We start from the raw sequence: 230,686 nt of genomic DNA, 5'->3' as shown, positions 1-230,686 counted from the left end.
GACCCGCTTGCCCCGACTCGAGGAGGTCCCGTGGCGACCAAGTGGAGCCTGACGATCGATTGCGCGCGCCCGACGGAGTTGGCCAGGTTCTGGGCACTGGCTCTGGGATACGTCGAGAAGCCCCCGCCCGCGGGGTTCGCGAGCTGGGAGGCGTGGTTCGCGAGCCACGACATCCCGCCGGACGAATGGGACCAGGGCGCCTACCTGGCCGACCCGGACGGCATCGGTCCCAGCCTGTCCTTCATGCAGGTGCCGGAGGCAAAGGTGGTGAAGAATCGCCTGCACCTGGACATACAGGTCGGCGGCGGCCGCGATACGCCCTGGGCCACCCGATGGCCCCGCGTGATCGCGGCGGTCGAACAACTGACCGCCGCCGGCGCGACCGTGGTCCGCGAGGACGAAGTGCAGGGCAGGCCCGACCACATGGTGATGGCCGACCCGGAAGGCAACGAGTTCTGCCTGGTCTGACGCCCGACCGCGCGGCGCGGCGATCTCCGCCGACGTCCTCACGAACGGGCCGGGTCGCCCGTCGGACGGGTCGGTGATCCGGTTCACCCAGATAAGAGCCGGATTACGCCATTACCCGCCCCCGTCCCGCCCCCTGTCCCACCGGGTGGCGTGGGCAACAGCCCCCTACATATGCGCGATCCGTGGCGCGACGAACACGCGTCCGGTACGGTCGGAGACACAGCAGTCGTGGTTCGAAGTCGTTCGCCCGTGATCGCGATCACGGGCGTTTTCGCTGTCCAAAGCCCTCTCACGAACCAGGGCGATCACCTCCGGGCCCGCGAACGCGAAGCCCGATTCAATATCCCTGATCGAGGAGTTCAGCCATGGCCAGTGGCACCGTCAAGTGGTTCAACAGTGAAAAGGGCTTCGGCTTCATCGAGCAGGACGGCGGCGGCCCCGATGTCTTCGCCCACTACTCGAACATCGCCGGCAACGGCTACCGCGAGCTCCAGGAAGGTCAGAAGGTGACCTTCGACATCACGCAGGGCCAGAAGGGTCCGCAGGCGGAGAACATCGTCGCCTCCTGACGCTCGGTCGAGGCCCCCGTTCCGGTATGGAAGACATACCGGAACGGGGGCGTCGTCATGCGGCTCCGCCACGGGGATCAGCTCGGCTCGACGGCGTTCGCGCCCTGGTGTCGGGAAACGTGTGCGGTATCCCGGAACGGGCCGCTCAGGGCCGCCCATTGGAGCAGCATGATGGTCTTCGCGTCGGCGATCGCCCCGTCGTGGATCATCGCGAGCGCCTCGGTGAAGGGCAGCTCCACGGTGGTGATGTCCTCGCCCTCGGCGGCGATCCCGCCACCGTCGGCGGTGGCGGTGGCCGGGCCGTAGGGGGCGGCGAAGAAGTGCAGGCGCTCGGTGACCGAGCCGGGGCTCATGTAGACGGCGAAGACGTGCTCGGCCGCGCCTACGGTGTGGCCGGTCTCCTCGGCCGCCTCCCTGCGGATGGCGTCCTCGGGGGCGTCGCCGTCCAGCAGTCCGGCGGCCGCCTCGATGAGCAGGCCGTCGGGGTGCCCGTTGACGTAGGCGGGGAGCCGGAACTGGCGCGTCAGCAGCACCGTCCGGCGGCCGAGGTCGTAGAGCAGGATCGCGGCCCCGTCCCCCCGGTCGTAGTTCTCCCGCTGCTCGCGGCTCCAATGTCCGTCGCCGTGCTGGTAGTCGAAGGTCGTCTTGCGCAGCACGTACCAGTCGCAGGAGAGCACCTCCACGTCGCGGATCCGCACCCGCGGGTTGCCGGTCAGGTCGCGGCCGTACCGATCCAGGCCGGTGCGGCCCCGACGGTCGGGTGTGTCGATGCCCGCGGTCATCGGCCGGCCGGGACTTCGTCGAGACCGGTGTAGACGTGCTTGTTCTCCGCCCGGGCCCGCACAACCATGCGATCCGCCCCCTCGGAGGGGCCGCCGATGCGCAGTACCGCGTCGCAACGCGACAGCAGCTGCTCGGCGACGGGGTGGAAGATCTCCTCGAAGAGGGCGTCGCCCGGACCGGTGCATCCGGCGGTCTCCAGAAGCGGCAGGGCCAGGGCCTCGCCGGTGACCGGGAGGTGTCCGGCGCGAAACAGCGCCAGGGCGGCCTGGTTCATCGCCCGCACGTTCGCTTCGAGTTTGACGGGGTCGTCACCGGTTCCGGACCGGTAGGGGCCGGCGACGAGAATCATCTGCGAGCGTCGGACGGCGTTCATGGCATCGCTCCTCGAGCCGGCGCGGTGGCCGGGAATCAGGTCAGGACGGTGTGGACGCCCGCTTCCCGCAGGGCCTCCAGGGTGGCGGGGCCGCCGGGGTGGGTTCGGGGGTCGGTGGCGGCGGTGTCGGTGACGAAGGTGTCCACCGCGTCGAGTACGGCGACCCGGCTGAACGCGCGCACGCCGAGCTTGGTGGCGTCCGCCACCGCGATCGTGCGCGCGGCCCGGGCGAGGCCGACCTGCTTGACGGCCGCGTCGTCCAGCGAGAACTCCGACCAGCCGTGCTCGGCGTGCACGCCTCCGATGGACATCACGAAGCAGTCGAAGACCAGGAACTCCAGCGTGCGCACGGCCAGTGGGCCGACCAGGGAGCGCTCCCCGGGACGCGAGCGGCCGCCGACCACCAGGAGTTCGATCCCGGGGCGGTCCGCGAGACGGATCGCGGCCTGCAGGCTGAGCACCGCGACGGTCAGCGGCGCCCGCGCGGCCAGATGCTCCGCGACGTGCACGGTGGTGGTCCCGGCGTCCAGCAGCACCCGCGATCCCGGTTCCACCATGCCCGCCACGGACGCGCCCAGGCGGTCCTTCGTCGCGGCCTGCCACGGCTCCCGCGCGAGGAAACCCGCCCCCTCCTCGCGCGCACGGGTGGCCACCGCACCACCGTGCACCCTGCGGACCAGGCCCTGGCGCTCCAGCGCGTCCAGGTCCCGGCGCACGGTCATCTCGGAAACCCCCAGGCGCCGGGCGAGTTCCGACACGGAGATCCGATCGGAGCCCTGCACCAGGCGCAACGTCAGGTCCAGGCGGTCGGCGACATCCATGACCTATTTCTAACACAGCGATGTTCGATTGAACATTCATCTGTGAGCTTTGACGCGGCCGGATCGGTTGGGGACGCCGAAGACTCCCCCGGGCACGGCGGGACTGCCCGGGGGAGATCGGCGTGCGGGCGGTGTCGGGTCAGCCCAGGTGTTGGGCGTTCAGGCCGGCGAGGTGTTCGTGGGCGGGATCTTGGCCGGGGAAGACGATCTGGATGTCGATGAGCAGATCGGTCCCGGGGGTCGATCGAGTGACCGCCGCCCTCGGGTGAGGTGAGCAGGACACTGCCGTCGGTGCCGTCCCGCTCGATCCCGCCCCAGAAGACGTCGGTGAAGCCCTTGGCTGTACGCGCCCGACGGGATGGCCAGGATCTTGTCGCCGACCCCCGGCGTCTGGCCGGCGTTGAAGTTGCTGCCCCGGTAGAGGCAGAAGAGGCGCTGCTCGCACCGCTTGGTGATGGGGTCTTCGCCGTGGAGGTCTACGAGCGCTGATAGCGCAGGAGCACGACGCCGTTGCCGAAGGCGTGGGTCTCGGAGAGTTGGAGGTCCATCTTGATGTCCGACGGCTGGAACAGGGGTTTGCCCTGGCCGAGGACGATCGGATGGATGTAGATGCGGTACTCGTCGATCAGGTCGTGGCGCCGGAACGCCGCGGCCAGGTCGGCGCCGCCCAGTACCAGGTTGCCGCCCGGCTGCTCCTTGAGCGCCATGATGTCCTCGACGACGACGTCCCGCACGATGGTCGTGTTCCGGTCGGCCTGTTGCAGGGTCCGGGAGAACACGATCTTGGGCATGTCCCGCCAGATCCGGGCGAACTCCAGCATGGGTCCCGTGCTCGCCGGGTCCGAGTCGGCCGTCGGCCAGAACTCGGCCAGCAGCTCGTACGTGACCCGGCCGAGCAGGAACGCGCCCATCGCCCCGAGCTGTTCGTTGAAGTGGCTGTGCAGCTCGTCGTCGACCAGGTGCCAATCGATCTCGCGGTTCGGTCCCTCGATGAAGCCGTCAAGGGAGATCGACATGGACAAGATGATCTTTCGCATCGCGGTCCTCGCCGAAGTCGTCGTCAGGGTCCGGGCCGGCGTCCGGCTTCGAAAGCTCGGCCGGGGGAAACGCGCCGGCCGGCCATGGCCGAGACAATACGCCCGCGACCGCGCAGCGGGACGGATTGAGCGGCGGATCCGGCGTGTACGTGTCTCGCCGGGCGGCCGGAACCACGGCGCCGTCCGGGCTCGGCCGATCGGATCCCGCGACCGCCTGAAACAATCAGACATGGCGAACTGGGCCGAACAGGTACGGGAGTTGATTGCCGCGCGGCGATCCGACGAGGTCTGGCGGATGCTGCGCCGGGCCGCGCCGAAGGATCCGACGGCGGCCCTGGAGCTGGGACACCTGATGCTTCAGGTGTCGTGGGCCGACACACAGGTGGCCGTCGCCGGCGACACGCCCGAAGCGGAGCACTGGCTGCGGCGTGCGGTGACGGGACGGCCGGACGACGTGCGGGCGATCATCCTGTTGGCGACCCTACTGTCGGTGCAGTGCGACCGGATCCGGGACCTGACGGCTCACCTTCGGCACAGCAAACGCTGGGACGCCGACGGCACGCGGCGGGCCGAGGAGGCCGCTCGGCTCTATGGTGCGGCGCTCCGGCTCGACCCACTTTCGGACGCCGCCGCGAGCGGTCTGGCCCTGCTGTCGAGCAAGCAGGGCGGCGGCGAGGCCGACGAGCCCGCCTTGACCGGTCGGTTCGACTGCTTCGTCCTGGAGGTCGAGCTCATCGTGAGCAACAACGGGGAGACGGTTCCGCGGCTGGTGGTGTTGCGCGATGTCGATCAAGTCCACCGGTTCGGGGCCTGTGGTTGGCACGTCGTCGCCAAAGCGGTGGCCTGCCGATACCAAGGCGGAATCCTGGTCGCCAGGCACCGCGAGTCCCGGTTGTCCGGGAAGAGTCTGGGGCGCGTGGTCGACGACTGGCAGGCGGGCCGAGTGCCGACATCGGAAGGGTGCCCGCTTCCGATCGGTCACCCGGTGCGTCACAAGGGGCGGATCCTTTCCTACGGCGTCAACGGCTCGTGGATGGCGGACGGGTGATCCGGGCGGTGTGACCCGGGTGGGGTCGGGGGTCGAGGCGGGACCGCGCCTGTCGCCCGGGCCGGGGTGTACCGGACACGCGCCGAGGCCGGCTGCCGGCCCGGCGCCGATGTCGTCTCGTCGGTACGCTGCCGGGAGCTGCGCCGAATGGGTGGGGGCGGATTTGAGCGGGGTGGGCGGGACCGCGAGGTTGCCGGGGCGGCTCGGCGCGACCGTCGACGGGTCCGTGCGGTGACGCGCGGCCCCATCGACGGGACGTCGGCCATCGCGCTCGTTCGGCAGCTTCCCGGCCACGCCTACGACGCGGTGCTCGCGCGCCTGCCCGAGCCGTCCCAGCGGCGCCTGCTCGCCGGCGCCCGCGGCCCGCTCGACGACCTGCTCGCCCACGAGCTGCGCCGCGGCGATCCGCACAGGCTCGCGGCTCTCGCGAGCAACCCCGAGCTCACCCCCGCCGCACAGCGTCGCCTGGCCGCCCTGTGCGTGCCCGCGGTCGACGACGCGCTGTTCTCGCGCCCCCACGTCGAGGCCGACGTACGCGCCGCCACCCTGGCGCGGACGACGCTCGATCCGACGCCGCTGCTGCACGAGCTCCGCGACCGATCGCCCGACCGGCTGCGGCCCTTCCTGACGGCCGGGGACCCCGACGTCGTCGGCCGGGCGCTGGCCTGGGTCGATCTCCCCGACCCGGTCCGGGACCGCGCGTTCCTGTCCGGCGTGCTGAGCCTGTGGCGCACGCGCGGGCTCGACGTCGTGCGCGCGACGCTCGCCGAACGGCCCAGGCACGTGAACTCCACCCGGCTGTTGCAGCGCTACCTCAACGCGCCCGACGGGCCCGACCGGCTCGAACGGCGGATCGCCGAGCTGGGCGGATCCGGGGAGTTGGTGACGCGGCTGCGGCGGAGCAGCCCACGGCACCCCGCCCGCGTCGCCCTCGACGGCGCGACCGCCGACGACTGGGACGCCCTGCTCCGCGCCCACCGTGCCGACCCGTTCGACGCGCGGGTACGGCTGGCCCTCCTGGGCCGCCCCGACTGCCCGCACGAGGCCGTACCGGAGCTTCTGCACGGTCTCCTTCGCTTCAACCACGATCTGCTCACCGCGATGCGCGCGGGCGTGCTCACCGCCGCCGACATCGTCCGACACGCCACGCGGGGCTGGGCCCTGCTGAAGTACATCGACCGCACCGTGGAGCCCACCGGCCAGGCGCCCTGGGTCGGTTCCTCGCACCCCTTGCTCTACGCGCTGCTCGACCTGCGTTTGGCGGATCTGGTCGGGGATGATCCGGACGCCTGGGTACGGCTCCTGCGCATCGGCCCTCGGTTTTTCGGCACGATCGCCGAACTCGGCCGCGCGGCGAGGGAGTCCCCGCCGCAAGCGCCGCCCCGCACCGAATTGTGGACGCGAGGGCACGGGAGCGCGGGCGCGCTGATCCTCACGTTGGCTCCGCCGCCGATCGCCGTCGCAGTGGTGTCCCGGATCGAACCCCGCGAGCTCAACGCGGTGTTGTACAACCGGTACAGCAATCTGCAGCCCGACGCGGTCGCGGTCGCCGCGCCCGGAATGCCCGCCCAGTTCCTGCGCTCGCCGCCCACGGCCCTGTTGCGGTGTCCCGAACTGCGGTCGCGGCAGGACTGTCTGGCCTCGCTCGACCGACGTCCGCTCGACCTCGCCGACACGAGCCAACCGGGTGCGCGATGGATCTGGCCGGCGCTCGGTACCCGGCTCGTCGACGCCCGCGATCTGATCGCGCGCGGGCGGCCGGCCGCCGCCGTTCTGGAGATCCTGGAGCGTTCCCGCACGACCGTCCCCGAGACGCATGCCGCCGGCACCGCAGCCATCCGCGCCCTCGTGGCAGGGCCGCTGTCCTCGCCGCGGGCCGCGGAAACGTGGGCCATCGCGGTCGCCCTCCTGGCGGACTTCTCCGGAACCGTGCCCGAACTCCTCGCCACCGCACGGGCCGCGGGCCGCACACCCGACGACCGGGAGGACCCGGTCGCGCGCCGAGCGTGAAGCGGCGGACGTGCGGAGCAGCGGCCCCGGGTGATCCCGAGACCGCCGCTCCACCGCGCGCGTGCGTTCGCCGCGGCTACGAGACCTTCGTCCAGCCCGGGTTGGTGGTGCACTGGGTGTCGGAGGCGGTGCCGGCGACGACCTTCAGGAAGTCGGCCAGGTCGTTCTGCCAGTAGGGCCAGTCGTGGGTCCCCGGCCCGGAGCAGAAGCGGTGGGTGGTGCCGGCGGTGTTCAGCTTGGTGTGGAAGTCGACGGCGTCGCCGTGGATCTGGGCGTCGGAGCCCCCGCTGGTGTTGCCGGCGTAGACGGCGAACCTGCCGTTGTAGGAGCCGTATCCGCCGGCGGTGGCGATCTTCACCGGGTTCTGCGTGTCCCAGGTGTCGATGGTGCCGAACACCTGGTGCGGTCCCCAGAGCCAACCGAGCGGGTACCGATACTTGGCGAGGTCGGAGGTGTTGGCGTCGTAGGCGCCGATGAAGGCGCCCGGCGCGGTCGGCGCGAAGGGCACCTGGACGACCGAGCCGTGCACCAGGGCCTGCGCCCACGGCATCTCGATGTTGGTGCCGGGCGAGAAGCCGCCGGCGGCGGAGAACAGGTCGGGGTGGCGCCCGGCGTAGCGCAGTGCGCCGTAGCCGCCCATCGACAGGCCGGCGATGTAGCGGCCCGAGCGGTTCGCGACGGTGTTGAAGTTGGCGTCGATCCACGGCACCAACTGCCCGATGTGGAAGGTCTCCCACTGCGGCGCGATGTTGCCGGTGGTGCCGGTGACCCAGTCGCTGTACCAGCCGGCGTCGCCGGCTTCGGGCATCACGACGATGTTGTCGAACCCGGCCGCCGCGGAGATCGCCGCGACGTTGCCCTTGTCGGACCACGACGCGAACGTGTCGTTGCCGCCGTGCAGGAGGTAGAGGGACTTGTAGGGATGGGCCGGATCGGTCCGATATCCGACCGGCAGCAGGATCCGGACCTTGATCCGCGGGTGCGCGGGCACCGTCGGCGCGCCCGGGCCGAGGTTCTTGTGGATCGCGTCGGTGGTGAGCGTGACGTCGTAGTACGGCGCGGTCTCGTTCGGGCTCGACTTCGCCCAGTCCACGACGGTGATGCCGTGCGAATCGGCGGCCGGCAGCGTCGGCGGGTCGGGCACCACGCCGGCGGCGGCGGGTGGGGCGGTGAAACCGGTGATCGTCAACACTGCGGCTGTCGCGATGGCCGCGATCGTACGTTTCGGATTGCGCATCTGGACGTCGCTCCGTTCGGGCGCGGGGAAGTGGCCTGCGCGGCAACCGTTTCGGGACACGGGATGAAAGTCTTGGAGAAATCCGACGAGTCCGCCGATCGCGGTCGTGATCGTCGCGGCCGGCGCTTCGATGCCCCGGGCGAATCACGACATGGGCGACTCGGCCGCCCTCGGGCACCGGATCGGACCCGCCCGACCGCCGGGTCCGTACCGACCGGTCCGACGAACTGCCTTTGCCGGGACGGGTGGTGGGTTCGGTGAGCGATCTCGCCGGTGGACGCGATGTGCGCTCCACGACACCCAGGTTTCGTTTGACGTCCGGTGGATTCGCGGGGACAGTGTGTGTGCGCATCGATGCGAACAGTTGCACCGGCGGCGATCGTGCGTCATTCGGTCGACCGCGCACCCCCTTGCGAGGAGTGATCCGTTCATGGGCGTTTCCGCGTCAACAGCTCACGGCCGAACGATCCGGGATCGGTGTGCGGACTGTCCGAGGACGCCGTATCGGCGAACGGCCGCTCGTGTCGCGGTCGCGACCGCCTCGGGCGTGGCGGACCCGGCGAACGCGCGCGTCGCGCACTAGTCACGGCACCAGCGAGCGCGGCGCAACCGCCGTCTCCCCCATCGCGTCGGCGAAGGCGCCCGGTGTGCGCGTCGATCGCGACGTGCGCTCGCGGCGGAGTCCCCGGCCCCGCGCACGCGCGTGCGCATCCGCGCTCGGTCACGTACACACGCGATCACGACCGCCCCCGGGCCCGCCGGCCCGGAAGGCACGGCGTCCGTCGGGCGCCCGCGTCGGGAGCGTCCGTGACGTTCGGTCCGCCCTCTCGACCGTCGTCGCGACCACCGCCACGTCATTCCCACCGACCCACCGTTCAGGGACCGTTGCCCGTGTCGCAATTACTCCGCCGCCCCCCGCCGGCCGCCCGATCCCGGTGCCATCGCCGGCCGTTCAGCGCCCCCGCCCTCACCCCCGCTCCCGCCGCCCATCGGATCCCCGCCCCGGCGTCCCCTCCCCCGGGGCGCCCGCCCGCTCGGTTCCTCCCCGCCCGCTCGTGGCCCGGCCGGGACGGCGATCGCGGATGAAGCGACGTCTCCTCGCCGAACGAGCCCCCCGGTGGCTGCGGGCACGGTTGCGACCGCGGGTCCGAGGTCTGATCACCCTCATGGTCGTCGTCCCCTCCGCGGGGATGGTCTTCTTCGCCGGCTCCGCGATCCTCACCCTGGTCGAGCAGGCCCAAGCGGCCGAGCACGCCCACGACTTGGTGCTCACCTCCGCCGAGGCCGGCGAGGTGGGCCGCCGGCTCCAGGTCGAGAGCGCGGCCGCGGTCACCCTGCTGACCCGCGGCCCCGGCCCCACCACCTCGGCCGACTATCGGACCGCGATCGAGGAGAGCGAGGTCGCCGCGCGGCGCTACCTGGACCGTCGCCGGGGCCTCGACACCGTCTCGGCCGCCGAGCGCGAGGCGTTGAACGGGGTGGACACCGCGCTGCGCGGTCTGCCCGGTCTGCGCGCACAGGTCGGCGGGCGCGGCGTCGCAACCTCGGCGGCGGCCGTGCGCTATTGGGCGTGGATCGGCACCACCGTGGACCTGCGGGCCCAGGTCGCCCTCGTCCCCGGGATGTCCACCAAGACCGCCGGGCGACTGCGCGCGATCACCGCGCTGGCCCAGGCCCGCGCCGCGCTGGGGCAGCAACAGGTCACCGTACTGCGGTCGTTGGGCTCCGGCCCGCCGCCCGGCACGGTCCTCAAGGCGTCCGCCACCGCACGCGCCGCGCACGATCAGGCGATCGCGGCGTTCGCCGTGACCGCGCCGACGAGCTGGCGCGACCGGCTCGCCCGGGCGCTCTCCGGGCCCGAGATGATCCGGGTCGCCCAGGTCGAGGACGCCCTCGGCCGCGACTCGATCGAGCCGGATCCCTGGCGGGCGGCCATCGCGGAGCGCGCCGACCGGGTGTGGTCGGTCGAGCACGAGGCGGACGGCGACATCGCGGCCGAGGTCGCCGACGTCACCGACGACCGCTGGTGGCTGGCCGGTGTCCAGGGCGCCCTGCTGATCGTCGCGGTCCTGGCCGCCGCCGCCGCGGCGGCCTGGCTCGGCCGCCTCCTGCATCGGCGCCTGAGCACCCTGTCCGAACGCGTCACCGTGATGACCCAGGAGACGCTGCCCGCGGTCGAGGCCGACCTGCGCCGCCGCGACGCGCTGGCCCAGCACGAGACGGGCCGCGCGTACGCGCTCAAGATGCTGGGGCCCGAACCGGTCCGCGAGCGCGGCGCCGACGAGATCGCGGACCTCGCCCGCGCGCTCAACCGGCTGGCGTACAGCACGGTCGAGCACAGCGCGTCGCTCGTGCTGGCCCAACGCGAGTACAACGGCGCGCTCGGCGACGTCGCGCGCCGGATCCGGGTCCAGACCAGCCGGGTCAGCAGCGCCCTCGACCGGCTCCAGGCCTCCGACCTGACGGTGGATCAGCTGGGCACGGTGTACGAGGTGGACCACGGCAACGAGGGCACCAAGCGCCTCGCCGACTCGATCGGGGTGCTGAGCGGACAGCCGCCGAACCGGCTCTGGCCGGACACGCCGCTCTTCGAGGTGATCCGCGCCGGCGCGCAGCGCGTGACCAACTACGAGCGGCTGTCGCACATCGCGTTCAAGGACATCCCCACCTCCGTCACGCTCGCCGGCGACGCGGTGGGGCCCGTGACCCAGATCCTGGGCGAGATCGTCGACAACGCCGCCCGATTCTCGGGCCGGCACCCGGTGGAGATCACCGCTCGGCGCACCAAGGCCGGCGTCCTGGTGAGCATCCTCGACCAGGGTGTGGCGCACCCGGACCCGGAGCTGCTCAACGGGCGCCTGCGCGCCGACGTCGACGCGCTGCCCTCGCTGCGCCAGACCGGCCTGACCGTGGTCGCCCTCCAGGCCCGACCGCTGGACATCGAGGTGGCACTGCGCGCGGGGACGGACGGCGGAACGGTCGTCGACATCGTCCTCCCGCACCCGATCATCGCCGCGGTCGGCCGGCACCGGCGCCGGGTGGAACGCGTGCCGGTACCGGCCGTAGTCCCGCCCGCACCGATCGCCATCGAGGCCGGCCCCGCCATCGCGACGGACGTCGGGGCCGGCCCGATCGTCGCCGGCCCGCTGCCGGCCAACCTCGCTCCCGAACTCACCGCGCAGGGCCTGCCCCGGCGCGAGCGCCGGACGCCGCGCGCCACGCCCGTCCGCCGTACCGCCCCACCCACCCGTGACATCGCGCAGGCCAGTGCCGCCGCCGCCTCGTTCGGCCGCGGCGCCCGCAACCTGCCCTTCACTCGGACCCCGAAGGAATCGCCATGACCGAGCCCGCCGTCGACCAAAGCGTGCTCGACGACTTCATGCGCCAGTTCGTGCAGGACCACGCCCCGGACGTCCTGCACGCGATCGCGGCGAGCGGGGACTCGCTCCTGGTCGCCCAGGCGTCCCGTCCCGGCCCGGTCCGCGACGAGGCCGCGCACTCGGCGTGGATCGCGAACGCCGAGAAGATCGCCTCCAGTGCCCCGGGCGCGCTGCTCATGCAGGACTACAGCGCCGACCTGATGGGGCTGGGGCCGGTCAGCGTCCTGATGGCGCAGGCCGAGCACGGGCTGCTCCTGACGATGGGCAACACCAGCCCCGGGCCGGACGGGCAGGTGCACCCCTCGGCGCTGGTCGTGGCGACCACGTGGAACGCCGACGTCGGGGACCTGATCCGGGCGATGCACGCCCTGATGGAGCGCGTGGGCCCGTCCCTGACCCCGCTGGCCCGCGGCCGCGGGCTCCAGCCGCAGCCCGCCCGGATGCCCTCGCCCAGCCGGGTCTTCTGACCGCCCGCCGGGCCGCCCCGCTCCCTCGGGGCGGGCGGCCCGGCCGCCCGGGTCCCCCGTCGTATCCCCGCGCCCGGCCCGTCCCGGCCGCGCCGCGCGTCGAAGCCGCGTCACCCGACTCCCTCTCCGAGAAGGAAGCAGACATGCGCAGAACCACCGGCGGACGGATCCGCAGCAACCGCACCCCGATCGCGCTCGCCACCGGATTACTCCTGGTCCTGTCCGCCTGCTCGGGCAGCGCCGCCGGCGGTGACGACAAGGGGAAGGGCCGGGACACCGTCGCCCGGATCGGCCTGCTCACGCCCGCCACCGGTCCCTACGCGGCCGTCGGCGAGGACACCCGTGCCGGTCTGGAGCTGTACCGCGACACCCACGGCGGCAAGCTCGGCGGCCTCAAGGCCGAGGTGGTCGTCCGCGACGAGGGCGCGGGCCCGCCCACCGCCGTCCCCGCCGCGACCGAACTCGTCAAGCAGCACAACGTGTTGGCCGTCACCGGCGTGGTCAGCGGCGGCAGCGTCGCCGGCATCCTGCCGCTCCTGGCCGACAACCACACGGCGCTGATGGGCGTGGCCGGTCGGCCGGAGTTCCCCGATCCCAAACTGACGGCGCACGTCTGGTCCTTCAACACCCAGTCCTACGAGGCCGGCGCGGCCGCGGGCCCGTGGATCAAGGAGCACGTCACCGGCCCCGTGTACGCCATCGGCCCGGACTACCAGGGCGGTTGGGACCAACTCAAGGGCTTCACCGAGTCGTTCACCAGGGCCGGCGGCACGCTCGCCAACCCGGACGGCAAGACCGTCTTCACGCCGTTCCCCGGCACCCAGAACTTCCTGCCCTACCTGAACAAGATCGCGCAGAGCGGCGCCAAGGCGGTCTACGCCTTCTACGCCGGCACCGCGGCGGTCGACTTCGTCAAGCAGTACAAGATGTCCGAGGCGGCGAAGCTCCCGCTGTACGGCAGCGGCCCGTTGACCGAGGGCCGCCAACTCGACGCCCAGGCCGACGCCGCCGCCGGCATCACCACCTTCGCGACCTACGGCGCGGACCTGGACAACCCGGCGAACCGCGCGTTCGTGGCGGCCTGGCAGGAGCGGCACCCCGACCGCACCCCCACCATCTACGCGGTGGCCGCGTGGGACATCGCCCGCTCGCTCGACACCGCGATCGCCGCGGTGCGCGCCGACCGCAAGCCCCTCACCCCCGAGGCCGTGAACGCCGCCCTGAGCAAGGTCGGCCAGATCGACAGCCCGCGCGGGGTCATGCAGCTGAACCCGGCCACCCACTCGCCCGTGCAGCAGTGGTACCGGTTCGAGGTCCGCACCGACGGGCCCAAGCGCGCCAACGTGGCCGTCGAGCAACTCGCCGTCCTCGGCGGTTGATCCGCCCGTCCCCACGCGGTCTGCCCATTGCCGGACAGCAGTGGCTCGGCGTACCGGAGCCGGCTCCGGTAGGCCGAGCCACTCGGGCAAGGATCCGGCGAGGGTCAGGCGAGGGCCGGGAGCGGGTCGGCGGGCGCGGCCTACTTGGGCAAGCGGTAGGCGGGCGACGGGCGTGGGTCAGGCGGGCTGCGTGGTTCGTGGGGCGATGCTCGCGAGTTCGGCCAGGCGTCGGTACGAGTCGAGGCGGCCCTCGCGGTCGTGCGCGCCGGTGGTGACCAGGAACTCGTCGGCGCCGGTCCGCGCGAGCACCCGGGCCAGCTCGGCCTCGACCTTGTCCGCGGTGCCGTGGATCTGGTCGCGCAGCGCGGCGTCGAGGAGGTCGCGCTCGCGGGCGGTGATCGTGAGCCCACGAACCTCCGCCGCGGGGATCAGCGGCGGGAAGGTCCCGCGCGTGCGCGAGTAGGCGGACGCCCACGCCTCGGGCAGCAGCAGGTCGTGGGCCGCCTCCTCGGTCTCTGCGACGGCCACCGTCCCGGCGACCACGACGTACGGGTGCGACGACCACATCGAGGGCCGGAACAGCTCCCGGTAGCGGTCGATCACTGCCATCATGCGGTCCTCACCGATCGCGGCGGCGACCACGAGCGGCACGCCCGCGGCGGCCGCGTGGGCGGCGCCCTCCCCGGTGGCCAGCACGAACGGTGCCGGGCGCAGGCCCTCCGCGGGTCGGGCGTGCACACCCGGGTGGGCGTCCTGGTCGCCGCTGAAGTAGCCCAGCAGCTCGCCCAATTGCGCCGGGAAGTCCTCGGCCGCGTCCTTTCCGCGCCCCAACGCGGCGCGGATCCCGTCCGTGAAACCGACCGAGCGCCCCACGCCCAGGTCGATCCGGCCCGGGTACAGCGCTTCGAGCACGCCGAACTGCTCGGCGACCACCAGGGGTTGGTGATTGGGCAGCATCACTCCGCCGGTACCCACCCGGATCGTGTCGGTGACCGCGGCCACCGCGGCGGCGAGCACCGTCGGTGCCGATCCGGCGATACCGGGCACGCTGTGGTGCTCGGCCACCCAGAAGCGGTGGTATCCCCACGCCTGGGCGTCGCGCGCGAACGCGACGGCATGGCGCAGTGCCTCCGCGGGATGCTCACCCTGCCGGGTGAGCGACCTGTCGAGGACGGAAAGCCGGACACCCGGCGGCAGCTCGGTCACACGTGTGCCAACACCCGTCGTCGCCGGGAATTCCCGCGCCGCGCGATCCGCGGCCCGCTCCGCGGGTCAATGGGTGGTCCCGCCGACCTCGACGATGTCGTCGACGCGGTCGACGGCCGTGGTCAGGATCGCCCGCAGGCCCTCGGCGATCGTGGGCAGCGGCAGCGAGGCGATCGCTCGGTCCGTGGCCCGGTCGGAGGCGAACGGGACGTGCACGAAGCCGCCGCGGACGGTCGGGCGCTCGGTGGTGAGCAGGTGCATCAGGCCGTAGAAGACGTGGTTGCACACGAACGTCCCCGCGGTCGAGGACACCGAGGCCGGCACCCCGGCCGCGCGGGCCGCCGCGACGCACGCCTTGATCGGGAGCGTGGCGAAGTAGGCGGCGGGACCGCCCGGCACGATCGGCACGTCGATCGGCTGTCGACCCGCGTTGTCCGGGATCCGGGCGTCGTCGACGTTGATCGCGATCCGCTCGACCGTGACGTCGGGGCGCCCGCCGGCCTGCCCGACGCACAGCACCAGGTCCGGCTCGACCCGCTCCACCGCGGCCCGCAGTTCGTCCAGGGCGCGGCCGTACACGCAGGAGAGCCGGACCGCGGTCACCTCCGGGCCCGGCCCGGGGGCGTCCGCGACCAGACGGACGGCCTCCCAGGAGGGGTTCGTGGGCTCGCCGGCGAAGGTCTCGAAGCCGGTGATCAGTACGCGGGTCATGCGCGATCTCCTGGAAGGGGTCCGTCCGGGACGGGTTGGGGAGAGTTGGGGAGAGTTGAGAGGAGGGTGCGCCGGGCACGCGTGGTCGGCGTGCTCGGCCGGCCCGGCAGGCCCGGCGCACCGGGCTCAGAAGGCGAAGACCGCCATGATGCCGATGTTGCAGACCAGGAGCGCGCCCGCGGTGGGGATCTGCGCCTTGATCGGCCCGTACTGGTCCTTGAGCTCCAACAGCGCGGCGGGCACGATGTTGAAGTTGGCCGCCATCGGCGTACACAGCGTGCCGCAGAAGCCCGCGAGCATGCCGAGCGCGAGGACCACCGCCGGGTCGCCGCCGCCCTGTTCGACGAGCACGGGCCAGCCGATGGCCGCGGTCATCACCGGGAAGGCCGCGAAGGCGTTGCCCATGATCATCGTGAACAGGGCCATGCCCACGCAGTACACCAGGACCGCGATGAAGGTGTTGTCGTCCGGCAGGACCTTCTCGGTCAGTTCGCCGACCTGCTTGCCGACGCCGGCCGCCTGGAAGATCGATCCGAGGGTGGCCAGCAGTTGCGGCAGCAGCATGGCCCAGCCCATGGCCTCCAGCATCGACCGACCCTCGCTGATCGGGACGGTGACCCGCTTCTCCTTGACCACGATCATGGCCACCGCGAGCGCGACGACGGCCCCGATGCCGAGCCCGAGGATGGTCTCGCTGCCCTTTTGCAGGACCGGCTCGGACCCGATGTGCCACTTCTTGACGATCACCGCGAACACCATCGCCACGACCGGGATGGTCAGCGCCGGGATGAAGATCCGGCTGCCGAGCCGGGACGCGACCGCGACCCGCTGTTCCCGGGTGGTGGTGCGGACCGTGCCCTTGCCGGTGAAGCCGAAGCCGGCCAGACACACCATCACGAGAACGGCCACGCCCAGCGGTTCGGCGGGGGACGTCTTCTCGACGACGCGCGTGCTGTAGATGAAGCCCGCCCCGAGCAGGCCCCAGAAGGCGGCGCTGCCGAAGCGCTTGGGGTTGGTGCGGTCGACGAGCATCTGCGCGGCCATCAACAGGAAGATGGCGCCCACGAGCCAGAAGAACCATTCGACCTTGATCACTTGGTCTTCTCCTCGACGAGGGCGGGAACCGCGGCGGTGGCGAGTGCGGGCGTCAGCTCACGGGCCAACGTGCGGTCCAGGCGCAGGAGTCGGGCGCCGTGGATCAGGAACGCGAAGACGGCGGTGGGGATCGCCCACAGCGCGACGTGCAGCGGCTCGATGTGCTGGTGGTAGGTGGTGTTGACGAAACCGGTGATCAGCAGGATCGAGCCGACCGCGAGGAAGCAGTCCTCACCGAAGAACAGGCCGACGTTGTCGGCGCCGGCGGAGTGCGAGCGGATCTTCTCGCGGGTCTGCTCCGGCAGTGGCCCGTACTTGCGCTCCGCGGCGCCCTCGGCCATCGGGGCGACCAGCGGGCGCACCGTCTGGGCCGGGCCGCCCAGACTCACCAGGCCGACGGCGGCGGTGAGTTGGCGAAGTCCCAGGTACAGGACCAGGAAGCGTCCGGTGGTGAGCTTGGCGAACCGGGCGATCAGCGTCCTGGCCTGCTCCTGGAGGCCGTTGCGCTCCAGGAGGCCGATCACCGGGAGGGTGATCGCGAAGATCGTCACGCCTCGGCTGGAGGCGAAACCGGTGCCGAACGCGGCGAGCACCTCGCGGAGCGAGAGGCCGCCGAGCAGTCCGGTGGCGATGCCGGCCACGCCGACCACCAGGAGAGGGTTGCGTCGTGTGGCGAACCCTACGATCACCAGTAGGACGCCGAGGAGAACTATCATTCCTTCGCCTTCCACGCTCGGGTCCTCGATGGGGGACGAGGAGGTGCCGAGGAGGCTAGGCTATTGTTGAACAATCCCACAAGATCTTGTTAACGGTGCGGGAAGCTGCTGTACTTCGAAGCTGCTGTACTCCACCGCACCGTCCGTCGCACTCTGGGGGACCGCATGGCCCAAGACCTCGACCTCGCGCAGCCGTCGGCCGAGGACACCCTCGGCCGCCTCGCCGCCGACCGCGATCTGCTCGGTCGGGCCGGCACCGCGCAGCGCGTCGCCGAGGTCCTGCGCGATCGGATCGCCGAGGGGGCCCTGCCACCCGGCACCAGACTCTCCGAACACGCGCTCGGCGCCGCCCTCGGCGTCTCCCGTAACACCCTGCGCGAGGCGTTTCGCACGCTGGTGGACGGCCGCCTCGTCGTCCACGAGATGAACCGCGGCGTGTTCGTCCGCACCCTCGGGCCCGACGACGTGGTCGACATCTACGCGGTCCGCAGCGCCCTGGAGGGCACCGGGCTGCGAGCCGCCACCGGCGCGGCGCCGGAGCGGATCGCGGCACTGGAGGCGGCGGTCGCCGGCGGCGAGGCGGCCGCCCGGGCGGGCGACTGGGCCGAGGTCGGTACCGCCGACCTGCGCTTCCACCGGGCCCTCGCCGCGCTCGCCGGCAGTGCCCGGATCGACGAGTTCATGAACCGCCTGCTGGCCGAGCTGCGTCTGGCCTTCCTGGCCATGCCCTCGGCGCGCGGGCTGCACGAACCCTTCCTGCGCCGCAATCGCGAGATCGCCGACCTGCTCACGGCAGGCGACACCGACGGCGCGGCGGCGGTCCTGGAGCGCTACCTCGACGACGCGCGACGGATGATCTGCGACTCCATGCGGGCGGACGGCGCATGAGCACGACCGTGATCGACCTCAACGCCGACCTCGGCGAGGGCTTCGGCCGCTGGACGCTCACCGACGACGCCGCCCTGCTGTCCGTGGTCACCAGCGCCAACGTCGCGTGCGGGTTCCACGCCGGGGACCCGGCCACGATGCGCCGGGTGTGCGATCTGGCCGCCGAGCGCGGGGTCCGGATCGGGGCGCAGGTCTCCTACCGCGACCTGGCCGGCTTCGGGCGCCGCGCGATCGACGTGCCGGCCGCCGAGCTGGCCGCCGAAGTCGCCTACCAGATCGGCGCGTTGGAGGTGTTCGCGCGGGCCGCCGGGTCGCGCGTGACCTACGTCAAGCCGCACGGCGCGCTGTACAACCGCACGGTGTGGGACGAGGACCAGGCCGGTGCGGTGGTCGCGGGCGTGCGCCTGGCCGGCGGCTCGCTGCCGGTGCTCGGACTGCCCGGCTCACGCCTGCTCGAAGCCGCTGAATCCGCCGAACTCCCTTGCATACACGAGGCGTTCGCGGATCGCGCATACACCGCACGGGGCACCCTCGTCCCGCGCGGGGAACCCGGAGCCGTCATCCACGACGGTGACGGGGTGGTATCCCGCTCGTTGACGATGGCGCGTGAGGGCGTCGTCGTCGCCCTCACGGGAGAGCGGGTCGCCGTCTCGGCCCGGTCGCTGTGCCTGCACGGCGACACCCCGGGCGCGGCGGAGCTGGCGCTGCGCGTACGGCGCGCGCTGCTCGCCGCCGACGTGTCCCTGGAGCCGTTCGCGTGAGGGCCCTGCCGGTGGGCCGACACGCGCTGCTCCTGGAGGTGGACACGGCCGACCGGGCCGAGGCGCTGCACGCCGAGCTGTTGCGCCGGCGGGAGGCGGGCACGCTGCCGGCCGTCCGCGAGATCGTGCCGGCGGCGCGGACCGTGCTGCTCGACGGGCTCGCGGATCCCGCCGCGCTGGCCGCCGACGTGGCCGGCTGGCGGGTGCCGGCGCTGTCCGCCGAGGCGGGCGAGCGGATCGAGATCGCCGTCCGCTACGACGGGCCGGATCTGGCCGAGGTGGCCGCGCTGTGGGGGGTGGCCCCCGACGATGTGCCGGAGATCGTCGGCTCGACCTCGTTTCGGCTCGCCTTCTGCGGCTTCGCGCCCGGCTTCGGATATCTGACCGGCCTGCCCGAGCGCTATCACCTGGCCCGCCGCGCGACCCCGCGGACCGCGGTGCCGACCGGCTCGCTCGGTCTGGCCGGCGAGTACGCGGGGGTGTATCCGCGCTCGTCGCCCGGCGGCTGGCAACTGGTCGGCAGCACCGACGCGGTGCTCTGGGACCCCGCGCGCGAGCCCGCGGCGTTGCTGGCGCCCGGCACGCGCGTGCGTTTCGTGCTGGCGCCCCGATGAGCGCGCGCGTCGTCGAAGTCGTGCGCGCCGGCGCCCTGACGACCCTTCAGGACCTGGGCCGGTCCGGCTGCGCCCATCTGGGCGTCCCGCGCTCCGGCGCCCTGGACCAGCCCGCGCACCGGCTCGCCAATCGCCTGGTCGGCAATCCGCCGGAGGCCGCGACGCTGGAGACCACGCTGACCGGCACAGCCGTGCGCGTGCGCGCCGCCGTCGTCGCGGCGGTGACCGGTGCGCCGTGCACGGTCCGCGTGGACGGCGCTCCGGTGGCGTGGGGCGCGGCGATCCATGTGCCGGCCGGCGCCGTGCTCGACGTGGGCAAGGCGACCGCGGGCTGCGCTGCCACCTGGCCTTCGCGGGCGGCGTGGCCGTCGAACCGATGCTGGGCAGCCGGTCCACCGACCTGCTGTCGGGCCTGGGGCCGGCCCCGCTCGCGGACGGCGACGTGCTGCCGCTGGGCGCCTCGACCGGCCTCGCGCCGGCCGGGGCGGACGTGGCGCGCTGGCAGGGGCCGCCCACCGAACTGGTGCTGCCGCTGGTGCTCGGACCGCGTCACGACTGGTTCACCCCGGCGGCCCGCGACTCGTTGGGGTCCGCGCGCTACGCGGTGGCCTCGGCGAGCAATCGGATCGGGCTGCGCACCGACGGGCCCGCCCTGAGCTGGGCGCGGACGGGTGAACTCCCCAGCGAGGGAATGGTGTTGGGTGCGGTACAGGTGCCGCCGGACGGCCGCCCGGTGATCTTCCTGGCCGACCATCCCGTCACCGGCGGCTATCCGGTGATCGGCGTGGTCCCCGAGGAACACCTCGCCCTCGCCGCCCAGGCCGTGCCGGGCACTCCGCTGCGCTTCGCCGTCACCCGGCACTGACGGCGCCGAGCCGCAGGTCGTCCCCGAAAATCCCCCGCTCCGCGGCGCCCCGCACGGCGCCGCGGGACGGCGGGCTCGTGGGTTCGAGCCGTGAACTCCTCACGGGTGCCCCGGCACGTTCCTCACGGTTGTTTCATGATGATTGCGACTGTCGTGCGCCCCCACCCTCCGGCAGTGTTCCCCGGGACAGCGGGTCACGGTCACGGGTCATGGGGAAAGGGGAGCGCCATGAACAAGGGATACGCCGTCTTCTGCGACGCCGACCGGCAGTTCTACGACGCTCCGCACCGGCTGCGGAGGGATGCTGGCGGGCCGGCCGCACACTACGAGACCACGCGGCGCGCACTGCCGGCCGACTGGCGGCGAAACCGCTCGGGCGACTGGCTCGCGTTCCGTCCGGTGGCGTGCGAACTACCCAGCCAGGGTTGGAAGATCCATGTGTCCGCGGTACTCGACAACGCCGAGAAGGTGCTCGCCGCGGTGTGGGACTACTGCCTGCCGCGGTCCATCGCGTTCAAGTGCATGCCGAGTCCGTACCTGCTGCACACCCGCAACGCCAAGTACGGTGATCGGGCCGGGAGCGGGAAGTTCGTCACCGTCTATCCGGCCGACGACGAGCAGTTCCGCAGCATCGCGGAGGATCTGGCCGCCCTGCTCGACGGCGAACCCGGACCGTACATCCTCAGCGATCTGCGGTGCGGCGCGGGACCGGTGTACGTGCGGTACGGCAGTTTCACCGAACGGCACTGCTACAACGACCGCGGCGAGCTGTGTCCCGCGATCGAGGACGACAACGGGATCCTGGTCCCCGATCGCCGAGAGCCCACGTTCCACGTACCGCCGTGGATCACCCTGCCCGCGTTCCTGGAAGCGCACCTGGCCGCCCGCGCCGAGACCACCGTCGCCGACATCCCCTACCGGATCGAACGCGCGCTGCACTTCTCCAACGGCGGCGGCGTCTACGTCGGCCGGGACCTGCGGACGAACGAGCAGCCCGCCAAGAGATCGTCCGCGCCGCGCAGGCCAAGTTCTACGCGCAGCCGGGGCTGTTCCGCGGCGCCGCCGGCATGGTGTTGCATCTGAGCCGAACCACCACCGGCGGGCCCGGCACGCAGGCCGCCGACGTGCGCCGCCAGATCGAGTCGCTCTCCTGGAGCGCGGTGCCCTTCCGGCGGCGGCACGAGCGCGCGCACCGCCGCTTGGCTGCGCGGCCTGGGCATCGACCACCTGGTGTCCCTCGCTCCACACCGGGTCACCGAGCGGCACACACCCGGCGACCTGGTGACCCGCCTGACCGGCAACGTGGCCGAGGCGAGCAGCGCGCCCACCACGGCCGCGATCGGCGCCGCCGCACTGCTGGTCCCGATCGGCGGGATGATCGCGCTCGCGGTCATCGACGTGTGGCTGGTCGCGGTGTTCCTGGCCGGACTGCCGCTGCTCGCCTGGCTGTTGCGGGTGTTCGCGCGCGGCTCCGCGGACAGCGTGTCGCGCTACCAACACACCCAGGCGGACATCGCGACCCGGCTGGTCGAGGCGCTCGGCGGGGCCCGCACCGTCGCCGCCGCCGGGACCTCGACCCGCGAACTCGACCGGATCCTGGCCCCACTGCCCGAACTGGGCGCGCAGGGACGGCGGATGTGGCTCGTGTACGGCCGGGCCATGGCCGGCGCCGGGATCCTGGTGCCGCTGCTGACCACGGCCGTGCTCGCCGTCGGCGGGTTCCGTCTGGTCGACGGGAGCCTGACCGTCGGCGAGTTGCTCGCCGCGTCGCGCTATGCCGTGCTCGCCGCCGGGGTGGGCACGGTGGTCGGCGGGCTCAACGCGCTCGTGCGCAGCCGGGCGGCCGCGCACCGGACGGCCGAACTGCTCGCGCTGCCCCCGATGCGGCACGGCGCTCGTCCGTTGCCGGCGGGCGGACCCGGCCGGCTCGAACTGCGCGGGGTCACCGTGCTTCGCGGCGGCGTCCCGGTGCTGCGCGACGTCGATCTGATCGTGCCCGGCAACACCACGATGGCCGTCGTCGGCCGCTCCGGCGCGGGCAAGTCGACGCTCGCCGCGGTCGCCGGGCGGTTGACCGACGTCGACGCGGGTGTGGTCCTGGTGGACGGGGTGCCGCTGACCGAGGTGGACCCGGCGGGGCTGCGCCGGGAGGTCGGATACGCCTTCGAACGGCCGGTCCTGTTCGGTGACACGATCGCTGACGGGATCGGTTTCGGGCCGTACCGGCCGTCCCCGCGCGAGGTGGCGGCGGCCTCGGCGGCGGCCGGGGCCGACACGTTCATCCGGCTGCTGCCGGCGGGATACGCGACCCCCCTCGCCGGCGCGCCGTTGTCCGGCGGCGAGCTGCAACGCCTGGGCCTGGCCCGGGCGTTCGCGCATGCCGGCCGGTTGCTCGTGCTCGACGATGCCACCTCCAGCCTGGACAGCGTCACCGAGCGGCACGTGGGTCGAGCCCTGGTCCGCGACGTACGCGGGGGCACTCGACTGCTGATCGCGCACCGCGTGTCCTCGGCGGCCCGTGCCGACCTGGTCGCGTGGCTGGAGGACGGCCGCGTACGTGCCGTCGGGGCGCACGAGGTGCTGTGGGCGGACGCCGCCTATCGCGCGGTGTTCGTGGACCCGGAAGAGGGGCCGGATGAGGCACCGTATGAGGGGCCGGACATGGCGGACCCGGGCGACGGGCCGGTCGCGGCCGGCTCGCCCGCTCCGCCCGCTCCGCCCGCCGCCGGCAAGGCCGCCGCCCCCGGGGAGGAGGGCGCGTGACGCCCCGCGACGCACGCGTGACGGCCCGAGACGCACGCGTGTCGGCCCGGGCGCGACGCTTCCTGGGCCGGCGCAAGCGCGTCCTGGTCGTGCTGGCCGGCTGGTCGTTGCTGGAATCGGCGCAGACCTTCCTCGGCGGCTACGGCGTGGCGATGGCGTTGGATCGCGGCTTCCTGGCCGGCCGTACCGGCACCGGCCTGCTCTGGCTGGCCGTCGCGGCCGTGGCGGTGATCGTCGGCGGCCTGGCCACGGGTGGGGTCTTTCGCGGACTGGCCGACCTGGTCGAGCCGTTGCGGGACGGTCTGGTGCGTCGGGTGGCGGCCCGTCGCCGCCAGCCGGATCGCGTGCGGCAGTCGCAACGGCTGGGCGTCCTTGTCCACGAACCCCAGCGCCTGGGCCTCGGCGGCGCCGCGCAGGCTGCCCGGCCGGGACGCGTTCGCGAGGATGACCAGCGCGCATTCCCGGCCCACCGGCCGGCTCGACAAGCGAGCCGCCCCAGGGCAGTCCGTGTCCACCGCACAGACGTCCGGACGCTCCGATCGCGCGCGGATCGGCGCGCCTGCCCAGCTGTCGGCCGCGACCTCGATGTCCTCCTCGCGTTCCAGTAACGCGCTCAACGCCGAGCGCATCAGTTCCGTGTCGTGCACCAAGAGAACCCGAATCATGTTCGTCCTCAAGTCGACGTCCGATGTACGCCGACGCCCCCCACTTGACGTCGAACAGCTCCATAGCTACCCCGCCTCGCCGAACAAACCACTACTTGTGACCGAATGATTCGTTTGCGCGACAGTCGGACCCGCTGCTCGCGTTTCCTGTCGAACCACGACCGCTCGGGTTCGTAGACGATCGAATCGCGGCACGGCACGCCAACAACCGCCCGGCTGAAAGCCGGGCTCGCGAGGCCGTCAGCTGCGGTGGGAGCCTCGGGTCCGCTCGGCTCGGGCCCGGCGGGCGATGACCATGAGGTCGATCCAGGCGATCGGGACCATCACCACACACAGGATGGCCGCGACGATCCAGAACATGCGCATGTCGGCGACATCGGCCGCGGCCGCCATCGCGCACAGGAGGCACGCCACGACGAAGAACGGCAACGCGATCCCGGACATGACACGGCGCGCGGCGAGGTCGGTACGCGGGTGGGCCGCCTCGCTGCCCGGCGGGCGCTTCGATGTGGGACGACCTTGCGCGCTCATACCATTCGGATACCCGGTCCGCATCTCGACACGCGTGGCGACCGGGACGGAGTCCCGTCCACGCGAAGACCCGATCGGGTGATGGTCGGCGCCGAAAGCGTCCGGTCCGGCACGCGTGGCTCGGCCGCCGACCGTGGACGCGCGGGGGCGGGGAGCCTCCCTTCCGGGCGAGAAGTCGATCGATGGGCCGGATGCCGATGAGTTTGCACGGTGGGATCGGTCGGTATTCGTGAGCACATCCACATGCTGGGAGGCAGCGATGAGCAGCACCGGGTTCACCACGTGTCTGTGGTTCGACGGCCAGGCCGAGGAGGCCGCCCACTACTACCTGTCGATCTTCAAGGACGGCAAACTCGGCCGGATCAGCCACTACACCGAGGCCGGTCCCGGCCAGGCCGGCAGTGTCCTGGCCGTCGAGTTCGAGCTCAACGGCCAGAACTTCGTCGGGGTCAACGGCGGTCCGCAGTTCACCTTCGACGAGGCCATCTCGTTCCAGATCCCCTGCGCCGACCAGAGCGAGGTCGACTACTACTGGGGCAAGCTCTCCGAAGGCGGGCAGGAGGGCCCCTGCGGCTGGCTCAAGGACAAGTACGGCCTGTCCTGGCAGGTCGTCCCCACCGCGCTGGTCGACATGATCAGCGACGCCGACCCGGAGAAGGCAAGCCGCACCTCCCGGGCCATGTACGCCATGAGCAAGCTCGACATCGCCACCCTTCGCAAGGCGTACAACGGCGAGTAGCGGCCGCGATCGACCGGCGCCCGACGGCGGGCCGCGGCCGGGCGCCGCCGACCGACCCGCCGTCGTCCCGCGTCAGCGGGGCGTGGTGTCGTCGGTGATCAGGCCCTGGCGGTACGCCATGGCCACCGCCTCGGTGCGCGACGACGCGGACACCTTGGCCAGGATGTTGGACACGTGCACACTCGCGGTCTTCGCGGTGATGAAGAGTGCCTCGCCGATCTGCCGGTTCGTCCGGCCCTTGGCCAGCAGGTCGAGCACCTCCTGTTCGCGGGCCGTGAGCATCGTGCCGCCCACGGGCGCGGCCGTGGCGCCCAGGCGCGCACGGCGGATCAGCGCGTCGACCGCCTCCCGCAGCGGTACCGCCCCCAGCGCCTGTGCCGTCTCCCGGGCCGCCTCGGCGATCGCGACCGCCTCCGCGCGGCGGTCGGCCGACACCAGCGCCTCGGCCAACCGCCAACGGCAGCGCGCCTGTTCGTACACGTTGCCGTACCCGTAGGCCGCGACCGTCCGCTCCCACAGGTCCACGTCCACCCGGCCCTCGAGGCGCGCGTGCTCGGCCTCGACCCGCAGCAGCCACGCCGCACCCTCCGGGCCGATCCGGGGGTAGCGGCGGCCCGGGCGCACGGCCGTGGTCTCGGCCAGCTCGACGAATTCGGTCGCCACCGCCCGCCATCGGTCCACGCCCGCCGCGTCCCCCGAGAGCCGCAGCTCGACCACCGCGTCGCCGATCGTCGACAGGACCAGCGCGCCGAGCCGGACCCCGACGTCCGGGTGCGGGATGTTGTCCGTCGCCAGCGCCGCGAGCGTGCGCCGCGTCCAGTCGGCCGCCGTCCGGGGATCGCGTCGCCAGGCCGCCTCGTCGGTCAGCACCAGGCCCGCGACCAGCGCGCCCATCCAGTTGAACGGGCGACGCTCGAACAGGGCGAGGGCTCCCGCGGCCACGCCCGGTTCACCACGACCCAGCGGCACGAACAGCGCGGCCTGGGACACATGCCCGAACTCCGACGGAGCCGCGCCCACCACCGCCAGGGCCTCGTCCCAGCGCCCCGACGTGTACAGCGCCAGGGAGCGCAGGTAGCGCATCTCCAGCGAGTAGGGGGAGTTGGCCTGGGCGGAGTGTCGGGCTCGTTCGAGGCCGTCGTCCAGCCAGGTCAGGCACTCCTCCAGCAGCCCGGCCTCGTAGCTGCCCATGGCCAGGTTGTACAGCGCGCGCAGCTCGATCGCCGCGTTGCCCGCCCGGCGGGCCAACTCGAGGGCCTGTTGCAGCCGTTCGCGGCCCGCCGGGGTCTGCCGATGGGCCCCTTCGAGGGAGGACAGGGACATCATGACGTCGGCGCGGGCGTCGTGCGCGCCGAGCGCCTCGGCGGCGGCCAGGACCCGGTGGCCCAACTGGAGGGCGGTCTCGTCCTCGTTGAGGTAGTACGCGGCCAGGACGTGGGTGGCCGCGGCCCACACCCACGTGCGCGAGGGCGGGTCCTCGGGGATCAACGCCAACGCCTGGCTGCTGTACTCGAACGCGGCCTGCAGGCTGTCCACGTTCATCAGGTTGGAGGCGAGCGTGTAGCGGACCTTCACCGCCAGGTCGGTGTCCGCGTGCGAGCCGACCCGGCCGAGGGCGGCGCGCGCCAACGTGACGGCGCGATGCGCCTCCCCCGCGCGGACCGCGGCCGCCGAGGCCCGCAGCATCAGCGCCACCTCGTCGCTGCCGACCATTTCCTCCGCGCCCGGTACCGCCTCCCACAGGTCCAGGGCCGCCTCCACGCGTTGCATCTCCTCGGCGGGCGCGCCGACCCGCGCGGCGTGGTCGGCCGCCTCGACGGAGGCGGTGAGCGCGCCGGGCAGGTCGTGGCTCTCGCGGTGGTGGTGGGCGCGTTCGGCGGCGGTGCCGGCCTTGCGGTCGGGCCGGCCCAGGAGGTGGGCGAACACCTTGTGGATGCGCACCCGTTCGCCCGGCAGCAGGTCCGCGTAGGCGGCCTCGCGGGTGAGGGCGTGCCGGAACGCGTAGGTGTCGCCCTCGACGGCGACGAGCAGGTACCGGCCGACCGCCTCGCGCAGCGCCGCGTCCAGTTCGTCGTCCGGCAGTTCGACCGCGTCGCGCAGCAGCCCGTGCTCGACGCGGCGCCCGGCCACGGCGGCGGTGCGGACCACGCGCTGGGCGGTGTCCGACATCTGCTCGATCCGGGTGAGCAGCACCTCGGCAAGGCCGCCGGGGACGCCGCCGTCGGTGCCGCCGTCGGTGCCGTCGGCGGTGGCGGCGCGCAGTTCCTGCGCGTAGAAGGCGTTGCCCTCGGCGCGTTCCACGATCCGTCGGACGGTGTCCTCGGGCAGCGGCTTCGCGTCCAGGTCGCGGACCAGGCGGGCCACGTCCTCGTCGCCCATCGGCCGCAGTTCGAGCCGGCCGACGGCGGGGAGACGGACCAGCTCGGCCAGCAGCGGGCGCAGCGGGTGCCGACGGTGCAGGTCGTCGGAGCGGTACGAGGCGAGCACGGCGATGCGCTGGTAGGCGGCGGCGCCGCCGGAGCGCTGGGTCAGCAGCCGGCTGAGCAGGAAGCGGAGCAGGTCGCGGGTCGACTTGTCGGCCCAGTGCAGGTCTTCGAGCACCAGCAGTACCGGGGCCTGCTCGGCCAGGTCGGCCAGCAGCGCCGCGACGTCGTCGAGCAGGCGCAGGCGTACGCCGGTGTCGGGTGCGGCGGTGTCCGTACCGGGCGCCGGGGCGCCGGGGCGCAGCAGCCGCACGACCGAGGGGTGGCTCTCCAGGATGGCGGCGTGGCGTTCGTCGGCCTCGACGGCGCGCAGCAGCTCGGTGAAGGGCAGGTAGGGCAGGCCGACGTCGCCGAGGTCCACGCAGTGGCCGGTGAGTACGGTCATGCCCGCGGCGGCGGCCCGTGCGGCCGCCTCGGCCAGGAGCCGGGTCTTGCCGACCCCGGCGTCGCCGACCACGAGTACCGCGCTGGGGTCCGCCGCGCGGGCGCGCAGCAGCGCGTCGTCGAGGCGGGCCACTTCCTCGCCTCGGCCGACGAGGGGCGTATCGAGTCCCGGGTATGGCAGCACGCGCCCATCCTCACACGTGGCGGTGGTCGACACGTGTCCGCTCCCGACGCGGCTGACGGCTCGGTCTCGACGCCTTCCGGCGGCCGGGGTCGGGATGGGGGTCGGGGTCGGGGTCGGGATGGCCGACCGTGGTCGGCCGGTCGCGGACGGTGCCGCGAAACCGTGTCCACGCCTTAAGTCGAACACCCTTGTACGGCTGATCGAGGATCCCTACCGTACTTGAACACATCTGTACGAGATATCGGCCCGGGTCTCGGATCGCCGACGACGGGCCCTCTCGTGCCGCCACGTTCGAGGAGCGATGCGATGAGCCACGGAACGCCACCCCACCCCACCGTCGACGAGCGGCCCGACCCGGGCGAGGACGGGCCCGATCCGGCACCCGGGCGGCGGTGGTCGGTGCTGACCCTCGTGTGCCTGGCGCAGTTCATGCTCGTCCTGGACGTCACGGTCGTGAACGTCGCGCTGCCCAGCATGGGCGCGGACCTCGGTCTCGGCCGGGAGACGCTGACCTGGGTGGTCACCGCCTACGCGCTCGCCTTCGGCGGCCTGATGCTGCTCGGCGGCCGGATCGCCGACCTGCTCGGCGGCCGCACCGCGTTCCTCGTCGGCCTCGCGGTCTTCACCGCCGCGTCGGCCGCCGCCGGGCTGGCCCCCAACGGCGAGGTGCTGCTGGCCGGCCGGGTGGCCCAGGGCGCGGCCGCGGCGCTGCTGTCGCCCGCCGCGCTGGCCCTGGTGACCGTCACCTTCCGCGGCCCGGACCGCAATCGCGCGCTGGGCGTGTGGGCCGCGATCGGCGGCACCGGCGCGGCGGCCGGGGTGCTCGTCGGCGGGCTCCTCACCTCGGGCCCCGGCTGGGAGTGGATCTTCTTCGCCAATGTGCCGATCGGCCTCGCGGTCCTGGCCGGGGCCCGCACCGTGCTCCCGGCGCGGACCGCGCGCACCTCCTCCGGCCGGCTCGACCTCCCCGGCGCGATCACGGCCACCGCGGCCACGACGCTGCTGATCCTGGGGGTCACCCGGGCCGGCGCGGACGGCTGGGGGTCGCCGTGGGCGCTGGTCCCGCTGACCGGATCCGCGCTCGGCTACGCCGCCTTCGTGCTCGTCGAGCGGCGGACGCGCGAGCCGCTGGTCCCGCCGCGCCTGGCGACCCGCAGGCCCGTGGTCTCCGGCGCGTTCGTAATGCTGGTGGCGAGCGGACTGTTGATCCCGCTGTTCTTCCTCGGCTCGATGTACCTCCAGCAACGACTCGGTTTCGGCGCCCTGCGGACCGGCCTGGCCTTCCTGCCCGTCGCCGTCGCGGTCACCGCCGGAGCGCACCTCGGCGGTGTGCTCGTGGGCCGGGTCGGGCCGCGGACCGTCGGCGCCGCCGGCCTGGCGATCGCGGCGGCCGGCGCGCTGCTGCTGAGCCGACTGCCCGGCCACGGCGGCGGTGCGGCCGACGTGGTACCCGGGCTGGCCATCGCCGCCGCCGGCATCGGACCCGCCTTCGTCGCGGCCACCACGACGGCCATGGCGCACGTGTCCCACCACGAGGCCGGGCTGACCTCCGGCCTGGTCAACACCTTCCACGAACTCGGCGGCGCGCTCGGCGTGGCCCTGACCTCGGCGCTCGCCGCGTCGAGCCTGGCCCCCGGGGCACGGACCGTGGACGGCTACACCGACGCCTTCCTCGCGTGCGGCCTGGTCGCCGCGGGAGCGGCCGTACTGATCGCCGTACTGCTGCCCGCCGGAGTGCCGCCGGCCGGCGACGGCCCCCGACACCTCCACTGACCACGCTTCGCAAGCCTAGGCTGGACCACCATGGGCTCAACCGCAGTTCCCGGCGTACGTCGGCGCGCCGACGCGCAACGCAACATCGACACCATCCTCGCCGCCGCGCTCGACGCGTTCGCGCGCGACCCCGAGGTCACGATGACCGACATCGCCCGCGCCGCGGGAGTGGGCCGGGTGACCCTGTACGGGCATTTCGCCTCCCGTGACGTGCTGTTGGCGGCCTCGATCACGAAGGTCCTCGGCGACGTGAACGCCGTCCTGGACGCCGCCGACCTCGCCACCGGTACCGCGACCGAAGCCCTCGCCCGGCTCACCGGCGGGGCCTGGCAGGTCCTCGACCGCTGCCGCGGACTGCGCCTGGCCGCGCTCAAGGGGCTGGGCGAGGAGAGCCTGCGCCGGCACCACGCCCAGGTCCTGGGCCGCCTAGAGGAGGTGATCGTGCGCGGGCGCGCGGAAGGCGACATCCGCACCGACCTCCCGCTGCCGTGGCTGACCGCGACCTACTACGGCCTCATCCACGCGGCGGCCGACGAGGTCGACGCGGGCCGGCTCGACCGGGCCGCGGCCGGCGACACGGTCGCCACCACGCTGCTCGCGGCGTTCGCGGTGCCGGCGGATCGGCGCTGATTCGCCGGCGCGTCCCGACACGTCCCGTCGCGTCCCGACGTGTCGTTCCTCGTCGTGTCTCGACGTGTCGTGTCTCGTCGTCGCTCCCGGTGATCCTTCGTGGCCCAGGTCACAGCAGGTGGAGGCAACCCCTTGAGCGGGGCTCCGCGTGTGGCTCACGGAGATCATCGGGGGCGGGCGTGACGGCCGTTCCCGGCACGACGACTCAGGGAGACCCATGTCCGTACGCCACCGCCGACTCGTCCCGCTCGCGCTGCTGGCCGTATCCGGGCTGCTCAGCCTCACGGCCTGTGACAGCGACGACGGCGACAGCGACACCAAGGCCGGTGGCGGTGCCTCCGCGGCGAGTTCGGGCGCGCCCGCGCCCATCCCCGTCACCGAAGCCCCGACCGGCGCCGCGGCGCCCGGCAAGGACTCCGGAAGGTTCCCGCCCGAGCCGGCGCGGCCGAGCACCGGCAAGCCGGCCGCCGATCCGGGCACCACCAAGCGGCACGAGCGCGACCTGACCGATCGCGGCGGGCACCCGACGGACTGCGCGACCAACGTGCTCGACGTGTCGGTGAAGTACCAGGCGGCCACGCCCGACACCGTCCGGTTGATCACCGTCACCAACACCGGGCGGACCGACTGCTACATCGACGACCTGCCGGCGGTCGACTTCGACACCACTCCGGCGGCGGTGGCGGTCGGCACGGACGGCAAGAACGCGTTCCAAAAGGGCGGCACGGGCAAGGGCACGCTGGTGAAGAGCCGGCAGAGCGTGTACGCCGCGATCGACCTCGCGTCGCCGGGGACGGACTCCGGCAAAGCCACCACCGGCACGATGAACGTCCTGGTCGATCCGCGTGCGACGCCCAACGCCGCGACCCTCGGCTTCCCGGTCACGCAGCGGCCGGGCGGCGGGAAGGCCCGAGTCCACAACCCCAAGGTGAGCAACTACGCGGCCACGGCGGACGCCGCCGCCGCTCAACTCCGCGCGTCCGACAAGCGATAGCGCGACCGCGCGGTCCCGGGGTCGGTTCGATCCCGGAGCCGGTCCGGTCCCGAAGTCGGTTCGATCCTGGGCCGGTTCGGTCCCGGGTCGAGTCGAGTCGAGTCGAGTCGGGCCGGGGCCGGGTCGGGCAAAGCCCCCTCGTCGGAGCCCGAAGCATGGCCCAACTTCCGTGCGCCCGTTCGACGTTCGAGGTTGCCCGCCGAGCCGCCGCGCGCACCGTATCGGAGTGGTTCGAGTGGCTGCGCGGGTCGTCGTGGTGTGATGGTCTCGATCAACGGTACGGCGGTACGGGGGCCCGGCGACCGCGCCGGGCGAGGCGAGAGGCTCGGAATTGACGGATCGGACCGAGGTCCAGGCGGCGTGGGTCATCGGACTGGCGCAGAATCCGGCGATGCCGACGGCACTCGCCGAACGGGTGTTCGCGCTCGTGCCGCTGCCCGGTGATGAATCGGACTGGCTGCGGCGACTGCCGCTGCCCCGCGCGAGCGCGGCGGCGGCAGTCGCGCACCCCGATCGCCGGGTGCGCGAGCAGGTCGCGGGGAACCCGTCCGTGCCGGGCGACCTCCTGGGCCGACTCGCCGCCGACCCCGATCCCGAGGTGCGGGCCCGGTGCGCGCGTACCGCCGTGGAACACGAGACGGTGCTGCCCACCGAGGCGGTCGCGGCGCTGGCCGACGACCCGAGCGACGTGCTCCGCAAGCGCGCGGCCATGCTCTCGGGACCGCACGACGAGGTCCGGCTGCGCCTCGCGCTCGACCGCGAACCCGGCGTGCGGGCCCGGGTGTTGATGTGCCATCCGCATCTCTGGGAGCTGCTGCCGGCCGCGGCCCGCGAGGAGCTGCGCGCCGACCTCGACCCCCGGGTCGAGCGCGCGGTGTGGGAGTGCCGGCACGCCGACCGGCCGCTGCCGCGCACCGTGCCGGAGTACCTGGCCGAACGCGATCCCGCCCGTCGCGCCGTGGTCGCCGCCCGCGGCGAGCTCGACCTCGAACTGGCCGCGGCCCTGGCCCGTGACGCGAACCCGACGGTCCGCGCGAGCGTGGCCCGCAACGAGCACCTGCCGCTCGACCTCGCCAGGCGGCTCGCCACCGACCCGAGCCCGAGCGTGCGACTCGCCGCCTCCACCGCCGAAGGCTTCACCGAGGCCGAGCGCGCCGCGATCGACTACACCGTCACGGACGAGCAACACCCGGTCATAGCCTGGGTGTTCGCGCACCGCACGGACCCGAGCGCGCTGCGCCGCGCGGCCGCCTCGGCGCACGTCCTGCTCCGCCGCAGCGTTGCGAGCCTTCCCCGCTTGCCCGCCGACATCGTCGAACTGCTGGCCCGAGACCCCGACTTCACCGTTCGGCACACGCTCTGCCACGCGTGCCTGGACACCCCGCACGACGTCCTCGTGGCGATGTACGCGAGCGACGACAACCAGGACTGGATCCTGCTGGGCCACGCCCCCGGCTTCGCCCGCCCCGGCCTGGCCCGGTTCGCCGACGACCCCAACGAACGCCTGCGCCGGGCCGCGCTGCTCGACCCGCAGGCCGGCCCCGACCTGGTCGAACGCCTCAGCCACGACCCGGCCCCCGCCGTGCGGCACGCGGCCGGCCTCGACCCGAGGCTGCCGCTCGACCGGCTCACGGAACTGCTCGCGGACGCGGACGGCGCCCGCTACGCGGCGGCGAACCCGGCCCTGCCGGCCGACCGCATGCGGCAGTTGATCGAGGTCGTGGCGGCCGAGCGCGCCGGCGAGGAGGACCGCCGCACCGGGCGCCCGGGGCGTGTCTTCAAACCCCGGCGCCCCGGCGTTCCGGCACGTCAGGCCGGGGTCCGGTCCGCCGGCCGGGCCGGTGTGGATCGCCACGCCGGCCGCGGCCGGCACCGGCCGGGTGCGGGTCCGTACCGGCGCCGGCCGCTGGCTGGTCGTCCGGCTCCGGTGGGAATCGGCCGCGGCCAGGGTCAGGGACGGAACCAGGCGGGGCTGCGGATCGCGCCGGACAGGCCGGACCGGTCCAGGGGCGGCGCGGCCAGGGGCGGGCCGTAGCTCTGGCTGTTGACGACGCCCGCGGTCACGGAGATCACGATGCTTCGCCCGTCCGCGCGGGTCATGCTCGCGCCGTAACCTCCGGTCGCCCGGTACGCGGCGTCGGGCTCCTGCTGGTTCGCGGGCGACGTCCAGGTCTTGACGAGCACGCCCTCGGAGGGCGTCTCGTCCGCGCAATCGGTGTTCGGGGCCACCTTGCCGTAGTCCTGGCACCAGTTGTGGACGCGTTCCCCGGCGATCGTCGGCGCCGACGGGTCCGCGTTCACCTTCGGGTCGTACACGGTGATGTCGACGTAGCCGGTCCGCCCGTCCTTGCTGACCAGGTAGCGCCCCGAGAGCGGATTCGTACCGTACAGCGGGGTGTTGGCCTGGGAGTCCTTGCGCACGATGCCGACGGACGGCTGGACGAACGAGGCGACGAGGGCCTCCGCCTCGCGCGTCGTCTCGCCGGCTCCGGACGGGGGGATGCTCGACGACGGCGCCGTCGTGCGCGGCGGAGCGGACGAGGAGACGAGCCGGTCGTCGGTCTCGGACGAGGTCGCGCCCGCGGCGCTCTGCGTCGTCGCCAAGGCCGAACCGGTCGGTGACATGGTCGCGTCGGTGGACCCGGTCGCGCCCGTCGACGACGTCGAACCGGCGGTCACGCCCTGCGGAGACGACGAACCCAGCACACTGGGCAGCGCGGCCGTCCCGCCGACGACCGCGGCGACGGCGACCGCGGCGGCCCCGACCGCCATGGCCCGACGCCGCTGTCGCACCCGCGCGGCCTGCCGGAAGACCTCGTCGACGTTGAGGGATCCGGTCGTCCCCGGCGGGCCCAGGCCGAGCACCGCGTGCCCCAGAAGATCCCGCATGTCGTGCTCCTTGTTCACAGGCGTGCCTCCTCTGCCACGGCCACGCGGATACCTTCCGCCGGCAACGCATCGCCCAGAGCGGCGCGCAGTGTCGCCAATCCCCTCGCACTCTGGCTCTTCACCGTGCCCGCGCTGACCCCCAGGATCCGCGCGGTCTCGTCGACACTCAGGTCCTCCCAAAAGCGCAGCACCAGCACCGCCCGCTGCCTCGGCGCGACCGCGGCGAGCGCGGTCCGCACCGCCAGGCCCAGCTCGGGATCGCCGTGGCTGACGGCGGCCCGATCGGGCAGCACCTCGTGCGGATGCTCGCGGCGCCATCGACGCCGGCGCGAGGAGATGAAAACGCTCATCAGCACGCGCCGGGTGTACGCCTCGATGTTGTCGATCCGATCCAGGCGCCGGCCCGCCAGGACCACCCTGACCAGCGCTGTCTGCACGAGGTCCTCGGCCTCGTGCGCGTCGCCGCACAACAGGAACGCGCTGCGTAGCATCGGCCCACGCCGCGCGGCGATGAACTCCCGAAGCTGTTCGTCCTCTCGAGCCAACACCCACCCCCTCGACCTGTCCCGCCCCGGCGACACTCGTCCCGCACCCGGCGGCCCTCGACTACGAAGAGCCCCAGCCCCGGCTCGGGGTTGCAGGCCGCGGCAGACTTTCCGCGGGAGCCTGCGGGGCGCACACAGCGGGCGCTGCCGAGCACCGGCGTCGGGAAACGAGGCCGGGGGCTCACGCGTAATCACGGGTGATCACAGGTGGTTACGGATGATTACGGATGGTTACGGGTGGTCACGAGATTGGCGCGAGTACTCAAGAACCCCCGCCGGGTCCGACGGGGGTTCGAACACACGCGCCCGGTCCCTGGCGACCGTTCAGGGCGTCGTCGGGCTCGCCGACAGCCGGCCGGCGGGGCCGAACCCGGGAGCGAGACCGGGAACCGGATCGGGGCTCGGATCGGAGCCCGGATCGAGGCCCGGATCGGGGTCGGCCGTGCCCAACCGGCCGACGACCACGCCGAGCAGCGTCGAGGTGGGCACGTACCCGAAGTGTCGGGAGTCCTGGGTCCGCGCGGCGTCCCCGCGCAGCACCAGGGAGTTCGGCGGCACGCGTGTGCCGGAGCCGGCGCCGACCCGATCGCGGACCTCGGCGGGCACCGGGTCGCCGGGCATCGCCGCCACCCGCTTGACCATCCAGCTCAGGTCGGGGTCGCCGCCGTCGAACTGTGTCGGGTTGCGGAAGACGACGGCATCGCCGCGCCGCACCCGCCTGGTCCGCCGGACCAGGAGCCGCTCGCCGTCCACGAAGGTGGGGGCCATGCTCGACCCGGTCACCCGCACCAGCGCGACCCGCGAGCGCACCAGGCCCACGCCGACGAGGAAGGTCGCGGTGACCCCGAGTGCGATCGCCGCGGCCGGTCGAAGGGTGCTCACTGCGCGTCCTCCGCGATCCTCGCCGGCTCCTGCCGGTCGACGTATCCCGCCGCCTGGAGTCCGAACAGGCGGGCGTAGTGCCCGTCGGCCAGGGCCATCAGCTGGTCGTGCCGACCGAGCTCGGTGATCCGGCCGTCCGCGAGCACCGCGATCGTGTCCGCGTCCCGCAGTGCGCCCAGGCGGTGCGAGACCAGCAGGCTGGTCCGGCCCGAGCGGTGCTCGCGCAGCGTGCGGTGCACCTCGTGCTCGGCCTCCGGGTCCAGGCCCGAGCTGGGTTCGTCCAGGATCAGCAGATCGGCGTCGCCGCGCATCAACGAGCGGGCCAGCGCGACCCGTTGCCACTGCCCGCCCGACAGCGTGACCCCCGTCTTCTCGTCGTCCTCGTCCAGGTGCACGCGGCTGAGCTGGGTGTCGTAGCCGTCCGGCAGCTCGGCCAGGTCCGGGTGGATGCCGGCCAGCGTCGCACTCGCCCGGATCCGGTCCCGGTCCTCCCGGTGCGCCAGATCGCCGATGCCGATGTTCTCGGCCGCCGTCAGGTCGTACGCCATGTAGTCCTGGAACGTCACGCCGATCCGCTGCCGCAGCTCGACCACGTCCATCGTCCGGATGTCGACGCCGTCCCACAGGATCGCGCCGCGCTCGGGGTCGTAGAACCGGCAGAGCAGCTTGATCAGGGTGCTCTTGCCGGTGCCGTTGCGGCCCACCAGGCCCATCGCGGAGCCGGCCGGCACGATCAGGTTCACCCCGCCGAGCACCCAGGGCCGATCGGTGTCGTAGCGGAACCAGACGTCGCGGAACTCCAGTTGCCGGCTCAGCGCCGGCACCGGCTCGGTGCCCGGCGGCAGGTCGTCGGGGGTGTCCATCAGGTCCAGGTAGTGGCCGAACAGCCGAACCGCCTCCGCCGCGCTGCCGGCCTGCGTGACGACCCCGGTGAACGCGCCTTGCACGCCGGCCGCCGCGGCGATGAACAGCATCACGTCACCGACCGTGAACCGGCCTCGCGCCGCGCCCGCCACGACGACGACCATGCCCAGCCCCGCCACCACCGCGTTCAGCGCGGCGAAGCCGGACTGGATCCACGCGCTGCGGCGGGCCACCGCGAGTTCGGCCTCGGTGGCATCGCGCAGTGCCCGCACCAGCCGGCCGTGCAGGAACCCGCCGAGCCCGAACAGCCGGATCTCCTTGGCCGCGCGGGGGTCGATCAGCAGGGAGCGGTAGAACAGCCGGCGGCGCTGTCGGCCGGAGGTCATCTCCCACACCGCCACCTGGCGCCGGGCCATCGACATCCGCGCGAGCAGGGCGGCGGCCCCGACCAGGAACAGCAGTCCGACCATCGGCGGCCACACCGCGAGGAGCACGCCGGTGAAGCCGCTCAGCGCGGCGACCGAACGGACCACTTCCTGGCTGAACATGGTGATGTTGTGCGGCGCGTCCTCCGACGCCTGCTGCGCCAGCCGCAGCCGGTCGTGGAACGCCGGGTCCTCGAACCTGCGCAGCCCGCGGAACTCGTTGACCTTGGCGAACAGGTCGTGCTCGACGGTGACCACGAGTCGGCGGCGCACCATCTCGTCGAGATACCCCGACATCTGCAGCAGTACGGCCACCAGCGCGCCGAGCGCGGCCACCGCGATGCCGAGCGCCACGGCCCGGCCGGAGTCGGCCCGGTCGCCCCGGCCGAGTTCGTCGAAGAGCAGCTTGGTCAGCCAGGCGATGGTGGCGGGCAGGACGCCGACGGCCACCGTGGCCAGGAGCAGGGTCGAGGCGCCGATCGGCGACGCCTTGAACTGCAGCGCGATGGCGACCTTCACGGCTCGGGGACGCAGTCGGGCCCCCGGAGGCGTGGTGCCCTCCGAGGGCCCGGTCGCTTGCTCGATCAACAGGTGTTGGACCGCTTGGTGCAGACACCGTTGCAGGCGAAGCGGTACTGACGGTGGCTCCGGCAGAAGCAGAGCCGGCCGACCTCGGGCACGCAGGCTCCGGCGCGCTCTTCCTTCAGGACGCGGCGCAGCATGCGGTCGCCGACGGATCCGATCGCGTTCCTCATGACATACCTCCGGGAGTGGTGGCGGCGGGGGTGCGGGTCAGCACCTGGTGGCGGTCTTCACACACGGGCCGTTGCAGCTGAAGACGTAGCGGTAGTGGTTACGGCAGACGCAGAACTGGCCGTGCTCCGGAACGCACGCGCCGGCGTGCTTCTCCTTGAGGACGAGTCCCAACAGTTTGTCGCCCATGGTGCCGATCACACGGTTCATCGTGGACCTCCATTGCAGGGTCGAATGGCGGAAGCAGGGTTTGCTTCAGCGCCGGGGGCGACGTTAGGCCCCTTCCCCAATGAGCCGCAAGGGAAAGGGAGTTGCCGAAATAAATTACCGGCCTTTCAGTTTCGGACCGGGTCCGAGCGAGCACTGTTGCGGATGGCGGGATCGGGGTTACATTTCGTCGGTCCCGTGTCCCGCCGGGATATGGCTCGGCCAACTGCCGTGATTTGGTGGCCGGTTCCGGCGGGCGCCGGCCCGCATCCTTTCGCCATCCCCGGGAGACACCCATGCCCTTCCTGATCGCCGCAGTGGTCCTCGTCGCGGCGCTGTGTCTGCTGAACCTGCTGCTCACCTTCGGGGTCATTCGCAAGCTCCGCGCCCAGGCCGACAACCACCCGGCGGCGGACGTCGGCGACCTGGTGCTGGCCGCCGGTTCGACCGTCCCGGAGTTCTCCGCCGTCACCACCGCAGGGGACACGGTGTCCCGGCAGAGCCTGGGTGAAACGCTGTTCGGCTTCTTCTCGCCGAGCTGTGGGGCCTGCAAGGAGCGGCTTCCGGTGTTCGTCGAGGCCGCCCGGGCGGCGGGACGCACGGGGCACCAGAGCGTCCTCGCGGTGCTGCACGGGGACGAGATCGAGACACGCGAGCAGGTCGCCGCGTTGGCCGGCGTCGCGCAGATCGTGATCGAGTCGGAGGACGGCCCGCTCGGACAGGGTTTCGCCGTGACCGGCTACCCGGTGTTCGGCCTGATCGACGCGGCTGGCACGGTCACGGCAACGGCCCTCGATCCCAAGCGCCTTCCCGCGCACGCGCACGCGCACGCCTGACCGTCGGGCGGGCCGCCGACCGGTCGGCGATCGGGGCGGCCCGACGCGCGTACGATCCTGATCATGAATTCGCGAGCGGCGGTGTCACCGCCTCCCGATCGGCGCATCGAAGAACCGGCCACAATGATCATCGAAGCCGGCGGGAAATATTCCGGCAATTCCGATTCGAGCCGGAAAGCAGATGATCGACCGGCCGTCGCAGTATTACGCGAGCGGAATATCCACCTCTCGAAAGCACTCGTATTGTTTCGGGCGAACGCGGCCAAAATATCCGCGCGCTCGGGACGTGACATTCGCGGAGTATTCGTGCTCGATTTCCTCGGCGCCCGGCGCCGGCTCGCCGCCGTGACGGCCGCGGCGATTCTCGTGGTCGGCGCCGCGGCGGGTTGTGGCTCGGACGCGGATTCGCCCCGGGCGGACGCGTCCGGCACGGCGACCGCCGCCGCCGAGCAACCGGCCGCCCCCGCGCCGCCGGCAGGCGATCCGGGCTCGGCCGCGCCGGTGTCGTCGACCGCGCCCGCCCCGTCCGGCAGTCCCGGTCCGCCGAGCGCGCCCAGCGCGCCGAGCGCATCGGCCGCGCCGAGCCTCGCCGCGCCGAAGGCGGTCGTGGCACCGGCCGCGAACGGCGGCTTCGACTATCAGATCGGTGGCCCGTACGCACCGGCGGCGAACGTCCGCGTGGTCTCCCGCGATCGGGGCGCCCGCCCCGAGCCGGGGCTGTACAACGTCTGCTACGTCAACGCGTTCCAGGCCCAGCCCGACGCGCTGGCGTGGTGGGAGAAGGAGCATCCCGATCTGCTGCTGCGCAAGGGCGGCAAGGTCGTCATGGACCAGGACTGGGGCGAGGCCCTGCTCGACATCTCGACCGACGCCAAGCGCACCGCGCTCGCCGGTGTCGTCGGCGACTGGATCGACGACTGCGCACGCAAGGGCTTCCAGGCCGTCGAGCCCGACAACCTGGACTCCTACAGCCGATCGGAGGGGCAGCTGACCATCGCGCACAACGTCGCCTTCGCCCAGTTGCTCGCGAAGCGGGCGCACAGCCGCGGCCTGGCCATCGCGCAGAAGAACACCGTCGAGATGCTCGACCGGCGCGCCGCGATCGGCTTCGACTTCGCGGTCGCCGAGGAGTGCGCGCGCTACGACGAATGCGGGGCGTACGCCTCGGCTTTCGCCGATCGGGTCTTCGTGGTCGAGTACACCCGGGCCGACTTCGACGCGGGCTGCCGCGAGTGGGGCGGCAGGCTGGCCATGGTGCTGCGCGACCGGGATGTCACCCCGCGCGGCAACAGCGGGCACGTGTACGGCGGTTGCTGAGCGCTCCGCTTCCCGGGCGCGATCGTGCGGCGCGGCTGTCGTGCGGCGCGCGGCTGTCGTGCGGCGCGGCTGTCGGGAGGTTCTCCTAGGCTGACCGCATGAGTTACGGATTGAACGTCTACCTCGTCGACCTCGCGACCGTGCGCGGGGCCATCGGGTCCGCCGACGACAAGCTGCTGCGGATGATCGGCGGTCGGTTCAAGAGCTTGCTGGCCACCGACGACGCCTACTTCGCGGACGAGATCGCGCAGGGCGCGCCCACCCGCTACGAGGCGGTCCGCGCGGTGCTCGCCGGCGGCCCGTTCGAGCAGGCGCACGCCTTCCAGTACGGCTACGCCTATCGGCTGATCTGCCGGTTCCACGGCCAACTGCTGGACAACAGCCACTTCTCCCCGATGCGGGGTCTGTGGCTGGACACCGTGGACGAGGGCCTGACCGGGCTCGGGGTCAAGGCCGCCGGGGTCTCGGACTTCATGTACGGATCCCTGCCCGACGCGCTGCCGCGGCCCGACATGTACCCCTACTACGGCGAGTGGACCGCCGACCAGTGTCGAGAGGCCCTCGCCCAGTGGGAGTCGAGCACGGCGGAACAGCGCGCCGCACTCGACTCCGAGGTCCTGGAGGCCGCCGAGTCGTGCGTGGAGTGGTGGCGCGAGGCCGGCGCCCGCGAGGGTCACGGCATCGTCGGGTTCACCGCCTGAGGCTTGTTGCGGATGCCTGATGGGTGGGGCATCCGCGACAAGCCTCGGTGCCGTGACCGGGGTCGATCAGACCCGGGCGTGCGTGGTGATGTCCTGTTCGAAGTGCTCGACCATGCTCGCGGTGACCGTGGGCCTGGACTGGGCGAGCGCGTCGAGGTAGTCGCGGGTGTCCGCGCCCGGGCCGTCGATCGTGGCGTTCTCGTCGAACAGGTCGCGTTCGAAGGACGCCTGGGCCGCGATCCGGGCCGCGTGGCCGATGTCGGCGGGGGTGAGCAGCTCGCTGGCCGCCACCAGCGCGTCCAGGTCGACGTCGGGGCGCGCCGACGCGTATCGCGTCCACATCGCCCGGCGCGCGTCGGCGTCCGGCGTGCCCACGGGAATGATGTAGTCGAACCGGCCGGGCCGCAGGAACGCCGGGTCGAGCGAGCGCACGGAGTTGGTCGCGCACACCAGCAGTCGTTCGCCGTGTTCGCGGAACGCGGGGATCAGCTTGAGCAGTTCGTTGGTCACCGCGTGTCCGGCGCTCGGCCGGGCGTGCCGGACGGGCGCGATCTCCTCGACCTCGTCGATGAACACCACGATCCGCTCCAGTCGGGCGAGCCGTCCGAACGCCTCGCGCAGCGCGGCGGCCAGGTTGCCGCTGTCCGCCAGACGGGAGGGCAGCAGTTCGACGAAGGGCCAGCCGAGCCGGGACGCGATCGCCCGGGCGAACGTGGTCTTGCCGGTTCCGGGCGGCCCGAACAGCGCGATCGCGTGCGGCGGTTCGACGCCGTGCCGGTGCGCGCGCTCGGGATCCGCGAGCGGGAGCACCACGCGGCGTTCGATCAGGTTCTTCTCGACCTCCATGCCGGCCACCTTGGACCACAGGTCGCCGGGCAGGGTGCGCCCGCCGAGCCGGTCCAGGGTCTCGGCGGCGTGGTCGTCGATCGGCTCGACCTTCTCGAAGTAGGCCACCGCCGGGCGTCGTTCGTAGCCGGCGTTGCGCAGCCCGAGTTCGCGGGAGTCCTCCTCGGGGAGCACGTACGCGATCCGCCGGACCCGGTCCTCGACGAGTCGGCGTTCCAGTGCGAGCAGCAGCGTACTGGTGAGGCCGAGTCCACGGGCCGCGGGCGAGATCGCGATCCGCATCACCCAGGCCCGCCCCTCCGACACCGTCGCGAGCGCCGCGCCGATCACCGCGCCCTCCCTGCGGGCGATCACCGCCGGCTGCCGCGAGGTCAGGGCGTTGATGCACTCGGACAACGAGAACACCGACTCCTGCCCGAGCCCGGTCGTGGTGTCGATCAGGTGCACCACGGCCGCGAGATCGTCCTCGCGGTAGTCCTGTATGAGCCAGCCCATGAACCGCCCCTTGCGTGGATCAAGTGGATCAAGTGGATCGTGTGGACGACGAGTATCAAACACTAGGGAATGGGACCCTGCGACAGTCGCGTCGTTCTGTACAAGTGCGCGCCCGGAATTTGGTCACCGCGGGGATGGACAGCGCCCTCGGGGTCTGCGATGCGCGGACAAGCCATATACCGCCGCAAAGTACCCCATGGCGGATGCACGGCACGTACGGGACGCATCGGAGGCTCGGATCACGCATCCCGCCTGGCTCGCCCGGGACGCCCGGGACGCCTCGGCGACGCGCCACGTCCGAAGTCCTCGACCTCGCGGGACGGGTCCGGGCGTCCGTCCCGGGCCGAGGGCGCGCGATGTCCGCCCCGCCGGGAATCGTCGTGCGGCACCCACGACGGTCGGCCCGGCCGCGCCCGATCACCGCGCGGGCGACCCGGCCTCTCGTCGGGTCGACCCGGCCGCGCCGGCGCCCGCGTGGTGCACGCTCCAGCGGCCGTCGCGGTCGCGGTGGAGCCGGGTCGCGCGGTCGTCGCCCCAGACGATCTCCGCGCCGGATTCCGCCTCGACCACGCGCGGGGCACCGCCCTCGGCCCGGTCGGCCCAGGTCAGCGTCAGCACGCTCGCGAACAGGCCGCCCGTGGCGGTGCCCTCCAGGAACGGGATCGCCGCCGAGCTGCCGAACGCGGTCCCCTGCGGGGCCGCCGACACCGCCGCTCGGTCGTAGCCCAACGCGCCGGTCAGGGTGCCCCGCACGGACCCGGTCTCGACCCGGGCGTCGACCCCGTCGACCGTCGAGCGCAGCTCGCCCGGCACCGAACTCGCGGGCGCCCACCCGGTTTCGCGCACCCGCGTGCCCGCCGGCGCCTGCACGTGGTGCACCCGCACCTCGTAGGGACCGCGCACCACGCTGATCGACGCGATGCGCGTGCCCGGAACCGGTCCGTCGGCGGTGGTCGGCACGTGGGCGGACGCCGCCCAGTCCTCCCCCGCCCCCAGTGGCTCGACCCGGCCGCGTTCGGTCACCCCGCCGGCCACGACCAGGCCCACGTGGTTGTCCGCCGGATCGCCCTCCCGGGTCGGGCCGGTCAGGGTCGAGTAGGCCAGGCGCGCGTACAGCGGGTCGTCCGGCGCCGACGCGTCCACCGGTTGATGGTCGCTGCCGTGGTTGACCAGCCGGGCGACGCCGTGTCCGGTGTGCACGAGCAGCCCGGGCCCCGGCAGTCCCAATCCGGTGTCGTCCCCCTCGGCCGGGCCGGGCAGCTCGCGCGCCGTCCAGACCGCGTGGTCGTCGGGCAGCAGCAGACCGACGAAGCCCTTCGCCGCCCAATAGGGCGATGCGGAGCCCGAATACGGCTGCACCGTCGCGTCGTCGGGGCCGTACCAGCCGAGCGACAGCAGGCCGTCGCGAGCCGCGCCGCGATCCAGGAAGTGCCGCAGCACGCCGCTCGCGAGGCGCCGGGTCGCGCCCGGGGCCAACGGGGTGGCGTCCACCAGCGCGCCCAGCCACAGCGGCGCCGCCGCCGCGAAGCGGTAGGTCAGCGAACGGCCCTGGTGCAGCGGGGCGCCCGTGCGGTCGAACAGGCGGCCGTAGCCGTCGAGGAAGACCCGAAGCCGTTCCCGCGCGATCGGGTCCGGGGCGGTGCCCGCGACCACCGCGCACAGCAGCGGATACAGGTGCATGGCCCAGCCGTTGTAGTGGTCGAAGTAGCGTCCGGCGCCGTCGGTGTACCAGCCGTCGCCGACGTACCAGTCCTGGATCCGGGCCAGGCCGCGGTCGATCGCGGCGCGGGCCTCGTCGGGGAAGTGGCCCGCGTCCGCCAGGAACGTGCCCACCGCGACCGGGAAGAGCCACCAGTTGTTGTCCACCGGCTCGTGTCGCAGCGCGCCCGCGAGCCAGGCCGCGGCCCGTTCGCGGGTCGACTCGTCCAGCCGGTCCCACAACTGATCCTTCGTCAGGTGCAGGCCCAGGGCCACCGACGCGGCCTCGACCATGGCCTGGCCGCGGTCGACCACGTGCGGCCAGGACTCGGCATCGTCCGTACCGGGGGCGGCGGTTCCGGCCCGCAGACCTCGGGCGTACGGCTCCAGGAGTCCCGCCGGGACCGGCCGGCCGGACGCCGCGGTGCCCGCCGCGCGCAGCGCCGCGAGCAGGAACGTCCGCGCGTAGCCCTCGAGTCCGTCCGAGCGGCGGCCCGACCAGCTGGTCCGGCCCGGGAGCGTGATCAGCGCGCCGCCCGGGGAGCCGTACGGACGCACCGCCGCGATCAGGCCGTCGGCGACGGCCTCCCAGTGCGCGCGGGTCCAGCCCGTGTGGGGACTGAGCTCGCGGTCCTCCGGCGGCAGGGCGAAGGGATGCGGTGTGCTCACGTGTACTCCCCGGGTCGGGCGACCGTCGGCGTCGGCGCGGCGCTCGACCCGCTGGAAGGCGCTTTCCACACGCTAGGCCGAGTCGAACGATCGGGTCAAGGGTGCGTTTGATCGAACGATCCGTTTCAATCAAAAACGAATGCGGATGTCATAGGCTGGGGCGGCCGGGCAGCAGCCGGGCATTGCGGACCGTGCGCCTTCTTCTCGGCGCGCGTTGGGGGATCTGGAAGGACGGCGTCCACGGTGCTGGCGGAAGAACGACAGGAACTCATCCTCAAGGCGGCGCGCGAACAGGGCAGTGTCAAGGTCAACGAGATCGCCGAGCGGCTGGGCGTCTCGCCCGTCACGGTGCGCCGCGACGTCACGTCGCTGGTCACCAGCGGCCTGCTCGACCGGGTGCACGGCGGGGCCACCCTGCCGCACTCGCGCGCGGCCGCGCCGACCGCGGGCGACGCGGCCCGGCCGCGCGCCGGCGGCGCCGAGGGGCCGACCGTGGGCATGCTCGTGCCGTCGGCCACGTACTACTTCCCCGAGGTGGTCCGCGGCGCGCGCGACGCGGTCGAGGCGATCGGCGGGCGGCTGGTCCTGGGCATCTCGCGCTATCACCCGACCGAGGACCGCGACCAGGTCGACCAGCTGCTGCGCGGCGGTGTGGACGGGCTGCTGCTCACCCCCTCGCGGGCGCCCGGGCCGGGCGGGGAGGACGCCTGGATGGGGCAGCTGCCGGTACCCGTCGTGCTCGTGGAGCGTCGTGCCGAGATCGGTTCGGGGCTCGAACACCTGGATCGGGTGGCCTCCGACCACGCCCTGGGCGCCGCGCAGGCGGTGCGCCGGCTCGCCGGGCTGGACCACCGGCGGATCCTGCTCGTGGCCCGGCTCGGCAGCCCGACCACGCCGGCGGTCCAGGCCGGGTACACGGCCGCGCTGGCCGCGCTCGGGCTGACCCCGCCGGACCCGGCCGGCGTGCAGACGCCACACCCCGGCGAGGATCCCGACGGCTTCGACGGAGCGGTCGCGCGCGTGGTCGAGGCCGCGCGCACCGGCGCCGCCACGGCCGCGCTGGTGCACAACGACCAGGACGCGCTGCTGCTGGTCTCCCGGCTGCGCGCGGCCGGTCTCGACGTGCCCGGCGACCTGGCGCTGATCGCCTACGACGACGAGGTCGCGGCACTGGCCGACCCGCCGCTGAGCGCCATCGCGCCGCCCAAGCACGAGGTCGGCCGGACCGCCGTCGAACTGCTCGCGCGGCGCCTGGTCGACGGCGACGAGTCCGCGCCGCGGCACATCTCGCTCGTTCCGCAGCTGCGCCTGCGCGCCACCACCGGCACGGGGGAGACCGACAGGGACGAGCGATCGAACCTCCCTGTGATCGAACGATCATAATCAGTTTCGTTTTTCATCGATTGTTCATTTGCTCTTGACCCTGTTCGCTCCTGACCGAATGATGCTCGCTATCGCCTTCGATGCAGGTTCGACCCAGGAGCGTCCATGCAGCGCACATCCATCCGACTCGGAACAGCTCTTGTCGGCATCGTCACCGCCCTGAGTCTCGTCACGGGCTGCGGCGGTGGCGGCGACAAGAAGAAGGACGCCGGTCCCGCCGCCGCCGACGGGGGCGGGCCGGCGCAGAAGCAGGAGATCACCTTCTGGTCCTGGACCAAGGGCACCCAGGAGGTGGTGGACGCGTTCAACAAGTCCCACCCCGACATCCAGGTCAAGTACGAGCAGATCCCCTCGGGCAACGCCGGCGGCTACGCGAAGATGTCCAACGCGGTCAAGGCGGGCAACGCCCCCGACGTGCTGACCATCGAATACCCGCAGCTCCCGGACTTCGTCAGCCAGGGGGCCGTGCAGGACCTCACGTCGAAGGTCGGCGGCCTGAAGTCGAAGTTCCCCGCCCAGGTCAACAAGCTCACCGAACTGGGCGGCAAGACCTGGGCCGTGCCGCTGGACGCCGCCCCGATGGCGCTGTACTACCGCAAGGACTTCTTCACCAGCCACAACATCCCGGTCCCCAAGACCTGGGACGAGTACCGCGCCGCCGCCGAGCAGGTCAAGAAGGCCGACGCGAACGCGCGGATCGGCACCTTCTACCCGGACGACCCGAGCACCATGGCCGGGCTCACCTGGCAGGCCGGCGGCGCGTGGTTCGGCACCGAGGGCGACTCCTGGAAGGTCTCGCTCACCGACCCGAACTCCCGCAAGGTCGCCGACTACTGGAACAAGCTGGTCACCGACGACCTGGTGCGCGTGCAGCCCTCCTTCAGCCAGCAGTGGAACGCCGACCTCAAGAGCGGCGGCACCGTCGGCATCGTCGGCGCGTCCTGGAGCGCGGGCGTGCTCAAGGGCAGCCAGCCCGACCTGGCCGGCAAGTGGGCCGTCGCGCCGCTGCCGGACTGGGGGACGCCGGCCAACGGCATGCTCGGCGGCTCGACCTTCGCGGTGGGCAAGGACAGCAAGAAGACCAAGGCCGCGCTCACCTTCATCGAGTGGATGACCACCACCAAGGAGGGCATCTCCGCGCGGATCGCCAGCGGTACCTCCAGCGCGTACCCCGCCGCGACCGACCTGGTGCCCACCGCCGCGCAGGCCTTCGACACCGCCTACTTCGGCAAGCAGGACATCTACCCGCTGTTCACCGAGGCCGCGACGAAGATCGGCGCCGGCTGGACGTGGGGCCCGTCGATGACGCAGACGAACACCATCCTCAAGGACCAGTTCGGCAAGCTCTCCAGCGGCGGCACGATCATCGCCGGCCTGGAGGAGGCCCAGAAGGCCACCGTCGAGGACCTGAAGAAGCGCGGCATCTCGGTCAAGAGCTGACCGCCCGTCCCCACCCGAGCCCGTGACCCGTACGCCCCCGGTGCGCCCCGCGCCGCCGCGCACCGGGGGATCGCCACGAGGAAGCAGTTCGATGAACACACCCCTGCGCGCCGTACGCCGGCGCCGGCACACCACAGCCGCCCTGTTCCTGATCCCGTTCTACGCCCTGTTCATCGCCACCATGGTCGTGCCGATCGGCTACGCGGTCTGGCTCAGCCTGTTCACCGAGAAGACCTCGGGACTGGGCTTCGGCGGAACCAGACGGGTGTTCAGCGGACTGGGCAACTACGCCGACGCGCTCGGCGACGACGCGTTCCGCGACGGCTTCATCGCCATCGGCCTGTACTGCGTGCTCTACATCCCGGTGATGGTCGGCTCCGCGCTCGCCCTCGCGCTGCTCCTGGACTCGGCCCTGGCCCGGGCGCGCAAGTTCTTCCAGCTCGCGCTGTTCCTGCCGCACGCGGTCCCCGGCATCATCGCCGCGCTGATCTGGGTGTACCTGTACACGCCGGGCCTGAGCCCGGTCGTGGACCTGCTCGAGTCCGGCGGCATCCACTGGGACTTCCTGGCCTCGGACACCGCCCTGTTCTCGATCGTCAACATCGCGACGTGGGAGTGGATCGGCTACAACATGATCATCTTCTACGCCGCGCTCCAGGCGATCCCGCGCGAGGTGGTCGAGGCCGCGACCGTGGACGGGGCCGGACCGATCCGGATCGCCGTGTCGGTCAAGATCCCGATGATCCGGGCCGCCGTCGCCATGACGATGCTCTTCACCGTCATCGGCTCGCTGCAGCTGTTCACCGAACCCTCGATCCTGAGCGACGCCAACCCCGCCGTCGGCAGCTCCTGGACGCCCAACATGTACGCCTACACGGCGGCCTTCCGCGCCAACGACTTCGGCCTGGCCGCGGCGGCCTCGGTGCTGCTCGCGGTGTTCGCCGCCGCGCTGTCGTTCGGCGTCACCCGCCTGTCGTCCGGACGGAGGACCGCATGAGCGTCACCGTGAAGCAGCCGAGTGGGGCCGCGGCCGACGCGCCCGTGCCGACCTCGAAGACGCTGCCCGAGCCGCCCCGACGACCGCGCGAGGGACGCAAGGGGCGCGCCACCGAGGCATTGATGTCCAAGGTCGCCGTGAACGGCGCCCTGGTGCTCGTGACGCTGTACATGATGATGCCGCTGGCGTGGCTGCTGATCGCCGCGACCAAGGACATGGGCGGCCTGTTCGGCGGCGACGGATTCGCCTTCGAGGGCTTCCACTTCACCGAGAACGTCAAGGCCGTCAGCGCCGAGAACGACGGGATCTACTGGCGCTGGTACGTCAACAGCCTGCTGTACGCGGGCGTCGGCGCGGCACTCGGCTCGTTCGTCAGCGTGCTGGCCGGCTACGCCTTCGACAAGTTCGACTTCCCCGGCAAGGAGAAGCTGTTCGGCGGCGTCCTGCTCGGGGTGCTCGTGCCCACCACCGCCGTCGCGCTGCCGCTGTACCTGCTGGCGTCCAAGGTGGGTCTGGTCAACACGTTCTGGGCGGTGTTCATCCCCGTCATCGTCAACCCCTTCGGGGTCTACCTCGCGCGGGTGTTCAGCGCCGGGTACATCCCCGGGGAGGTGCTCGAAGCCGCCCGGATGGACGGCGCCGGCGAGATCCGGACCTTCTTCTCGGTCGCGATGCCGATGATGATGCCGGGCTTCGTGACCATCTTCCTGTTCCAGTTCACCGCGATCTGGAACAACTTCTTCCTGCCGCTGGTGATGCTCTCCGACCAGAAGCTGTACCCGGTCAGCCTCGGCCTGTACTCGTGGAACACCAACGCGCACGCCTTCCCCGAGTTCTACCCGCTGGTGATCACCGGTTCGCTCATGGCCGTCGTCCCTCTGGTCGTCGCCTTCGTCTCGCTCCAGCGCCACTGGCGTTCCGGACTGTCCGCCGGGAGCGTCAAGTGACCAACGGCACCACCTCGTTCGAGACCGCCCCCCGCTCCGCGCGCGCCGAAGGGCGTCGGCCGCGCGTACTGCTCGCGATGGCGCCCTCCGTCGCCGCGCGCATCCTCGACGCCGACGCCAGGGCCCGGCTCAGCGCCCTGTCCGAGGTGGATCTCGGCCTGATCGCCGCCGACTTCGACACCCCGAAGGCCCGCGCCGCGCTCGCCGACGCGGAGGTGCTGTTCACCTGCTGGGGCGCGGCCCGGGTGGACGAGGCGGTGCTCACCGCGGCGCCGCGCCTGCGCGCCGTCGTGCACGCGGCGGGCTCGGTCAAGCACCACCTCACCGACGCGTGCTGGGAACGCGGCCTGATCGTCTCCTCCGGAGCCGCGGTCAACGCGCTGCCGGTCGCCGAGTACACGGTCGCGTCCGTGCTCTTCGCGAACAAGCGCGTCCTGCAGATCCGGGACGCCTACCGCACCGAGCGCCGCTCGATCGACTGGGACGCCCGCTACCCGGGGTTCGGCAACTACCGCCGCACGATCGGCATCGTCGGCGCCTCCCGGATCGGCCGCCGCGTGCTCGAACTGCTGCGCGCCTTCGACTTCGAACTCCTGGTCCACGACCCGTACCTGACCACCGATCAGGCCACCGCCCTGGGCGCGCGTCGGGTGGACCTGGACGAACTGGTCCGGCGCAGTGACGTGGTCAGCGTGCACGCCCCCGAACTGGCGTCCACCCGCCACCTCCTCGACCGGCGCCGGTTGGCCCTGATGCCCGACGGCGCGACCCTGATCAACACCGCGCGCGGATCGCTGGTGGACCAGGAGGCGCTCACCGCGGAGTTGGCCGCCGGCCGGCTGCACGCGGTCATCGACGTCACCGAACCCGACGTGCTGCCCGCCGAATCCCCGCTGTACGAGTTGCCCAACGTGCTGCTGACGCCGCACATCGCCGGGTCCCTCGGCGGCGAGCTGCGCCGCATGGTCGAGCACGCGCTGGACGAGCTGGAGCGGTACACGCGCGGCGTCCCGTTCGCGTACGCGGTCGAACCGGAGACGTTGACGCACTCGGCCTGAGCCCGGCCGGACATCCCCCGACTCCCGCGCCCGGTGCGATCACGCACCGGGCGCGGGATTGAAAGGAGCACAACGTGTTCGACCGGCGTCGCGCGCGCCGCGTATTGGAGCACGCCGGTGGCGGGCCGGGTCCCGCACGACGTGCTCGTCGAGCGGGCGCTGCGCGCGGTCGTGGCCGACAAGCTGCTGCGGCTCTGGGCGGTGCGGGCCGGGCTCCTGGCCGATCCGAGCGAACAGGCCTTCCGGGCCCGCCTGGATGCCGAGAACGCCCGGCGTGCCGCGGCCGCCGCCGGGGTTCGGCCCGAGCCCGGGGTGCCGCGCTACGAGGAGGAGAGCTACGCCCGGACCGAACTCGCCGGGCTGTCGGCCGCGCTCCGCGAGAGCCTGGCCGACCGGGTGGATCTGTCCGACGCGCGGCTGCGCGCCCGGCACGGCGAACTCCTGGCCGCGGCGGGGCCGTCGAACGACGCGCCGCCGTTCGAGCAGGTCCGTGACCAGGTGCGCGGCGAGCTGCTGGCGGGCGCGTTCGACCGCGAGTTGGCCGATCGCGTCGCGGCGGCCCGCGTCGAACCGCTGCCCGTCGCGGCCGTCGTGGTGCGCCAAGCCGAATAGGGGCGACCCGAGTGACCGATTCCGGTGCCGAATGCGCTTGAATCGATGGGTTGTCAGTGCCGTGACCGCTCACCGAGTGCGAGGGAAACCATGACCGCATCTTCCGCGTCCCGCCCCGCCGACGCCTCCGGCGTCTTCTCGATCGGTGGCGATCTGCCCGTGCGCCGGCTCGGGTACGGCGCCATGCAGATCACCGGGACGGGTGTGTGGGGCGAGCCGAAGGACCGGCCGGAGGCACTCCGCGTCCTGCGGCGCGCGATCGAGCTGGGCGTGAACTTCATCGACACGGCCGACTCGTACGGCCCGTTCGTCAGCGAGCAGCTGATTCGCGAGGCCCTGCACCCGTACCCGGACGACCTCGTGATCGGCACCAAGGGCGGCTTCGCCCGGACCGGGCCGGGCGAGTGGCGCGCCATCGGCCGACCCGAATACCTCCGCCAGCAGACCGAGTTGAGCCTGCGGCACCTGGGCCTGGAACGGATCGACCTCTACCAGCTGCACCGGATCGACCCGCAGGTCCCGCTCGCCGAGCAGCTCGGCGAACTGGGCCGGTTGCAGGAGGAGGGCAAGATCCGGCACATCGGCCTGTCCGAGGTGACCGTCGAGCAGCTGCGCCAGGCCCGCGAGATCGTCGAGATAGTCTCCGTGCAGAACCTGTACAACCTGGCCAATCGCAAGGCCGAGACGGTCCTGGACTACGCCGAGGCGGAGGGGATCGCCTTCATCCCGTGGTTCCCGATCGCCACCGGTGAACTCGCCCGACCGGGCGGCCCGTTGGACCGGACCGCCACGGAACACGGGTCCTCGCCCTCGCAGTTGGCGCTCGCGTGGTTGCTGCACCGCTCGCCGGTCATGCTGCCGATCCCCGGCACCTCGCGCGTCGCGCACCTGGAGGAGAACACCGAGGCCGGCCGGATCCGGCTCTCCGGCGAGCAGTTCGCGGCGTTGTCCGCCGCGGTCTAGTGCCGCGCTAGGCGCCGGCGGGGCGACGGGGCACGCGCAGGACTCGGCCGGGTAGGGTCGGCGGGTCCTGCGTGGTGCCGTCGAGTCGGATCGGGGTGCCGTTGACCAGCACGTGTCGGATGCCGACCGGCCGGTCGGCGGTGAGGCGTTCGCCGTCGGCCGGAAAGTCGCGGACCCGGCGGATCGGACCGGGGGCGACGGTGGCGGGGTCGAAGACCACGACGTCGGCCCAGTGGCCCTCGCGCAGGTAGCCGCGGTCGGTCAGGCCGAGCAGGTCGGCCTGGACGCCGGTCAGCTTGCGTACCGCGGTGCCCAGCGGCATCAGCTCGCGATCGCGGACCCAGTTGCCGAGGAAGTCGGTGGCCTGGGGCGCGTCGCAGAGTTGGCCGACGTGCGCGCCGGCGTCGGACAGGCCCAGCGTGCAGCGTTCGTCGCGCAGGATGGCGTACAGCGCGTCGGTGTCGTCGTTGGCCAGTACGCAGCGCACCCGGAGCAGTCCCGGGTCGCTCTCCTCTGCGGCCAGGTCGAGCAGGGTGTCCAGCGGATCGCGACCCGTGGCGATCTCGATCAGCGCGTGGTCGACCAGTTCGGGGTGCGCCGTGCTCTCCGCGATCCGGTAGGTCGCCCAGCGCGGGACCATGATCGCGCCCTCGGCCGACCACACCTCGCGGGCCCTGCGGCGGAACTCCGGGTCGGCGTAGGCGGCGACGCGGGCGGCCGCGTCGCCCGCCATCAGTTCGGCGAAGACCGGATTGGAGTTGAGCGTGAACGGCTCGGCCAGCCCGAACGAGAAGGCCAGCGGGCGCGGGCTGACCTGCGGCCACACCTGCGCGCCGCGTGCCCATCCGTCGCGATTGAGCGTCAGCAGCCGCTCGTGGTTTCCATTGCGCGCGGTCATCAGCGCGGTGTAGGTGAACGGTATGCCCACGCCCGGTTGCAGGTCGTACAGGTCGGCGATGGTCAGACCGGGGCCGGGGGTGAAGCCGACGATGCCGCGTCGTTCCTCGCCCGCCACGGCCAACAGCGCCTCCAGCTCGGCGCGTTCGCTGTGCCGGCTGGGTATGGCTTTGCCGTCGATGCCCTGGTGGGTGGGCGAGTAGCTGGTGGCGAATCCGGCGGCGCCGGCGCGCAGCGATGTGCGCAGCACCTCGGCCATCCGGGTGATCTCGTCGGCGGTGGCGGGGCGTTCGTAAGCGTCCAGGCCCATGACGTACAGCCGCAGCGCGGTGTGGCCGACGTAGGCGGTGAAGTTCAGGCCCACACCGTGCCGCTCGACCGAGTCGAGGTAGCCGGGGAAGTCGGCGAAGTCCCACGGGATGCCCGCGGCCAGGGTGGCGACGTCCATGTCCTCGACGTTCTCGAGGGTGCGGGCGATCACCTCGCGGTGTTCGGGGCGGGTCGGCGCGATCGAGAAGCCGCAGTTGCCGGCGACGACGGTGGTGACACCGTGGAAGCAGGAGGGGGTCAGCCGCGGGTCCCAGAACACCTGGGCGTCGTAGTGCGTGTGGATGTCGATGAAGCCGGGCGCGACCACGAGTCCGGTCGCGTCCAATTCCCCGGTGGTGTGCGGAACTTCGAGGTCGGGACCGATTTCGGTGATGCGGCCCTCGGTGATCGTGAGGTCGGCGCGGTAGAGGGTGGAACCGGTGCCGTCCGCAATCAGTCCGCCGCGGATCACCAGGGTGGGGGCCGGCGTGCTCATGCGCTCGCTCCTGGGTGTGGGGTGCGGGTGGTGCGGTAGTCGCCCAGGCGCAGCCGTCGGGTCTCCCACCAGTAGCGCCGCGCGGGGTAGGGCCATTGCGTGGTGATCCGGCCGTTCGGCGCGCGGAAGTAGCTGTCGCAGCCCTGCCACACGGTGCCGTCCATGGCCTGCTGGATCCGGGCGTTGAAGGCGTCCTGGATCTCGCGGCGCACCTCGACGTGCGCGAGGCGGCGCCGGGCCATCGCGCGCACGGCGGCGGTGATGTATCGGGCCTGCGCCTCCAGGACGAACAGGATCGAGCCGCCGCCCTGGTTGGTGTTCGGGCCGTACATCACGAAGAGGTTGGGGTAGCCGGCGACCGCCATCCCCAGGTACGCCTGGGCGCCGTCGCGCCAGTCGTCGCGCAGCCGGCGGCCGTCCCGGCCGAACACGTCGACGGCGGCCAGGTATTCGCCGGCGCGAAAACCGGTGCCCAGGATGATCGTGTCGACCTCGCGCTCGCGGCCGTCGACGGTGCGGACCCCGGACCTGGTGACCCGTTCGATCCCGGTGGTGACGAGTTCGACGTCGGGGCGGGCGAGCGCGGGGAACCAGGTGTCGGATGGCAGCAGGCGCTTGCAGCCGATCGGGTAGTCGGGGGTGAGCGCGGCGCGCAGGTCCGGGTCGTCGGGGATCTGTCGGCGCAGGTGGCCGTGGTGCCAGTTCTCCCGCTCGGCGGTGCGCGCGTCGGCGGTGTGGATCGAGGTGTTGCGCTCCAGTTGGGCCAGGATCTGCCACCGGTGTCGCCGGCCGGCGCCGGGCACGGTGCGGAAGCGGCGGATCTCCTCGGGCGTGTAGGGGCGCAGGAGCTTGGGCACGATCCACGCGGGCGAGCGCTGGAAGACGTGCACGCGCTCGGTGCGTTCGACGATCTCGGGGACGAACTGCACGGCGCTGGCGCCGGTGCCGACCACGGCCACCCGCTTGCCGGCGAGGTCGTGGTCGTGGTCCCAGCGGGCCGAGTGGAACACGTTGCCGGCGAAGCCGTCGAGGCCGACGAGGTTGGGCACGGCGGGCAGGTTGAGCATGCCGAGGGCGCTGATCAGGATGTCGACGTGGTGGCTCTCGCCGGACTCGGTGTGCAGTCGCCAGTGGTTCGCGTCGTCGTCCCAGCGGGCCTCGGTCACGGCGGTGGCCAGGCGCAGGTGTGGGCGCAGACCGAAGCGGTCGGCGATCGATTCGAGGTAGGCCAGGATCTCCGGCTGGTCGGCGTAGGTCCGGCTCCAGGCCGGGTTGGGCGCGAAGGAGAAGGAGTACAGGTGCGACATGATGTCGCAGGCCGCGCCCGGGTAGGTGTTGTCGCGCCAGGTGCCGCCGACGCCGGCGGACTTCTCGAAGATGACGAAGTCGTGGAAGCCGGCCCGCTTGAGCCGGACGCCCATGGCCAGGCCGCCCGCGCTGGCGCCGAGGACGCCGATCGTCGGACCCTGCGGGGTGCGGCGGTGGGGCCACGTCGGGCGCGGTGCCATCATGCTCGCTCCTTTCGTCGGCCGCGCGACTCACCCCGACTCACCCACGCTGAAGCGAGGTCACTATTTGACCCGAGGAATCGCTCTGTGACACCGTGACGGTAGCCGACACCCGTCTCCTTTGAAAGGGGTCCGCCGTGGCCGTGGGCCGACTGGGCACCGTGGAGAAGGCGATGCGCGTGCTGACCGCGATCTCCGAGCGGCAGCCGGTGACCGTGACCGGCCTCGCCCGGGCGTTGGACATCGACAAGAGCGCGGTACAGCGCACGGTGGTGACGCTGCGGGACGCGGGCTGGCTGCGGCAGGATCCGGCGAGCAGCGCGTGGAGTCTGGACGCGCAGGCCCTGGTGGTCGGTCGGCGCTTCGCCGGCGGGCTGCTCGATCGGGCCCGGCCGCATCTGGAGGCGCTCGCGCGGAGCACCGGCGAGACGGTGACGCTGTGGGTGGTGCGCGGGCCCTCGTTCGTGGCGGTCGACTCGGTCGACAGCGAGCACGCGTTGCGGATCGTGGTGCCGGTCGGGCTGCACGCGCCGCTGTCCACCGGGGCGGGCGCGGCGGCCTTCCTGGACGCGGACGCGCAGAAATTCCTGGGCGACGATCTACCCGCCCCGGCCGAGCTCGACGCGATCCGGTCCCGGGGCTACTACCTGACCACCGGCGGCTCCCCGGGCACGATCGCCATCGGCGCCCCGGTCTACCCGCCACAAGCCGGAACGGCCGCACTGGGCACGGTACTCATCACCGCGCCGACCTCCCGGGTGACCCCCAGCGAGCTGCGGGCGCGGGCCCCGGAACTGCTCCGGACGGCTGCGGCGATCTCGGGTCGGTTCGCTGGGTCGTGACGACGACGGCCGGTGGCCGACTCGTCGAGCCGGCCACCGGCCGTCGTGGTCGTGCTCGTACCTGTTCACCCGAACGAACCGCGCCCGCACGGGTTCCGGAGGTCAGGCCCGGTCCGTCTCCACCGGGATGACGCGTACGCTCCACCCGTCCTCGAGTTCGGCGCCGTCGATGGTGATCGCCTCGACGGCGCGGGAGTGGGGGTCGATGTCGGCCACGACGCCCTCGCCCGCGTAGCGCGGGTGGCCCGAGGCGCCGGTCTCGCCGGTGGCCTCGACGACGGCGGAGCGCACCGCCGGCCCTCGCGCGTCGGCGGCCATGTTCTGGTCGGTGAACGGGAAGATCTCGATCTCGAAGCGTTCCATGGGTCGGCCCATGCCCCCGTGGCGAGAATGCAAGCCCGCCCGGGAACGACGACAACCGCCCGCGATGGTTCCGGTTACGCGTGCGAGGTGCGGTGGTTCCGGTCGCGCGTGTGGGCCTGGGAGGGTCAGGGGCGCAGGATCGCCTTGCCCGGGTGGCTGCCGCCGCGCATGAAGTCGTCACGTCGTCGAACCCCCGGACAGGCGCGGGTCGGGGCCGCCAGTCGTCGGGAATCTCGGGATCCAGGCGGTACAGGGCGCCCGCGCCCGGGGTGTCGTCCTCGGCCTTGATGCCGGCGAAGAAGCAGCCGGCCCCGTCGCAGGCGCCGTCGTTCATCCGGTCGGAGGCCTCATGCCACTCCTTCGTCCCATCATTCCGTCTAGCGGAACGCAATTCCATGTAGCGACGTCAAGAGGCCCCATGCCGGCCGGCAGCCGACCTGGGAGTGCAGAGCAAATCTCTTACCACTACGGCCAGTTGGTCGACGGCACACCACCAGCCCGCCCGGCGCTTGAGGACAACCGGCACCAGGCCAACCCCACCAGCCCGTCCGGCGCTTGAGGACAAGGGCACCAGGCCCCCAGCCCGTCCGGCGATTGAGGACACCGAACGCGCCGCCAACTAGCCCGCACCACCCGCCCACTCGCCCACCCGCGCACGCAACGTCGAAGCCAGCTCGGCAATCCGCCCCGACGTCATCCGAGACTTCAACCCCGTCACACTGATCGCAGCAGTCGGCGCGGCCCTCCCAAGGAAGAGTGGCACGGCCACACACCGCAACCCCAACTCGTTCTCCTCCAGGTCGGTCGCGTACCCGCGCCTCCGCACCTCGTCCAGCTCCGCCGCCAACTTCGGCACCGACGTGAAGGTGTGCCGGGTCGCCGCCCGCAAGGGCAACCGCGGTGTGGCCCACGCCCGCAGCGCCTCGTCCGTCGGGTAGGTCCAGGCCAGCAGCGCCTTGCCGACCCCCGTGCTGTGCGCCGGATTTCGCCCACCGATCACCGACGAGAGCTTCACCGCCCCGGACGCCTCGACCTTGTCCAGATAGACCACCTCGCCGCCGTCCAGAATCGCGACATGCACCGTCTCGTCCATCACCCGGCGCAGGTCGGCCAGCAGCGGGTGCACCATCGAGCGCAGGTCGATGTCGTCGTGGAAGCGGAACGCCGTCGCGAGGAGCTGACTCCCGATGAAGTACGGGCCGTTAGGCTCCGGTTGCGCCGCGAACCCGCGGTGCTTCAGCGCTCCGAGCAGTCGGTGCAGGGTGCTCTTGGGCACGTCGAGATCGCGCGCGAGTTCCTCGAGCGTGATGCCGCGGGGCATCTCGCCCATCCGCATCAGGACCCGCAGCGCCCGATCGACGCTGATCACGGGCGATTCGCTCTTGCCGGCCAAGGTCCCCCCTTGAGGTAGCCAAAATGGGATGGCATTCCGTCTGATGGAATGATAGGCCGTATCGCGCAAACGCTGGTAGCGTCCCGGCTCATCGGAGTCACGGAGGAGAAGCAGCGATGCGCGGACTCATCGGTAAACGGGTACTGGTCAGCGGTGGCAGCAGCGGCATCGGCCTGGCGGCCGCCCGACGCTTCCTCGAGGAGGGGTGCCGGGTGTTCGTGGGCGGCCTCGACGCCGCCGAGGTCCGGCAGGCCGTCACCGAGTTGCGACCGTACGGCGAGGTCTCCGGATTCGCCGCGGACGTCAGCCTCGTGGAGGGTGCCAACGCCTTGGTCGACGCCGCCGCCGAGGCGCTCGGCTGCATCGACGTGCTCGCGAACAACGCCGGCATCGCCTGGCGCGAACCCTTCCTGGAGATCACCCCGGAGCACTTCGACCGGATGCTCGCGGTCAACCTGCGCGGGATGTTCCTGGTCGCGCAGGCGGTCGGCCGGCACATGATCGGCCGCGGCGGCGGGGCGATCGTCAACATGTCCTCCACGAACGGGATCGCGGGCGAGGAGGACTACGCGCACTACAACGCCTCCAAGGGCGGAGTCCTCCTGCTGGGCAAGACCATGGCGGTGGAGCTGGGCCGGTACGGGATCCGGGTGAACACCCTGTGTCCCGGATACATCCGTACACCACTGAACGCCTCGATCGCAGGCGCGATGACCGACGGCGAATTCGAGGCGAGCCATGTCGCCGACCGCATCCCGCTCGGGCGCGCCGGACTGGCCGAGGAGGTCGCCGCCGCCTACGCGTTCCTGGCGTCCGAGGACGCGGCCTTCGTGCACGGCGCGGAGCTCGTCGTCGACGGCGGCCAGCTCGCCGTGATGTGACGGCGCCTCATCCAACCTGTGCGGCTCGCCGTCGTCGAGCCGGGCGTCACCACCGCCGCGCTCGCGGCGGGCGCGAACGGACACGGCCTGCGGGGCGGGCCGGCCTGCGGCCCGCTTGTCCTCAAACGCCGGACGGGCTGTTCGGCCTCAAACGCCGGCCGGGCTATGGGTAGCGCCCGCCCGGCGTGAGGACAACGGGACGAGGCCACCCTCCAGCCCGTCCGGCGTTGGAGGACAAGCGGGCCGCAGGCCGGGAGATCCCACCACGCCCACACCGAGCGGCCGCCTACATGCGGCGGTGGGCGGGTTCGCGCTCGACGGCGGCGTCGACCGCGTGACGATCGACAACCCCATGGTGGAGGGATTCCACTCCTTCTCCGTGCGCGCCGGACGCGGTGGGCATGGGTTGCAGATGAAGTGGTGGCGGTATGTGGCCGTGCCGGCCGCGTGCGCGCGTGCGCCCGGCGGAGCGCCCGGCCGTCGGCGGCCTCGGCGGCCCCCGCTACCGTACGGGAATGGACAACCGTGTTGCCGAGAACGAGGTCGGTTCGGGCGTGGGTTCCGCCGCGCCGCCGACCGCAGACCGGGTCCGGGTCGCCGCGCGACTGGTCACCGACGTCCTCCAGCCGCGCAACACCCTCCTGGTCGGGCTGATCACCCTCGGCGCCGTCGTCGCGCGCTCGTGGACCGGCGCCGCGTGGGGCCTGGTCGCTGCCGGCTGCGCCGGCATCGTCCCGGCCGCGTACATCCAGTGGGAGCGCCGGCGCGGCACATGGGGCGACCGGCACGTCGTCGACCGGCGCCAACGGCCTCGGATCTTCGCGGTGATCCTGACCTCCATCGGCGCCGGCACCGCCCTGATGCTCGCCGCCGGCGCCCCGAACCGCCTGGTGGTCGCGATGCTCGCGATGTGGGGCATGACCGTCGTCCTGCTGGTCGTGAACGCCGCGTGGAAGATCAGCGTGGACTGCACCGTGGCCTCCGCGACCGTCGCCCTGCTCGCCGTCGCGGGCGGCGCCTGGTGGCTGACGGGTTACGCCGGCGTGGTCGCCGTGTGCTGGTCCCGAGTCGCGTTGCGCTACCACACCCTCGCCCAGACCATCGCCGGCACGACCCTGGGAGCAGCCGCCGCCGCGGCACTCACCCTCGGCTGACCACCCGCGAACCGGCGATCGGCGATCGGCCAACCCCGTGCCCACCGACACCGCCGTCCCGTCGAACCCGAAACTCACGGCCGGCACCGGCAAGCAACCGCCGATCCGCCGGGGCGTGGTCCGGAGCGGCGACGTCGGGGCAGCGAGCGGCCCGAGGCCCGAGGCGCGGGTCCTCGCCGGTGGGTGGGGCATCCACCGGCAAGGACCCCTGTCCGCAAGGCCGGTCACGCCCCGACTACGGCCGGTACCCCGCCCCCGGGGTCGGTCCCGCGGACAGGAAGTCGGTCGAGGGGAAGTTCGCGGGCAGGTCCGCGAGTTTGGCCACCTCGCGAGCGAACGACTCCGACGCGGCGGTGAGTTGCACCTGGATCGCGTGGCAGAACGCACGCAGCCACGCCACCCGGCGCTGCATCTCCTCCAGCTCGGCCGCGTACTCACCGCCCGCCTGCGCCCGATACGCGCGCGCCGCGTCGTTCGCCGCGGACTCGGCGCTCGCCTGCGCGTCCCGCAGCATCTCGTCCGCCTGCCGACGGGCCTCGCCCATCACCTGGCGGCAGTACTGCTCCGCCTGCGCGACGTACGCGTCCGCCTGCTGCTGGGCCTGCGACAGCATCGCGACCGCCTGCTTGTCCGCCTTGACGGCCGGCACCAGGGACGTCGACGCCTGCGTCTGCGGACCGGTCTCGACGCCCTGCTGCCGGTACCACTCGCGGAGCCGATCGATCTCCGCGCGCAGCCCGGACTTCTCGGTGTCGCTCGCCGCGATGTCCTCGGCGATCCGGCCGAGGAACATCTTGACCTCTTCGACGTCGTAGCCCCGGCGGGCCAGCGACGCGCGGTTGAACTCGGTGGAGCGGACCCGCTGCGGAGTCAGCGGTGTGCGGTGCCGGATCGCCGACCCGGGGTGGGGTCGGCCTCGTTCTTCGTCACCACGCGGCTGATTCATGACTGACCTCCGTCGATCGGTTCGCGGTCGCCGGGGACTGCCCGGGCTGCGCGTAGCCGGCGAATTCCTCGTAGTGCAGTCGTTCCTCCGGCAGACCGGCGGAACGCAACTTCGCGAGGCCGGTCGTGACCAGGTCCGGTGAACCGCAGAGGTACACCTCGTGGGCGCCCCAGGGACCGTGCCGCAGTGCCACGTCCACGGGTTCCCCGATCTCGCCCCGATACGCCGGGTCCTCGGAGACCGTGGGGATCACCGTCAACCACTCGCACGCCTGCGCGTACGCCTCCAGGGCGGGCAGGTCGTACAGCTCGCGGGTCTGGCGCGCGCCCGCGTAGACGACCGCGCGCCTGCGGATGGCGCCGTAGTCGTGTTCGGACTTGATGTGCTCGATCAGGGCCTTGAACGGGGCGAGCCCGGTGCCGCCGGCGAGCAGGACCACATCGCGTCCGCCGGTGCCGTCCAGCGTGAGCCGCTGTCCGACGGGCGCGCCGAGCCGCAGCATGTCGCCGGCCTGGATGCCCTGGGCCAGCGCGGTGCTGACGCTGCCGCCGTCGACCACCCGCACGTGGAATTCCAGCGTCCCGTCCGCCCGCGGCGCGTTGGCGGGCGAGAAGTAGCGCCACATGCGGGGCCGCAACGCGGTTTCCACCGCCACGCTCTGGCCGGGCACGAAGTCGAGTCGGGTGTGCGGGCGGACGGTCAGCACGACCAGTCCCAGGCCGCGGCGTTCGTGTCGGATGACCTCGGCGTCCCACCACGCGGGTGTGGTGCGGGCCGATTCGTCGGCCGCGTCGCACATCACCTTGGCGACGAGTCCGTACGCCGCGCCCCAGTCGGCGGCCAGCTGCGGGGTCCACGCGCTGCCGGCGAAGTGTTCGAGCGTCGCCAGCAACGCCTCGCCCACCGCGGGGTAGTGCTCGGCCACAACCGCGAACTTGCGGTGGTCACGGCCGAGTTGCCCCAGGAAGACGACCAGGGTGTCCAGGTCGTCGACGTTCGAGACGACGTGTCCCAGCGCCTCGACGAGCTTGCCGCGCTGCCCGGCCATGGAGACCGGGAACATCTCGCGCGTCTGCGGGTGGGTGAGGAACAGGGACGAGTAGAAGTACAGCGGTACCTGATCGCCGTGCGCCGCCACCAGGCGCCAGCTCTCCTTGAGGCGGGTGGTGTCCACGACTCAGCGGACTCCCTCGGCGACCGCGCCGTCGTCCTGGACGATGTCGTCGCGCACGGCCTTCAGGGTCGAGGCCACGGCGTCGGCGATGTGGGTCGGCGCGCCCATCTCGCCCAGGACGTCGAGCAGGTACGCCGAGACCTTGTCGTAGTGCGGGCCGGTGACGCCGAGTCCGGTGTGCGCGGCGGCCAGGGTCCGCCCGTCGTAGGTCTCGGGGCCGCCGAGGACGGACGCCAGCAGCAGCGCCTGGTGGCGCTTGACGGCCGACACATCCGAGCGCTCGAAATACGGGGCCAATTCCGGATCGGCCAATACCAGGCGATAGAAGCGGTCCACTGCCTCACGAATAACCGGGCCACCGCCGAGTTGCTCGTACATCGTCTGCTCGGAGATCGCTTCGGACGTCGAAGCATTCGTTTCGGACATGTTACTCGCGCTCCCTCGGTCGGATATTCGAGCAGAGCACAGCATCCGGGTCTCACGTGTCGAATGTCAATGAGAGCAATGCGTCATTTTGGTCCGGTTGCGACCTGAAATCCACTGAGCCGGCTGCGATCATTCGAATTCGCTCCGGAAGTAGAAAACTCGTTTCCGCCGACCGCTCCCCCCGATAGGGAAGCGGGTCCGCCGGAGCGCAGCGCCGGTGCGGCGGCCCGGCACGCGCCGGATCGCCAGAATTGTCGGCCGGTATACACCGGACATGTACTCGCATTGTGTCGACTGTCGGGAAACCGATGGAAAGACGGACGTGCGGCGGCGATTCCACCCCATGCTTCGCAATGGCGTCGCAGGGGTGCACCGATTGCACCGATCGGAACGAGCGCGAGGATCAACGAAGATTCAACGAAGATCAACAGGGATCAACGAATCCTTGCCCCCGCAACAATTCACCGTCGAATATTCCCGTGGCCAAGGAAGCGTCAATCGCCTCGCCGATACACAATCCCAGGTCATGTGGCATGGAAGATCAAATCGCGCGGTGATTCGAGATATTCGATGGCCGTACTCGCCGGCGGCCACTCCCCGCCGCCGAGATCCTCGGCGGGCGTCTCGCACCGGCGCCGCGCTCGGCTTTGCCGGCGCGACCCACCTCGGTCGCGACCGGCTGGCGGCGCGACACCACGGCGGCGGCCGTCGACCGGCGGCAGAGTGAGCCACCGAACGAGCCGCCGGCGGTCGTCGACGTTACGCACGTCACATCGCACGCACCGATGGTCAGGCTCTCGCACGGACCGTGAACCGCACTTCCGCAATTCTCACGAAGCGTAATTCCCGGATCACCGAAATGACAAGCCCTCGGACACAATGCGTGCACGACTCGGGACTTTCGGTTCCCATATTCCGCCGATTCGACACGATTCAGCGATTTCTACCGATCGTGATGTTTGGATCCGAGTGGGTGTTGTGCGTAGTTTGGTGCTTCCGCCGCACCGGTCTGGTGCACCAGCGGATTGCGCCTCCCGGTTCGCCGAATCCTGCCGCCGGAGGGGCCACGGTACGAGTACCCGAAAGGCAGGAGCGGGGGAACCAAGTGGTACGCCGTCATGGGCGTCTGCACAGACATGTGCGCGGACGCCCTATTTGGACGGCTTGGGGTGAAGCCGCGTCTCCTCACTCGTGAGGGACCAGACACGGCCGGGCGAGACTCTCCAGCCCGAATCCGACAGCTCACTTCGTAGGCGTGGGAGAAGGAAACTCTTCGTGCAGTCGTTCAACACCCCTGCCCGCATGCCCAAGAAGACCCGCCTCGCCCTGACCGTCGGCATGGCCGGCGCGATCGTCGCCGCCCCGCTGATCGGTGGCCTCGCGACCGCCAACGCCGCGTCGGTCTCGACCTGGGACAAGGTCGCCATGCTCGAGAGCTCGGGCAACTGGCACATCAACACCGGCAACGGTTTCTACGGTGGCCTCCAGTTCACCCAGAGCACCTGGACCGAGTTCGGCGGCACCAAGTACGCCCCGCGTGCGGACCTGGCCACCAAGGACCAGCAGATCGCCATCGCGGAGAAGGTCCTCGCCGTGCAGGGCCCGGGCGCGTGGCCCAACACCTCCGGCCCGTCCAACCTGACCAAGGGCAGCGCGGCTCCGGCCGTCAGCCCCTCGGCGAAGGCCGAGAGCAAGGCCACCGTCAAGGTCGCCCCCAAGGCCGCCACGACCGAGAAGTCGGCCGAGTCCAAGCCCGCGCCGAAGATCGAGGTCAAGTCCTCGAACGGCACCTACTCCGTGGTCAAGGGCGACACCCTGTCCAAGATCGCCGCGGCGAAGGATGTCGAGGGCGGCTGGCACAAGCTGTACAAGGACAACCGCTCCGTGATCGGTGGCAACCCCAACCTGATCCAGATCGGCCAGAAGCTCACCCTCTCCGGTGCGGCCTCGTCCTCCTCGTCCTCGGACGACAGCGACAAGGGCACCGACAAGGGCACCGAGAAGACCTCGACCGCCCCGTCGACCCCGACCAAGGCCTCCGTCTCGGTCAAGGTCGCGCCGAAGCCGGTCACCAAGGCCAAGGCGCCGGTCGCGCCGAAGGCGAAGGCCTCCGCCGAGGTCGCCCCCGCCACCAAGAGCAACTCGTCCGGCTACGTCGCTCCCGTGAGCGGCTCGCTGGGTACCGCGTTCGGCACCGGCGGCAAGCTGTGGTCCAGCGGCAGCCACACCGGTCAGGACTTCGTCGTCGGCACCGGCGCGAGCGTCAAGGCGATCACCTCCGGCACGGTCGTCAAGGCCGGCAACGGCGGCGCCTACGGCAACGAGGTCGTCATCAAGCACGCGGACGGCAAGTACTCGCAGTACGCGCACCTCTCCAGCATCAGCGTGAGCGCGGGCAGCAAGGTCAGCACCGGTCAGCAGATCGGCCGCTCGGGCGCGACCGGCAATGTGACCGGCCCGCACCTGCACTTCGAGATCCGCACCACCCCGAACTACGGCAGCGGCATCAACCCCGTCACCTACCTCCGCGCCCACGGCGTGAACCTCTGATCCCAGAGTCACCCAACGCGGTAGCCACAGGGCCGTGCCCGTCGACCACCAGGTCGACGGGCACGGCCCTGTCGGCGTCCCGACACGCCTTCTTCGCCGAACACCCCCACCCCGCCCCCGCCGAGCTCACCCGGCCGGGTAGGCCCGCGGCAGCCGGTAGCCGCGGTCGGCCAGCAGCGTGCGGAGGCGGTCGGGGTAGTCCGTGATCAGGCCGTCGACGCCGTCGTCGACGAGCTTGGCCATGGTCGCCGGGTCGTCGACCGTCCACGGCACGACCTTGATGCCGAGGGCGTGCGCGCGGGCGACCAGTTCGCGGGTCACGTACGGGCGGTAGTTCGGGTCGGTGACCGTGCCGTTCTGCGGGAAACCGTGCACCGGTGAGAACGTCCTGGCGCCGATCGTCCTGATCGCGCGCAACGGGTCGCCGCCGAAGTCGTCGATGTCCAGGCCACCCAGCCACGGCGACGCGCCCGGTTGCCCGACCTGGAGGAAGTCGTAGTTGGTCAACGCGACCAGGGGCAACCGCGGTTCGACCTCGCGCATCCGCTTGAGCGCGCCCCAGTCGAAGCTCTGTACGGTCACCTGGCGCAACAGCCCGGCCCGGCGCACCTCGTGGGCCACCGTCCGGACGAACTGCTCGCGCGGCGCGGTCTCCTGCGGAGCGCCGGCCTCGACCTTGGTCTCCACGTTGAGCCGAACACCGCGCGCGTGCCGGCGGTTCACCAGGTCGAACACCTCGGTGAGCAGCGGCATTCGGGCGCCCGGCGAGGTGCGCTGCTCGGGGAAGCCGGGGAACTGCCGCGACCCGCAGTCGAGCGTGCGGACCTGCGCGAGGGTGAGCGTGTTGACGTACTTGCCGACGTAGGGGAACTCGGGATCGCCCGCCCGCGCCGGCCCGGTGTCGGCGCACTTGCGGCCGTCGACCTTGCGGTCGTGGGTGACGACCGCGCGGCCGTCCTCGGTGATCTGGACGTCGAGTTCGAGCGTGGACACGCCGAGGTCGAGCGCTTTCGAGAACGACGCGATCGTGCTCTCCACGGTCAGCCCGAGGCCGCCGCGATGGGCCTCCAGGTCGAAGGTCCGGCCGTGTGTGGCGGTGGCGCCCGCCGTGCTCGGCAGGGCGGCGATGGCCGCCCCGGCCAGGACCGCGGCCGTGCCGGTCTTCCATCGGGACATGGGCGTCTCCTTCGCTCCGGTCGACGCCCACAACTCTCGCCCGCGCAAGGTGATGCGCGGGGAAGCGGATCGTGGCATCCGGACGAAGTCGTGGCGTCCGAACGGGGCTCGGGCTCCCACCGGCCCGCTCCGGGGCCCGGACGAGGAAGCGCCGGGCGGCGGCCGTTCAGCAGCCGGCGCCGGGCGACTCCTCGGACCATCCCGGCCGGTGCGCGGCGAGCAGCAGGCCCGCCGCGTCGTGCACGACCTGCCGGTCCGCGGCCGACACGGCGGTGAAGAACGCGTCCTCGGCCTCGTCGAGCAGTCGCGTGCTCTCCGCGACCAACGCCCGGCCGGCATCGGTGACCTGGATGACGTGCCGCCGGCGGTCGCGGGGGTTGCGACGGCGTTCGGCGAAGCCCCGCGCCTCCAACTCGTCGAGCACACCCACCAGCACATTGGGGTCGATCCCGAGCAGCCGGCTGACGTCCTGTTGGGACAGCGAGTCGTACGTCAACAGGGTCTCCAGCACGTGCACGTGCTTGGACTTCACGCCGAGTGTGGCGAGCGTCCGATCGGCGAGCACCAACAGGAGATCGGCCAGCTTGACCAGCCGGTACCCGGTTCTCGCTCCCATCGGCGGACGCCTCGTGGTGGGTCGGTCCGTCATGCCCACATGTTAGCGGTCCCACATCATATGCCGTCTAGACGGACCGTCATACATATCGTATGTTTCACATACGATCATTCGATCCGATCAACCCACCGACCCACGAAAGGTTCGGCGATGTTCGCTGCCCTGGCGCGCCTGACCACGGCCCGCCCCCGACTGCTGCTCCTCGGTGCCCTCCTCCTCCTGATCGGTGCCGCCCTGCTCGGTCGCGGCGTCGGCGACCGTCTCCTGGGCGGCGGCGCCCAGGACCCGGCGTCGTCGTCGGCCCGCGCCGCCGCCGCGCTCGACCGCGACTTCCCCGGCAGCAGGCCCAACCTGGTCCTGCTCGTCGGCGCCGACCAACCCCTGGACGCGCCCGCGATCGCGGCCCAGGCCAAGGAACTGACGGACCGGCTGGCCGCCGAGCCGGACGTCAAGGGCGTCGTCTCCTACTGGACCACCGGCGCGCCCACCCTGCGCACCGACGACGGCCGGCACGCGCTCGTCCTCGCGCACATCGAGGGCGAGGACACCGCCGCCTCCGACGCGTTCGAGCGGATGGCCCCGCAGTACCGGGGCGAACGCGGAAACCTCGACGTCGAGGTCGGCGGCAGCGTCGCGGTCCGACACGACATGCAGGCCACCATCTCCGAGGACCTGGTCCGCGCCGAGCTGATCGCGCTGCCGATCACGCTGCTGATCCTGATCCTGGTCTTCGGCAGCCTGGTCGCCGCGCTGCTGCCGCTCGGCGTGGGCATCCTGGCCATGGTCGGCACGAACGCGGTGCTGCGCGCGGTCTCCTCGGTCACCGACGTGTCGGTGTTCGCGCAGAACCTGACCACCGTGCTCGGCCTCGGACTCGCGGTCGACTACGGCCTGTTCGTGGTCCGCCGCTACCGCGAGGAACTCGCCGCCGGCGCGCCGCCGACCCGGGCCGTCGCGACGATGCTCAACACGGCGGGCCGCACGGTGGTCTTCTCCGCGCTCACCCTCGCGGTGTCCCTGGCCGCGATGCTGGTGTTCCCGCAGTACTTCCTGCGCTCGTTCGCGTACGCCGGCATCCCGGTGGTCCTGCTCGCCGCGTTCGGCGCGCTCGTCGTGCTGCCCGCCGCGCTCGTCCTGCTCGGTCATCGGGTCGACAAGGGCGACCTGCGCGGTCCCCTTCGCCGCCTCGGCGCGAAACTGCGCCCCGGACGCACGCGCCCGACCGACGACCTCGCGGCCGGTGCGACCGACGACCCCGCCGCGGCCGACGCCGGCAACTGGTACCGCCTCACCGGCGCGGTCATGCGCCGGGCCCCGCTCGTCGCCGTGCTCACCACCGGTGTCCTGGTCGCGCTCGGACTGCCGTTCCTGGGCGTACAGTTCGGCAGCGCGGACGACCGGCAGCTGCCGAAGTCGGCCGAGTCCCGGCAGGTCCAGCAGGTCATCCGGGACCACGTGGACGGACGGCCGACCGGATCCATCGAGATCGTCGTACGCACCGGGCAACAGCCCGACACCACCGCCGACTACAGCGCCCGGCTCTCCGCGCTGGACGGCGTCGCCCGCGTAGTCGGTCCCGGGGGCACCTTCGAGCGCGGCGCCCGCACCGCGCCCGCCGGCCCCGCCGAGACCGGCCGCCGCGCCGCCGGCAGCGCGTACATATCCGTCGTCCCCGCCATCGAGGACCTCTCCGCCGCCGGGCAGGACCTGGTGCACGACGTGCGCGCCGTACCCGCCCCCGGTCCCGCGCTGATCGGCGGATCGGCCGCCGAACTCGTCGACAGCAAGCACGCGATCGGCAGCCGGCTGTGGCTCGCGGGCGGGCTGATCCTGCTGACCACGTTCGTCCTGGTCTTCCTGCTCACCGGCAGCGTGGTGCTGCCGATACTGGCGATCGTCTTCGCCGCGCTGAGCCTGACCGCGATGTTCGGCGCGGTCGTGTGGGTGGTCCAGGACGGCCACCTCTCCGGCCTGCTGGACTTCACCGCGACCGGTTCGATCGAGACCGCGCTGCCCGTGCTGATGTTCTGCATCGCGTTCGGGCTCTCGATGGACTACGGCGTATTCCTGATCTCGCGCGTCAAGGAGGAGCACGACCGCACCGGCGACCACCGCGGGGCGGTCGCGACCGGACTCGCCCGGACCGGCGGGATCATCACCGCCGCCGCCTGTGTGCTGGCCGTCGTGATGGCCGCGATCGGCACGTCGCGGGTGACCAACACGATGATGCTCGGGGGCGGTCTGGCGCTCGCGGTACTGGTGGACGCGTTCGTGGTGCGCAGCCTGCTGGCCCCCGCGATCCTGGCCCTCGTGGGCAAGGCGACCTGGTGGGCCCCCGGCCCGCTGCGCCGCTTCCACGACCGCTTCGGCTTCGCCGAGGGCGGGCCGGCGGCGGCAACGGCCGGGGCTCCGGCGGCCGACGACGAGCCCGAGCCGCTCGACCGGACGCCGGCGACCACCGGCTGACGCGGCGCGGCGGCGCGACCGGAGCACTCCGGTCGCGCCGCCGCGGCGTCGGTTCGGCCTCGGCTCAGCGGCGGTACAGGACCGCCTCGGGCGCGGTCGCGGTGAGCGTGGCCGACCCCGCGGGGACGGACACCCGCCGACCGGGGCGGTCGTCGGCGCCCAGCAGGAACGCGCGATTGACCCCGTGCACCGTCACGGCCGCTCCGGTGTCGGTGCCCGCGACCGTGCGGATCGCCACCACCTCCACGATGTCCGAGACCTTCGTGCCGGCGGGCAGCCGTACCGTCGTCGCCGCCGGATCGTCGCGCTGGAGCGACCAGTCGACCCGGCCGCGGTCCGAGCGGTACAGCGTCGGGTCGCCCTTCAGGCGCACGCCGAGCGTGACCCCGACCCAGCCGACGGCACCGGGCGCGGGCGCCGCCGTGCTCTTGCGGACGACGGCGTACAGGTAGTCGCGCGGGTCGGCGATCAACGTCGTGGTGTCGGCGGGCGGGTCGGCCACCACCCGGCCCTCGCGGCGCACTTCGTCGGTCATCACCGGGTACACCCACGGGTGCCGGTCCACCATCTCCTCGCGCGCGGTCCGGGTCGGGTCCACCAGCCGCTCCAGCGCGGCCGGCGCGAAGCGCATCGGGTTGTCCACGACATCGCACAGGTTGTTGTTGAGCGTGCAGGTCTGGAGCAGCGGGTGGCCGTCCTCGTAGCGGCCCGCGAACGGCGTCGTGCCGTGGTTGGGCGACTGGAAGAACGCCGTGCCGGGCACCGCGCGTCCCTGGCGGTCCACCTCGACCCGATAGGCCCACTCTATGTCGGTCGTCCGGCCCCACCGGGCCATCAGGGCGGGCGTCGAGGTGCCGCCGTCCTCGTTGCTCCACACGATCGTGTAGGTCAGCACCCGATGGCCGGGCGTGGCCGCCGGGGCCTGCTGGTGCCACGCCAGTACGGGCGTGTCGCTGACCGCGTTCTGGAACGGCCCGGTCGCGCCGCCCGGCACGCCGGCGATGCTCCGGCCGTACAGGACGGGCGCGTTCGCGGCCACCGCGTGATCGCGGTCGTTCTCGGCCACGGTGTCGGTACGCACCCGCGAGACCCGGACCACCGATCCGGCCGGCGACGAGCGGTCGGCCGCGTAACGGATCGTCAGCTTGTGCCGACCCTTGCGCAGCGCCCCGAGGGCGAACGAGCGCTCGGTGGGCGTGGATCCGAAGACCACGACATCGCCGGCGGGCCGGTCGTCCACGAACAGTTGCAGGACCGCGGACTCGGCGCCCGGCGTCCCCCAGTCGATTCCCGGCGCCGCGACCGTCAGCGACACGAATCCCTCACCGTCGCGGGCGGTCCCGAACGGGATCACGACCGGCCGGCCGTCGCGATGCACGCCGAACGCGCCGCGCGCGTTCGCGTCCACCGTCGCGTTCGTGGCCTGGGCGGCGGGGACGGGACCGGCCAGGACGGCCGTGGTGGCGAGGACGGCTGCGGCGATGCCGGATCGGCGCAGGCCATCGGAGCGAGATCGACCGAACACGAGAATCCCCCGAAGATCGTCGGCGAGCTTGTCGCGCCCACCGTGCCGAGCCGGGACCGTCCGGGCCAAGGGGGTCCGCCACAAGTTCGGCCAACCGTCATCGTCCGGCCCTCGGGCCGTCATGCGCCGGTGCCGTGGCCGCAAGGATTTACCGAAACCCTTCCGGCGGCGGTTCCTGACGGCCTCCCGAACGGCTCTCGTACGCCCCGCCGGGAGGGGTCAGTGCACGGCGGCCTCCGCGCCGTCCACGACCAGGACCTGACCGTCGCGCAGGGTACGGTGCGCGGTGCCGGCCGCGCGGTAGCCGGCGGCGACGAGGTCGAGGGCCGCCGACTCGGGGTGCTCGGGTGAGTCCACGTGCGGCACGACGGCGTGGTCGAGGATGCCGAGGCCGGCCCAGGGCGTCGGGTCGCCGTAGGTCTCGGGCACCACGTCCGGATCGTCGCAGCGTTCCAGGCCGCGCAGGCTCGGCGCGAGCACGCAGGCGCCGGCGCTGTATCCGGCGTAGACCAGCGCGTCGCGGCGCAGCAGGTCGGTCAGCGCGACGTCCGCGCCGCTGCGCGCGAGCGCGTAGCGCAGCATGAACACGTTGCCGCCGCGGAGCCAGACCGCGGGGAACCGGGCGAGGACGGCCCCGACTTCGCCCGGGGGCCGGTCGAAGAACGCGCGCAGGTCGACCTCGCTCGGGCGCAGCCCCAGGGCCCGGAGCGCGCCGACCTCGCGCTCGACGCCGGCCGCGCGCTCGGTCGCGGACTGGCCGTCCATGGCGTCGGCGACGACCGCGATCTCGCCGGGTCCCGCGGCGCCCAGCAGGTCGAGCAGTCGGTCGGGGTGGTCGCCGATCCGAAAGGAGGAGAGGTACATGCGCATCGCAGAACCCTAAACGCGATGCCCTGCTGTCGTGGGCCGGATCCGCGGTCTGTTCGGCTTTCCGTTCGGGCGTCTGTTCGGCGGTCTGTCGAATCGGTGGCCGGCGTGCGACGCGGTGCCGGATGCTCGACTCCTGGACGCCGCCTTCGTCGCGTCGTCGGGGAGGGGATCGGCATGGAGGGGCAACCACAACCGGAGCAGGGCGAGTTCGGCGAGCTGGGTGGGGAATCGGAGAACTCGTTCGACGGCGAGGCGGCCGGCGCCGGGCTGGGCCGGATGCTGACCCGGCTGCCGGTCGCCCTGGCACAGGTGTGGCGGCTGGCCTGGGCGGCGAGTCGGCGCGGGGCGGTGGTGTTGGTCACCGCGCAACTGGCCGCCGGGGTGGCCGCGGCGCTGGCGCTGTTGGCCACGGTGCGGGCGCTCGGTGCGCTGTTCGCGTCGGGTCCGACGCCGGATCGGGTCGGTGACGCCGTGCCGGCGGTGGTGGCCGTGGTGGTCGCCACGCGGTGCGGGCCGCCTTGGAGATCGTGGTGGGCGCGGCCCAGGCGCGACTGTCCCCGGGGGTCCGGCGGGTGGCCGAGGACCGCCTGCACGCGGCGGCGGTCGGCGCGGAGCTGGCCGCGTTCGACGACGCCGACTGGCACGACGCGCTGGCCCGCGCCCGTGATCGCGGCATCGACCACGCCCAACTGGCCCTGGGCCACGCCGTCGAACTGCTCGGGGCGGCGGTCGGCCTGCTGGTCGGGATCGGGGTGGTGACCGGCCTGCACCCGCTGCTGCTGCCGCTGTTGGCCCTGTCGGTGGCGCCCCAGGGGTGGGCCGCGCTGCGGTCGGCCCGGATCGGCTTCGAGGGGATGGTGCGCCGGATGTCGGTGTATCGGCGGCTGTGGCTGTTCGCCGATCTGCTCACCTCCCGGGAGGCGGCGGCCGAGGTCCGGGCCTGCACCGCCGAGCGCCCGCTGCTGGCCGAGTTCCGGCGCCTGGCCGAGCTCGTGGAGCGCGAGGAGGTCCACGTCGGCTACGCGCAGACCCGGGTGGGCGCGGTCGGTCGCGCGCTGTCGGGGCTGGCCCTGGGGGCCACGTACGCGGCGCTGGGTCTGCTGGTGCACGCCGAGATCGTGCCGCTCGCCGTGGCCGGCACCGCCGTCCTGGCGGTCCGTGCCGCGAGCGGCTCGCTGGCCACGCTGATGGTGGCCGTCGACCGGCTCTACGAGAAGTCCCTCTACATCACCGACTATCACGCGTTCCTCGCCGAGGCGGCGGTGCGCGCCCGACCGGCGGCGGTCCGTCCCGCTCCGGTCGGATTCGACGAGATCCGGCTGAGGGACGTGCACTTCGCCTACCCCGGCAGCACGCGCCCCGCGCTGCGCGGCATCGACGTGGTCGTCCGCCGGGGTGAGATCGTCGCGCTGGTCGGCGAGAACGGATCCGGCAAGACGACGCTGGCCCTGCTGCTCGCCGGACTGCACCGCCCGGACAAGGGGACGCTGCACTGGGACGGCACCGACCTGGCCGACGTCGACGCCGCCGGGGTCCGGGACCAGGTGGCGCTGGTGATGCAGCAGCCCACCCGCTGGCCGCTGACGGCGCGCGGCAACATCGTCCTGGGCCGCACCGACCGCCCGGACCCGGACGGCTCCGCCGTGGTCGGCGCCGCCCGCGACGCCGGGGCGCACACGATGATCGAGCGGCTGCCGGACGGCTACCGGACCCTGCTGTCGAAGAAGTTCCGCGACGGCGTGGACCTCTCCGGCGGCCAGTGGCAACGGATCGGCGTCGCGCGGGGCTTCTACCGCGACGCGCGGCTGCTGATCGCGGACGAGCCGACGGCCGCGCTCGACGCGCGCGCCGAGCAGGCGGTGTACGAGAACATCCGCCGACTCGCCGCGGGCCGCACGGTCGTCCTGATCACCCACCGCCTGGCCTCGGTGCGGGACTGCGACCGGATCGTCGTCCTGCACCGAGGCGAGGTGGTCCAGCAGGGCACGCACGAGCAACTGCTGCGCGCGGGCGGCGAGTACGCGGAGATGTACCACATCCAGGCCGCCGCCTACGCCGACCGGGACGCCCCCGGGCGGACGAGTTGATCGCGCGCCGGGCAGCCTCTAGAGCTCGTCCAACAGCAGCAGCGACGGCACCCGGTCCGTCGCCCCGGAGCGGCGCATCCGCAGGAGTTGGTACAGGGCGCCCGAACTGCCCGGCAGCAGGCTCGCCGTCGTCGTGTGCGCCACCTCCGCGGCGAGCGGTCCGTACTCCTCCAGGCCGGTGAGCACGATCGCGTCCAGCCGGTCCCGAGTCGGCGCCTGCCCCGCGGGGGCCGCCGGCGCCTCGGCCGCGGCCGACACCGCGTCGATCAACTCCCAGGCGCCCAGGTCCCCGTGGCACAGCGTGTAGTCCCACCCGAAGCCGGTGCGCCAGGTGGCGGCGGCCGCGCGGACCGCCCGGTCGAGGTGGCCGGGTTCGCCGGTCCTGACGTGCAAATCCCACGCGGCGAGGCCGACGCCGGTGCTGCCGTGGCACCACGAGTCGAGGTAGAGCACCTGCCCCTCCTCCCGGCGGTCGAGCCAGTTCCCCGCCCCCGGCCGGTACAGGCTCTCCTGGAACGCGCAGGCCGCGTCCGCGAGTTCGGTCCAGCGCGGATCGCCGGTGGCCAGGCCGAGTCGGGCCAGGGCCCAGCCGATCCCGGCGGCCCCGTGCGCGAATCCGCCGATGCCCTGCGGGAAGGTCTCCGACGCCCACCGGGCGGTCGGCCCCGCGCCGCCCGGGTCGATCACGGCGCGCTCGGCCAGATGCCGTCCGGCGGACTCGGCGAGTTCGATCCACCGCCCGTCGCCGGTGCGTCCGGCCAGCGCCAGGAGCGGCACCACGAGTCCGGCGGCGCCGGCGGCGATGTCGAGCATCGTGTCGTCCCCGAGCAGGCCGGGGACGCGCGCGGCGTGCCGAATCGCCCGCTCCAGTTCCTCCGGGCGCCCGGAGGCCCGGTGCAGCGCCAGCCAGGTGCGGATGCCCGACCCGATCCCGTCGAAGGCGCCGAGGCGGCCGGTGGGCACGGTGTCCTCCATCGCCGCCAACGCCCGGACCGCCCCGTCGGCGATCGCCGACAACCCCTCCACCGCCGGCACGTGGCCCGCGAGCGCCTCGGTCCGGTAGGCGTGCAGCGCCAGCGCGACGCCCGCCTGACCGCTGTACAGGTCGGCGGCGAACGGCCGGACGTTGAAGCCGCTGTCGGTGTAGACCGGGCCGATCCAGGTGGCGGTCCCGTCGTCGCCCATGACGGCCCGCGCGCACAGGTCCCGGGCCAGCCGGTCGGCGAGGTCGCGCCGCCGGGCGTCCGCGTCGCCGGTCCGGGGCACCACCGCGTGGTGCCGGTCGCCTTCCGGCATCGCGCTGCGGTCGCGGTACACGCCGAGCAGCGACGAGCGGATCATGCCCTCCTCGAAGGCCGGGTCGCCCGCCCGCCAGCGCTGGACGCTCTGCTCGATCAGCTCGCCGGGTTCCCCCCAGCTCGTCCCGCGCGGGCCGGCCATCAGACCGTGCTCGGGCAGCATGGTGAAGAACGGGACGTCGCCGTCGAGCAGGTCGGCGACCTCGGCGGCCACCACGTCGGGGTCGGTCGGGGCGCCGTGCAGCGCCTTCGCCTGACGGGTCAGTACGTCGCAGGCGCGGGCGACCGCCGGTGCCTGCTCGTGCAGGGACGCGGGGTGCCAGAGCATGCGGGTGAGCTCGACGTAGACCTGGGTGGGCCGCAGCACCACGCGCAGGTCGCAGCCGGTGAAGACGTCCAGGGTCGGGCGCAGTCGACCGGCCCGATCCAGCGCGTCCAGGCGCCCGCGCAGGTCGAGGTAGCCGCGCACGATGTCGTCCTGGTGGGCGATCGGATCGGGGTCGGGGACGGGCAGGTTCGCCGACCCGGGTATGTCGGCGGGCTCCATCGCGAGCCGGGCCAGGTCGGTGCCCGCGTCGGCGATCACCGGCACCGGCACCCGGGGCTGCTGGCCGGGCAGCGCGCCCACCGCCGACATGTCCACGCCCTGGAGCGCGAGTTGGGACAGCCGCAGCGGGAGCAGGCCGGTCCGAAGCACGGTGTTGCGCACCGAGGCCGCCGCCCGGTCGAAGGCGTCGCCGAGCCCGCTGGGGCCGACGTACGGCTCGGGGCTGAAAAGGGTCTCGCAGTCCACCACCCAGGCGACCGGGCCGCACGCGATCACGTTGTCCGAGTGCAGGTCGGTGCCGCCGAGCAGTTGGATGACGCACATCCACTCGCCGAGCCCCTGGTAGAAGCGGGACTGTTCGGCGGCGTCGGCGCAGTAGCGGTGGTCGATGTGCTCGGCCCAGCCGTAGCCGTCGCCCTCCACCACCCGGGGCACCGAGATCCGCCCCTCGGGCGGGGTGCCGTCGAGCAGCACGTCCAGGGTCGCGGCCAGCGCGGTGTCCACGGCGAGCGAACGCGGCTTGTACACCGCCGGTCCGCCCTCGAAGCGGACCAGCGCCACGGTCCGGCCGCCGCGGTGGGAGTCGCCGGCGTCCATCGAGATCTCGGTGAGCTCCCCCGCCTGACCACCCAGGAGGGTGTCCAGTCGGGGCCGGTCGGCGGCCAGGCGTCGGGCGAGCGCGAGCACGGCGGCGCAGCGGTTGCGGACCACCCGGTCCAGGCGCGGCCCGAACGCCGGATAGTGCGCGTCGAGCCCGGACCAGAACCGGGGCTCGGCGGCGAGTTCGAGGAACTCGTCCCAGCGCTGCTCCGAGGTCTCCCGGGTGAGCCGGCCCGACATCCGGGCGGCATGCAGTTCGAGGAGCAGCAGGCGGTTGGCCTTGGGCCGTACCGCGCCCAGGAGACTGCGGTGGGCGGCGCGCAGCACCGTCTCCCGCTCGGCGGCCGAGAGCGCCTGTGCCGCGCCGGCCAGACGCCGGCGCAGGCGGTCGAGGGCGGGCCCGACCAAGGGCTCGAACGCGGCGTCGAACTCGCCCGCGTCGTCGTACGTCACCACGGGATGGGGCCGGACCGGGACCGTCATGCTCGGATTGCCTCCCATCGATGACGAACCCGCCTCCCGGGCCGGTGCGTGCGAGTGCACCGGGTTTCGGGAGACGGGTCGTCGGTGTGTGCGTGCGTCAGCAGCAGGGGCGTGTGCGCGAACCCGAACACGCGGTGCCGCACGTCAGTGCGGCCACGTCGATCTCGGTGAGGCCCCGTTCGGTCGCGGATCCACCGATGTACAGCGGACCTGCGGGACTTTCCGCGCCCTCGGCCGTTTCGGCGCCGGAGCGCCAAGCGTCGACAGCGTCCCTGGAGGCATTCGATGCGGTGCGCATGGCGATACCTTTCCGCCGATGCCTGTACGTCCGACGGTGTGCGCCGGGCCTACCGGTCACCGACCATTGACTGGGGAACTACGGAGCGTTCAACGTAGCGCCACAGTGGGTCGGGCAACAGAGGAATCCGGGCTTCCGTTCCGGGCCGAACTCCGGTCGCCTCCAAGGTCGTTCGGCGCCCCGGGAAACCGGCCGCCGGGGCGGCGGAAAGCCGGCGTCGAAAGGCCGCTCAGGAGGCGTCGAAGAGGGCACTGACCGACTCGCCGTTGTGGGGCCGCCGCCGGCGACGCCGACCTCGAACCGGCCCGGTCCCGCCGCCGGCCGCGGCGGCGGGCCGCGCGGTCGGTTCGTCAGGTCGGTCGAGTGATCCTGAGCATGTAGCAGCCGTAAACGACGTTGCGGCTGTGGATCTGTACGACGTCGGGGTCCGCGAGCATGGCCGCGAGCGTCGCCTCGGGAGTCTCGGGAGTATTGCCCTCGTGTACGCGGCTGGCGTCGTGGATACGGCCTTGGGCGTCGTAGGCGCGGAAGACCTGGGTGCGGTCGCTCCACTGGGACGGGTATCCGTCGTCCTCGGGGCCCGGGCACGGTTCGGCGTGCGCGAAGACGGGGCCGATCTCGCGGTACAGGCTTGCCGGGAGCGGCGGTTCGTACCCGAACAGGATGATCGCCTCGGCCGGTTCGGCGTTGCGCAGGCAGCAGCGCAGGGGTTCGCCGCCGGTCGAGGTCCGGTGCTCGACGGGGTGCCCGGAAACGTCCACCCCGTCGGTTCGGACCGCGTCGAGGACCTCGGCGGGGATCGGTCGGACGATGAACGTACGGGCTTGCGTGGTGGTGGTCATCCCGCAAGCCTGCGCGGATCCGGTTCGACCTGCCGGCGGCTATCGGACACGGCGTTCGCCGACCGTACCCGTGCCGACTCGCGTGCGGCTATTCCGGCAATTTGGCCACGATGGATTCCCAACCCATCTGTTGCAGGACGATGCGCGTGGTCTCGACGAACTGCTTCTGCCGCCCGGGCTCGGCGTCGAGATGCTCGATGACCTCCGCCAGGACGTGGGCGATGTGCACGGCTCTGGACTGGGTGTCGCCGGCCGCGCCGATCGAGGGCAGGACCTTCTCGTTGAACTCGCCCCAGGACAGCCGGGAAGCCTCTCCCTGGTGGCGATCGAGCCACCAGGTGCGCGCCGTTCCCGGATCGCCGAACACCACCTCTCGAAGGTAGGCAAGGCGCGCCCGATCGACGTCGTGCCGCAGCCGTTCGGCGCGCAGCCTGTCGTCGTAGTCCTGCGCACGAACCCGATCCTCCGGTCCGAGCGTCAGGGTGACACGCGCCTTGATCCGCAGCCGAGGATCAGCCTCGCACTGTGCCCATCCGCCGACGGCCAAGGCGAGTTCATCCTGGGCGACATGGACGCGCGCCGGCGCATGACGGGAGGTGATCGCGCGGGCCGTGCGGTCCAGTGCCAGCCGAGCGGCGGCCCGCGCCGCGGCCCGTCCCTTCCGGCGGAGGTCGTCCGTGGGCTGAACAAGCATTCTGCCCGTGGCGGTGAATCGCACACCGGGTAGTTCGGACGGCCAGGTACAGGCGATGCGCGCACGGAGGTGACGCCCGGGAAGGAGGTGCATGCCTACCGCGCCCGCCGCTCACTGTCGTGCCGGTTGCGAACGATGGCATCTTCGAGGACTTGGCCCCAGAAGGTTCCGACGAGGTCGACGCCACGGGCGAAGAACCGATTCAGACTGCTGCGGTATACGGCCGGCGCGAAGACGTCGGCGAACACGTCGATGAGCAAACCCTGCGGCATGATGTCCCGCTGTGCGAGATCGCCCCATCTGTCCAGTTCGGCATTTGTCGCGTCCCTGGCGTCGTCCCCCTCCAGGAGCCGCTGCCAGGCTCGAACAAAGCGCCGCCTGCTGTCGTCGGCGTTGACGCTCCGGAGGAGGAAGGCGGCGCCCTCGTCGCTCGAAGCGAGGGCGAGGAAGACGACCAGCCCTTGGCGCGGCAACTTCTCATCGTCGAGCCAGGCGCCCACGGCCGCCCCGACCTCGTCGGGACGCTCCGACACCAGTCGGCGAAAGGCGTCAGTGACGGAGCGAGCCCCGAAGGGGCTTTGTCCGGCGGCCCAGCGAAGCCGCGTAAGCGCGATCTCGGGCTTGACCAAGCCCAATTGCCCGCCGCAGATCTCCGTGACGAGCTTGATCGTCTCCTCCGACGAGGTGGTCTTCGCCCACAGATAGAGGCGATTTCTTACGAACGCGCCGATCTGCGGATCGAGCGCTGCGGTGGTGAGGGCTGCCACGGCCAGCGGGCGGCGCCGACCGGCCAGATTCTTGCCGATCTCGTCCAGAATCCCGCCGTCTCGTCCGGCGGTCGCCAGTTGGACGAGCGCGGTGGTGACGCGCTGAGCGTCCTCCTCGGGAATCGCCGGGTCGGCGGCCACGGACACGGCCCACGAACGCAGGAGGTTCAACTGAGTGGGGAACTCCTCCCATAGGTTCTGCAGGATGGCTGCTGCCAGGTCGTGCTTGTCCTCCGCGTGAAAGGCGTGACCACCTCGATCAGTGAGGTGCGCGGCATCCAACCGTCGCGACGAGGTGGCGTCCGCGAGCACCTCTCCCGGAGTACGGGAAACAGCCAGTCTCTCCAGCAGTGCGTCTGCGGCCCTGAGAATCGAACGGGACTGTCCGCCATGCAGCAGGGCGCCGGCCCACATCGTGGCCCGCATGGACAGCAGGCTCGGCTCCCCTGATCCGCTCGGTACCTTGTTCAGGAGTACTTGGATGTGCTCCTGCCAGCCCCGGAACTCGTCGACGATCGTGGCCAGGTTGCCCTCCTTCGCGTCGACGACGATGCGAGCAAGGCGCCGAGCCTCCTGGGCCGACGGGTTGGATTCCCAGATCTGTTCGAAGGCGGAATCCGCGAGCCAATCCACGCGATCGAACGCCGAGCGCGCTTCCAGTTCCTTGGCCACGAGTTGCCAGGCGTCGGGCGATGACAGTCCGACCGTGAAGTCGAGAGTCGGCTCCACCCAAGCGCCCCGCCACGCCTGCGGGGCCGCAAGGATGACGAGGAAGCTGCCCCTGTCGAGTCCTTCGCGGCCATAATCGACCAGGCCCCGCCCGAAACGACCATCCGGCTCTTCCCCGGCGAACTCCGACAGGTCGAGCACGTAGCCCTCCCCCGCCGCCGTGGGAAGTCGCTCGACATCCGGCTTGGACCACTCGGGTTCGAGGTCGAAAAGTGCCGGCGCTCGGGAGTCGGTTCCCATGGCTTCTTGCAGGAGCCTCAGAGCCGCCGTACGGCGTCCGTTCCCGGGCGCGGCGCTGAGGATCACGACACCATGGGTGGCCAGTAGCCGCCTTGCCGCCTCCAGTTGCCCCGGAACTCGCGGCGCGAGGAACCGGTGCTCCGCGCACGCTTCGAGATCGGCGGCGGGTACTGGCACCGGCCTGACGAAGTCACCCTTCCAGTAGTTGGTGACGCGCTGATTCACGGCAAGGTTGTTGTTCGGCCCCGACGCGTTGAAGGTCACGTGCACGGGTTGCTCCGACACATCGCCTCCATGCGCACCCGGGACGACCGGCCCAGGGTCGACGCCCCCGGGCTCGCCATCGGTCACCTCCGGAACCACGTGCTCGGGCACCTCCGCGACGACCGCCGGATGGGTCGGGATTGGGGGAATGTCCCGGCTCGGCGAAGGCGGCACCAGCCACTCTTCGCCCTCGCCACCGTGGGGGGCCTCGTGGCCGCCGGTCGACGTATCGCCCACCGGGCCGCTCTCACCGGTGTCCCTCGGCTGTGGCCCGAGTCGCCCCGGCCCACCTACCCAACGCGAGCGGTTTCGTGGCAGGCGCCACCGGTCCCCGTCCCGGAACGGGGCGTCGGCATTCGGTTCGGTCTCCTGATACGCCTCGCGGAAGCTCCCGTCATCCGAAGGACCGTGCTCGCCAGGGTCGTTCGTCACCGCTGCCCTCCGAAGGTGTTGTGGATCGTCTGGTCGACGCCGAAAGTGCCGTGGTCGCCGTGATTGTTGAAGGTCACGCCGGGCGAGACGGCCTTCGCGGCCTCCGGAGCAGTGGTCGGCTGCGGGGTCCCCGCAGCGGGCACGCCGTCGGGAGTCTCGAAGATGGCCGGGTCGGCCAACCCCCAGTCCAGCCCCGGTACATGCAGCCAGGCCGGCTGCTCGAAGGTCTTGACCTTCACGAGCCGACGCGCGAACTGGCCGGCCACCGTCTCGCCGGTCGCGCAGCCGCTGTCGAACACGTCCTCGTACGCCCGCTGGGAGATGATCACCGCCGTGTTGGTGACCTCGGGGTTCGCTCGCGCCAGCAGGCTCCGGAGCGCCTGGTCGTCCAGCAGTCGGTGGGTGTGCACCATCGGGACACCCAGTCCGCTGTTGGGCAGCGGGCCGACGTGGATGCTGACCCGAAGCTGCAACGGGGGCTGACCGGGATGCTCCTTGCGCCGCGCCGACAGGGCCTCCCGCAGCGCGTCCGGGAAGCATCCGACCAGGCCCGGAAGCACCTCGGGGTCCAGCCCGGCGACGTAGCCGTCACCGGTGTGCTGCCCGAACATCCGCCGTTCCCAACGGCCGCTCAGCCCGATCGTGGTCAGTGCGCGGGCCAGCAGTTGCTGGATGTCCGCGTTCACCTGCTGCATCACCTTGCCGGTGTGGGCGCTGAAGTTTCGGGCGTCCACCGCCAGGACCGCTCGATACGGCCACAGTTGTTCCCAGGAGGGCGTCATCTTCGTTCCCCTTGTCCGCGTTGCCCGAGTGGCTACGTCGGCTACTTTTCTGGAGTCCGGCGAGCGGAACCGTCCAGGATTGGCCGGTCCGGTCGTGAGGGGCCTCACACGCCGCCCGAGGCGGGCTCCCCGGACCCGCCGGCGGCGATGTCGAGGCGGGCGGGATCCCGCACGATCACGTGGCCCCGGCCGAGCGTGAGGACGCCCGCCGCCTGCAGCCCGCTCAACACGGGCACCGCCGACGACCTGCTCATCGCCGCCATCGCGGCCAACTCCTCGCGAGGCATCCCCAGTTCCACCAGCACGCCGTCCTCCACCGGACGGCCGATTTCCTTGGTGAGGTGCGCCAGGATGCGCGCTATCCGAGCCGGCGGAGCCAATCGGACGAAGTCGGCGCGCAGTCGTTCGTTTTCCTGCATCCGATCCACCGCGAGTCGATAGACCTCGCTCGACAGCCGATGCCGGTCGAGATAACCCCGGAAGGCATGGGCCGGGAGAACGTGGCCGACACAGGCGGAGACCGCCTTTACCGTCGCCGAACGTCGGCGATCCAGGATCGCCCCCATTTCACCCAGGACTTCACCCGGGCCGCGGAGGGTCAGCGTGAGCGTTTCCCCATTCTCCGCGACCTGTATCACTTTGACGATTCCCTCGGTCAAGGCGATGACCGAGCCGGCCGATTCTCCCTGGCGCAGCACATGGGCACCGCGTCGATACGATCTCCGTCGCCCACGGGCGACGAGATCCTGCCATGCCGCTGCCGGCACGATGTCGCGAAAATTCACTCCGCCCCCTTCGGCGGCCCGCTACCGGACGGCCGCTGCCAGGCCCAGCGTCACCGACCCGGCCACGGCCAAGACGAGCGACCACTGCACTCTCCGGTGCTTGGACCAGGCAATCTCGCTCATCACGATCAACTGCCGGGACAGTGCCGGGAGTAGGTCCTTGTCCCGCAGGGCGGTCTCCAGCTCGTTCGGATCCCACGTGCGCAAGTGACCGAAATACAAGAAGTCGTCATCCACGGCCGGGCCGCGCCGCTCCTTGCGGAGATTCGGCGAGATCGCCACCGCGGCACACGCGGCGCCGCAGGCCAAAAGACCGGCACCCACCCATAAGAGGGGCCGGGCCGCACCGGAGCCGAGGTCTCGGAATCCCTGCCCCGACCCTGCCAACACCCCGAGAACCGCCAGGATCGTCGATTGCAGTGTCAGCGCGAACGACGCCTTGATATCCGCTTTTCCGGTCCAATCCGCGAGCGCGCCATGTACTTTCCAAGCCGCCTCCACCGGATCTGCCGCCACCATCCCCCCTCGTCGATCGACAGGGGTGCGCCATCCGGCGTGTGATTACGCCACGTTCTCCTCCCCCGGGAGCCGCATTCCACAGTAGTGGGCGGGGCCGGCACGGGCGGCGAACTCGGGTAATCCCGAGAAGGGATGGCCAGGACAATGCCCGGGCCGGCCGAAAGCGATACGGCCGCGCCCGTTACGCCGCCGGGCGGCGGGCGCCGGTCAGGGGAGCGCGCACCAGCCGCGGCGGTAGGAGGTCCAGTCGGTGTCGGTGGCGGCGAAATCGACGTAGAGGGCCACGCCGAAGGTGTGGCGGTTCAGGGCGTGGCGGGTCTGGGCCAGGCGGACACCGCGTACCGCCGCCGCGACCGTTTCGGCCGAGCCGCGGTGACCCCAGGTGTCGGCGTAGTAGGCGGGCAGGCCCATCAGGAGGTCGACGTTCTTCGGGGTCGCCTCCAGGGCGAGGGTGGCCTGCTGGGCGACGTAGCCGCCGTACAGGGATTCCAGCGGCATCGCGGTGTCGTAGGACATCACCGCGATCTGGTCGACCCGTCGCGCGACCTGGCCGAAGTAGCGCTGCGACCACCACTTGGGGTGGTCGGCCAGCGCCTGCGGCACGGTGTGCAGGGCCGGCAGCGGGTCGATCTGCGCGGCGGCCACCGACAGCGGGACGCCGCGCGCGGTGGTCAGTTCGTGGGTGCGGTCGAGCAGGGTCAGGAAGTCGGCGTCCCCGGACCAGACCGGCTCCAGGTCGAAGTGCACGCCCTCGAAACCCGCGTCGAGAACCTGGCGCGCCGAGGCGGTGACGCTCTCCCGGACCTGGGGCCGGTTCAGCCGCAGCCCGGCCCCGCCGTGCGACACGATGTCGCCGAGCCAGGCCTGCACACGGACGCCCGGCAGTTCGCGGTGGACCGCGTCGACCAGTTGCCGGGCCTGCGGGTGAGCGGTGGCCGGCAGTGTCCCGTCGTGCTCCAGGGGGCCGGCGTGGACGTACAGGTCCCGGATGCCGGTGCCGCGGATCCGTTGCGCGAGCGCGGCCAGCTCGGCCGGGCCCTTGCGGCCGTCCACCCACGCGTGGCCGAGCCAGATCGCGTCCCGCCCGCGGGTACGCGCCTGCGCCGACGGATCGCCCGCGTATTCGAGGCGCAGCGCCAGCGCGGCGGAGCCGATCGGGACGAGGGGGAGGGCCAACAGGACCAGCCCGATCACGGTGACGCGCCGAAGTCGGCTCCAGGCCCGCCACCTTCGGCGCAGCCGGCCGCGGCGGGACGGGGTCGCGGGGGGCTGCGCAGGGTCGTCGTCGGGGTCGGGACCGAGGCCGACGCCGGGGTCCGCGTCGGCATCGAGAACGCGGTCGGGCTCGGTGACGGGGGCGAGGTCGGGCTCGGAGTCAGCCGAAGTGGTCGGTGCGTTGGGGTTCGGGGTCGACTCGGCTATTCGACTCGGCCCCGCGCTCGGCTCCGCGCCCGGCCCCGCGCTCGGGTTTGCATTCGGTTCGGCCTTCGGGCTCGGTTCGGCGATCGGGATCGTCCCCCTGTGTCGTCGTCTTCGGGGTGACCATCCGGCCGGCTGCCCGCGCAGCAGTATGCCGGTCTCGCCGCCGCGTGGGAGGAGCACACCCGCCGGCTCGCGGCGAGCCGCTGAGGGACGGGCGGTTCCGCGCCGCCCGCGCCGGGCAGCGGCATGCACATGACTTCCCCCACGAATACCACAAACACCACAAACACCACGGCCACCACTGGCAGCACCGGCGGCACCGGCGGCACGACCGAGATGCCGTACACCCGACTGGGCCGCACCGGCCTCACCGTCAGCCGGCTCGTCCTGGGCACGATGAACTTCGGCGCGATCACCGACGAGCAGGACAGCGGCGAGATCATGGACGCCGCGCTGGACGCCGGCATCAACTTCTTCGACACCGCGGACGTCTACGGCCACGATCGACAACGTGACTGGGGCACCAAGGGCGCGACGGAGGAGATCGTCGGCCGCTGGCTCGGCCGCGCCGGCCACCGCGACAAGGTGGTGCTGGCCACCAAGGTCTACGGCAACTGGGGCGACTGGCCCAACTCCGGCGGACTCAGCGCCCGACACATCCGCACCGCGTGCGAGGACAGCCTGCGCCGGCTCGGCACCGACCACATCGACCTCTACCAGATGCACCACATCGACCGGCGGGTCCCATGGGAGGAGATCTGGCAGGCGATGGACCTGCTGGTCGCGCAGGGCAAGGTGCTGTACGTCGGGTCCTCGAACTTCGCCGGCTGGCACATCGCCCGCGCCCAGGAGGCGGCGGCGCGCCGTTCGTCACTCGGGTTGGTCGCCGAGCAGTGCCTGTACAACCTCGCGCAGCGCGCCGCCGAGGCCGAGGTGCTGCCGGCCGCGCAGGCGTACGGCCTCGGCGTCATCACGTGGTCGCCGCTGTACGGCGGACTGCTCGGCGGCGTGTTGGCGAAGGAGCGCGCGGGCGATCGACACCGTTCCGCCACGGGCCGCGCCGCGTCCGAGTTGGCCCGGCGGCGCGAGCAGATCCAGGCGTACGAGCAGTTGTGCGCCGAGCTCGGTACGCCGCCGGGCGACGTCGCGCTCGCGTGGCTGCTCACCCGCCCGGAGGTGACCGCCCCGATCGTCGGCCCGCGTACGCGCGCACAGCTGGACGCGGCGCTGCGCGCGGTGCGGGTCGAGCTGGAAGACGCCACACTCGCCGAGCTCGACCGTCTTTTCCCTGGTCAGGGGGCCGCTCCCGAGTCGTTCGCCTGGTGATTCCCAACTGTGACCCAGGTCACAGGAATCATCGAAATATCCGGGGACTTCCTGTCCGTTTAACCGAGCGAACGAACAATCGGGGAATCACTCCCCGGTTACGCATCGGGCACCGACAGGAAGGAGCCGGATCATGGGCAGCACCGTCACCGTCACCGACGTCGTCGAGGACCGCGGCCCGCGGCTTCGTGCGGACGCCCGACGCAACCGGGAGCGGATCATCGCCGCCGCGCGCGAGATGTTCGTCGAGCACGGCGCCGAGGCGCGGTTCGACGAGGTGGCGCGACGCGCCGGCGTGGGCAACGCGACCCTGTACCGGCACTTCGCCGACCGCGCCGAGCTCGCCCACCACGTGGTGGTCTCCGTCCTGGAACGGGTCACCGAGCAGGGCGAGCTCGCGGCGGCCGAGGAGCCGGAGGCCTTCACCGCACTGCGGCGCTTCGCGCACGGCGCGGTGAAGGAGCGGATCGGGGCGCTGTGCACCCTGATGTCCGACACCGTCGACAAGGCCGATCCCGAGCTGGTCGCGGCCCGCGCGCGGTTGGAGAACCTCGTCGAGACGCTCATGGAGCGCTCTCGGACCGAGGGCGTACTCCGCGCGGACGTCGGCTCGGGGGATCTGCTGTTGGCGATCACCCAGCTCACCCGGCCGCTGCCGGGCGTCGGCTGCATGGCCAACGACAGGTTCGTGCACCGGCACCTCGACGTGCTGCTCGACGGTCTGCGGTCGACCGACCCCAGCCCACTGTCCGGCGCCCCCGTGACGATCCGGGACCTCGACCACCTGGCACACGAGGGCGAGGCCCCGAAACCCCGGCGCTGACGCGCCACGACTCCCCTCACTTTTCCCTTTCACTTCCCGCGTCCTTCGCCACCGCGACAGCGGTGGGACCCCCCGAGCCATCAACGGCGCCGTGCGTTCCATCCGCACGTCCGTGACCGCCTGAACGCTGAACGCCGCTGCGGGCGCCGGCCCGCACCGTCCACCCACGCGACGCTCAAACCGTCGCGCGCACCCCCAAGTGAGTACCCCCATGCCCGGAACCGCACCGCCCGCGACCACCGCCCCCGACAGCAGGCGCTGGAAAGCGCTGATCTTCATCGCGATCGCCCAGTTGATGGTCGTGCTCGACGGCACCATCGTGAACATCGCCCTGCCGTCCGCCCAGACCGACCTGGGCATCTCCGACGGCAACCGCCAGTGGGTGATCACCGCCTACGCGCTGGCCTTCGGTGGACTGCTGCTCTTCGGCGGCCGGATCGCCGACCTGTGGGGTCGACGCCGTACCTTCATCGTCGGCCTGATCGGCTTCGCCGCGGCCTCGGCCCTCGGCGGCATAGCCACCAGCACCGGCCTGCTGCTCGGGGCCCGGGCGCTCCAGGGCGTGTTCGGCGCGCTGCTCGCGCCGTCGGCCCTCTCGCTGCTCGCGGTGATGTTCACCGACTCCAAGGAGCGCGCCAAGGCGTTCGGCATCTTCGGCGCGATCGCCGGTGGTGGCGGCGCGGTCGGCCTGATCCTGGGCGGCGTGCTCACCGAGTACCTGAACTGGCGCTGGACGTTCTTCGTCAACATCCCGTTCGCCGCCGTCGCCGCCGCCGGTGCCGTCCTGGTCGTCCGCGAGCCCGCCGGCACCCGCAACCGTTCGCCGCTGGACATCCCCGGCGTGCTGCTGTCCTCCATCGGCCTGGGCACCCTGGTGTACGCGTTCACCCGCGCCGAGAGCCACGGTTGGACCTCGGGCAGCACGCTGGGCCTGTTCGTCGCAGCCGCCGTTCTGCTCGCGTCGTTCGTCTTCGTCGAGAGCCGGGTCAAGTCGCCGCTGCTGCCGCTGCGCGTGATCGCCGACCGCAACCGCGCCGGCATCTACCTCTCGCTCGGTCTCGCGATCATCGCGATGTTCGGCATGTTCCTGTTCCTCACCTACTACCTCCAGATCGTCAAGGACTTCTCGCCGGTCATGACCGGCCTGGCGTTCCTCCCGATGATCGCGGGCATGATCACCGGCTCGACCCAGATCGGCGCGCGGCTGATGACCCGGGTCCCGGCCCGGCTGCTGATGGGCCCGGGCTTCCTGACCGCCGGGCTGGGCATGCTGCTGCTCACCCAAATCGAGGTCGGCAGCTCCTACGTCGGCCTGATCCTGCCGGCGCAGATCCTGCTCGGACTGGGCATGGGTACCGCGTTCATGCCGGCCATGAGCCTGGCCACGTACGGCGTCCAGCCGCGTGACGCGGGTGTCGCCTCGGCGATGATCAACACGTCGCAGCAGGTCGGCGGGGCGATCGGCACGGCGCTCCTGAACACCATCGCGGCGAGCGCCACCACCGCCTACGTCGCGTCGCACGCCGCGGCCTCCGCGGGCGCCGAACAGCTGCGCATGCAGGCCATGGTGCACGGCTACGCGACCGCCATCTGGTGGGCCGTCGGCATCCTCGCCCTCGCCGCGACGATCGCGTTCACGTTCATCACCGTCGGCCACGGCGACAGCACGCTGGTCGCCGGCAGCGACAAGGCGAACGCGGACACCGACGCCGACGAGGTCCCGATCCCGGTGCTCGTGCACTGATTCCTCGTCCGCCCGGACACCGAAGGGTCCCATCGCCGAATGCGGTGGGACCCCTGGCGTTCCCGACACCGTGTTTGGCGCCCAAGCCCGCCGGCCGCCTGGGGCCCGTCTGAGCATGCGCTCGGCGCCGGGGTAACCCGTACTGCCACGCGGGGACGGCGCCGGCGGGCGCTCGTAGGCTGGAGGAAGGAGGAGGGCACACCAGGCAGGGGCAGGAGAAGGGAGCTGCTCGTGGTGGATCGGGTCTCGGAGGTCTCCCGGGCGCGCGAATCGGCCGCGCGGGAGGCGTGGGATGACGCGTACGCCTTGCTACGCACGCTCGACGCCGCCGACCTCACGCCCGACGACCTCGATGCCCTTGCCGACGCGGCGTGGTGGAACTGCCGCCCGCAGGAGTCGGTCGAGGCGCGGCTGAAGGCGTACGCCGGGTATGCAGCCCAAGGGAACGCCCGGCGGGCCGGCTACACCGCGTGGATGCTGTTCTACGACTACCAGGACGCCGGGAAGAGCGCGGTCGCGGCGGGATGGCTCCAGCGCGCGCGGCGGCACCTCGGCAGCGAGCCCGAGTGCGTTGAGCAGTGCTATCTCGCCTGGAGCGACGCGGAGGCCGCGCGCGACCGCGGCGCGTTGGAGGATGCGTGGGAGGCGGCCCGCCGGATGACCGCGATCGGGCGGCGCTGCGGCAACCCCGACCTGGCCGCCATGGGTCTTCAGGTGCAAGGCGGCGTGCTGCTGGATCAGGGGCGGGTCACCGAAGGTCTCGCCCTGCTCGACGACGCCATGTGCTCGGTGATGGCCGGCGAACTCAGCGCGATGTTCACGGGCTGGATCTACTGCCAGGCGCTGCAGAAGTGCATGAGCGCGGCCCAGCTGGAACGGGCCGCGCAATGGACGGAAGCGGCGATGGCCTGGAGCGGTGCATTGCACGACGGGAACCCGTTCCGCGGGTTGTGCCGCGTGCACTGGGCGGAGGTGCTCCTGCTGGGTGGCTCCTGGACGCGCGCGGCCGCGGAAGCCGAACTGGCGTCCGAGGAGCTGCTTGCCACCGACCCGCGGATCGCGGGTGAGGCGTGCTACCTGGCCGGGGAACTGCACCGGCGCCGTGGCGAGCCGAATGCCGCCGAGGCCGCCTTCGAGCGGGCACACGCTCTCGGGTACGACCCGCAGCCCGGCCTCGCGCTGCTGTGTCTGGCACGCGGCGAGGCCGAGTCGTCCGCCGCGGCGTTGCGGCTGGCGCTGGCCGGGGACGAGGGTGGCCACTGGCGCGACAGCGTCCGGCGGTCGTGGCTGTTGGCGGCCCAGGTCGAGATCGCGCTCGCGGTCGGCCGGGTCGACGCGGCCCGGGCGGCGGCCGAGGACCTGGCCGCGGTCGCCGCCCGTCCGCCGGGGTCCGAGTTCGCGCTGCTGCACGCCCTTGCGGGTACGGCGCGCGGCGCGGTGGCTTTCGCCGAGCGAGACATCGACGCGGCTGTGCCGGTGTTGCGACAGGCGTGCGACCTGTGGATCGCGCTCGGCGTCCCGTACGAGGCGGCGCAGACCCGCATGACGCTCGCGGCGGCCAAGCGCGCGGCGCGCGACAGCGAGGGCGCCCGGCTGGAACTGCGCACCGCCGAAGCGGTGTTCGACCGTCTCGGTGCCGTGCCCGACGCCCGCCGCGCGGCGGCCCTGCTGGGCGAGGACCGCGGCCGCCTGCCGGGCGAGCTCACGCAGCGCGAGGTCGAGGTGTTGCGCCTGGTCGCGGCCGGCCTGACCAACCGCTGTATCGCCGCCGAGCTGGTCATCAGCGAGCACACCGTCGCCCGGCACCTGAACAACATCTTCGTCAAGCTCGACGTGTCCTCACGCGCCGCGGCCACCGCGTTCGCCTTCACGCACGGCCTGGCCTGATCTCCGCATGGGCGGATCGGCCCATCGGCGAGCGGAAGCTTGGGCGGTTTCGGCGATGCCCGGGCGCGGCGCAAGTGCCTATGACGGATACGTGGCCGTCCCGCGGCACCGCGCCGCGGGAGGGCACCGGATCGGCCCGACGACGCAAGAAAGCCGGTGGTTGTCATGACCACGTACCCGTCCGTACTGGACGACAAGGAGCTGGACCGGCTGCGGGGCGCCACACACGGCGACATCGTCCTGCCCGAGGACCCCGGGTACGACCGGGCGCGCCGCGTCTACAACGCCATGCACGACCGCCGCCCCGCGGTCGTCGTCCGGGCCGCCGACGTGGCGGACGTCATCGCGGCCGTCGACTTCGCCCGCGAGCAGGACCTACTGCTCGCGGTACGCGGCGGCAGCCACGCGGCGGCCGGATACGGGACATGCGACGGCGGGCTCGTCCTGGACCTGGGCGGGATGCGCAGCATCCGCGTCGATCCCGAACGGCGCAGCGCGCGAGCCGAGGGCGGCTGCACATGGGCGGACTTCAACCACGCCACTCACGCCTTCGGGCTGGCCACCACCGGCGGCATCGTCTCCTCGACCGGCGTAGGCGGTCTGACGCTCGGTGGCGGGATGGGCCATCTGACCCGCCGCTGCGGGCTGAGCTGCGACAACCTGCTCTCGGCCGATGTGGTTACCGCCGACGGCAGCCTGCGCAGGTGCAGCGGCGATGCCGACCCCGACCTGTTCTGGGCGATCCGCGGAGGCGGCGGCAACTTCGGTGTCGCGACATCCCTGGAGTATCGCCTGCATCCGGTGGACGACATCCTCGGTGGCCCCACCTTCTACCCGCTCGACGGCGAAGTCGGCCGCCGCTACCGCGAGTTGATTGCCGACGCCCCCGACGAACTCAACGCGCTCCTCATCGTCGCGCTCGGCCCGCCCGTGCCGTTCCTACCCGAGCCCTGGCATGGACGGCCGCTGACCGCCGTCCTGACCTGCTGGAGCGGGCCCGCCGACGAGGACGACAAGGTCCGCGGCATGCTCAATGGACTCGGCCCGGTCGTCGGCCAGTTTCTGGACCGCATCCCTTACCCGGTGATCAACACGCTGTTCGACGAAATGCTGCCCGCCGGGCTGTATCACTACTGGAAGGGCAACTTCAGCCGTGATCTGTCCGACGAGGCGATCGGTGTCCATCTGGAGTACGCGCCCACGATCCCCTCGTTGGAGACCGCGACGCTCGTGTTCCCGATCGACGGCGCGGCCGGGCGCGTGGGCCCCGGCGACACCGCGTTCGCCTACCGCGACGCCGCGTTCTCGACCGGCATCGGCCCCAGCTTCCGGAACCGGTCCGACATCGAGCCCAACATGGCTTGGTGCCGCGCGTATTCGGACGCACTGCGGCCCCACGTCGAGGAGGCCGGCTACGTCAACTTCCTCGACGCCGACGACCAGGACCGCGTCCGGTCGAACTACCGACAGAACTACGACCGCCTGAGCGCCGTCAAACGTCGCTACGACCCGGGCAACCTGTTCCGGTTGAACCAGAACATCACCCCGTGAGCGGACCGCGGCATGCCCTCTCTGCCGGGACCTTTGTCCCGGATCCGGCGGTGCGCGTGCGCTGACGGTGGTGGTCGGCCCTCCTGAACCATTTGATCCGTAGGCCCGGCCGGTACGGACCACGGACGGATGCCTGGCACCGACCGGACGCCGACGTGCGGGCGGACTCGGCCTCCGGGCACCCGGATGGGCCACCCGTGTTGCCGATCTCGGCGGCTCGGCCTGCGATGGAGGGGCAAACCCCCGGCCGGACCGACGCCGGTGCCACTCCCAGGACAGGAATACACCATGCAGGAAACGCTGTACGTCCGCACCACATACGCAACCGGCGACCCCGCCAAGATCGAGAGCGCGCTCGACGCACTCCGCCGCGAAGCCCCCGCCCTGCTCGCCCGGAACCCTGGCTATCGTCGCTACGGGCTGTTCGCCGATCGCGAGCTCGGCAAGATCCAGATGGGTTCGTGGTGGGAAAGCGCAAACGCCCGGTCGGAAAGCGACAGGCAGCTGCGTGAGCGCCGGGCCGAGCTGCTGGCACCCTTCGCCGACACCGTGACCGTCGACGACTGGGAGGCAGTGGCGTTCACCCCGGCCTTCCAAGTGACCGACGACGCCTATATGCGCATGGGCCGACTGGAGTTCAAGCCGTCGGACGCCGAGTCGCTCGTACAGACCTTCCGAGACATGGGCCTGCCCAACCTGGAGGCCATCGACGGGCTCGAAGGCGCAGTGTTCTTCATCGATCGCGCGCAGGGACGGGCGGCCGTCGGTGCGCTCCTCCGGGACCGCGCGGCCCTGCTCTCCACCCGAGGCCCGCAGTCGACGGTCCGCGGTGAAAGCCTCAAGAAGGCCGGCGTCACCCTGCGCAGCATCGAGGAGTTCCAAGTGGTTCTCTTGGACGGCCAACGCGCCTGACCGCGCCGGCGCAACACTGACATGCCGACCCCCGAGGACCTGCTGCCGACGCATTCACGCGCCGGTACGTCACCGCTGCGCCACTACCCGAGCCTGCCGCGCATGGGGCCTGGATCGAGCGGTTCGCGGAAGGCGCCGAGCACGCCGTAGGGGTCGACCGGTCCGCCGGCCGCGCGCCGCGCCGAGGCGGCCTGCGCGTTGCTCCCGACGCCGTGCCGGCCGGCAACGCGGCGCCGGCCAAGCGGTTCAGGGCAGGATCGAGTCCACGTAGCCGCCGTCCACGCGCAGCGCCCCGCCGGTGGTGGCCGAGGCGAACGGCGAACTGAGGTAGACGACCATGTGGGCGATCTCCTCGGGCTCGATCAGCCGCTGGATCAGCGACTGCGGCCGGTACACGCGCATGAACTCGCGCTGCGCCCGGTCCCACGGCAGGGCGCGGTCCACCAGTTCGTAGACGAAGTCCTCGATGCCGCCGGTGTGGGTGGGCCCGGCGATCACCGCGTTGACGGTGACCCCGCTGCCGGCCGCCTCCTTCGCGAACCCCCGCGACACCGCGAGCAGCGCCGTCTTGGACATGCCGTAGTGGATCATCTCCGCCGGGATGGCGATGGCCGAGTCGCTCGTGATGTTCAGGACGCGCCCCCACGCGCGTTCGCGCATGCCGGGCAGGTAGCCGCGGGTCATCCGCACCGCCGTCAGCACGTTCACCTCGAAGTACCGTCGCCACTCCGCGTCGTCGATGTCGAGCGCGGGTCGGGCGCCGAAGATGCCGAGGTTGTTCACCAGGATGTCCACGTGCGGCACGGCGTCCAGGACCCGCGCGGCACCCTCGTCGGTCGAGATGTCGCCCGGCGCCGGGAGGAAGCCGGCCTCGGGCACCTCGCGGCCCAGCCGCGCCACCGCCGCGTCGACCGATTCCCGGCCGCGCCCGTTGATCGCGACCCGCGCCCCGGCCCGGGCCAGCCCCACCGCGATGGCCGCCCCGATGCCCTGGGTGGATCCGGTGACCAAGGCGGTCCTACCGGTGAGATCGATCAGCACGATACGAGCCCTTCATACGCGTACGCATACGCATACGCCATACGTCATTTCCGACGAATTACCCTGCCGAGCCCAGTAGACCACCCGAGCCGGTGCCATCGGGCGACCCCGCGCCGTCCGCCGCCGGCCGGCCGATGGCGGCGGTGCGTCCCACCCGTTCGGCGTACCCGTATCCCTGCCCGTGCCTGGCCCTCAGCCGAAGGCCGGGATCACCTCGCGGCCGAACAGGCGGATCATCTCGGCCAGTTCGTCGTACGAGCCGCGCGTGGACACCGCGCTGTCCCCGGCCGGCAGCCCCGCGCCGAACGCCGCGTGCACGTGGTCGCAGCCGGTCGACTCGCGGTAGCGGCCGACCTGCGCGACGACGTCCTCGGGCGCGCCCCAGAGCAGCCGGTCGTGGGCGATCTCCTCGGCGGGGACGTCCTCCCCGGCGTCGAGTCGTCGGAAGAGGTCCTTCTCGGTGTCGTCCTCCGCCGACTCGCGCCAGTGCGCCAGGAGGCCGTCCACGTACGCGGGCAGCACCTCCTCGGCCACGCTGCGCCGGTCCTTGCCGACCCAGGCGTAGCGGCGAAGCACCCAGTCGGGGCGTTTGTCGTGGGCCGCGCACGCCGCGCGGTACACGGCCAGGCACGCCTGCGCCTTGGCCAGCGACTGGACCGGCCCGCACAGCCACGCGTCGCCGAGCCGGGCGGCGCGCTCGACCGCGGTGTCCGCGACGCCGGCCACCCACAGCGGGATGTGCTCCTGCACCGGGCGCGGGTGCACGGTCAGTTCGGGGAAGCTGTGGAAGCGGCCTTGATACTGGACGTTCTCGCGGCTCCACACCAGCCGGAGGATCTGTAGCGCCTCCTCCATCCGTGCGCCCCGGGTGCGGAACTCCGAACCGTGCGCCTGATACTCCAGCGGCCACCAGCCCAAGCCGACGCCGAGGCTGACCCGGCCGCCGGAGATCTCGTCGATCGTGGCGACCTGTTCGGCCACCCGCAGCGGATTGTGCACCGGGAGCTGGAAGATGCCGGTGCCCACGCGCAGCGTGTCGGTGCGGGCCGCGACCGCCGCGAGCAGGGTGAGCGGATCGCTCATGTTGCCGGGCATGAAGTGGTGGTGGCCGATGGTCGCGGTGTCGAAGCCAGCCTCCTCCGCGATCCGGGCCAGCGCGAACGTGCGGTGGTACGGCTGGGCGTGACCGGGATCGCGGAGTACGGGCAGCGACATGGAGAACTTCATGCGGCCGGAAGCTAGCAGCGTCCTCGCGAGCACTCCAGGGGCATCCGGCTCAGGTGTCCGGCTCAGGTGTCCGGCTTACGCATCCGGCTCGGGGCGCGTCGCCGGTCAGGAGCCGAGGTAGCGCAGGATCGCGAGGACGCGGCGACTGTAGCCGGTGACGTGCGACAGGTCGAGCTTGTCGAAGATCGCGTTGACGTGTTTCTCCACCGCGCTCTGGGACACGTGCAACGCCTGTGCGATCGCCGCGTTCGTGCGGCCCTCGGCCATGTGGGCGAGCACCTCGCGCTCGCGCGGGCTGAGCCGGTCCAGCGGGTCGGCGTGGCTGGTCCGGGCGAGCAGTTGACGGACCACCTCCGGGTCGAATGCCGCGCCGCCGGCGGCGACCCGCTCCAGCGCGTCCAGGAAGTCGTCGACGTGCGCGACCCGGTCCTTGAGCAGGTAGCCGACCGCCGCGCCGTCCTGGGTCAACAGCTCGACCGCGTAGCGCTTCTCGATGTACTGGGACAACACCAGGACGCCCATCCCCGGGAAGCGCCCGCGGACCTCGAGGGCGGCCCGCAGGCCCTCGTCGGTGTGCGTCGGCGGCATCCGCACGTCGACCACCACGACGTCCGGGCGGTGTTCGGCGACCGCCGCGACCATGGCGTCGCCGTCGGCCACACCCGCGACCACGTCGTGCCCCTCGTCGGCGAGCAGTCGGGCCAGGCCCTCCCGGAGCAGGGCCGAGTCGTCGGCCAGGACTATCCGCACGGGACCTCCGCGGTGATCGTGGTGGGGCCGCCGACGGGGCTGTCGACACGCAGGGTTCCGTCCAGCGCGGCGATCCGGCGGGCCAGCCCGGACAGGCCGCCGCCGCCGGCGTCCGCGCCGCCGATGCCGTCGTCGACGATCCGCACGCGCAGCGCGTCCGCGTCGACGCGGTCGGAGACGGTCACCGTGACCGCGTCGGCCCGCGCGTGCTTGACGGTGTTGGTGACGGCCTCGGCGACCACGAAGTAGACGGCGGTGGCCACGATCGGCGCGGGTTCGGTGCGCACGTCGTAGTCGAGCCCGACCGGCACCGCCGCCCGCTCGGAGATGGTCTCCAGGACCGCGCGCAGGCCGCCGTCGTCCAGGCCGGTGGGATGGATCCGCCACGCGACCTCGCGCAGGTCGGTCAGCGCCTGCTGGGCCTGTTCGTGCGCCTGGCGCAGCAGTTCGTCGGTGCGTGCCGGGTCGGTGCCGCGGCGGGCCCGGCCCAGCAGCATGCCCAGGGCGACCAGGCGTTGCTGGACCCCGTCGTGCAGGTCGCGTTCGATCCGCCGGCGCTCCTCGTGCACCGCCTCGACGACACCCGCCCGGCTGGTGGCGAGTTCGTCGACCCTGCGGCGCAGCACCTCGCTCGGGTCGGGGCCGAGCAGCCGCCGGGCCAGCGCCCGGTCGGTCTCCGCGAGGCCGCTCAGGCCGCGCACCGCGAGGTAGAGCAGGGCCAGGCCGGGCAGGACCAGGATCAGCACGTCGGCGGTGGTGGTGTTCGAGCTGCCCGAGAGCCACGCGGCCACCATCACCGCGGCCACCCCGACGCCGCAGAGCGTGAGTGCCAGCACCGCTCCGCCGAGCAGGCCGACCGGCACGTGTGCCGCGAGGTAGCGCAGCGCTCGGCGGGTGCCGACCGAGGTCGGGAGGACCTGGCCGCGGTGCGCGAGGCGGCGGCGTTCGAGCCCGGTCAGGAACCGGGCGCCGGGCCCGAGCCGGCGCACCGCGGCGCGGTGCGGACGGGGCCGGCCGCCGGTGGCGTACAGCAGTCCGGCCCCGATGCCGACGCCGATCAGGAAGAGCAGTTCGAGCAGCGCCGTCAGCGTGCCCGCGAGCAGGATCGCGGCGGTGGTCGCGCCCGCGCGGACGACGGTCGGGACGCGGCGGCGGGTCGGGCCGGCCATGGCTGCCTCCTTGCGTCCGGTGCGGTGCGGTGCCGTTCGTTTCCGGTCGGGTGTCCGGTCGGGCCTGTCCGGTCCCGTTCACGTGCGGTCCCGTTCAAGTGCGGTCCCGTTTGCGTCCGGTCCCGTTTGCGTCCGGTCCCGTTCGTGTCCGGTCCCGTTCGTGTCTCGTCGGGTTCAGCCCGTGGCCGTCATCGCGCCGAGTATGTCGAGGCGGGCGGCCCGGCGGGCCGGGATCCACGCCGCGACCAGCCCCACCACGACCGCCCCCGCGAGCACGGCCGTGATCGTCGGCCACGGAACGGCGAGCGTATCGAGGCCCTTCGAGGCCAGCACCCGCTGGGTGACCACACCCCAGGCGAGCCCCGGCACGAGGCCGAGGAGCGCGCCGACGACGGCGATCACGACCGATTCGATCCGCACCATTCGCCGGATCTGCCGGCGGGTGACGCCCAGCGCGCGCAACAGCGCGAGTTCACGGGTGCGTTCGACCACCGACAGCGCGAGCGTGTTGACCACCCCGAGGATCGCCACCAGGATCGCGAGGGCGAGCAGCCCGTACACCAGGCCGAGCGCCAGGGCGACCGTGTCGTGCAGGGCCTGTCGGTAGCTCTCCCGGTCGCGGACCTTGGTCTGCGGGTAGGGGTCGAGGTTGGCGGTGAGCGCCCGGTACACCTCGGCCCGATCCGCGCCCGGTGCCGCGGTCGCGAAGTACACGTCGTCCAGCGGCACTTGGTCCGGAGGAAGGTTGGCGCGAACGACGTCCATGCCGATGTACGTGGCGCCCGAGGCGAAGATGTCCCCGCCGCGCACGATCCCGCCGACGCTCAGCCGGGTGGTCCCGCCACCGTGGAAGCGGACCCGGATCGGATCACCCAGCTCCAGCCGGTGGGCGTCGGCGAACGCCTCGGGCACGGTGATCGCGTCCTTGCCGGCCAAGGTCGACACGGCGTCGCCCGCCGTGAAGGTGAGCCGGAAGTCGTCGGTGAAGCGTGCGGTCGTGGCGGTCAGGTCGTGGTCCTCGTCGGTGCCGTGCTCGGTGATCAGGTCGGCGCGTACGGTCTTCTGCGCGGTGACGTGGTCCAGGCCCGGGGTCGCGCGCACGGCCTGTGCCACCTGTTCGGTCATCGGCCGAGAGGACAGCACGAAGTAGTCGGCGCTCATGGTGCGTTCGAGTTGACCGTCCACCGAGGTCACCAGCGAGGCGGCGACCAGGGACAGGCTGCTCACCAGCGCGAGGCCGATCATGAGCGCGGCGGCGGTCGCCCCGGTGCGGCGCGGGTCGCGGATCGCGTTGCCGCGCGCGAGCCGGCCGATCGGCCCGGAGCGGTCGGCGAAGAGCCGGCCCAGGGCTCGGACGGCCAGGACGCTCAGGGCGGGGCGCCGGCGACCGTGCCGACGAGGGTGAGCAGAATGCCCGCGCCGAGCAGCGACACGGACTCGGCGCGCGCCGCGAGGGCCAGGGCGAGCACGCCGAGCAGACCGGTCGTCGCCGCGATCCGGTTGCGGGCCCGCAACGAGCGCCGAGTGTCCGGGCCGGCGACGCGCAGCAGCGCGGCCATCGGCGACACGCGCCCGGCCCGGCGGGCCGGCAGGTAGGCGGCCGCGAGCGTGACCAGGACGCCCACCGCGTACGCCGCCGCGGGCGTCGACCACCGCACCGTCACCTCGGCCGCGGCGGAGGTGTCGCCGACCCGCCCGACCACCCGGGTGAGGCCGGCCGCGAGGGCCACCCCGGCGGTCAGGCCCAGGGTCGAGCCAATCCCGCCAAGCAGCACGGCCTCGCCCAGGATCAGCCGGTTCACCTGGCCGCGGCGGGCGCCCACGGCGCGCAGCAGTCCGCTCTGCCGGGTCCGCGCGGCGACCAGCATCGCGAACGTGTTGCCGATCAGGAAGACGCCGACCAGGACCGAGATCCCGGCGAAGCCGAGCATCGCGTAGGTGACGATGTCGAGCGAGGATCCGGCGGCGTCGCCGCGAGCGGCGGCCTCCTCGGCGCGGGTGCGGACGACGTAGGGGTCGGCCGCGTCGTGGAGTGCGCCGGCCACCCGCCGCTTGAGCGGTCCGTCGCCGACCCCGGGCCCGGCGGTGACCACGACGGACGTGAACACCGCCGGTGCGCCGAGGAGTCGACGCTGTGCGGTGGACGCCTCGACGAACACGTCCGCGTCCTGCGCCCCATCCGACCGGCGCTGCGCCACGCCCACGACGGTGACCTCGAAGGTGCCGGGCACCGCCTGGATCCGCAGCCGGTCGCCGATCCCGATCCCGCGCGCCTTCGCGGCGCGCGCGTCCAGGACCGCCTCCGCCGGGCCCGCCGGCGCACGGCCGGCGACCACGCGCGGCGCGGCCCCGGCACCGGGCGACCAGTCCGCCACCGTGACGCCCCGCGACCGCAGCGGCGCGCCGCGCCCGTCGAGGACGACCGTGTCGGGGACGTGCACGCGCCCGTACGCGGCCTGTACCCCCTCGGCCCGGGACACCACGTCGACCACGGCACCGGCCACGGTCGCGGGCAGCCCCGTGCCGTCCTGCCGGTCGCCGGCACCCTGCCGGGGTGTCACGGTGGCGTCCGCCGCCGACGCCGCGAACGACGCGCGCGTGGACGCCTCGACCGAGTCGCGAAAGACCAGCGTCCCGGCGACGAACGCGGTGCCGAGCGCGATGGCCACCAGGGCCAGGACCATGCGGGCCTTGTGCGCCGCGACGCCGCGCAGCGCGATCCGAAGCATCGTCACGGCCGCACCCCGCCCACGGTTCGCCCGGCGGCGACGGCGACATCGTCGGGGCGGGGGACGCGGCCGTCGAGGCGCTTCATCCGCTCGAACACCGCGTCCGCCGTCGGCCGCGCCAGGTCGTCGACGAGCCGGCCGTCGGCCAGGAACACCACCCGGTCCGCGTAGGCCGCCGCGCCGGGGTCGTGGGTGACCATGACGACGGTCTGCCCCCACGCGTCCACGCCGCGCCGCAGCAGGTCCAGGACCTCGGTCCGGGCCCGCGAGTCGAGGTTCCCGGTGGGTTCGTCAGCGAACACGATCTCCGGCCGGGACGCCAACGCCCGGGCGACGGCGACCCGTTGCTGTTGTCCGCCGGACAGCTCGGCGGGCCGATGCGCGAGCCGGCCGGCCAGGCCGGTGGCCTCGACGATCCGATCCAGGTGCGCGCGGTCGACCCGGCGGCCGGCGATCTCGATCGGGAGCGTGATGTTCTCCAGGGCGGTGAGCGTGGGCAGCAGGTTGAACGCCTGGAACACGAACCCCACACGGTCGCGCCGGAGTTCGGTCAGCGCGGTCTCGTCGAGGCCGGCCAGGTCGGTGCCGCCGAGCCACACGCTGCCGTGGGTGGCCGTGTCGAGGCCGGCCAGGCACTGCATGAGCGTCGACTTGCCCGAGCCGGACGGTCCCATGATCGCGGTGAAGGCGCCCCGCGCGATCTCCACGTCCACACCGGCCAACGCCGCGACCCGCACCGCGCCCGCGCCGTACTCCTTCACCAACCCCCGGGCCCGCGCGGCGATCGGCGACCCGTGATCGATGTCCTCGACGACGGCCCGCGTCCGCGTCCTGTTCCTCGGCATCCGCCGACCTCCTCGCTCGGGCCGGCGACGCCCCGTCCCGATCGGACGGGGTGCGCGTCCCCGGTACGAACAGCCTGCGAGATCCGCGGCGCCGCAGACATGGGGCGCGGCACCGACCTAACCTGTGGAAAACCACACCCCCGCGTGTGGTCGGCCGCAGCGCAGGCGGCCCGAGCGACCGGCGAGAAATCGGCGAGACCCGAGAAACTGGCGAGACCCGAGAAATCGGCGAGACCGGAGAGACCGGCAAGACCCGAGAGACCGGCGAGACCCGAGAAGGGGAAGCCCGTGCCACATTTCGGAATGCCGCGGAACGCCGCCGAACGACGGCGCAGGCGCCGGGCCACGATCGTCGTGGTGGTCACCGCGCTGATCGTGGCGGTCGTCGCGGTCCTGCTGCTCGGCTGGGACGACGACGGCGGAAGTCCGTCGCATGCGGCGGCGACATCGGCCGGACCGTCCGCCGCCGAGAGCGGACCCGGCACCAACGCTCCGTCCCCGGCGGAAAGCCGGACCGCGCCCGGCACGCGGACTCCTTCCGCCGCACCGGCGCCCTCCGCCGCCCCGACGCCCACCTTCGTGCCGACCCGCTCCCCGGCGGCGCCGGCGGAGGTCGAGGGCACGTGGGTCGACCGCCGGCGAACCGTGCTGCGGGTGGAATCCGCGCAGGGGCGGGTGACCTTCCGCGACGCCCCCACGTGCGGGCGACCGGAGGCCGTCGCCGGCGAACCCTGCGTGGATCCCACCACGTTCGAGGGCGGCCGGCCGACCGTGCTCCGGCTGGAACTGTCGGTCCTGGACGGCGCCGTGGTCGCGCGCGTCGGCGAGAGCGACAATCCGGCCATCCCGGTGGGGACCATGTTCTCGCTGTCGGTGGTCGGCGAACACGTCCGGTTCGTCATCCCGCGGGTCCGGCCACCGGCGCTGGTCTTCGACCTGTGCAGGGTCGCGCCCGACGCGGGGCCGAACGTCGGGTGCGGCAAGTAGGCGAACACGGCACGAGCGTCACGGCCTCGGGTCGCGGCGATCGGCACGGGTACGCTCGGCCGGCACAGTGTCGTGAGCGAGGCGGGACCGGAGGCGATGACGGTGGTCGAGCGGGTCGCGGTGGGGTTGGTGGGGGCCGGGCCCTGGGCCGAGCAGGTGCACGCGCCGGTGTTCGCCGCCGGGCCGGAGACACGGTTGGCGGCGGTGTGGGCGCGGCGGGCCGAGGCGGGCGAGGCGCTGGCGGCGCGGCACGGGGCCGCGTGGTGTGCGAGCTTCGACGAACTTCTCGACCGATGCGAGGCCGTGGTCTTCGCGATCGCCCCGGAGGCGCAGCCCGCGCTGGCCGAACGGGCGGCGCGGGCGGGCAAGCCCGTCCTGTTGGAGAAGCCGATCGCCGACGACCTCGACGCCGCGCGCCGGCTGGCCGAGGTCGTCGAGGCGGCGGGAGTCGGCTCGATGGTCACGCTCAGCGCGCGATACGCCCCGCGGGTACGGGAGTTCCTCGCGGACGCCGCGAGTGCCGGGGCCGGGACGCCGTGGCGGGGCGGCCGGTTGACGTGTGTCAACGACGCGTTCCTGGGCGGGCCGTTCGCGGCCTCGCCCTGGCGGCAGGCGCGGGGGGCGATCCTCGACGTCGGCCCGCACGCGTTCGACCTGCTGAGCGTCGCGTTGGGCGACATCGTGGCCCTGCGCGCGGACTCACCCGGGGCGGGATGGACGGTGTCGCAGCTCGTGCACGCGAGTGGGGCGGTGTCGCAGGTGGTGCTGTGCGGTACCGCCGAGGGCGGGCATCGCTATGGCCTGGAGTTGTACGGGTCGGCCGGATCCGTGGACCTGGACCTGTCCACGGCGATCGACGGCTCGGCGTTCGCCGCGCTGCGGTCCGAGTTCGCGGGGATGGTTCGCCTTGGCGGCGGGCACGCGTGCGATGTTCGGCGCGGGCTGTACCTCCAGGAGGTCATCGCCGAGGCCGAGGCGCAGCTCGCCTAAGGGCGCCCTCAAGCGCCGAACGGGCCGGTTGGCCTCAATCGCCGGCCGGGCTCGGTCGCCGTGACCATCGAGACGGCTGTCTATCCGCGATCCGGACTTGACTCGGCAGTGCCGCCCGAGCTCGCTTCGGGCTTCGTATAGAGGACTTCGCGGACCTGCGCCGCGGCGCGGAGGATGCTCTCGCTCATGAAGTCGCTGAAGCGGGCGATGTTCTCCAGGCGGGCGGCGGCCTGGGTGTCGCGGCCGAGGATGCCGACGCCCTGCCGTGCGATCTCGGCGACCTGGGCGGCGCCGCGGGCGCTGGCGATCGTCGACTGGTACCAGGCGTCGTCGTCGGCAACGTAGCGCTCCCGGCGGCGTTCGTCGCGTTCCCGGCGGACGAGGCCCTGGCTTTCGAGGAACGCGATCGCCTTGGAGACGGACGCCGGGCTGACCTGGAGGCGCTGGACGAGTTCGGACGCGGTGAGGCTGCCCGCGTCGGCGGTGAAAAGGCAGGTCAGCACCCGGGCCATCATCTTGGGCACGCCCTGTTGCATGAGGACGGTGGTGAACGTCTCCTCGTACTCGCGCACGGCCTCGTCGTCGCGCCCGTGGCCCTGCGCAGGCGCTCCCTGCCCTCGGGGCGGGGTGTGCCTGCGCCGGTGGGCGCGGCGTTCGGTGGCGCGGTGGGCCAAGTCGGCGCGGTAGGCGGCGGGGCCGCCGTTTCGCATCACCTCACGCGTGATCGTCGACGTGGGGCGCTCGAGACCTCGGGCGATCTCCGCGTAGGCGAGGCCGTCGGCCAGCCCCAGCGCGATCTGCCGGCGGTCCTGCTGGGTGAGCCTGCCTCCCGGCATCGCAATCTCCTTCGCGGTTCGTTGATGCCCTCAGCATAGCGTTCACTCCAAATCATTGCAACGAATCATGAGACTGCTGTTGCATTAAGCGTAATATCATTGCAACGATTTTCCCACGTCTACCTGCATAGATGACAGTTTTTCGCAACACATATCTTGAGTGAATCTTGAATGCAACGTAGCGTTTCCGAAGTCAGAAACAACGAGCACCGGAGCACACGATGCAGAAGTTCGACACCCCCACCCCGATCACCGCCGTCCTGGACATCCCCGCAGGGCGCATCCAGTTCATCGCCGCCGACCGCGCCGACACGACGGTGGAGGTCCTGCCCGCAAACGCCTCGAAGGGCCGCGATGTGAAGGCGGCGGAACAGGCCACGGTCGTATACGGCGACGGCGTCCTGCGGATCGATGCCCCGGCGGCGAAGAACCAGTACTTCGGCCCCTCCGGGTCCGTCGAGGTGACCATTCAGCTGCCCGCCGGCTCCCGCATCGAGACGAAGGCCTCCTGCGCCGAGTTCCGGGGCGTCGGACGCCTCGGCGACGTTGCCGTCGAGGGCGCGTACGGCCCGGTCAAGATCGACGAGGCCGCGAGCGTGCGCCTCACCGTCCACGCCGGTGACGTCGCGGTCGGCCGCCTGGGCGGCCCCGCGGAGATCAGCACCCAAAAGGGCGACATCCACATCGCCGAGGCCATCTCCGGCACGGTCGTGCTGCGCACCCGGATGGGCGATGTGTCGGTCGGCGCCGCGGCCGGAGTGTCCGCCTCCCTGGACGCCGGCACCGGCTACGGCCGGATCGACAACGCCCTGAAGAACACCGACGGCGCCGCGCCCGGCTTGACCATCCACGCGACCACCGACCACGGCAACATCACCGCCCGCAGCCTCTGAACGCCCGCAGCCTCTGAAGGAGCACCCACCATGACCAACCCGGCCATCGCGGCGAACGGGCTGCGCAAGTCCTACGGCGACAAGACCGTGCTCGACGGCATCGACATCGCCGTCCCCGAAGGGACGATCTTCGCCCTGCTCGGACCGAACGGCGCCGGCAAGACCACCGCCGTCAAGATTCTCTCCACCCTCATCTCCCCCGACGCCGGCGAGCTGCGGGTCGGCGGGCACGACCCTGCCGCCGACCCGCAGGCGGTGCGGGCCGCGATCGGTGTGACGGGGCAGTTCTCCGCCGTCGACGGCCTGATCACCGGGGAGGAGAACATGCTCCTCATGGCGGACCTGCACCACCTCTCCAAGCGCGAGGGCAAGCGGGTCGCCGCCGAGTTGCTGGAGCGCTTCGACCTGGTCGAGGCCGCGAAGAAGCCCGCCTCCAGCTACTCCGGCGGCATGAAGCGCCGCCTGGACCTCGCGATGACGCTGGTCGGGAACCCGCGGATCATCTTCCTGGACGAGCCGACCACCGGCCTCGACCCGCGCTCCCGCCACAACATGTGGGGGATCATCCGCGAGCTCGTCTCCGACGGCGTCACCGTCTTCCTCACCACCCAGTACCTCGACGAGGCCGACGAACTCGCGGATCGCATCGCCGTGCTCAACGACGGCAGGATCGCCGCCGAGGGGACCGCCGACGAGCTGAAGCGGCTCATCCCCGGCGGACACGTGCGACTGCGCTTCTCCGACCCGTCCGCGTACCGGTCCGCCGCCTCCGCGCTGCGCGACGTCGGCCGGGACGACGAGTCGCTGTCGCTGCAGATCCCCAGCGACGGCAGCCAGCGCGAGCTGCGCTCCATCCTCGACCGGCTGGACTCGGCCGGCATCGAGGCGGACGAGCTGACCGTGCACACCCCCGACCTCGACGACGTGTTCTTCGCCCTGACCGGCCACCCCACCGCCACCGCCGCGCCCGCTGCCGCGCCCGCCGTCCTGAAGGAGACCGTCCGATGAGCGCCTTCTCCCTCGCCGTACGCGACTCGAACACCATGCTGCGCCGCAACCTCCTGCACGCGCGCCGCTATCCGTCCCTCACCCTGAACCTGCTGCTCACGCCGATCATGCTGCTGCTGCTCTTCGTCTACATCTTCGGCGACGTGATGAGCGCGGGCATCGGCGGCGGCGGCGCGGACCGCTCCGAGTACATCGCCTATATCGTCCCGGGCATCCTGATGATGACCATCGGCGGCGCCACGGTCGGGACCGCGGTGTCCGTCTCCACCGACATGAGCGAAGGCATCATCGCCCGCTTCCGCACGATGGCGATCCACCGCCCGTCGGTGCTCATCGGGCACGTCGTCGGCAGCGTGCTGCAGTCGATCGCCGGTGTGGTCCTCGTCGGCGCCGTCGCCGTGGCCATCGGCTTCCGATCCACGGACGCCACGGTCCTGGAGTGGATCGCCGCGTTCGGGCTGCTCGCGCTCTTCGCCCTGGCACTCACCTGGATCGCGGTCGGGATGGGCCTGGTCAGCCCGAACGCCGAGGCGGCGAGCAACAACGCGCTGCCGCTGGTCCTGCTGCCGCTCTTCTCCAGCGCCTTCATCCCGGCCGACACGATGCCGGGCTGGTTCCAGCCGATCGCCGAGTACCAGCCGTTCACCCCGGCCATCGAGACCCTGCGCGGCCTGCTGCTCGGCACCGAGATCGGCCACAACGGGTGGCTCGCCATCGCCTGGTGCCTGGGCCTCGCAGTGCTCGGCTACTTCTGGTCGACGTCGAAGTTCAACCGCGACCCGAAGTAGGCGACGTGACAGCGCGGGCCGCCTCCCGCAACTCGTCCCGCCCCAGGGCGGCGTTACTCCGACACCGCGTCGGCGTACGCCGCCCGGTCGGCGTCCTTCGCCGCCCGCCGAGCCCGGGCCACGGCCTGTCTCGCCCTTGCTCCACTCCGATCCCGTGCTCCACACCGTCGAGCACGGGATCATCGCTGCCGGTCAAGCCCCACCCGTGTCCCGTGAAACACGGAAACGGTGGAGAATCCGCCATCCCGGCCGCCGATCGCGGCGAGGTCAGGCCGTCGGCTTTGCGGCGATACCGCCGGCCATCAGGCGTTGGCCGACCGTGAGTTCGTCGCCGATCGGCTCTTCCGGGCGCCACTGCGGAAGGTAGACCACGCCCGGCTCGACGAGGTCGAAGTCGTCGAAGTAGGCGGTGATTTCCTCGAGGGTGCGGAAGCGGCCCGAGCCGAGGTCGGTGAGCAGGGCCTTCTCCAGCGCGACTGCGTCGGGGCTGGACGCGCAGAAGTGCGTGAGGAAGAGGTAACTGCCGGGCGGCAGCGCCTTCTTGTACGCCTCGACGATCGCGAGCGGACCCTCGTCGTCGTTGAGGTGGTGGACGACGCCGACCAGCATCAGGCCGATCGGCTGGTCGAAGTCGATCAGCGCCCGCACGTCCGGGTGGCCCAGGACGGCCTCCGGGTCGCGCAGGTCGGCGGTGACGACGGTGGTGCGGTCGTTCTCCGCGAGCAGCGCCCGGCCGTGCGCGAGCACGATCGGGTCCTTGTCGACGTAGACCACCTTGGCGTCGGCGGAGTGCGCCTGGGCCACCTGATGGGTGTTCTGTACCGTCGGCAGCCCGGATCCGAGGTCCAGGAACTGGCGAATGCCCTGCTCGGCCATGAAGCGGACGCCGCGCCCGAGCACGGCCCGGTTGAACCGGCCGACGTCGCCGATCTCGGGCACGATGGCCAAGGACGCCTCGGCTATCGCGCGGTCGACGGGATAGTTGTCCTTGCCGCCGAGAACGGCGTCGTAGACCCGGGCGATGCTGGGCGTGGAGATGTCGATCCCGACGGGCCGCCATTCCGACTCCGCGTCGTTCGCACCGCCATCCGCGAGGTTGTCCGACGCGCGCCACTCGTCTGCCATGGAGGCTCCCACCGTAGGGTGAATGATCATCGATTCCCGTTGGTGGTAAGCCTAAGGGTGAATCACTCCGGGCAGGCCGGCGGGGCGGGGCACAATCGCCTCGAACTCCGGCTCGAGGTGCCGAAGTTCGGGTCGACACGGACCGGCGGCTCGGTCGCCGCCCGCCGAACCGCCGCCGATCAGGACCGGGCTTCCAGGATGCCTTCGGCGTGGAAGCGCGCGATGGTCTCGGCGACCTCCTCGCGCGGCGGCGCCGAGCGCCCCAGCCGGGCGCCGATGTGGGCGGTGATCTCGTCCGTGGTGAGCCGGCCGCTGCACAGTTCGAAGACCAGGGCCGCGGTGCGGTCGAGGTGGTGCACGCGCGGCGGATTGTGCTGGTGGATCACGAGGCCGTCGGGGTGGTCGCTGACGCCCATGCCGGCCGCGCGGCGCGGGTACACCGCCGGGGTGGCGCTCACCGCCGGGCGGCGGCGTCGGAGTTCCGGCCGGCCCGGCCCGGACACGGGTCTACCCGCCCCGTCATCGCGTCCACGGCATCCGGCGACATGCGGCCACACCCTTTCGGCCGACCGGACGCCTGGCGCGCCCCGACGGTAACGTTCGGTGACGCTATGCCATCGCGCTCACAACGGTCCAATCGCCGCGGGATTCACTCCGCGGGGCCCGATCCGCCCGCCCCCTGGCCGCCGTAGCGCCGCTCGAACTTGGCGACCTCGCCCTCCGGGTCCACCGGCCGCGCGTTGCCCGTGTAGAAGGGATGGCTCTCCGAGGAGATCTCGACGTCGACGACGGGGTACGTGTTGCCGTCGTCCCACTCGATCGTCTGCTCGCTCACGGCCGTGGACCTGGTGAGGAAGGCGTATCCCGCCGCGCGGTCGCGGAAGACCACCGGACCGTACGCCGGGTGCTTGTTCTGCTGCATGGCTGCTGCTCCTCGTGTCGGCTCCGGCGTACCACCCGCACGCCTACCGAACAGCCTGGCGAGAAATCGAAGCGGGCGCGATAGCTCGCGTCCGTACGGCGGAACCGACATCCGGGGGCTCCTCGCACCGTTGTGCGCGGATACGAATACGGATCCGGGGCGGCGATGGCAGGGTGAGGACATGGACCATTACCCCCATTTCCGGCGTGAGATCAAGGCGTTCGAGGCCGCGGCCCGGCGCGCGGTGGCGGCCGGGGAGGCGCCTTCGGTGCCCTCGTGTCCGGGTTGGACGATGTCCGATCTGGTCGTGCACCTGGGCGGCGTCCACCGCGTCGTGGGGTGCGTCGTCAAAGAGCGGCTCCCGGAGCTTCCGGACGTCACCGACGCCGGCCTGTTCGACCTGCCCGCCGAACGCGAGGATTGGCCGGTGCCGGGGCAGGGGCCGACACCCGGCCCGGTGCCGGTCGCGCTGGTCGACTGGTTCGCGGCCGGGGCTCGCGCGCTCGACGAGCTGTTCGTGCGCACCGACCCGAACGAGGCGGTGTGGACCTGGTCGGCGGACCATACGGTGGGGTTCTGGCTGCGGGTCCAAACCATCGAGGCATCGGTGCACCGCTGGGACGCGGAGCGGGCGCTCGGCGCGGCCGGGCCGATCGACACCGAAGTCGCCGTGGACGCCGTCGGCCACGCGTTCGAGGTCATGGCGCCGTACCGGCGGTCCGTGCAGAGCGCGCCCCTCGGTGCGGGCGAACGATTCCGATTCCGACGGACCGACGGCCCCGGCGTGTGGACGGCGTGCTTCGAGGGCGACGAGGTCCGGCTCGCCGGGCCCGACGGGCCCTGCGACGTGGAGGCGGCCGGCACGGCATCCGACCTGATGCTGTTCCTGTGGGGCCGACGGCCGGCGCAACCCCTCACCGTGACCGGCGACCACGCCGTCCTCGACCGCTACTCGACCCTCGTACCGCCCGTCTGATCCCCCGTGCGATCACCCGTCCGATCGCCGCTCCGATCGCCGGCCGGGCTCCCCCGAACCGGGGTCCCGACCGCCCGGCAACGCGCTCCGGAACGCGAGGTGTCCATCCGGTGCGGTTTCCCGTCATGCCCGCCGTCCGCCGGACCCGCCAACCAGTCACCGGGTACGATCGCCTACTACGCATGGTTGGTGACGAAGCGTCAGATCTCATGGAAGGGCAATTCATGGTCGACGATGGGGAACCGAGGCGCGCGCGGGCCGAGTTACGGAATGGAACCGACGACTGGAAGCCCACTGTCTTGGACACCACGCACCCGACTCCGGCGCGAATGTACGACTACTTCCTCGGCGGCAAGGACAACTTCGCCGTCGACCGGGAGGCCGCGGAGCGGGTGAAGGAAGCCGTCGAGGACACCTACGAAAGCGTTTGGGAGAATCGGTACTTCCTCCAGCGCGCGGTGCGGACGCTCGCCGAGGCCGGCATCGACCAGTTCCTCGATCTGGGCACGGGGCTGCCCACCCAGGGGAACGTGCACGAGGTGGCCCAGGAGATCAACCCGGCGGCACGGGTGGTGTACGTCGACAACGACCCCATCGTGCTGGCGCACGGTCGGGCACTGCTGGCCGACAACGCGAGCACCACCGTGATCACCGGGGACATGCGCGAGCCGGACAAGATCCTGCAACATCCGGACGTCCAGGACCTGATCGACTTCTCCCGCCCGGTGGCCGTGCTGTTCGTGGCCGTATTCCACTTCATCCGCGAGAGCGAGGCGCCGGACACGATCCTCCGCGCGTTCCGCGAAGCGATGGCGCCCGGCAGCTACCTGGCGCTGTCCCATCTGACCACCGACGGCCCGCCGCCCGAGGCGGTGGCCCGAACCGAGGCGATCTACCAGAACGCCACCTCCCCGATCGTCTTCCGCCCGCGCGAGCGCATCGCCTCGTTCTTCGAGGGGTTCGACCTCCTGGAGCCCGGTCTGACGCGCGCGTGGGACTGGCGTCCCGACCCCACCGACAAGATCCGTACCGATTGGCTCTACGCCGGGGTGGGCCGGCTCGCCGACGAGCGCTGAGTCGCCGAGTGGCGGGCGGACCGGATCGGGCGGGCAGACCGGATCGGGCCGGCTCGGCAGGCCGCGGATGTGACGGCGACGTCACGGCGGGTCCCGGTCGGAAACGACCCGGTCAGGACTTGCCCGGGCTCGGGGTGCGGAAGTCGAGCAGGATCCGGCGGCCGGCCCGCGCGACGATGCGACCGGCCCGGCCGCCGGAAGTCGAGCAGGATCCGGCGGCCGGCCCGCGCGACGATGTGACCGGCCCGGCCGGCGCGGCCCGCACGACCGGCGCCCATGTTCGTGGTGGGCGAGCGGGTACTACTGGTATGTGACGACCTCCTCCGGCGCTACCGACCCGACAGTGCCCGACCAGCGGGATCCTTCCCCGGATCCGGACCCGTGGTGGCGTGGAGGCGTGGTCTACAACGCCTATCCGCGGTCGTGGAAGGACACGAACGCCGACGGCTTCGGGGATCTCGCGGGCATCATCGAGAAGCTGGAACATCTCGCCTGGCTCGGCGTCGACGGCCTGTGGCTCAACCCCACGATGCCGTCCCCGGACCACGACTGGGGCTACGACATCGCCGACTACCGAGGGGTGCATCCCGACTTCGGCGACCACGAGGACCTGCAACGACTGATCGAGATCGCCGAGCGGCTCGGGGTGCGCGTGCTGATGGACCTCGTGCCCAGCCACACCAGCGACGAGCACCGTTGGTTCGCCGCGTCGCGGTCCGCCACGACGTCGCCGTTCCGGGACTACTACGTGTGGCGCCCGCCGGCGCCGGACGGCGGGGCGCCCAACAACTGGCTCAGCCACTTCGGCGGCCCGGCCTGGACCCTGGACCCCGCGACCGGCGAGTACTACCTGCACAGCTTCTCGCCGCACCAGCCGAAGCTGAACTGGTGGAACCCGGCGGTCCGCGCCGAGTTCGACGAGATCCTGCGCTTCTGGTTCGACCGCGGCGTCGCGGGCGTGCGGATCGACGCCCTGCAAACGCTGTTCCACGACCCGGAGTTCCGGGACGATCCGCCGGCCACCGAACAGGACGGCACGACGGAACGCGCCCTCGGGCGGCGGTTCGCGCACAGCGGCGGCCACCCGCGGGTGCACGAGGCGATCCGGCACTGGCGCGCGCTCGGCGAGGAATACCGCTCGGCACGGCTGCTGTTCGGCGAGACGTGGGTGCCGTCCGTGGACGCGTTGGCCGCGTACTACGGCAACGGCTCGGACGAACTCCACCTGGCGTGGAACGTGCCCTTCCTCCAGGCCCGCTTCACCGCGCCCGCGCTGCACGAGGTCATCGGCCGCACCCTGGATCGGCTGCCCGCCGACGCGTGGCCGGTGTGGGCGATGTCGACCCACGACGGCGACGGCCGCGCCGCGACCCGCTGGTGCCGCGGCGAGCCGGCCGCCGTCCGCTGCGCCCTGCTCCTGCTGTTGACGCTGCGTGGTACGCCGGTGCTCTACTACGGCGACGAGATCGGCATGGTCGAGCCCGGCGCCGAACTGCTCACCCACAGCGTCCGCGACCTGGCCGAACCGCACGGACACCGGGACGCCGGCCGCACTCCCATGCAGTGGGACGGCGGCCCCGACGGCGGCTTCTCGACGTCCGCACGACCATGGCTGCCGATCGCCGGCGGCCCCGGCCTCAACGTCGCCGACCAGCGCGAGGACCCCATGTCCACCCTGAACCTGTGCCGTGACCTGATCGCCCTGCGCCGCACGCTCCCGGACCTGGCGACCGGCCCGATGACGCTGCTCCCGCTCCGAGGCGACATCCTCACCTGGCATCGCGGCACCCTCACCGTGGCCCTCAACCTGGGCAACGCCCCCGCGTCCCTCCCCGCGACCGGCACCATCCGCGTCAGTACGGCCGGACCCCGCGCCGGCGAGCCGGTCCCCAGCGCCGTCCGAATGGAACCGTACGAGGGCCTGGTGATCGAGGAGGACCCGGACCGCCCCCTGTAGGCCCGCCCGCGCCCTCGGTCAGTCCGTCGGCGTATTCGAGTTCGCCGCCGTGGGGGTGTCGGCGATCCGGGGGAAGGGGCGGGGGTAGTGGGCGCCCAAGCCGAAGGCGGCGGCGAGGATGTCGGCGAAGGCGGCGGCGATCCGGTACTCGCCGGCCGGGTTCGGGTGGGTGCCGTCCCAAGTGTGCTCGGCGGCGACGAACTCGGCGTCGGTCCGCGCCACGACCAGCGGCGCCTCGTCGGTGTTCAGGTCGGCCGCGACCGCCTCGATCCGGTCGTTGGAGGCGGCGACCCGGGCGGCGAACTCCGGCTCGTCGCCGGCCTTACGGGTGGGCAGGATCCGGCCCACGACGATCCGCAGTCGAGGATCGGCGCGCCGGGCGTTCGCGACGAACTCGCGCAGGTCGGCCTCGAACCGCGGCGGCTCGACCGGATGCCAGAGCAGGTCGTTGATGCCGAGCAGCACGAGCAGGTACTCGGGCCGGTGCTCGGCGACCTTGGCCTCGATCGCGTCCTTCTCGGCAAGATAGGTGTCGAAGTCCGGATCGGCGTAGGTGGTGCCGTCGGGGTCCACGTTGTCGAGCCCGGTCTTGGGCCCGACCAGGTCGAGCCGGACATCGTGCGCGCGCAGATGCCGCCACAGCCGGTAGCGCCAGGTCCAGTGCCCGCTGCTGCCGTGGCTGATCGAATCCCCGACGATCATGATCGGGATCTCGTACGTCGCGCCCGTCATCCTGCCCTCCCGGGTCGATCCACCGACGCAATCCACCGCCCGCCCCGGTGCCGCGACCGGAAAATTCACCGGTTCTCGGCGCCGGCACTACACACGCTAGATTCCCCACCTCCAGTCTGCCGCCCGACACCCGCGAACGGGTGGCCACGCCCCGGACCGGCCGGGGCCGGGGGAGAGGTCACCGCCCCGGCGCGAGTACCAGCGCGGCCGGCAGGGGTCGGTGGTGCAGGATGTCGAGGCGGGAGACGGCTCGGGTGAGGACCACGTAGAGCCGGCTGGGGCCGCGGGACTCGGCGGCGACGATCGCGGCCGGCTCGACCGCCACCACGTGGTCGTATTCGAGGCCCTTGGCCAGTGTCGCGGGCAGCACCGTGACGCGGGCCCCGCCGGTGGGGTCCGGGTCGTCGGCGGTGGTGGTCGCGATGCCGGCCGCGACCAGGGCGGCGCGCAGGTGCGCGGTCTCGGTGGCGTCGGCGATCACGCCGATCGAGCCCTCGCGGGCCAGCGCGGCGCGGACCGCGTCGACGGTCGCCGCGCGCAGGTCGGCCACCTCGCGGATGCTCAGCTCGCCGTCCTCGCGCAGCGACCGGGCGGCCGGCACGTCGACGTCGAGCGTGCCCAGGAGCCGGTTCGCGAGCGCGACGATCACCGCCGGCACCCGGAAGCCGACGGTCAGCGGGGCCACCGTGGCGTCCGGCCGGCCGAGGTGGGTCAGCAGTTCGGGCCAGTCGCGCGCCGACCACGGCGTGGTCCCCTGGGCCAGGTCGCCCAGTACCGTCACCGAGCCGAAGCCGATCCGCCGGCCCAGCGCGCGGCACTGCATCGGGGACAGGTCCTGTGCCTCGTCCACCACGACGTGGCCGTAGGCCGCGGGCCGCTCGATCAGGCCGGCGACCTCGTCGAGGAGCACCAGATCGGCGCTCGACCACCGCGCGCTCTTCCACGAGCGCGGCGGCTTCGTCCACCGGATCGCCTGCTGCTCGGCCGCCGTCAGGACGCCGTCGGCCGCGGCGGCGAGCGCGGCCGGATCGGTGAGCAGCTCGGCGACGACCTGCTCGGGGCAGGCTTTCGGCCACGACCGGTCGACGAACCCGCCGACGCCCTTGGACCGACCCATCCGGCGCAGCCAATCCCCGCTCGGTGGGCCGGAGTTGCGCTCGGCCTGCCGCTGCAGCACACGCACCGCGCGGGCCCGCACGCGTTCGCGGCCGACCTCGTACGGCGTGTCCTCGGCCGCGGCCCCCGCGACGATGTCCGCGAGTTCGGCCGGCGTGATCCGGCGACGGTACGCGCCGTCCGGGACGACCACCGGTTCGAGCGGCGTGGTGACGCGCGAGTACAGCGCGCGGCGCAGCACGTCCGCCATCCGCGCGTCGTGCTTGACCACCTCGGCGGCCGGGGTGTCCCGGCTCCGGATCGGGTGTCGACCAACCTCGTCGTCGATCGTGGACTGGCGGATGCCGGTCTCGCCGAGGGCCGGCAGCACCTCGGAGATGTAGTGGAGGAAGGCCCGGTTGGGGCCGACGATCAGCAGCCCGCCGCGCTGGATGCGCTGTGGGTAGGTGTAGAGCAGGAACGCCGCGCGGTGCAGGCCGACCGCCGTCTTGCCGGTGCCCGGCGCGCCCTGGACGCAGATGGACGCGGCGAGTTCGCGGCGGACCAGGTCGTCCTGTTCGGGCTGGATCGTCGCGACGATGTCGCGCATGGGGCCGAACCGCGGCCGGCCGATCTCACCGGCCAGGATCCCGCCGGGGCTGCCCGTGCCGTCGATGGCGCCGACGGGGTCCGTGCCGGGTGCGGCGGCGCTGCCGAGGTGCTCGTCCTCCAGGCTGGTCAGGTCCTCGGACGCGCCCACGCTCCACGGTGCCCAGCCGAAGCGGCGGCGGACCGCGACGCCGTGTGGATCGCGTGCGCTCGCGCGGTAGAACGCCCGGGAGATCGGCGCCCGCCAGTCCACGACCAGCGGCGGGGCGGCCAGGTCGGTGGTGATCCGGCGGCGGCCGATGTGATAGCGGCGGCCCCGGTGGTCACCGGCCGCCTCGGTCCGGTCGAAGTCCAGCCGGCCGAAGAACAGCGGGGTCTCCGGGAGTTCGCCCATCTCCTTGGCCCGGCTGCGCAGGGTGTAGCCGAGGGCCTCGGCGTCGGCTCCGGAGGCGGAGACGTCCGCGCCGGTGATCACGTGTTCGGCGGCGCCCTCGACCATCGCGGCCATCGCCTCGCGGCACGCTTCGTGGTAGGTCCGCTCCCTACCCAGTTCATGATCGAGTGACGTCATGACGATGATAATAATGCAACCAAGTCAATAATGTTACTCGGTTACGTTTTCAGCTCCGTGCCTCCCGGCTAGGCTCCCAAAGGCCGCGGTCGCCAGGGCCGCGGTTTCAGGGCGGCGTCTCCACGTACCGACGCAGCCCGTCGGAGAGCTGGTCGAAGGCCCGGTCCGCCGCCGCGACCGCGACCGGGTACAGCGAGGTCGCGCTCTCGCCCGCCGCGATCCGCCGCCAATTCTCCCGGGCCAGGATCCGCTGCACCGCGACGATCTGTCCGGCCGCCAGTCGCGCGTCCATCTCGTCCGGGCCGCCCAGCGCGCCGGCCAACGCCTCCTCGGCCCGATCCGTGTACGCGTGCAGCCGCGCGACCAGACTCGGCGTCCCGTACAGGAGCCGGTGGAACGCCAGCACCTCGGCGTCGTCGCACAGCCCGGTCACCGGATCCCGGGCGGCGAGCCCGGCCAGGACGTGCGCCCGCAGCGCCGCCAGCGCCGACATGCCCTCGGGCCGCTCGGCCACCACCCGACCGGCCTCGTCCTGGTGGTCGGCGAAGCGGTGCAGGACGAGGTCTTCCTTGGTCGGGAAGTAGCGGAAGAGCGTCGGCTTGGAGACCTCGGCCGCCCGCGCCACCTCCACCACCGACACCTCGTCGAAGCCCTTCGCCAGGAAGAGCGAGATGGCGGTCTCGGAGATCGTCTCGACCGTCCGAAGCTTCTTGCGCTCGCGCAGACCCATGTGACCGCTCATGTCCCGGCACCCTAGTCGGCCGACCCGCGGCCCGCCCGTCCTCCTCGGCGGCGGGGCCCACCCGGAGGAGGCGCAGCGGCTATGCCGCCGTCGCGTCGGCGAGGGTGATGTGGCGGGCCTTGAGGCCGGCGATCACCGCGTCGGCGATCGCCTGCGCGCTGCGGTTGTCGATGTCGACCACGATGGCGTGCCGGGTGTCCACGTCGTGCGCGAGGGCCCGGTGGGCGTCCGCGACGCGTTCGAGGGCGCCACGACGGGTGAGCCAACCGCGGTCGTCGGCGGACAGGCTGCGCTGGGCGGACAGCCGGTCGCGCAGGGTTCGGGCCGAGGCCGTCAGGTGGACCGTGACGGTCGGCTCCTCCAGTACGGCCCGGTACTCGGCGACCTGACCGCTGAGCCGGGTGCTGTCGGCGCGGTAGATCGCCGCGCTGTCGGCGGCCACGCTGGTGGCCCACGTGTCGACGACGGCCGGGCCGACGAGCCGCTGCCGCTTGACCAGTTCGTCGGCGCGGAGCAGCCCGGACAGGCCCAGTCCGTGCCCGGCCCGGGTGGCGAGCCGAATCGGTTCGGCACGGCCGGCTATCGGTGTACAGCCCAGCGCGACACCGAGCGTGTCCGCGAGCGCCGAACTGCCGGCGCCCGGCGGGCCCTCGATCGCGACGAAGGCGTGTCGGTCGACGCGCCCGGTGGGGTCGAGACCTGCGAGCGTGGTCGGGGTCATCGCGGTGTCCTGGTTCACTTGATTGGACGTCGGTCGAGCGACGAGCCGACCGTACGCTCACGGTGCCCCTAAGGCTGTCGCCACTCCACGATGCGCGATCACTGGATGCCCCCGCAGGATCGGGTGGGCGAACATCAGGCGTACAAGAGGGTACCGCGCACCGCGGCCTGTGCCGAACTCGCAGTATGTGACGGCGAGATCGCGCAGCCGATCGATTCCGTGGGCGGTCCGTTCCGCGGGCGGCCGATGTGTTCGCCCCGGACTCCGATGCCCATTGCAAGTCAAGGAGGTCGCGGCTAGACCTGACGCCGTGCGCGTGGACGCGGCGGGACTGGTGGATTCGGTCCGCGCGTTCTGGGATATCCCGGCCGAGATCGCCGACCAGCTCGGCGCGACCCACTGGGCGGGCGATCGCCGTTTGGCGCAGTGAGCACACCGGGGCCGGCCCGACGGCATTAGGCTCCCCGGATGTCACAGCTCCCGACGGTCGCCGAGATCACCGTCCTGCACCAGGCGTACGCACCCACCCGCGCGGCGTTCGAGAAGGTGCACACGCACTGCGGGATCGTGTGGCGGATCGCCGAACAGCTCCTGGCCGGTCCCGGCGGCGCGGGCCTCGACGCCGATCTGGTCCGGGCCGGCTGCCTGCTGCACGACATCGGCGTGTACCGGCTGTACGACGACGAGGGGCGGCTCGACGGCGCGAACTACGTGCGGCACGGCCTGCTCGGCGCGGAGATCCTGCGCAAGGAGGGCCTGCCGGAGGTGCTGCACCGGTTCTGCTCGTGCCACACCGGGGTCGGGTTGACCCGGCACGACGTGCTGAGCCAGGACCTGCCGATCCCGGTCGACGACTATCTCCCCGAGTCGGCCGAGGAGCGGCTGGTGATGTACGCGGACAAGTTCCACAGCAAGTCGAACCCGCCGCGGTTCCTGCGGTCCGCGACCTTCGCCGCGAAGATCCGGCGCTTCGGCGAGGACAAGGTCGTCGCGTTCGACGCGCTGATGGCGGAGTTCGGTGTGCCCGAACTCGGGCCGTTCGAGGCCGAGTTCGGGCATCGGGTCAGCTGAGTGGGGCGGCCGGCCGGGCCCGGGGCGGGGGTCAGGGCGCCGCGTGCTGTTCGACCCAGTCCACGATCCGCCGGTTCCAATCGAGCCGATGCGAGGGCCGGCCGCACCGGAAGAACAGGTGCGACGCCTCCGGGTACAGCACGAGCCGGGTCGGCACCCGCCGTTCGCGCAGCGCGGTGAACCACTGCTGGGCCTGACCCATCGGGCAGCGCCGGTCGGCCGTGCCCTGGAGCACGAGGGTGGGGGTCATGACGTTCGCGACCTCGGTCAGCGGGCTGAGCTCCGCGAAGCGGGCCGGGTTCGCCCAGGGCGGTGAGCCCAGTTGCGTGCCGGCCATGTACGCGCCGAAGTCGGAGGTCCCGACCATGCTGGTGAGGTCCGCCACCGGGCCGCCGGTCACGGCCGCCGCGAATCGGTCGTCGTGGGCGGTGAGGTAGCAGGTCATGAATCCGCCGTAGCTGTAGCCGGCGATCGCGAGGCGGTGCGGGTCGGCCACCCCTTCGGCGACGAGCTGGTCCAGCGGTTCGAGGAAGTCCTTGCGGTCCGCCTCGCCCCACGCGCCGAGCGCGGCCCGGTAGAAGTCCTCTCCGTAGCCGTCGCTGGCGCGCGGGTTCAGCAGCAGGATCGTCCAGCCGCGCTCGGCGAGCACCTGGTGGTACAGGTGCACCGGGTCGGCCGCACCGCCCCACGCGTTGTGCGGGCCGCCGTGAATGTCCAGGAGCAGCGGACTCGGGCCGGTCGTGCGCGGATCGCGGATCAGCCGGCCATGGACCTCGGCGCCGTCGGAAATGGTGAAGTAGCGATCCACCGCCGGGTACAGCTCGACGTCCGGGAGCGCGGCGGCGCCGTGCGCGGTGAGCACCCGCTCGGTGCCGGCCACCGGGTCCACGACCGCGATCTCGCCGTACCGGTCGGGCGTGGACAGCACGATCGCGGCGCACTCGGCGGCACGGGCCACCGCGACGCCCGAGACCGAGCGGCCCGCGCCCTCGACCAGGGCGCGGAGGTGTCCCGAGACGAGGTCGACGGAGTACAGGTGGGTCTCACCGGCCTCGCGCACGCAAAAGAGCGCGGCCCGGTCCTTCGGGGTCACCTGGGGCAGCGCGCCGGGGTAGCCGGAGCTGCCGGGCATCACATTGCGGTCCAACAGCGCACCGAGATCCGTGGTCGGGTGACCGACCAACGACACCCGAAGCAGCCGCAGGTGGCCGGCCGCCGGACGATCCCGGCCGACCACCAGGAGCGCGTCGCCGGCCCACGTGACGGGACCGGCCATGCCCTCGGTCGAGCCCACCGGTTCGGGGCTCGCGTCGGGCTTGGCCAGGTCCAGCACGTACGCGGCGGACCGCCAGGTCAGGTCGGGGTCCGGGCCGTACGTACCGGAGAACGCGAGCCGATCGCCGCCGGGTGACCACGCCGGCTCGCCCGTGTTCCACTCGCCCTCGGTGACCGGGACCACCGATCCGGCGGCGAGGTCGAGCACGTGGACGTGCCGCCGCCCGGTGCCGAGGCCCACGCCGTCCACCTGGTAGTCGAGCGTGTCCGCGACCAGCGGCGCGTGGGCGGGAGCCGCACCGCCGCTCTCCACGAGCGCCGAGAACGCCAGACGCGTCCCGTCCGGGCTCCACACCGGGCAGCCCGCGCCCAGCGGCAGCCGGGTCAACTGCTCGGGGTCACCGCCGTCGAGCGGGAGTCGCCACACCTGCGGCCGACCGTCCACCTCGCGCAGGAACGCGATCCACGCCCCGTCCGGCGAGTAGGCCGGCGCGGTGTCCGCGGGCCCTGCGGTCAGCCGCCGGGGGCCACCGCAGGCGGTCGCCACCCGCCAGAGGGCGCGAACGTCGCGGTCCGTGTCCCGCTCCTGCTCGTCGACGTCGGCGACTTCGGTGGTCCGGTCGCACCTGCGGAGCACGTAGACGATCTCCGAGCCGTCCGGCGAGATGGCCGGCTCCTCCGGCACCGCGATCGCGGTGAGGTCCTCGAGACGCAGTCGACGTGCCATGCAATGCCTCCGAACTCCCGCGGCCACCACGGTGGTCGCTCCGCTTCACCGGTCGACGTTACGCGGCGCGCCGGTCCGGGAGAACGCGGCGGGGGAACGTGTTCGGACGGATTTCCCGCCCCGGTCACATTCCTCGGCGGCGCCGCACCCCCGTCGGCGCCGAAGATCGGGAAGACTGGGCGCCGCATCCGATCACCGATCCGGAGGAATCATGAAGCCGCCCGCCCGTAGCCCGGAGCAACGCAAGCAGGACGCCCTCGACCGGCTCGAGCACGACGTCGACGCATGGGTGTCCACGGCCGACGAGCACGGCACCCCGTACCTGGTCCCGCTGTCCTTCCTCTGGGACGGGCTCACCCTGTTGATCGCCACCGCGTCCGCAAGTCCGACGGCACGCAACCTGCTGGCCGGCGGAAAGGTCCGGGTCGCCCTCGGGCCGACCCGCGACGTGGTCCTGATCGAGGGCACCGCCGAGGCACTGCCCGCAGCCGACATCTCGCCGGAACTGGGCGACGGCTTCGCCGTGAAGACCGGCTTCGACCCACGGCAACTCACCAGCTCGTACCACTACTTCCGCATCCGCCCACAACGCCTGCAAGCCTGGCGCGAGGAAAACGAACTCAAGAACCGCGAACTGCTCCGAGAGGGCGAGTGGCTGATCTCTTGATCCACGAAACCGGCACGCGAACCCGGCATGATGCGGTGGCGGTGGCGACGTCGACCTGTTCGCCGTCGAACATCGGGTTGTCCCGCCATCGTGTCCGCACCGCCGATCCGATGCCGCGGGGGGAGGCTCTCCTCCATGACGATCGCGAAGCGGCGTGTTCCCGGGCTTCGCACAGCCGGGTCCAGACCCGCCTGTCGGTATCGGACGGCGGGGTGCGACCCTGCTCGATCCGCGAACACTTGGACTGATGCGGGGCGTCGGCGGGCGATTCGGGACAGGGAGTAATCGATTCGCATACGGGCGGGCGGGCGTCCTACCCTGCGCAGCATGGCAAAGGCAGCTGTGCTCGCTTCTCGAGCGGATGACTTCCCCCGTTGGTATCAGGACCTGATCAGCAAGGCCGAGCTGGCCGACAACGGTCCGGTGCGCGGCACCATGGTCATCCGACCGTATGGGTACAGCCTGTGGGAGCGCATGCAGCAGGAGGTGGACGCCCGGATCAAGGAGGCGGGTGCCTCGAACGCGTACTTTCCGCTCTTGATCCCGCAGTCGTACCTGACGAAGGAGGCCGAGCACGTCGAGGGGTTCGCCCCCGAGCTCGCCGTCGTCACACACGGCGGCGGCAAGGGGTTGGAGGAGCCCGTCGTCATCCGCCCGACCTCCGAGACGATCGTCAACGAGTCCTTCTCCAAGTGGGTGCAGAGCTACCGCGACCTGCCCCTGCTCATCAACCAGTGGGCGAACGTGGTGCGCTGGGAGCTGCGCCCGCGCGTGTTCCTGCGTACGACGGAGTTCCTGTGGCAGGAAGGCCACACCGCGCACGCCACGTACGAGGACGCCCGGGACTATGCCGCGCGCATCCACCGGAACGTGTACGCCGAGTTCATGGAGAACGTCCTGGCCATGGACGTCGTGCCGGGACGCAAGACGGTCAGGGAACGGTTCGCCGGGGCGATCAACACGCTCACCCTGGAGGGCATGATGGGCGACGGCAAGGCCCTCCAACTGGCCACCAGTCACGAGCTCGGCCAGAACTTCGCCAAGGCATTCAATACGCGGTACCTGTCGAAGGACGGTCGCCAGGAGTACGTCTGGCAGACCTCCTGGGGCTCCACCACGCGTATGGTCGGCGCGCTGGTGATGATGCACGGGGACGACAACGGTCTCCGCGTCCCGCCGCGCCTGGCTCCGATTCAGGTGGTGGTCGTCGCCATCAAGAGCGACGACGCGGTGCTGGCCAAGGTCCGCGAGATCGGTGACCGGTTGCAGGCAGCGGGTGTCCGCGTGCACGTCGACGACCGCACGGACACGCCGTTCGGCCGCCGCGCGGTCGACTGGGAGCTCAAGGGCGTGCCGGTACGGATCGAGCTCGGGCCGCGCGACCTGGAGAACGGCACCGCCGTGCTGGTCCGCCGGATCGCGGGAAGCAAGGAGCCGGTGGCGATCGAGGCCCTGTCCGAACTCCTGCCCGAGGTGCTGGAGGACGACCAGGCGCTGCTGCTGGCGCAGTCGCGTGAGCGCCGCAGGGACCGCACCGTCGAGGTGACCACGATCGAGGAGGCCGCAGCGGCCGCCGGCACCGGCTGGGCGCGCATCCCCTGGGCCACGCTGGGCCCGGAGGGCGAGGCGAAGCTCGCCGAGCAGGGCGTGTCCGTGCGCTGCCTGGTCGCCGCCGACGGCTCGGTCCCCGAGAGCGACGACCAGCCGGGCAACGTCGCCGTCGTGGCGCGCGCCTACTGACACATGCGAGGGACCTGGTGCCGCCGGCCACGCGGGCCGCCGGCACCGGGCCCCTCGCTCATGCGCCGCCTCGTCGCGCACCGCCTCGGTCAGATGCCCAGTGCGTCGCGGGTTCTGGTGAGTTCGTCGGGGGCGGTGGTGGTGGGGACCAGGAAGAGTTCGTCGAAGCCGGCGTCGCGGACGGTGTCGACGGCGGCTCGCAGGGCCTTCGGGGTGAACGCGGTGACGTTTTCGGCCACGGCTTCGCCGATTTCGTCGCTGAAGACGCGGAGGTAGTCGAACGCGTAGCCACGCAGGCGGGCTTCGGCGTCGGGGCCCAGGGCGTACCACAGGCTGGTCGACAGGTGCGGGGCGTCGGTGCGGCCCGCCTCGCGCCAGGCGGTGCGGACCCGTTCGGCGACATCGCGCAATGTGTCCGGGTCGGGCGCGGCCACGGCCGAGCCGTCGTCCACGCCGCCGGCCCACCGGGCGGCGCGCGCGGTCGCCTTGGGGCCCATCGCGCCCGCGATCAGGGGTGGGCCGCCGGGCTGGACGGGCGGTGGGCCGACCGGGTCCAGGTCGGGCTCGGGCGGGTTGCCGGCCCAGATCGAGCGCATGGTCGCGACCTGGTCGTCCATGCGTTGCCAGCGGCGGTCGAACGGGGCACCGACCGCGCGGTAGTCCTGTTCCCGCCCGCCGACGCCCACACCCACGGTCAGCCGGCCCTCGCTCAGCCGGTCGACGGAGGCGAGATCCTTGGCCATGCGGACGGCGGAGTGCGACGGCAGGATCACGATCGTGGTCCACAACCGGACGCGCTCGGTGAGCGCGGCGGCCGCGGCGAGTTGCACCGTGAGCGAGTGGCTGGTGTAGGTGATCCGCTCGGGCACCGCGAGGCTCGACCAGGGGCCCTCGTCGATGCCGCGGCACCAGCGCAGTACCTCGTCGCGGCCGTGCGGAAGCATGGTCGGCAGGGTCATCGCTATGTCCATGCCGCCGGATGCTGCCCTATCGGGCCTGCGCAAACAATGCCCGTGATCGTCGTTGACCGGCCCGCCGCCGGTCTCTCGTGGGGGCCGGCGGCGGGGGTCGTTCGAGGGAGTCGTTCGAGGCGGTCGTTCGAGGCAGTCGTTCGAGGATCCGGCCTCAGCCGCCGAAGTACGTGTCGAAGCCGGTCAGGCCGGACTCGAAGCCGCCGTTGCGAACGAGTTCGGCGGCGTCGACCGCGTCGACCGCGTCGGCGGTTCCGAAGGGGTGGGGGTTCGACGGGGCCCGAGCCGGTCGCGTGGTCCGGCTCGGGCTACGCAAGGCGAGCTACGGAAGCGTGTCGAGGTGCGGACCGACCGTGTTGGAGAACTGATTGCCGTTCAGGGCGTCCCAGTTGGTGGACCACGTCATGGCCCCGCGCAGGCCCGGGTAGGTCTTCGTCGGCTTGAACGTCCCGCAGCCGGTGCCCTTGGCGAGGCAGTCGAGCGCGTTGTTGACGACGGTCGGCGAGACGTATCCCGACCCGGCGCCGCGCGGCGAGGCGGGCAGGCCGAGGCCGACCTGTGCGGGCGCGAGACCGCCTTCGAGCTGGATGCAGGCGAGGCCGGTGATGAAGTCCACCGAACCTTGGCTGTACACCTTGCCGTCGCAGCCGAGCATCGAGCCGCTGTTGTAGTACTGGGTGTTGACGACCGTGAGGATGTCCTTGATCGCCAGCGCGGTCTTGAAGTACTCGGTGCCGGTCGACTGCATGTCGATCGTCTGCGGCGCCATGGTGATCACGAGCCCCGCGCCGACCTTGGCGGACAGTGAGCGCAGCGCCTGCGTCATGTAGGTCGAGTTGAGGCCGTTCTCGAGGTCGATGTCGACGCCGTCGAACCCGTAGGTCTGGATCAGCGTGTGGAGGGTGTTCGCGAAGTTGGTCGCCGAGGCGGCGCTGTTCACGGACACGGTGCCCTTCTCGCCGCCGACCGAGATGATCACCTTCTTACCGGCCGCCTTCTTGGCCGCGATGTCGGCCTTGAACTGCGCCTCGGGGTAATTCAGCGCCGGGTCGAGGGTGAACGAGACTCCGCCCGGGGTGCCGGTCGCGTCGGCGAAGGAGACGGCGATGATGTCGTACTCGGCCGGGACCTGCGCGATCGTCTGGATCGTCGCGCCGTTGTTGAAGTTCTGCCAGTAGCCGGTCAGCACGTGCTTGGGCAGCGTGCCGCCGCCGCCACCGCCGGTGGTGGTGGTCGCGGTGACCGTCGCCGACTTGGGTGATTCGCCGGCGGAGTTGGTCGCGGTGACCTGGAAGTCGTACGCCGTGGACGGCGTCAGACCGGAGACGATCGCACTCGCGGCGGTTGCCGATTGGGCGAACACGCCGTTGCGGTACACGTTGTAGCCGGTCGCGCCCGGAACCGCGTTCCACGAGAGGGGGACGCTCGTGGACGACGGTGAACCGGCCGCCAGGCCGGTGGGCGTGGCCGGGATCTGGGTACTTCCGCCCGGTCCGGCCAGTGTGATGTCGTCGGCGTAGTACGCGGGTTGCCCGTACCAGCCGTGTGTGTAGACGGTCACCGACGTGGTGGACGCGCCGGTCCGGAACGTCGTGGTGAGCTGCTGATACGTTCCGGCATTCGGCGTCCAGGTGGACACGTCGGTGGTGCCGGTGCCGGTCGCGCCCAGATAGACGTAGCTGCCCTGGACCCACGCGCTCAGCGTGTAGGCGGAGTTCGGCAGGACCGCGACGGTCTGCGAACAGCGCGCGTTGTCCGAGCCCGCCGGGGTGCCCTTGAGCGCGCCGGTGCCGGCGTGGACGGGGGTGGCGACGGCACTGCCGGAACCGGCCGAACAGGACCAGTTCGACAGGCCGTTCTCGAAGCCGGGGTTGGTGACGAGGTTGTCGGCGGCCTCGGCGCTGCCGGCCACGGCGACGGTGAGCCCCGCTCCGGCGAGCGTGATCGCCGCGAACGCGGCGAGGGTGCGGTGTCCGCTACGCGGGGAACTCGCGTGCGGAGCATGCGAAACGCGTGCCACTACTGCCTCCGTGCGTGGAGAAGCGATGGGGACGTGGTGCGAATGCGTGACGCGGCAGCCCGCTCTGCGCGCGCTTATTGGTCTAGGCCAAAGTGGTCCAGACCAATAGAGCGTGTCAAGGTTTTCCACGGGATCCGATTCCGTTTACCTCAGCGTCGCCGGCAGGTCACGGAAAGTGGTGCACGGCGAGGCCTGTTCGGGCTCGGCCGACGGTCGCCGCGAACCCGCGCAAAGGGTGCGCGTCGGACCTCGTGGCCACACCCGATTTCCGCGCGAACACCGCGCGTTTCCACCGCGTTGCGGGGCTCACACCGCCGGATCGAGGAGCGGCGCGAGCGCGATGCGGAGATCGTCGATTCGACGGTAGTGGAGGGCTGTCATACCCGCTTCGCGGGCGGCGGCGACGTTGGCCGGGGTGTCGTCGACGAACAGGCAGCGCCGAACCGGGGTGCCGACACGTTCGGCGGCGATGCGGTAGACCCGCGGATCGGGTTTCGCCACGCCGACGCGGGCGGTGTTCACGACGGTGTCGGCAAGGTCGGCCAACCCCTGGCGAGCGAGGTCCCATTCCAACCGCGTGGTGGCGTTGGACACCAGCGCCACGGGCGCGACGCCGCGCAGCCGGGCGAGCAGAGCGACCACCTCCCGGTCGACGATCGGAACGAGGTCGGACCACGCGGCGACCGCGGCGCGGGCGCGATCCATCGAGCCGTGGACATCGGTGAGGTCCGCGACCACCGCCGACCGCCATTCCTCGTCGGTGACCTCCCCCGTGATGGCGGGCATCAGCCGCGCCGGCGCGAAGGCCGCCGCCGCGAGCGCCCCCAAGGGCAGGGCATGGGCACGTTCGAGATCATCGGCGACGGGCCAGTGCCGGAGTACACCGTCGATGTCGCAGAGCACGGCGTCATAGGGCGGAACAGGCACGGGCAGCTCCTCGTCCGATGCGACTCCCGAGGATGCCACAGCCCGGTCCTCGCGTCGTCCCGCGTCGGTGGCCCGTGAGATCGTGCGTGCCATGGGCGAACCGGTCGAACGCGTGGACGAGCACGATCGCGTCGTGGGCGTCGTCGAGCGTGACGAGGCGATCCGAAACGGCTGGCTGCATCGGATCGCGACCACCATCTGTCGGGACTCGGCCGGCCGGATCCTGGTCTACCGTCGTCCCGACGACGCGATCCGGTTTCCCGGTCGGCACGAGATCATGTTCGGCGGCGCCGTCGAGGTCGGCGAGACCTACGCGGCGGCGGCCGTGCGGGAGTTGGTCGAGGAGATCGGCGTCACGACGACCGTGCGCCCGATCTGCAAGTACCTGTGCCGGGGCGCGATCAGTCCCTACTGGTTGGCGCTGCACGAGGCGGTCGTCCCGACCGTCGTCGTGGTGGACCCGGCCGAGGTGGCCTGGCACGCGTGGCTCAGCCCGGGCGAACTGCGGGAGGCGGTGCGACGCCTGCCGTTCGTCCCGGATGGTCTGGAGGCGTACCGCCGCTACCTGGACCTGCGCGATCCGCCTCCCTGACCTGCGCTCACCACACGTCGGCCGCTACACCGTCAGCGCCTTCCGCAGCTCGGCCACCGACGCCGGGTCCCAGCCCGGGCGCGGTGCGGAGCCCACCAGCAGGCGGGTGTACGCGTGCCGCGGGTCGCCCAGGATGTCGCCGGTCGGGCCCTGTTCGACCGCGACGCCGCGGTACAGGACCAGGATGTCGTCGGTGACCTGCTGCACCACGGCCAGGTCGTGGCTGACGAAGACGAGCGCGACGTCCGTCTCCCGGCGCAGCTCGGTCAACAGCTCCAGGATCTGCGCCTGGATCGACACGTCGAGCGCGGAGACCGCCTCGTCCAGGACCAGGACCCGCGGGCGCGCCGCCAACGCCCGGGCGATCGACAGGCGTTGCCGCTGCCCGCCGCTGAGCTGGTGCGGGCGGGCGCCGGCCTCGCGCGTGCCCAGGCCCACCTGGTCGAGCAGTTCGGCGACCCGGCGCTCGCGGTCGGCTTCGCCGTGCAGGCGCAGCACGCCGCCCACGCACTGGGCGGCGGTCAGCCGCGGGTCGAGCGAGACGTACGGGTCCTGGAAGACCATCTGGATCTCGCGCGCCCGGCGCAGCCGCTCGGCCCCGCCCCGCGCCCGCAGTTCGCGCGGCCGGCCGTCGACTGCGATGGTGCCGGCGTCCGGCCGGATCAGGTCCACGAGCATCCGCGCGATCGTGGTCTTGCCCGAGCCCGACTCGCCGACCAGGCCGAGCGAGCCGCCCGGCGGCACGGTGAAGGTGATGTCGGACGCGGCGACCGTGGTCTCGCCACGCCGGCCGGGCAGCGGGAACTCCTTGCAGACGCCGTCGACTTCCAGCGCCGGTACGGGGGCGGGGGCGACGATGGGGACGCTCACGTAAGCACCTTCCGGGACGAGGACGAGGACGAGGACGAGGGCGAGGGCCGGGACGAGGGCCGGGACGAGGACGCGGACGCGGTGCCGGAGTCGGCCCGGGACGCGGCGCCGAGATCCGCACGCCGGCACGCCACGCTGCCGCCGCCCTCGATCTCGAGCGCGACCGGCCGCCAGGTCTCGCATTCGGCCTCCACCAGCGGGCACCGCGCCGCGAACGGGCAGCCGGGGAACGCGTCGTCGAGCGACGGCGGCCGGCCCGGGACCGGGCGGATCGGGCGCGGATCGCCCAGCTCGGGCGTGCACCCGAGCAGGCCCGCCGTGTAGGGGTGTCGCGGATCGCCGAACAGTTGCTCGGCGCCGCGCTCCTCCACCACGCGGCCCGCGTACATCACGTACACCCGGTCGCAGTAGGCCGCCGCGAGGTGGAGGTCGTGCGTGATGAACAGCAGGCCGAGCCCGCGCGTGGTCTGGTGCTCGCGCAGGATGGCCAGGATCTCGGCCTGGGTCGTGACGTCGAGCGCACTGGTCGCCTCGTCCGCGAGCAGCAGTTCGGGGTCGCCGGCCAGGGCCGCCGCGATCACGACGCGCTGGAGCATGCCGCCGGACAGCTCGTGCGGGAACTGCCGCAGCCGCTCGGCCGGACGCACGATCCCCACCGCCTCCAGGAGCCGCAGCGCCTGCTCGCGGGCGGTGGTCTTCGGCACGCCGAGGGTGTGGATCAGCCGCTCGGTCAGGAAATCGCCGATCCGGCGCACCGGATTGAGCGACGAGCGCGGGTCCTGGTGCACCATCGCCACCCGGCGGGCCCGCAGTTCGCGCAGCGCGCCGGCGTCGAGCGTCAGCACGTCGGTCGCGTCCACGCCCACCCGCCCGCTCACCCGCGCGTCGCCCGGCAACATCCGCAGCACGGCCTTGGCGGTGGTGGACTTGCCCGAGCCGGACTCGCCGACCAGGCCCACGACTTCGCCGCGCCCCACGCGCAGCGTCACCGCGTCGAGCACGGGTCGCGCGGCGCCCGCGCCGGGCAGTTCCACCGTCAGCCCTTCGATGTCCAGCAGTTCCATGTCCGGCCGCTCTGGATTCGGCAGTTCCGTATTCGACTGCTCCGTATTCGGCCGCTCCGTATTCGGCCGCTCCGTGTTCAGCGGTTCCGTGTTCAGCGGTTCCGTGTTCGGCAGTTCCGTCATCAGCGTTCCCTCACCCCAAGGCGGTCGGAGATCCGCACGCCGGCGATGTTGAAGGCGACCACGACCAGCGCGATCGCCGTGCCGGGCACCAGGGCCGGCCACAGCGCGCCCTGGACCAGCGCGGCCTGGCCCTCCTTGACCATCAGGCCCCACTCCGAACTGGGCGGCTGGGCGCCGAAGCCGAGGTAGCTGAGGGTGGCCATGCCCATCAGCACCTGACCGAACATCAGCACCAGGTACCCGATCAGCGACGGTGCCAGGTTCGGCACCAACCGCCGTGCGCAGATGGCGAATCCGCCCATGCCCTGCACGCGGTAGGCGTCGATGTACGGCTTGGCCCGCTCGGCCAGCGCGATGCTGCGGGTGTACTTGGCGACCACCGGCGAGTAGGCGAGCGCGAGCGCGATCACCGCCGTCGTCAACCCGTCGCCGAACACCGAGACGATCAGGATCACGAACAGCAGCCCCGGGAACGCGAACATCACGTCGGTGACGCGCGAGACGAGCGCGTCCACCCAGCCGCCGTTCCAGGCCGCGAGCGTGCCCAGCGCGATCCCCATCACCGACGCGAGCGCGAGCAGCGCCAACGGCGCCACCAGGCTGGGACCCGCGCCGTGCAGCACGCGCGAGAGCAGGTCGCGCCCGGACTGGTCGGTGCCCAGCACGTGCGTGCCGTCGGGCACCGCGAGCGAGGCGTCGAGGTCGATCGCGTCCGGTGCATAGGGCGCGATCAGCGGTGCGAACACCGCGGCGAGCGCGGTCAGCACGAGGAATCCGACGGCGATCCGGAACGAGAGCGGCCGGGGCCGCCGGCGCTCGGCGGTCTTGCGTCGCGGCGCGGCCTCGGCGACGGGCGGCGGCGCGGTGGCCTGGAGGAGGGTCATGCGGCGCTTCCTTCGAGGCGCACCCGCGGATCGATCAGCGGGTGGACGAGGTCGACGAGCGTGGTGACGAGCATGTACGCGAGCACCATGAGCAGCAGCACCGCCTGCGTCACGGGGAAGTCGTGCGTGTTGATCGCCTGGACCAGCAGCGAGCCCATGCCGCTGATCCCGAACGCGGTCTCCACCACCACGGTGCCGGCGAACAGGCTCGCGATGATCAGGCCGCACATGGTGACCACCGGCGCGAGCGCGTTGCGCAGCACGTGTCGGCGGATCACCTTGAACTCGGACAGGCCGGCCGCGCGGGCCACGGTGACGTGGTCCTGGGCGTACTGCTCCAGCATGCTCTGCCGGGTCACCCGGCTGACCACGGCGAGTTCGCCGAGCGCGAGCGAGAGCGCCGGCAGGGTCAGGTGGTACAGCCGGTCACCGAAGCCCTCGCCGGCGCCGGTGACCGGGAACCAGCCGAGCTGGACGCCGAGGAAGGCGACCAGGGCCAGCGCCTTGACGAACTTGGGGATCGACGCGAGCAGCGTGGTCACCGCCACGATGATCGCGTCGACCCGCCCGCCGCGCACCGCGGACAGCACCCCGAGGGCGACGCCGACCACGACGAACAGCACGGCCGAGTAGAACACCAGGAACAGCGTGGTGGGCACGCGCGAGGACACGAGGTCCGCGACCTGGTCGTTGTACTGGAGCGAGCGGCCGAAGTCGCCGTGCAGAACCCCGCCGATCCAGTCCCCGTACTGGACCCACAGCGGGTCGTCGAGGTGGTAGGCGGCGCGGACGGCGGCGAGCTTCTCCGGCGTCGCGTCCTCCTGCCCGCCGACCAGGAACGCGGCCGGGTCTCCGGGGGCGGCGTAGATCGCGCCGAAGATCACGAACGACGCGGCGAGCAGGGTGACGAGCAGCCCAAGGGTGATGCGCAGTGCGCGGGCGGGCATGTGGTTGACACCTCCAAAGGGGGCGTGCACAGGGGGCGTGAACGGGAGGAAGGGATCAGCCCTTGGCGCCGAGGTCGGCCAGCCACGGGTAGGCGACGTTGGCCATCGACGGGGGCGCGCCGGTCAGCTTGGCGTCGGTGACGAGCACGTTGGGCACCTGGACCAGCGGCAGCCACACCGCGTCGGCGGTGAACCGGCGCTCGGCCTCGACCAGAAGCTTGGCCCGGGCCGCGTCGTCGGTGGTGCGCAGCGCCTCGTTCACGACCTTGTCGTACTCGGGCGAGCTGAAGCCGACCCAGTTGTTCGACGAGCCGGTGAGCGCGTTGTCGTAGAACCCGGCCGGGTCGGATTTGGAGATGTACCAGTCGTCGGCGACCAGGTCGACGGTCTTGCGCAGCCCCTGGTCGGTGTACAGGCTGCTGAAGTCGGCGCCGGACATGGTCTTGATCTCGGCCTTGAGTCCGATCTTCTTCGCCGCGTCGACCACCGCGTTGGCGATCAGGTTGCGGGTGGGCGTGCCGTCGTTGGCGACCACGATCGTCGGTGCGTCGGCGCCGACCTCGGCGATCAGCTTCTTCGCCGCCTCCAGGTCGGCGGCGGTGGGCTGGGCCGGGGCGCCCTGGAGCGCGTCGTAGCCGGCCTGGAAGGTGGCCTTCTCGTAGCCCCACGCGCCCGGGCCGAGGGGGGTCTTCCACGGTGTGGCCAGGCCGCCGAAGGCCGCCTTGGCGATGCCCTGACGGTCGAGCGCGAGCGAGAGCGCGCGCCGCACGCGCGCGTCCTTCATGCCGCCGCGCTCGGTGGGGATCAGGGTCCAGGCGCGCGAGGACGAGCCGTAGGCGACGCTGAGTCGGCCGTTGCCCGCGAGCGGGGCGACCGCGCTCATGGTGGTGAGGTAGGTGCCGTCGGCGGCACCCGTGGTGAGGCTGTTGACCATGGCGTTCTCGTCGGCCCAGGTGAAGGTGGCCGAGCGGACGAGCGGCTTGCGGCTCTTGTCCCAGTAGCCGTCGTAGCGCTCCAGGGAGATTCGGCTGCCGGCCTTCCACTCCTTGAGCAGGTACGGGCCCGAGCACGCGTCGGCGCGGCCCGGCGTGCCGTAGTCCTTGCCGGCGGCCTCGGCCTGTTCGCGGTCCAGGACCACGCCCGCGTTGCCGGCGAGGGCCTTGGTGAACAGCGCGTCGGGCTCCTTGAGCCGGATGGTGACCTCGGCGTCGCCGGTGCGTTCGATCGCGGCGACCCGCTCGAACTCGTCCGACTCGTTCTTGCCCTCCGCGGCGTGCCGCTGGAGGCTCCACACGACGTCGTCGGCGGTCATCGGCGAGCCGTCGTGGAAGGTGACGCCGGCGCGCAGCTTGAGCACGAGCGTCTTGGGGTCGGTGTAGGTCGCGGTGTCGGCCAGGTGCGGACGCATGGTCAGGTCCGGCCGGGTCTGGAACAGCCGCTCGCAGACGTTGGCGACCAGGGCGTTGGAGTCGCTGTCGGAGCGGACGTCCAGGTCGAGCGACTTGGGCTCCTTGGCGAGCAGCCACTTGACGTTGTCGACCGCGCCGGCGGCTCCGGGGGTGGTGTCGGTCAGCGCCAGGTCGGCGGGCTTGCCGGGCGCGCCTTCGTGCTTGGTGGCGGCCTGGTCGGAACACGCGGTGGTCAGGCCGAGCAGGGCGGCCAGGCCGAGGGTGGCGAGGGTGCGAGTGCGGGACATGCGACTCTCCGGGAGGGGTGAGGGTGGAGCGGCGGCGTTTTGACCGAACGACGGGCGTGGCGTCAGGCCCCGGGCCCGTCGTAGAGGTTCCAGGGCATGAGCTCGTACTCGTGGTCGCACGGGGTGCCGGCGGTGACGCGGTATTCGCCCGTGGTCAGGTCGACGCAGCTGGAGAGCAGCGTCGCCCACTGCCGGACGGCCGGTCGGGCCGGATCCGGGTGGGTGCACAGCGATTCGGGGTGGCCGAGGTGGTCGGACATCGCGGCGCGAATGAGCTTGCGGGTCTCGGCCGGATCCCGAGTGTCGCGGCAGCGCCGCAGTCCGGCCTCGGCGCGCGGCACGCGGATCAGCGAGTCGGGCGCCGAGGGGCGGTAGTTCGCGGCGAGTTGCTCGGGCACGAACGCCTGGTAGTGGTTGCCGTGCACGAGCAGGCCGTCGGTCGGGTACATCCAGCCGTTCGCGCCGGGGGTCGTCTCGACGTCGATCGCGAAGCCCTCACGGTGGGTGAGGAGGGCGTTGCTGGCGATGTGCGCCCGGGTGTGAAAGAGCACGTCGAGCGCCTCGGCGGGGTTGGCGCAGTCCAGGACGCGGCGGCGGATCAGCGTCTGCGGGATGCCGACGGCGTGGTCGAAGCGGCCCCCGAGGCCGTTCGCGTTGAGCGCGATGCCGGCCGAGTTGGCGCCTTGGCGGCCGATCTGGCCGGCCTCGACCTGCATCACGACGGTGGGTCTGCCGGGCTGGACGACGCGCACGACCATGATCGTGTCGCGCACGCCGTGACGCCAGTCCCAGTTCTGGCCGGCGTAGACGTGTCCGTCGCCGGAGGCCTGGTCGAGCATGGCGAAGGAGGTGCAGCCGTCGGGGGTGTCCTCGGCGCCGGCGGGCTGCATCGCGGCGAACGTGTCGTCGTAGATGATCTCGCCGCGGGCGTTGAGGGCCAGGACGTCCAGCGGGTCGACGCCGGCGCCCTCGGCGATGCCGGCCATCTCGTCGACGAGGTCGGGGGCGAAGGCCCGTGAGGGGGCCATCCAGCGTTCGGCCCGCTCGGTGACCTGGTGCCAGGTCAGTCCGCTGGAGGCGCCGAATGCCTCCGTGTAGTAGTCGATGGCGGTACGAATCAGCGCGCGCGCACCTTCGCCGTACTGGCGGCCCCGCTCTCGGGGCTCGCCGCCGATCTCGATCGTCGGTAGGGACACGCGACTCACGTCGTCTCCTGGATGCTCGGTGCTCGATGCTGCACGCTGTCGTGTGGCCCGCGAGCGTCGTAACGTTCATTACGAATTCGCGGTAACATGTATTGCTCGTTGCATCAGGAGAGTAATGGTTGATACCGGGGAGTCAAGAGCTGTGAGCGAACAAACCCAGAACCCGGCCCTGGCTCGGCTCCAGGCGGCGGTCCGCGACCAATGGGACGAACTGTCGCCGGCGGAGCGAAACGTCGCCCGATATCTGACGCATTGCTCCCCCGAGCAGGTGCTCTTCGCGAGCGCGCAGGACCTGGGCTCGGCGATCGGCACGAGCAACGCCACGGTGGTGCGCACGCTGCAGCGGCTGGGGCTGGGCGGGCTCTCCGCGCTCAAGCGCGACATCGCCGCCGACTTCAGCACGGACGTGGCCCCCGAGGTGCGCCTGCGGCAACGCATCACGCAGGTGGGCCAAGACCTCGACGGGATCCGCGCGCGGGTGTACGACGAGGCGACCGAGCGCCTGGAACACAGCCGCGCCAACATCGACGCGGACGCCTTCCGCCGCGCGGTCGAGCTGCTCGCCGACGCCACGGAGGTGCTCGCCTACGGCGTCGGCGCGTCCGAGCTCGCCGGCCGGCACCTGGCGCTCAAGCTCAACCGGATGGGCCGGCGCGCCCGCTTCGTCGGCACCACGGGCTTCGGCCTGGCCGACGAGCTCCTCGCCCTGCGCCGCGAGGACGTCGTGGTGATGTTCGTCCCGGGCCGGCTGCTGCGCGACATGGAGGTACTCCTGGACCGCGCCAGGGTCGTCGGCGCGGGCATAGTGGTGGTCACCGACGAGCTGGTGGAGCGCCTGGCCGACGACGCGGACGTGGTGCTGTACGCCCCGCACACCCCCACCGGCATCACCGCCGAATCCCTGGGCGCGATCGTCCTCAGCGACGCGCTCCTGCTCGCGGTCGCCTCCCTGGACGAGACTCGCTCCGTCGAGCACTCCCACCAACTCACGGTCCTGCGCACCCAGTTGCTGGAACCGAGGGAGGGCAGGCCGCGCCGCTGACCCACCCGGGCGCGGGTCGGCGCGCGCCCACCGGATCCCGCGCGGCGTCGGACACACGTCGACCCCGTACGCCGCGACGGCGTACGGGGTCGATGTGTGTCGCCGAGGGCGGACCCGGTGTCAGCCCGCCGACGCGCCCATCCACTCCTCGATCGCGTCGGGCGTCCGGGGCAGCGCGTGCGACATGAGCCGGGCGCCGTCGTGGGTGATCAGGAGGTCGTCCTCGATCCGGATGCCCATGCCGCGCAGTTCCGCGGGCAGCGTCTCGTCGTCGGGTTGGAAGTAGAGGCCGGGTTCGACGGTCAGCACGTGGCCGGGCTCCAGGACCCCGTCCAGGTACGTCTCCGCCCGTGCCTTGGCGCAGTCGTGCACGTCCATGCCGAGCATGTGGCCGGTGCCGCACAGCGTGTAGCGCCGGTGCAGGCCGCTGTCCGGACGCAGCGCGTCCTCGGGCCGCACCCGCAGCACGCCCCATTCGTACAGGCCCTCGGCGATCACCCGCATCGCGGCCTGGTGGAAGTCGCGAAAGCGCGCGCCGGGGCGCAGCGCGTCGATGCCCGCCTGCTGCGCGTCCAGCACGAGTTGGTACGCCTCCCGCTGGACGGGGTCGAATCGGCCGGAGAGTGGCAGCGTGCGGGTGATGTCGGCGGTGTAGAGGCTGTTCGTCTCCACGCCGGCGTCCAGGAGCAGCAGTTGCGTCGGGTCGAGCGGCCCGTCGTTGCGGATCCAGTGCAGCACGCAGGCGTGCGCGCCGGCCGCGGCGACCGTGTCGTAGCCGGTGCCGTTGCCCTCGATCCGGGCCCGCGTGTCGAACACCCCCTCGATCCACCGTTCACCGCGCGGGTGTCCCAGGGCCTGGGGCAGGGCGCGGACCACGTCGGCGAAGCCGGTGACGGTGTGATCGACGGCGAGTTGCAGTTGCTCGACCTCCCACGGGTCCTTGACCAGGCGCATCTCGGCCAGATGGGCGACGAGTTCGGCGTTGCGACCGGGGTCGGTGGGGGCGGCCAGTGCGTCCACGCGCGCGTCCACGCCGGCGAGCAGCCGGGTGGGCACGGCGGGGCCGGTGAGCCGGGCGGGCAGCGTGTCGAGGTGGACGCACTCGATGCCGAGCAGGGCCCTCGACTCGTCCAGGGTCGGCCGGCGCCCGGTCCAGAACTCGCCGTGGCGGGAGTCGCGGTAGAACTCGCCCGTGTCGCGCCGCGAGCGCGGGCGCAGGTGCAGGACGGCCTCGTGCTCGTCGCCGGCCGGTTCCAGGACCAGGACGCCGTCGGGCTCGTGGTCGCCGGTCAGGTACGCGTACGCGGTGTGCGGCCGGAATCGGTAGTCGACGGTGTTGCTGCGCACCTTGAGCGTGCCGGAGGGGATGACCAACCGCTCGCCGGGGTAGCGCGCGGACAGCCGTGCCCGGCGTTTCGCGGCCCAGGAGGCGACCGGTCGGGCGTCGACGTCGGGCAGCGGGGCGGGTGCCCAGGCGGTGCCCATGAACGCTTCGAGGGCAGGGGACACGGGCAGGTCGTGGGTGCCCGTGGCGAGTGCCGCGGCGGGGTCTTGCCGGGTCACGGGTCGCCTACCTTTCCGGTGGATCGAGTCATCACGAGGTCCGACTCGGCCGCGCGGACGCCGCCGGCGCCAGGCCCTTGGCGGGCGGGGCCTCGGCCGTCGGGCCCTTGGCGGTCGGGGCCTTGGCGGGCAAAGCCTTGACGGGCTCGGGAAAGTGGCAGGCCACTTCGTGCCCGGGCCGGCCCTCCAGCACGGTCAGCGGGGGTTCGGCCACCGCGCACACGTCCTGTGCCTTGTGGCAGCGGGTGCGGAAGCGGCAGCCCGAGGGCGGGTCGATCGGGCTGGGTACGTCCCCGCTCAGCCGGATGCGCTCGAGCCGGGTGCCGTCCGGGGCGGTCGCGCCGGGCACGGCGGACAGCAGCGCCTGCGTGTACGGGTGGTGGGCCCGCTCGTACAGCGACTCGCGATCCGCGCTCTCCACGACGCGTCCGAGGTACATCACCACCACGCGGTCGCAGAAGTGCCGGACCACGGCCAGGTCGTGCGCGATGAACACGAACGCGATGCCCAGGTCGCGGCGCAGGTCCTCGAGCAGGTTGATCACCTGTGCCTGGATCGACACGTCCAGCGCGGACACCGGCTCGTCGGCGACGATCAGGCTGGGCCCGGCGGCCAGTGCCCGGGCGACGCCGATGCGTTGCCGCTGCCCGCCGGAGAACTCGTGCGGGAAGCGGTTGCGGTGCTCGGGGTTGAGGCCGACGGTCTCCAGGAGTTCCTCGATCCGGCGGTCGCGTCCTCCGGGCGGGTCGATGTTGTTGACGTCCAGCGGGGCACGCAGGATGGTGCCGATGGTCTGCCGCGGGTTCAGGGAGGAGTACGGGTCCTGGAAGATCATCTGGATCTGCGCTCGGATCGGCGCCAGTTCGCGGCGCGAGGCGTGCGTGATGTCGCGGCCGCGGTACTCGATGGTGCCCGCACTGGGTTCGAGCAGTCGAGTGATCAGCCGCCCGGTCGTCGACTTGCCGCAGCCGGATTCACCGACCAGGCCGATGCTCTGCCCGGCCCCGACGGTGAGGTCGATGCCGTCGACCGCGCGGACGGCCCCGCCCCGGCGGCGCAGCAGGCTCCGTCCCGTGGGAAAGTGCTTGGTCAGTCCGCTCACCCGGAGCAGCGGCGGCTCGGACGCGTCGAGCGACTTGGCGTTCATGGGGTGACTCCTTGCAGATCCGTCGGCGCCGCGGTGCCCGGCGCCGCCTCCAGGTGGCAGGCGGCGGCGTGTCCGCTGCCGCCGGGGCCCGCGTGCGCTCGCGTCAACAGGGGGAGCACCGTGCGGCACGGCGCCTCGGGGCCGTCGATCACCTGTGCGCAGCGCGGGTGGAAGGCGCAGCCGGGCGGTGGTGCGAGCAGGCTGGGCGGTGAGCCGGGCACGGGTTGCAGCGGCCGGTCCAGGGCGTCGGACAGGCGGGGGACCGAGGCGAGCAGGCCCCGGGTGTACGGATGTCTGGGCGTGTCCAGGACCTCGGCGACCGGGCCGAACTCGACCGCGCGGCCCGCGTACATCACGAGCACGTCATCGGCGACGTCCGCGACGACCCCGAGGTCGTGGGTGACCAGGATGATCGCGGTGCCCAACTGCTCCTGCAACTCCGCGAGCAGGTCCAGGATCTGGGCCTGCACGGTGACGTCGAGCGCGGTGGTGGGCTCGTCGGCGATCAGCAGGTCGGGTTCGCACACCAGCGCCATGGCGATCATCGCGCGCTGGCGCATGCCGCCGGAGAACTGATGGGGGTACTCGGCGGCCCGGCGCGCGGGTTGCGGGATGCCGACCCGGTCCAGCATCTCGACGGCGCGCGCCTTCGCCTCGCGTCGGCCGGCACCGGTGTGCCGGCGGTAGGTCTCGACGATCTGCGCGCCGACCGTGAAGTAGGGCGACAGGGCGGTGAGCGGGTCCTGGAACACCATCGACACGCGTTGCCCGCGCAGGTCCCGCAGGGTGCGTTCGGGGGCGCCGACCAGTTCCGTCCCGTCCAGGACCGCGCTGCCCTCGATGGTGGTGCGGGCGGGGTTGTGCAGACCGAGCAGGGTGAGGTTGGTGACGCTCTTGCCGGAACCGGACTCGCCGACGATGCCGAGCGTGCGGCCGCGTTCGACGTCGAAGGAGACACCGTCGACGGCCTTGACCACGCCGCCCTCGGTGGCGAAGCGCACCTTGAGATCGCGTACCGCGAGGAGAGGAGGGGTCATCACACACGCACCCGGGGATCGATGACGGCGTACACGGCGTCCACCGCGACGTTGGCGAGCACCATCGCGGTGGCGGCGATCAGCACCACGCCGGTGATCATCGGCAGGTCGGAGTTGGCGACCGCGTTCACCGCGAGTTTGCCGATGCCGGGGATGTTGAAGGTGGTCTCGGTGACCACCGCACCGCCGAGCAGGACGCCGAGTTCGATGCCGTAGACGGTCACCACCGGAGTGATCGCGCCGCGCCACGCGTGTTTGACGTAGACCTGACGGGACGTCAATCCCTTGGCCCGTACGGTGCGTATGTGGTCCTCGCCGAGCGCGTCGATCATCGACGCCCGGGTCAATCGTGCGTAGACCGCGGCCTGTACGCAGGCCAGCGTCAGCCAGGGCAGCAGCAGTCCGCCCGTCCATCCCCCGGGGTCGCCGAGGAACGGGATGTACTCGGGTTTGGGCAGCCAGCGCAGTTGGTCGACCAGGACGTAGCGGGCGATCACCCCGAGGAACTGGATCGTCACCGACGCCCCGATCAGCGAGAACGCCATCGTGGACTTGTCCAGCCAGGTGCCGCGCCGCAGCGCGGCGAGCATGCCGATCATGATGCCGACGCCGAGGAAGATCACCGAGGCGCCCAGAGCCAGCGAGAGGGTGGCGGGGAAGCGGTCGAGCAGGGTGTCGAGCACGGGCTCGTGGTTGACGAACGAGTAGCCCAGGCACGGCGCGGAGCACTCCGAGGAGCCGAAGTCTCGGCCGGCGAAGATGCCGACGATGTAGTGCCAGTACTGCATCGGCACCGACTCGTCCAGGCCCAGGTCGCGTCGGATCAGGGCGAGCGTCTCGGGCGTGCAGGTCTTGCCGCAGGACAGCCGGGCCGGGTCGTCCGGCATCGCGAAGAACAGGAAGAAGGTGACGGTGAAGACGACGAACAGGATCAGCGCCGCGCCGAGCAGTCGCTGCACCAGGAATCGGAACATGGGGCCCTCACTGGAGGTCGGACCGGGGAGTGGCCGGGCGGCCCGGCGACGCGGGCGCCGCGGGCGGGAAGGGGAAGCCTTCCCGCCCACGCCCGCGCCGGCAGCCGGAGCCGGGGCCGCCCCGCCCGGGGGCTACTTGACCCAGACGTCGATCGGATAGGTCGAGCCGATGAAGCCGACTCGTACGCCGCCCAGACCGGGGCCGTACAGGGTCAGTTGGCGCTTGTACACGAATGGCACGACCGGGGCCTCGGCCATGATCTTCTTCTCCAGGTTCGACCACTCCTTGCCGGCCGCGACGACGTCCGACATCGCGGTGATGCGGTCCATCTCGGTGCTCATCGCCGGGTTGTTGTAGAGGCTGTAGACGGAGCCGTCGTCGATGATCTTGCGGCCGTCGAACTTGGCCGGGAGCACGGTCGCGGCGCTGGGCCAGTCGGCGCCCCAGCCGGCCCAGTACAGGTCGTACTTGTTGTCCGTGCGGCCGATCTCGGTGTAGTAGCTCTTGTCGTTGATCGGCTGCGGGACCACCTTGAAGCCGGCCTGCTGCAGGGCCTGGACGATGGTCACCGAGACCTGTTCCCACAGCGGGGTCTGGTTGTACGCGTAGACGATGGTGGGGTTGGGGGTGCCGGACTCGGCGAGCAGTTGCTTGGCCTTGGCGATGTCACCGGTGTTCGGCACGCCGGCCAGGTCGTAGGGCTCGAAGCCGAGCACCGTCGGACCCATCAGCGTGGTGGCGAACTCGCCGTAGGCGGGGCCGCCCATGATCTGCCGCACCTGCTCCTTGGGGAACGCCGCGATCATGGCCTGGCGTACCTTCGGGTTGGTCAGGCGCCGGTTGTTCATCTCGAAGTACTCGGTGTACGGGGTGGCCGCGTCCGCCGTGCGGGCCTTCAGGTCCGGTGTGGTGAGCACCTGTTGGGCGACCTCGCGGCCGACCACGACGCGGAAGGTCATCGCCGTGCGGTCGCCGCCGTTGGCCGCGATCAACCGCTCGTTGATCTGCTGGTTGGACGCGCCGAACTCGAACTTCCACTGGTCGGGGTAGGCGTGCCGGACCGGGTCGGTGTTCGGGTCCCAGTGCTCGTTGCGGACCATCGTCATGGACTTGTCGATCTCGCGGGCGGAGATCTTGTAGGGACCGCTGGAGAACGGGTGCTTGTCGTACTCCAGTTTGGTGTCCTTGGCGCGCGGCACCGGGGTGCTGGTGTGCATCGCCACCGCGAACGGGAAGTCGCCGCGCGGGGCGGGGAGCGCGAAGGTGATGGTGCGCGCGTCGGGGGTCTTGATCGCGTCCAGTTCACGGCCGCCGTAGGGGCCGTCGTACACCGAGCGGAAGTCGGTGTTGCCCACGAGCCATTCCTGGATCCAGGTCGGGCCGCCGGTGATCTCCTTGGCGAACGAGCGCTCGACGCCGTACTTGACGTCCTGCGCGGTGATCGGCGACCCGTCCTCGTACTTGAGCCCCTCCTTGAGGGTGAAGGTCCAGGTCTTGCCGCCGTCGGGGCTGGTCCCGGTGTCGGTGGCCAGGTCACCCACCAGGGTGGTGTGGTCGCCCTCCTGCTTGTACGAGGTGAGCTGACGGGAGATCAGCAGCTCGGCCGTCTGCTCGTGCGAGACGTAGACGCGCGCCGGGTCCAGGTGGTTGAAGTCGGCGCGCTCCAGGACCGTGGCGGTGCCGCCGGGCTTGGCGCCGGGCAGTGGCTTGGCCGGGCCCTTCGAATCGGCGACGGCGCCGATCGACACGGCGCGGACCTGGGCCTTGGGGGCACCCTTGCCCGGCTCCTTGCTGCCGGAGGTGCCGCCGCCGCCGGAACAGGCGGCCGCGCCGAGGGCGAGGGCGAGCGCGGCGAGCGCGGCTCGGGTGGGGCGAGTGGGTCTACGGCGAGGGTTCATGGTTCCTTCCGAGGGTTGCCGTGCGAGTGCGGTGTGGCGCGGCGACATCGCCGGGCGGGGCGCCAGGGGCTCAGCGGTCGCTCTTGGGATCGAGCGCGTCGCGGACCGAGTCGCCGAACAGGTTGAAGGCGACCACGAAGACGAGCATCGAGATGCCGGGGACGCACATGTAGGTGATGTCGGTCTGGTAGACCTCGGCGCCCTTGAGCAGCATCCGCCCCCAGTCGGGGGTGGGTTCGACCATGCCCACGCCCAGGTACGACAGGGCGGCCTCGGTGGTCACGTAGGTCGGCACCGCCATCGAGGCGCTGACCAGGATCGGTGTGACCAGGTTGGGCAGCAGCTCGCGCAGCACGACGCGGCCGGGCGAGGCGCCGATCACGCGCGCCGCCTCGACGTATTCGCGGTTGCGCAGGGAGAGCACCTGACCGCGCAACAGGCGTGCCACCGAGGCCCAACCGAACGCGGAGAGCACCGCGACGATGACCGCCCCGCGCAGCAGCGGCGACATCTGCTCGCCCGGGTTGGTCAGCAGCGAGGTCACCACCGGGGTGAAGGCGATGAAGAAGAGCGTCGACGGGAAGCTGAGCATCACGTCGATGAATCGGCCCACGAGGTAGTCGGCGCTGCCGCCGAGGTAGCCGGCGGTCACCCCGACCAGCACGCCGAGCACGGTGACGATCGCGACCACGGCCAGCGAGATGAGCAGCGACGTGCGGATGCCGTACAGGAGTTGGGTGAGCACGTCCCGGCCGAGGCCGGGTTCGAGCCCGAGCCAGAACTCGCCGGACATGCCGCCGTTGGGGGCGATGGGGAAGCCGAACTCGTTGAGCAGGCCGGGCCGGTTCTGGCCGTACGTGGTGTAGGGGTCGTGCCCGTACCACCGGGCGAACAGCGGTGCGCCCAGGCCCGCGACGACGAAGACGGCGACGACGCAGGCGGAGACGATCCCGGTGCGGTCGCGCCGGAAGCGACGCCATGCGAGTTGCGAGGGGCGCAGCCCGGTGGGGGCGGTTCCGGCGACGGGCGGAACCTCGTCCACCGGCGGATCCGTGGGGGGCGCGAGCGTGGTCATGGTGGCGGGCCTCTCGGGAGGCGGCGGGGTGGGTGGTGGTGGGGAACTCTGCCCAGGAGCAATCCAATGGTCAAGGTCTGGGCAGTGTCACATTTGAGGTGCGACATTGTATTTACCTTTTCTTTACCTCTCACCTGGGGTTTTATCTTTTCGGCCGTCTTTAGCCTTGATCGAGATCAGGTCTGGCGAACGGCAGAGCAATGTGACATTGTACTGACGTGAACGCAGCTGAAACTTGCGACGTCGTCGTCGTGGGTGCCGGCATGGTCGGCGCCGCCTGCGCCTGGTACGCGGCGAGCGCCGGACTGACCGTCACCGTCATCGACCGAGGCCCCGTCGCCTCGGGCACCACCGGCTCCGGCGAGGGCAACATCCTGGTCTCCGACAAGGAGCCCGGGCCCGAACTGGACCTCGCCCTGCTGTCCCACCGACTGTGGCGCGAGCTGGCCGAGCTGCCGACGGCACCCCGACCGACCACCCACCCACCGGCCGCCGATCGGGCGAGCCCACCCACCCTGGGGGAGGCGATGGAGTACGAGCCCAAGGGCGGCCTCGTGGTCGCCGCCGACCCGCGGCGGCTGAACGCCCTGGCGGCCCTGGCCGCCGCCCAGACCCGCGCGGGCGTCGCCGCGATCCCCGTCGCCCCGGACGAACTCCCGGAGCTGGAACCACACTTGGCGCCTGGACAAGCAGGCGCGATGCACTACCCTCAGGACGCGCAGGTACAACCCGCGCTGGCCGCCGCCCACCTGCTCCGGCTCGCCCGGGGCGCCGGCGCGATCGTCCGCACCAACACCACCGTCGTCGGGATCGACACCGGCCGCGACGGGCGGATCACCGGCGTGCGCACCGACCGGGGGCGCATCCACACCTCCGCGGTGGTCAACGCCGCCGGCACCTGGGGCGGCGAACTGGCCGCACTGGCCGGGGTCCACCTGCCGGTGCTGCCGCGGCGCGGCTTCGTCCTGGTCACCCGGGCGCTGCCGCCACTGGTGCGGCACAAGGTGTACGCGGCGGACTACGTCGCCGACGTGGCCAGCGGCTCGGCCGCGCTCCAGACCTCGGCCGTGGTCGAGGGGACCGGGGCCGGGCCGGTGCTGATCGGCGCCAGCCGCGAACGCGTCGGTTTCGACCGGACGTTGTCCGTGCCGGTGCTGCGCCGGCTCGCCGCGCAGGCCGTGGCGCTGTTCCCGGCGCTGGCCGACGTCGCCGTGCTGCGCGCCTACCACGGCTTCCGCCCGTACCTGCCCGACCACCTGCCCGCGATCGGCGCGGACCCACGCCGGCCGGGCCTGTTCCACGCGTGCGGTCACGAGGGCGCCGGCATCGGCCTGGCGCCCGCCACCGGGCTGCTGGTCGCCCAGGCGCTCACCGGGGCGACCCCGGCGCTCGACCCCACGCCGCTGCGCCCGGACCGCTTTCCCTCCCCCACCGCGACGTCCCTGGAACGGAGCTCCGTGTGAATCCCCGACTCGCCCGGCTGGTTCGGGCCGACCCCGACCCCGCCTTCGATCTCACCCTCGACGGTCGTCCGATCCGGGCCCTGCCCGGGCAGACCCTCGCGGCGGCGCTGTGGTCCGAGGACGTGGTCGCGTGGCGCCGCACCCGCGTCCAGGACGAGGCGCGCGGCGCGTTCTGCGGGATCGGCGTGTGCTTCGACTGCCTGGTCACCGTCAACGGGGTACCCGACCTGCGCGCGTGCCTGGTGCGCGCCCGCCCCGGTGACGAGGTGACCACCCGTGCGGTATGACCTCGCCGTCATCGGCGCCGGACCCGCCGGTCTCGCCGCGGCGGTCCGCGCCGCCGACGGCGGCCTGCGCGTCGCCCTGATCGACGCCGCCCCGGCCGCCGGCGGACAGTTCTACCGGCAGCCCGCACCCGAACTCCGAGCACGCGAAATCCGGGCCCTGCACCACGGTTGGCGGGCGTACGCGTCCTGGTCCACCCGGCTCGGGCGACACGTCGCCGCCGGGCGCGTGCACCACCTCGCGGAGCATCAGGTGTGGACCGTGGCGCGGCCGACGCCGGATCAGGACGCGGCGGGGGAAGGGTCGTTCGCGGTACACGCGGTCACCGGCGAGCGCGGCGACGGCGCCGCCACGGTGCTCGCGCGCGGCGTGGTCCTGGCCACCGGCGCGTACGAGCGGCAGTACCCCTTCCCCGGTTGGACCCTGCCCGGCGTGCTCACCGCCGGCGGCGCGCAGGCCCAGCTCAAGACCGCGCTCACGCTGCCCGGGCGGCGGATCGTGGTGGCCGGCACCGGCCCGCTGCTGCTCAGCGTCGCCGCCGGGCTGGCCTCGGCGGGGGCGGAGGTGGCGGCCGTGGTCGAGGCCGCCGATCCGCTGCGCTACGCCCGTCACTGGCGCGCGCTCGCCGTCAACCCCGGCAAGCTCGCCGAAGGCGCGTCCTACGCCGCCCGGTTGCTGCGCCACCGAGTGCCCGTGTACACCGGGCAGGTCGTGGTCGCCGCGCACGGCACCGACCGGGTGGAGGCGGTGACCGTACGGCGGCTGCGTCGCGACGGCACGCCGGCGCCCGGTGGCGACCGCACCCTGGCCTGCGACACCCTCGCCGTGGGCCACGGCCTCGACCCGCAGCTGGATCTCGGCCTCGCGCTGGGCTGCCCGGTCCGCGCCGACACCGACGGAACCTGGGTGCTCACCGCCGACGCCGAACAACGCACCGGCACCCCCGGCGTGTGGGCGGCCGGCGAGAGCACCGGCGTGGGTGGCGCGCAACTGGCCCTGGCCGAGGGCGAGTCGGCCGGACACTCGGCCGCGCACCGGTTGGGCGAGGACACCTCGCGCGCCTCCTCACCCGCATGGGGCGACGGCGCGCGGTCGCGGCCGGCCGCGCGGGTCGCGCGGCTGCGCGCCTTCGCCGCCGCGCTCCTCGACGTGCACCGCGAGCCCGCCGGCTGGATCGCCCGACTCGCCGACGACACGGTGATCTGCCGCTGCGAGGAGGTTCCCTACGCCGCCGTCCGCGCGGCCGGCGAGGACCTCGGGGCGGGTGACCCGCGCTCGCTCAAGCTGCTCACCCGGGTCGGGATGGGCTGGTGCCAGGGCCGGATGTGCGGCCCCGCCGTGCAGGGCCTGGCCGCCCACCTCGCCGACGGCCAGGCCCCGCCTCCCCCGACCCGCCCGCTGGCCTGCCCGGTGCCGCTGCGCCTGCTCGCCGAAGGCGCCGACGGCGCCCGATGACCATCCCCGAAGACCGCACCACCGCCTCGATCCACCTCACCACCGAGACCCACCTCACCACCGACATCGACATCGACATCGACGTCGACATCGAAATCCAAGGAGTCCCCATGCCCGGCCCGATCCCCACCGACCGCACCCTCCACCCGTGGCGCGGCCTGATGGTCGCCACCACCCTGCCGCTGCGCGCGGACCTGAGCATTGACTACGACGCCTTCGCCGACCACGTGCGCCACCTCGTCGACGCGGGCTGCGACGGCGTGGTGCCCAACGGTTCCCTGGGCGAGTACCAGGTCCTGACCGCCGAGGAGCGCGCCCGCGTGGTCCGCGTCGCGGTCGAGGCCGTGGGCGGCGACCGGGTGATGCCCGGCGTCGCCGCGTACGGCTCGGCCGAGGCCCGCCGCTGGACCGAGCAGGCGGCGGAGGCCGGCGCCAAGGCGGTCATGCTGCTGCCGCCGAACGCCTACCGCGCCGACGAGGACGAGGTGCACGCGCACTATGCCGACGTGGCCGCGGTCGGCCTGCCGATCGTCGCGTACAACAACCCGTTCGACACCCGGGTCGACCTGACCCCCGAGCTGCTGGCGAAGCTGCACGCCGACGGTCACATCGTCGGCGTCAAGGAGTTCAGCGGCGACACCCGGCGCGCCTATCGGATCGCCGAACTGGCCCCCGATCTCGACCTGTTGGCCGGCGCCGACGACGTGCTCCTGGAACTGGCCGTGGCCGGCGCCAAGGGCTGGATCGGCGGCTTCCTCAACGTCCTGCCCAACTCCTGCGTCGAGCTGTACCACGCCGCCGTCGCCGGCGACCTGACCCGGGCGCGGGAGCTGTACGACATCCTGCACCCGCTGCTGCGCTGGGACACCCGCACCGAGTTCGTCCAGGCGATCAAGCTGTCGATGGACGTGGTCGGCAAGCCCGGCGGCCCCTGCCGACCGCCGCGCCTGCCGCTGAACGCCGAGACGCGGGAGATCGTCCGCCTGGCGACCGAGCGGGCCGTCGCGGCCGGGCTGAGCTGACCGGACCCGACCCCGCGCACCCGACGCATCGTCAATTCCCGTAAGCCCCAACCACGTTCCCGGACAGGAGGCCGACACATGCGCAGCCGCCGCGTCATCCACGCCGTCGACTCACACACCGAGGGCATGCCCACGCGCGTCGTCACCGGCGGCATCGGTACGATCCCCGGCGCCACGATGGCGGAGCGCCGCGCCCATTTCGTCGAACACCTCGACCACCTGCGCATGTTGCTCATGTACGAGCCGCGCGGACACGCCGCGATGAGCGGCGCGATCCTGCAACCGCCCACCCGGCCGGACGCCGACCACGGCGTGTTGTTCGTCGAGGTCTCCGGCTGCCTGCCGATGTGCGGACACGGCACCATCGGCGTGGCCACCGTGCTCGTGGAGACCGGCATGGTGACGGTCACCGAGCCGGTCACCACGATCCGCCTGGACACGCCGGCCGGCCTGATCGTCGCCGACGTCGCCGTCACGGAGGGCGCCGCCCGGTCGGTGACCCTGCGCAACGTGCCCTCCTACACCGTCGGCCTGGAGCGCGAGGTGACCGTGCCGGGACTCGGCACGGTCACCTACGACCTCGCCTACGGCGGCAACTTCTACGCCATCCTGCCCATCGACCGGATCGGCCTGCCCTTCGATCGCGCCGCCAAGACCGACATCCTGCGGGTCTCGCTCGACCTGATGGACGCGATCGACGCCCACGACCGACCCGTGCATCCCGAGCGGCCCGACATCGCCGGATGCCACCACGTACAACTCCTCGCACCCGGCTCCGACGCCCGGCACTCCCAGCACGCGATGGCGATCCGGCCCGGCTGGTTCGACCGCTCCCCCTGCGGCACCGGCACCAGCGCGCGGATGGCCCAGCTGCACACGCGCGGCGAGCTTCCGCTGGACCGCGACTTCGTCAACACCTCCTTCCTGGGCACCTCCTTCACCGGACGCCTGATCGAGGAGACCACCGTGGCGGGCCGGCCGGCCGTGCTGCCCACGATCACCGGGCGCGCCTGGATCACCGGAACCGCCCAGTACCTGCTCGACCCCACCGACCCCTTCCCGAAGGGCTTCCTGCTGTGACCACCACCTCCGCCGCGCCTCCCGTGCGCAGCCACAACCCCGCCGACCCCGGTGAGCTGGTCGCCGAGGCCCCGGCGGTGCTGCCCGCCGACGTGCACCGTGCCGCCGAACGCGCCCGCGCCGCCCAGCGGGGCTGGGTGACGGCCGGGGCCTCGGCCCGCTGCGCCGCGCTCGGCGCCGCCGCCGACCGACTCGCCGACGCCGCCGGCGAACTCGCCGACCTGATCGTGCGCGAGGTCGGGAAGCCGATCACCGAGGCGCGCGGCGAGGTCGCCCGCGCGGTCGCGATCCTGCGCTACAACGCGCAGCAGGTGTACGACCCGGTCGGCTCCGTGCACGAGCCCGCCGCCGGCCCCGGCCTGCTGCTGACCCGTCGTTGTCCGTACGGCCTGGCCGGGCTGGTCACGCCGTGGAACTTCCCCCTGGCGATCCCGCTCTGGAAGGCCGCGCCCGCCCTGGCCACCGGCAACGCGGTACTGCTCAAGCCCGCCCCCCAGGCGCTCGGCTGCGCGCTGCGGCTGGCCGAACTGCTCGACGCGGTGCTGCCGGCCGGTGTGTTCACCGTGCTGCCGGGCGAGGCGGCCACCGGGGCGGCCGTGGTCGAGGCCGCCGACGTGGTCTCCTTCACCGGTTCGACCGCCGTGGGCCTGGACGTGGTCCGCGCGGCCACCGCTCGGGGGGTTCCCGTCCAGGCCGAGATGGGCGGCTGCAACGCCGCGCTGGTGCTGCCCGACGCCGACGTGCAGACCACCGCGGCCCAGCTGATCGGGGCGGCGTTCGGCTACGCCGGCCAGAAGTGCACGGCCACCCGGCGGATCATCGTGGTGGGCGACCCCGATCCGCTGCGCGCGGCGCTGGACGCCGCCGCCCGGGCGCTGCCGGTGGGTGACCCCACCGACGCCGCGACGGTGTGCGGGCCGGTGGTCACCGAGGCGGCCCGCGACCGGGTCCGCGCCGCGCTCGACTCCGCGGCGGCGGCCGGCGGCCGGGTGTTGACCACGAGTCGGGCGTACGACGGCGCGGGGTGGTTCGCCACCCCGACCATCCTGGAGCAGGTGCCGGCCGGCCACGCCACGCTCCGCGAGGAGATCTTCGGCCCCGTCGCGGTGCTTCAACGCGCGGCCGACCTGGACGAGGCCATCGCGCTCGCGCGCGACGTGCCGCACGGCCTGGTCGCGTCGGTGCACACCCGCGATCTGGACGCCGCGCTCGCCGTCGTCGACCGGATCGACACCGGCCTGGTCAAGGTCAACGCGCCCACCACCGGCGTCGACTTCCACCTGCCCTTCGGCGGCACGAAGGCTTCCAGCCACGGGCCGCGCGAACAGGGCCGCGCCGCGGCGGACTTCTACACCGCCACCCGCACCGTGAGCCTGCTGCCGGCGAGTCCGTAGCGCGTCGGAACGTCGCGACGTCGGGGCGTCCGGACGTCGGGGCGTCTGGACGTCGGCAAAAACCGAGAGGCGGTGGGCACGATGACAGCTAGACTGTAACATTGCACATTGTACAGTTATTCGGGGCGCATTCGACCCCGAGGGAGGACACACCCGATGAGAGCGCACGCCGAAGTGCCGGCCGGGCCGACCGGGCAGAGCGAGCCCACCGCTCCTGCGGCGAACCCGCCGGAGCGGTCGCTGGACCTGCCGTTCGTGCGGGAGCGCCGAAGCCTGCGCGACCAGGTGACGCACGCCCTGCGCGCCGCCCTCATCGCCGGCGAACTGCGCCCCGACGTCATCTATTCGGCGCCCAGCCTGGCCGCCCAGTTCCGCGTCTCGGCCACCCCCGTGCGCGAGGCGATGCTCGACCTGGTCAAGGAAGGACTGGTCGAGGTCGTCCGCAACAAGGGCTTCCGGGTGACCGCGCTGTCCGGCCGGGACCTCGACGAGTACACCGAGATCCGGTCGATGATCGAGATCCCGGTGATCGTGCGCCTGGCCGATACCGCCGACCACGCCGCGATCGAAGCGCTGCGCCCGGTGGCCGCCGCGATCGTGGCCGCCGCGGAGCGGCGCGACCTGATCGGCTACCTGGAGTCCGACCGACAGTTCCACCTCGGACTCCTCGAACTGGGCGGCAATCAGCGCCTGGTCGAGGTCGTCGGCGACCTGCGCAAGCGCTCGCGCCTGTACGGGCTCAACCACCTCGCCGCACGCGGCGCGCTGGTGGCCTCGGCGCGGGAACACGAGGAGATCCTCGACCTGTTGATCGCCGGGGACGGAGAGGGTGTTCGTCGAGCGATGAGCGAACACCTCGGCCACATCCGCTCGCTCTGGTCCGATCCGGCGCGCGAGTCCGCACCGGAGTGAGGCCGCGTCGCCGGGGCCGGGGCCGGAAACGGGCACCGGCTCCCGGCCACGGCACCGGCCGCTGAACCAGCGACCGACGCGCCGACGCGGATTCGTCGACCCCGGGCGCGCGGGCGCACCGTCGCCCGGTCGTCCGGTCGTCCGGTCGTCCGGTCGTCCGGTCGTCCGGTCACGCGGGCGGCGGCACTTCGGATTCACCGCGACCGGGCCGTCCCACCGCCACACCCGGACGCGGCTCCTCGGCGCGCCCCGATTTCGCAGCAGCCCGCTTCGCCGACGCCACCGGCGACCCCAGGAAGGCACCGCATGAGCTACCGATACGCGATCACCGACCACGTGTTCGACCTGCCCCTGGACCATCACGATCCGGGCGGCCCCCGCATCGACGTCTTCGCCCGCGAGGTCGTCGACCCGGCCCGCGCCGCGGAGCGGTTGCCCTGGCTGCTGTACCTCCAGGGCGGGCCGGGAGGCAAGTCGCCTCGACCCACCGCGAGCACGCCCGGCTGGCTGCGGCACGCGACCAAGACCCACCGCGTACTGCTCCTCGACCAGCGGGGCACCGGACGCAGCACGCCCTTGACCGCCCGCATCGCCGGCCGTTTCCCGTCGGCCGACGAACTGGCCCGCCATCTCTCGTACTTCCGGGCCGACTCGATCGTGGCGGACGCCGAGGCGATCCGGCGGAGCCTCTGCGGCGACGAGCCGTGGGAGACGCTCGGCCAGAGCTACGGCGGCTTCCTGACGCTCACTTACCTGTCCGATGCCCCCGAAGGGCTGCGAGGCTGCTACATCACCGGCGGCCTGCCCGGCCTGTCCGCCACCGCCGACGACGTGTACGCGCGGACCTACCCTCGGATCCGGGACAAGAACGCCGAGTACCACGACCGCTATCCGGACGACGTCGCCCGGCTGCGGCGGATCGCCGACACGGTCGCCACGGGTCGGGTGCGGTTGCCCGACGGGGACCTTCTGACGGTGCGCCGACTGCGCGCCCTCGGCCAGGTCTTCGGCATGGGGGACGGCTTCGAACGCGTGCACTGGTTGCTCGACGAGGCCCTCGACGCGCGGTCCGGCGAGCTGTCGGACACCTTCCTCCTCCAGGTGACGAACCTGACCGGGTTCGTCGACAACCCGCTGTACGCGGTGCTCCAGGAGTCCATCTACGCCCAGGGGGACGGACCCACCCGATGGGCCGCCGAACGGGCCCTGTCCGCCTTCCCCGAGTTCGCCGAGGACGCGGACCCACTGCTGCTCACCGGCGAGACGATCCACCCCTGGATGTTCGACGAGATCGCGGGTCTGCGTCCGTTCGCCGAGGCCGCCCGGCTCCTCGCCGAACGGACGGACTGGCCGCGGCTGTACGACCCCGAGCGGCTGGCCGCCAACCGCGTCCCGGTGACCGCGGCCGTCTACCACGACGACATGTACGTCGACTCCGGACTCTCCCTGCGGACCGCCCGCGAAGTCGGCGCCGTACGGACCTGGGTCACCAACGAGTGGGAGCACGACGGGGTCGCCGCCTCCGGGGACGCCGTCCTGGCCCGCCTGATGGAGATGGCCGCCGGCCGGGCCTGATCCCGCGCCCGCGCTCCGCGCCCCATAACACCCGCACACCACACGGTACTTGCGCCGCCCGGCGTCGCGTCGCGCTGCCCTGCGCGACCCCGCCTTGCCCTGTTCTGCCTCGTTCTGCTCTGCCTCGCCCCGCCCTGTTCTGTCTTGCCCTGCCCTGCCCTGCCTTGCCCTGCCGAAGGAGCGACACATGCCCGCCTCCATCCGCACCATCAGATCGCTGGCTCTGGCCCTGGTCCTACTCGCCCCGTTCGCCGCGTCCGCCTCGGCAGCCGCCGCGCCGGCGCGTCCCGCCGACCCCGCCGGCGACTGCGCGCTCGCGGGCGGTACCGGTTGGACCGACGAGGGCCACGACACCGACCAAAGCCTGTTTCAGCGACCGGTCGGCAAGATCCGGGTCGGCATGCTGTTCGTCGACTTCCCGGACGCCCCCGCCGTGGGCGAACCGTCCGAGTACCGCGACTTCCTCCAGCCGGCCGCCCGATGGTTGTCGGACGCCTCGTACGGGACGACCCGGCTCGACATCGAGCCGGTCGGCGGCTGGCTGCGGATGCCGCAGCCCTCGACCGACTACGGCTTCGACCGCGGCATCACCTTCGAACAGCACGAGCTCTACGTCCGCCAGGCCGTCGCGGCGGCCGGCCGGAAGGCGAACCTGGCCCGGTTCGACATGCTCTACATAGTGCCCACCAAGAGCGCCGCCGCGATCAAGTTCTCCCCCACGTACATCGCCGACCCCGCCACGGACGGGGTGATCGTCAACGGCAAGCGCCTGAAGTGGGCGGTCACCTTCGGCCAGGACATGTACCGCTGGGGCTTCAAGGTCGCCAACCACGAGACAGGGCACACGTTCGGGCTGCCCGACCTGTACGCGTTCTCCGGCGGCGACGTGCACCCCTATGTCGGCGGCTGGGATGTGATGGGCAACATCGCCGGCCGCTCCCCGCAGCAACTCGCTTGGGAGAGTTGGAAGATGCGGTGGATCAGCGACCGGCAGGTCGCCTGTCTGGCCGCGCCCGGCAGCCGGTCGGTGCGACTGAAGGCCGTCGAGGTCCCCGGTGGAACCAAGATGGCGGTCATCCGTACCGGCCCGACCACGGCCTATGTCGCCGAGTCCCGCCGGGCCACGGGACTGGACCCGAACCCCTGCTCTACCGGTGTACTGATCTACCGCGTCGACTCGGCCGTGCAGACCGGCGAGGGACCGGTGCGCGTGCAGGACGCCCGGCCCGCCACCGAACCTCCCACCGGCTGCGGCCCCCTCGACGACGCCGCCTACCGGCCCGGCGAAACCTTCGACGACCCGGCGACGGGCGTCCGCATCCGCGTCGACAGCGGCGACACCCTGACCGACACCATCTCGATCACGAAGCGCTCCTGAGGTTTCCCGCGCGGTGTCGGGCCGGGAGTCAGCGCGGGGCGCCGCGTTCCAGGTACAGGGTGTGCCCCAGCGGCGTCCCCGCGGTCAACGCGAGCCGGGTCCGGTCGAGCACCTCGCCGTCCAGCCGCCAATGCAGGTGGGCGGCGGAGGTCAGGGTCCAGTCGACGTGCCTGGACGGGTCCAGCGGCAGCACTTCGGACTCGTCGTCGAAGCCGGGGTGCGTACCCGCGTCGAAGACGTACACGAGCGTGTCCCACTCCTCGCCCGGCACCCAGTCGACGACCAGCAGGTCGCCGACGCGCGGGTCGAGCCCCAACTCCTCCCGCACCGCGCGCACACACGCCTCGGCCGGCGACTCCCCGGCCCGCAAGTACCCGCCGGGGACCTCCCAGCCGGGGCGGTCGACCGGTTCGACCAACAGGACGTCGCCGTTGCCCGCGAACAGCAACGCCTGCACGACCACACGCGGTGATCGGGGCGCGGCGTCGATCGCTTCGATGATCACATCGCCACCGTAACGACCGCCACGCCACGAACACCCGTACGCCGGGCCCGTGTCACCGAAACGGCCGCAACCCTACGACGTCCTAGGACAAGCCGCGGCCGAGTTCCGCGAGGCGGGTCATGGCGGGCAGCGCGTTGGCGATCGCCTGTCGCTCCTCGGTGGTCAGCCGGGCGATGAGCGGCGTCAGGTGGCGCATCCGGTCGTCGTGGCGTGATCGGCCGATCCGGCGGCCGGCCTCGGTGATGTGGACGAGGACGGCGCGTCCGTCGCTCGGGTCGGGGCGGCGCTCCACCAGTCCGTCGCGCTCCAGTCGGGTGACCAACTGGGTGAGGCCGGGCTGGCTGACCTGCTCGGTCTTGGTCAGGTCGGTCAGTCGCATCGGGCCACCACTGCTCGCGAGGGTGTCCAGCACCGACAGCGTCGTGAACGACAGCTTCTCCAGCACCGGGAGCCGGATGTAGAAGCGGTTGAAGTTCTCGATCGCCGTGGCGAAGGCGTCCGCGTCCAGGTCGTCGTTCGGGGTGTCGTCCACATCGGAAATGTATCGCACGCTTATTTAAGGTGACTATATTGCCTACTTATTTAAGTTGCTTATGATGTTGCCGTGGACGCCCCGCGAGCCGCTGTGCGTACGGGGCGCGCCACATCTCGTCGGCGCCAGGAGAGGCAACCATGACAGTGCGTATCGGCATCAACGGATTCGGGCGAATCGGCCGCAACGTCTTCCGCGCGGCGGCCGCGCGGGGCGCGGACGTGGAGATCGTCGCGCTCAACGACCTCGGCGACGTGGCGACCATGGCCCATCTGCTGGCCCACGACTCGATCCTGGGCCGCTTCCCCGGCGAGATCATCGCCGAGCCCGGCGCGATCCGGGTCGGCGACACCACCGTCACGGTCCTGGCCGAACGCGACCCCGCCGACCTGCCGTGGGGGGATCTGGGCGTGGACGTGGTCATCGAGTCCACCGGCGTCTTCACCCATGCCGCCAAGGCCCGCGCGCACGTCGACGGCGGCGCGAAGAAGGTCGTCATCGCCGCCCCGGCCGACGGGGAGGACGTCACGATCGTGCTCGGCGTGAACCAGGACGCCTACGACCCGGAGCGCCACACGATCGTCTCCAACGCCTCGTGCACCACCAACTGCCTCGGCGTACTGGCCAAGGTGCTGCACGACGCCGTCGGCATCGAATCCGGCATGATGACCACCGTCCACGCCTACACCCAGGACCAGAACCTCCAGGACGCCCCACACAAGGACCTGCGCCGCGCCCGCGCCGCGGCCCTCAACATCGTGCCCACCTCCAGCGGCGCCGCCGAGGCCATCGGCCTGGTCCTGCCCGAACTCCGGGGCCGCCTCGACGCCTTCGCCCTGCGGGTGCCCGTCCCCACCGGCTCGGTGACCGACCTGACCGTCACCACCGGCCGCCGCACCACCGTGCAGGAGGTCAAGGACGCCTACGCCCGGGCCGCCGCCGGTCCCTACCGCGGCCTGCTGTCCTACACCGAGGCACCCATCGTCAGCACGGACATCGTCAACAACCCGGCCTCGTGCGTCTTCGACGCCGAACTCACCCGCGTGGTCGGCCCACAGGTCAAGGTCGTCGGCTGGTACGACAACGAGTGGGGCTACGCCAACCGCCTCCTCGACCTGACCCTCCTGATCGGCGACACCCTCTAGGCGGGTCCGGAATGAGCTGACGGACGAGGCATGGGGGCGGATCGAGCCGTTGCCGCCGCGGCAGCGGATGGGCAGGTCGTGCCGGGACCGGCGGCAGGTGGTCGACGCGATCTCGGTCGCGGGGACTGGATCGACCAGTGGAACGGGCGGATGGGGCTCGGTCGGCTCAGCGGCGGTGTACGGCGATCAGGAGAGTGGTCCAGGCCGTCAGGGCCAGGCCGGCGCAGATGGCGGCGGCGGCGATCCAGAGGGCGCGGGCGTCGGCCGCGTCGGTGTCGGCGGCCACCGCGAACAGGGTGCCGGCCACGATGAAGACCGGGAGTGCGATCCCGGACCGGACCAGGAGCCCGCCGAGCGCGCTCCGCGCGGTGTGCGGCTCGCCGTCGGGGCGTTGCCTCGGCGGGGGTCGGGCTGCTGAGACGTTCATGCCCGGCTCCTACCCGGGACTCCTTCGAACACGCTCCGGACGCCGTTCGAGGGGACCTCCGCGCGGCGCCCCGCCCCGACCCGGTCGCCGCCGCAGGGCCCGCCATGTGGACGCATGGTCACCGTGCGCCCCTGCACCCCGTACGCCCTGGGCGGCGGCCCCCACGAAGCCGGCCCTCGCCGAGGCCGGGCCGTCGCCACCCACCCGGCCGACCCCGGATGCGGCCGTTCCCACCCCCGCATACGGTCGGTTGATGACTGTGAACGCGGGGCTTCCGGGGCGTCTGGGCTCGGTGCGCATGGCCGGGGAGTTGCCCGCGCGCGACGATCTGCCCGTCATCTTCGACGAGCTCGACTACCAGATGGCCGCCCAGCTCTACCTCTGGTCGCTGCCCCTGGTGTCCTACGCGCATTGGCAGCATGTACACGCCGAGACGTTCGGGGCCGGGCCCTACGACCTCGTGCACTACCTCTCCTATCGGGATCGGCTCGGCCTGATCACGGCCAACGCGACCACCCCGTACGTACTCAACTTCATCGACCTGAGCGTCACCGGCCCGCTCGTGATCGAGCTGCCCGCCGGTCCGACCGCCGGCGGGGTCTCGGACTTCTGGCAGCGTGACATCGGTGTCATCGGCGAGATGGGTCCCGACCAGGGCCGGGGCGGGCGCTACCTGATCGTGCCGCCCGGTGGGCAACCGCCCGAGAACACCGATGGACACCGCGTCCTCACCTCCTCCGGAATGAACATCATGTTCGGGTTCCGCACCCTGGACCCGGATCAGGAGCGCTCCCAAGCCCTCGTCGACGCCGTCCGCATCCACCCGTTCGGCAAGCGCGACACCACCCCGCCGACCCGGATCGTCTCCCCCGCCGGCCACCCGTGGTCCGGCACGCAGCCGCGCGGGTTGCAGTACTGGGAGCGCCTCCACAACATCTACCAGCGCGAGATCGTCGACGAGCGCGACCGCTTCTTCCTCGCGATGCTGCGCCAACTCGGGATCGCCAAGGACGCCCCGTTCGCCCCCGACGAACGGCTCTCCCGGATCCTGAGCCACGGCGCGGCCGCCGGTGAACTGATGGCGCAGGCGAACTCGTTCGCCAAGCGGTTCGAGGGCTCCCGGTGGTGGCCCGACCGGCAGTGGGACCTGGTTTCGATGCTGGACCGGTCGGACCAGCGCGGCCCGTACTACGACCAACTCCTCGAACGCGCCGCCTGGTTCTACGAGGCGGTGAGCTTCTCCGCCGCGATGAAGAGCCGAACCCCGGGGCTCGGCCAGGCGTACCTGGCCTCGTATACGGACGCGAACGGCGACTGGCTCGCCGGCGACCGCGCGTACACGCTGCACGTGCCCGCCGACCCGCCGGCGAAGCTGTTCTGGTCCGCGACGGTGTACGACGTCGCGAGCCGCTGCCTGATCGACAACCCGCAGGGCTGCGGCGCCCGGGGTTCCCGCGACCCGGACCTGCGCTACAACGACGACGGTTCGGTCGACCTGTACTTCGGCCCGGACGCGCCGGCGAGCGGGGAGTCCAACTGGGTACAGACCCTCGCCGGGTACCACTGGTTCGCCTATTTCCGGTTCTACGGCCCCTTGGAGTCGTACTTCGACCGCAGTTGGAAACTCGGCGACATCGAACCGGCCCGACCGGCCTGACGAACCCGACCGACTCGACCGACTCGACCGACTCCGACCTTCACCCACCCCTCAGGACCGGGCGGAATCCCCTCGACGAGCGGCACAGATAGTCGCGGGCCGACCCGCTGTCGACGAGGGCGGCGGATTGACCGGATCGAGGGCATGGTCCTGTTCGCGAAACTCGCCAACGATCCCGAGGTACTGCGCGAACTGTGGCCACACACACCCGCATGCCGATCGGCGCGGCCGCCGCTTGACCGCCTAAAGGCCCGCCTTGGCCACGATGAATTCCATCGCCGCGACCGGCAGGGCCGCACGACCGGCCAAGCGCGCGACGACTTCCGGGTCCGGATCGGCCAGGAGTTCGAGTACGCGCGCGTCCGGGAGCCGGGACGTCGCGGCGGCGCAGGCCCGTACGACGGGCTCGGGGTCGTGGCTCAGCAGCTCGACCAGGGCGGGCGGGCTCTGCCGGCTCATGGCCGCGAGGCTCCGCAGATACCGCACGCGCGACCCGGCGAAGCGGCGCAGGACCTCCTGCGGGAAGCGCCGATGGTGGACCTGCGGCCCGGAAGGTCCCTTCCGCAGCGGCGGAACCCGGCCGACCAGAGCCCCGGTCGGCGCGTCCGGGTGATGCGTGGCCAGGATCCGACGGACGTGGAAGTCCTCGTCGACCGCGAGCCGCGCCACCGCGTCCGCGGGCAACGCGGGGCTGTGCGCGATGCCGCGTCGGAAGGCGGGGTGTGGGCTGTCGAGGTACCGCACGAGCAGGTCGACGTCGTCGAGCCGGTCCAGGAGCCAGTCCACCATGAACAGGGCTTCCGGCGCCCACGGCCGGATCGCGGCGGACTCCTCGGGCCGGACGTCGGGCCGCGTCGCCACTGCCATGCGCACCCGGTCCTCGGCGTCCTCGGCGAGGGCGGCCCGCCGGCCGACGGGCAGGGTCGGGTTGGCCGCGACGGCGGCCCGAATGCGGGGATCCGCGTGTGTGGCGAATTCCTCGACCTCGTCGGGGTCCAGCGGCGTCACGGCCACGAACCTCGGGGCACTCCGCGGGTCGGCGAGCAGCGCACGGCGCACCTCGGCGGACGGGCGATGGCCCGGCACGTGCAGCGCGAGATCGCGCCGCATGTCGTCGTCCCCGTCCGCGAGCAACCGGGCCCGCGCGGCCTCCGGGAGTGTCCCCCACCGGTACAGCAGGCCCATGCGGACCCGACGGTCGCGGTCGCCGGCCAGCTCCGTCGTGAGGTCGTCCGGGAGCGACTCGACCCCCGCGAGGGTTGCGCGCACGGCCGGATCGGGGTCCGCCGCCAGGCGCACGTATACGGCGCGAGGCAGCTCGGGAGGCACCTCGATCGTGCCGTGCCGAACGGCGACGCATTCGCTCCGCAACGTCGGATCCGGATCGGTGTGCAGGGCCACGCGTACCTCGACGCCCCAGGAGGGGTTGTCCAGAAGAGCTTCCCGAACCTCGCGATCGGCGTGCCCAAGCAGCCGACGCATTAGCCTTTCGGGCAGATCGGGTCGCTTGCCCAGGAACAACAGAGCGAGCCCGTCCCGACTCTCGGCCAACCGCCACAACAACACGTCCGGCGTGCCCGGATTACCCGCGAGCATCGCGGCCACCCGCCCCCACACGGCATCGGTGTGCTCGGCAAACCGCCAGTTCGTATCGGAACGCATCGCGCCCCGACGATACCGAACCACACCGAACCCGACCGCCGCTCGAAAGCAAACCCACCGGCGCTTGAGGACAAAGCTTCTCAGCCCGTCCGGCGCTTGAGGACAAAGCTTCTCAGCCCGTCCGGCGCTTGAGGACGCCCCGGTTCCCTACCGAGACTCGCGCGAATAGCGCAAGAGCACCGTGCGCCCGTCGAACGTCCGCGAGTCCACGAGCCGCAGGCCGATCCGCGTATCGCTGTCCACGAAGACGGATTTGCCGCCCCCGAGCAGAACCGGATGCACGACGATCAGGTACTCGTCGATCAGCCCGAGCCCCGTGAGCGTGTTCGCGAGCTCCGAGCCGCCGTTGAGCAGGATGTCCTTGCCCGGTTCGTTCTTGAGGGCGGTGACGTCCTCGACGAGGTTCTTGCCGATCACGCGGGTGTTCCAGTCAGCCTTCTCCAGCGTCGTGGAGACGACCACCTTCGAGGTCTCCCGCCAGATCGGCGCGAAGCGCAGGTCGTGCGGGTCGGTGGAGATCGACTCGGCGTTCGGCCAGTAGCCGGACATCATCTCCCACACGACGCGGCCGTACATGAAGACGTCGACACCCGCGTTCAGCTCCTGCCCGTAGTCGGACAGCTCCGGCCCCATCACCGGCCAGTCGAACTCGCCGTTCGGGCCCTCGATGTGGCCGTCGAGCGACTGGTGGACCATGTAGAGGATCTTGCGCATGTCGGGCTCCCGCTCTCGGTGGTGCGTGTGTCGATGTCGCCTTTCGCGAAAAGGTCGAAGCCGGCTCGCGGTTCTCGACATCGCGGCGAGGAATCTTCGAGAAAGTTTTCGGCCGCTTCCGGGGCGGGTTCAGCCCTGAGCCCCGGTCGGCCCGTCGGCCGGTCGCACCTCGCGCGCCGCACGCGTCTCGAGGTAGCGCCGCTCCGGCAGGCTCGTGGTGCGCCGCGCCGCGGTGCGGTACGCCTCCCGGGCCGCGTCGTGGTCGCCGGCCAGGTCGAGCAGGTGGCCGCGGACGGCCCAGACGCGGTGGTGGTCGGCCATCCGTTCGTCGTCGGCCAGGGTGTCCAGCAGGTCCAGGCCGGCTTGCGGGCCGTGCACCATCGCCGCCGCCACGCTCTGGTTCAGCGTGACCATCGGCCCCGGGGACACGTGCGCGAGCAGCCGGTAGAGCGCGAGGATCTGCGGCCAGTCGGTGTCGTCGGCCGCCGCCGCCTCGGCGTGCACGGCGGCGATCGCCGCCTGGAGCTGGTACGGGCCCGGCGGCCCCCACGTCAGGGCGTCGGTGACCAGCGCGGTCCCCTCGTCGATGGCCGCCGCGTCCCAGCGCGTCCGGTCCTGCTCGGCGAGCGGGACCAGTCCGCCGTCGGCGCCGGTGCGCGCGGCGCGGCGGGCGTCGGTGAGCAGCATCAGCGCGAGCAGCCCGGCCACTTCGCCGTCGTCGGGCAGCAGTCGGTGTACCGCGCGGGTGAGCCGGATCGCCTCGGCGGTCAGGTCGGTGCGGTGCAGTTCCGGGCCCGAACTCGCGGTGTAGCCCTCGTTGAAGATCAGGTACAGCACATGCAGCACCGCCTGCAGGCGCTCGGCCTGCTCGGGCCCGGCCGGCCTGCCGAATCGCCCACCGGCGGCCTTGATCCGCTGCTTGGCGCGGCTGATCCGCTGCGCCATCGTGGCCTCGGGCACCAGGAACGCGCCGGCGATCTGAGCCGTCGTCAGGCCGCCGACCGCGCGCAGGGTCAGCGCGACCTGCGAGGCCGCCGACAGCGCCGGGTGGCAGCACAGGAAGAGCAGGGTCAGCGCGTCGTCGTGGTCCGCGGCCCGCTCGTCGTCGGGCGCGGGCGCGATGTGCTCGTCGACCGGCGCCTGTACGGCCAACCGCGCCTCACGGTTGCGGCGGGCGCGTTCGCTGCGCCAGTGGTCGATCAGCCGCCGGTCGGCGACGGTGAGCAGCCAGGCCCACGGGTTGTCCGGGATCCCCTCCTTCGGCCATTGCACGGTGGCCGCGAGCAGCGCCTCCTGTACCGCGTCCTCGCACGCGTCGAACTGGCCGTGGCGTCGGACGAGCACGCCGAGGACCTGCGGCGTCAGCTCCCGCAACAGGCCCTCGACGGGCGCGTCCACGCTCACGTCTGCGTCCCGGACTCGCTCATGACGGGGCGGACCTCCATGGCCCAGTACCTGGCGTCGGGCCAACGCGCGGCGATCTCGGTGGCACGTTCCGTGCTCTCGCATTCGACGAGGAGATAGCCCGCGAAGTGCTCCTTGGCCTCCATGAAGGGGCCGTCCGTGACCGCCGGTAGGCCGTCGCGGACCCGGACCGTCCGGGTCTGCGAGGGGTCGGCGAGCGCCTCGCCGCCGAGCAGTTCGCCGGACGCGGTGAGCTCGGCCATCAGGCCGTCGACCTCGCCGAACAACTCGGTGCGCTCGGCCTCGGACAGGTCCTCCACAAAGCCGGGGCGGTTGTAGATCAGCAGCATGAACTTCACGACGTGACTCCTGATATTTCGCTGAATTTCACTGTATGTCGCGGTGTATCGCGGTGCATCGCAGTGTGCTGCGGTGTGCTGCGGTGTGCCGAGCGCTGTTCGGGCGGACGGAATTCGGCACGAATATACGGACGCCGCCATCCGGCGCCGCGCGGTTCGTGCCGCCGCCCCGAACGGCTGTCACGACGCGCGGCACTCCCGTACCCGGTCCAGACTGAAAAGCACGCATCCGCCGGCGCCTCGCGCCGGCATTCGGCTGTACGGAGGGACGCTATGACCCGCCCGAGTGTCGTGGTGATCGGCGGCGGGTTCGCCGGCGTGGAATGCCTGCACAGCCTGGAACGCGCGCTCACGGCCGCCGAGGCCGACCTGATCCTGATCACGCCCACCAACTACCAGCTCTACCTGCCGCTGCTGCCGCACGTTGCCGCCGGCGTGCTGACCCCGCAGTCCGTCGCGGTGTCGCTGCGTCGTCGGCTGCGCCGCACCCGGATCCTCCCCGGCTTCGTGATCGGCATGGACGCCCCGGCCAAGACCGTCGTGGTGCGCACGTCGGTCGGCGACGAGGTGAACGTGCGGTACGACTACGCGGTCCTCGCCGCGGGCAGCACCACCCGAACCTTCGACATCCCGGGCCTGACCCGGCACGCGCTCGGCATGAAGACCCTCGCCCAGGCGGCCTACCTGCGGGATCACGTCATCGCCCAGCTCGACCTGGCCGCCGCCGCTGAAGCCGTACCGCCACAAGGACCTGGGCCTGGTGGTGGACCTGGGCGGCCGCGACGCGGTGTCCAGGCCATTGGGCGTGGAGTTGTCGGGGGTGCCGGCGCAGGTGGTGGCCCGCGGTTACCACGTCATGGCGCTGCCGACCTTCACCGCGCGCACCCGCGTGCTGGTCAACTGGGCGCTGAACGCCGCGGCCGGCGACGACTTCGTCCGCACCGGCTTCCAGCAGGGGCGGCCCGCGAGCCTCCAGGACTTCGAACACACGGACGTGTACCTGCGGCCCGGCACGGAATCGGCGTGACGCGTCCGCGCGACCCGACCGTTTCGGCCGCGCGGAGCTGTGGCATCGTGAGGCGGATGTCCTTCGACCACAACGACCACTACCACCGCCTGTTGCTGCGTCAGGTGCCGCGCGGCGCGCGTACCGCGCTGGACGTCGGATGCGGGACCGGTCGATTCGCCCGGCGGCTGGCGAGTGGGGGCGGAACGGGCCCGGGTCTCCTGGTCGACGCGATCGACCCCTCCGAGGAAGCCGTCGCGGCGGCGCGCGCCGGGTCGCTCGGCGACGACGCGGCGCCGCGGTTCCGCCAGGCGGACGTCACCCAGGTCGAACTGCCGCCGGGACACTACGACTTCGTGTCATGCCTCGCGAGCCTGCACCACATGCCGTTCGACACCGTGACGTCCCTGCGCGACGCGCTCGCCCCGGGCGGCGTCCTGGTCGTCCTGGGCTGCGCTCCCGAACGGACGTGGGTGGACTGGGCATGGAGCCTGGCCGCGGTCCCGACCAACGCGATCGCACGACTCGCGGTAGCAGCCGGAGAAACCGCACGCGGCACCCGAACCGCCCACCACACGGCCGTCAAAGCACCGGTGGCACCACCGACCATGCCCCTGAACGACATCCGCCACCAGGCAACCACACTCCTACCCGGCAGCACCGTACGCAGACTCCTCTTCTGGCGCTACCTGCTGGTCTACCGCAACCCCCACTCGCCAAGCCCATCCGCGACATGAAACCAAAACCACTCCAGCCCGTCCGGCATTTGAGGCCAGGCTTTTCAAGCCCGTCCGGCGTTTGAGGACAAGCCTCCCAACAGCGCCCGCAGCGTGAGAACAAAGCCGCCCCAGCCCGTCCGGCGCTTGAGGACAAGCCTTCCAACCCCACCCGCAGCGTGAAACCAAAACCACCCCAGCCCGTCCGGCGCTTGAGGACAAGCTTTTCAAGCCCGTCCGGCGTTTGAGGACGCCAGGCCGCAGGCCGGCCCACACCCGCGCGACGTCACGCCCCCGTAAGCGTGACGGTGAGTTCGGGGAGGTAGCCCTTGGCCTGCCCCGCATCGGTGGGGTGGTACGACTCGTCGAACGGCAGCGCCAGCCCATGCAGCCAGGCGTCCGATGCACACACGCCGTGGCCCGCGAAGCGAGTGCGGACGTCGGTGAAGTCCGCGCCGGCGGCGCCGGCTCGACCGGCGGTGGTGGCCGCGAGGGTGTCCGCGGCGCGGTCGAGGACAACGCGCTTGGCCTCGCTCAGCCCGAACAGGCAGCTGCCGAGTTCGAACAGGCGTGGGTAGCCGAGCACGACCAGCCGGGCGTTCGGCGCGCGGTCGCGGATCTGCGCGTACGTCGTGTCCAGGTCCGCGGGGAGCCGTTCGCGCGTGTACGCCTCGGACTCGCCGACCGCGTCGGCGCACTGCCGGTCGGAGCCGAACACGCAGGTCGCGATCGTCGTGGCGAAGCCGACGTCGTTGCCCCCGACGCTGATCGTCACCAGCGACGTGGCCGAGGTCAGCGCCGAGAGCTGACCCGCCCGGACATCGGCGCTGGTGGCCCCGGAGCACGCCACGAACGCGAACTCGTCCGCGGGGTGCGCCTTGTTCCACAGCGCGGGATAGGCGCTGGCGCTGCGCTTGCAGTCGCCGCTGCCCGCGAGGTAGTCGCCGGCGCCGACGCCCGAGCTGTACGAGTCGCCGAGCGCCACGTAGCGCGAGCCCGGCTCGGCCCGCGCGGACGGGGCGGCGAGGCCGACGAGCGCGAGCACGACGGTGACGGCGACGGATGCGGCGGCACGGCACGGCGACTGCACGGGTGGATCTCCTCCGGAGCGTCGGAACCTGCGTTGTCGCAGGTGTATCGGCCGCGCCGGCGGGTCGCTTGACCCCGGTCACTCGTCGGAGGACGACCCCGTCGGTCAGGCGTGCGCCGGGGTCGGCTCGTGGGTGCGGAAGGTCTGCCGGTAGGCCATCGGCGGCACGCCGATCGTGGCGACCAGGTGTTGGCGCAGCGAGGCGCCGGTGCCGAAGCCGGCCTGGTCGGCGATCCGGTCCACGCTGAGGTCGGTGGTCTCCAGGAGGCGGCGCGCGTGTTCGACGCGTTGGCGGGTCAGCCATTGGCCCGGGGTCAGGCCCACTTCGTCGCGGAAGCGCCGGGTGAAGGTGCGGACGCTCATCCGCGCGTGGTCGGCGAGTTCGGCCAACGAGAGCGGGCGGTGCAGGTGTTCGAGCGCCCACACGCGGGTCGCCGAGGTGGTGGCCGAGGACGGTTCGGGTACCGGGCGTTCGATGAACTGGGCCTGCCCGCCCTCGCGCCACGGCGGTACGACGCAGCGCCGCGCCACGCCGTTGGCGACCTCGCTGCCGTGGTCGCGGCGCAGCAGGTGCATGCACAGGTCGATGCCGGCGGCGACGCCCGCGGCGGTGAGGATGTCGCCGTCGTCGACGAACAGCACGTCCGGGTCGAGCTTGACCTTGGGGAAGCGTCGCTGGAACGCGTCGGCGTCGTTCCAGTGCGTGGTCGCGGGGCGCCCGTCCAGCAGGCCCGCAGCGGCCAGGACGTACGACGCGGTGCAGATCGTCACGATGCGCGTGCCCGGCCGGAGCCCGGCCAGGGCCCGGGCGAGCGGTTCGGGGAGCCAGTCGCGCTCGCCGTCGGACCCCGGGTCGCAGGTGAACGGCGGGATGACCAGGGTGTCGGCGGTCGCGAGCACGTCGGCGCCGTGGTCGACGACGATCGTGAAGTCGGCGCTGGTGCGGATCGGGCCGCCGTCGAGGCTGCACGTGAGCACCTCGTAGAGCGGCTCGTCGTCGGGCCCGGTCGCGGTGCCGAAGATGCGGACCGGGATGCCGAGTTCGAACGGGTAGACGTTTTCGAGGGCCAGGACCACGACGCGATGCATGGCCGGATCCTTTCACATGTTGGCCACCAGGCCACTCGATGGGGTCGGAGCGCGACGGCATCGTTGCTCGCACGCCGCAGGAACGAGAACAAGGGAACGTGATGACAATGCGCGCCATCGGTCAGAACACGCTGGGTGGGCCCGAGGTGTTGGAACTGGTCGAGGTCGACCGCCCGGAACCGGCACCCTCGGAGGTGCTGGTGCGCGTGCACGCGGCCGGGGTCAACCCGACCGACTTCTGGCACCGCTCGACCGGGGGGCTGCTGGGCGGGGTGCCCGTCCGGCTCGGCTGGGACGTGTCGGGTGTGGTCGAGGCGGTCGGGCTCGGGGTGACCATGTTCCGGCCGGGTGACGAGGTGTTCGGGATGCCGCGGCTGCCGCAGCCGGCGGGCGCGTACGCCGAGTTCCTCACCTCGCCGGCGCGCCATCTGGCCCGCAAGCCGGCCGGGCTGTCGCACGTGGAGGCGGCGGCGCTGCCGCTGGCCGGGCTCACCGCGTGGCAGTCGCTGGTGGACACGGCGGACGTGCGGCCGGGGCAGCGGGTCCTGGTACACGCCGCGGCGGGCGGGGTCGGGCACCTGGCGGTGCAGATCGCGAAGGCGCGGGGCGCGTACGTGATCGGGACCGCCCGCGCGGCCAAGCACGACTTCGTGCGCGGGCTCGGCGCGGACGAGGTCGTCGACTACACGACGGTCGACTTCGCGGAGGTGGTCCGGGACGTGGACATCGTGATCGACACGATCGGCGGCGAGTACGGGCCGCGGTCGCTGCGGACGCTGCGTCCGGGCGGGCACGTGGTCTCGCTGGCCTCGCCGGCGGAGACGGCGCTGGTCCCGGTGGCCGAGAAGCTGGGCTTCCGGGCCGGGTTCACGATCGTCGAGCCGGATCAAGGTGGGCTGAAGGCGATCGCGGAGCTGGTCGAGGCGGGGCAGTTGCGGGCGGCGGTCGAGACGGTGCTGCCGCTGGCGCAGGCGGCCAAGGCGCACGAGATCGGTGGCACCGGGCGTACCGCCGGGAAGATCGTGCTGACCGTCGTCGACTGACGGCGCGGACCGTGCGATGGCCGGGCGGAGGTGTGCGGCGGGGCCCACGGCGAATGGCCGCAGGGTTCAACGGTCGGCTGCGGCAGGTGTGGGGGATCTGCGTTCGGCCAGTCCCCGCACCCCGGTGACGGCGACCACGATCAGCACGACCAGGGTGAACCCGCCCTCGCGGGGACCGGCGCCTCGATCCTCGGTCTGGGCCCACCAAGCGGCGGTAAATGCCAGCCACAACAGGCCTGTCAGGACTGAGGGGTTGTGCCGACGGCGGACGAACCCCGCGAGCGCGAACGGCACGAGCCCGAGGAACGGCAGCGTGTGGATCCAGGCCGGCGCCCCCAGGGCGGCGTAGTTGAGCGCGACGACGTATGCCCAACTGATCGTGACGCTCAGCCGCGCCGACCACAGCAGCGCCGGCAGCGAGAGGACCAGCGCGACTTCGGCGGCGGGGATCAGAATGACAGGGACCGGCCGCTCGAACCGGTTGACCGAGATCGTGGAGATCAGCAGAAGCACCCATCCCACGACGGCGACCGCCCCCGTCTCCGTGGGGCGGTAGCGAATCGCCCACGGGGAAAAGGGCCGCACGCTCTCAGCGGCAGGATTCCCGGATGGCGGAGCGACGGCCGTGTCGCCCGGGTACGGACCGACCCCATGGCCGGGGCCATACCAGGCTGTGGGTGGACGCCCCGTCGGCGAAACCGGCAATGGACCCGGCGGCGCGATCGTCGCCGTGGCTGCGGCCTGATCGTTCGGCTGCCAAACCGGGGCCGGTGACCGCGGTGTGGCCGTGACGGTCGGCTGTCTGTGCAGGGCGGGCGCCGTGGTGTCGGTGCTCAGGGCGCGTTGTGCCGTTTCCAGCGCCGACCGGAATGCCGCCGCGTCGGCGTACCGCTGTTCCGGCGATTTGGCGAGTGCGGACAGCGTGAGTACGTCGATGTGGTCCGGGATGTCCGTCCGCAGCGCCGACGGCGGGGGCGGTGTTTTGGTCAGGTGCTGGTGCATCACCGCGAACGGCGAGTCCCCGGTGAACGGCGGCCTTCCGGTGAGCAGTTCGTACAGCAGGCAGCCGAGCGAGTAGACGTCGGTGCGCGCGTCGACCGCGTCGCCGTCGATCTGTTCCGGCGACAGGTACGCCGGTGTGCCGACCATGAGCCCGGTCGCGGTCAGCCGGGTGGTGGTCTCGGCGAGCGCTTTGGCGATGCCGAAGTCGAGCACCTTGACCGCGCCGGATTCGGTGACCATGACGTTCGACGGCTTGATGTCGCGATGGACCACGCCCAGGCCGTGGCTGTGCACCAGGGCGTCGGCGACGTCGCGGGCTATCGCGACCGCCCGGGCGACCGGCAGCGGGCCGGTGCGCAGGGCATCGGTCAGCGTCCGGCCGTCGATGTACTCCATGACCAGGAACGGAACGGCCTCGGCACCGTCCTCGCCCAGGTCCTCGCCGACATCGTGCAGCGTCGCCACGCCGTGGTGGGACAGGGCGGCACTGGTGCGTGCCTCGCGGCGGAACCGTTGGCGGAACTCCTCGTGGCGGGTGAGTTCGGCCGGCAGCACCTTCACGGCCACGGTACGGCCGAGCTCACGGTCGACGCCTTTCCACACCTCCCCCATGCCGCCCCTGCCCACCAACTGCACCAGTTCGTACCGCCCCGCCAGAACCCGCATACCCGAGTGCCCCCGCTGCTCGACCGCTGTTGCCGCAGACACCGTATCCGGCCGGGCAGCACGCCTTCGGGGAACCGAACGTGCCGGTCGTGCTCGACGCCGGCCGCGACGTCCCCCGCATCGCACTCCTCCTCGCCCACCCGCCCGTCCCGCCCCACTCCCACCCCGGACTCGATCACCAGACTTGACGATCCGTCCAGGCGCCGTTCGCCGCGACGTCGCCCGGCGCCACTACACACGAGTCCATGACCTCAGTGGACAGAAGGACCATCCTGCGCACCGGCTCCGCCGTCGGCGCCGGCCTGGCGATAGCCCCGGTCGTCGGCGCGACCTCGGCGTCGGCCGCGCCCGCGTACATCGCCTCCGGTCGGCCGAACCTGAGCCACGGCGTGCAAAGCGGCGACGCGACCGCGGACTCGGCCATCGTGTGGGGCCGCGCCGACCGGCCCGGCCGGCTGATCGTCGAGTACGGCACCCGCCCCGACCTGCGCGGCGCCCACCGCGTACGCGGCCCGTGGTTGACCCCGGACGGCGACCTCACCGGCCGGGTGCGGCTGCGCGACCTGCCCTCGGGCAAGCGCGTCCACTACCGGGTCCGGATCGAGGGCGAGCGCGGCGCCGCGGGCGAGGCGGTCACGGGCTCGCTGGTCACCGCGCCGAGCGAGCACAGCCGCGCCGACGTACGGTTCCTGTGGTCCGGCGACACGGTCGGCCAGGGCTGGGGCAGCAACCCCGACATCGGCGGCATGACGATCTTCGAGCAGATGCGCCGGCTGCGCCCGGACTTCTTCCTCAACAGCGGCGACACCGTGTACTCGGACGGCCCGCTCGTCGCCGGCGTGCCGCTGCCCGACGGCCGGATCTGGCACAACGTCACCACGCCGGAGAAGTCCAAGGTCGCCGAGACGCTGACCGAGTACCGCGGCCAGTTCGCGTACAACCTCCTCGACCCCAACTACCGCGCGTTCGCGGCCGAGGTCGCGCAGCTCAACCAGTGGGACGACCACGAGGTCACCAACAACTGGTACCCGGGCGAGATCCTCGAGGACGCGCGCTACACCGAGAAGCGGGTCGACGTGCTCGCCGCGCGCGCCAAGCAGGCGTTCCGCGAGTGGGTACCGATCGGCGACGACCGGATGTACCGCAAGGTGTCGTACGGCCGGCATCTGGACGTGTTCGTGCTCGACATGCGCACGTACAAGGACGCCAACGACGACAACCGCTACGCCGACCCCAAGCGCGGCCTGCTCGGCGAGCGGCAGCGCCGGTGGCTGATCGAGGGCCTCTCGCAGAGCCGGGCCACCTGGAAGGTGATCGCCAACGACCTCCCACTGGGCCTGGTCGTCCCCGACGGCCCCGCCGCGCAGGAGGGCATCGGGCAGGGCGATCCGGGCGCGCCGCTGGGCCGCGAACTGGAGTTCGCGCAGATCCTGCGCACGGCGCAGCGGCGCGGGGTCCGCAACATCGTGTTCCTCACCGCCGACGTGCACTACACCGCGGCGCACCACTACGACCCGGACCGGGCCGCCTTCAAGGACTTCGACCCCTTCTGGGAGTTCGTCTCCGGTCCGCTCAACGCGGGCGGGTTCGGTCCCAACGCGCTGGACGGCACGTTCGGCCCGAAGGCCGAGTTCGTGCACGCCCCGCCGCGCGCGAACACTTCGCCCCTGGAAGGCTTCCAGCACTTCGGCGAGGTGGAGATCGACGGCCCCTCCGGCGCCTTCACCGTCAACCTCCGCGACGGGGCCTCCGCCGTCCTGTGGAGCAAGACCCTCCACCCCGTGCGCTGAAACCCGGAACCCGGACCCCGGAAGCACCACCACCAACGCCGCCGCCCCCTCCTCGCCGCGCAGACCCACCGGCGAGGAGGGGGCTCAGCGACGTTGCACAGCCATGCCGCCGAGCCGCTCCCGAGGCGGAGGTCAGTTGTTCAGCAGCCGCCATCCGGCCAGGCCCACCCGGCCCGCGCCGCACCGGCGGGCTCGGTGAGTTCGATCCCCAGGGTCCGCCCGATCTGTTCGAGCTCATTCCCCGAGCCGACCTGTTGCGACCGGTTCGCGGCAGGCCGGCACCGGCCGTCGGGTCGACGCGGTCGCCCCGCTCCGGGCACGTGGGTGTTCCCGGGCACGGGTCGCATGCGGAATACTCCGCCGCACGCGGACCGATCGCCCCGACCGGGACGGCGTTGCGAGCGGACGTCGCAGGGTCGCGCGGGGATGGGGTGCCGCACTGCGACGGGAGGGCGGGCATGGCCGGGAACGCGCGGTTCGGCGGTTCGGGACGGGCGATCGGGCGCGCGGCCGTCCGGTACGGCGCGCACATCGCGCTGGAACGGGTACGCCGACGACCCGCGACCCGGAGGGAGGACATCCCGGTCCGGGCTTCGGAGGTGACCGCGGCGTGGCTCAACGCGGTGTTGTGTGTGGGGGCTTCGACTTCGGGAGGTCCGACTTCGGGGACTTCGACCTTAGGCAATTCGTTGTCGGGAACCCCGGCTGCGAGGGCCTCGGATGCGCGGTCCCTGGGTGCGGCGGTCGAGTCGTTCGCCGTCGAGGACGTCAGCAGTGGAACCTCCAGCCGCTGGCGGGTCGCGGTGACCTACAACGCCGCCGGCACCGAAGCCGGGTTGCCGGTACAGCTGTTCGCGAAGACCACGTGCAGCGCGAGCCAACGCCTGCTGTTGGGCCTGGTGGATCTGCTGCGCGGCGAACCGGGGTTCTACCGCTCGCTACGCCCCGCCCTCGACATCGAGGCCCCGATCGGGTACCACGGCGCGGCCGATCTCGCGTCGGGGCGCTCGATCGTGCTCGTCGAGGACGTCGTGGCAACCAAGGGCGCGACCTTCCGGGCACCACGAACTCCCTTGACCCGCCCGGAGATCGAGGACCTTCTCACCGGTATGGCGCAGTGGCACGGGCGCTACTGGGAGCACCCGGATCTGGCGCGGCACGACTGGCTGCGCCCACCGAGCGGGTTCGTCGTCGCCCTGGATCGTTTCGCGGGCATGCGCAAGCGCGGTCAGGTCGGCGTCGAGCGGGCCCGGGCGGTCATCCCCGACAAGGTCGTGGCGCTGCACGGGCGCCTGTACGAGGCCCTGTGGCGATCCATGGCCGCCGCCGATCGCGGGCCCGCGACGCTGCTGCACGGCGATCCGCACATCGGCAACGTGTACACGACCGCCGCCGGCCGGATGGGATTCTGCGACTGGCAGGTCGTCTCGCGAGGGAACTGGGCGCACGACGTCTCGTACCTCGTCGTCTCGACGCTGGCCGTCGCGGATCGCCGCGCCTGGGAGCGGGACCTGCTCGCGCTCTACCTCGACCGCCTGGCCGAAACCGGCGCCAAGGCACCGGACTTCGACGCGGCCTGGCTCGCCTACCGACGACAGCTGGTCTATCCGTATCTCACGTGGCTGCTGGTCATCGGCCGCAGCGCCGTCCAGCCGAGGTTCCAGGCCGACGACGTGAGCCTGGGCGTCATCGAGCGGACCGCGCACGCCGTGGCGGACCTGGACCCGCTCGCCGCCGTCGAGGAGTGAGACCGTCCGCTCCCGCTTCGGCGCGACGGCAAAACGTCCATCAATACACGGAAAACCGCGACAAAGATCGTTCGCCGCTTGGGTTATGCTCCGCGTCCGGACGGCCGGGGCGCCCGGATTACAGGTGTTCGGGGGAGGTTGTCCGTCGCCCGCGCGGCCATCCGGCCACCGCGTGCGGGTCGGTGCGACCGGCCCGATCGACCGCCCTTCGGGGTCGGCCCACAGATCGAAGCGAGGCACAGGCATGGACACTGCAGGCGAGAATCCCAATTCCATGGTCTCCGGCGGCCGTTCGCGCCGCTTCGACTCCACCGCGACACGTGTCGCATCCCGCGGCGGCCGTCGGCGCGTCTCCCGGGCCGTCGTCCCCGCGGTCGCCGCGTGCCTGGTGCTGGGCGCGTGCGGAGGCGGTGACGACGACAAGTCCGCCAAGGACACCGACACCTCCGCCGTCACGCCCAAGAGCGGCGGCACCGTGACCGTGGCGATGGCGAGCGACATGCGCTCGATGGACCCGTTCGGCGCGCTCAGCAACTCGTACACCGACAACACCCGGCTCAACGCGGTCTACGACTCGCTGTTCTGGCACGAGGCCAAGACCGGCAAGGTGATGCCGCAGATCGGCGAGAGCCTGGTCCCCGACCCCGGGAACGCGTCCTGGACGCTCAAGATCAAGCCGAACGTCAAGTTCTCGGACGGCTCCCCGTACGACGCCGCCGCGGTCAAGTTCACCTGGGACGAGCACGCCGCGCCCGCGCGCAAGTCGTACCAGGCGGGAACGATCCAGGCGATCGGGTCCACCGAGGTGGTCGACCCCACCACGCTCAGGATCACGCTCAAGGGTCCGAACGCCAACTTCGACCACATCGTGGCCTCGAACCTGTCCTTCATCGTCTCGCCGACCGCGTACCGAAAGGACCCGGCCGCCTTCTCCCGCAACCCGGTCGGCGCCGGCCCGTACACGTTCAAGGAGTGGTCGAACGGCGACCACATGACGTTCGTCAAGAACCCGACCTACTGGCAGGGCCCGGGCAAGCCGTACGCCGACTCCGTCGTGTTCAAGATCATCCAGGACAGCACGCAGGCCCTGGAGACGGTCTTCTCCGGCAGCGCCGACATGAAGGTGTCGGTCAACGCCGAGGACCCGGTCAAGGCGAAGCAGAAGGGCCTGGAGACCAAGACCGTCACGATCATCGGCGGCGAGTCGCTGTACTTCAACAACAAGCGCGCGCCGTTCGACGATCCCCGGGCCCGCCGCGCGGTGCAACTGGCGCTCGACGCCGACGAGGTGAACAAGATCTCGTTCAGCGGCAACGGCACGCCTACGCGCAGCATCTTCCCGCCGGACAGCCCGCTGGTGGACTCGGGCACCGAGACCGTCCAGCGCACCGACCGCGCCGAGGCGCAGCGGCTGCTGAACGAACTGGCGGCGGAGGGGAAGCCGTTGGACTTCACGTATTCGATCCCGCAGAACGCCAACGCGGCGAAGACGGCCGAATACATCATGACCCAGCTCCTGGCGCTGAAGAACATCGCCGTCAAGATCGCGCCGATGCCGATCGCCGCGTTCCAGACGGACATCGTGATCAACAAGAACTACCAGGCCGCGATGTTCAGCTACTACCTCTCGGACGCCGAACCCGGGCTGTACGTCAACCTGTTCAGCACCAGCCCGAACAACTACCTGATGTACGCCAACCCCGCCGTCGACCAGAACCTCGAAAAGGCCCGGACGACGAACGACGCGGCGCAGCGCAAGGCCGCGTACACGGCGGTCGCCGCGCAGTTGAAGCAGGACGCGGCGCTGTGGACCTACCAGTCGTCGGTGGTCACCGGGTTCCACCGGTCGGTGATCGTGGGCATGGTCCTGACCAACGACGGCATGGTGCTGATGGACCGGATCGGCCTCAAGGGCTGACCGGGCCGGATCGGCCGCACAGTCCGCACAGGCCGCACAGGCCGAGGATTCGGGCTTGAGTCTCCCCAGGGTGGAGGCCGCCCACGAGTGGTTCATCGTGGCGCCACGCACGCGCGTGGAGGGGTGACCGGCGGCGGCGCGGCGGGGTCTGTCGGCCCCGCCGCGCCGCTTCGGCGCACCGTGGTCGATGCCTCTTGCAACCGATACCCGCTCGTGCGAACGTGCGCTCGACCCGCACGTGTCGAGCGCACGTTCGGGGCCGCGTCCGCGCGTTCCGAGGATCCCGAGCGAAGAGGCAGGCCGATGACCGTGAGCCGGGAACAGCACGCGCCGCCGTCGGATCCCCGCCTGCACGAGGGCGTCGACGACGGGACGGCGATCGGCGTGGTCGACCCGGGCGCCGAGCCGGTCCGGGTGCCGGCCTCGCGGTACACGGACCCCGCGTTCGCGGCCCTGGAGCTCGCCCGGATGTGGCCCAGGACCTGGCAACTCGCCTGCTGCGTGGACCATGTCGCCGAGCCGGGCGACTGGTTCGAGTACCGCGTCGGCCCGTACTCGGTGCTCGTCGTGCGGGCCGAGGACGGCGAGCTGAGGGCCTTTCAGAACTCGTGCCGGCACCGGGGAAACGTGCTGTGCACCGGCGCGGGGACGGGCCTGACCGAGCTGCGCTGCGGCTATCACGGCTGGACCTGGGACCTGGGCGGGCAGTTGCGCAAGGTGCCGGGGCGCAAGGGGTTCGGGCACCTGCGGATGTCCGAGTTCCCGCTGCATCCCGCGCGCGTGGCGGCGTGGGGGCCGTTCGTGTTCGTCAACCTCGACCCCGAGGCGCCCGACCTCGCGAGCTACCTGGAGGGCGTTCCGGCGGACACCGAGTGGGCCCGGCTGGACGAGTTCCGCTGCGTGGCCTCGCTCGGCGGCGAGGTGGCCGCGAACTGGAAGACGGTCGCGGACGGCTTCAGCGAGACGTACCACGTGCAGACGCTGCACCCGGAACTGCTGCACAACATCGACGACGTGCACGCGCCGCAGCGACTGTGGGGCCACACCGGCAAGTCCGAGCAGGTGTACGGCGTGGCCAGTCCCCGGTTCAAGGACGGCCTCACCGACGCGCAGGTCTGGGAGTCGTTCGTGGTCACCCAGGGCGGACGGATGGGCGTGAGCGACCCCGCCGCGCCGCTGCCGGAGATCCCGGCGGGCTCGACCCTGCAGGAGGTGCTCGCCGAGGCGATCCGCGCGCACGCCGCTCGCGGCGGGACCGACCTGTCCGAATTCGACACCGACCGGATCATGCGGCTGCACCAGTACAACGTGTTCCCCAACTGCTCGTTCCTGCTCACGGCCGACACGCTCAGCGCGCTGGTCGCGCGTCCGGGCGCCGATCCGGACACCGCCGAGATGATCATCTTCGCGTTCCGCCGGGCCGCCCCGGGCACGGCGTACCGTCGCCCGGTCGACTCGCGCGTCGCGTTCGAGAAGCTGGACCTGGGCTACGTGCTCAACCAGGACGCGGCCGTCCTGGCCGGCATCCAACGCGGCCTGCACCAGCCCGGCACGACCGACATCGTGCTGTCGCAGGAGGAGAAGCGCGTGATCAACACGCATCGCAACCTGGAACGGTATCTGGGCATCGGGCCGCGGGACTGAGCCGCGGGTCGCCGTGAGATGCTCCCGGGGTGCTTCTCGATACTCCTCGGCTCCGCCTGCGTCGCTTTCGGCCCGACGACGCACCGGCACTCGCGAGCTACCGCTCGGACCCGGCGGTCGCGCGATACCAGAGCTGGAACGTGCCCGTGTCCCTCGCGTCCGGGGTCGACCTGGTCCGCGGCTTCGCCGCGGGCGACCCCGAGGAACCCGGCTGGTTCCAGTTCGCCGTCGAACTCAAGGCCGAGGGCGCCCTGGTCGGCGACATCGGGGTGAACCTGCACGAGAATCGCATGCAGGCCGAGGTGGGCTTCACCCTCGCCGCCGACCGCCAGGGACGGGGCTACGGCGGCGAGGCCGTGCGCGCCGTGCTGGGCGACCTGTTCGAGCGCGGCCTGCACCGGGTGTCGGCCGAGTGCGACGCCCGCAACCTGCCCTCGGCCCGCCTCCTGGAACGGGTGGGCTTCCGGCTCGAGGGGCGCCGTCCGGCGTACACCTGGATCAAGGGTGAATGGACCGACGACCTGCTCTTCGGCCTGCTCGCCGACCGGTGGGACGAGATCGCCGACCGGGGCGTGTCCGGGGCGTGAAACGCCGCGGGGCGGTGGGAGAGTCACGCTCTCCCACCGCCCCGCGATCAATCATTTCCGATCCGCCGTGTCGGGTCAGCCGACCAGCATCCGCTCCCGGTCGTCGCCGCCGCCGGGCGTGTCGTCGTCCTCGTCCGGGTGTTGGGCGAGCTTGCTCGGCCACCAGATCTTCTGCCCGATGTCCAGGGTCAGCGCCGTGACCAGGACCGAGCGGACGATGAAGGTGTCCAGCAGGACGCCGAGGGCGACGGTGAAGCCCATCTCGGCGAACGAGACGATCGGCAGCGTGCCGAGCACCGCGAACGTGCTGGCCAGCACCAGGCCGGCCGAGGTGATCACGCCACCGGTCGCCGCCAGGCCGATCTGCATGCCGCGCCGCGTCCCGTGCTTCTTCGACTCCTCGTGCACCCGACTCATCAGGAACACGTTGTAGTCGATGCCCAGTGCGACCAGGAAGACGAACACGAACAGTGGGAAGCCCACGTCGGTGCCCTTGAAGCCCAGCAGGTGCTCGAAGGTGAACACGCTGATGCCCAGCGCCGCCGCGAACGACAGCACCACGGTCGCGATCAGCACCAGCGGCGCCACCACGGCCCGCAGCAGCAGGCCGAGAACGATCAGCACCACGAGCAGGATCAGCGGGATGATCAGCTTGTCGTCGTGATCGGACGCCGTGGCGATGTCCATCTGGGTCGCCGTTCCGCCACCGACCTTCGCGTTCGCGTCCGGGACCGCGTGCGCCGCCGCGCGCACCCGCTTGACGGTGGCCTTGGCCGCCGCCGAGTCGGAGGACGAGGTCATCACGGCCTCGATCTGGACCCGGCCGCCGACCGCGGGGCCCACCTGCTTGACCTGTCCGGGTGCGATCCCGGGAGCGCCCTCGATCGCCTGGAGCAGCGACTGGGCGGCCGATTCCCGGCCGATGACCACGATCGGGTCACCGGAGCCGGCCGGGAAGTAGCGCTCGGAGACCTCCTGGCCGGTGATCGACTGCGGCTTGTTGGTGAACGAGTCCTTGTTGGCGATGCCGTCGCCGTTGAGGTTCGTCAGGCCGATCGTCATCACGCCCAGGATGACCGCGGTGATGATCCACACCAGCCGCGGGCCGCGGGCGATCTGGCGACCGACGCGCGCCCACATGCCCTTCTCGTCGTGCGTGATCGCGTCCGGCTCGAAGGCCGGGCGGACCGGCCAGAACACCCAGCGACCGACGATCACCAGGAGCGCGGGCAGCAGTGTGGTCATCGCGATCAGACCGACGACCACACCGAGCGCACAGACCGGACCGAGGCCCTTGGTGGACTGCATGTCGGCCGCCATCAGGCACAGCATGCCGATGCCGACGGTCGCGGCACTCGCGACGATCGCGGGTCCGGCGCGGAACATCGCGTGCGCCATCGCCTCGTGCCGGTCCTCGTACCGGTGCAGTTCCTCGCGGTAGCGGGCGATCAGCAGCAAGGCGTAGTCGGTGCCCGCGCCGAAGATCAACACGGTCAGGATGGCCGCGCTCTGGCCGTTCACGACCAGGCCGGCCTTGGTGAACAGGTACACCACGGCCTGCGCGCTGAACAGTGCCGCGATCGCCGAGATCACCGGGAGCAACCACAGGGTGGGGCTGCGATAGGTGAGCAGCAGGATCAGCACGACGACGCCGAGGGTCGCGTACAGCAGCGTTCCGTCGATGCCCTCGAACGCGGCTGCCTGGTCGGCGCCGAGCCCGGCCGGGCCGGTGACGTACCCGTCCAGGCCGGACGGGTTGTCCTTCAGGGCCGCCTTGAGGAGGTCGACGGCGTCCCCGAGGTCTTCCCAGCCACCGTCCTTGACGCCGATCGGGACCAGGACCTGGGCCGCCCTCTTGTTCGTGTCGAAGGCCGGCTTCTCGATCGTGCCTTCCACGCCCTTGGCGTTGGCGAACATGGCGATGTCCGCCTCGATCGCCGTCTCGTCTCCCTTGGTCAACCCGGAGGCGCGCTCGTAGACCACGACGGCGGGCACCGTGGTGTCCGGGCGGAACGCCTTCTGTTCGTGGATGACCTTGGTGGACTCGGCGTCGGCGGGCAGCCACGACGAGACCTCGTTGTTTTGTGCATCGGTCAGCTTGGCCGACAACGGCGCGGATACCCCGAGCAGGATCACCCACAGGACCAGCACGACCCACTTGGACCGGCGCCCGCACGGCAATGCCGCAAGCGCCTTGACCCGATTCATGTTTCCCCCAGCAAATGGGCTGATCCCAAGGAAGCAGCCATAGATCGACAACAAGGAGTCAGCTCTACGCCGGTTCGATGACCGAGCGATCGAGACTGTCGAGGACATCGCCCGATGCCAACCGGACGGGTGTTGGAATAGCGGTGTTCCCTACAGGAGTTCAGACCGACCGACGCCCCGAAACTCATCGCTTGCCGGCCGGGTCCGAGGGGGGATTGTCCAGGACGGACCACCCTACCGTCCACCCATTTCCCACTCCGCGGGCACAGCACGGGTGAACATATGGTGAACTCATGAGCATTCACCGTCCGAGCATGCGCCCGGGCCCTACGTTTTCATGTCCACTACGACTGCTGCCGGTCTGTCCAAACGCCGGACGGGCTGTCAGGCGACCCTGTCCGGGTTTCGCGGTAGGGCGGCGAGGCCGTCCAGGAGGCGTTCGAGGACGAAGTCGAAGCGTTCGTCGATGTCGGGGGCGGTGAGCGCGCGCGCCGACGCGACCAGATGCGGATAGGTGCCCGCCGGCAGCGCCGCCAGGGCCGAGCCGATCGCGTCCACGGCCTCGCGGGTGGGCACGCCGCCGGTGGCCACCGCCGCCGAGATCGGGAGTTGCTCGCTCTGCACGAAGCCGATCACGATCGTGCTGACCGCGTAGGTGATGTACGCCGCGTCCTGCCGGGAGAACCCGGCCCGGTCGAGCATCCCGAGCTGATGCTCCATCACCGTCGCCGTCCCGGGCCCGGCCGGGAAGCGACCCACCAGGACTCGGACCGAGTCGCGGTGTTCGTGCAGGAACCTCCGGTAGGCCCAGGACAGTTCGCGTAGTTCGACCCGCCAGTCGCCGCGGGTCGGCGGCAGTTGGGGCGCGGCGATCGCCAACAGCTCGTCGGCGAGCAGGTCGAGCAGCTCGTCCTTGTCCCGCACGTGCCAGTACAACGACGGTGCCTGGACCCCGAGTTCGGCGGCCACCGAGCGCATCGACAGCGCGTCGAAGCCGTCCCGCTCCAGCACCACGAGCCCGGCCTTCGCCAGCGCGTCGAGCGTCACTCCCGGCCGTCGCCGCGCGCCGCCGCCTCCCGCACGGGCCTTCGCCGCCATCCGCTCGTCCCTTCCTCGGTTATCCCCTTGCGCAGTTTCCCGCACAGGTGCAATCTAACACCGTTAGATTGTGACTAACAGTGTTAGGGAGTCAGTGATGGCAGACGACCCGCCCAGCCGGATTCCGGCGCAGGGGCACTCGGGGACCGCGGCGGACGACGCGCCGCGCAACGGGTCGGCGCACAAGGGCCTGATCCTCGCGACCCTGTGTGTGGCGCTGTTCGTGGCGATGCTCGACAACGTCGTGGTGTCCAACGCGCTGCCGAGCATCGACCGCGATCTCGGGGCCGGTGTCAGCGGTCTGCAGTGGGTGATGGAGGCATACAGCCTGGTCTTCGCCGCGTTGTTGCTGACCGGCGGCACGTTGGGCGACCGGTACGGCCGGCGCCGGGTCTTCCTGATCGGCCTGGGCGTGTTCACCGCGGGTTCGATCGCGTGCGCCCTCGCGGGCTCGTTGCCGGCGCTGATCACGGGACGCGCGGTCCAGGGGGTCGGCGGCGCGTTGCTGATGCCCGGCACCATGTCGATCATCCGACACGTGTTCACCGACGACCGCGAGCGGGCCCGGGCGATCGGCATCTGGTCGGGCGTCTCCGGCGCCGGACTCGCGCTCGGGCCGGCGATCGGCGGGCCGCTGGTCGACGCGTTCGGGTGGGCCAGTGTGTTCTGGATCAACGTCCCGATCGGCGTCGCGGGCATCGTGGTCGGCGCGCTCGTGCTGCCCGAATTCGCCGAGCGCCGCGGCCGGTTCGACGTGCCGGGCCTGGTGCTCGGCGTGCTGGGCATCGGCTCGCTGGTGTTCGCGCTGGTCGAGGGCCCGGCCCAGGGCTGGGTCTCGCCCCGGGTGCTCACCGCCGCGGTGGTGGCGCTCGTCGCGCTGATCGCGTTCGTGTGCGTCGAACGGCGGGTCGAGCAACCGATGTTGGACGTCGGGTTCTTCCGCGACCGGGTGGTGGCCGCCGCGGCGTGGGCCGGATTCGCGGTCTCCTTCGGGATGTTCGGCGCGCTGTTCTTCCTGGGCCTGTACATGCAGGACGTGCTCGGCTACTCGCCCACGGAGGCCGGCTTCGCGTCGCTGCCGTCGACGCTGGCGATCATGGCGGCGGCACCGATCGCTGGACTGCTGGCCGGGCGGATCGGTCCGCGCGTGCCGCTCGTGACCGGTCTGACGTTGTGCGGGATCGCATTGGCCGGGCTGTCGTTCTACGGCAACGACGTGGCCTACCTGGAGTTCTTCTGGGTGCTGCCGTTCCTCGGCGCGGGGATGGGCCTGTGCTTCACGCCGATCTCCGTCGCGGTGATGTCCCGGGTCGAACCGGCGCGTGCCGGGATGGCCTCCGCGGTCTCCAACACCGCTCGCGAACTGGGCGGCGTGGTCGGCATCGCCGCGCTCGGCGCGGTCCTGACCGCACGCCTGTCGAGCCGGCTGGCCGAGTTGCTGGACGCGGCCGAGGTGCCGGCCGCGGACGCGCGCAGGGTCGTCGAGGCGAGCACGTCGGGCGGCGGTGGCGGCGTCGGGCACCTGGGCAGCGCGCCGCCGGTGATCCGCGAGGCGGCGTCGACCGCGTTCGTGGACGGGCTGCACCTCGCGCTGTGGACCGGGGCCGGGGTGCTGTTCGCGTCGGCGCTGGTGGTGGCGTATCTGATGCGTGACCTGCCGGGGGGCGCGACGGCCGCGCGGGACGCGGAGCCGGCGAAGGTCCCGGCGGGCAAGGGGCGCTGACCGGGCCGCCGAACCCGGGCATCGGTCGGGCGCGGCGGTCGAGCGGCGGGGGGCACTTTGGTCGGGGCTTGCGGTCGGGCCTTGCGGTTGCGCGCTGTGGTCGCGTGGTCGCGCCGTGGTCGCGCGGCGATCGGCATCCCTTGAGGGAGACGTGAGGGACCCTCGGTCGCGGTCGGACACTGGTCGGGCCTTGCGGTCGGGCGCCGTGGTCACGCCTTACGGTCGCGCACCGCGGTCGTGCCATGGTCGCGCGGCGATGGGCATCCCTTGAGGGAGACGTGAGGGACCCTCAGCCTGGAAGCCCCGTCAAGGCGCCGCCTAGCGTGGTGGGCGTGGGACTCGAGGTCTCGGGGTGCCGCCGCCCCATCCGATGTGGAGGTCGGCGCGCCGGGCCAGGGCGTCATCACGACTCGGACGGGGGCGGGTACATGGTGCCTACCAACGCCGCGGTGGCGATCCTGCTGCTGGGTGCGGCGGGCGGCTTCCTGATTCGCCGGCCGCGCCGGCTCGTGTGGGACGCGTCGTTCGGTGGGGCGGCGACTCCCCTGCCCGGGTCCGGGCGCCGGGGTCGGCGCCGTCACCACGGCCTGCTGCCTTCTCTCGCAGGCCCCCTCATACGCCGTCGGCCCCCGCCCCCGCACGGGGGCCGACGGCCCGTCCCGCCGCCGGCCGAGGAGGCTGCGGCAGGGCGATTCTCTCCTGGGCAACAGAGGGCAGTGGTGGGGCTTCGGGTCGGGCGCCCGAGGGGGCGGGAGCAGTGCCCGGGGTCAGATGTCGAGGAAGCGGACGTCCTTGGCGTTGCGCTGGATGAAGTGGCGGCGGGCTTCGACGTCCTCGCCCATCAGGACGGAGAAGAGGTCGTCGGCGATGGCCGCGTCATCGAGGGTGACCTGGCCCAGGACCCGGTGATCGGGGTCCATGGTGGTGACGCGCAGTTCCTCGGCGTTCATCTCGCCCAGGCCCTTGAAGCGCTGGATGGAGTCGTCCTTGATCCGGCGGCCGTCCTGCCGGCCCCGTTCCAGGAGCATGTTGCGTTCGCGGTCGGAGTAGGCGTATTCGACGTGGTCCCGGCTCCACTTGATCTTGTACAGCGGGGGGCGGGAGAGGTAGACGTGGCCCTCGTCGATCAGTGGGCGCATGAAGCGGAACAGGAAGGTCAGCAGCAGGGTGTTGATGTGCCGGCCGTCGACGTCGGCGTCCGCCATCAGGATGATCTTGTGGTAGCGGAGTTTGGCGATGTCGAAGTCCTCGTGCACGCCCGTGCCGAACGCGGAGATGATCGCCTGGATCTCCTGGTTGTGCAGGATTTTGTCGATCCGGGCCTTCTCCACGTTGAGGATCTTGCCGCGGATCGGGAGGATCGCCTGGTACCGCGGGTTGCGGCCGGATTTGGCCGAACCGCCGGCTGAGTCTCCTTCCACGATGAAGATCTCCGACATCGCCGGGTCATTCGACTGGCAGTCGGACAGCTTGCCCGGCAGCGCCGCCGTTTCCAGCAGGCCCTTGCGGCGGGTCAGGTCGCGCGCCTTGCGGGCCGCGACCCGGGCCGTGGCCGCCTGGATGGCCTTGCGCAGGATGTCCGCGACCTCGTTCGGGTTACGGTCGAACCAGTCGGTCAGCTGCTCGTGGACGATCTTCTGCACGAAGGTGCGCGCCTCGGTGTTGCCGAGTTTGGTCTTGGTCTGGCCCTCGAACTGCGGCTCGCCGAGCTTGACCGAGATGATCGCGGTCAGGCCCTCGCGGATGTCCTCGCCGGAGAGGTTCGCGTCCTTTTCCCGCAGCAGCTTCTTCTCCCGCGCGTAGCGGTTGACCACGGTGGTCAGGGCCGTGCGGAAGCCCTCCTCGTGGGTGCCGCCCTCATGGGTGTGGATGGCGTTGGCGTAGGAGTACACGCTGTTGGTGTACTGGCCGTTCCACTGCAGCGCGACCTCGACCGACAGCAGCCGTTCCGTGTCCTCGGCGGCGATGGTGATGACCGAGGGATGGACCGGCTCGCCCTTGCGGGCATTGAGGTAGGTCACGAAGTCGGTGATGCCGCCGTCGTAGCGGTAGGAGACCGTCTTCGCCGCCGGGTCCGAGTCGGCTTCGTCGGCCGCGGCCGTCGCGCGCGCGGAGGGCCGCTCGTCGGTCAGGGTCAGAGTGAGCCCGCGGTTGAGGAAGGCCATCTCCCGGAAACGCCTGGCCAGCGTCTCGAAGGAGTATTCGGTGGTCTCGAGGATGTCGCCGTCTGCCCAGAACGACAGCGAGGTGCCCGTCCGGGAGGTGGCCTCGTGGCGGGCAAGCGGGGCGGCGGGAGCCCCGTCCCTGTAGTCCTGCGTCCACCGGTAGCCGTCGGTCCGGATCTCCGCCGACAGCCGGGTCGACAGCGCGTTGACCACCGACAGACCCACACCGTGCAGACCGCCGGAGACCGCGTACCCGCCGCCCCCGAACTTCCCGCCCGCGTGCAGCACGGTCAGCACCACCTCGACGGCCGGCCGCTTCTTTTCCGGGTGCATCCCCACCGGGATGCCGCGGCCGTTGTCGACCACCCGCACCCCGCCGTCGGCCAGGATCGTCACGTCGATCCGGTCGGCCACCCCCGCGAGTGCCTCGTCCACGGAGTTGTCCACGAGCTCCTGCACCAGGTGATGGAGCCCCCGCTCTCCCGTGGAGCCGATGTACATCCCTGGCCGCTTGCGTACGGCGTCCAGGCCGTCCAGAACAGTGATCGCGTTGGCGTCATACGACGCCGCCCCCACGTCGCCGGTCTGCTGGGATCCGGGGGTATCGGTGGCGGCGCGAGTGTCGTAAGTGGTCACAGATGCTCTCTTTCGGGCATGGCAGACGCCGCTCCCGCACCGTGGTGCGGGAGCGGCCGGACAGCTGGCGGAGACAGGCAGCCCAAACAGGGCCCCGAGGCCCACCGGCCTCGGGGCCCTTTACTGCCAGGACGCTGTCCAGGATACCGGAGATGCCCCTTGTCAAAGGGGCGAGAGCATCTCCATATGCCACCGTGCGGCCCTTGCTCTACCCAAGCCAATCCCCCCTGCCTTGACCCCTTGAAAATGCGACAGAGGGCCGCTCATGGGCTTTCTTGGCGTCTTGCCGCGTAGAGCCCAAGACACTATTTCCGGCGTGACCCTCCGCGGTCACCAGTCGCGCTGCGTCAGGCCGCCGGCCCCGGCGGCTCCCGTCGAACCCTGCCCGGTGGAGGGTGCTGCCGGAGGCCGCATCCGGCGTCTACGGTTGCCCCGAAGCCCGGGACTCGGACCGGCTCGCTACCGTTCGCCGCGCGAGGTCAGGACCGGCTTGACGTCCAGGATCGGTGTGCCGTCGAGGGCCTCCAGGTTGCGAACCAGCAGGCGGAGGCCGTCGATCGAGACGATCTCGATCCGGTGCAGGCCGATCGGGTTCGGGCGATCGGGCGATCGGGTGCTGAAGACGCCGGTCTCGGGTCTGCCCCGATCACCGCGGGGGTGGACCACCAGGACGTCGCGGTCGGCCCGGTCGAGCCAGGTCAGCAGGATCACCTCGCTGCCCGGCGCGAGGTCGCCCAGTCCCGCGCGTACGTCCTCCTCGAACACGAGCCACGCGTCGGGGGCACCCTCGTCCCCCTGCCGGGGCGCCGTGGATCGATCCACGAGCACCGACTCGACCCATCCGATCGGGCGCACGGTGTACGGATCGTGATCGTCGGTCAACGTATCCACCCCTCTTTCTTTCGGTGGATGGAAATGGAAATGGAAATGGAATCAGTACAGGCTCTTCATGGCGGTGCGCACCTCGTGCAGGGTCGTCTCGGCCACCGCGTTCGCGCGTTCGTTGCCCTCGCGCAGGACGTGGCGGATGTACGAGCGGTCCGCCGCGTACTCGGCGCGGCGGGCTCGGATCGGGGCCAGGAACTCGTTGACGGCCTCGGTGACGGTCCGCTTCAGGGCGGCGGCGCCCGCGCCGCCGATGTCGGCGGCGACCTGGTCGGGTTCGCGGTTCAGGCAGAGTGCGGCCAGCAGGACCAGGCTCGCGACCTCGGGGCGGGTGGCCGGCTCGTACGTGATGTGCCGATCGGCGTCGGTCTTGGCGCCGCGGATCAACCGGGCGGTCTCGTCGGCGGTGGCGCCCAGGGCGACGGCGTTGCCGCGGCTCTTGCTCATCTTGGTGCCGTCGGTACCGAGCAGCAGCGGCGCGGCCGAGAGCAGCGCGTCGGGCTCGGGGAACACCGGGTCTGCGGCGGTCGCGTACCGGTCGTTGAACCGGCGGGCGATGGTGCGGGTGAGTTCGAGGTGCGGCAACTGGTCCTGGCCGACCGGAACGAGGTTGCCCTTGCAGAACAGGATGTCGGCGGCCTGGTGCGCGGGGTAGGTGAACATCAGGCCGCTGACGGCGGCCTGTCGCGAGTGCGCGATCTCGTCCTTGACCGTCGGATTGCGGCCCAGCTCGGCGACCGAGACCAGGCTGAGAAAGGGCAGCAGCAGCTGGTTGAGGGCCGGGATCGCGCTGTGCGTGAAGATCGTGGTCCGGGCGGGGTCGATGCCGACCGCCAGGTAGTCCAGGATCAGCCCCTCGACGTGCTCGGCGAGGCGGTCGGCGACGTCCCGGTCGGTCAGGACCTGGTAGTCGGCGATGATCAGGAACCCCTCGACGCCCAGTTCCTGCAACCGAACGCGGTTGTGCAGGGTGCCGAAGTAGTGGCCGAGGTGCAGGCGGCCGGTGGGCCGATCACCGGTGAGCACCCGGAACCGCTCCGGCTCCCGACGCAGCCGCTCCTCCAGCACCATGCTGCGCGCGTGGGCGGCGGAGGTGCCGATCGGGGTATCGAACATGGTGGTCATGAGCTTCTCCTGGTCGGTGGCAGATCGCCGTACGGACGGCGGTCGCCCCTGATCCAGGGCACACAAAAGGGCCGTCCATCCGAACGGCCCTGGTCATGCACGCGAGGTGGCCGCCCCTAGCAGGGGCGCCACCAACTCGAACACGACGAATCACGCATGGCAAAAAGCATAACGCCAACCCGGGTGATCGCACAGTGACTTCAAGCACCCGCGCGGCGGCGGTGCCAATGCGCTTGTGGACGCTCATCACCATCCGGTCGGATGCTCCGATGATCACACCACCACTCTGGGAACGACCGCTGCACCAGCGCGGAGCGATTTCGCAGATGTCGGCGACCAAGAAGCACGTCCTCGTCTACGAGCGGGAATCCCACCTGGTCCGACTGAACCGCCCCGACGGCTCGATACTGTGGGACGCCCACGTCGGCACCTGGCCCCGGGACATCGTGCCGGCCGGCGACAGCTGCCTGATCACGCCGCAGACCCCCGACGCCCTGATCTGCCTCGAGGTTGCCCGGTGCGCTCGAACAGGTCGGCGACGGCCCGGTGTTCACGAGCCTGGGGCCGGATCGGGTGCTCGCCCGCTGTGGTGCGGGTTCGCTCGTGAGCATCCGGGCCACGTCGGAGGTCGTCGAGGAGTCGCCGCGATGCGTCTGTGGTGGGAGCGGCTGTTCCGGCTCCTGCCCGGTGCCCACTTCGAGCCGCAACAACTGCTCGTCAGCGGGTGGCCGTGGGCGACCCGGATCGCGATGCTCTCCAAGATCGACGGACCGCTCCCGGACGGCACCCGCTACCAGAACACGCTGACCCAGTTCATGGGCATGCGGTGGGGCCGGATCACCGAGATCCACACCCTGGAGGACGTCCAGACGCTGATCCGCGCGCTCGACGTGGTGGCCGCGGCGGGCAACCCGGAAGCCCACGCACCGCCGATCACCGACGCCGACGGGGCGGCGGCCCGGATCTCGGACTGAGCCCGCACGCGATCCTCCGGCCACTGCTCCCAACTCCCGTCCACTTCCACGTCTTTGCCGTGGCCGCGCCGCCGGCTAAGCCTCCCTCGCTCAGGAGAGACCAAGGCGTCCGTGTTGGTGACGAGTTCACCCCTGCTCGGGCGCGTTCCCCGTGCCTGGCGGTGGCCTCGGAGTTGGTCGAGCGCGGCCATCGGGTCCGCTTCCTCACCGGGTCGCGCCATAGCGAGCGGATCGAGGCCACCGGCGTCGAGTTCCTGCCGCTGCCCGCGTCGGCGGACTTCGGCGACCGGGACATGGCGGCGGCCTTCCCGCAGACCACCCACCTGACCGGCATCCGCAGTCCGAGCGCGGCCGTCCTGGAGGTGTTCGCGAAACAGACCGACGCCCAATTCGCGGCAGTCACCGAGACGTTGGCCACCGAACTCACCGATGTGATCTCTCCGAGATGCTGTTCACCGGCATGTGCGTGTACCCGATCGCGCTGCTCCCGCGCGCGGTCCGCCCCCCGCAGTCGGCGTCCTCGGGATCAGTCCCATGACGCTGAAGGCGCCGGGCCTGCCCCCGTACGGGCCTCCGGGGTGACCGACTCGGTCCGCGACGTCGGCGTTCTGCCCGGCGTCCCGGTGTTGTCCGCCTTCTTCCTGGACGCCGACGGCGACGACTCGCGCCCGGGCTTCGCGTGGGTTTGTCGCCGGCGGTGTGGGGCGCGGCGGGTGTTCCGGCGGTGGCGAGCGTTGTGGCGGTGGTCACTTCGAGGGCACCGCGGCCGGCGTCGCCGGTGGCTTCGGAAGGCGCGTTGGTGAGCCCGAGCGGTCCCGACGGCCGGGCCGCATGTGTCCGATATTCGCCTGTCGGGCGTCGGACGGGCGGGTTTAGGGTGACAGTGCCCCAGACCTGGGTACCGTGCGTTCTCGAGCGTCCGGACGGCGCCGAGATGGGGTCGAGAACAGGCCCTGACCGGAATTACCGGCGTTGATGGCCTCGCGGAGTGCCTTTGGGGAGGCATCGTTTCGTGGGGCGGGGAGCGGGGCGGGGGGGCGCGTGGGCTCGGCGTACCCCGACCCGCCGGTCGGTCGTTTCCGGGGCCGGTCGAACCCCACCTCAACCCTCTATCAAGTCTTCACCGTCGGCCTTTCCCGAGGCCGGGACCCATCGCTCGTCTCGGGCCTTGGTCGGAAAAAGCCCCACCGCCCTGCCCGGGGGCGCTACCGTCGCTTGCAAGGACCCGATGCCCACCGGCTCGATCCGTCCACGTACTCGACACCCGGGCGGCGGGTCCGGAACACCCGTCATGAAAGGCCCGCCACCGTGCCGCACCCCTTGCTCGATGCTCCCGACACCCCGTTGGACGCCGCCGACTACCTGCGCTCGGTCGGCACTGTCCACGCGACCTTCGGCGACCAGGACTCGGGTGCGGTCTCGTACGGCGTGCACGCCGACGGGAACTGGTTCGTCAAGACCGGGCCCACCACGTCGTCCGCACACAGCCTGCGCCGGGCGATCGATCTGCACGCGCATGTGCGGCATCCGGCGATAGTGCCCGTGCTGCACACCTTCACCGCGGCCGGTGTTCCCGTCACGGTGGGGCCGTGGCGCACGGGCGAGGTGCTGTACCACCCGACCGTCAAGCGCGCGGGCAGGCAACTGCGCACCGGCGCGACCTCCCCGCTGGCCCGCTTCCGCGCCCTTCCGCTGGACGACGTGCACGCGGCGCTGGAGGCCATCCTCGACGCCCACCGGGTCATCGACGCGGCCGGGTATGTCGGCGTCGACTGGTACGACGGCTGCGTCCTCTACGACTTCACCGCCCGCCGGGTCCACCTGATCGACCTGGACGAGTACCGCAGCGCCCCGTTCGTCCTGGACTGCGCGCGTCTGTTCGGGTCCACGCGGTACATGCCGCCCGAGCACAGCCGCCGCGGTGCGCTGGTCACCCGCGCGGGCACGGTCTACCTCCTCGGCCGCACCCTGCGCCTGCTCCTGGACGCCGGCGACGAGGAACGCGCCTGGCGCGGCACCCTGGCCCAACTGGCAGTAGTGGAACGCGCAACCCGCCGCGACCCGGCAGCCCGCTACTCAAACGTAAGCGAACTCTTCGCAGCCTGGACCTCGGTAGCCCCAGCCACTCTCCTGACCAGCACCCCATCCCACGCCTAACCAGCCCACCCCACGCTGGAGACCAACCCCGAAAAGCCCCACCCCACACCCGAGATCACCCAACCCAGCCCGTCCGGCGCTTGAGGACAATCCCGAAAACCCCCACCCCACACCCGAGGCCACCCAAAACCAGCCCGTCCGGCGCTTGAGGACAATCCCGAAAACCCCCACCCCACACCCGAGGCCACCCAAAACCAGCCCGTCCGGCGCTTGAGGACAATCCCGAAAACCCCCACCCCACACCCGAGGCCACCCAAAACCAGCCCGTCCGGCGCTTGAGGACAATCCCGAAAACCCCCACCCCACACCCGAGGCCACCCAAAACCAGCCCGTCCGGCGCTTGAGGACAATCCCGAAAACCCCCCCCCACACCCGAGGCCACCCAAAACCAGCCCGTCCGGCGCTTGAGGACAATCCCGAAAACCCCCACCCCACACCCGAGGCCACCCAAAACCAGCCCGTCCGGCGCTTGAGGACAATCCCGAAAAGCCCGCCTCACACCCGAGGCCACCCAAAACCAGCCCGTCCGGCGCTTGAGGACAATGCGGGCCGCAGGCCGCCCCCCGGGCTATGGGCAGCCGAACAAGTCGTCCCGCACCGCGTCCAACCCAATCAGCACGGCCCCGCCAAGAATCGCATTGCCGGGCACCATCCCAGCCAACACCCGTGTCCGCAACGGCGTCGCCGCCGCAAGCCGCACCTCGACCCGCTCCGCGAGCCCCACCCCGCCCACGCGCCCATGCTCCCCGCCCAGCACCACGCACCCCGGGTCGAGGATGACCGCGAGCGCCGAGACGCCCAACACGATCCGCCCGGCCAACTCGTCGAGCAGCGCCGCCCCCGCCGCGGACTCCCCCGCGACCGCCGCGCGCAGACTCTCCTCCGCGGTGCCGGAAAAGCCGTGCCGGGCCGCCAGTTCCTCGATCGCCGCGCCCGAGACCAGCGTGTGGAAGCCGCCCTTGGAGTTGGTCCGACTCGGCAGGTGCTCGGTGCCCGGAACCGGCAGGAAGCCCAACTCACCGCTGCCGCCGGAGGCTCCGCGCCGCAGTCGGCCGTCGAGCATCACGCACGCGCCGACCCCCTGGCCCAGCCACACCAACACGAACGTGTCCAGCCCGCGCGCCGCGCCGAGCCGCTGCTCGGCGATGCCCGCGAGGTTGGCCTCGTTCTCCAGGATCACGCCGCCCCGCTCCCGCAAAGCCGCCACCACCAGTGCGTGCCAGCCCGGCAGGCTACAGGTGTCCGAGATGAGGTTGCCCGATGCGGGGTCGACCAGCCCCGGCGCGCCGACCGCGACGGTATGCAACGTCTCGGCGCCGCCCCGCCGCGCGGTGTCGTCGAGCAGCGCGAGCACGTCGGCGACGGGGTGCATCGCGTCGGCGTGCGGCGGGATGGCGAGCGTGCCAGTCGCGGTGATCCGCCCGGTCAGGTCGGCGACGGCCACCTCGACCGCGTCGAGCCGCACGTCGAGGCCGGCGATGTAGGCGCGGTCCGGGACGATCCCGTACAGCCGGGCGTTGGGGCCGCGTTGGCGTTCGCCCGCTTCGCCGACCAGGTGGATCAGGCCCGCCTGGCAGAGGCGTTCGACGAGGTCGGCGACGGTGGGCCGAGACAGTCCGGTGAGAGTTTTGAGCTGGGAGGCGGTCAACGGGCCGTGCTCGATCATCAGGTCGAGGGCGAGGCGGTCGTTGATCGCACGGGCCGTGCTCGGCGTCGCGGTACGGGCGGCTGTCATGGGAAACGATCCTCGCAGACTCTTTCTTTCAGGAACCCTGCCTGATAATTTATCCCACCATGAAGCAGACCTGCACCCCTGTGGACCTGGACCCCTCCGCCCCGACGTCCGCGACCGGTGACCCCGAAGCGGGTCGCGCCCGGATCGCCGCGAGCGTCATGTTCGCCGTGCACGGCGCGGTCGGCGGCGGTTTCGCGTCCCGCCTGCCGTGGCTCCAGGACCACCTCGACCTCAGCGCCGGCCAACTGGGTCTCGCGCTCGCCGCCCCGGCCGTCGGCGCCTCGCTCGCGATGCCGCTCGCCGGAGCGCTGGTCCATCGGTACGGCGGCCGGAGCGCGCTGCGTTGGCTGATCACGCTGTGGTGCGCCGTACCGCTGCTGCCGATGTCCGCGCCGGGCCTGCCCTGGCTGTGCGCGGCGCTGCTGCTGCTCGGCGTCGGCGCCGGGATGTCCGACGTCGCGATGAACACCCAGGGCCTGGTGGTCGAGCAGCGACTCCGTCGCTCGACGCTGCCCCTGCTGCACGGCATGTGGAGCGCGGGCGCGCTGGTCGGCGCGGGTCTGGGCACCGCCGCGGCGTTCGCGGGCGTCGACGCCCGCGTTCACATGGCCGCCCTGGCCGTACTGCTCGCGGTCGCGGGCTGGATCGGCAGCCGGGGCCTCCTCGACGCGCGTCCCACTGCGGGCGCGCCCGCTCCGCCGCGTTTCGCGCTGCCGTCCCGGGCGGCCCTGACGATCGGCGCGGTCGGCTTCTGCGCGGTGTTCGCCGAGGGCGCCGGGATGAACTGGAGCGCGGTACACCTCAAGGACGTCGCGGGCGCGTCCCCGGGCGTCGCGGCCCTGGCGTACACCGGATTCGCGCTCACGATGACCATCGCGCGCCTGGCCTCGGGCGTGCTCGTGGACCGGTTCGGGGTGACCCGCACGGTTCGCGCCGGCGCGATCGTGGCCACGGTGGGCGCGGTCCTGGTCGCGACCGCGCACTCACCGCTGCCGGCCGCGATCGGCTTCGCGTTGCTCGGGGTCGGCGTCTCGGCGGTCCTGCCGCTGACCTTCGCGGCGGCCGGCCGTACGGGTGAGGATCCGAGCCGGTCGATCGCCGGCGTCGCGACGGTCACCTACACGTCCGGCCTGATCGCCCCGGCCATCGTCGGCGGCATCGCCGACCACGCCTCGCTCGGCGCGTCCTTCGCGCTGGTGGCGGTGCTCACGGCGGCGCTGATCCCGGCCGCCCGGCTACTGAGTCCGACCGCCCGTCCGATCCACGCCACGCGGACCCCCGACGGCCGGCCGTCGAGCCGCGCCGGCGCGTCGTCGGCGCTCCTGGATCTCCCCGGCACCACGACTTCGGGAGCCGTGGTCGCGGTGTCGGTGCGGCGCGAGACCCGCGCGTAACTCGTGGGCGATCAGGGGTGGTTCGCCGGCAGGGTCAGCCGAGGGCCTTGACCATCTCGGCCGCCAACGGCGCTGCGGACAACGGGTTCTGGCCGGTGTACAGGTTGCGGTCGACGACCACGTGCGGGGCCCACGGCTCGCCCTCCTGGAAGTCCGTACCCAGTTCGACCAGGCGGTCCTGGAGCAGCCACTTGGCCCTGTCGGCGTAACCGGCCTGGGACTCCTCGGCGTTGGTGAAACCGGTCAGCCGATAGCCGGCGAACGCCGAGCCGCCGTCGGCGCGAGTGGTCGCGAGCAGCGCGGCCGGCCCGTGGCAGACCACACCCAGCGGCCTACCCGACGCGAGCGCGGCGGTGAGCAGCGCGCCGGAGGTGGCGTCGGCCGACAGGTCCTCCATGGGACCGTGCCCGCCGGGGTAGAACACGGCTACGTAGTCCGCGAGTTCGACGTCCGCCACATCGATCGGCGCACGCAGCGCGGTGAACCGCTTCAGCCCGGCGGTGACCGCGGCGAGCCCGTCCGCGCCACCGTTCACCTCGGGCGCCAGACTCGCTCGGTCGACAGTCGGCACCACCCCACCGGGCGTCGCGACGACAACCTCGTGGCCCGCCTCGGTGAACGCCTCGTACGGCGCGACGACCTCCTCGGCCCAAAACCCACTCGGATGACGCGTCCCATCGGCCAACGTCCAGACATCGGACCCGGTCACCACAAACAAAACCTTAGCCATCACCCATCCCTCCATTCCCCGACACCCACGCACGCACCGCACCCGGCCGTCATCGCGTCGCCGACCTCGAACGTAGATCCCCACCCACCAGAATCCAAAGAGGCTCTCCACCACAAACCCCACAATTCAAAACACCCCCAACAACCCCACCCAAGCCTGAGACCACCGTCCACCCCGACCAGCCCTTGAGCCCACCGCAGCCCAACTGACACCCGAGGCCACCCCTCCAGCCCGGCCGGCGTTCGAGGCCAACCCAACCCAACCGACGCCTGAGGCCACCCTTCAGCCCGGCCGGCGTTTGAGGCCACCCTTCAGCCTGGCCGGCGTTTGAGGCCACCCAGCCCGGCCGGCGCTTGAGGCCACCCTCCAGCCCGGCCGGCGCTTGAGGCCACCCCTCAGCCCGGCCGGCGCTTGAGGCCAACCCAGCCCGGCCGGCGCCTGAGGCCACCCTCCAGCCCGGCCGGCGCGTGAGGCCATGTGGGACGCACCCCGCGCGCTACGACGCCCGCACCGCAGCCAAAAGCGACCCGAGCAACTCCGCCCCACTCCACCGCCGCGCCTCCCCCGGCGCAGCCGACTCCGCCTCCCGCACCAACATCCGCATGTGCGCATTGGCCCGCGCCGCCAGCCCATGACGCTCCGCGATCTCCACCACCTCGCCCTGCAGGTTGTCGATCTCCGTGGGCCGCCCCCGCTCCAGGTCCTCCCACATCGACGACCGCGCATGCGCGTCGATCCGCAAGGCCGAACGCGCGAGCCGGCGAAACAACGGATCCGGCAGCCCCAGCAACCGCACCGAGCGCGCCGCCGACGCGGGCCCGAGCTTGGCGGGCCGAACACCCTCGGCCTCGAACGCCGCGAGCGCCTCGCGCTGACACAGCGCCAAACACGCCCGATAGGCCCTCTGTCCCAGCTGGTCCCGCAGCGGCAGGCCGGACAGCGCGTTGACGGCGTTGTTGAGGTTCATCAGCAGTTTCGCGTACTGGACCTCGCGCATGTCCTCGCGCATCCGCACCGGCAGGCCGGCCTCGGTCAGCACGTCCACGAGCGGTATCGCGCGCGGGTTCGCGTCGATCATCAACACGCCCGCACTGCCCTGGTGGACCACACCGGGCTCCGGCCGAACGACGTTGTACGGGACCATCCCGGCCAGCACCGTGCGCCCGGGCAGCGCGGCCCGGAGCAGGCTCGGGTTATGCAGCCCGTTCTGCAGGCTGACCACGATCGCGGCCGGGCTCAGGTGCGCGGCGAGTTCGCGTCCCGCCTCGGCCGTCGCCGCCGACTTGACGGTGACCAGGACGAAGTCGGCGCCCGCCACCGCGTCGGGCGTGGTGGCCAGGGTCAGCTCCTCCGGCGCTACGGTCATCGCGGGACGCCCCGCCCCGGTCACGGTCAGCCCGTCGCCGAGCGCGCCCATCACCGCCGGGCGGCCGATCAGCGTGACGTCGGCGAACGCGGCGAGCCGGCCACCGAGGTGGCAGCCGACGCTACCGGCGCCGAAGACCGCGATCCTGGGGCGGGAACGGGGGGCGGGTCGGGACATGTACAGCCTCCGCGTACGGGTGGGGAGCGCCATGGGCGCAATTCGCAAGCGTACGGCGCGATGCGCACCTGTGTTCGAGGCACCCGCCCGCGCGGGCCCGGCGCGCGCCTTCACAGCCCACCGAGACACGGCACCGGCCGGCGCATCGGGGCGGCGTCCGACGGATCACGTATCGGATGGGCCCAGGATCGTCAGATGTCGGCAATCAAGCGCATCGGCTCCCGGCACCCGACCCGACCCTCCCGCCGCCTCGGCAGTGGCTGGCCCCACACATCGGTCCGTAGGCCGGGATCACCGTGCACGCGCCGCACGAACACGTCGGCCGACCACGTCGACCGACCGCCCGCCACCAAGCCTCGGCGCGCACCCGACACCCGCAGGCAATCCGCGCCGGGGATGCCGTATCGACGTTCGACACGCCGCCGGCACCGCCGACAACGAGGCGTCGCGTTCGACCACGGGGCCGGCCGCGTCTGGAGCCGGGCGGGGACTCTGATCCACCTCGCTACAGTCACCGAGTCAAACCAGCATTCGAGTGTCGCAACGGGATGGTCGCCGGTGTTCCTGGGCCCGCGAGTAGTCCTGCATCCGGCGCCCGACCTCGCCGCCGGCAAGGCGTGGTGGACCTCGGTCCTCGGCGTCGAGCCGTATTCGACGACGTCGGCGGCTACGAGTTGACCCTCGCCCCTCGCGGCGATCCCGCCGTCGGCCCGTGACCTACTGGGGCGCCCGACGTCGACAAGGCACTGCGCGGCTCGTCACCGTCGGGGCGACGGCCTCCGGTCGATGATCCGAATTACGGCCGGAAGCCCACCAGCGGTGACCCGCCAGGACCGTTCGACTGATCCTGTGGTGAACCCAAGACGCAAAACACCCGGCTCCGTCATCCCAGACCAAGCACGAACTCCCGCAATCAGAAGCGTTGTTGCTACATCCGACCGACCTTGCGTCGCTCGATGAGCCGGCACGGGCGCCGGGCGTGCTCCCTATCGCACCAAGACCACGACCAGCCGAGGAACCACACCCAAGACGCGGCCGCCCCGCCTCGTCGCACCCGCCCGCCGCTGAAGTGTGAGAACCGGTCCCACATCCACCAGGGCGTTGCGGGCCGCTGGGCAAGGGTGCGGCGGCGGCCGGTCGCTGTAAGAAGGCGCCGCAGACGCGTTCACGGCGGCGAGGCGATCAGTCCGTCGGAGCTCGCCCACCTCCACGCACCCGGGTGGGCAACGGGCAATGCCCGCACGGACGTTCATGTCGGGATGGCACCTACCCCACGCGCCTGATACCCCGAGGAAGTGCCCACCTCCGAGGGCCTCGCCTGCCGCGCCGCCTCCTCCAGGAACGGGCGCAGGCGCAAGTGCACACACGTGAACTGATCTTTGTGCGGCCCCTTTTGAGGCACTGGGTGGTGCCGGTGGCGGGATCGTCGGGGCCCGGTGGCGTGCTGGTGGGCCGGATCGAGGTGGAGTCGATGTTGATGCTCCAGTTGATGCCGCCCTCGGCATCGGTGACGGCCTGAACGCGCTGTAGCAGCCTCCCCCAGGTGGTGATCTGGTGATCTGGACAGCTTCAAGATGTACGACCGAGTTGGCGGATGCGCCGCACCCGTCCGTCGTCGGCGACCTCGCCGATCAGTATCCACTCCATCACCATGTGGCCGAGCTTGCGGTGTTCCACGCTCAGGCGACAGTGCGCGGCGAACCGGTGGCCGTCGACGAGGAGATCATCGATCTGCATCTCGCCGGCGGTGACGTTCTTGCGGGACGGGGCCGCGTGCGCGATCAGTTGGTCGCGGGTGATCTCTGTGCCGTCGGTTACCCAGACCGCGTCATCGGTGAAGGTGCGATCCACGATCCGGGCGGGATCTTCGTCGGATAGGGACATGTCGCGGGTGTAGTCGATCAGGAGGCGGCGCGCCGCAAACTCGGTTATCTCTGACATGACTGTCATGCTTATGAGTCTTGTTACCCTTGTCAACCGTGTCAGAGATAAGGCGTCGCCGTCAGCGGGTGGAAGTTGCACGCAACCGTGCCGCTCTGGTGTCGGCGGCGATTCAGGTGCTTGCCGAACGCTCCGAGGCGAGCATGTCCGAAATCGCATCCGAGGCCGGCGTGACGCGACAGACCGCGTACGTGCACTTCGGCACCCGTGAAGCACTGCTCGCAGCGGTGCGCGACGAGCTGAGTCACCGGGCGTTCGCCGTGCTGGATGCCGCTGACCTCAAGGTCGGCCCCGCCACCGAAGCCCTCGGCCGGTTCCTCGCCGCAGTCGGGACACTGCTGACCGAGCAGGCGGCATTCGGCCATTCGGACAGCGACTCGGCGGCCGACGCGTCACGTCACCTACTGATCGAGCAGCGGCTGGCGGCTCTGATCCGCCGCGGGCGCGACAGCGGCGAGTTCACAACCGAACTGGAGACGGATTGGCTGGTCGCCGCGACGATCGCGCTCGGCCATGCCGCCGACCATGAGGTAGGTATCGGTCGCCTGGACGCGCGGGTTGCGGCAAGGCAGTTCCGGGCGTCGGTGATGCGTTTGTACGGCGTCGATGAGCCCGACCATTCGCCGTGACGGGCAGTGCCACCATGTCGGGCCCCCGATCCTGCCGCGTGCGACATGCTCACCAACTGAACGGAGCCGCCCACGAGTCACAGACGTGACGGATCAGTGCTTCCGACGGAGCTTCCGATCGAAGAGATACGCCCTCCTCTAGGCGCCTCTAGGGCGTGTCTTCAATCCCCCGTCGGGCTCCGCGGCGTCCGGTGCCGTGCATCGGCGTGCCGGAGAAGCAGCCGCATAGTGGTTCTATTCGGCTGTTTCTCCGGTGCGGCGAGGTGAGCGCAGCGAGGAGCCCGAAGGGCGGATGCCGGGCGTCGTGGTGCTCGGCGGGGGATTGAAGACACGCCCTAGCCGGTGATTTTGGCGGGGTTTGCTCGTTGGCGCCAAGGCCTGGGCAGGTGAAGTCGTCGACTGGTGAGCGGTTCTCGGATCGGATCGCGTTGGGGGTGTTGACGCGCGCGTTTCCGCCGGAGTTGATCAACGAGGTGGTCGCGGGGTGTGGGCGGGGCGAGCAGCGTCGTCGGTTGCTGCCGGCGCGGGTGGTCGTGTACTTCGTCCTGGCGATGTGTCTGTTCGGGTCAGGGCAACGAGGAGGTCGCGCGCCTGCTCACGCAGCGCCCGGGGTGGGAACGCCGCTGGGCGGCGGCGTGGCGGGTGCCCCCGACGGCGGCGATCGGCCGGGCGCGACTGGTCCACCACGCTTTGCGCGACCTTGTGCACGCGGCCGCACGACAAGGCTGCCGCGATCCCGACCGGATGTCCTTCGTCAGCACCCTGAGGATCGTCCGCCGCTGCGTCAACGACCAAGCGGCGTTTCCCCCTCACGACTCGCCCTGGCGATCACCTTCGGCCTGCGTGAAATCCTCGAACGCCCGCTACCACCACGCCGGGCGCGGTCCAACCCACGCGTCATCAAACGCAAAATGTCCAACTGGGCCTTCAAACGCGCCGAACCCCGCCACCCACCCCGACCGAACCCACCCACATCACCGCGATCGCACCCACCAAGCCGACACCGAACCTCCGAAGCAAGACCTAAATCACCGGTATTGCCTCTGGGCAGCAGGACGCACTGGGACCCATCGACGGTCCAGGCCAGGACCGGTTGGGGCTCGATGGGCGGGTCGGCCGTCGGCGGAAGCGTATGCGTTTCCGGTGGTCGGCCGCGTTGCCTCGCCGCCCAGGACAAGGGCCCGGCCGCAAGGCCGAACTCTGGGCTCTGAGCCAAGTACGCGCCCGGCCGGGGCCTTTGGCCGGAGGCGAGAGGGACCATCCGGATGTCGCCGGCGTGTGGCTGCGGCCGCCACGGCAGCCCGCCCTCCGATACCGCTCGGGCGGCCACTGTCACGAGCGCCCGACGCGTGCCCTGCCCCGAAGCCGCCGTCCCGAGCAACCGTCAATGCCCCGGTCCTGACGCCAATTCCGCCGCAGGGCCAGACATCGACCGCCCAGGCGCCTGGCTTGGGGCGGTCGACTTCGAACTGCGGGCCACCCCTGTCGGCTCGACCCTGACGGCGGCGACCGGTGTATATCCGGACGCGGCGAGCGCGAGGTCCGCGCGTTTGACGGCACCCTGCGGATTCGCCACGTTCGCGGCACGGTCCGCGTTCGAATTGCTCAACGCGCGCGCGGCTCCGAGCTCGGCACGCAGATCACCGAGTTCGGATCCGACTCTTCCGATCTGGACGTCCGGGGCCATGTTGGTGGGAGCGTGTTGCGGCCGGGGCGGACCCGATATTGGCCCGGTTTGACGACCGGCGGTCTGCGCGGGCGCCGGGCGCCGGGTCGGAGTCAGCCTGGCCACGGCCCGGCGACCCACCGCGAGCATCCGCTGACCGAGACCGGGACCACGCACCTTCCCGGACGCGGCCAGCGCCAGATCCGCCCGTTTGACGGCACCCTGCGGATTCGCCACGTTCGCGGCACGGTCCGCGTTCGAATTGCTCAACGCCCGCGCGGCTCCGAGCTCCGCACGCAGATCACCGAGTTCGGATCCGACTCTTCCGATCTGGACGTCCGGGGCCATGTTGGTGGGAGCGTGTTGCGGCCGGGGCGGACCCGATATTGGCCCGGTTTGACGACCGGCGGTCTGCGCGGGCGCCGGGCGCCGGGTCGGAGTCAGCCTGGCCACGGCCCGGCGACCCACCGCGAGCATCCGCTGACCGAGACCGGGACCACGCACCTTCCCGGACGCGGCCAGCGCCAGATCCGCCCGTTTGACGGCACCCTGCGGATTCGCCACGTTCGCGGCACGGTCCGCGTTCGAATTGCTCAACGCCCGCGCGGCTCCGAGCTCCGCACGCAGATCACCGAGTTCGGATCCGACTCTTCCGATCTGGACGTCCGGGGCCATGTTGGTGGGAGCGTGTTGCGGCCGGGGCGGACCCGATATTGGCCCGGTTTGACGACCGGCGGTCTGCGCGGGCGCCGGGCGCCGGGTCGGAGTCAGCCTGGCCACGGCCCGGCGACCCACCGCGAGCATCCGCTGACCGAGACCGGGACCACGCACCTTCCCGGACGCGGCCAGCGCCAGATCCGCCCGTTTGACGGCACCCTGCGGATTCGCCACGTTCGCGGCACGGTCCGCGTTCGAATTGCTCAACGCCCGCGCGGCTCCGAGCTCCGCACGCAGATCACCGAGTTCGGATCCGACTCTTCCGATCTGGACGTCCGGGGCCATGTTGGTGGGAGCGTGTTGCGGCCGGGGCGGACCCGATATTGGCCCGGTTTGACGACCGGCGGTCTGCGCGGGCGCCGGGCGCCGGGTCGGAGTCAGCCTGGCCACGGCCCGGCGACCCACCGCGAGCATCCGCTGACCGAGACCGGGACCACGCACCTTCCCGGACGCGGCCAGCGCCAGATCCGCCCGTTTGACGGCACCCTGCGGATTCGCCACGTTCGCGGCACGGTCCGCGAGCGAGTTGCTCAGCGCGCGCGCGGCTCCGAGCTCGGCACGCAGATCACCGAGTTCGGATCTGATCTGATCGGAAGCTCGGACCCAGGGGTTGGCATCCGCCATATGTCCAGCCTCCAACAGAGTCATACAAGAATGATCAAGCTATCTGTCTCATTGGCGCCATCGATAGGTTCCAATGCGCGAGGCGCCTCATGGAATCATCCACATTGCGCGAGTCGATGCCCCGGTTCGCCAGGAGGATCCTGACACCGTTGCGCACGTCGGGTACCGACTTGCCGGTGGCGCCGGATTCAATGGGCAGCGCCGGACCGGCGGCGGTGCTGATCCACCCGCAGGTGCAGGAAGTGCGCAGTGGGGCGCCCACCGCCCCGTGGGTGAGCCACCAGTCGATGGCGGCGCCCCTGGCCCCGTGTGACCGGGCACGGGTCGAGGCCGGCGCCACGGTCAAGGCCCCGTGCTGATCCCGGCAACTGCACCCTGGAACCGGCGGGGCCGGAACGCGTCCGCGTCCGCTGCACGGCACGCTCATCGAGATCCGGTTCACCGAGGCCGGCCGCGCGCTCTTCGCCCGCGCCGACGCCCGCGTCGCCACACTCGACAGCACCCTCGGCGCGGACCTCACCGCGAACGAACTCGCCACCCTCAAAAGCCTCCTGGCCATCGTCGTCGACACCGCCACGCGGCCCCGCCCGTCCAGGCCTGAACGCGCCGGACCGACCGCAGCAGGGGCGACCACGTCTTGAACACTCCGGGCCCGCGAACACCCGGGCCCGCGCCCTGACCTGCCGACTCCAGAACTGTTGAACTAGCGTCCATACACCGGGACGGCACCTGCGTCGCCAGTGTGTGCAGGTCGTCCAGCACACGGGCGCCGTCGAGAACTTGCCGGGTGAGCCGTTCCATCAGCTCCGAGTCGGTGCCGCTGCCGGGTCCGGTGATCCGGGCGGCGCGGGCCGCTGACGGGGTGGGCGTCGGTGGGTGTGCCGGCCTCCTCGGTTTCGGCGAGGGCCTGGTACAGAGAGGCGACCGAGGGGTGCATGCCCGCGTTCTTCCCGGTCTTGATCGTCAGCCCCTTCGCGATCTCGGGAACAGGGATGTCCTTGTCCTTGAGCGCGACGGCGAAGGTGAGCATGTCGGTGAGGTCCTTTCACCCTCACTCATGTCGCACACTCAGTTGGCCGCAGGGCAGCGACGCCTCGTCCAGGGGCTGCCGGCTGTTGTACCTTCGCGTCCCCCGCGTCCCCCGCGCCCTCCGCTTGACCCTGTCATTGGCGGCAGGGTTGAACGATGAGGCCATGGACAACACGAACATCCACACCTCCCGTGTCGTTGTGATCACCGGTGCCGGCACCGGCATCGGTCGGGCCACCGCCCATGCCTTCGCCGCCGAGGGCGCGCACGTGATCGCCGTCGGGCGCCGCGCCGAGCCGCTCGCCGCGCCCGGCGCGTCCTTCGTGACCGGCGTGGTCCTCCCGGTCGACGGCGGCGCGGTGGTCGCGTGATAGGTGTGGTGGCCTTCGGTGGTGGTGGTGAACGCGGAGGCGGAGGGGTACGGATGCGGATCGGTGAGTTGGCGGTGGCGACGGGTACCACCCCGCGCGCGCTGCGCCACTACGAACAGGCGGGCCTGATCGACTCGGAGCGGGCCACCAACGGCTACCGCGTCTACCCCGAGGGCGCCGCCGCCCGCGTGCACAACATCCGCCGCCTCCTGGCCGTCGGCCTCACCCTGGACGACATCCGGATCTTCCTCCCCTGCCTGGACACCGACGTCACCGCGGCCGCGCCCTCCGCCCGGGCCCTGCGCGTGGCGCTCGATCGCCTGGCCGTCCTGGACGCCCGCATCGCCGCCCAGACCGAAGCCCGCGACGCCTTGGCCGCGGCCCTGAACCGGGCGGGCGTCGAACGCATCCGCCCGGTGGCCTGAACCGGCACCGGCCCGAACCTCCCGCTCGGAGGCCGAAGGAGGCCCAAGGAGGCCGAAAGGGGCCGAAAGGGGCCGAAGAAGCCTCGATGCCATTGCCCGAGCGCGGGAACGGCGAAGCCGCCGACGAACCCGAAGACACCCCCGAGCCCAGTCCCCCGACAGCACCGGGCCCGGTGGTCAGCGACGCACCGTGATCGCCTCGACGTCGATGACCGGGCGGTCGCCGAGCGGTTCGTCCAGGTTCAGGGTCGCCGTGCGCGTGACGGCCATGGCCGGGCACCCGTCCACCGTCGCGGGAGTCGGGGTCGGGCGCCGCGAGCCGACCACCGCGACGGCGACGACCCCCGAGCGCTGAGTGGCGCGAACCTCGTAGTCCGCGCCGCACGGGCCGGGCGTGTCGGGCGCTCCCGCGAACCTGAGGGTCAGGCCGCGCCCGTCGGCGGACACCGTCGCGAGGTCGGGTTTGGGTCCGACGGCCGAACGGTACGGCGGCACCGAGTCGAAGGCGACCGCCACGAGTACGCCGCGAACCGCCGTGTCCGCGAAGGATAGTTCCCACCCGGGCACGGTCGCCCGGCCACGCGCGGTGTCGACGTCCAAGGTGATCGGCCTCACGGCCGCCACCGTCAGCATGGGCGTACCGCCGGACCGCCCACACGCGGCGTGCACGTCCGCCGGGATGCCGCGCCGCTCGTACGTCTGAGCCGGCGTCAGCAGCGGCCGGCGCTCCACCATCCCATCGGGCCAACGGATCTCGCCGTCGACGGGCAGCGTGGGCACAACACCCGGCGGGACGTCGAGGCAGCCGCTGCCGAAGGCGGCCTTGTAGACGCCCTTGTCCGGCTCCCAGTCGCCGATCTGATCGCGATACCCGCCGGTGACCACGAACGACCGCGGACCCTCTCGGCTCTGCTCCTGCTCCCACCTGTTCGCGGCAATGACGGTGCTCGCCTCGGCCTTCGCCGCCAGAGTGGCCTCCGGCGCAACGGAATCCGCCGGCCCACGCGCCTGGTCCCGCGCCTCACCACAAGCCGAGACCCCGAACACCATCCCGACCAGCACCCCCACAACCCCAACTACCCCAACTACCCCACCCCGAGGCCCACTCCGTCCGAACACGACACCCACCCACCCATCGTCATCAGCCCCACGCCACAACAACAGCCATGTGACGCACCCCCCACGCCCCGGGTTCCGATCCGCCCGCCCCTCGAGAGCAACCCCAAGCCACGACACGCCCGACACCGGCCCACCCCGCGCCGAGTCGACCCGGGCGTGATCGCGAAGACGTACGCCCCTACGCTGCCCGCACCGTTCGCGGCCCACGGCCCGAACGGCGTTGCCGTACACGTCCGTTCGATCACCAAGGCCACCCCCCGAACCCGCGCGTCGCCGTCAGCTGCCGCTGCCGTAGGCGCGGGTGAGGATCTCCATGTTGTGGCCGTTGGGATCAGCGAAGAACGCGCCGCGGCCGCCGTCCCACGTGTTCGTGCGGTCGGCCATGCGGCGGCCGGGGTCCGCGTAGATCGTGACGCCCGCGGCGCGGAGCCGGCCGACGATCGCGTCAAACTCGTCCTCCTCGACCAGGAACGCGTAGTGCTGCGGCGTGACCTGCTCCGTCGGGTTGTCCCAGAAGTCGAGGGTGACGCCGTTGGCCATGGCGACCGGCAGGAACGGACCGTACTGTTCGCCGACAGTCAGGCCCAGGACACCGGCCAGGAAGGCGGCGGACTTCCGCTTGTCGCCGGCCGCGACGATGGTGTGGTTGAGCTGGATCGGCATGACGACTCCTCGGGGTGTACGCCGCTGCGGGTGCCCGCCGCGGTCCGTTCGCACCGATTCTCGATCCGTGGGCGGGGCGCCGACAGCGACTCGTGCATCCAGGGATCCGCGATCCCAGGCTGAGCGCTCCGCTCCTCACCGGGACGCGGCCGTGAAATCTTCGAGGCGTCGCAGGAGTCGGCAGGAACCCACCCCACCGGTCGGATCCGCCCCGCGACTTCCCTCCCCGTGCCTCGGAAGGCTCCGCCATGTCCGCGTCCAGCCCCACCGCACCCGGCCCGTCCGGCTCATCCGGCCCGTCCGGCTCATCCAATTCATCCCGCTCGTCGCATTCGTCCCGCCTGCCTCGACCCGGCGCGGCGCTCGCCCTGCTCGCGTTCGCGAGCCTGATCACGTCGCTCGACTACAACATCGTCTACGTCGCGCTGCCCGACATCGGCGCGGGCGTCGGCTTCTCCGCTCAGACACTGCAATGGGTGGTCAGCGCGTACGCGGTCGCCTTCGGCGCGTTCCTGCTGCTCGGCGGGCGGATGTCCGACCTGATCGGGCGCCGCCGGATGTTCGTGCTCGGCCTGTCGCTGTACGCGCTCTCCTCGCTCGCCGGCGGCCTCGCCACCGAACCGGGGCTGCTGATCGGCGCACGCGCCGTACAGGGCCTGGGCGGCGCCTTCCTCTTCCCCGCGACGCTCTCGCTGGTCAACACCACCTTCGCCGAGGGCCGCGAACGCAACCGTGCGCTCTCGGTCTGGGCCGCAACCGGGTCCGGCGGCCTGATCCTGGGTTCGCTGCTCGGTGGCGTGCTCACCCAAGTCCTGGGCTGGCGTGCGGTGTTCTTCGTCAACGTGCCGCTCGCGACCGCCGCCGCGCTGCTCGCGCTATCCGTGCTCCCCGCCGATCCGGCCCGCGAGACGGGCCGCCGATTCGACGTGCCGGGCGCACTCACCGCGACCGCCGGTTCGACCCTGATCGTGTTCGCCCTCGTCCAGGGCCCCGAGGTCGGCTGGACCGCGCCGCTCCTGCTCGGCAGCGCGGCACTGGGAGTTGCGCTGCTCGCCGCCTTCCTGTTCGCCGAGTCGCGCAACCCCGACGCGTTGATGCCGCTGCGCCTGTTGCGGGATCGCAACCTGGGCACTGGCATGACGGTGACGTTCCTGTTCATGGCGACTCTGGGCACGCTGCCGTACTTCCTCACCGTCTACTTCCAGAGCGTGCACGGGTACAGCGCGCTGCGCACCGGCTTCGCCTACCTCGTCCCGATGGGCGCGGGCTTCCTGGGGTCGCTGCTGGGTGGGCGGCTCGCGACCCGGTTCGGGGTTCGGTCCACACTGCTGGGCAGCCTCGCCGTGAGCGCGGTCGGCATGGTGGCCATCGGCATGGCGATCTCGGCGGATGCCTCGTACCTCGACCTGGTACCCGGGCTCGTGGTGTTCGGGGTCGGCCAGGGCATCGTGTACACGACGATGTTCGCCGCCGCCGCGACCGGTGTACCGGCCCGCGACCAGGGCATCGCGTCCGGGATGGCGTCCAGCGGTCAGCAGGTCGGCGGCGCGATGGGGCTGGCCGTACTGGTCGCTGTCGCCAACTCCGGCACGAGCGGGAAAAGTGGCGAGGCGCTGCGGGTGGCCGCCGCGGACGGCCTGCGAACGGCGGTGTTCCTGGCGGCGATCGGAGCAGCGGTGTCAGTGCTGGTGGCGCTGAACTTCCGTCGCACCGGCGGGAAGGGGGCGGCACGGACGGTGCGCGCGTAACTCGATCCTGCCCCCGGCCGCCGGCCCATGATCGATATTCGTGCGCGGCATCGAGTCAGGGGTAGCCATTTCGACGTGATGCGGAAGCTGTACCGGAGCGGCACGGCTTGAAGGAACCTTGCTTATGACTGAGTGTCAAAGATCCGAATTCAGCCGGAGTTCCGCTGAGATGAGAGTGATCACAGTCGGCTGCCAGATCGTCGGGCGGGCGCCATGGGACCGGAGAACGGGGCGCGGTGAGGCGGTCTCGGCATCAAGCCCGTGGACTCCCGATACGCGCCGTCGGAGCTGGAGGGGTCCTTCGCCGCCGCCAGGACGTGACCGCCGGCCGCCTCCGCAATCGCTACCGCTATCGCTATCGCTATCGCTATCGCTGAGCCTGGTATCGCCGCGAGCGTGGAGGCGTCCGGTGTCGCGGCTCCAGGCGCACCGCATCATCCCGCCCGGCCTTGCCGGGGGCGCCGGAGTGGGCCTGGCGGGTGAGGGGCTCTCGCGGGCCGTCGCTCAGGCCTTCAGGATCCGGTCGGCAGGCACCTCGAAGACGATTTCCAGCCCGTCCTCCTCGTCCATCTGTTCGCCGACCTCGACGAATCCGAACCCCACGATCGTGGCCAGCGACGCGGTGTTGTCCGGCGTGATGGTCACTCGGACGATCTCGACCCCGGGTTCGTGGGCGGCGCGCTCCAGCAGGGACTTGAGCATGGCGCGGGCGTAGCCCTTTCGGCGGTGCTCGGGGACCACCGTGTAGCCGATCTCCACCATCCCGACCTCGTCCGGCGGCCCGTGGAAGCCGGCGTAGCCGACCACGGCGCCGTCCGGTTCGGAGACCGCCGCGCGCGCGAGCCAGGGAGCGCTCTCGGGTTCCGCCGTCACCTGGTCGAACCGCCGCCGCCAGAGCCCGCGGGCCCGCTCGGATACGAAGAACTCCGGTAGTTCGAGGCCGACTTGGTAGCAGCCCTCGGCGAGGTTCCCGGCGAGGAGGGCGCTCATGGGTCGACCGATCAGGTAGACGAAGCGCACGCGCTGCTCGGGGGTGGTGGACGGCGGGCGCGGGGGATCATGGGGATTTGTCACCAGCGGATCATGAACGAGGCCCGGCGCCGCGTCCAACGCATTTCCGGGAGACGCGGGCCGATGCCTGGAAACCGAAGCGAATCAGCGAAAAGCTCCCCGACCCGGCTCACGATTCCCCGCCGACCCGGTCGATCGAGCAGCAGCGTACGCATCCGGACGATCTCGCTCTCCTGCTCGGAGACGATCACCCGCACCGATCAGCCCAGAGCCCTCCGGCCTCGAGAACGCGAGGGCACGCCATCGCGCGCCGCGGACATGTCGTCCACCGCGGCCCCGGGCCAAATCTGCACGGGCAGCAGTTGTGGGCGCTTGGCGGTACGGCCGTCGCCGGAGGAGCGGCCACGCACACGGCGGCCGACCCAGGGGCCCAGGAACGCGACCGCCCAACGCAGTTCGGCCGCCGCGACCTGGCGCCGCGCGGGGGCCGGCAGCGGTGGCAGCGGCAGCGTCCACGTGTCGTCGCTGTCGGGCAGCCGGAGCGCGTGCGCGACGGCCGCGGCGATGCGTGCGTGGCCGAGCGGACTGGCGTGCAGCCGGTCCGCGCTCCACAACCGCGGGTCGGTGCTCACGTCGTGCGGAGCGCAGTCGGCGACCGCGACACCGTGCCGCGCGGCCGCGCCGCGGATGCGGGCGTTGAGGTCGATCACGCGGGACCTGAGCGGCCGGGCCAGTGGGGCGATCCGGCCGACGTCGGGGAAGGTCGCGGTCGCCACGCGCGCGCCGGCGGTGGTGAGCGCGGCGAACATCTCCTCCAGATGCGCGGCCGTCGCCGCGGCGTCGAACCGGGGCCGGAGCAGGTCGTTGACGCCCGCGACGACGGTGGCCACGTCGGGACGCAACGCCACGGCGGGGCCCAGCTGTTCGGTGCGTATCCGTTCGACACCGTGTCCTCGTACCGCCAGATTGGCGTACTGGAGGCCCGGGTTGACCACCGCGAGCTGCTCGGCGAGGCGGTCGGCCCAGCCTCGCCAGCCGGTGGTCTCGTCCCCGTCACCGAGTCCTTCGGTCTGACTGTCGCCCAGGGCCACGTAGCGCAGGTATTCACCGCTCGACATGTGCCGTCCGCCTTTCCCGCAGGACGGCCGCAGTCCGCAGACACCAGTCCCGATGATCCCGCTCGAAGGCCAGGCCCCGCAGGCAGGTCAGGTACGGCCCGATCCGCTCGCCTCGCCGAAGGAAGTCTTCCTCTTCCATGTCGCCGCGCAGCCGCAGCAGCAGCTTGTCGAGGAGCTCGATCTTGGCCTCGGCCGCCACCGCGCGCTCGTCGAGCTGTTCGATCACCGGCCCCGCGTCGATCCGATCCACGACCTGGACCTTGACGGTCAGATCGTCGCGAATGAACGAGGGCTTCGCCGACGCCGCCGCGAACTGCTCCAGCTCGGTGAGGCCGGCGTCCGTGACCCGGAACAGGCGCTTGTTGGGCCGCGACTCCTGGACCACCTGCCGGCCGGCGACCAGCCCTTCCCGTTCCAGCTTGGCCAGTTCGACGTACAGCTGCTGCGGAACGGCATGCCAGAAGTTGGCCACGCCGAGGCCGAAGACCTTGGCCAGCTCGTATCCGCTGTACTCGCCGTCCAGCAGCGCGGCCAGCACCGCATGTCGCAAGGCCATCGCGGCGCCCCCTTCCCATTCGCTCACTCGCAGGAGCATCATACTCAAGAAAGTGACTAGTCAAGATCTTGACTATGAACGAGAAGGAGATGCCCATGCAGACGACCGCCGAACGCTTCCGCACCGCCGTCGACAAGCACGATCTCGCCGCACTGGACGCCCTGTTCACCGACGACATCCGCTTCTACAGCCCGGTGAAGTTCACACCCTTCGAGGGCAAGCCGATGGTCCTGGGCCTCTTCGAGGTCCTGCTGCGCACCTTCGAGGACTTCCACTACATCGGTCACTTCGAGGGCGCGGCCGAGACCGGGGGCAGCGGTGGAACAAGGGGTACCGACGGCGAGGCCCCTGCGGTGATCCTCCCGTTCCGGGCCGTCGTACGCGGCAAGCGGATCCACGGCATCGACCAACTGCACTTCGACGAGGCGGGCCTGATCCGGGAGTTCACCGTGATGGTCCGCCCCCAGTCCGCGGTACAGGCCCTGGGCGAGGCCGTATACGCCGGCCTGGTCGCCCTCGGCCTCGCCCCGGAGCAGACACCGACGCCTCGCTAGGGCGTGACCGCGTAGGTCCGCCGGGTTGGGTTGGGCCGAGCCGCCGTTTTCGAAGACCGCATTCTGACCAGAGCCCGGTGTCAGAGCCTCCCGGTAGCGTGCCGGCAACCAGGTCCGACTCCACTTCGGGAAACCACCATGGACATTCTGCTCATCGCCGGCTTGTGGCTCGACGGATCCGCCTGGGTGCGAGCACGTTCCTTGCGCTGGGCCGCGAGAACATCGGGATGACGGGCGTTGGCGTTCCGCCGGCGCAGGTAGGCGTGCAGGGCACGGGTCTGCGCGGTGTGGTTACGGTGGTTGGAGTTGGCGACGGTGAACTGCCGCAACGGCCCGAAGTACGCCTCGATCGGGTTGGCCCAGGACGCGTAGGCCGGTGTCAAGCACAGCTCGACCCGGTTTTTGCTCGCCCAGCGCCTGACGGTGTCGCCTCTGAGGGCGGACAGGTTGCCCAGGATCACATGCCTCGGCCCATCGCATCGGAAGGCAACGAACCGACCGCGGCGCTGACTACGGCCCTACGCCCCTACGCCCCTACGCCCCTACGCCCCTACGCCCCTACGCCCCGATGTTGCCGTCGATGCGCTCCCGGAGCAGATCCGCGTGACCGTTGTGCCTGGCGTACTCGGCGATCAAGTCCACCAGCAGCCAGCGCAGCGAGAACGGCTCGCCGGACCGCTTGTTGGCGCCCTCGTCGTCCAGCGACGCCGCGGCCGCCACGATCTCCCTGGACCGCCGGCACTCCGCCCGCCAGACCTCCAGAGCCTCCTTCGGATCGCCATCCAGGTCGTCGAAGTCCTGATCGGGGTCGTCGTCGGAGTAGTAGAGCATCGGCACATCCTCACCGGCGAACTGAATCCGGAACCACCAACGCTCGACGCCGGCCAGGTGCCGCAGCAGCCCGTGCAGCGACAATCCTGAGGGCGCGATGGCCTTCTCCGAGTGTCTGGCCGACGGAAGACCCGCGCACTTGAGCTCGAACGTCGTCCGATGCCAGTCCAGGAAGGCGGTCAGGATCTCCCGCTCGCCACCGACGGTGGGCGGAGTGGTGCGCGTATCGCCCTCCCACGCCGGCGCGAAGTGCTTGGGAATGGGCACACCGCTCATTGTGATGACCTCCTGCTCGGGAACCCGCCGACTCTGCCGGACGCCACCGACATCCGGCCCACCCCGTCTGTACCCGAACCTGGCATGCTGAGCGTGAGCCCATTGTGGGTACCGCCACCCACCCGCCCAGCCCGGTCGGAGGAGTCGATGACGAAATCGTTCATGGACGAGATAGGCCCGGAGCGAGCCCAGGAGTTGGTTGCCGAAGCCGTCCGCAAGGCGATCGAAGAACTACACGCGGCGGGTCTCCCGGCCATCCAAGGCGACGGCAACGGCCGCGTGTACAAGCTGTATCCGGACGGTAGCAAGGTCTATATCGAAGAGGAGTGACCGGGACGGGATCCGTCCGCGGTCCGACACGATCGCATTTCGTCTACAAGCCTGTTGTGGATCGGACGTCGGTGGTGACGGTTCCCATCGCGCCCGGGAATGCAGACGAACGGACCGTAGCCGAGCATGGGGCCGGCGCAGTTGTCTGGAAGCGAAACAGCTTTTTTTCGGACGACTCGGGAGTACTCCGTGACGGATTCACAGACGGATTCACAGGCATCGGGACACGCGGCGATCGAACGGCTGCGTGGTCGACTCGGCCGGGACGAACTATCCGGCCGTGAAGGTGAGTTGATGGATGTCATCAACGGATACGCCTTCCTCCGACCGCCGTCGGGCGGACTCGAATGGGAGACCCCGTTGGCACGCGTGACACTCCTGCCCGTCGGCGACAACGAAGGCGAAGGCGACAGCGACAACGCGCCGCGGCCGGCCTGAAGCCGACCCTGCGATCGTGGGCGCAGCCGCGGCGCCACCGGCCAAATTCCGGATGCCGCCGCGGCCACGCCTGCCATGCCCGACGATCCGTCGCGGCGGCCCTGACCCGGCTCGGGTACACGACCGACGCGTGCGGTGCGACCCGCCCGCGTCAATCCGTCAGGGCCGCCGTGAGGTCGACCTCGACGAGCTGTCCCGGGAAGCCGAGTTGGGCGACGCCCAGCAGCGTGCTCGCGGTGCTGAAGGCGGGTCCGATGATCGATTCGGTGAGGCGCTCCCACGCGGCGGCCAGCACCTCCGTGTCGGCGCTGGTCACGTAGATCACGGAGCGGACGACATGGTCCGGCCGGGCCCCGACCGTGGTCAGGGCGACGTGGGCGTTGGCGGCGATCTGGTCGATCTGCGCGTCGAGATCGCCGGGCCCGACCAACACGCCGGTGCGGTCGAGTGGGCACTGGCCCGCGAGGTAAGCCGTCCGGCCCGCCTCGACGACGGTGATGTGGTGGTAGCCGGGCGTGGGGTGGAGTCGGTCGGGGTTGATTCGGGTGATCTCGGTCGTCATACGCGCGAGTATGCGCGACCCGCGGCCCGCCGCGCACACGAGTTCCGGCAGCGCGCCGGGCCTGATCATGCGTGCCGAACTCGCTTGCCCGGCCCCGCCGATTCTGTGAGGCTCTGCGAATCCTGGACCGAAACCCGGGCCGAAACCCGGACCGAATCCCGGGCCGAACCCGGTTCGGGTCGGGTCGAGTTCGTCGTCGTGCAAAGAACGGGTGAGCATCGTGCGGGCTGATCAACCGCTGCGGCCGACGCCATTGAGCGGCTTTCCGGAATGGCTTCCGGAGGTACGCATGGTCGAGGTGCAATGGCTCGACCACATCCGCCGCACGTTCGAGTCGTACGGGTTCGCGTCGGTCGAGACGCCCGCGGTGGAGGCGCTCGACGTCCTGCTCAAGAAGGGTGAGACCTCCCAGGAGGTGTACACCCCCCAGCGACTCCAGGCGGACGCGGACGACGACAGCGACGCCCGACTCGGGCTGCACTTCGACCTCACCGTCCCGTTCGCCCGGTACACGGCGCAGCACTTCAACGACCTCGTCTTCCCGTTCAAGCGCTATCAGATCCAGCGGGTGTGGCGCGGCGAACGCCCGCAGGCGGGGCGGTACCGGGAGTTCGTGCAGTGCGACATCGACGTGATCAACGTCGACCGGGTCCCGCTGTACTTCGACGCCGAGATGCCGCGCATCGCCCACGAGATCCTCACCGCCCTGCGGATCGGGCCGTTCACGATCCGCCTCAACAACCGCAAGGTGCTCGAGGGCTTCTACGCCGGCCTGGGGATGGCGGATCCTTTGGCCGCGATTCGGATCGTCGACAAGGCGGACAAGATCGGGCTCGACCGGGTCGGCGACCTGCTCGCCGCCGAACTCGGGCTCACCGGCGACCAAGTCGCGAACTGCCTGAAACTAACCGGGATCCGGGGTACGGACTCGTCGGTGGTCGCCGAGATCCGGGCGTTGGGCGTGGCGAACGAACTCCTCGACGAGGGGCTCGCCGAACTGGCCTTCGTGCTGGACGCGCTCGCCGATCTGCCGAGTGGGTCGATCGTCGCCGACCTGTCGATCGCGCGCGGGCTCGACTACTACACCGGGACGGTCTACGAGGCGAAGTTCGTCGAGTTTCCGGACTACGGAAGCATCTGCTCGGGCGGCCGGTACGAGAACCTCGCCGGCTCGTTCATCCGGCGCGACCTTCCCGGTGTGGGCATCTCGATCGGGCTGACCCGGATCTTCGCCAAGCTGCTCGCCGAGGGCCGACTGCCGATCGGCCCGAAGTGCCCGACCCAGGTGCTGGTCGCGGTGCCCGACGCCGAGTCGTTCGCGGTGGCGGTGCGTACGGCGGCCGCGTTGCGCGCCCGGGGCATCCGGACGGAGGTCTACCACCAGCCCGACAAGTTGCAGAAGCAACTGCGGTACGCGCTCCGCAAGGGGATCGCGCACGTGTGGTTCCCGCCGGTCGGGGACGCGGGCGACGAGCCCGCCGTACACCAGGTCAAGGACCTGGTCTCGACCGAGCAGACGGTCGCCGATCCACAGACCTGGCTGCCGTCCGGGCCCGCCGTCGGTGCGCCGTAGTTCCCCCGTCGTGACCCTGCGGGCCCGCCGGCCCTGCCTGCCCTGCCTGCCCGCCTGCCGCGGCGGAGCCGGACTATTCGGTGGCACGCGGGTCCGCCGGGGTCCAGGATGCGGGGATGACCCATACGCTTCTGGCGTTCATCGGCGCCTGCACCCTGATCGCGGCGAGTCCCGGTCCCAGTTCCGTACTGATCATCCGACACTCGTTGCAGAGCCGCCGCTCCGGCTTCCTGGCCGTGCTGGGCAACGAGACCGGCGTCTTCATCTGGGGACTCGCCGCGGCCTTCGGCCTGACCGGACTTTTGGCCGCCTCGGAGCTGGCCTACGACATCATGCGGATCGTCGGCGCCGTCGTCCTCGTCGGATTCGGCGTCCAGGCCATCCGAGCCGCCCGGCGCGACGGTCTGACCGGATTCGCGACCGCGAAGGAGGAGGCGACGGCCGACCCCGAGCCGGGCACCGGACGCCGGGCCTACCGCGCCGCGCTGACCCTGAACCTGGCCAACCCGAAGGCGGCGGTCTTCGCGATGTCCTTCCTGCCGCAGTTCGTCCCGCGTGGTGCCCCGCAGCTGCCGACGATGGTCGCGCTCGCGGCGATCTGGGCCGTGTACGAGATCGGCTACTACAGCCTGTACGTGTGGTTCGTCGGCCGGATGCGCACCGTCCTGAGCCGGGCCAAGGTCCGCCGTCGGCTCGAACAGACCTCCGGCGGCGTCATGGTCGCACTCGGCATCCGGATGGCCGTCGAGTCGTGACCGGAGGGCGGCGGGCCCGCGATCACCGCCCGCGGATCGGTGATCGGGATCGGCGGATCAGCCGAAGGCGATGACGAACCGACCGCCGCCCGCGCCCCCGGCCATGCTGTCCAGAGCGGCCGGGGCCTGGTCGAGGGTGATGGGGGTGACCTGCGGAAGGATGCCGTGCGCCGCGGAGAACGCGAGCGTGTCCCGCAGGTCGTGCGGCGAGCCGGACGGCGAGGCGAGTACCCGCAGCCGGTTGAGCACCATCGGCTGAGCGGGCAGTACCAGGGGCTCCGCGTCGTACCCGCACAACAACAGCGTGCCGTCGGGCGCCAGACCGCCCAGCGTCGCGGCGGCGGCCGCGGTCGAGGGCGCGGCGTTGACCACCAGGTTCGCGCCGCCGTCCCACGCCTTCAGCGCGACAGCGGGATCCTGGCCGTCGGTGGCGATGTACAGCTCCGCGCCCAGTTCCTTCGCCTGCTCCTCGGCGCGCCGCGAACGCCCGACGGCGGCGACGCGGGCGCCCATCGCGACGGCGTAGCGAATCGCGAGGGCGCCGATCCCGCCCGTACCGATCACCGCGACCCGCGAGCCGGGCCGCACGCCGCCCTGGCGCAGCCCGTTGAAGGCGGTGATCCCGGCGCACATCAGCGGGGCTCCGGCGACCGGGTCGAGGTCGGCGGGCAGCGGCGTGACGTACCCCGCCTTGAACACCGCGTACTCGGCGTAGCCGCCGTCCGCCACGACCCCGGTGATCCGCTTCGCGGGGCACAGGGTCTGCTCGCCGGCGACGCAATAGTCGCAGTGCCCGCACGAGTCGTACAGGAACTGCGCGCCCACCGCCGTACCGACCGCGGGCCACATGACCCCGTCGCCGACCGCGACGATCGTGCCGGTGACCTCGTGTCCGGGGACGACCGGGAAACGCGCGAAGGTGTAGTGGCCGCGCAGCAGGTTGACCTCGGAGAAGCAGATGCCGCACGCCGCGATCCGTACCAACACCTCGCCGGGGCCCGGGGTGGGTACGTCGCGCTCGATCAGGGACAGCGGTGCGTCGACGGCGGTGGCGATTGCGGCGCGCATGGTGCGGGCTCCTTCGTTGCGTTCGACTGGGGACGCTTTCCCCCAGGGTCGGTGCAACGTCGCCGGTTCCGCCGGATCGACACGGGCCCACCCGGGCCGCCGGCTCGCGGGCACGAGCCCGCAACGGGCCGGGTCCGGGGTCTCGTCAGAGGCCCAGGGGCGCGCGGTGCTGCTCGGGGACCAGGTCGAGGTATTCCGGGTGCTTGCGCATCCAGGCGCGCAGGTAGTCGCAGTTGGGTACGACCCCGAGCCCGCGCTCGCGCGCCGCGTCGAGGGCGCCCCGGACCAGGACGCCGGCCAGGCCGTGGCCCTCGAAGCGCCGGTCGACCTCGGTGTGGATGAAGGCGATCTCGTCGTCACCGAGAAAGTACTCGGCGTAGCCCGCGAGTTCGCCGGCGTCGACGCCGGCGAAGATCTCGTAGCGGGACTGCTCCGGGTTGTCGATGACACGCGCTTGCATGCTGCCTCCTGGGTCACGGCCGGGACTGGCGGCCCGGCTTCTCACCGTACCGGCCGGCCGGACCGTGCCCGGGATCCGGGGCGTGACCTGCGCGTTCCGGGTCGGGCGGCGGCTGTCGTGTCCGGTCGCGCTCGGCGCTCAGGCGTCCCTACCTTGTTGATGGGCAGGGCGAGCCATTCGTAGGGTTCTCCCACCCAGGGGTGCCGGGTGTGGCTTTCAGGCGTCTGCCGATCGTGGCTTTGTTCGATTTGCCGCCCGGCACCCCGCGACGACTCGGCCGCTGATTAGGAACTGCGATTCGGTCGCTGTGTAGGGACTCGACGGCGAGGTCGTCTGCGGGACAACACGAACCGACAGACTTGCGGAGGCGCTTGTGGCGAGGATCTGGGCCGGGGTGGACGCGGGGAAGACCCACCACCACTGCGTGGCGATCGACGAGAACGGCAAGCGGCTGCTCTCGCGCCGGGTCGCCAACGACGAGCCGGTTCTGCTGGACCTGCTCGGCGACGTCCTCGCCCTCGGCGGCGAGGTCGTCTGGGCGGTGGACCTGGCGGACGGTGCCGCCGGCCTGCTCATCGCGGTGCTGGTCAACCACGAGCAAGACCTCCTCTACATCCCCGGCCGGGTGGTCAACCGAGCGGCGGACGGCTACCGGGGCGAGGGCAAGACCGACGCGAAGGACGCGGCGATCATCGCCGACCAGGCCCGCGTCCGCCGCGACCTGCACCCGCTGCGACCCGGCGACGAGCTCACCGTCGAGCTCGGGCTGCTCACCGCCCATCGCATGGATCTCGCCGCCGACCGCACCCGTGCGATCAACCGCCTGCGCGCCCTGCTGACCGGCGTATTCCCTTCCCTGGAAAGGGAGTTGGACCTGACCAACATCGGACCGTTGGTTCTTCTGACGGGCTATCAGACCCCGGTGGCGATCCGCCGCACGGGTGCCCGGCGGCTGGAGACCTGGCTGCGCAACCGCAAGGTGCGCGGCGCCGCGCGGCTCGCCGCCGACGCCGTCGCGGCGGCCGAGCGCCAACACACCGCGGTACCGGGCGAGAAGGTGACCGCGCATCTGGTGCACACGCTCGCGAAGGAGGTGATGGCCCTCAACGCGCGGATCGCCGAGACCGACAAGCTCGTCGAGGGCCGGTTTCGCGGGCACGAACACGCCGCCGTGATCGCGAGCATGCCAGGAATCGGACCGCTCCTCGGCGCCGAGTTCCTCGCCGCCACGGGCGGCGACATGACCGCGTTCGCCACCCCCGACCGCCTCGCCGCCTTCGCCGGAGTCGCCCCGGCCCCGCGCGACTCCGGCAAGGTCAGCGGCAACCTGCACCGCCCCCGGAGATACAACAGGCGCCTCCAACGCGTCTTCTACACCTCCGCGTTGATCAGCATCCGCTGCTGCGAGGAGTCCCGCCGGTTCTACGACCGCAAGCGAGCCGAGGGCAAACGACACACCCAGGCCGTCCTCGCGCTCGCCCGCCGCCGCGTCAACGTCCTGTGGGCCCTGCTGCGTGACGGACGGTGCTACCAGCCCACACCGCCCGTCACACTCGCCGCTTGACAAGAAGATTAGGAATCGAACGTGGTGTCGCGGCCGACCTTCTCCCACGTAGCGATCTCGGCCCGTACCCCGTCGAGGTGGCCGAGTACCGCGTCGATCGCGTCGGCGCCCAAGGGGAGCCGCAGCGGCGTCACCTCGGCATCAAGGGCGGCGATGACCGCGGCCGCCGCCTTCGCGGGGTCGCCGGGCTGCTGCCCGTCCGCGGCGCCGATCATCTGCCGGGTCGTGCCCACGGCGGTGTCGGCGTACGCGTCGATCTCCGCGCTCGCGCTGATGCCGCCGAACAGGCCGGTACGGAACGCACCGGGCTCCACCACGAGCACCTTGATGCCGAACGACCTCACCTCGTCGGCGAGCGCCTCGGACATGCCCTCCAGGGCGAACTTCGTGCCGCTGTAGGCGGAGAAGCCCGCGAACGACATCTGCCCACCCATGCTGCTGAGTTGCACGATCGCACCGGACCGCCGGGCCCGCATGTGCGGCAGCACGGCCCGCACGAGCGCGGCCGGCCCGAACACGTGCACCTCGAACAGCGACCGCAGTTCCGCGTCCGAAGTCTCCTCCATCGCACCCACGTGCGAACGCCCGGCGTTGTTGACCAACACGTCGACGCGGCCGTGTCGGGCGATCAGGTCGGCCACCACGGTCTCGATCCCACCGGCGTCGGTGACATCCAGACGTACGGCTTCGACCCGCTCGGGATGCGCGGCCACCAGATCATCCAACGTCTCGGGCCGCCGCGCGGTGGCCACAACGATGTCCCCCGCGGCGACAGCGGCCTCCGCGAACGCCAGCCCAAATCCACTGTTGGCTCCGGTGATCAGCCAAACCTTGCTCATCGAGTCCCCCTCGCAGTCGGCCCCGCCGGTCCGGCGAAGCCCTCGACAAGATCCTGACCCGACACCCGTCCACCCGTCCAAGACCGGCCCTCATAGCCAACGGTTATCAACCACCGGGAACGCGCCCGACCGGGAGCCGTGGCCCCGGGATCGCCGAACGGATGCCGGACGGATGCCGAATGGCCATAGTTGACGGTCCGTCAGATCGCTCGTAGAGTCCGCGAAGTGGGACTTCCCGAAGCGGATTCGGGCAGGTCGGAGCGGGTTTTCGGGTGCCTGGGAACGGGGCCGGTCGGCCCGGGAACGGGGCCGGTCCGCCTGGCGGCGGTGTGGTCGGAGGACGGGGCGGGCGTGCGGCGACGGCGGAGCGGGAGCGGCCGGGCGGAGCGCGGTGCCGCGAGTGGACAGCCGGCCGTACACGGTTCCGACGGTGCGCGCCCGACCGCCGCGGAGGTGCGGTCGCATCGGGCGATCATGGTCGCGCTGATGCTGTCCGCGATGGCCTACTCCCAGTTGCAGGCCATGGTCGGGCCGGCGTTGCCCACCCTTCAGCACGAGTTCCGGGTCGAGACCAGTGACCTCGCCTGGCTGATGAACGGGTTCATCCTCTCCGCCGCGGTGGCCACGCCGGTCGCCGGGCGGCTGGGGGACATGTTCGGGCGGCGGCGGGTGTTGCTGATCGCGCTCGTGTTGCTCGCGGTGGGTACCGCGCTGTGCGGACTCGCGCAGTCGTTGCCGACGATGATCGTGGGGCGGGTGGTGGCCGGGCTCGGCGGCGCGGTGTTCCCGTTGTCGTTCGCGATCGTGCGGGAGAGTCTGCCGCGGGCACGGGTGGGGCCGGCGATCGGGCTGCTGTCGGCGCTGGTGGGCGTCGGCGGCGGGGCGGGCATCGTGGTGGCCGGCCCGATCATCGAACACCTCTCGTATCACTGGCTGTTCTGGCTTCCGCTGGGGCTGATCGCCGCCGCCCTCGCGGCCACCCTCGCGTGGGTGCCGAGCGGGGGCGAACGCGTCCCCGGCCGCGTGGACTGGGTCGGCGCGCTGCTGCTGTCCGGCGCGCTGGTGGGCCTGCTGCTCGCGTTGGCCCGCGGCGGCACCTGGGGCTGGACCTCGCCGCGGGTCGGCGCGTCGGCGGCCGTCGCCGCGGTGCTCGGCGCGATCTGGGCCCGACAGGCGACCCGGACCGCCGACCCGCTGATCGACCTGCACACGATGCGCCTGCGCGCGGTGTGGACCGCGAACGCGACCGCGATCCTGTGCGGCGTCACGATGTCCACGAGCATGTTCCTGCTGCCGCAGATGGGCGCCCAACCACGCGATACCGGCTTCGGGCTCGGCATGGACATCACTCGGGCGGGCCTGCTGATCCTGCCCCAGTCGTTCACGATCCTGCTCGCCGGTGTGGTCGGCGGCCGGGCCTGCGGGCGGTACGGCTCCCGCGCCGTCCTGATGGTCGGCGCGGCGGCCGGCGGCGCGGGCCTGGGCATGCTCGCGCTGCTGCACCACGCGCCGTGGCAGGCGTTCATCAGCAGCGCCGTGGTCGGCCTCGGCACCGGGCTCGTCCAAACCGCCATGGGCAATCTCGTCGTGGACGCCGTACCCGCGACCCAGACCGCCGCCGCGGCCGGCACCAACACCGTCGCGCGCAACATCGGGATGACCCTGGGCGCCCAGCAGGCCGCGTCGATCCTGGCCCTGGGCGGCCCCGTCGGCACCCCGGACACGGTCGCGTGGTTCAACGCGGCGCTGGCCGTCGGCGCGGTCTCGGCGGTGCTCGGGCTGGCCGTGGCATACCTGGCACCAAGACGCCCGGTCGCCACGTAATCCCATTCCCGGTCGCGGTAACGGCCGCGGCCGCCATCAAGGCCTGGCGAGGGCCGGCCACACGCTGCGACAAACCCTCGCCAGTTACCTTGCGGGACCGCACCTCCGCGGCGCCGTCATCCGGATCCGCAGCCTTCAACCACCCAATCATTGGAACCACGAACGCGCCCTGGAAGCCTCGGAGCCCCGGCAGACTCCTGGGCCCGCGCTGAGGCCCCGGACACCTCCGGATCAGGTCCTCACCCCGGGCGCACGTCGGCGCCATGCCCCCGACGGGGTGGGCTTTCCGCATTACCGGTCAGAGCGTCGGAGCCTCTCCAGCCTCCACCGCGTGGCCGAGCACAAGGCAGACTCGCTCGAGTGCGGAAGCGGCGTCGGGGACCCCCGCGTCGAAGGCCCGACGGAAGAGCGGCAGCGCTTCCTCGTGCCGACCGGCCTTCTCGTACAAGCGGCCGAGGTTGTTCATGGCACGGGTGTTGCCGGCGTCGACGGCACGAAGGTACTGCTCCTTGGCCTCCGCAGTACGCCCGGCCTTGTCACACAGGACGCCGAGGTTGTTCATGGCACCGGCATGGCCGGCGTCGGCCGCGCGACGGTACTGCTCCTCCGCCTCCGCGATACGCCCGGCCTCTCTGCAAAGGATGCCGAGGTTGAACATGGCATCGGTGTCGCCGGCGTCGGCGGCACGAAGGAACAACTCCTCGGCCTCCGCGGTACGCCCGGCCTCTTTGAACAGGATGGCGAGGTTGTGCGTGGCACTGGTGTGGCCCGCGGCCGAAGCGCGGCGGTATGCCTCCTCGGCCTCCGCGGTACGCCCGGCCTGTTCGCACAGGAGGCCGAGGTTGTACATGGCACTGGCATGGCCGGCGTCGGCCGCGCGGCGGTACTGCTCCTCCGCCTCCGCGATACGCCCGGCCTCCTTGAACAGGACACCGAGGTTGACCATGGCATCGGTGTCGCCGGCGTCGACCGCGCGGCGGTACTGCTTCTCGGCTTCCGCGATCCGGCCGCCCTCCAGGTACAGCCTGCCGAGCATGCGCATGGCTCGCGTGTCCCCGGCGTCGGCGACAGGAGGGAGCAGCTCCTCGACTTCCGCGGTACGCCCGGCCTCTTTGAGCAGGATGGCGAGGTTGTGCGTGGCACTGGTGTCGCCCGCGGCCGAAGCGCGGCGGTAAGCCTCCTCGGCCTCCGCAGTACGACCGGCCTCGTCGTACAGAAGACCGAGGGCGAACGTGGCACCAGTATGGCCCGCGGCCGAAGCGCGGCGGTAAGCCTCCTCGGCTTCCGCAGTACGCCCGGACTCGTCGTACAGAATACCGAGGTTGTGCATCGAACCGGCGTGATCGGCGTCGGCGGCGCGGCGGTAGAACTCCTCAGCTTCCGCGAGCCGCCCCGCCCTTTTGCACAGGAGGCCGAGGCTGTACATGGCTTCGGAGGTGCCCGCGTCTGCGGCGCGGCGGTAAGCCTCCTCGGCCTCCGCGAGCCGCCCCGCCCTTTTGTACAGGAGGCCGAGGTTGTACATGGCTTTAGGATTGCCCGCGTCTGCGGCGCGGCGGTAAGCCTCCTCGGCCTCCGCAGTACGACCGGCCTCGTCGTACAGAACAGCGAGGTTGAGCGTGGCATCGGTATCGCCCGCAGCCGCAGCACGGCGGTAGACCTCCTCGGCTTCCGCAGTACGACCGGCCTCTTTGAACATGGCACCGAGGTTGTGCATCGAACCGGCGTAATCGGCGTCGGCGGCGCGGTGGTAGAACTCCTCAGCTTCCGCGAGCCGCCCCGCCTGTTGATCCAGCAAGCCGAGGACGATCATGGCTCTGGGGTCACCCGCGTCGGCCGCGCGGCGGTACTGCTCCTCGGCTTCCGCGGTCCGCCCCGCTTTCGCGTCCAGAAGGCCCAGGTTGTACATCGCTGCCGGGTAATCCGCGTCGGCAGCGCGGCGGTAGGACTCCTCGGCCTCCACAGTCCGCCCCGCGAACTCGTACAGAATCCCCAAGTTGTTCATCGCTGCGGGGTAATCCGCGTCGGCAGCGCGGCGGTAGAGCTCCTCGGCCTCCACAGTCCGCCCCGCGGACTCGTACAGAATCCCCAAGTTGTACATCGCTGCCGGGTAATCCGCATCGGCGGCGCGGCGGTAGAGCTCCTCGGCCTCCACAGTCCGCCCCGCGGACTCGTACAGAATCCCCAGGTTGTACATCGCTGCCGGGTAATCCGCATCGGCGGCGCGGCGGTAGAACTCCTCGGCTTCCGCGATCCGCCCCGCCTCCGCGTCCAGAAGGCCCAGGTTGTACATCGCTGCCGGGTAATCCGCATCGGCGGCGCGGCAGTAGAGCTCCTCGGCCTCCACAGTCCGCCCCGCGGACTCGTACAGAATCCCCAGGTTGTTCATCGCTGCCGGGTAATCCGCGTCGGCAGCGCGGCGGTAGGACTCCTCGGCCTCCACAGTCCGCCCCGCGGACTCGTACAGACGCCCCAGGTTGTTCATCGCTTTGAGGTAACCCGCGTCGGCGGCGCGGCGGAGGAGCTCCTCGGCTTCCGCAGTCCGCCCCGCGTCCGCGTGCACAACCCCCAGGTTGTTCATCGCTGCGGGGTAATCTGCGGCGGCGGCGCGGCGGTAGAGCTCCTCGGCCTCCACCGTCCGCCCCGCGTTGTCGTACAGAAGCCCCAGGTTGTTCATCGCTCGGGGGTAACCCGCGTCGGCGGCACGGCGGTAGCCCTCCTCGGCTTCGGCACGCCTTTCGGGATCGCTGTACAGATCACCGAGGTTGGTCGTTGCCCGATCGTGACCGTCGTCCACGAGCGGCCGGTACAACGCCTCGGCCTCATCGGGACGCCCATGGCCCTGCAACCAAGATGCAAGGTCGCAGACCTTGTCGGCATCGCCGCCCTGTGCCGCACGACGGAGCTGTTCCTCGTCCGTGCGGTCGGTTGTCCGCGCCTCATCCTTGAGTCGGCGCAGCGCCGCGGTGTACGCGATGTCGTCGGTCGCCGCCAGCTTGCGGGCCGCGCGCTTCAGTTCGTTGGATCCGTATCTCGTCACAGCTCATCCATCCCGGCGGCTACCCCACGCCTCCGCCAGCGATTACCCAGAGCTGGGAGAAGGCCTCCACCGCGGGCCCTTCGAGCCTTGGCCGACAGTGCCGCCCCTGGCGTGGGCAGGGGATGGCAACGGCGATCGGCCTGCGCGTCCGGCCGAAGGCCAGATTAGCGCGGTTTCCCCGCCGATTCGTAGCCGCAACTGCCAGTGTGCGTGAAATGGCCAATCGCCCGCGCAGAAAGAGAATCTGCCCGGGTGCCCAGAACTGGCCCCACCGGGCCGCAGATTGCAGAGAAGGGGATCGACCAGCTCACCGTTCGGGACAGACACGGACGTCGGGTTATCTCGCCAACTCATACCGTGATCACACATGGCCGAATATCCCTCCCGAAGCCCGCTTGGTTGACGAACGGCCCTATATGGAAGGGAAATTGCCGGTTCCTGCCCGAGCAGCGATCGTTTGGCCGGTCCAGCGGTCGGGCGCCCCTCGCGCCCGACCGGGCCGGACCGACCGAGCGGGCCCGTGTGCGCTGTGAACACCACCGCCGGAACGATTCACCGGCTCGATCACGGTCTTCATACTTTGGCCAACTATCGTCCTGTCAAAGAAAGTTCGCGCGCGGTTGACTCCATGCATGGCAACCACACTCGCGCCCGAGAGCCCTGTGCGGCCGGACCAGCCGGGTCACTACAACATCGGAACCATCGAGTTCCCGTTCTGGACCGGCGGCCCCGGATTCACGTTGGCCAAGATCAGTTACCCGGCGGAGCACGACGGCTGGATGGCCCCGGCCGACAAGACCGAGGACTCGTACCCGTCCATCGTCGTCGCGCCGGCGACCTGGACCGGCTCCAACATGTACGACTGGTTCACCGACTACGTGGTGCGGCACGGGTACATCGTCTTCCGCTACTTCCCGGAGAACATCCTCGCGCTCGACCCGCACGTGCACGCGGACACCATCAGCGATGCCATCGACAAGCTGATCGACATCGACGACGACCGGTTCAACCCGCTGCGCGGGCTGATCGACAAGAACGCGTTCGCGGCGGTCGGCGTCTCGCTCGGCGGTGCCGGCGCGCTGCTGGCGGCGGCCCGCGACAAGCGGATCCGGGCCGTCGTCGGACTCGCCCCGGGTCGCAACGTCAAGGAGGTGGACCTCTACGAGCGGATCGACACCGAGGTTCGCGGCGTCGCCACGCCGACCCTGATCGTGTCCGGGCAGAACGACAAGATCTCGCCCGGATCGGGCATCCACTACCTCAACCTGGTGCCGAAGGGATACAAGGCGTACGTCGAGATCTCCGGCGGCAACCACGTCCAGTTCCTCGACCCGAGCGACATGGACATCCACCTGCCCGGGCTGCCCCGGGACGGCAAGCCCGGGATCAGCTTCGCCGAGCAGCACGCCATCACCAACGTGCACGCGACCGCGTTCCTGCACGCCGCGCTCAAGGGGTACGGCTACTGCGAGTCGCACGTGTCCGGCGAGGACGCGGCGATGGCGCTCAAGAACGGGCGGCTCTCCGACCTGCGTTCGGAGACCGGACCGCTGCCGCTGCCGTTCCCGGCGGCCACGGGCGGCGTACTGGGCGCGGCCGCCGCGGCGGTGCCGGCCGCGGCGTCCGGCAACGTGCTCGGCGCGGTGACCACGGTCGCCTCGGCGGTGGTGCTGCGCGTGAACGGCCTGGTCCGGGACGCGGCCCGGGGTGTGGATCGGCTGACGACCGCGCTGGAGAAGCGGATCGTCGAGTAGCCCGGACGGGCAAGGCAGGACGGGCCAGGGCAGGGCGGGGCAGGGCGGGGCAAGGCGGCAAGATCACGCGGGACCGTCCGCCCCGCCCTGGTCCACCTCGACGCTGAACAACCACGCTGCGGCCTCGGCGAGTTCGTCCTCGAGCTCCGCCGCGTCCCCACTGACGCCGACCCCGCCGACCGGCCGGCCGGCCACCAGCAGCGGGTAGCCGCCGCGCCCGAGATACCAACTCCCCTGCTGGACGAAGCTCTGCGCGAACACCGGTCGATCACGCATGACGTTTTCCATCGCGGCGGTGGCCCGCCCGAACTCCGCCGCCGTACGCGCCTTCGCCGCCGCCAGATCCGCGCTGAACCGCAGCGCGCCGTCCATCCGCTCGAACGCGACCAGTACACCGGCGCCGTCCACGACCGCGACACTGACCGCGCGCCCGGCCGCCGACGCCGCGTCCACCACCCCTCCCACGATCCCCCGCGCGCCGGCCACCCCCACGTCGTGGCCCGCCACGAGGTGCCCGTCGCTGTCGCGGTTCGCCATCACTGCCTCCGGTTCGCCCGTGCCGCACATACCCGACCCCGCCGCGCGGAGCCGTCCCAAGAGTGCCGCAGCGCGCCGACGGGCGATACCGTGCGCCGGGCGCCGATAACGGATTCGCCCATTCGGTGCCGTTCGTCGCGGTGCGCGTTTCCGGGTTCCGGCCGGTGTCGACCCTGTATCCATGAACGAAGCCGTGCTCGTGCCCGCCGGTGCCGACCTCGTCGGAGCCCAGGGGGTCAGGATCAGCGAACGGGTGTCCGCCGCGACGGTCGGCGCGGGACGTCTGTGCGGCTTCTTCGCCGAACTCGGGCCCGGCGAGCACACGGCGGTCCACCACCACGACGGCGAGGAGACCATCGTGCTGCTCACCGCGGGCAGCTGCGATGTCTTCTCCGGCAAGGCCCTGACCCACCGCGTGCATATGCGCGTCGGCGACGTCGTGTTCATCCCGTCGGGCTGTGTCCACCGGGTGGAGGCCGGGCCGGAGGGCTTCACCGTCTTCGAGGTGCGGTCGGGCCACGTGGACCGAACGGTCGTCCTCACGCCGTGACGTCGCGCCCTTCCTGAAGCCCCGAACCGACGCACCGACCCCGCGCACCATCCGTCAGTGATGCACCATCAGCAGCACGGCCTTGTTGGTGACTTCGCGTCCCCGCCACGTACCGAGCACCGCGACCGCCCACGGCTGGGCCACCGACCCCGAGCAACTCGCCGCGGCGGTCGGCCCGAACACCGCCGCCGTCCTGGTGATGGCCCCGGCGATGCCCACCGGCGCCCTCCTCGACGGCACCCACTGGGACGCGCTGGCCCGCGCCGTCGAAGCACACGACTGCTGGGTGATCTACGACGCGGCGATGGAACGCATCCGCTTCGACGGCAAGGCCCCCGAGCACCCGGCCGCGCACCCCGGCCTCGCCGACCGCACGATCACCGTCGGCTCGGCGTCCAAGGAACTCCGCCTGATCGGCTGGCGGGTGGGCTGGGTGATCGGCCCCGCCGAGATCGTCGCCGACGTCAAGCTGGTCGGCGTCACCAACGTGGTCTGCCAGGTGGGTATCGCCCAACACGCCGTCGCCGCCGCGCTGTCCCACCCGGACGCGGACGCCGACGTCGCCGCCGCGACCGCGATCTGGCGCGACCGCTGCGAGGCGATCCTCACCCACCTCGCCGACTACCCGTGTATCCGCCCGCACGGCGGCTGGTCCCTCCTGATCGACACCACCGCCCTGGGCCTGACCCCCGAGGCCGCGTCCGAACGACTCTTCCGGCTCGGGAGGGTGGCCGCGACCCCGATGAACGGATGGGGCCCACAGGGTGCTTCGCACCTGCGCCTGGTCTTCGCCAACGAGCCCGCGAACCGCCTCACCGACCTCCGCGCCCGCTTCGCCACCGCCTTCGGCTGACCGGCCGCCCTGACGCTCCCCGCCCCTACCTCCACCCCCGCACCCGCACCCGCTTCGCCCCCGCCCCGCCTCCGCCTCCGCCTCCGGTGAGCATGCCGGCGAACACGGATCCGCCTGCCGCCGATCCGTCCGCGCGTGAGCGCCGGAGCCGGAGTCGGGGGCGTCCCGTCACCCCCGGCTGCCCTATTCGAGGGTGGCCTCCGCGTGGGGTGCCGCCGGCGGTTTCGCCCGGGGTGTCCGGCGAGCGGCCGTGTACTGCTCCGACTGGATCGTGAACATGGCCGCGTAGATGCCGTGTTGGATGCTCATCAGGTCGTCGTGACTGCCGCTCTCCACCACGCGCCCGGCGTCGAGGACGTAGATGTGGTCGGCGTGCCGGACCGAGGCCATCCGGTGGGTGATCAGGACCACGGTGTGCCCCTCGCCGGCGAGCGCGCGGATCCGGTCGTACGCGGCGACCTCGGCTTCCGGGTCGAGCGCGGACGTCGGCTCGTCGAACAGCAACAGCGTGGCCTGGCGCCATCGGGCGCGAGCGTCGGCGATCCGTTGCCACTGGCCGCCGGAGAGGCCCACCCCACCCTCGAACTCACGACCGAGCAACGTCGCCCAGCCGTTGGGCAGTTCCGCCAACACGCCGGTCGCGTCCGCACTCGCGGCGACGTCGGCGAGGTCGAGGTCGTCGGCGGGCCGTCGCGGCCGGCCCACCCGCACGTTGGTGCCGGCTGTGAACGGCCACTGCGCGAAGTCCTGTGGAATCAGCGCGACATGGTGCTGAAGCGCGGCGGGGGCGAGTTCGGCGGTGTCCACCCCGTCCCACAGGATCCGGCCCGCCTGCGGCTCGTACAGCCGACTGAGCAGCTTCGCCAGGGTGCTCTTGCCCGAGCCGTTGCGGCCGACGAAGGCCACGATGCTGCCCGCCGGGATGCGCAGATCCACGTCCCGCACGGCCGGGGTGTCCCGGCCCGGGTAGGTGAAGGTGAGGCCCTGCGCCTCGATCAGGGCGGGTGGGCGGTCGACGTCGCCGCCGCCCACGGGAATCGCGTGCGCCTCGGCCTGCGCGCAGACCCGGAGCAGGTCGTTGTAGTGCAGGGCCTTTTGATAGAGCTGGGTGACGTACAGGACGACCTGGCGCAGACCCGCGGTGCCGGTCCGGATCGCGAGCGCGGCCGTACCGGCCGTGGACAGCGGAACCCGGCCGGAGGTGAGCAACCATCCGAGCGCGCCGTAGGTGAGTGCGGCGGCCATCCCGGACAGCGCGGACGCGGCCAGGTTGGTGCCGGCCTCGGCCCGGGCCAGCCGGGTCTGTTCCGCCTCGGAGGCCCGCGCGAGCGCGACGAAGTGGTCGAGCAGGTAGTCGCCCACGCCGTGCACGCGCACCTCCTGCCCGTTCTCCTTGGCCGTCATCAGGTTGGTGAGCAGGTCCTGTTGGCGCTCGTTGTCCAGCCAGCCCTGGATCGACCGGTACGCGCGGCGCGCGGTGCGCAGGGTGCCGACGGCCTGGGGTACGACGATCAGCGCGAGCAACGGCAGCAGCAGGGGATGCAGCACGGTCAGCACCGTGCCCGCCGCCGCGAGCGAGAGGAGGGCGTTCACGACGGCCACACTGTTGCCCACCATGTAGCGCGCGGCGTCGGTGCCCAACGTGGCCGAGCGCAGCAGCGACCGGAACTCGGGGTCCTCCAGGGTGGCCATCTCGACCCGGACCACCCGTTCCAACAACCGTACATCGGCCGCCCGTTCGACCTGTGGCTCGAGCCGACCGGTCAGCACCGTCGAGGCGGCCGCCAGGCCCGCGCCCAGTACGCCCATCAGCCCGACGAACAGCAGTGCGGGCAGTGCGGCGCGGACCCGGGACGGGGTCGGGCCGCCGGCGAGCAACTCGACCAGGACCTGGTTGGTGGCGACCAGGCCGAACGCCGCCGTCAGCCCTTGGCCGATCTCGGCGACGGCGACCGCGACGAGCGCGAACGGGTCCACCGCCCAGGCCAGGCGCACCGATTGCCCGACGAGGTGCGGCAGGCGACGCGCGACACCGGGCAGGGACATCCTGGCGCCGGCGTCCCGATGTCGATCCCAGGCCGAATCGTCGTACTTCAAACGCGCTCCGAACAGCTCCGCCGTGGAGGCGTCACCGGCCGCGACGGCGTGCGCGGCCATTTGCCGGCGACGTGCCCCGCGCCTCATCGGGCCACCTGCCGGCCCCCGAAGCAAGGTGCGCTGTAGGGACGTTGGAACTGCGGATCCGCGGGCAAGCGGGACCACCCCTGTTCATGACATGGATGGTGACAGGACGTGCGCCACCGGCCGGACCATACCCACCGAATCCCCCCGGACCCGCGTGCGGCGATACAAAGAGCGGCTCGTGATCTTGTCGGCCGCCCACATTGGCCGCACGGTCTCGCCAGGTGAGGCTGTAGGTCATGACCACCCCCGTTCCCCGCACTCCCCTCGCCCCTCTCGATCCCGGACAACTTCTGGACCTCGACCGCGACCATGTGTGGCACCCCTACGCCCCGATGCCCGGCACGACCCGGCCCCTGCTCGTCGAGTCGGCCGCCGGCGTACGGCTGACGCTCGCCGAACCGGTGCATGGTCGAAGCGAGTTGATCGACGGAATGTCGTCGTGGTGGGCGGCCGTGCACGGATACGCCCATCCGGTCATCGACGCCGCGATCCGGGACCAGTTGGGCCGGATGAGCCACGTGATGTTCGGCGGACTGACCCACGAGCCCGCGATCCGGCTGGCCCGCACGCTCGTGGAGATCACCCCGGAACCGCTACGGCACGTGTTCTTCGCCGACTCCGGATCGGTGTCGGTGGAGGTGGCGATGAAGATGTGCCTGCAGTACTGGCGTTCGCGGGGCCGCGGGGCCAAGCGCCGGCTGCTGACCTGGCGTGGCGGCTATCACGGCGATACGTGGCACCCCATGTCGGTGTGCGACCCCGAGGGCGGGATGCATCAGTTGTGGGAGGGGGCGTTGGCCGAACAGGTCTTCGCCGACGCGCCGCCGCGCGAGTTCGAACCCGCCTACGTCGAGCACCTCGACGAGTTGCTCTCCCGGCACGCCGACGAGGTGGCCGCGGTGATCGTCGAGCCGATCGTCCAGAACGCCGGCGGAATGCGCTTCCACTCCCCGCGCTACCTGAGCGCGCTGCGCGAACTCACCACCAAGCACGACGTACTGCTGGTCTTCGACGAGATCGCCACCGGCTTCGGACGCACCGGCGAGCTGTTCGCGGCCGACCACGCCGGGGTCAGCCCAGACGTGTTGTGCGTGGGCAAGGCGCTGACCGGCGGCTACCTCACGATGGCCGCGACGCTGTGCACCGAGCGGGTGGCCGCCGGAATCGCCTCGGGCGACGTCCCCGTACTCGCCCACGGCCCCACGTTCATGGGCAACCCCCTGGCGGCAGCCGCCGCCAACGCCTCGCTCGGCCTGCTCCTCGACGGCGACTGGCGCGCCGACGTCAAACGCATCGAGTCCCACCTCACCACCGGCCTGGCCCCGGCCCGCACCCTCCCAGGCGTCCGCGACGTCCGCGTCCTCGGCGCAATCGGCGTAATCCAACTGGACCACGAGGTCCACATCCCCACCGCCACCCGCACCGCGATCGAACACGGCGTCTGGCTACGCCCGTTCCGCGACCTCATCTACACGATGCCCCCATACATCTCCACCACCGCCGACCTGACCCAAATCACCACAGCAGCCATCGCCGCAGCCACACCAACCCAACCAATCACCTGACCAACAGCCACCACCCCAAAAACCCCACCAACCCCAGCCCAACCACCGCGTGAGGCCACCAACCCACGGACCCCACCAACCCCAGCCCAACCGCCGCATGAGGCCACCAACCCACAGACCCCACCAACCCCCAGCCCGTCCGGCGCTTGAGGACAGCAGGCCGCAGGCCGCCCACCCCGACAGATGCCACCCAAGCCCGCCCGGCACTTGAGGACACCACCCCACAACCCCAGCCCGTCCGGCGCTTGAGGACAGCAGGCCGCAGGCCGCCCACCCCGGCAGAGGCCACCCAAGCCCGCCCGGCACTTGAGGACACCACCCCACAACCCCAGCCCGTCCGGCGCTTGAGGACAGCAGGCCGCAGGCCGCCCACCCCGGCAGAGGCCACCCAAGCCCGTCCGGCGCTTGAGGACACCACCTCGCAGGACGCACCAACTCCAGCCCGTCCGGCGCTTGAGGACAACACTCAGCGCCCCGGCCCACCCCGAACCACGCGCAACCGCACCCGCTCCGCCCCCAACCCACCAACCAGCACCCGAGCCATCGCATCCACAGACCCCGCCCCCTCCAAAAGCAGCCGGGATATCCCCACCTCGTCCTCGACCCGATCCGCACGATCAGGATCCCCGGTGACCTCAAAGAGCACCCGTACATAGTCGATCAACGCATGCTCCTCCGCCGTCAGGCCCCCCTCACCCCACGCCTCACCCGCCGGATGCCCCCTGCGCAACGCGGCCCCCGCAACAACCGCACCGGCAAGCCTCCCCTCCCGCTCCGCCGCAACCGCACGCGCGGCCCACGCGCGCGGGCTCTGCCGGCGCCGGAAAGCGAGCCGGTGATCGGCCGGGGCGAACCCGCCACGCCCCGCACGCACGGCGTCGACATGCGCACGCATCCCGTCGACCGTCGGGCCGTCGACCCACTCCACGCCCCACGCCGCGATGCCGTCGACGACGAACGCGACCTCGATGCCCGCGATCCGGGTCAACTCCTGACCGAGTCCGAACCCTCGGATGCTGCGGTCGCCCACCGTCGTCTCCCTCGGATCGGCCCGCCATACGACTGGACATGATTCGACGGCGCAAGCATATTCGTTAATCAGATTTGTATTTGCCGGCTTCTCTTCGCGTAGATTCCCGCATCTGCTGCTCCAACCTTCCGGCTATGATCGCGCGACGGCGTACGCGTGGTCCGAGACGAAGGGGCGTCGACGATGCGGGACTTGGACGATGCGGGACTTGGCGGGGATCGCGCTGCGCTGGATGGCGGAAGCGCGGCCGGCCGTGCTGGTCCGCCCGGTCACCGAAGAGGGCTTCGGGCCGCGCCACCCGCACGACGCGCTGTTGCTCGACGGCCGCGGAGACCGCGGCGACCGCGCGGGTGAACTGTACCGGGGCGTGTTCGACGCGCACTTCCTCGCCGAGGTGGTCCGGATGCCCGCCGACGGCACGTCCCGGATCTGCGAGGTCGCCGTACACGGCCACGAGGCGGCCGAGGCCGGTCTGACCTGCGGCGGCCAGACGGAGGTACTGCTCCTGCCACTCGCCGCCATCCCCCAGCGCTGGTGGTCGCTGCTCGCCGGCGGCCGCGGCGCCGCACTGATCACCAGCCCCATCGAGGCAGGCACCCGCGCCACGTCGACCGTGACCACCACGGCCGACCGCACCGAATCGGCGACCACCACCCCACCCCCGCCCGACACCTCCGCCGCCACCTGGGCCGCCACCCCCGCCGAAACCGCCTTGGCCGTCTGCGGCGAAATCCTCGCCGCCCTCGACTCCCGCACGGCCCGCCCCCTTCGCGACACCGCAGGCCCGATCAACACCGTCGACACCAACCCCTGA

At 71.8% G+C, this 230,686-nt stretch carries 196 protein-coding genes, 6 pseudogenes and 1 riboswitch; of the genes and pseudogenes, 96 read left to right on the top strand and 106 right to left on the bottom strand.

Translation table 11 applies throughout. From position 1 onward, the window contains the following. Positions 1 to 30: 30 nt before the first annotated feature. Both OG928_RS42085 and OG928_RS42080 read left to right on the top strand, forming a co-directional pair. Positions 31 to 468: a VOC family protein gene (locus tag OG928_RS42085; protein WP_331767294.1), complete on the top strand. Its 438-nt coding sequence runs from the start codon at positions 31 to 33 to the stop codon at positions 466 to 468. 365 nt (positions 469 to 833) lie between these two features. Then, positions 834 to 1,037, top strand: a complete 204-nt coding sequence (locus tag OG928_RS42080; protein ID WP_331767293.1) for a cold-shock protein — start codon at positions 834 to 836, stop codon at positions 1,035 to 1,037. A gap of 77 nt (positions 1,038 to 1,114) precedes the next feature. Here the strand turns inward: OG928_RS42080 and OG928_RS42075 are convergent, their stop codons facing one another. The 4 genes from OG928_RS42075 to OG928_RS42060 all read right to left on the bottom strand — a co-directional run bounded on the left by OG928_RS42075 (position 1,115) and on the right by OG928_RS42060 (position 4,051). Further along, positions 1,115 to 1,819 (bottom strand): NUDIX domain-containing protein, encoded by a 705-nt coding sequence (locus OG928_RS42075; protein WP_331767292.1) that lies wholly within the window; start codon positions 1,817 to 1,819, stop codon positions 1,115 to 1,117. Then, complete coding sequence (locus OG928_RS42070) at positions 1,816 to 2,193, bottom strand: DUF4406 domain-containing protein (RefSeq protein ID WP_331767291.1); 378 nt, start codon at positions 2,191 to 2,193, stop codon at positions 1,816 to 1,818. The genes OG928_RS42075 and OG928_RS42070 overlap by 4 nt, the downstream gene beginning before the upstream one ends. Positions 2,194 to 2,228: 35 nt before the next feature. Then, positions 2,229 to 3,014: a DeoR/GlpR family DNA-binding transcription regulator gene (locus tag OG928_RS42065; protein WP_331767290.1), complete on the bottom strand. Its 786-nt coding sequence runs from the start codon at positions 3,012 to 3,014 to the stop codon at positions 2,229 to 2,231. A 476-nt stretch (positions 3,015 to 3,490) separates the two neighbouring features. Next, a complete protein-coding gene (locus tag OG928_RS42060; protein WP_331767288.1) occupies positions 3,491 to 4,051 on the bottom strand; it encodes a dihydrofolate reductase family protein in 561 nt (186 codons plus the stop codon). A 229-nt stretch (positions 4,052 to 4,280) separates the two neighbouring features. On the opposite strand from OG928_RS42060, the gene OG928_RS42055 reads away from it, so the two are divergent. Next, entirely contained in the window at positions 4,281 to 5,099 is an 819-nt protein-coding gene (locus OG928_RS42055; RefSeq protein ID WP_331767287.1) for a hypothetical protein, read from the top strand. 231 nt (positions 5,100 to 5,330) lie between these two features. Then, positions 5,331 to 7,109, top strand: coding sequence for a hypothetical protein (locus tag OG928_RS42050; RefSeq protein ID WP_331767286.1), 1,779 nt, complete (start codon positions 5,331 to 5,333; stop codon positions 7,107 to 7,109). 76 nt (positions 7,110 to 7,185) lie between these two features. On the opposite strand, the gene OG928_RS42045 is transcribed toward OG928_RS42050, so the two are convergent. Further along, entirely contained in the window at positions 7,186 to 8,346 is a 1,161-nt protein-coding gene (locus OG928_RS42045) for an alpha/beta hydrolase family protein (RefSeq protein WP_331767285.1), read from the bottom strand. Between the two features lie 1,082 nt (positions 8,347 to 9,428). On the opposite strand from OG928_RS42045, the gene OG928_RS42040 reads away from it, so the two are divergent. The 3 genes from OG928_RS42040 (at position 9,429) to OG928_RS42030 (ending at position 13,572) form a co-directional block, all read left to right on the top strand. Continuing rightward, complete coding sequence (locus OG928_RS42040; RefSeq protein ID WP_331767284.1) at positions 9,429 to 11,687, top strand: nitrate- and nitrite sensing domain-containing protein; 2,259 nt, start codon at positions 9,429 to 9,431, stop codon at positions 11,685 to 11,687. Then, complete coding sequence (locus tag OG928_RS42035; protein ID WP_331767283.1) at positions 11,684 to 12,193, top strand: hypothetical protein; 510 nt, start codon at positions 11,684 to 11,686, stop codon at positions 12,191 to 12,193. Before OG928_RS42040 ends, OG928_RS42035 begins: the two co-directional genes overlap by 4 nt. A 143-nt stretch (positions 12,194 to 12,336) precedes the next feature. Beyond that, on the top strand, positions 12,337 to 13,572 hold the full coding sequence (locus OG928_RS42030) for an ABC transporter substrate-binding protein (RefSeq protein WP_331767282.1): 1,236 nt from the start codon (positions 12,337 to 12,339) through the stop codon (positions 13,570 to 13,572). A gap of 177 nt (positions 13,573 to 13,749) precedes the next feature. Here the strand turns inward: OG928_RS42030 and OG928_RS42025 are convergent, their stop codons facing one another. From OG928_RS42025 to OG928_RS42010, 4 genes are all read right to left on the bottom strand, one after another. Beyond that, complete coding sequence (locus OG928_RS42025; protein WP_331767281.1) at positions 13,750 to 14,778, bottom strand: MsnO8 family LLM class oxidoreductase; 1,029 nt, start codon at positions 14,776 to 14,778, stop codon at positions 13,750 to 13,752. A 66-nt stretch (positions 14,779 to 14,844) separates the two neighbouring features. Beyond that, positions 14,845 to 15,489: a pyroglutamyl-peptidase I gene (gene pcp, locus OG928_RS42020; protein ID WP_331767280.1), complete on the bottom strand. Its 645-nt coding sequence runs from the start codon at positions 15,487 to 15,489 to the stop codon at positions 14,845 to 14,847. A 126-nt stretch (positions 15,490 to 15,615) separates the two neighbouring features. Further along, positions 15,616 to 16,584, bottom strand: a complete 969-nt coding sequence (locus OG928_RS42015; RefSeq protein WP_331767279.1) for a DUF979 domain-containing protein — start codon at positions 16,582 to 16,584, stop codon at positions 15,616 to 15,618. Next, a complete protein-coding gene (locus tag OG928_RS42010) occupies positions 16,581 to 17,300 on the bottom strand; it encodes a DUF969 domain-containing protein (RefSeq protein ID WP_331767278.1) in 720 nt (239 codons plus the stop codon). The genes OG928_RS42015 and OG928_RS42010 overlap by 4 nt, the downstream gene beginning before the upstream one ends. A gap of 165 nt (positions 17,301 to 17,465) precedes the next feature. Here OG928_RS42010 and OG928_RS42005 point away from each other — a divergent pair, with 165 nt between their 5' ends. The 7 genes and pseudogenes from OG928_RS42005 to OG928_RS41975 form a co-directional block, all read left to right on the top strand. Next, entirely contained in the window at positions 17,466 to 18,188 is a 723-nt protein-coding gene (locus OG928_RS42005; RefSeq protein WP_331767277.1) for a GntR family transcriptional regulator, read from the top strand. Next, positions 18,185 to 18,949, top strand: coding sequence for a 5-oxoprolinase subunit PxpA (locus OG928_RS42000; RefSeq protein ID WP_331767276.1), 765 nt, complete (start codon positions 18,185 to 18,187; stop codon positions 18,947 to 18,949). Before OG928_RS42005 ends, OG928_RS42000 begins: the two co-directional genes overlap by 4 nt. Next, on the top strand, positions 18,946 to 19,563 hold the full coding sequence (locus OG928_RS41995; RefSeq protein WP_331767275.1) for an allophanate hydrolase subunit 1: 618 nt from the start codon (positions 18,946 to 18,948) through the stop codon (positions 19,561 to 19,563). The genes OG928_RS42000 and OG928_RS41995 overlap by 4 nt, the downstream gene beginning before the upstream one ends. After that, positions 19,560 to 20,428, top strand: a pseudogene (locus tag OG928_RS41990) (biotin-dependent carboxyltransferase family protein). The gene OG928_RS41995 and the pseudogene OG928_RS41990 overlap by 4 nt, the downstream one beginning before the upstream one ends. A gap of 228 nt (positions 20,429 to 20,656) precedes the next feature. After that, the gene (locus OG928_RS41985; RefSeq protein WP_406291722.1) at positions 20,657 to 21,511 is read left to right on the top strand and encodes a hypothetical protein; all 855 of its coding nucleotides are present in this window, start codon (positions 20,657 to 20,659) and stop codon (positions 21,509 to 21,511) included. A gap of 147 nt (positions 21,512 to 21,658) precedes the next feature. Continuing rightward, entirely contained in the window at positions 21,659 to 23,191 is a 1,533-nt protein-coding gene (locus OG928_RS41980; protein WP_406291720.1) for an ABC transporter ATP-binding protein, read from the top strand. Between the two features lie 38 nt (positions 23,192 to 23,229). Beyond that, positions 23,230 to 23,517, top strand: a pseudogene (locus OG928_RS41975) (ABC transporter ATP-binding protein); the annotation flags it as partial. Between the two features lie 579 nt (positions 23,518 to 24,096). On the opposite strand, the gene OG928_RS41970 reads toward OG928_RS41975, so the two are convergent. After that, a complete protein-coding gene (locus tag OG928_RS41970) occupies positions 24,097 to 24,387 on the bottom strand; it encodes a hypothetical protein (protein ID WP_331767274.1) in 291 nt (96 codons plus the stop codon). A gap of 259 nt (positions 24,388 to 24,646) precedes the next feature. Between OG928_RS41970 and OG928_RS41965 the strand changes: the two genes are divergently transcribed. Beyond that, positions 24,647 to 25,126: a VOC family protein gene (locus tag OG928_RS41965; protein WP_331767273.1), complete on the top strand. Its 480-nt coding sequence runs from the start codon at positions 24,647 to 24,649 to the stop codon at positions 25,124 to 25,126. 72 nt (positions 25,127 to 25,198) lie between these two features. Here OG928_RS41965 and OG928_RS41960 read toward each other — a convergent pair whose 3' ends face one another. Further along, positions 25,199 to 28,174, bottom strand: coding sequence for an AAA family ATPase (locus OG928_RS41960; protein ID WP_406292117.1), 2,976 nt, complete (start codon positions 28,172 to 28,174; stop codon positions 25,199 to 25,201). 309 nt (positions 28,175 to 28,483) lie between these two features. Here OG928_RS41960 and OG928_RS41955 point away from each other — a divergent pair, with 309 nt between their 5' ends. The 4 genes from OG928_RS41955 (at position 28,484) to OG928_RS41940 (ending at position 33,609) form a co-directional block, all read left to right on the top strand. Then, the gene (locus OG928_RS41955) at positions 28,484 to 29,950 is read left to right on the top strand and encodes an MFS transporter (RefSeq protein ID WP_331767271.1); all 1,467 of its coding nucleotides are present in this window, start codon (positions 28,484 to 28,486) and stop codon (positions 29,948 to 29,950) included. Positions 29,951 to 29,980: 30 nt separating this feature from the next. Then, positions 29,981 to 30,580: a TetR/AcrR family transcriptional regulator gene (locus OG928_RS41950; RefSeq protein ID WP_331767270.1), complete on the top strand. Its 600-nt coding sequence runs from the start codon at positions 29,981 to 29,983 to the stop codon at positions 30,578 to 30,580. A 217-nt stretch (positions 30,581 to 30,797) separates the two neighbouring features. After that, the gene (locus OG928_RS41945) at positions 30,798 to 31,574 is read left to right on the top strand and encodes a DUF4232 domain-containing protein (protein WP_331767269.1); all 777 of its coding nucleotides are present in this window, start codon (positions 30,798 to 30,800) and stop codon (positions 31,572 to 31,574) included. 331 nt (positions 31,575 to 31,905) lie between these two features. Continuing rightward, the gene (locus tag OG928_RS41940; RefSeq protein ID WP_331767268.1) at positions 31,906 to 33,609 is read left to right on the top strand and encodes a Mucin-2; all 1,704 of its coding nucleotides are present in this window, start codon (positions 31,906 to 31,908) and stop codon (positions 33,607 to 33,609) included. On the opposite strand, the gene OG928_RS41935 is transcribed toward OG928_RS41940, so the two are convergent. The 6 genes from OG928_RS41935 to OG928_RS41910 form a co-directional block, all read right to left on the bottom strand. Continuing rightward, positions 33,525 to 34,463 (bottom strand): hypothetical protein, encoded by a 939-nt coding sequence (locus OG928_RS41935; RefSeq protein ID WP_331767267.1) that lies wholly within the window; start codon positions 34,461 to 34,463, stop codon positions 33,525 to 33,527. The genes OG928_RS41940 and OG928_RS41935 overlap by 85 nt on opposite strands. A gap of 14 nt (positions 34,464 to 34,477) precedes the next feature. Continuing rightward, the gene (locus OG928_RS41930; RefSeq protein WP_331767266.1) at positions 34,478 to 35,011 is read right to left on the bottom strand and encodes a SigE family RNA polymerase sigma factor; all 534 of its coding nucleotides are present in this window, start codon (positions 35,009 to 35,011) and stop codon (positions 34,478 to 34,480) included. 321 nt (positions 35,012 to 35,332) lie between these two features. Further along, a complete protein-coding gene (locus tag OG928_RS41925; protein ID WP_331767265.1) occupies positions 35,333 to 35,890 on the bottom strand; it encodes a S26 family signal peptidase in 558 nt (185 codons plus the stop codon). Further along, positions 35,887 to 37,698 carry an ABC transporter ATP-binding protein gene (locus OG928_RS41920; protein WP_406291715.1) on the bottom strand — a complete coding sequence of 604 codons (1,812 nt, stop codon included), beginning with the start codon at positions 37,696 to 37,698 and terminating at the stop codon, positions 35,887 to 35,889. Before OG928_RS41920 ends, OG928_RS41925 begins: the two co-directional genes overlap by 4 nt. Positions 37,699 to 37,763: 65 nt before the next feature. Continuing rightward, entirely contained in the window at positions 37,764 to 37,934 is a 171-nt protein-coding gene (locus OG928_RS41915; protein ID WP_331767263.1) for a hypothetical protein, read from the bottom strand. 37 nt (positions 37,935 to 37,971) lie between these two features. Continuing rightward, the gene (locus tag OG928_RS41910; protein ID WP_331767262.1) at positions 37,972 to 38,142 is read right to left on the bottom strand and encodes a hypothetical protein; all 171 of its coding nucleotides are present in this window, start codon (positions 38,140 to 38,142) and stop codon (positions 37,972 to 37,974) included. A gap of 293 nt (positions 38,143 to 38,435) precedes the next feature. Between OG928_RS41910 and OG928_RS41905 the strand changes: the two genes are divergently transcribed. From OG928_RS41905 to OG928_RS41895, 3 genes are all read left to right on the top strand, one after another. Continuing rightward, on the top strand, positions 38,436 to 38,975 hold the full coding sequence (locus OG928_RS41905) for a hypothetical protein (protein WP_331767261.1): 540 nt from the start codon (positions 38,436 to 38,438) through the stop codon (positions 38,973 to 38,975). A 501-nt stretch (positions 38,976 to 39,476) separates the two neighbouring features. Then, positions 39,477 to 40,292, top strand: a complete 816-nt coding sequence (locus OG928_RS41900) for an endo alpha-1,4 polygalactosaminidase (RefSeq protein WP_406292115.1) — start codon at positions 39,477 to 39,479, stop codon at positions 40,290 to 40,292. Between the two features lie 98 nt (positions 40,293 to 40,390). Next, positions 40,391 to 40,993: a hypothetical protein gene (locus OG928_RS41895; protein ID WP_331767259.1), complete on the top strand. Its 603-nt coding sequence runs from the start codon at positions 40,391 to 40,393 to the stop codon at positions 40,991 to 40,993. Positions 40,994 to 41,059: 66 nt separating this feature from the next. Here the strand turns inward: OG928_RS41895 and OG928_RS41890 are convergent, their stop codons facing one another. Together OG928_RS41890 and OG928_RS41885 are read right to left on the bottom strand one after the other, a co-directional pair. Further along, on the bottom strand, positions 41,060 to 42,334 hold the full coding sequence (locus tag OG928_RS41890) for an ATP-binding protein (protein WP_331767258.1): 1,275 nt from the start codon (positions 42,332 to 42,334) through the stop codon (positions 41,060 to 41,062). Between the two features lie 417 nt (positions 42,335 to 42,751). Further along, a complete protein-coding gene (locus tag OG928_RS41885) occupies positions 42,752 to 44,701 on the bottom strand; it encodes a DUF2264 domain-containing protein (RefSeq protein ID WP_331767257.1) in 1,950 nt (649 codons plus the stop codon). A 243-nt stretch (positions 44,702 to 44,944) separates the two neighbouring features. On the opposite strand from OG928_RS41885, the gene OG928_RS41880 reads away from it, so the two are divergent. From OG928_RS41880 to OG928_RS41850, 7 genes are all read left to right on the top strand, one after another. Next, the gene (locus tag OG928_RS41880) at positions 44,945 to 46,084 is read left to right on the top strand and encodes a substrate-binding domain-containing protein (protein WP_331767256.1); all 1,140 of its coding nucleotides are present in this window, start codon (positions 44,945 to 44,947) and stop codon (positions 46,082 to 46,084) included. 105 nt (positions 46,085 to 46,189) lie between these two features. Next, a complete protein-coding gene (locus tag OG928_RS41875; RefSeq protein WP_331767255.1) occupies positions 46,190 to 47,524 on the top strand; it encodes a sugar ABC transporter substrate-binding protein in 1,335 nt (444 codons plus the stop codon). A 91-nt stretch (positions 47,525 to 47,615) separates the two neighbouring features. Further along, positions 47,616 to 48,521, top strand: a complete 906-nt coding sequence (locus tag OG928_RS41870) for a sugar ABC transporter permease (protein ID WP_331767254.1) — start codon at positions 47,616 to 47,618, stop codon at positions 48,519 to 48,521. Beyond that, on the top strand, positions 48,518 to 49,468 hold the full coding sequence (locus OG928_RS41865) for a carbohydrate ABC transporter permease (protein ID WP_406291710.1): 951 nt from the start codon (positions 48,518 to 48,520) through the stop codon (positions 49,466 to 49,468). The genes OG928_RS41870 and OG928_RS41865 overlap by 4 nt, the downstream gene beginning before the upstream one ends. Positions 49,469 to 49,545: 77 nt before the next feature. Further along, complete coding sequence (locus OG928_RS41860) at positions 49,546 to 50,526, top strand: hydroxyacid dehydrogenase (RefSeq protein ID WP_331768302.1); 981 nt, start codon at positions 49,546 to 49,548, stop codon at positions 50,524 to 50,526. A gap of 117 nt (positions 50,527 to 50,643) precedes the next feature. After that, a complete protein-coding gene (locus tag OG928_RS41855) occupies positions 50,644 to 51,138 on the top strand; it encodes a hypothetical protein (RefSeq protein WP_331767253.1) in 495 nt (164 codons plus the stop codon). Positions 51,139 to 51,228: 90 nt separating this feature from the next. After that, on the top strand, positions 51,229 to 52,101 hold the full coding sequence (locus OG928_RS41850; RefSeq protein WP_331767252.1) for an aldo/keto reductase: 873 nt from the start codon (positions 51,229 to 51,231) through the stop codon (positions 52,099 to 52,101). Positions 52,102 to 52,108: 7 nt separating this feature from the next. On the opposite strand, the gene OG928_RS41845 is transcribed toward OG928_RS41850, so the two are convergent. Together OG928_RS41845 and OG928_RS41840 are read right to left on the bottom strand one after the other, a co-directional pair. Beyond that, positions 52,109 to 53,803: an amidohydrolase family protein gene (locus OG928_RS41845; protein WP_331767251.1), complete on the bottom strand. Its 1,695-nt coding sequence runs from the start codon at positions 53,801 to 53,803 to the stop codon at positions 52,109 to 52,111. Beyond that, on the bottom strand, positions 53,800 to 55,314 hold the full coding sequence (locus OG928_RS41840; protein ID WP_331767250.1) for an NAD(P)/FAD-dependent oxidoreductase: 1,515 nt from the start codon (positions 55,312 to 55,314) through the stop codon (positions 53,800 to 53,802). The genes OG928_RS41845 and OG928_RS41840 overlap by 4 nt, the downstream gene beginning before the upstream one ends. A 134-nt stretch (positions 55,315 to 55,448) precedes the next feature. Between OG928_RS41840 and OG928_RS41835 the strand changes: the two genes are divergently transcribed. After that, positions 55,449 to 56,153 (top strand): IclR family transcriptional regulator, encoded by a 705-nt coding sequence (locus tag OG928_RS41835; protein WP_331767249.1) that lies wholly within the window; start codon positions 55,449 to 55,451, stop codon positions 56,151 to 56,153. 102 nt (positions 56,154 to 56,255) lie between these two features. Here the strand turns inward: OG928_RS41835 and OG928_RS41830 are convergent, their stop codons facing one another. Together OG928_RS41830 and OG928_RS41825 are read right to left on the bottom strand one after the other, a co-directional pair. Beyond that, positions 56,256 to 56,516: a hypothetical protein gene (locus OG928_RS41830; RefSeq protein ID WP_406291708.1), complete on the bottom strand. Its 261-nt coding sequence runs from the start codon at positions 56,514 to 56,516 to the stop codon at positions 56,256 to 56,258. A 619-nt stretch (positions 56,517 to 57,135) separates the two neighbouring features. After that, entirely contained in the window at positions 57,136 to 57,909 is a 774-nt protein-coding gene (locus OG928_RS41825) for an IclR family transcriptional regulator (protein WP_331767248.1), read from the bottom strand. Positions 57,910 to 58,025: 116 nt separating this feature from the next. Between OG928_RS41825 and OG928_RS41820 the strand changes: the two genes are divergently transcribed. Continuing rightward, positions 58,026 to 58,790 (top strand): SDR family oxidoreductase, encoded by a 765-nt coding sequence (locus OG928_RS41820; protein WP_331767247.1) that lies wholly within the window; start codon positions 58,026 to 58,028, stop codon positions 58,788 to 58,790. A 515-nt stretch (positions 58,791 to 59,305) separates the two neighbouring features. Then, positions 59,306 to 59,944 carry a hypothetical protein gene (locus OG928_RS41815; RefSeq protein WP_331767246.1) on the top strand — a complete coding sequence of 213 codons (639 nt, stop codon included), beginning with the start codon at positions 59,306 to 59,308 and terminating at the stop codon, positions 59,942 to 59,944. A gap of 235 nt (positions 59,945 to 60,179) precedes the next feature. On the opposite strand, the gene OG928_RS41810 is transcribed toward OG928_RS41815, so the two are convergent. From OG928_RS41810 to OG928_RS41800, 3 genes are read right to left on the bottom strand one after another with little or no spacing between them, the layout of a single operon-like run. Further along, positions 60,180 to 60,890 (bottom strand): DivIVA domain-containing protein, encoded by a 711-nt coding sequence (locus tag OG928_RS41810; RefSeq protein WP_331767245.1) that lies wholly within the window; start codon positions 60,888 to 60,890, stop codon positions 60,180 to 60,182. Beyond that, positions 60,871 to 62,064 carry a globin domain-containing protein gene (locus tag OG928_RS41805; RefSeq protein ID WP_331767244.1) on the bottom strand — a complete coding sequence of 398 codons (1,194 nt, stop codon included), beginning with the start codon at positions 62,062 to 62,064 and terminating at the stop codon, positions 60,871 to 60,873. The genes OG928_RS41810 and OG928_RS41805 overlap by 20 nt, the downstream gene beginning before the upstream one ends. 3 nt (positions 62,065 to 62,067) lie before the next feature. Beyond that, positions 62,068 to 62,490 carry a group 1 truncated hemoglobin gene (locus OG928_RS41800; protein ID WP_331767243.1) on the bottom strand — a complete coding sequence of 141 codons (423 nt, stop codon included), beginning with the start codon at positions 62,488 to 62,490 and terminating at the stop codon, positions 62,068 to 62,070. 1,030 nt (positions 62,491 to 63,520) lie between these two features. Next, positions 63,521 to 63,761: riboswitch (cyclic di-AMP (ydaO/yuaA leader) on the top strand. A gap of 31 nt (positions 63,762 to 63,792) precedes the next feature. On the opposite strand from OG928_RS41800, the gene OG928_RS41795 reads away from it, so the two are divergent. Next, positions 63,793 to 65,040, top strand: coding sequence for a transglycosylase family protein (locus tag OG928_RS41795; RefSeq protein WP_331768300.1), 1,248 nt, complete (start codon positions 63,793 to 63,795; stop codon positions 65,038 to 65,040). 126 nt (positions 65,041 to 65,166) lie between these two features. On the opposite strand, the gene OG928_RS41790 is transcribed toward OG928_RS41795, so the two are convergent. Both OG928_RS41790 and OG928_RS41785 read right to left on the bottom strand, forming a co-directional pair. Then, positions 65,167 to 66,216: a glycerophosphodiester phosphodiesterase family protein gene (locus OG928_RS41790; protein ID WP_331767242.1), complete on the bottom strand. Its 1,050-nt coding sequence runs from the start codon at positions 66,214 to 66,216 to the stop codon at positions 65,167 to 65,169. A 166-nt stretch (positions 66,217 to 66,382) separates the two neighbouring features. Next, positions 66,383 to 66,865 (bottom strand): MarR family winged helix-turn-helix transcriptional regulator, encoded by a 483-nt coding sequence (locus OG928_RS41785; protein WP_406291705.1) that lies wholly within the window; start codon positions 66,863 to 66,865, stop codon positions 66,383 to 66,385. Between the two features lie 117 nt (positions 66,866 to 66,982). Here OG928_RS41785 and OG928_RS41780 point away from each other — a divergent pair, with 117 nt between their 5' ends. Further along, positions 66,983 to 69,298 carry an MMPL family transporter gene (locus OG928_RS41780; protein WP_331767240.1) on the top strand — a complete coding sequence of 772 codons (2,316 nt, stop codon included), beginning with the start codon at positions 66,983 to 66,985 and terminating at the stop codon, positions 69,296 to 69,298. 64 nt (positions 69,299 to 69,362) lie between these two features. Here OG928_RS41780 and OG928_RS41775 read toward each other — a convergent pair whose 3' ends face one another. After that, entirely contained in the window at positions 69,363 to 70,823 is a 1,461-nt protein-coding gene (locus OG928_RS41775; RefSeq protein ID WP_331767239.1) for a hypothetical protein, read from the bottom strand. A gap of 219 nt (positions 70,824 to 71,042) precedes the next feature. Beyond that, the gene (locus OG928_RS41770; protein WP_331767238.1) at positions 71,043 to 71,693 is read right to left on the bottom strand and encodes a Type 1 glutamine amidotransferase-like domain-containing protein; all 651 of its coding nucleotides are present in this window, start codon (positions 71,691 to 71,693) and stop codon (positions 71,043 to 71,045) included. 506 nt (positions 71,694 to 72,199) lie between these two features. On the opposite strand from OG928_RS41770, the gene OG928_RS41765 reads away from it, so the two are divergent. After that, the gene (locus tag OG928_RS41765; protein ID WP_331767237.1) at positions 72,200 to 73,780 is read left to right on the top strand and encodes an ABC transporter ATP-binding protein; all 1,581 of its coding nucleotides are present in this window, start codon (positions 72,200 to 72,202) and stop codon (positions 73,778 to 73,780) included. Between the two features lie 18 nt (positions 73,781 to 73,798). Here OG928_RS41765 and OG928_RS41760 read toward each other — a convergent pair whose 3' ends face one another. The 9 genes from OG928_RS41760 to OG928_RS41720 form a co-directional block, all read right to left on the bottom strand. Further along, a complete protein-coding gene (locus tag OG928_RS41760) occupies positions 73,799 to 76,708 on the bottom strand; it encodes a type 2 lanthipeptide synthetase LanM family protein (protein ID WP_331767236.1) in 2,910 nt (969 codons plus the stop codon). 97 nt (positions 76,709 to 76,805) lie between these two features. Then, the gene (locus OG928_RS41755; RefSeq protein WP_331767235.1) at positions 76,806 to 77,006 is read right to left on the bottom strand and encodes a DUF6229 family protein; all 201 of its coding nucleotides are present in this window, start codon (positions 77,004 to 77,006) and stop codon (positions 76,806 to 76,808) included. Between the two features lie 350 nt (positions 77,007 to 77,356). Further along, positions 77,357 to 77,848, bottom strand: coding sequence for a DUF1203 domain-containing protein (locus tag OG928_RS41750; RefSeq protein WP_331767234.1), 492 nt, complete (start codon positions 77,846 to 77,848; stop codon positions 77,357 to 77,359). Positions 77,849 to 77,936: 88 nt separating this feature from the next. Next, a complete protein-coding gene (locus tag OG928_RS41745) occupies positions 77,937 to 78,566 on the bottom strand; it encodes a hypothetical protein (RefSeq protein WP_406291702.1) in 630 nt (209 codons plus the stop codon). 71 nt (positions 78,567 to 78,637) lie between these two features. Further along, positions 78,638 to 80,779, bottom strand: coding sequence for a hypothetical protein (locus tag OG928_RS41740; RefSeq protein ID WP_406291700.1), 2,142 nt, complete (start codon positions 80,777 to 80,779; stop codon positions 78,638 to 78,640). A 191-nt stretch (positions 80,780 to 80,970) separates the two neighbouring features. After that, complete coding sequence (locus OG928_RS41735) at positions 80,971 to 81,756, bottom strand: hypothetical protein (protein ID WP_331767231.1); 786 nt, start codon at positions 81,754 to 81,756, stop codon at positions 80,971 to 80,973. 104 nt (positions 81,757 to 81,860) lie between these two features. Further along, on the bottom strand, positions 81,861 to 82,541 hold the full coding sequence (locus tag OG928_RS41730; RefSeq protein WP_406291698.1) for a Crp/Fnr family transcriptional regulator: 681 nt from the start codon (positions 82,539 to 82,541) through the stop codon (positions 81,861 to 81,863). 21 nt (positions 82,542 to 82,562) lie between these two features. Beyond that, positions 82,563 to 83,060, bottom strand: a complete 498-nt coding sequence (locus OG928_RS41725; RefSeq protein WP_331767230.1) for a Pycsar system effector family protein — start codon at positions 83,058 to 83,060, stop codon at positions 82,563 to 82,565. Positions 83,061 to 83,267: 207 nt separating this feature from the next. Further along, positions 83,268 to 84,662, bottom strand: a complete 1,395-nt coding sequence (locus tag OG928_RS41720) for a hypothetical protein (protein WP_331767229.1) — start codon at positions 84,660 to 84,662, stop codon at positions 83,268 to 83,270. 156 nt (positions 84,663 to 84,818) lie between these two features. Between OG928_RS41720 and OG928_RS41715 the strand changes: the two genes are divergently transcribed. From OG928_RS41715 to OG928_RS41690, 6 genes are all read left to right on the top strand, one after another. Then, a complete protein-coding gene (locus OG928_RS41715; RefSeq protein ID WP_331768298.1) occupies positions 84,819 to 85,808 on the top strand; it encodes an aldo/keto reductase in 990 nt (329 codons plus the stop codon). A 133-nt stretch (positions 85,809 to 85,941) separates the two neighbouring features. Next, positions 85,942 to 86,631, top strand: a complete 690-nt coding sequence (locus OG928_RS41710; RefSeq protein ID WP_331767228.1) for a helix-turn-helix domain-containing protein — start codon at positions 85,942 to 85,944, stop codon at positions 86,629 to 86,631. Positions 86,632 to 86,842: 211 nt separating this feature from the next. Continuing rightward, complete coding sequence (locus OG928_RS41705) at positions 86,843 to 88,375, top strand: MFS transporter (RefSeq protein WP_331767227.1); 1,533 nt, start codon at positions 86,843 to 86,845, stop codon at positions 88,373 to 88,375. 231 nt (positions 88,376 to 88,606) lie between these two features. Then, positions 88,607 to 90,262 carry a LuxR C-terminal-related transcriptional regulator gene (locus OG928_RS41700; RefSeq protein ID WP_331767226.1) on the top strand — a complete coding sequence of 552 codons (1,656 nt, stop codon included), beginning with the start codon at positions 88,607 to 88,609 and terminating at the stop codon, positions 90,260 to 90,262. 165 nt (positions 90,263 to 90,427) lie between these two features. Next, positions 90,428 to 91,813 carry an FAD-binding oxidoreductase gene (locus tag OG928_RS41695; protein WP_331767225.1) on the top strand — a complete coding sequence of 462 codons (1,386 nt, stop codon included), beginning with the start codon at positions 90,428 to 90,430 and terminating at the stop codon, positions 91,811 to 91,813. Between the two features lie 288 nt (positions 91,814 to 92,101). Continuing rightward, positions 92,102 to 92,725 carry a hypothetical protein gene (locus OG928_RS41690; RefSeq protein ID WP_331767224.1) on the top strand — a complete coding sequence of 208 codons (624 nt, stop codon included), beginning with the start codon at positions 92,102 to 92,104 and terminating at the stop codon, positions 92,723 to 92,725. Positions 92,726 to 92,971: 246 nt separating this feature from the next. On the opposite strand, the gene OG928_RS41685 is transcribed toward OG928_RS41690, so the two are convergent. From OG928_RS41685 to OG928_RS41655, 7 genes are all read right to left on the bottom strand, one after another. Continuing rightward, a complete protein-coding gene (locus tag OG928_RS41685) occupies positions 92,972 to 93,766 on the bottom strand; it encodes an SDR family oxidoreductase (RefSeq protein ID WP_331767223.1) in 795 nt (264 codons plus the stop codon). Positions 93,767 to 93,958: 192 nt separating this feature from the next. After that, positions 93,959 to 94,993, bottom strand: coding sequence for an LLM class flavin-dependent oxidoreductase (locus tag OG928_RS41680; protein ID WP_331767222.1), 1,035 nt, complete (start codon positions 94,991 to 94,993; stop codon positions 93,959 to 93,961). A 105-nt stretch (positions 94,994 to 95,098) separates the two neighbouring features. Continuing rightward, entirely contained in the window at positions 95,099 to 95,743 is a 645-nt protein-coding gene (locus tag OG928_RS41675) for a response regulator transcription factor (protein WP_331767221.1), read from the bottom strand. Continuing rightward, a complete protein-coding gene (locus tag OG928_RS41670; RefSeq protein WP_331767220.1) occupies positions 95,734 to 96,912 on the bottom strand; it encodes a histidine kinase in 1,179 nt (392 codons plus the stop codon). The genes OG928_RS41675 and OG928_RS41670 overlap by 10 nt, the downstream gene beginning before the upstream one ends. 174 nt (positions 96,913 to 97,086) lie before the next feature. Further along, a complete protein-coding gene (locus OG928_RS41665; RefSeq protein ID WP_331768297.1) occupies positions 97,087 to 98,199 on the bottom strand; it encodes an ABC transporter permease in 1,113 nt (370 codons plus the stop codon). A gap of 80 nt (positions 98,200 to 98,279) precedes the next feature. After that, positions 98,280 to 99,641: an ABC transporter permease gene (locus OG928_RS41660; RefSeq protein ID WP_331768296.1), complete on the bottom strand. Its 1,362-nt coding sequence runs from the start codon at positions 99,639 to 99,641 to the stop codon at positions 98,280 to 98,282. A 2-nt stretch (positions 99,642 to 99,643) separates the two neighbouring features. Then, the gene (locus OG928_RS41655) at positions 99,644 to 100,486 is read right to left on the bottom strand and encodes an ABC transporter ATP-binding protein (RefSeq protein WP_331767219.1); all 843 of its coding nucleotides are present in this window, start codon (positions 100,484 to 100,486) and stop codon (positions 99,644 to 99,646) included. Between the two features lie 288 nt (positions 100,487 to 100,774). On the opposite strand from OG928_RS41655, the gene OG928_RS41650 reads away from it, so the two are divergent. After that, a complete protein-coding gene (locus OG928_RS41650; RefSeq protein WP_331767218.1) occupies positions 100,775 to 101,473 on the top strand; it encodes a hypothetical protein in 699 nt (232 codons plus the stop codon). A 72-nt stretch (positions 101,474 to 101,545) separates the two neighbouring features. Then, a complete protein-coding gene (locus OG928_RS41645) occupies positions 101,546 to 102,463 on the top strand; it encodes a Gfo/Idh/MocA family oxidoreductase (RefSeq protein ID WP_331767217.1) in 918 nt (305 codons plus the stop codon). 80 nt (positions 102,464 to 102,543) lie between these two features. Here OG928_RS41645 and OG928_RS41640 read toward each other — a convergent pair whose 3' ends face one another. Further along, the gene (locus OG928_RS41640; protein WP_331767216.1) at positions 102,544 to 103,299 is read right to left on the bottom strand and encodes a helix-turn-helix domain-containing protein; all 756 of its coding nucleotides are present in this window, start codon (positions 103,297 to 103,299) and stop codon (positions 102,544 to 102,546) included. 221 nt (positions 103,300 to 103,520) lie between these two features. Here OG928_RS41640 and OG928_RS41635 point away from each other — a divergent pair, with 221 nt between their 5' ends. Genes OG928_RS41635 through OG928_RS41625 form a run of 3 tightly spaced genes read left to right on the top strand, consistent with a single transcriptional unit; the run spans position 103,521 to position 105,988 of the window. Next, positions 103,521 to 104,192, top strand: a complete 672-nt coding sequence (locus OG928_RS41635; RefSeq protein WP_331767215.1) for a DUF4097 family beta strand repeat-containing protein — start codon at positions 103,521 to 103,523, stop codon at positions 104,190 to 104,192. A 30-nt stretch (positions 104,193 to 104,222) separates the two neighbouring features. After that, on the top strand, positions 104,223 to 105,200 hold the full coding sequence (locus OG928_RS41630) for an ATP-binding cassette domain-containing protein (protein ID WP_331767214.1): 978 nt from the start codon (positions 104,223 to 104,225) through the stop codon (positions 105,198 to 105,200). Beyond that, the gene (locus OG928_RS41625; RefSeq protein WP_331767213.1) at positions 105,197 to 105,988 is read left to right on the top strand and encodes an ABC transporter permease; all 792 of its coding nucleotides are present in this window, start codon (positions 105,197 to 105,199) and stop codon (positions 105,986 to 105,988) included. The genes OG928_RS41630 and OG928_RS41625 overlap by 4 nt, the downstream gene beginning before the upstream one ends. 267 nt (positions 105,989 to 106,255) lie before the next feature. Here OG928_RS41625 and OG928_RS41620 read toward each other — a convergent pair whose 3' ends face one another. The 3 genes from OG928_RS41620 to OG928_RS41610 all read right to left on the bottom strand — a co-directional run bounded on the left by OG928_RS41620 (position 106,256) and on the right by OG928_RS41610 (position 108,035). Beyond that, complete coding sequence (locus OG928_RS41620) at positions 106,256 to 107,113, bottom strand: SAM-dependent methyltransferase (RefSeq protein WP_331767212.1); 858 nt, start codon at positions 107,111 to 107,113, stop codon at positions 106,256 to 106,258. A 179-nt stretch (positions 107,114 to 107,292) separates the two neighbouring features. Then, the gene (locus OG928_RS41615) at positions 107,293 to 107,571 is read right to left on the bottom strand and encodes a PqqD family protein (protein ID WP_331767211.1); all 279 of its coding nucleotides are present in this window, start codon (positions 107,569 to 107,571) and stop codon (positions 107,293 to 107,295) included. A gap of 191 nt (positions 107,572 to 107,762) precedes the next feature. Beyond that, positions 107,763 to 108,035, bottom strand: coding sequence for a type B 50S ribosomal protein L31 (locus OG928_RS41610; RefSeq protein WP_331767210.1), 273 nt, complete (start codon positions 108,033 to 108,035; stop codon positions 107,763 to 107,765). A 181-nt stretch (positions 108,036 to 108,216) separates the two neighbouring features. Between OG928_RS41610 and OG928_RS41605 the strand changes: the two genes are divergently transcribed. The 3 genes from OG928_RS41605 (at position 108,217) to OG928_RS41595 (ending at position 112,044) form a co-directional block, all read left to right on the top strand. Further along, on the top strand, positions 108,217 to 109,011 hold the full coding sequence (locus OG928_RS41605) for a maleylpyruvate isomerase family mycothiol-dependent enzyme (protein ID WP_331767209.1): 795 nt from the start codon (positions 108,217 to 108,219) through the stop codon (positions 109,009 to 109,011). Between the two features lie 125 nt (positions 109,012 to 109,136). Then, positions 109,137 to 110,087, top strand: a complete 951-nt coding sequence (locus tag OG928_RS41600; protein WP_406292112.1) for an SAM-dependent methyltransferase — start codon at positions 109,137 to 109,139, stop codon at positions 110,085 to 110,087. A 343-nt stretch (positions 110,088 to 110,430) separates the two neighbouring features. Further along, complete coding sequence (locus tag OG928_RS41595; RefSeq protein WP_331767207.1) at positions 110,431 to 112,044, top strand: alpha-amylase family glycosyl hydrolase; 1,614 nt, start codon at positions 110,431 to 110,433, stop codon at positions 112,042 to 112,044. Positions 112,045 to 112,062: 18 nt separating this feature from the next. On the opposite strand, the gene OG928_RS41590 is transcribed toward OG928_RS41595, so the two are convergent. The 4 genes from OG928_RS41590 to OG928_RS41575 form a co-directional block, all read right to left on the bottom strand. Further along, positions 112,063 to 112,776, bottom strand: a complete 714-nt coding sequence (locus OG928_RS41590) for a GDSL-type esterase/lipase family protein (protein ID WP_331767206.1) — start codon at positions 112,774 to 112,776, stop codon at positions 112,063 to 112,065. Positions 112,777 to 112,954: 178 nt separating this feature from the next. Next, a complete protein-coding gene (locus OG928_RS41585) occupies positions 112,955 to 115,051 on the bottom strand; it encodes an AAA family ATPase (protein ID WP_331767205.1) in 2,097 nt (698 codons plus the stop codon). Positions 115,052 to 115,157: 106 nt separating this feature from the next. Beyond that, positions 115,158 to 115,793 carry a TetR family transcriptional regulator gene (locus tag OG928_RS41580; protein WP_331767204.1) on the bottom strand — a complete coding sequence of 212 codons (636 nt, stop codon included), beginning with the start codon at positions 115,791 to 115,793 and terminating at the stop codon, positions 115,158 to 115,160. A gap of 79 nt (positions 115,794 to 115,872) precedes the next feature. Then, a complete protein-coding gene (locus tag OG928_RS41575) occupies positions 115,873 to 116,514 on the bottom strand; it encodes a hypothetical protein (protein ID WP_331767203.1) in 642 nt (213 codons plus the stop codon). A gap of 468 nt (positions 116,515 to 116,982) precedes the next feature. Between OG928_RS41575 and OG928_RS41570 the strand changes: the two genes are divergently transcribed. Then, positions 116,983 to 117,585 carry an HDIG domain-containing metalloprotein gene (locus OG928_RS41570; protein ID WP_331767201.1) on the top strand — a complete coding sequence of 201 codons (603 nt, stop codon included), beginning with the start codon at positions 116,983 to 116,985 and terminating at the stop codon, positions 117,583 to 117,585. Positions 117,586 to 117,616: 31 nt separating this feature from the next. Here OG928_RS41570 and OG928_RS41565 read toward each other — a convergent pair whose 3' ends face one another. Beyond that, positions 117,617 to 119,587 carry a S9 family peptidase gene (locus OG928_RS41565; protein WP_331767200.1) on the bottom strand — a complete coding sequence of 657 codons (1,971 nt, stop codon included), beginning with the start codon at positions 119,585 to 119,587 and terminating at the stop codon, positions 117,617 to 117,619. A gap of 208 nt (positions 119,588 to 119,795) precedes the next feature. On the opposite strand from OG928_RS41565, the gene OG928_RS41560 reads away from it, so the two are divergent. Both OG928_RS41560 and proS read left to right on the top strand, forming a co-directional pair. Further along, complete coding sequence (locus tag OG928_RS41560) at positions 119,796 to 120,254, top strand: pyridoxamine 5'-phosphate oxidase family protein (RefSeq protein ID WP_406292110.1); 459 nt, start codon at positions 119,796 to 119,798, stop codon at positions 120,252 to 120,254. Positions 120,255 to 120,581: 327 nt separating this feature from the next. Beyond that, positions 120,582 to 121,994 carry a proline--tRNA ligase gene (gene proS / locus OG928_RS41555; protein ID WP_331767198.1) on the top strand — a complete coding sequence of 471 codons (1,413 nt, stop codon included), beginning with the start codon at positions 120,582 to 120,584 and terminating at the stop codon, positions 121,992 to 121,994. 89 nt (positions 121,995 to 122,083) lie between these two features. Here the strand turns inward: proS and OG928_RS41550 are convergent, their stop codons facing one another. From OG928_RS41550 to OG928_RS41535, 4 genes are all read right to left on the bottom strand, one after another. Next, positions 122,084 to 122,965: an LLM class flavin-dependent oxidoreductase gene (locus OG928_RS41550; RefSeq protein WP_406291690.1), complete on the bottom strand. Its 882-nt coding sequence runs from the start codon at positions 122,963 to 122,965 to the stop codon at positions 122,084 to 122,086. A gap of 154 nt (positions 122,966 to 123,119) precedes the next feature. Further along, positions 123,120 to 123,281: a hypothetical protein gene (locus OG928_RS41545; protein WP_331767196.1), complete on the bottom strand. Its 162-nt coding sequence runs from the start codon at positions 123,279 to 123,281 to the stop codon at positions 123,120 to 123,122. A 6-nt stretch (positions 123,282 to 123,287) separates the two neighbouring features. Next, complete coding sequence (locus OG928_RS41540) at positions 123,288 to 124,985, bottom strand: chitinase (RefSeq protein ID WP_406291689.1); 1,698 nt, start codon at positions 124,983 to 124,985, stop codon at positions 123,288 to 123,290. Between the two features lie 306 nt (positions 124,986 to 125,291). Beyond that, entirely contained in the window at positions 125,292 to 125,912 is a 621-nt protein-coding gene (locus OG928_RS41535) for an HAD-IA family hydrolase (protein ID WP_331767195.1), read from the bottom strand. 91 nt (positions 125,913 to 126,003) lie between these two features. Between OG928_RS41535 and OG928_RS41530 the strand changes: the two genes are divergently transcribed. After that, positions 126,004 to 126,504: an NUDIX domain-containing protein gene (locus tag OG928_RS41530; protein WP_331767194.1), complete on the top strand. Its 501-nt coding sequence runs from the start codon at positions 126,004 to 126,006 to the stop codon at positions 126,502 to 126,504. 24 nt (positions 126,505 to 126,528) lie between these two features. Here OG928_RS41530 and OG928_RS41525 read toward each other — a convergent pair whose 3' ends face one another. From OG928_RS41525 to OG928_RS41500, 6 genes are all read right to left on the bottom strand, one after another. Continuing rightward, entirely contained in the window at positions 126,529 to 127,374 is an 846-nt protein-coding gene (locus OG928_RS41525; RefSeq protein ID WP_331767193.1) for an ATP-binding cassette domain-containing protein, read from the bottom strand. Further along, the gene (locus OG928_RS41520) at positions 127,371 to 128,438 is read right to left on the bottom strand and encodes an ABC transporter ATP-binding protein (protein ID WP_331768294.1); all 1,068 of its coding nucleotides are present in this window, start codon (positions 128,436 to 128,438) and stop codon (positions 127,371 to 127,373) included. Before OG928_RS41520 ends, OG928_RS41525 begins: the two co-directional genes overlap by 4 nt. A 122-nt stretch (positions 128,439 to 128,560) precedes the next feature. Then, positions 128,561 to 129,445 (bottom strand): ABC transporter permease, encoded by an 885-nt coding sequence (locus tag OG928_RS41515; protein WP_331767192.1) that lies wholly within the window; start codon positions 129,443 to 129,445, stop codon positions 128,561 to 128,563. Continuing rightward, positions 129,442 to 130,392, bottom strand: a complete 951-nt coding sequence (locus OG928_RS41510; protein WP_331767191.1) for an ABC transporter permease — start codon at positions 130,390 to 130,392, stop codon at positions 129,442 to 129,444. Before OG928_RS41510 ends, OG928_RS41515 begins: the two co-directional genes overlap by 4 nt. Before the next feature lie 55 nt (positions 130,393 to 130,447). Beyond that, on the bottom strand, positions 130,448 to 132,088 hold the full coding sequence (locus OG928_RS41505) for an ABC transporter substrate-binding protein (protein ID WP_331767190.1): 1,641 nt from the start codon (positions 132,086 to 132,088) through the stop codon (positions 130,448 to 130,450). A gap of 62 nt (positions 132,089 to 132,150) precedes the next feature. Next, complete coding sequence (locus OG928_RS41500; RefSeq protein WP_406292109.1) at positions 132,151 to 133,284, bottom strand: C45 family autoproteolytic acyltransferase/hydolase; 1,134 nt, start codon at positions 133,282 to 133,284, stop codon at positions 132,151 to 132,153. A gap of 151 nt (positions 133,285 to 133,435) precedes the next feature. Between OG928_RS41500 and OG928_RS41495 the strand changes: the two genes are divergently transcribed. Continuing rightward, positions 133,436 to 134,335, top strand: coding sequence for a MurR/RpiR family transcriptional regulator (locus OG928_RS41495; RefSeq protein WP_331767188.1), 900 nt, complete (start codon positions 133,436 to 133,438; stop codon positions 134,333 to 134,335). A 120-nt stretch (positions 134,336 to 134,455) separates the two neighbouring features. On the opposite strand, the gene OG928_RS41490 is transcribed toward OG928_RS41495, so the two are convergent. From OG928_RS41490 to OG928_RS41465, 6 genes are all read right to left on the bottom strand, one after another. Further along, a complete protein-coding gene (locus tag OG928_RS41490; protein WP_331767187.1) occupies positions 134,456 to 135,898 on the bottom strand; it encodes an aminopeptidase P family protein in 1,443 nt (480 codons plus the stop codon). 31 nt (positions 135,899 to 135,929) lie between these two features. Continuing rightward, positions 135,930 to 137,045 carry an oligopeptide/dipeptide ABC transporter ATP-binding protein gene (locus OG928_RS41485; protein ID WP_331767186.1) on the bottom strand — a complete coding sequence of 372 codons (1,116 nt, stop codon included), beginning with the start codon at positions 137,043 to 137,045 and terminating at the stop codon, positions 135,930 to 135,932. Then, a complete protein-coding gene (locus OG928_RS41480; protein WP_331767185.1) occupies positions 137,042 to 138,082 on the bottom strand; it encodes an ABC transporter ATP-binding protein in 1,041 nt (346 codons plus the stop codon). Before OG928_RS41480 ends, OG928_RS41485 begins: the two co-directional genes overlap by 4 nt. Further along, positions 138,082 to 139,056, bottom strand: a complete 975-nt coding sequence (locus OG928_RS41475) for an ABC transporter permease (protein WP_331767184.1) — start codon at positions 139,054 to 139,056, stop codon at positions 138,082 to 138,084. Before OG928_RS41475 ends, OG928_RS41480 begins: the two co-directional genes overlap by 1 nt. A gap of 132 nt (positions 139,057 to 139,188) precedes the next feature. Beyond that, positions 139,189 to 140,955, bottom strand: a complete 1,767-nt coding sequence (locus OG928_RS41470; protein WP_331767183.1) for an ABC transporter substrate-binding protein — start codon at positions 140,953 to 140,955, stop codon at positions 139,189 to 139,191. A 70-nt stretch (positions 140,956 to 141,025) separates the two neighbouring features. Further along, positions 141,026 to 142,030, bottom strand: coding sequence for an ABC transporter permease (locus OG928_RS41465; protein WP_331767182.1), 1,005 nt, complete (start codon positions 142,028 to 142,030; stop codon positions 141,026 to 141,028). 263 nt (positions 142,031 to 142,293) lie between these two features. Between OG928_RS41465 and OG928_RS41460 the strand changes: the two genes are divergently transcribed. The 9 genes from OG928_RS41460 (at position 142,294) to OG928_RS41420 (ending at position 152,594) form a co-directional block, all read left to right on the top strand. Further along, a complete protein-coding gene (locus tag OG928_RS41460; RefSeq protein ID WP_406292108.1) occupies positions 142,294 to 143,493 on the top strand; it encodes an NAD(P)/FAD-dependent oxidoreductase in 1,200 nt (399 codons plus the stop codon). Continuing rightward, on the top strand, positions 143,490 to 143,780 hold the full coding sequence (locus tag OG928_RS41455) for a (2Fe-2S)-binding protein (protein ID WP_331767180.1): 291 nt from the start codon (positions 143,490 to 143,492) through the stop codon (positions 143,778 to 143,780). The genes OG928_RS41460 and OG928_RS41455 overlap by 4 nt, the downstream gene beginning before the upstream one ends. Next, a complete protein-coding gene (locus OG928_RS41450; protein ID WP_331767179.1) occupies positions 143,770 to 145,233 on the top strand; it encodes an NAD(P)/FAD-dependent oxidoreductase in 1,464 nt (487 codons plus the stop codon). The genes OG928_RS41455 and OG928_RS41450 overlap by 11 nt, the downstream gene beginning before the upstream one ends. Positions 145,234 to 145,343: 110 nt before the next feature. Then, complete coding sequence (locus tag OG928_RS41445; RefSeq protein ID WP_331768293.1) at positions 145,344 to 146,255, top strand: dihydrodipicolinate synthase family protein; 912 nt, start codon at positions 145,344 to 145,346, stop codon at positions 146,253 to 146,255. Between the two features lie 78 nt (positions 146,256 to 146,333). Beyond that, complete coding sequence (locus OG928_RS41440; protein WP_331767178.1) at positions 146,334 to 147,335, top strand: proline racemase family protein; 1,002 nt, start codon at positions 146,334 to 146,336, stop codon at positions 147,333 to 147,335. Continuing rightward, on the top strand, positions 147,332 to 148,729 hold the full coding sequence (locus tag OG928_RS41435) for an aldehyde dehydrogenase family protein (protein WP_331767177.1): 1,398 nt from the start codon (positions 147,332 to 147,334) through the stop codon (positions 148,727 to 148,729). Before OG928_RS41440 ends, OG928_RS41435 begins: the two co-directional genes overlap by 4 nt. Positions 148,730 to 148,885: 156 nt before the next feature. Next, positions 148,886 to 149,641, top strand: a complete 756-nt coding sequence (locus tag OG928_RS41430; RefSeq protein WP_331767176.1) for a GntR family transcriptional regulator — start codon at positions 148,886 to 148,888, stop codon at positions 149,639 to 149,641. A 306-nt stretch (positions 149,642 to 149,947) separates the two neighbouring features. Continuing rightward, the gene (locus tag OG928_RS41425) at positions 149,948 to 151,216 is read left to right on the top strand and encodes an alpha/beta fold hydrolase (protein ID WP_331767175.1); all 1,269 of its coding nucleotides are present in this window, start codon (positions 149,948 to 149,950) and stop codon (positions 151,214 to 151,216) included. 187 nt (positions 151,217 to 151,403) lie between these two features. Further along, positions 151,404 to 152,594 carry a peptidase M6 gene (locus OG928_RS41420; RefSeq protein WP_331767174.1) on the top strand — a complete coding sequence of 397 codons (1,191 nt, stop codon included), beginning with the start codon at positions 151,404 to 151,406 and terminating at the stop codon, positions 152,592 to 152,594. Between the two features lie 28 nt (positions 152,595 to 152,622). On the opposite strand, the gene OG928_RS41415 is transcribed toward OG928_RS41420, so the two are convergent. After that, complete coding sequence (locus tag OG928_RS41415) at positions 152,623 to 153,099, bottom strand: NUDIX hydrolase (protein ID WP_331767173.1); 477 nt, start codon at positions 153,097 to 153,099, stop codon at positions 152,623 to 152,625. Between the two features lie 82 nt (positions 153,100 to 153,181). Beyond that, positions 153,182 to 153,631, bottom strand: coding sequence for a MarR family transcriptional regulator (locus OG928_RS41410; protein ID WP_331767172.1), 450 nt, complete (start codon positions 153,629 to 153,631; stop codon positions 153,182 to 153,184). Between the two features lie 140 nt (positions 153,632 to 153,771). On the opposite strand from OG928_RS41410, the gene gap reads away from it, so the two are divergent. Both gap and OG928_RS41400 read left to right on the top strand, forming a co-directional pair. Then, positions 153,772 to 154,776: a type I glyceraldehyde-3-phosphate dehydrogenase gene (gene gap / locus OG928_RS41405; RefSeq protein ID WP_331767171.1), complete on the top strand. Its 1,005-nt coding sequence runs from the start codon at positions 153,772 to 153,774 to the stop codon at positions 154,774 to 154,776. 16 nt (positions 154,777 to 154,792) lie between these two features. Then, positions 154,793 to 154,888, top strand: a pseudogene (locus tag OG928_RS41400) (IS5/IS1182 family transposase); the annotation flags it as partial. A gap of 54 nt (positions 154,889 to 154,942) precedes the next feature. Here the strand turns inward: OG928_RS41400 and OG928_RS41395 are convergent. Continuing rightward, a complete protein-coding gene (locus OG928_RS41395; RefSeq protein WP_331767170.1) occupies positions 154,943 to 155,203 on the bottom strand; it encodes a hypothetical protein in 261 nt (86 codons plus the stop codon). A 253-nt stretch (positions 155,204 to 155,456) separates the two neighbouring features. Between OG928_RS41395 and OG928_RS41390 the strand changes: the two genes are divergently transcribed. Continuing rightward, positions 155,457 to 156,860 carry a DUF1254 domain-containing protein gene (locus OG928_RS41390; RefSeq protein WP_331767169.1) on the top strand — a complete coding sequence of 468 codons (1,404 nt, stop codon included), beginning with the start codon at positions 155,457 to 155,459 and terminating at the stop codon, positions 156,858 to 156,860. Positions 156,861 to 157,103: 243 nt separating this feature from the next. On the opposite strand, the gene OG928_RS41385 is transcribed toward OG928_RS41390, so the two are convergent. From OG928_RS41385 to OG928_RS41370, 4 genes are all read right to left on the bottom strand, one after another. After that, complete coding sequence (locus OG928_RS41385) at positions 157,104 to 158,522, bottom strand: hypothetical protein (protein WP_331767168.1); 1,419 nt, start codon at positions 158,520 to 158,522, stop codon at positions 157,104 to 157,106. Between the two features lie 147 nt (positions 158,523 to 158,669). After that, positions 158,670 to 159,236, bottom strand: a complete 567-nt coding sequence (locus OG928_RS41380) for a dihydrofolate reductase family protein (RefSeq protein ID WP_331767167.1) — start codon at positions 159,234 to 159,236, stop codon at positions 158,670 to 158,672. A 129-nt stretch (positions 159,237 to 159,365) separates the two neighbouring features. Beyond that, positions 159,366 to 160,640: a sigma-70 family RNA polymerase sigma factor gene (locus tag OG928_RS41375; protein WP_331767166.1), complete on the bottom strand. Its 1,275-nt coding sequence runs from the start codon at positions 160,638 to 160,640 to the stop codon at positions 159,366 to 159,368. Further along, positions 160,637 to 160,999: a YciI family protein gene (locus OG928_RS41370; protein WP_331767165.1), complete on the bottom strand. Its 363-nt coding sequence runs from the start codon at positions 160,997 to 160,999 to the stop codon at positions 160,637 to 160,639. The genes OG928_RS41375 and OG928_RS41370 overlap by 4 nt, the downstream gene beginning before the upstream one ends. Before the next feature lie 273 nt (positions 161,000 to 161,272). Here OG928_RS41370 and OG928_RS41365 point away from each other — a divergent pair. Both OG928_RS41365 and OG928_RS41360 read left to right on the top strand, forming a co-directional pair. After that, positions 161,273 to 162,026 (top strand): annotated as a pseudogene (locus OG928_RS41365) (FAD-dependent oxidoreductase). Positions 162,027 to 162,082: 56 nt separating this feature from the next. Then, a complete protein-coding gene (locus OG928_RS41360) occupies positions 162,083 to 162,742 on the top strand; it encodes a class I SAM-dependent methyltransferase (RefSeq protein WP_331767164.1) in 660 nt (219 codons plus the stop codon). A gap of 265 nt (positions 162,743 to 163,007) precedes the next feature. On the opposite strand, the gene OG928_RS41355 is transcribed toward OG928_RS41360, so the two are convergent. Further along, entirely contained in the window at positions 163,008 to 163,811 is an 804-nt protein-coding gene (locus OG928_RS41355; protein ID WP_331767163.1) for an SGNH/GDSL hydrolase family protein, read from the bottom strand. A gap of 105 nt (positions 163,812 to 163,916) precedes the next feature. Then, a complete protein-coding gene (locus OG928_RS41350; RefSeq protein ID WP_331767162.1) occupies positions 163,917 to 164,900 on the bottom strand; it encodes a helix-turn-helix domain-containing protein in 984 nt (327 codons plus the stop codon). A gap of 107 nt (positions 164,901 to 165,007) precedes the next feature. Here OG928_RS41350 and OG928_RS41345 point away from each other — a divergent pair, with 107 nt between their 5' ends. Continuing rightward, positions 165,008 to 165,943, top strand: coding sequence for an NADP-dependent oxidoreductase (locus tag OG928_RS41345; RefSeq protein ID WP_331767161.1), 936 nt, complete (start codon positions 165,008 to 165,010; stop codon positions 165,941 to 165,943). 66 nt (positions 165,944 to 166,009) lie between these two features. On the opposite strand, the gene OG928_RS41340 is transcribed toward OG928_RS41345, so the two are convergent. Next, positions 166,010 to 167,611: a protein kinase domain-containing protein gene (locus OG928_RS41340; RefSeq protein WP_331767160.1), complete on the bottom strand. Its 1,602-nt coding sequence runs from the start codon at positions 167,609 to 167,611 to the stop codon at positions 166,010 to 166,012. 245 nt (positions 167,612 to 167,856) lie between these two features. Here OG928_RS41340 and OG928_RS41335 point away from each other — a divergent pair, with 245 nt between their 5' ends. From OG928_RS41335 to OG928_RS41315, 5 genes are all read left to right on the top strand, one after another. Further along, entirely contained in the window at positions 167,857 to 169,401 is a 1,545-nt protein-coding gene (locus OG928_RS41335; RefSeq protein WP_331767159.1) for an alkaline phosphatase D family protein, read from the top strand. A gap of 689 nt (positions 169,402 to 170,090) precedes the next feature. After that, on the top strand, positions 170,091 to 171,149 hold the full coding sequence (locus OG928_RS41330) for a phosphotransferase (protein WP_406291677.1): 1,059 nt from the start codon (positions 170,091 to 170,093) through the stop codon (positions 171,147 to 171,149). Between the two features lie 244 nt (positions 171,150 to 171,393). Then, positions 171,394 to 173,067 carry an ABC transporter substrate-binding protein gene (locus OG928_RS41325; RefSeq protein ID WP_331767157.1) on the top strand — a complete coding sequence of 558 codons (1,674 nt, stop codon included), beginning with the start codon at positions 171,394 to 171,396 and terminating at the stop codon, positions 173,065 to 173,067. A 303-nt stretch (positions 173,068 to 173,370) separates the two neighbouring features. After that, positions 173,371 to 174,711, top strand: coding sequence for an aromatic ring-hydroxylating dioxygenase subunit alpha (locus tag OG928_RS41320; protein WP_331767156.1), 1,341 nt, complete (start codon positions 173,371 to 173,373; stop codon positions 174,709 to 174,711). A 29-nt stretch (positions 174,712 to 174,740) separates the two neighbouring features. Continuing rightward, positions 174,741 to 175,298 (top strand): GNAT family protein, encoded by a 558-nt coding sequence (locus OG928_RS41315; protein ID WP_331767155.1) that lies wholly within the window; start codon positions 174,741 to 174,743, stop codon positions 175,296 to 175,298. A gap of 75 nt (positions 175,299 to 175,373) precedes the next feature. Here the strand turns inward: OG928_RS41315 and OG928_RS41310 are convergent, their stop codons facing one another. Then, positions 175,374 to 177,506: an MMPL family transporter gene (locus OG928_RS41310; protein WP_331767154.1), complete on the bottom strand. Its 2,133-nt coding sequence runs from the start codon at positions 177,504 to 177,506 to the stop codon at positions 175,374 to 175,376. A 384-nt stretch (positions 177,507 to 177,890) separates the two neighbouring features. Then, positions 177,891 to 178,604, bottom strand: coding sequence for a TetR/AcrR family transcriptional regulator (locus tag OG928_RS41305; protein ID WP_331767153.1), 714 nt, complete (start codon positions 178,602 to 178,604; stop codon positions 177,891 to 177,893). A 97-nt stretch (positions 178,605 to 178,701) separates the two neighbouring features. Between OG928_RS41305 and OG928_RS41300 the strand changes: the two genes are divergently transcribed. After that, complete coding sequence (locus OG928_RS41300) at positions 178,702 to 180,327, top strand: MFS transporter (RefSeq protein ID WP_331767152.1); 1,626 nt, start codon at positions 178,702 to 178,704, stop codon at positions 180,325 to 180,327. A 767-nt stretch (positions 180,328 to 181,094) separates the two neighbouring features. Here OG928_RS41300 and gyrB read toward each other — a convergent pair. The 3 genes from gyrB to trpS form a co-directional block, all read right to left on the bottom strand. Continuing rightward, positions 181,095 to 183,128 carry a DNA topoisomerase (ATP-hydrolyzing) subunit B gene (gene gyrB, locus OG928_RS41295; RefSeq protein WP_331767151.1) on the bottom strand — a complete coding sequence of 678 codons (2,034 nt, stop codon included), beginning with the start codon at positions 183,126 to 183,128 and terminating at the stop codon, positions 181,095 to 181,097. A 459-nt stretch (positions 183,129 to 183,587) separates the two neighbouring features. Continuing rightward, positions 183,588 to 184,010: a tRNA (N6-threonylcarbamoyladenosine(37)-N6)-methyltransferase TrmO gene (gene tsaA, locus OG928_RS41290; RefSeq protein ID WP_406291674.1), complete on the bottom strand. Its 423-nt coding sequence runs from the start codon at positions 184,008 to 184,010 to the stop codon at positions 183,588 to 183,590. A gap of 51 nt (positions 184,011 to 184,061) precedes the next feature. Beyond that, complete coding sequence (trpS, locus tag OG928_RS41285) at positions 184,062 to 185,138, bottom strand: tryptophan--tRNA ligase (RefSeq protein ID WP_331767149.1); 1,077 nt, start codon at positions 185,136 to 185,138, stop codon at positions 184,062 to 184,064. Positions 185,139 to 185,407: 269 nt separating this feature from the next. On the opposite strand from trpS, the gene OG928_RS41280 reads away from it, so the two are divergent. Both OG928_RS41280 and OG928_RS41275 read left to right on the top strand, forming a co-directional pair. After that, on the top strand, positions 185,408 to 186,112 hold the full coding sequence (locus OG928_RS41280; RefSeq protein WP_331767148.1) for a nuclear transport factor 2 family protein: 705 nt from the start codon (positions 185,408 to 185,410) through the stop codon (positions 186,110 to 186,112). A 1,308-nt stretch (positions 186,113 to 187,420) separates the two neighbouring features. Further along, on the top strand, positions 187,421 to 188,269 hold the full coding sequence (locus OG928_RS41275) for a serine/threonine protein kinase (protein ID WP_331767146.1): 849 nt from the start codon (positions 187,421 to 187,423) through the stop codon (positions 188,267 to 188,269). Positions 188,270 to 188,837: 568 nt separating this feature from the next. Here the strand turns inward: OG928_RS41275 and OG928_RS41270 are convergent. Beyond that, the gene (locus OG928_RS41270; RefSeq protein WP_331767145.1) at positions 188,838 to 190,004 is read right to left on the bottom strand and encodes an ROK family transcriptional regulator; all 1,167 of its coding nucleotides are present in this window, start codon (positions 190,002 to 190,004) and stop codon (positions 188,838 to 188,840) included. Positions 190,005 to 190,063: 59 nt separating this feature from the next. Between OG928_RS41270 and OG928_RS41265 the strand changes: the two genes are divergently transcribed. Next, the gene (locus OG928_RS41265; RefSeq protein ID WP_331767144.1) at positions 190,064 to 191,398 is read left to right on the top strand and encodes an MFS transporter; all 1,335 of its coding nucleotides are present in this window, start codon (positions 190,064 to 190,066) and stop codon (positions 191,396 to 191,398) included. A gap of 34 nt (positions 191,399 to 191,432) precedes the next feature. Here OG928_RS41265 and OG928_RS41260 read toward each other — a convergent pair whose 3' ends face one another. From OG928_RS41260 to OG928_RS41250, 3 genes are all read right to left on the bottom strand, one after another. Further along, complete coding sequence (locus OG928_RS41260; protein WP_331767143.1) at positions 191,433 to 192,128, bottom strand: type 1 glutamine amidotransferase domain-containing protein; 696 nt, start codon at positions 192,126 to 192,128, stop codon at positions 191,433 to 191,435. Positions 192,129 to 192,624: 496 nt separating this feature from the next. Continuing rightward, positions 192,625 to 193,671, bottom strand: coding sequence for a 2-dehydropantoate 2-reductase (locus OG928_RS41255; RefSeq protein ID WP_331767142.1), 1,047 nt, complete (start codon positions 193,669 to 193,671; stop codon positions 192,625 to 192,627). Between the two features lie 1,569 nt (positions 193,672 to 195,240). Continuing rightward, a complete protein-coding gene (locus OG928_RS41250; RefSeq protein ID WP_331767141.1) occupies positions 195,241 to 195,612 on the bottom strand; it encodes a hypothetical protein in 372 nt (123 codons plus the stop codon). A gap of 68 nt (positions 195,613 to 195,680) precedes the next feature. Between OG928_RS41250 and OG928_RS41245 the strand changes: the two genes are divergently transcribed. Continuing rightward, entirely contained in the window at positions 195,681 to 196,241 is a 561-nt protein-coding gene (locus tag OG928_RS41245) for a TetR/AcrR family transcriptional regulator (protein ID WP_406291671.1), read from the top strand. Between the two features lie 386 nt (positions 196,242 to 196,627). Further along, positions 196,628 to 197,452: a transposase domain-containing protein gene (locus OG928_RS41240; protein WP_331767139.1), complete on the top strand. Its 825-nt coding sequence runs from the start codon at positions 196,628 to 196,630 to the stop codon at positions 197,450 to 197,452. 173 nt (positions 197,453 to 197,625) lie between these two features. Here OG928_RS41240 and OG928_RS41235 read toward each other — a convergent pair whose 3' ends face one another. Then, positions 197,626 to 199,248 carry a hypothetical protein gene (locus tag OG928_RS41235; RefSeq protein ID WP_331767138.1) on the bottom strand — a complete coding sequence of 541 codons (1,623 nt, stop codon included), beginning with the start codon at positions 199,246 to 199,248 and terminating at the stop codon, positions 197,626 to 197,628. A 176-nt stretch (positions 199,249 to 199,424) separates the two neighbouring features. Between OG928_RS41235 and OG928_RS41230 the strand changes: the two genes are divergently transcribed. From OG928_RS41230 to OG928_RS41220, 3 genes are all read left to right on the top strand, one after another. After that, on the top strand, positions 199,425 to 199,607 hold the full coding sequence (locus tag OG928_RS41230; protein ID WP_406291668.1) for a hypothetical protein: 183 nt from the start codon (positions 199,425 to 199,427) through the stop codon (positions 199,605 to 199,607). Between the two features lie 834 nt (positions 199,608 to 200,441). After that, entirely contained in the window at positions 200,442 to 200,648 is a 207-nt protein-coding gene (locus OG928_RS41225) for an SDR family NAD(P)-dependent oxidoreductase (protein ID WP_331767136.1), read from the top strand. Positions 200,649 to 200,701: 53 nt separating this feature from the next. Continuing rightward, positions 200,702 to 201,073, top strand: a complete 372-nt coding sequence (locus tag OG928_RS41220) for a MerR family transcriptional regulator (RefSeq protein ID WP_331767135.1) — start codon at positions 200,702 to 200,704, stop codon at positions 201,071 to 201,073. A 177-nt stretch (positions 201,074 to 201,250) separates the two neighbouring features. Here the strand turns inward: OG928_RS41220 and OG928_RS41215 are convergent, their stop codons facing one another. Next, on the bottom strand, positions 201,251 to 202,135 hold the full coding sequence (locus tag OG928_RS41215; protein WP_331767134.1) for a hypothetical protein: 885 nt from the start codon (positions 202,133 to 202,135) through the stop codon (positions 201,251 to 201,253). 333 nt (positions 202,136 to 202,468) lie between these two features. Further along, positions 202,469 to 202,855 carry a VOC family protein gene (locus tag OG928_RS41210; RefSeq protein WP_331767133.1) on the bottom strand — a complete coding sequence of 129 codons (387 nt, stop codon included), beginning with the start codon at positions 202,853 to 202,855 and terminating at the stop codon, positions 202,469 to 202,471. A gap of 248 nt (positions 202,856 to 203,103) precedes the next feature. Here OG928_RS41210 and OG928_RS41205 point away from each other — a divergent pair, with 248 nt between their 5' ends. After that, positions 203,104 to 204,603 carry an MFS transporter gene (locus OG928_RS41205; RefSeq protein WP_331767132.1) on the top strand — a complete coding sequence of 500 codons (1,500 nt, stop codon included), beginning with the start codon at positions 203,104 to 203,106 and terminating at the stop codon, positions 204,601 to 204,603. Positions 204,604 to 205,107: 504 nt separating this feature from the next. Here the strand turns inward: OG928_RS41205 and OG928_RS41200 are convergent. From OG928_RS41200 to OG928_RS41190, 3 genes are all read right to left on the bottom strand, one after another. Then, complete coding sequence (locus OG928_RS41200; protein ID WP_331768292.1) at positions 205,108 to 205,593, bottom strand: GNAT family N-acetyltransferase; 486 nt, start codon at positions 205,591 to 205,593, stop codon at positions 205,108 to 205,110. A 281-nt stretch (positions 205,594 to 205,874) separates the two neighbouring features. Then, positions 205,875 to 206,732, bottom strand: a complete 858-nt coding sequence (locus OG928_RS41195) for an SGNH/GDSL hydrolase family protein (protein ID WP_331767131.1) — start codon at positions 206,730 to 206,732, stop codon at positions 205,875 to 205,877. Further along, positions 206,719 to 207,288: a PadR family transcriptional regulator gene (locus OG928_RS41190; RefSeq protein ID WP_331767130.1), complete on the bottom strand. Its 570-nt coding sequence runs from the start codon at positions 207,286 to 207,288 to the stop codon at positions 206,719 to 206,721. Before OG928_RS41190 ends, OG928_RS41195 begins: the two co-directional genes overlap by 14 nt. 95 nt (positions 207,289 to 207,383) lie before the next feature. Here OG928_RS41190 and OG928_RS41185 point away from each other — a divergent pair, with 95 nt between their 5' ends. Beyond that, positions 207,384 to 207,842, top strand: coding sequence for a nuclear transport factor 2 family protein (locus tag OG928_RS41185; protein WP_331767129.1), 459 nt, complete (start codon positions 207,384 to 207,386; stop codon positions 207,840 to 207,842). Between the two features lie 80 nt (positions 207,843 to 207,922). On the opposite strand, the pseudogene OG928_RS41180 reads toward OG928_RS41185, so the two are convergent. Together OG928_RS41180 and OG928_RS41175 are read right to left on the bottom strand one after the other, a co-directional pair. Then, positions 207,923 to 208,330, bottom strand: a pseudogene (locus OG928_RS41180) (transposase); the annotation flags it as partial. Between the two features lie 70 nt (positions 208,331 to 208,400). Continuing rightward, positions 208,401 to 208,949 (bottom strand): DinB family protein, encoded by a 549-nt coding sequence (locus OG928_RS41175; RefSeq protein WP_331767128.1) that lies wholly within the window; start codon positions 208,947 to 208,949, stop codon positions 208,401 to 208,403. A gap of 147 nt (positions 208,950 to 209,096) precedes the next feature. Between OG928_RS41175 and OG928_RS41170 the strand changes: the two genes are divergently transcribed. Both OG928_RS41170 and OG928_RS41165 read left to right on the top strand, forming a co-directional pair. Continuing rightward, positions 209,097 to 209,279 carry a hypothetical protein gene (locus tag OG928_RS41170; protein WP_331767127.1) on the top strand — a complete coding sequence of 61 codons (183 nt, stop codon included), beginning with the start codon at positions 209,097 to 209,099 and terminating at the stop codon, positions 209,277 to 209,279. A 294-nt stretch (positions 209,280 to 209,573) separates the two neighbouring features. Then, positions 209,574 to 209,717 (top strand): hypothetical protein, encoded by a 144-nt coding sequence (locus OG928_RS41165; RefSeq protein ID WP_331767126.1) that lies wholly within the window; start codon positions 209,574 to 209,576, stop codon positions 209,715 to 209,717. A 151-nt stretch (positions 209,718 to 209,868) separates the two neighbouring features. On the opposite strand, the gene OG928_RS41160 is transcribed toward OG928_RS41165, so the two are convergent. Continuing rightward, positions 209,869 to 210,279, bottom strand: coding sequence for a RidA family protein (locus OG928_RS41160; RefSeq protein ID WP_331768291.1), 411 nt, complete (start codon positions 210,277 to 210,279; stop codon positions 209,869 to 209,871). Between the two features lie 220 nt (positions 210,280 to 210,499). Here OG928_RS41160 and hisS point away from each other — a divergent pair, with 220 nt between their 5' ends. Together hisS and OG928_RS41150 are read left to right on the top strand one after the other, a co-directional pair. After that, complete coding sequence (gene hisS / locus OG928_RS41155; protein WP_331767125.1) at positions 210,500 to 211,852, top strand: histidine--tRNA ligase; 1,353 nt, start codon at positions 210,500 to 210,502, stop codon at positions 211,850 to 211,852. Between the two features lie 116 nt (positions 211,853 to 211,968). Continuing rightward, the gene (locus OG928_RS41150) at positions 211,969 to 212,607 is read left to right on the top strand and encodes a LysE family translocator (RefSeq protein ID WP_331767124.1); all 639 of its coding nucleotides are present in this window, start codon (positions 211,969 to 211,971) and stop codon (positions 212,605 to 212,607) included. A 57-nt stretch (positions 212,608 to 212,664) separates the two neighbouring features. Here the strand turns inward: OG928_RS41150 and OG928_RS41145 are convergent, their stop codons facing one another. Together OG928_RS41145 and OG928_RS41140 are read right to left on the bottom strand one after the other, a co-directional pair. Beyond that, the gene (locus tag OG928_RS41145) at positions 212,665 to 213,675 is read right to left on the bottom strand and encodes an alcohol dehydrogenase catalytic domain-containing protein (protein WP_331767123.1); all 1,011 of its coding nucleotides are present in this window, start codon (positions 213,673 to 213,675) and stop codon (positions 212,665 to 212,667) included. A 145-nt stretch (positions 213,676 to 213,820) separates the two neighbouring features. Further along, positions 213,821 to 214,135 (bottom strand): GNAT family N-acetyltransferase, encoded by a 315-nt coding sequence (locus OG928_RS41140; protein WP_331767122.1) that lies wholly within the window; start codon positions 214,133 to 214,135, stop codon positions 213,821 to 213,823. Between the two features lie 373 nt (positions 214,136 to 214,508). Here OG928_RS41140 and OG928_RS41135 point away from each other — a divergent pair, with 373 nt between their 5' ends. Next, positions 214,509 to 215,699, top strand: a complete 1,191-nt coding sequence (locus OG928_RS41135; RefSeq protein WP_331767121.1) for an IS110 family transposase — start codon at positions 214,509 to 214,511, stop codon at positions 215,697 to 215,699. 8 nt (positions 215,700 to 215,707) lie between these two features. On the opposite strand, the gene OG928_RS41130 is transcribed toward OG928_RS41135, so the two are convergent. Then, complete coding sequence (locus OG928_RS41130; protein WP_331767120.1) at positions 215,708 to 216,538, bottom strand: oxidoreductase; 831 nt, start codon at positions 216,536 to 216,538, stop codon at positions 215,708 to 215,710. Positions 216,539 to 216,991: 453 nt separating this feature from the next. Here OG928_RS41130 and OG928_RS41125 point away from each other — a divergent pair, with 453 nt between their 5' ends. Then, positions 216,992 to 218,362, top strand: coding sequence for an MFS transporter (locus OG928_RS41125; RefSeq protein ID WP_406291664.1), 1,371 nt, complete (start codon positions 216,992 to 216,994; stop codon positions 218,360 to 218,362). A 298-nt stretch (positions 218,363 to 218,660) separates the two neighbouring features. On the opposite strand, the gene OG928_RS41120 is transcribed toward OG928_RS41125, so the two are convergent. Then, a complete protein-coding gene (locus tag OG928_RS41120) occupies positions 218,661 to 221,399 on the bottom strand; it encodes a tetratricopeptide repeat protein (protein ID WP_331767118.1) in 2,739 nt (912 codons plus the stop codon). Positions 221,400 to 222,031: 632 nt separating this feature from the next. Between OG928_RS41120 and OG928_RS41115 the strand changes: the two genes are divergently transcribed. Continuing rightward, a complete protein-coding gene (locus OG928_RS41115) occupies positions 222,032 to 223,153 on the top strand; it encodes a hypothetical protein (protein WP_331767117.1) in 1,122 nt (373 codons plus the stop codon). Between the two features lie 63 nt (positions 223,154 to 223,216). On the opposite strand, the gene OG928_RS41110 is transcribed toward OG928_RS41115, so the two are convergent. Continuing rightward, positions 223,217 to 223,690 carry a heme-binding protein gene (locus OG928_RS41110; RefSeq protein ID WP_331767116.1) on the bottom strand — a complete coding sequence of 158 codons (474 nt, stop codon included), beginning with the start codon at positions 223,688 to 223,690 and terminating at the stop codon, positions 223,217 to 223,219. 181 nt (positions 223,691 to 223,871) lie between these two features. On the opposite strand from OG928_RS41110, the gene OG928_RS41105 reads away from it, so the two are divergent. Beyond that, positions 223,872 to 224,240 carry a cupin domain-containing protein gene (locus OG928_RS41105; protein WP_331767115.1) on the top strand — a complete coding sequence of 123 codons (369 nt, stop codon included), beginning with the start codon at positions 223,872 to 223,874 and terminating at the stop codon, positions 224,238 to 224,240. A 67-nt stretch (positions 224,241 to 224,307) separates the two neighbouring features. Continuing rightward, a pseudogene (locus OG928_RS41100) lies at positions 224,308 to 225,093 on the top strand (pyridoxal phosphate-dependent aminotransferase); the annotation flags it as partial. 183 nt (positions 225,094 to 225,276) lie between these two features. Here the strand turns inward: OG928_RS41100 and OG928_RS41095 are convergent. Further along, positions 225,277 to 227,277, bottom strand: coding sequence for an ABC transporter ATP-binding protein (locus tag OG928_RS41095; RefSeq protein WP_331767114.1), 2,001 nt, complete (start codon positions 227,275 to 227,277; stop codon positions 225,277 to 225,279). Positions 227,278 to 227,513: 236 nt separating this feature from the next. On the opposite strand from OG928_RS41095, the gene OG928_RS41090 reads away from it, so the two are divergent. Further along, positions 227,514 to 228,842 (top strand): adenosylmethionine--8-amino-7-oxononanoate transaminase, encoded by a 1,329-nt coding sequence (locus OG928_RS41090; protein ID WP_331767113.1) that lies wholly within the window; start codon positions 227,514 to 227,516, stop codon positions 228,840 to 228,842. 466 nt (positions 228,843 to 229,308) lie between these two features. Here OG928_RS41090 and OG928_RS41085 read toward each other — a convergent pair whose 3' ends face one another. Further along, on the bottom strand, positions 229,309 to 229,872 hold the full coding sequence (locus OG928_RS41085) for a hypothetical protein (protein WP_331767112.1): 564 nt from the start codon (positions 229,870 to 229,872) through the stop codon (positions 229,309 to 229,311). 199 nt (positions 229,873 to 230,071) lie between these two features. Here OG928_RS41085 and OG928_RS41080 point away from each other — a divergent pair, with 199 nt between their 5' ends. After that, positions 230,072 to 230,686, top strand: coding sequence for a hypothetical protein (locus OG928_RS41080; protein WP_331767111.1), 615 nt, complete (start codon positions 230,072 to 230,074; stop codon positions 230,684 to 230,686).

It is taken from the genome of Embleya sp. NBC_00896, assembly GCF_045207785.1.
In the GTDB taxonomy this organism is placed as follows: Bacteria; Actinomycetota; Actinomycetes; order Streptomycetales; family Streptomycetaceae; genus Embleya.
This window is presented reverse-complemented; position numbering and strand designations above follow the sequence as displayed.

Excerpts from the sequence above, each read along its gene's own strand:
- OG928_RS41760 (WP_331767236.1), bottom strand. The coding sequence starts at position 76,708 with ATGACGGTCCCGGTCCGGCCCCATCCCGTGGTGACGTACGACGACGCG.
- OG928_RS41280 (WP_331767148.1), top strand. The coding sequence starts at position 185,408 with ATGATCACACCACCACTCTGGGAACGACCGCTGCACCAGCGCGGAGCG.
- OG928_RS41255 (WP_331767142.1), bottom strand. The coding sequence starts at position 193,671 with ATGTCCCGACCCGCCCCCCGTTCCCGCCCCAGGATCGCGGTCTTCGGC.
- OG928_RS41590 (WP_331767206.1), bottom strand. The coding sequence starts at position 112,776 with ATGACGGGCGCGACGTACGAGATCCCGATCATGATCGTCGGGGATTCG.
- OG928_RS41985 (WP_406291722.1), top strand. The coding sequence starts at position 20,657 with ATGAACAAGGGATACGCCGTCTTCTGCGACGCCGACCGGCAGTTCTAC.
- OG928_RS41680 (WP_331767222.1), bottom strand. The coding sequence starts at position 94,993 with ATGAAGTTCTCCATGTCGCTGCCCGTACTCCGCGATCCCGGTCACGCC.
- gap (WP_331767171.1), top strand. The coding sequence starts at position 153,772 with ATGACAGTGCGTATCGGCATCAACGGATTCGGGCGAATCGGCCGCAAC.
- OG928_RS41895 (WP_331767259.1), top strand. The coding sequence starts at position 40,391 with ATGAGTTACGGATTGAACGTCTACCTCGTCGACCTCGCGACCGTGCGC.
- OG928_RS41485 (WP_331767186.1), bottom strand. The coding sequence starts at position 137,045 with ATGAACGCCAAGTCGCTCGACGCGTCCGAGCCGCCGCTGCTCCGGGTG.
- OG928_RS42005 (WP_331767277.1), top strand. The coding sequence starts at position 17,466 with ATGGCCCAAGACCTCGACCTCGCGCAGCCGTCGGCCGAGGACACCCTC.
- OG928_RS41520 (WP_331768294.1), bottom strand. The coding sequence starts at position 128,438 with ATGGAACTGCTGGACATCGAAGGGCTGACGGTGGAACTGCCCGGCGCG.
- OG928_RS41820 (WP_331767247.1), top strand. The coding sequence starts at position 58,026 with ATGCGCGGACTCATCGGTAAACGGGTACTGGTCAGCGGTGGCAGCAGC.
- OG928_RS41815 (WP_331767246.1), top strand. The coding sequence starts at position 59,306 with ATGGACAACCGTGTTGCCGAGAACGAGGTCGGTTCGGGCGTGGGTTCC.
- OG928_RS41420 (WP_331767174.1), top strand. The coding sequence starts at position 151,404 with ATGCCCGCCTCCATCCGCACCATCAGATCGCTGGCTCTGGCCCTGGTC.
- OG928_RS41300 (WP_331767152.1), top strand. The coding sequence starts at position 178,702 with ATGGCAGACGACCCGCCCAGCCGGATTCCGGCGCAGGGGCACTCGGGG.
- OG928_RS42075 (WP_331767292.1), bottom strand. The coding sequence starts at position 1,819 with ATGACCGCGGGCATCGACACACCCGACCGTCGGGGCCGCACCGGCCTG.
- OG928_RS41225 (WP_331767136.1), top strand. The coding sequence starts at position 200,442 with ATGGACAACACGAACATCCACACCTCCCGTGTCGTTGTGATCACCGGT.
- OG928_RS41770 (WP_331767238.1), bottom strand. The coding sequence starts at position 71,693 with ATGCGCATGTACCTCTCCTCCTTTCGGATCGGCGACCACCCCGACCGA.
- OG928_RS41890 (WP_331767258.1), bottom strand. The coding sequence starts at position 42,334 with ATGGGCTGGCTCATACAGGACTACCGCGAGGACGATCTCGCGGCCGTG.
- OG928_RS41465 (WP_331767182.1), bottom strand. The coding sequence starts at position 142,030 with ATGACCACGCTCGCGCCCCCCACGGATCCGCCGGTGGACGAGGTTCCG.
- OG928_RS41695 (WP_331767225.1), top strand. The coding sequence starts at position 90,428 with ATGACCACGTACCCGTCCGTACTGGACGACAAGGAGCTGGACCGGCTG.
- OG928_RS41830 (WP_406291708.1), bottom strand. The coding sequence starts at position 56,516 with ATGGAACGCTTCGAGATCGAGATCTTCCCGTTCACCGACCAGAACATG.
- OG928_RS41610 (WP_331767210.1), bottom strand. The coding sequence starts at position 108,035 with ATGCAGCAGAACAAGCACCCGGCGTACGGTCCGGTGGTCTTCCGCGAC.
- OG928_RS41310 (WP_331767154.1), bottom strand. The coding sequence starts at position 177,506 with ATGAATCGGGTCAAGGCGCTTGCGGCATTGCCGTGCGGGCGCCGGTCC.
- OG928_RS41220 (WP_331767135.1), top strand. The coding sequence starts at position 200,702 with ATGCGGATCGGTGAGTTGGCGGTGGCGACGGGTACCACCCCGCGCGCG.
- OG928_RS42070 (WP_331767291.1), bottom strand. The coding sequence starts at position 2,193 with ATGAACGCCGTCCGACGCTCGCAGATGATTCTCGTCGCCGGCCCCTAC.
- pcp (WP_331767280.1), bottom strand. The coding sequence starts at position 15,489 with ATGACCCGCGTACTGATCACCGGCTTCGAGACCTTCGCCGGCGAGCCC.
- OG928_RS41565 (WP_331767200.1), bottom strand. The coding sequence starts at position 119,587 with ATGGCACGTCGACTGCGTCTCGAGGACCTCACCGCGATCGCGGTGCCG.
- OG928_RS41205 (WP_331767132.1), top strand. The coding sequence starts at position 203,104 with ATGTCCGCGTCCAGCCCCACCGCACCCGGCCCGTCCGGCTCATCCGGC.
- OG928_RS41470 (WP_331767183.1), bottom strand. The coding sequence starts at position 140,955 with ATGAACCCTCGCCGTAGACCCACTCGCCCCACCCGAGCCGCGCTCGCC.
- OG928_RS41945 (WP_331767269.1), top strand. The coding sequence starts at position 30,798 with ATGTCCGTACGCCACCGCCGACTCGTCCCGCTCGCGCTGCTGGCCGTA.
- OG928_RS41195 (WP_331767131.1), bottom strand. The coding sequence starts at position 206,732 with ATGTCGAGCGGTGAATACCTGCGCTACGTGGCCCTGGGCGACAGTCAG.
- OG928_RS42010 (WP_331767278.1), bottom strand. The coding sequence starts at position 17,300 with ATGATAGTTCTCCTCGGCGTCCTACTGGTGATCGTAGGGTTCGCCACA.
- OG928_RS41810 (WP_331767245.1), bottom strand. The coding sequence starts at position 60,890 with ATGAATCAGCCGCGTGGTGACGAAGAACGAGGCCGACCCCACCCCGGG.
- OG928_RS41430 (WP_331767176.1), top strand. The coding sequence starts at position 148,886 with ATGAGAGCGCACGCCGAAGTGCCGGCCGGGCCGACCGGGCAGAGCGAG.
- OG928_RS41480 (WP_331767185.1), bottom strand. The coding sequence starts at position 138,082 with ATGACCCCTCCTCTCCTCGCGGTACGCGATCTCAAGGTGCGCTTCGCC.
- OG928_RS41340 (WP_331767160.1), bottom strand. The coding sequence starts at position 167,611 with ATGCGGGTTCTGGCGGGGCGGTACGAACTGGTGCAGTTGGTGGGCAGG.
- OG928_RS41850 (WP_331767252.1), top strand. The coding sequence starts at position 51,229 with ATGACCGCATCTTCCGCGTCCCGCCCCGCCGACGCCTCCGGCGTCTTC.
- OG928_RS41395 (WP_331767170.1), bottom strand. The coding sequence starts at position 155,203 with ATGAACGTCTCAGCAGCCCGACCCCCGCCGAGGCAACGCCCCGACGGC.
- OG928_RS41725 (WP_331767230.1), bottom strand. The coding sequence starts at position 83,060 with ATGGTGGCGGCAGATCCGGTGGAGGCGGCTTGGAAAGTACATGGCGCG.
- OG928_RS42080 (WP_331767293.1), top strand. The coding sequence starts at position 834 with ATGGCCAGTGGCACCGTCAAGTGGTTCAACAGTGAAAAGGGCTTCGGC.
- OG928_RS41870 (WP_331767254.1), top strand. The coding sequence starts at position 47,616 with ATGAACACACCCCTGCGCGCCGTACGCCGGCGCCGGCACACCACAGCC.
- OG928_RS41265 (WP_331767144.1), top strand. The coding sequence starts at position 190,064 with ATGAAGCAGACCTGCACCCCTGTGGACCTGGACCCCTCCGCCCCGACG.
- OG928_RS41160 (WP_331768291.1), bottom strand. The coding sequence starts at position 210,279 with ATGACGACCGAGATCACCCGAATCAACCCCGACCGACTCCACCCCACG.
- OG928_RS41380 (WP_331767167.1), bottom strand. The coding sequence starts at position 159,236 with ATGCGCAAGATCCTCTACATGGTCCACCAGTCGCTCGACGGCCACATC.
- OG928_RS41950 (WP_331767270.1), top strand. The coding sequence starts at position 29,981 with ATGGGCTCAACCGCAGTTCCCGGCGTACGTCGGCGCGCCGACGCGCAA.
- OG928_RS41750 (WP_331767234.1), bottom strand. The coding sequence starts at position 77,848 with ATGACCACCACCACGCAAGCCCGTACGTTCATCGTCCGACCGATCCCC.
- OG928_RS41875 (WP_331767255.1), top strand. The coding sequence starts at position 46,190 with ATGCAGCGCACATCCATCCGACTCGGAACAGCTCTTGTCGGCATCGTC.
- OG928_RS41795 (WP_331768300.1), top strand. The coding sequence starts at position 63,793 with ATGCCCAAGAAGACCCGCCTCGCCCTGACCGTCGGCATGGCCGGCGCG.
- OG928_RS41270 (WP_331767145.1), bottom strand. The coding sequence starts at position 190,004 with ATGACAGCCGCCCGTACCGCGACGCCGAGCACGGCCCGTGCGATCAAC.
- OG928_RS41910 (WP_331767262.1), bottom strand. The coding sequence starts at position 38,142 with ATGAACCGTGTGATCGGCACCATGGGCGACAAACTGTTGGGACTCGTC.
- OG928_RS41390 (WP_331767169.1), top strand. The coding sequence starts at position 155,457 with ATGACTGTGAACGCGGGGCTTCCGGGGCGTCTGGGCTCGGTGCGCATG.
- OG928_RS41660 (WP_331768296.1), bottom strand. The coding sequence starts at position 99,641 with ATGCTTCGGATCGCGCTGCGCGGCGTCGCGGCGCACAAGGCCCGCATG.
- OG928_RS41325 (WP_331767157.1), top strand. The coding sequence starts at position 171,394 with ATGGACACTGCAGGCGAGAATCCCAATTCCATGGTCTCCGGCGGCCGT.
- OG928_RS41755 (WP_331767235.1), bottom strand. The coding sequence starts at position 77,006 with ATGCGCACCGCATCGAATGCCTCCAGGGACGCTGTCGACGCTTGGCGC.
- OG928_RS41515 (WP_331767192.1), bottom strand. The coding sequence starts at position 129,445 with ATGACCCTCCTCCAGGCCACCGCGCCGCCGCCCGTCGCCGAGGCCGCG.
- OG928_RS41580 (WP_331767204.1), bottom strand. The coding sequence starts at position 115,793 with ATGAGCGGTCACATGGGTCTGCGCGAGCGCAAGAAGCTTCGGACGGTC.
- OG928_RS41845 (WP_331767251.1), bottom strand. The coding sequence starts at position 53,803 with ATGAGCACGCCGGCCCCCACCCTGGTGATCCGCGGCGGACTGATTGCG.
- OG928_RS41145 (WP_331767123.1), bottom strand. The coding sequence starts at position 213,675 with ATGCGCGCCGCAATCGCCACCGCCGTCGACGCACCGCTGTCCCTGATC.
- OG928_RS41425 (WP_331767175.1), top strand. The coding sequence starts at position 149,948 with ATGAGCTACCGATACGCGATCACCGACCACGTGTTCGACCTGCCCCTG.
- OG928_RS41140 (WP_331767122.1), bottom strand. The coding sequence starts at position 214,135 with ATGCAAGCGCGTGTCATCGACAACCCGGAGCAGTCCCGCTACGAGATC.
- OG928_RS42000 (WP_331767276.1), top strand. The coding sequence starts at position 18,185 with ATGAGCACGACCGTGATCGACCTCAACGCCGACCTCGGCGAGGGCTTC.
- OG928_RS41320 (WP_331767156.1), top strand. The coding sequence starts at position 173,371 with ATGACCGTGAGCCGGGAACAGCACGCGCCGCCGTCGGATCCCCGCCTG.
- OG928_RS41715 (WP_331768298.1), top strand. The coding sequence starts at position 84,819 with ATGCCGTACACCCGACTGGGCCGCACCGGCCTCACCGTCAGCCGGCTC.
- OG928_RS42030 (WP_331767282.1), top strand. The coding sequence starts at position 12,337 with ATGCGCAGAACCACCGGCGGACGGATCCGCAGCAACCGCACCCCGATC.
- OG928_RS41305 (WP_331767153.1), bottom strand. The coding sequence starts at position 178,604 with ATGGCGGCGAAGGCCCGTGCGGGAGGCGGCGGCGCGCGGCGACGGCCG.
- OG928_RS41165 (WP_331767126.1), top strand. The coding sequence starts at position 209,574 with ATGGATGTCATCAACGGATACGCCTTCCTCCGACCGCCGTCGGGCGGA.
- OG928_RS41095 (WP_331767114.1), bottom strand. The coding sequence starts at position 227,277 with ATGAGGCGCGGGGCACGTCGCCGGCAAATGGCCGCGCACGCCGTCGCG.
- OG928_RS41250 (WP_331767141.1), bottom strand. The coding sequence starts at position 195,612 with ATGTCAGAGATAACCGAGTTTGCGGCGCGCCGCCTCCTGATCGACTAC.
- OG928_RS41970 (WP_331767274.1), bottom strand. The coding sequence starts at position 24,387 with ATGAGCGCGCAAGGTCGTCCCACATCGAAGCGCCCGCCGGGCAGCGAG.
- OG928_RS41790 (WP_331767242.1), bottom strand. The coding sequence starts at position 66,216 with ATGTCCCGATGGAAGACCGGCACGGCCGCGGTCCTGGCCGGGGCGGCC.
- OG928_RS42040 (WP_331767284.1), top strand. The coding sequence starts at position 9,429 with ATGAAGCGACGTCTCCTCGCCGAACGAGCCCCCCGGTGGCTGCGGGCA.
- OG928_RS41335 (WP_331767159.1), top strand. The coding sequence starts at position 167,857 with ATGACCTCAGTGGACAGAAGGACCATCCTGCGCACCGGCTCCGCCGTC.
- OG928_RS41600 (WP_406292112.1), top strand. The coding sequence starts at position 109,137 with ATGCCCGCCGTCCGCCGGACCCGCCAACCAGTCACCGGGTACGATCGC.
- OG928_RS41115 (WP_331767117.1), top strand. The coding sequence starts at position 222,032 with ATGGCAACCACACTCGCGCCCGAGAGCCCTGTGCGGCCGGACCAGCCG.
- OG928_RS41445 (WP_331768293.1), top strand. The coding sequence starts at position 145,344 with ATGCCCGGCCCGATCCCCACCGACCGCACCCTCCACCCGTGGCGCGGC.
- OG928_RS41670 (WP_331767220.1), bottom strand. The coding sequence starts at position 96,912 with ATGGCCGGCCCGACCCGCCGCCGCGTCCCGACCGTCGTCCGCGCGGGC.
- OG928_RS41170 (WP_331767127.1), top strand. The coding sequence starts at position 209,097 with ATGACGAAATCGTTCATGGACGAGATAGGCCCGGAGCGAGCCCAGGAG.
- OG928_RS42045 (WP_331767285.1), bottom strand. The coding sequence starts at position 8,346 with ATGCGCAATCCGAAACGTACGATCGCGGCCATCGCGACAGCCGCAGTG.
- OG928_RS41705 (WP_331767227.1), top strand. The coding sequence starts at position 86,843 with ATGCCCGGAACCGCACCGCCCGCGACCACCGCCCCCGACAGCAGGCGC.
- OG928_RS41090 (WP_331767113.1), top strand. The coding sequence starts at position 227,514 with ATGACCACCCCCGTTCCCCGCACTCCCCTCGCCCCTCTCGATCCCGGA.
- OG928_RS42055 (WP_331767287.1), top strand. The coding sequence starts at position 4,281 with ATGGCGAACTGGGCCGAACAGGTACGGGAGTTGATTGCCGCGCGGCGA.
- OG928_RS41440 (WP_331767178.1), top strand. The coding sequence starts at position 146,334 with ATGCGCAGCCGCCGCGTCATCCACGCCGTCGACTCACACACCGAGGGC.
- OG928_RS42060 (WP_331767288.1), bottom strand. The coding sequence starts at position 4,051 with ATGCGAAAGATCATCTTGTCCATGTCGATCTCCCTTGACGGCTTCATC.
- OG928_RS41385 (WP_331767168.1), bottom strand. The coding sequence starts at position 158,522 with ATGCGTTCCGATACGAACTGGCGGTTTGCCGAGCACACCGATGCCGTG.
- OG928_RS41190 (WP_331767130.1), bottom strand. The coding sequence starts at position 207,288 with ATGGCCTTGCGACATGCGGTGCTGGCCGCGCTGCTGGACGGCGAGTAC.
- OG928_RS41735 (WP_331767231.1), bottom strand. The coding sequence starts at position 81,756 with ATGACGCCCTCCTGGGAACAACTGTGGCCGTATCGAGCGGTCCTGGCG.
- OG928_RS41620 (WP_331767212.1), bottom strand. The coding sequence starts at position 107,113 with ATGGCAGACGAGTGGCGCGCGTCGGACAACCTCGCGGATGGCGGTGCG.
- OG928_RS41550 (WP_406291690.1), bottom strand. The coding sequence starts at position 122,965 with ATGGACATAGCGATGACCCTGCCGACCATGCTTCCGCACGGCCGCGAC.
- OG928_RS41345 (WP_331767161.1), top strand. The coding sequence starts at position 165,008 with ATGCGCGCCATCGGTCAGAACACGCTGGGTGGGCCCGAGGTGTTGGAA.
- OG928_RS41530 (WP_331767194.1), top strand. The coding sequence starts at position 126,004 with ATGGGCGAACCGGTCGAACGCGTGGACGAGCACGATCGCGTCGTGGGC.
- OG928_RS41860 (WP_331768302.1), top strand. The coding sequence starts at position 49,546 with ATGGCGCCCTCCGTCGCCGCGCGCATCCTCGACGCCGACGCCAGGGCC.
- OG928_RS41690 (WP_331767224.1), top strand. The coding sequence starts at position 92,102 with ATGCAGGAAACGCTGTACGTCCGCACCACATACGCAACCGGCGACCCC.
- OG928_RS41360 (WP_331767164.1), top strand. The coding sequence starts at position 162,083 with ATGTCCTTCGACCACAACGACCACTACCACCGCCTGTTGCTGCGTCAG.
- OG928_RS41235 (WP_331767138.1), bottom strand. The coding sequence starts at position 199,248 with ATGGCGGATGCCAACCCCTGGGTCCGAGCTTCCGATCAGATCAGATCC.
- OG928_RS41570 (WP_331767201.1), top strand. The coding sequence starts at position 116,983 with ATGTCACAGCTCCCGACGGTCGCCGAGATCACCGTCCTGCACCAGGCG.
- OG928_RS41655 (WP_331767219.1), bottom strand. The coding sequence starts at position 100,486 with ATGCCGAGGAACAGGACGCGGACGCGGGCCGTCGTCGAGGACATCGAT.
- OG928_RS41350 (WP_331767162.1), bottom strand. The coding sequence starts at position 164,900 with ATGCATCGCGTCGTGGTCCTGGCCCTCGAAAACGTCTACCCGTTCGAA.
- OG928_RS41110 (WP_331767116.1), bottom strand. The coding sequence starts at position 223,690 with ATGGCGAACCGCGACAGCGACGGGCACCTCGTGGCGGGCCACGACGTG.
- OG928_RS41175 (WP_331767128.1), bottom strand. The coding sequence starts at position 208,949 with ATGAGCGGTGTGCCCATTCCCAAGCACTTCGCGCCGGCGTGGGAGGGC.
- OG928_RS41955 (WP_331767271.1), top strand. The coding sequence starts at position 28,484 with ATGAGCCACGGAACGCCACCCCACCCCACCGTCGACGAGCGGCCCGAC.
- OG928_RS41130 (WP_331767120.1), bottom strand. The coding sequence starts at position 216,538 with ATGAGCAAGGTTTGGCTGATCACCGGAGCCAACAGTGGATTTGGGCTG.
- OG928_RS41460 (WP_406292108.1), top strand. The coding sequence starts at position 142,294 with ATGGTCGGCGCCGCCTGCGCCTGGTACGCGGCGAGCGCCGGACTGACC.
- OG928_RS41905 (WP_331767261.1), top strand. The coding sequence starts at position 38,436 with ATGCCCTTCCTGATCGCCGCAGTGGTCCTCGTCGCGGCGCTGTGTCTG.
- OG928_RS41965 (WP_331767273.1), top strand. The coding sequence starts at position 24,647 with ATGAGCAGCACCGGGTTCACCACGTGTCTGTGGTTCGACGGCCAGGCC.
- OG928_RS42065 (WP_331767290.1), bottom strand. The coding sequence starts at position 3,014 with ATGGATGTCGCCGACCGCCTGGACCTGACGTTGCGCCTGGTGCAGGGC.
- OG928_RS41630 (WP_331767214.1), top strand. The coding sequence starts at position 104,223 with ATGACCAACCCGGCCATCGCGGCGAACGGGCTGCGCAAGTCCTACGGC.
- trpS (WP_331767149.1), bottom strand. The coding sequence starts at position 185,138 with ATGACCACCATGTTCGATACCCCGATCGGCACCTCCGCCGCCCACGCG.
- OG928_RS41260 (WP_331767143.1), bottom strand. The coding sequence starts at position 192,128 with ATGGCTAAGGTTTTGTTTGTGGTGACCGGGTCCGATGTCTGGACGTTG.
- OG928_RS41185 (WP_331767129.1), top strand. The coding sequence starts at position 207,384 with ATGCAGACGACCGCCGAACGCTTCCGCACCGCCGTCGACAAGCACGAT.
- OG928_RS41505 (WP_331767190.1), bottom strand. The coding sequence starts at position 132,088 with ATGTCCCGCACTCGCACCCTCGCCACCCTCGGCCTGGCCGCCCTGCTC.
- OG928_RS41780 (WP_331767240.1), top strand. The coding sequence starts at position 66,983 with ATGTTCGCTGCCCTGGCGCGCCTGACCACGGCCCGCCCCCGACTGCTG.
- OG928_RS41475 (WP_331767184.1), bottom strand. The coding sequence starts at position 139,056 with ATGTTCCGATTCCTGGTGCAGCGACTGCTCGGCGCGGCGCTGATCCTG.
- OG928_RS41200 (WP_331768292.1), bottom strand. The coding sequence starts at position 205,593 with ATGAGCGCCCTCCTCGCCGGGAACCTCGCCGAGGGCTGCTACCAAGTC.
- OG928_RS41640 (WP_331767216.1), bottom strand. The coding sequence starts at position 103,299 with ATGCCGGGAGGCAGGCTCACCCAGCAGGACCGCCGGCAGATCGCGCTG.
- OG928_RS41210 (WP_331767133.1), bottom strand. The coding sequence starts at position 202,855 with ATGCCGATCCAGCTCAACCACACCATCGTCGCGGCCGGCGACAAGCGG.
- OG928_RS41105 (WP_331767115.1), top strand. The coding sequence starts at position 223,872 with ATGAACGAAGCCGTGCTCGTGCCCGCCGGTGCCGACCTCGTCGGAGCC.
- OG928_RS41585 (WP_331767205.1), bottom strand. The coding sequence starts at position 115,051 with ATGACGTCACTCGATCATGAACTGGGTAGGGAGCGGACCTACCACGAA.
- OG928_RS41080 (WP_331767111.1), top strand. The coding sequence starts at position 230,072 with ATGCGGGACTTGGCGGGGATCGCGCTGCGCTGGATGGCGGAAGCGCGG.
- OG928_RS41865 (WP_406291710.1), top strand. The coding sequence starts at position 48,518 with ATGAGCGTCACCGTGAAGCAGCCGAGTGGGGCCGCGGCCGACGCGCCC.
- OG928_RS41625 (WP_331767213.1), top strand. The coding sequence starts at position 105,197 with ATGAGCGCCTTCTCCCTCGCCGTACGCGACTCGAACACCATGCTGCGC.
- OG928_RS41800 (WP_331767243.1), bottom strand. The coding sequence starts at position 62,490 with ATGTCCGAAACGAATGCTTCGACGTCCGAAGCGATCTCCGAGCAGACG.
- proS (WP_331767198.1), top strand. The coding sequence starts at position 120,582 with ATGGCAAAGGCAGCTGTGCTCGCTTCTCGAGCGGATGACTTCCCCCGT.
- OG928_RS41605 (WP_331767209.1), top strand. The coding sequence starts at position 108,217 with ATGGACCATTACCCCCATTTCCGGCGTGAGATCAAGGCGTTCGAGGCC.
- OG928_RS41840 (WP_331767250.1), bottom strand. The coding sequence starts at position 55,314 with ATGATGGCACCGCGCCCGACGTGGCCCCACCGCCGCACCCCGCAGGGT.
- OG928_RS41510 (WP_331767191.1), bottom strand. The coding sequence starts at position 130,392 with ATGCCCGCCCGCGCACTGCGCATCACCCTTGGGCTGCTCGTCACCCTG.
- OG928_RS41935 (WP_331767267.1), bottom strand. The coding sequence starts at position 34,463 with ATGCGGGATCTTCTGGGGCACGCGGTGCTCGGCCTGGGCCCGCCGGGG.
- OG928_RS41785 (WP_406291705.1), bottom strand. The coding sequence starts at position 66,865 with ATGACGGACCGACCCACCACGAGGCGTCCGCCGATGGGAGCGAGAACC.
- OG928_RS41150 (WP_331767124.1), top strand. The coding sequence starts at position 211,969 with ATGACCCATACGCTTCTGGCGTTCATCGGCGCCTGCACCCTGATCGCG.
- OG928_RS41710 (WP_331767228.1), top strand. The coding sequence starts at position 85,942 with ATGGGCAGCACCGTCACCGTCACCGACGTCGTCGAGGACCGCGGCCCG.
- OG928_RS42035 (WP_331767283.1), top strand. The coding sequence starts at position 11,684 with ATGACCGAGCCCGCCGTCGACCAAAGCGTGCTCGACGACTTCATGCGC.
- OG928_RS41915 (WP_331767263.1), bottom strand. The coding sequence starts at position 37,934 with ATGAGGAACGCGATCGGATCCGTCGGCGACCGCATGCTGCGCCGCGTC.
- OG928_RS41635 (WP_331767215.1), top strand. The coding sequence starts at position 103,521 with ATGCAGAAGTTCGACACCCCCACCCCGATCACCGCCGTCCTGGACATC.
- OG928_RS41575 (WP_331767203.1), bottom strand. The coding sequence starts at position 116,514 with ATGACCCCGACCACGCTCGCAGGTCTCGACCCCACCGGGCGCGTCGAC.